This is a genomic window from Bacteriovorax sp. BAL6_X (genome assembly GCF_000443995.1).
In the GTDB taxonomy this organism is placed as follows: Bacteria; Bdellovibrionota; Bacteriovoracia; order Bacteriovoracales; family Bacteriovoracaceae; genus Halobacteriovorax_A.
Genome location: NZ_AUMC01000003.1, coordinates 1 through 230,686 on the forward strand (window position 1 = coordinate 1; position 230,686 = coordinate 230,686).

Annotated in this window: 235 protein-coding genes, 3 tRNA genes, 1 other RNA gene and 1 pseudogene (1 of these 240 cut by a window edge); 181 read left to right on the forward strand and 59 right to left on the reverse strand. The window is 36.2% G+C overall.

Annotated elements, in window-relative coordinates:
• The first annotated feature begins 172 nt into the window (after positions 1-172).
• From rpsJ to M902_RS00275, 37 genes are all read left to right on the forward strand, one after another.
• Positions 173-481 carry a 30S ribosomal protein S10 gene (gene rpsJ / locus M902_RS00100; protein ID WP_021265868.1) on the forward strand — a complete coding sequence of 103 codons (309 nt, stop codon included), beginning with the start codon at positions 173-175 and terminating at the stop codon, positions 479-481.
• Positions 482-553: 72 nt separating this feature from the next.
• Entirely contained in the window at positions 554-1,228 is a 675-nt protein-coding gene (rplC, locus tag M902_RS00105) for a 50S ribosomal protein L3 (RefSeq protein ID WP_021265983.1), read from the forward strand.
• Between the two features lie 21 nt (positions 1,229-1,249).
• Positions 1,250-1,867, forward strand: a complete 618-nt coding sequence (rplD, locus tag M902_RS00110) for a 50S ribosomal protein L4 (RefSeq protein ID WP_021266357.1) — start codon at positions 1,250-1,252, stop codon at positions 1,865-1,867.
• A 3-nt stretch (positions 1,868-1,870) separates the two neighbouring features.
• Positions 1,871-2,161, forward strand: a complete 291-nt coding sequence (rplW, locus tag M902_RS00115) for a 50S ribosomal protein L23 (RefSeq protein ID WP_021266483.1) — start codon at positions 1,871-1,873, stop codon at positions 2,159-2,161.
• Between the two features lie 19 nt (positions 2,162-2,180).
• A complete protein-coding gene (gene rplB / locus M902_RS00120) occupies positions 2,181-3,005 on the forward strand; it encodes a 50S ribosomal protein L2 (protein WP_021266159.1) in 825 nt (274 codons plus the stop codon).
• A gap of 12 nt (positions 3,006-3,017) precedes the next feature.
• Entirely contained in the window at positions 3,018-3,302 is a 285-nt protein-coding gene (gene rpsS / locus M902_RS00125) for a 30S ribosomal protein S19 (protein WP_021266332.1), read from the forward strand.
• 31 nt (positions 3,303-3,333) lie between these two features.
• Positions 3,334-3,669, forward strand: coding sequence for a 50S ribosomal protein L22 (gene rplV, locus M902_RS00130; RefSeq protein ID WP_021266204.1), 336 nt, complete (start codon positions 3,334-3,336; stop codon positions 3,667-3,669).
• A gap of 8 nt (positions 3,670-3,677) precedes the next feature.
• Positions 3,678-4,307 carry a 30S ribosomal protein S3 gene (gene rpsC / locus M902_RS00135; protein WP_021265986.1) on the forward strand — a complete coding sequence of 210 codons (630 nt, stop codon included), beginning with the start codon at positions 3,678-3,680 and terminating at the stop codon, positions 4,305-4,307.
• Between the two features lie 39 nt (positions 4,308-4,346).
• Positions 4,347-4,766, forward strand: coding sequence for a 50S ribosomal protein L16 (gene rplP, locus M902_RS00140; RefSeq protein ID WP_021266311.1), 420 nt, complete (start codon positions 4,347-4,349; stop codon positions 4,764-4,766).
• 17 nt (positions 4,767-4,783) lie between these two features.
• Positions 4,784-4,981: a 50S ribosomal protein L29 gene (gene rpmC / locus M902_RS00145; RefSeq protein WP_021266478.1), complete on the forward strand. Its 198-nt coding sequence runs from the start codon at positions 4,784-4,786 to the stop codon at positions 4,979-4,981.
• Positions 4,982-4,983: 2 nt separating this feature from the next.
• Positions 4,984-5,232 carry a 30S ribosomal protein S17 gene (rpsQ, locus tag M902_RS00150; RefSeq protein ID WP_021266428.1) on the forward strand — a complete coding sequence of 83 codons (249 nt, stop codon included), beginning with the start codon at positions 4,984-4,986 and terminating at the stop codon, positions 5,230-5,232.
• Between the two features lie 30 nt (positions 5,233-5,262).
• Entirely contained in the window at positions 5,263-5,631 is a 369-nt protein-coding gene (rplN, locus tag M902_RS00155) for a 50S ribosomal protein L14 (protein WP_021265914.1), read from the forward strand.
• Between the two features lie 22 nt (positions 5,632-5,653).
• Positions 5,654-5,965: a 50S ribosomal protein L24 gene (gene rplX / locus M902_RS00160; protein WP_021265798.1), complete on the forward strand. Its 312-nt coding sequence runs from the start codon at positions 5,654-5,656 to the stop codon at positions 5,963-5,965.
• Between the two features lie 14 nt (positions 5,966-5,979).
• A complete protein-coding gene (gene rplE / locus M902_RS00165; RefSeq protein ID WP_021266103.1) occupies positions 5,980-6,519 on the forward strand; it encodes a 50S ribosomal protein L5 in 540 nt (179 codons plus the stop codon).
• A gap of 14 nt (positions 6,520-6,533) precedes the next feature.
• Positions 6,534-6,839 (forward strand): 30S ribosomal protein S14, encoded by a 306-nt coding sequence (gene rpsN / locus M902_RS00170; protein WP_021266310.1) that lies wholly within the window; start codon positions 6,534-6,536, stop codon positions 6,837-6,839.
• Between the two features lie 22 nt (positions 6,840-6,861).
• Positions 6,862-7,242 (forward strand): 30S ribosomal protein S8, encoded by a 381-nt coding sequence (gene rpsH / locus M902_RS00175; protein WP_040313878.1) that lies wholly within the window; start codon positions 6,862-6,864, stop codon positions 7,240-7,242.
• 13 nt (positions 7,243-7,255) lie between these two features.
• The gene (gene rplF, locus M902_RS00180) at positions 7,256-7,792 is read left to right on the forward strand and encodes a 50S ribosomal protein L6 (RefSeq protein ID WP_021265706.1); all 537 of its coding nucleotides are present in this window, start codon (positions 7,256-7,258) and stop codon (positions 7,790-7,792) included.
• Between the two features lie 54 nt (positions 7,793-7,846).
• Complete coding sequence (gene rplR, locus M902_RS00185) at positions 7,847-8,224, forward strand: 50S ribosomal protein L18 (protein ID WP_021266175.1); 378 nt, start codon at positions 7,847-7,849, stop codon at positions 8,222-8,224.
• Between the two features lie 111 nt (positions 8,225-8,335).
• Complete coding sequence (gene rpsE / locus M902_RS00190) at positions 8,336-8,824, forward strand: 30S ribosomal protein S5 (protein WP_040313879.1); 489 nt, start codon at positions 8,336-8,338, stop codon at positions 8,822-8,824.
• Between the two features lie 11 nt (positions 8,825-8,835).
• Positions 8,836-9,018, forward strand: coding sequence for a 50S ribosomal protein L30 (gene rpmD / locus M902_RS00195; protein WP_021266070.1), 183 nt, complete (start codon positions 8,836-8,838; stop codon positions 9,016-9,018).
• 27 nt (positions 9,019-9,045) lie between these two features.
• Positions 9,046-9,501: a 50S ribosomal protein L15 gene (gene rplO, locus M902_RS00200; protein WP_021265817.1), complete on the forward strand. Its 456-nt coding sequence runs from the start codon at positions 9,046-9,048 to the stop codon at positions 9,499-9,501.
• 16 nt (positions 9,502-9,517) lie between these two features.
• Positions 9,518-10,831 (forward strand): preprotein translocase subunit SecY, encoded by a 1,314-nt coding sequence (secY, locus tag M902_RS00205; RefSeq protein ID WP_021265832.1) that lies wholly within the window; start codon positions 9,518-9,520, stop codon positions 10,829-10,831.
• 3 nt (positions 10,832-10,834) lie between these two features.
• Positions 10,835-11,470, forward strand: a complete 636-nt coding sequence (locus tag M902_RS00210; RefSeq protein WP_021266372.1) for an adenylate kinase — start codon at positions 10,835-10,837, stop codon at positions 11,468-11,470.
• A gap of 74 nt (positions 11,471-11,544) precedes the next feature.
• Positions 11,545-11,769 (forward strand): translation initiation factor IF-1, encoded by a 225-nt coding sequence (gene infA / locus M902_RS00215; RefSeq protein ID WP_021266177.1) that lies wholly within the window; start codon positions 11,545-11,547, stop codon positions 11,767-11,769.
• A gap of 21 nt (positions 11,770-11,790) precedes the next feature.
• The gene (gene rpmJ, locus M902_RS16265; RefSeq protein ID WP_021266475.1) at positions 11,791-11,904 is read left to right on the forward strand and encodes a 50S ribosomal protein L36; all 114 of its coding nucleotides are present in this window, start codon (positions 11,791-11,793) and stop codon (positions 11,902-11,904) included.
• A 21-nt stretch (positions 11,905-11,925) separates the two neighbouring features.
• The gene (rpsM, locus tag M902_RS00220; protein ID WP_021265934.1) at positions 11,926-12,309 is read left to right on the forward strand and encodes a 30S ribosomal protein S13; all 384 of its coding nucleotides are present in this window, start codon (positions 11,926-11,928) and stop codon (positions 12,307-12,309) included.
• A gap of 16 nt (positions 12,310-12,325) precedes the next feature.
• Positions 12,326-12,712 (forward strand): 30S ribosomal protein S11, encoded by a 387-nt coding sequence (rpsK, locus tag M902_RS00225; RefSeq protein ID WP_021266246.1) that lies wholly within the window; start codon positions 12,326-12,328, stop codon positions 12,710-12,712.
• A 29-nt stretch (positions 12,713-12,741) separates the two neighbouring features.
• Complete coding sequence (locus M902_RS00230; RefSeq protein WP_021266373.1) at positions 12,742-13,752, forward strand: DNA-directed RNA polymerase subunit alpha; 1,011 nt, start codon at positions 12,742-12,744, stop codon at positions 13,750-13,752.
• A 26-nt stretch (positions 13,753-13,778) separates the two neighbouring features.
• Complete coding sequence (gene rplQ, locus M902_RS00235) at positions 13,779-14,135, forward strand: 50S ribosomal protein L17 (RefSeq protein ID WP_021266273.1); 357 nt, start codon at positions 13,779-13,781, stop codon at positions 14,133-14,135.
• 81 nt (positions 14,136-14,216) lie between these two features.
• The gene (locus M902_RS00240; protein WP_040313634.1) at positions 14,217-14,774 is read left to right on the forward strand and encodes a redoxin family protein; all 558 of its coding nucleotides are present in this window, start codon (positions 14,217-14,219) and stop codon (positions 14,772-14,774) included.
• Positions 14,775-14,912: 138 nt separating this feature from the next.
• On the forward strand, positions 14,913-16,484 hold the full coding sequence (locus M902_RS00245) for a sigma-54-dependent Fis family transcriptional regulator (RefSeq protein ID WP_021266469.1): 1,572 nt from the start codon (positions 14,913-14,915) through the stop codon (positions 16,482-16,484).
• A 197-nt stretch (positions 16,485-16,681) separates the two neighbouring features.
• Positions 16,682-18,256 (forward strand): acyl-CoA carboxylase subunit beta, encoded by a 1,575-nt coding sequence (locus M902_RS00250; RefSeq protein ID WP_021266137.1) that lies wholly within the window; start codon positions 16,682-16,684, stop codon positions 18,254-18,256.
• The gene (locus M902_RS00255) at positions 18,253-19,704 is read left to right on the forward strand and encodes an acetyl/propionyl/methylcrotonyl-CoA carboxylase subunit alpha (protein ID WP_021266037.1); all 1,452 of its coding nucleotides are present in this window, start codon (positions 18,253-18,255) and stop codon (positions 19,702-19,704) included. The genes M902_RS00250 and M902_RS00255 overlap by 4 nt, the downstream gene beginning before the upstream one ends.
• Position 19,705: 1 nt before the next feature.
• Positions 19,706-20,212, forward strand: coding sequence for an acetyl-CoA carboxylase biotin carboxyl carrier protein subunit (locus M902_RS15570; RefSeq protein ID WP_021266312.1), 507 nt, complete (start codon positions 19,706-19,708; stop codon positions 20,210-20,212).
• Positions 20,213-20,233: 21 nt separating this feature from the next.
• Complete coding sequence (gene hflK / locus M902_RS00265; RefSeq protein ID WP_021266388.1) at positions 20,234-21,226, forward strand: FtsH protease activity modulator HflK; 993 nt, start codon at positions 20,234-20,236, stop codon at positions 21,224-21,226.
• Entirely contained in the window at positions 21,223-22,164 is a 942-nt protein-coding gene (gene hflC / locus M902_RS00270) for a protease modulator HflC (RefSeq protein WP_021266062.1), read from the forward strand. The genes hflK and hflC overlap by 4 nt, the downstream gene beginning before the upstream one ends.
• A gap of 3 nt (positions 22,165-22,167) precedes the next feature.
• Entirely contained in the window at positions 22,168-22,791 is a 624-nt protein-coding gene (locus M902_RS00275) for an L-threonylcarbamoyladenylate synthase (protein ID WP_021266170.1), read from the forward strand.
• Between the two features lie 49 nt (positions 22,792-22,840).
• On the opposite strand, the gene meaB is transcribed toward M902_RS00275, so the two are convergent.
• From meaB to M902_RS00290, 3 genes are read right to left on the reverse strand one after another with little or no spacing between them, the layout of a single operon-like run.
• Positions 22,841-23,800, reverse strand: a complete 960-nt coding sequence (meaB, locus tag M902_RS00280; protein ID WP_021265877.1) for a methylmalonyl Co-A mutase-associated GTPase MeaB — start codon at positions 23,798-23,800, stop codon at positions 22,841-22,843.
• The gene (gene scpA, locus M902_RS00285) at positions 23,800-25,923 is read right to left on the reverse strand and encodes a methylmalonyl-CoA mutase (protein WP_021266006.1); all 2,124 of its coding nucleotides are present in this window, start codon (positions 25,921-25,923) and stop codon (positions 23,800-23,802) included. Before scpA ends, meaB begins: the two co-directional genes overlap by 1 nt.
• Complete coding sequence (locus tag M902_RS00290) at positions 25,924-26,571, reverse strand: HAD family phosphatase (RefSeq protein ID WP_021265788.1); 648 nt, start codon at positions 26,569-26,571, stop codon at positions 25,924-25,926.
• A gap of 220 nt (positions 26,572-26,791) precedes the next feature.
• Here M902_RS00290 and M902_RS00295 point away from each other — a divergent pair, with 220 nt between their 5' ends.
• Entirely contained in the window at positions 26,792-27,193 is a 402-nt protein-coding gene (locus tag M902_RS00295; RefSeq protein WP_156979673.1) for a hypothetical protein, read from the forward strand.
• On the opposite strand, the gene M902_RS00300 is transcribed toward M902_RS00295, so the two are convergent.
• Positions 27,177-29,762, reverse strand: coding sequence for a pitrilysin family protein (locus M902_RS00300; protein WP_021265895.1), 2,586 nt, complete (start codon positions 29,760-29,762; stop codon positions 27,177-27,179). The two genes, M902_RS00295 and M902_RS00300, sit on opposite strands and share 17 nt — an antisense overlap.
• A 60-nt stretch (positions 29,763-29,822) precedes the next feature.
• On the opposite strand from M902_RS00300, the gene M902_RS00305 reads away from it, so the two are divergent.
• The 19 genes from M902_RS00305 to M902_RS00395 all read left to right on the forward strand — a co-directional run bounded on the left by M902_RS00305 (position 29,823) and on the right by M902_RS00395 (position 52,078).
• A complete protein-coding gene (locus tag M902_RS00305) occupies positions 29,823-30,923 on the forward strand; it encodes a coproporphyrinogen-III oxidase family protein (protein WP_021266302.1) in 1,101 nt (366 codons plus the stop codon).
• A 107-nt stretch (positions 30,924-31,030) separates the two neighbouring features.
• Positions 31,031-31,588 carry a nucleotide exchange factor GrpE gene (gene grpE, locus M902_RS00310; RefSeq protein ID WP_021266196.1) on the forward strand — a complete coding sequence of 186 codons (558 nt, stop codon included), beginning with the start codon at positions 31,031-31,033 and terminating at the stop codon, positions 31,586-31,588.
• Between the two features lie 19 nt (positions 31,589-31,607).
• Positions 31,608-33,524, forward strand: a complete 1,917-nt coding sequence (gene dnaK, locus M902_RS00315; RefSeq protein WP_021266108.1) for a molecular chaperone DnaK — start codon at positions 31,608-31,610, stop codon at positions 33,522-33,524.
• A gap of 63 nt (positions 33,525-33,587) precedes the next feature.
• Positions 33,588-34,730, forward strand: a complete 1,143-nt coding sequence (dnaJ, locus tag M902_RS00320; protein WP_021265959.1) for a molecular chaperone DnaJ — start codon at positions 33,588-33,590, stop codon at positions 34,728-34,730.
• Positions 34,731-34,856: 126 nt separating this feature from the next.
• Positions 34,857-36,860 (forward strand): penicillin-binding protein activator, encoded by a 2,004-nt coding sequence (locus M902_RS00325; protein ID WP_021265846.1) that lies wholly within the window; start codon positions 34,857-34,859, stop codon positions 36,858-36,860.
• Positions 36,861-37,178: 318 nt separating this feature from the next.
• On the forward strand, positions 37,179-38,237 hold the full coding sequence (locus M902_RS00330) for an AMP nucleosidase (protein WP_021265719.1): 1,059 nt from the start codon (positions 37,179-37,181) through the stop codon (positions 38,235-38,237).
• Between the two features lie 21 nt (positions 38,238-38,258).
• The gene (locus tag M902_RS00335) at positions 38,259-39,299 is read left to right on the forward strand and encodes a rod shape-determining protein (protein ID WP_021266421.1); all 1,041 of its coding nucleotides are present in this window, start codon (positions 38,259-38,261) and stop codon (positions 39,297-39,299) included.
• A gap of 19 nt (positions 39,300-39,318) precedes the next feature.
• Positions 39,319-40,110, forward strand: a complete 792-nt coding sequence (locus tag M902_RS00340) for a hypothetical protein (RefSeq protein ID WP_021265756.1) — start codon at positions 39,319-39,321, stop codon at positions 40,108-40,110.
• Between the two features lie 3 nt (positions 40,111-40,113).
• Positions 40,114-40,869 carry a hypothetical protein gene (locus tag M902_RS00345; RefSeq protein ID WP_021266117.1) on the forward strand — a complete coding sequence of 252 codons (756 nt, stop codon included), beginning with the start codon at positions 40,114-40,116 and terminating at the stop codon, positions 40,867-40,869.
• Positions 40,866-41,762, forward strand: coding sequence for an ABC transporter permease (locus tag M902_RS00350; protein ID WP_021266025.1), 897 nt, complete (start codon positions 40,866-40,868; stop codon positions 41,760-41,762). Before M902_RS00345 ends, M902_RS00350 begins: the two co-directional genes overlap by 4 nt.
• The gene (locus M902_RS00355; protein ID WP_021266282.1) at positions 41,762-42,589 is read left to right on the forward strand and encodes an ABC transporter permease; all 828 of its coding nucleotides are present in this window, start codon (positions 41,762-41,764) and stop codon (positions 42,587-42,589) included. The genes M902_RS00350 and M902_RS00355 overlap by 1 nt, the downstream gene beginning before the upstream one ends.
• Positions 42,590-43,651, forward strand: a complete 1,062-nt coding sequence (nagZ, locus tag M902_RS00360) for a beta-N-acetylhexosaminidase (protein WP_021266491.1) — start codon at positions 42,590-42,592, stop codon at positions 43,649-43,651.
• Positions 43,652-43,748: 97 nt separating this feature from the next.
• On the forward strand, positions 43,749-44,933 hold the full coding sequence (locus tag M902_RS15575) for a type II secretion system F family protein (protein ID WP_021266423.1): 1,185 nt from the start codon (positions 43,749-43,751) through the stop codon (positions 44,931-44,933).
• A complete protein-coding gene (locus tag M902_RS00370) occupies positions 44,933-45,271 on the forward strand; it encodes a DUF192 domain-containing protein (protein ID WP_021265829.1) in 339 nt (112 codons plus the stop codon). Before M902_RS15575 ends, M902_RS00370 begins: the two co-directional genes overlap by 1 nt.
• Positions 45,259-46,830, forward strand: coding sequence for an FHA domain-containing protein (locus M902_RS15580; protein WP_021265799.1), 1,572 nt, complete (start codon positions 45,259-45,261; stop codon positions 46,828-46,830). Before M902_RS00370 ends, M902_RS15580 begins: the two co-directional genes overlap by 13 nt.
• Before the next feature lie 6 nt (positions 46,831-46,836).
• Positions 46,837-47,835: an FHA domain-containing protein gene (locus M902_RS00380; protein WP_021265941.1), complete on the forward strand. Its 999-nt coding sequence runs from the start codon at positions 46,837-46,839 to the stop codon at positions 47,833-47,835.
• Positions 47,816-50,059 (forward strand): FHA domain-containing protein, encoded by a 2,244-nt coding sequence (locus M902_RS15585; RefSeq protein ID WP_021266084.1) that lies wholly within the window; start codon positions 47,816-47,818, stop codon positions 50,057-50,059. Before M902_RS00380 ends, M902_RS15585 begins: the two co-directional genes overlap by 20 nt.
• The gene (locus tag M902_RS00390; RefSeq protein ID WP_021265951.1) at positions 50,056-50,799 is read left to right on the forward strand and encodes a PP2C family serine/threonine-protein phosphatase; all 744 of its coding nucleotides are present in this window, start codon (positions 50,056-50,058) and stop codon (positions 50,797-50,799) included. Before M902_RS15585 ends, M902_RS00390 begins: the two co-directional genes overlap by 4 nt.
• A gap of 73 nt (positions 50,800-50,872) precedes the next feature.
• Positions 50,873-52,078: a response regulator gene (locus tag M902_RS00395; protein WP_021265933.1), complete on the forward strand. Its 1,206-nt coding sequence runs from the start codon at positions 50,873-50,875 to the stop codon at positions 52,076-52,078.
• On the opposite strand, the gene M902_RS00400 is transcribed toward M902_RS00395, so the two are convergent.
• Positions 52,079-52,747, reverse strand: a complete 669-nt coding sequence (locus M902_RS00400; protein WP_084710391.1) for a biotin--[acetyl-CoA-carboxylase] ligase — start codon at positions 52,745-52,747, stop codon at positions 52,079-52,081.
• Positions 52,748-52,791: 44 nt separating this feature from the next.
• Between M902_RS00400 and rph the strand changes: the two genes are divergently transcribed.
• From rph to M902_RS00415, 3 genes are all read left to right on the forward strand, one after another.
• Positions 52,792-53,499 carry a ribonuclease PH gene (gene rph / locus M902_RS00405; protein WP_021266529.1) on the forward strand — a complete coding sequence of 236 codons (708 nt, stop codon included), beginning with the start codon at positions 52,792-52,794 and terminating at the stop codon, positions 53,497-53,499.
• Positions 53,499-54,074: an RdgB/HAM1 family non-canonical purine NTP pyrophosphatase gene (rdgB, locus tag M902_RS00410; RefSeq protein ID WP_021265848.1), complete on the forward strand. Its 576-nt coding sequence runs from the start codon at positions 53,499-53,501 to the stop codon at positions 54,072-54,074. Before rph ends, rdgB begins: the two co-directional genes overlap by 1 nt.
• 70 nt (positions 54,075-54,144) lie before the next feature.
• Positions 54,145-54,221: transfer RNA gene (locus M902_RS00415), tRNA-Pro, on the forward strand.
• 16 nt (positions 54,222-54,237) lie between these two features.
• On the opposite strand, the gene M902_RS00420 is transcribed toward M902_RS00415, so the two are convergent.
• Positions 54,238-54,690, reverse strand: a complete 453-nt coding sequence (locus tag M902_RS00420) for an Lrp/AsnC family transcriptional regulator (protein WP_021266285.1) — start codon at positions 54,688-54,690, stop codon at positions 54,238-54,240.
• Between the two features lie 74 nt (positions 54,691-54,764).
• Between M902_RS00420 and M902_RS00425 the strand changes: the two genes are divergently transcribed.
• Positions 54,765-55,358 (forward strand): LysE family translocator, encoded by a 594-nt coding sequence (locus tag M902_RS00425; RefSeq protein WP_021266174.1) that lies wholly within the window; start codon positions 54,765-54,767, stop codon positions 55,356-55,358.
• 26 nt (positions 55,359-55,384) lie between these two features.
• Here M902_RS00425 and M902_RS15590 read toward each other — a convergent pair whose 3' ends face one another.
• On the reverse strand, positions 55,385-56,518 hold the full coding sequence (locus M902_RS15590) for an HD-GYP domain-containing protein (RefSeq protein ID WP_021266043.1): 1,134 nt from the start codon (positions 56,516-56,518) through the stop codon (positions 55,385-55,387).
• Positions 56,519-56,747: 229 nt separating this feature from the next.
• Between M902_RS15590 and smc the strand changes: the two genes are divergently transcribed.
• Together smc and M902_RS00440 are read left to right on the forward strand one after the other, a co-directional pair.
• Entirely contained in the window at positions 56,748-60,431 is a 3,684-nt protein-coding gene (smc, locus tag M902_RS00435; RefSeq protein WP_021266280.1) for a chromosome segregation protein SMC, read from the forward strand.
• Complete coding sequence (locus M902_RS00440; RefSeq protein WP_021265775.1) at positions 60,431-61,021, forward strand: outer membrane lipoprotein carrier protein LolA; 591 nt, start codon at positions 60,431-60,433, stop codon at positions 61,019-61,021. Before smc ends, M902_RS00440 begins: the two co-directional genes overlap by 1 nt.
• Here M902_RS00440 and M902_RS00445 read toward each other — a convergent pair.
• Positions 61,002-62,960, reverse strand: a complete 1,959-nt coding sequence (locus M902_RS00445; protein WP_021266161.1) for a transglycosylase SLT domain-containing protein — start codon at positions 62,958-62,960, stop codon at positions 61,002-61,004. The genes M902_RS00440 and M902_RS00445 overlap by 20 nt on opposite strands.
• A 143-nt stretch (positions 62,961-63,103) precedes the next feature.
• Here M902_RS00445 and rimO point away from each other — a divergent pair, with 143 nt between their 5' ends.
• The gene (rimO, locus tag M902_RS00450; RefSeq protein ID WP_021265971.1) at positions 63,104-64,489 is read left to right on the forward strand and encodes a 30S ribosomal protein S12 methylthiotransferase RimO; all 1,386 of its coding nucleotides are present in this window, start codon (positions 63,104-63,106) and stop codon (positions 64,487-64,489) included.
• A 6-nt stretch (positions 64,490-64,495) separates the two neighbouring features.
• On the opposite strand, the gene M902_RS00455 is transcribed toward rimO, so the two are convergent.
• The gene (locus tag M902_RS00455) at positions 64,496-68,287 is read right to left on the reverse strand and encodes a hypothetical protein (RefSeq protein ID WP_040313660.1); all 3,792 of its coding nucleotides are present in this window, start codon (positions 68,285-68,287) and stop codon (positions 64,496-64,498) included.
• A 206-nt stretch (positions 68,288-68,493) separates the two neighbouring features.
• Between M902_RS00455 and M902_RS00460 the strand changes: the two genes are divergently transcribed.
• On the forward strand, positions 68,494-69,270 hold the full coding sequence (locus M902_RS00460; RefSeq protein WP_021266508.1) for a hypothetical protein: 777 nt from the start codon (positions 68,494-68,496) through the stop codon (positions 69,268-69,270).
• Here the strand turns inward: M902_RS00460 and epmA are convergent, their stop codons facing one another.
• The gene (gene epmA / locus M902_RS00465) at positions 69,271-70,233 is read right to left on the reverse strand and encodes an EF-P lysine aminoacylase EpmA (protein ID WP_040313663.1); all 963 of its coding nucleotides are present in this window, start codon (positions 70,231-70,233) and stop codon (positions 69,271-69,273) included.
• Between the two features lie 82 nt (positions 70,234-70,315).
• On the opposite strand from epmA, the gene ftsY reads away from it, so the two are divergent.
• From ftsY to M902_RS00490, 5 genes are all read left to right on the forward strand, one after another.
• Positions 70,316-71,527, forward strand: a complete 1,212-nt coding sequence (gene ftsY / locus M902_RS00470) for a signal recognition particle-docking protein FtsY (RefSeq protein ID WP_021265920.1) — start codon at positions 70,316-70,318, stop codon at positions 71,525-71,527.
• Between the two features lie 42 nt (positions 71,528-71,569).
• Positions 71,570-71,875, forward strand: a complete 306-nt coding sequence (gene zapA / locus M902_RS00475; RefSeq protein WP_021266301.1) for a cell division protein ZapA — start codon at positions 71,570-71,572, stop codon at positions 71,873-71,875.
• Positions 71,847-72,449: a 5-formyltetrahydrofolate cyclo-ligase gene (locus M902_RS15595; RefSeq protein ID WP_156979674.1), complete on the forward strand. Its 603-nt coding sequence runs from the start codon at positions 71,847-71,849 to the stop codon at positions 72,447-72,449. The genes zapA and M902_RS15595 overlap by 29 nt, the downstream gene beginning before the upstream one ends.
• An 18-nt stretch (positions 72,450-72,467) precedes the next feature.
• On the forward strand, positions 72,468-74,021 hold the full coding sequence (gene rny / locus M902_RS00485) for a ribonuclease Y (protein WP_040313909.1): 1,554 nt from the start codon (positions 72,468-72,470) through the stop codon (positions 74,019-74,021).
• A 72-nt stretch (positions 74,022-74,093) separates the two neighbouring features.
• Positions 74,094-74,558 (forward strand): hypothetical protein, encoded by a 465-nt coding sequence (locus M902_RS00490; protein WP_156979675.1) that lies wholly within the window; start codon positions 74,094-74,096, stop codon positions 74,556-74,558.
• Here M902_RS00490 and M902_RS15600 read toward each other — a convergent pair.
• A complete protein-coding gene (locus M902_RS15600; RefSeq protein ID WP_021266327.1) occupies positions 74,476-75,477 on the reverse strand; it encodes a tRNA-dihydrouridine synthase in 1,002 nt (333 codons plus the stop codon). The two genes, M902_RS00490 and M902_RS15600, sit on opposite strands and share 83 nt — an antisense overlap.
• 81 nt (positions 75,478-75,558) lie before the next feature.
• Between M902_RS15600 and M902_RS15605 the strand changes: the two genes are divergently transcribed.
• The 6 genes from M902_RS15605 (at position 75,559) to M902_RS00525 (ending at position 80,797) form a co-directional block, all read left to right on the forward strand.
• On the forward strand, positions 75,559-75,972 hold the full coding sequence (locus tag M902_RS15605; protein ID WP_021266164.1) for an NUDIX domain-containing protein: 414 nt from the start codon (positions 75,559-75,561) through the stop codon (positions 75,970-75,972).
• Positions 75,965-76,741, forward strand: a complete 777-nt coding sequence (locus tag M902_RS00505; RefSeq protein WP_021266274.1) for a hypothetical protein — start codon at positions 75,965-75,967, stop codon at positions 76,739-76,741. Before M902_RS15605 ends, M902_RS00505 begins: the two co-directional genes overlap by 8 nt.
• The gene (locus M902_RS00510; RefSeq protein WP_040313669.1) at positions 76,738-77,217 is read left to right on the forward strand and encodes a hypothetical protein; all 480 of its coding nucleotides are present in this window, start codon (positions 76,738-76,740) and stop codon (positions 77,215-77,217) included. Before M902_RS00505 ends, M902_RS00510 begins: the two co-directional genes overlap by 4 nt.
• A gap of 207 nt (positions 77,218-77,424) precedes the next feature.
• Complete coding sequence (locus M902_RS00515; RefSeq protein WP_021266350.1) at positions 77,425-78,771, forward strand: hemolysin family protein; 1,347 nt, start codon at positions 77,425-77,427, stop codon at positions 78,769-78,771.
• Between the two features lie 101 nt (positions 78,772-78,872).
• A complete protein-coding gene (locus tag M902_RS00520) occupies positions 78,873-79,874 on the forward strand; it encodes an NAD(P)/FAD-dependent oxidoreductase (protein WP_021266487.1) in 1,002 nt (333 codons plus the stop codon).
• A gap of 224 nt (positions 79,875-80,098) precedes the next feature.
• A complete protein-coding gene (locus M902_RS00525; RefSeq protein ID WP_021266001.1) occupies positions 80,099-80,797 on the forward strand; it encodes a hypothetical protein in 699 nt (232 codons plus the stop codon).
• Here the strand turns inward: M902_RS00525 and M902_RS00530 are convergent.
• Positions 80,775-81,083 (reverse strand): 2Fe-2S iron-sulfur cluster-binding protein, encoded by a 309-nt coding sequence (locus tag M902_RS00530; protein WP_021265780.1) that lies wholly within the window; start codon positions 81,081-81,083, stop codon positions 80,775-80,777. The genes M902_RS00525 and M902_RS00530 overlap by 23 nt on opposite strands.
• Before the next feature lie 117 nt (positions 81,084-81,200).
• On the opposite strand from M902_RS00530, the gene M902_RS00535 reads away from it, so the two are divergent.
• The 5 genes from M902_RS00535 (at position 81,201) to ung (ending at position 87,811) form a co-directional block, all read left to right on the forward strand.
• Positions 81,201-82,307, forward strand: coding sequence for a Glu/Leu/Phe/Val dehydrogenase dimerization domain-containing protein (locus M902_RS00535; protein ID WP_021265862.1), 1,107 nt, complete (start codon positions 81,201-81,203; stop codon positions 82,305-82,307).
• A 105-nt stretch (positions 82,308-82,412) separates the two neighbouring features.
• On the forward strand, positions 82,413-83,669 hold the full coding sequence (locus M902_RS00540; RefSeq protein WP_040313917.1) for an alkaline phosphatase: 1,257 nt from the start codon (positions 82,413-82,415) through the stop codon (positions 83,667-83,669).
• Between the two features lie 64 nt (positions 83,670-83,733).
• Positions 83,734-84,825 carry a hypothetical protein gene (locus M902_RS00545; RefSeq protein ID WP_040313672.1) on the forward strand — a complete coding sequence of 364 codons (1,092 nt, stop codon included), beginning with the start codon at positions 83,734-83,736 and terminating at the stop codon, positions 84,823-84,825.
• A 116-nt stretch (positions 84,826-84,941) separates the two neighbouring features.
• Positions 84,942-87,122, forward strand: a complete 2,181-nt coding sequence (locus M902_RS00550; RefSeq protein WP_021266304.1) for a thiamine pyrophosphate-dependent enzyme — start codon at positions 84,942-84,944, stop codon at positions 87,120-87,122.
• A gap of 17 nt (positions 87,123-87,139) precedes the next feature.
• Complete coding sequence (gene ung, locus M902_RS00555; protein WP_021266010.1) at positions 87,140-87,811, forward strand: uracil-DNA glycosylase; 672 nt, start codon at positions 87,140-87,142, stop codon at positions 87,809-87,811.
• On the opposite strand, the gene M902_RS16270 is transcribed toward ung, so the two are convergent.
• Positions 87,746-88,723, reverse strand: coding sequence for a ComEC/Rec2 family competence protein (locus tag M902_RS16270; protein ID WP_084710395.1), 978 nt, complete (start codon positions 88,721-88,723; stop codon positions 87,746-87,748). The two genes, ung and M902_RS16270, sit on opposite strands and share 66 nt — an antisense overlap.
• 93 nt (positions 88,724-88,816) lie before the next feature.
• On the opposite strand from M902_RS16270, the gene nadC reads away from it, so the two are divergent.
• Positions 88,817-89,665 carry a carboxylating nicotinate-nucleotide diphosphorylase gene (gene nadC / locus M902_RS00560; RefSeq protein ID WP_021266014.1) on the forward strand — a complete coding sequence of 283 codons (849 nt, stop codon included), beginning with the start codon at positions 88,817-88,819 and terminating at the stop codon, positions 89,663-89,665.
• 4 nt (positions 89,666-89,669) lie between these two features.
• On the forward strand, positions 89,670-91,235 hold the full coding sequence (gene nadB, locus M902_RS00565) for an L-aspartate oxidase (protein WP_021266321.1): 1,566 nt from the start codon (positions 89,670-89,672) through the stop codon (positions 91,233-91,235).
• A gap of 183 nt (positions 91,236-91,418) precedes the next feature.
• Here nadB and M902_RS15610 read toward each other — a convergent pair whose 3' ends face one another.
• A complete protein-coding gene (locus tag M902_RS15610) occupies positions 91,419-91,946 on the reverse strand; it encodes a pentapeptide repeat-containing protein (protein WP_052607378.1) in 528 nt (175 codons plus the stop codon).
• Positions 91,947-92,167: 221 nt separating this feature from the next.
• Here M902_RS15610 and M902_RS00575 point away from each other — a divergent pair, with 221 nt between their 5' ends.
• From M902_RS00575 to M902_RS00590, 4 genes are read left to right on the forward strand one after another with little or no spacing between them, the layout of a single operon-like run.
• Positions 92,168-92,800: a helix-turn-helix transcriptional regulator gene (locus tag M902_RS00575; protein WP_021266473.1), complete on the forward strand. Its 633-nt coding sequence runs from the start codon at positions 92,168-92,170 to the stop codon at positions 92,798-92,800.
• Complete coding sequence (locus M902_RS00580; protein WP_021266448.1) at positions 92,800-93,570, forward strand: hypothetical protein; 771 nt, start codon at positions 92,800-92,802, stop codon at positions 93,568-93,570. Before M902_RS00575 ends, M902_RS00580 begins: the two co-directional genes overlap by 1 nt.
• 21 nt (positions 93,571-93,591) lie before the next feature.
• The gene (locus M902_RS00585; RefSeq protein WP_021266158.1) at positions 93,592-94,620 is read left to right on the forward strand and encodes an A/G-specific adenine glycosylase; all 1,029 of its coding nucleotides are present in this window, start codon (positions 93,592-93,594) and stop codon (positions 94,618-94,620) included.
• Positions 94,617-95,045 (forward strand): hypothetical protein, encoded by a 429-nt coding sequence (locus M902_RS00590; RefSeq protein WP_021266365.1) that lies wholly within the window; start codon positions 94,617-94,619, stop codon positions 95,043-95,045. The genes M902_RS00585 and M902_RS00590 overlap by 4 nt, the downstream gene beginning before the upstream one ends.
• 3 nt (positions 95,046-95,048) lie before the next feature.
• Here the strand turns inward: M902_RS00590 and M902_RS00595 are convergent, their stop codons facing one another.
• Both M902_RS00595 and rnpB read right to left on the reverse strand, forming a co-directional pair.
• A complete protein-coding gene (locus M902_RS00595) occupies positions 95,049-97,067 on the reverse strand; it encodes a S9 family peptidase (protein ID WP_021266522.1) in 2,019 nt (672 codons plus the stop codon).
• A 52-nt stretch (positions 97,068-97,119) separates the two neighbouring features.
• An RNA gene (rnpB, locus tag M902_RS15740) (RNase P RNA component class A) lies at positions 97,120-97,483 on the reverse strand.
• A gap of 134 nt (positions 97,484-97,617) precedes the next feature.
• Here rnpB and M902_RS00600 point away from each other — a divergent pair.
• Positions 97,618-99,006: a TolC family protein gene (locus M902_RS00600; protein ID WP_021266135.1), complete on the forward strand. Its 1,389-nt coding sequence runs from the start codon at positions 97,618-97,620 to the stop codon at positions 99,004-99,006.
• A gap of 4 nt (positions 99,007-99,010) precedes the next feature.
• On the opposite strand, the gene M902_RS00605 is transcribed toward M902_RS00600, so the two are convergent.
• Positions 99,011-99,724, reverse strand: coding sequence for a zinc ribbon domain-containing protein (locus tag M902_RS00605; protein ID WP_021265796.1), 714 nt, complete (start codon positions 99,722-99,724; stop codon positions 99,011-99,013).
• An 83-nt stretch (positions 99,725-99,807) separates the two neighbouring features.
• Between M902_RS00605 and aroC the strand changes: the two genes are divergently transcribed.
• Together aroC and M902_RS15615 are read left to right on the forward strand one after the other, a co-directional pair.
• Complete coding sequence (gene aroC, locus M902_RS00610) at positions 99,808-100,800, forward strand: chorismate synthase (RefSeq protein ID WP_021266143.1); 993 nt, start codon at positions 99,808-99,810, stop codon at positions 100,798-100,800.
• 1 nt (position 100,801) lies between these two features.
• Positions 100,802-102,988, forward strand: a complete 2,187-nt coding sequence (locus M902_RS15615) for a putative 3-phosphoshikimate 1-carboxyvinyltransferase (RefSeq protein WP_021266244.1) — start codon at positions 100,802-100,804, stop codon at positions 102,986-102,988.
• An 849-nt stretch (positions 102,989-103,837) separates the two neighbouring features.
• Here the strand turns inward: M902_RS15615 and M902_RS16400 are convergent.
• Entirely contained in the window at positions 103,838-104,212 is a 375-nt protein-coding gene (locus M902_RS16400; RefSeq protein ID WP_156979676.1) for a hypothetical protein, read from the reverse strand.
• Positions 104,213-104,272: 60 nt separating this feature from the next.
• On the opposite strand from M902_RS16400, the gene M902_RS00625 reads away from it, so the two are divergent.
• From M902_RS00625 to M902_RS00705, 17 genes are all read left to right on the forward strand, one after another.
• A complete protein-coding gene (locus M902_RS00625) occupies positions 104,273-104,932 on the forward strand; it encodes a hypothetical protein (RefSeq protein ID WP_021265731.1) in 660 nt (219 codons plus the stop codon).
• A 12-nt stretch (positions 104,933-104,944) separates the two neighbouring features.
• Complete coding sequence (locus tag M902_RS00630; protein ID WP_021265928.1) at positions 104,945-105,949, forward strand: radical SAM protein; 1,005 nt, start codon at positions 104,945-104,947, stop codon at positions 105,947-105,949.
• Positions 105,939-106,154 (forward strand): hypothetical protein, encoded by a 216-nt coding sequence (locus M902_RS00635; RefSeq protein ID WP_021266047.1) that lies wholly within the window; start codon positions 105,939-105,941, stop codon positions 106,152-106,154. The genes M902_RS00630 and M902_RS00635 overlap by 11 nt, the downstream gene beginning before the upstream one ends.
• Positions 106,154-107,374, forward strand: coding sequence for a radical SAM protein (locus M902_RS00640; protein WP_021266214.1), 1,221 nt, complete (start codon positions 106,154-106,156; stop codon positions 107,372-107,374). Before M902_RS00635 ends, M902_RS00640 begins: the two co-directional genes overlap by 1 nt.
• Positions 107,364-107,927, forward strand: a complete 564-nt coding sequence (locus tag M902_RS00645) for a hypothetical protein (protein WP_021266330.1) — start codon at positions 107,364-107,366, stop codon at positions 107,925-107,927. Before M902_RS00640 ends, M902_RS00645 begins: the two co-directional genes overlap by 11 nt.
• A 17-nt stretch (positions 107,928-107,944) precedes the next feature.
• Positions 107,945-108,553, forward strand: coding sequence for a hypothetical protein (locus tag M902_RS00650; protein WP_040313675.1), 609 nt, complete (start codon positions 107,945-107,947; stop codon positions 108,551-108,553).
• 97 nt (positions 108,554-108,650) lie between these two features.
• Positions 108,651-109,340 carry a hypothetical protein gene (locus tag M902_RS00655; protein ID WP_021266279.1) on the forward strand — a complete coding sequence of 230 codons (690 nt, stop codon included), beginning with the start codon at positions 108,651-108,653 and terminating at the stop codon, positions 109,338-109,340.
• Between the two features lies 1 nt (position 109,341).
• Positions 109,342-110,262, forward strand: coding sequence for a hypothetical protein (locus tag M902_RS00660; protein WP_021266378.1), 921 nt, complete (start codon positions 109,342-109,344; stop codon positions 110,260-110,262).
• The gene (locus M902_RS00665) at positions 110,252-111,283 is read left to right on the forward strand and encodes a radical SAM protein (protein WP_021266485.1); all 1,032 of its coding nucleotides are present in this window, start codon (positions 110,252-110,254) and stop codon (positions 111,281-111,283) included. The genes M902_RS00660 and M902_RS00665 overlap by 11 nt, the downstream gene beginning before the upstream one ends.
• A gap of 7 nt (positions 111,284-111,290) precedes the next feature.
• Positions 111,291-112,232: a radical SAM protein gene (locus M902_RS00670; RefSeq protein WP_021266038.1), complete on the forward strand. Its 942-nt coding sequence runs from the start codon at positions 111,291-111,293 to the stop codon at positions 112,230-112,232.
• A complete protein-coding gene (locus tag M902_RS00675; RefSeq protein WP_021266292.1) occupies positions 112,232-113,170 on the forward strand; it encodes a radical SAM protein in 939 nt (312 codons plus the stop codon). The genes M902_RS00670 and M902_RS00675 overlap by 1 nt, the downstream gene beginning before the upstream one ends.
• Complete coding sequence (locus tag M902_RS00680; RefSeq protein ID WP_021266090.1) at positions 113,160-114,089, forward strand: radical SAM protein; 930 nt, start codon at positions 113,160-113,162, stop codon at positions 114,087-114,089. Before M902_RS00675 ends, M902_RS00680 begins: the two co-directional genes overlap by 11 nt.
• The gene (locus tag M902_RS00685) at positions 114,089-114,994 is read left to right on the forward strand and encodes a radical SAM protein (protein ID WP_021265843.1); all 906 of its coding nucleotides are present in this window, start codon (positions 114,089-114,091) and stop codon (positions 114,992-114,994) included. The genes M902_RS00680 and M902_RS00685 overlap by 1 nt, the downstream gene beginning before the upstream one ends.
• The gene (locus M902_RS00690) at positions 114,991-116,085 is read left to right on the forward strand and encodes an amidinotransferase (protein WP_021265903.1); all 1,095 of its coding nucleotides are present in this window, start codon (positions 114,991-114,993) and stop codon (positions 116,083-116,085) included. Before M902_RS00685 ends, M902_RS00690 begins: the two co-directional genes overlap by 4 nt.
• A gap of 5 nt (positions 116,086-116,090) precedes the next feature.
• Positions 116,091-116,930 (forward strand): hypothetical protein, encoded by an 840-nt coding sequence (locus M902_RS00695; RefSeq protein ID WP_021265836.1) that lies wholly within the window; start codon positions 116,091-116,093, stop codon positions 116,928-116,930.
• Positions 116,930-117,607, forward strand: coding sequence for a hypothetical protein (locus M902_RS00700; RefSeq protein WP_021266525.1), 678 nt, complete (start codon positions 116,930-116,932; stop codon positions 117,605-117,607). Before M902_RS00695 ends, M902_RS00700 begins: the two co-directional genes overlap by 1 nt.
• Positions 117,607-118,680 carry a DegT/DnrJ/EryC1/StrS aminotransferase family protein gene (locus M902_RS00705; protein WP_084710401.1) on the forward strand — a complete coding sequence of 358 codons (1,074 nt, stop codon included), beginning with the start codon at positions 117,607-117,609 and terminating at the stop codon, positions 118,678-118,680. The genes M902_RS00700 and M902_RS00705 overlap by 1 nt, the downstream gene beginning before the upstream one ends.
• Here M902_RS00705 and M902_RS00710 read toward each other — a convergent pair.
• The 4 genes from M902_RS00710 to M902_RS00725 are packed head-to-tail and all read right to left on the reverse strand — an operon-like array spanning position 118,673 to position 121,751.
• Positions 118,673-119,335: a PIG-L deacetylase family protein gene (locus M902_RS00710; protein ID WP_021266207.1), complete on the reverse strand. Its 663-nt coding sequence runs from the start codon at positions 119,333-119,335 to the stop codon at positions 118,673-118,675. The two genes, M902_RS00705 and M902_RS00710, sit on opposite strands and share 8 nt — an antisense overlap.
• On the reverse strand, positions 119,332-120,243 hold the full coding sequence (locus tag M902_RS00715; protein ID WP_021266015.1) for a radical SAM protein: 912 nt from the start codon (positions 120,241-120,243) through the stop codon (positions 119,332-119,334). Before M902_RS00715 ends, M902_RS00710 begins: the two co-directional genes overlap by 4 nt.
• A complete protein-coding gene (locus M902_RS00720; protein WP_040313682.1) occupies positions 120,233-120,802 on the reverse strand; it encodes a polysaccharide deacetylase family protein in 570 nt (189 codons plus the stop codon). Before M902_RS00720 ends, M902_RS00715 begins: the two co-directional genes overlap by 11 nt.
• The gene (locus M902_RS00725; RefSeq protein WP_084710402.1) at positions 120,795-121,751 is read right to left on the reverse strand and encodes an NAD(P)-dependent oxidoreductase; all 957 of its coding nucleotides are present in this window, start codon (positions 121,749-121,751) and stop codon (positions 120,795-120,797) included. The genes M902_RS00720 and M902_RS00725 overlap by 8 nt, the downstream gene beginning before the upstream one ends.
• 117 nt (positions 121,752-121,868) lie before the next feature.
• On the opposite strand from M902_RS00725, the gene M902_RS15620 reads away from it, so the two are divergent.
• Positions 121,869-123,464 carry a tail fiber domain-containing protein gene (locus tag M902_RS15620; protein WP_021266224.1) on the forward strand — a complete coding sequence of 532 codons (1,596 nt, stop codon included), beginning with the start codon at positions 121,869-121,871 and terminating at the stop codon, positions 123,462-123,464.
• A 4-nt stretch (positions 123,465-123,468) separates the two neighbouring features.
• Positions 123,469-124,662: a nucleotide sugar dehydrogenase gene (locus M902_RS00735; protein ID WP_021266258.1), complete on the forward strand. Its 1,194-nt coding sequence runs from the start codon at positions 123,469-123,471 to the stop codon at positions 124,660-124,662.
• Here the strand turns inward: M902_RS00735 and M902_RS00740 are convergent.
• The gene (locus tag M902_RS00740; RefSeq protein WP_084710403.1) at positions 124,659-125,261 is read right to left on the reverse strand and encodes a radical SAM protein; all 603 of its coding nucleotides are present in this window, start codon (positions 125,259-125,261) and stop codon (positions 124,659-124,661) included. The two genes, M902_RS00735 and M902_RS00740, sit on opposite strands and share 4 nt — an antisense overlap.
• A gap of 124 nt (positions 125,262-125,385) precedes the next feature.
• Between M902_RS00740 and M902_RS00745 the strand changes: the two genes are divergently transcribed.
• On the forward strand, positions 125,386-126,930 hold the full coding sequence (locus M902_RS00745; RefSeq protein WP_021266495.1) for a carbon-nitrogen hydrolase family protein: 1,545 nt from the start codon (positions 125,386-125,388) through the stop codon (positions 126,928-126,930).
• Between the two features lie 10 nt (positions 126,931-126,940).
• Here M902_RS00745 and M902_RS00750 read toward each other — a convergent pair whose 3' ends face one another.
• Positions 126,941-128,518, reverse strand: coding sequence for a GMC oxidoreductase (locus M902_RS00750; protein WP_021266400.1), 1,578 nt, complete (start codon positions 128,516-128,518; stop codon positions 126,941-126,943).
• A 182-nt stretch (positions 128,519-128,700) separates the two neighbouring features.
• Between M902_RS00750 and M902_RS00755 the strand changes: the two genes are divergently transcribed.
• From M902_RS00755 to M902_RS00765, 3 genes are all read left to right on the forward strand, one after another.
• On the forward strand, positions 128,701-128,982 hold the full coding sequence (locus M902_RS00755; RefSeq protein ID WP_021266511.1) for a hypothetical protein: 282 nt from the start codon (positions 128,701-128,703) through the stop codon (positions 128,980-128,982).
• A gap of 62 nt (positions 128,983-129,044) precedes the next feature.
• Positions 129,045-130,115, forward strand: a complete 1,071-nt coding sequence (locus M902_RS00760) for a S41 family peptidase (protein WP_021265725.1) — start codon at positions 129,045-129,047, stop codon at positions 130,113-130,115.
• A gap of 466 nt (positions 130,116-130,581) precedes the next feature.
• Positions 130,582-131,157 carry a hypothetical protein gene (locus tag M902_RS00765; RefSeq protein WP_040313687.1) on the forward strand — a complete coding sequence of 192 codons (576 nt, stop codon included), beginning with the start codon at positions 130,582-130,584 and terminating at the stop codon, positions 131,155-131,157.
• 257 nt (positions 131,158-131,414) lie between these two features.
• Here M902_RS00765 and M902_RS00770 read toward each other — a convergent pair.
• Positions 131,415-131,491, reverse strand: a tRNA-Ile gene (locus M902_RS00770).
• 133 nt (positions 131,492-131,624) lie between these two features.
• On the opposite strand from M902_RS00770, the gene dapF reads away from it, so the two are divergent.
• The 4 genes from dapF to M902_RS00790 are packed head-to-tail and all read left to right on the forward strand — an operon-like array spanning position 131,625 to position 134,112.
• On the forward strand, positions 131,625-132,413 hold the full coding sequence (gene dapF, locus M902_RS00775; RefSeq protein WP_021266007.1) for a diaminopimelate epimerase: 789 nt from the start codon (positions 131,625-131,627) through the stop codon (positions 132,411-132,413).
• Entirely contained in the window at positions 132,406-132,795 is a 390-nt protein-coding gene (locus M902_RS00780) for a hypothetical protein (RefSeq protein ID WP_040313688.1), read from the forward strand. The genes dapF and M902_RS00780 overlap by 8 nt, the downstream gene beginning before the upstream one ends.
• Positions 132,795-133,580: a TlyA family RNA methyltransferase gene (locus M902_RS00785; RefSeq protein ID WP_021266002.1), complete on the forward strand. Its 786-nt coding sequence runs from the start codon at positions 132,795-132,797 to the stop codon at positions 133,578-133,580. The genes M902_RS00780 and M902_RS00785 overlap by 1 nt, the downstream gene beginning before the upstream one ends.
• A 1-nt stretch (position 133,581) precedes the next feature.
• Positions 133,582-134,112 (forward strand): TIGR00730 family Rossman fold protein, encoded by a 531-nt coding sequence (locus tag M902_RS00790; RefSeq protein WP_021265908.1) that lies wholly within the window; start codon positions 133,582-133,584, stop codon positions 134,110-134,112.
• 18 nt (positions 134,113-134,130) lie between these two features.
• Here M902_RS00790 and M902_RS00795 read toward each other — a convergent pair whose 3' ends face one another.
• Positions 134,131-134,973, reverse strand: a complete 843-nt coding sequence (locus M902_RS00795) for a hypothetical protein (protein ID WP_021265913.1) — start codon at positions 134,971-134,973, stop codon at positions 134,131-134,133.
• 205 nt (positions 134,974-135,178) lie between these two features.
• Here M902_RS00795 and M902_RS15625 point away from each other — a divergent pair, with 205 nt between their 5' ends.
• Both M902_RS15625 and M902_RS00805 read left to right on the forward strand, forming a co-directional pair.
• Positions 135,179-135,973, forward strand: a complete 795-nt coding sequence (locus M902_RS15625) for a biosynthetic peptidoglycan transglycosylase (protein WP_021266127.1) — start codon at positions 135,179-135,181, stop codon at positions 135,971-135,973.
• Complete coding sequence (locus tag M902_RS00805) at positions 135,963-136,553, forward strand: hypothetical protein (protein WP_021265886.1); 591 nt, start codon at positions 135,963-135,965, stop codon at positions 136,551-136,553. The genes M902_RS15625 and M902_RS00805 overlap by 11 nt, the downstream gene beginning before the upstream one ends.
• Here M902_RS00805 and M902_RS00810 read toward each other — a convergent pair.
• From M902_RS00810 to M902_RS00820, 3 genes are all read right to left on the reverse strand, one after another.
• Positions 136,550-137,119: a hypothetical protein gene (locus M902_RS00810; protein ID WP_021266504.1), complete on the reverse strand. Its 570-nt coding sequence runs from the start codon at positions 137,117-137,119 to the stop codon at positions 136,550-136,552. The genes M902_RS00805 and M902_RS00810 overlap by 4 nt on opposite strands.
• 73 nt (positions 137,120-137,192) lie before the next feature.
• Positions 137,193-137,504 (reverse strand): hypothetical protein, encoded by a 312-nt coding sequence (locus M902_RS00815; protein WP_156979677.1) that lies wholly within the window; start codon positions 137,502-137,504, stop codon positions 137,193-137,195.
• A 365-nt stretch (positions 137,505-137,869) separates the two neighbouring features.
• On the reverse strand, positions 137,870-139,459 hold the full coding sequence (locus M902_RS00820; protein WP_021266457.1) for a methyl-accepting chemotaxis protein: 1,590 nt from the start codon (positions 139,457-139,459) through the stop codon (positions 137,870-137,872).
• A gap of 176 nt (positions 139,460-139,635) precedes the next feature.
• Here M902_RS00820 and M902_RS00825 point away from each other — a divergent pair, with 176 nt between their 5' ends.
• The 7 genes from M902_RS00825 (at position 139,636) to M902_RS00850 (ending at position 145,677) form a co-directional block, all read left to right on the forward strand.
• Complete coding sequence (locus M902_RS00825; RefSeq protein WP_021266104.1) at positions 139,636-139,833, forward strand: DUF1232 domain-containing protein; 198 nt, start codon at positions 139,636-139,638, stop codon at positions 139,831-139,833.
• A gap of 240 nt (positions 139,834-140,073) precedes the next feature.
• Complete coding sequence (locus tag M902_RS00830; protein WP_021266020.1) at positions 140,074-140,544, forward strand: hypothetical protein; 471 nt, start codon at positions 140,074-140,076, stop codon at positions 140,542-140,544.
• Positions 140,545-140,679: 135 nt separating this feature from the next.
• Positions 140,680-140,820 carry a hypothetical protein gene (locus tag M902_RS16405; RefSeq protein WP_021265710.1) on the forward strand — a complete coding sequence of 47 codons (141 nt, stop codon included), beginning with the start codon at positions 140,680-140,682 and terminating at the stop codon, positions 140,818-140,820.
• Between the two features lie 57 nt (positions 140,821-140,877).
• Positions 140,878-141,567: a molecular chaperone gene (locus M902_RS00835; protein ID WP_021266408.1), complete on the forward strand. Its 690-nt coding sequence runs from the start codon at positions 140,878-140,880 to the stop codon at positions 141,565-141,567.
• Between the two features lie 28 nt (positions 141,568-141,595).
• On the forward strand, positions 141,596-143,971 hold the full coding sequence (locus tag M902_RS00840) for a fimbria/pilus outer membrane usher protein (protein WP_156979678.1): 2,376 nt from the start codon (positions 141,596-141,598) through the stop codon (positions 143,969-143,971).
• A gap of 1 nt (position 143,972) precedes the next feature.
• Positions 143,973-144,890: a spore coat protein U domain-containing protein gene (locus M902_RS00845; RefSeq protein ID WP_021265741.1), complete on the forward strand. Its 918-nt coding sequence runs from the start codon at positions 143,973-143,975 to the stop codon at positions 144,888-144,890.
• A gap of 43 nt (positions 144,891-144,933) precedes the next feature.
• Complete coding sequence (locus tag M902_RS00850; RefSeq protein ID WP_040313689.1) at positions 144,934-145,677, forward strand: hypothetical protein; 744 nt, start codon at positions 144,934-144,936, stop codon at positions 145,675-145,677.
• A gap of 43 nt (positions 145,678-145,720) precedes the next feature.
• On the opposite strand, the gene M902_RS00855 is transcribed toward M902_RS00850, so the two are convergent.
• Together M902_RS00855 and M902_RS00860 are read right to left on the reverse strand one after the other, a co-directional pair.
• Positions 145,721-146,473 (reverse strand): hypothetical protein, encoded by a 753-nt coding sequence (locus M902_RS00855; RefSeq protein WP_021265953.1) that lies wholly within the window; start codon positions 146,471-146,473, stop codon positions 145,721-145,723.
• A 242-nt stretch (positions 146,474-146,715) separates the two neighbouring features.
• Positions 146,716-147,090, reverse strand: coding sequence for a VOC family protein (locus M902_RS00860; RefSeq protein ID WP_021266048.1), 375 nt, complete (start codon positions 147,088-147,090; stop codon positions 146,716-146,718).
• A 131-nt stretch (positions 147,091-147,221) separates the two neighbouring features.
• Here M902_RS00860 and M902_RS00865 point away from each other — a divergent pair, with 131 nt between their 5' ends.
• Both M902_RS00865 and M902_RS00870 read left to right on the forward strand, forming a co-directional pair.
• Complete coding sequence (locus M902_RS00865) at positions 147,222-148,616, forward strand: hypothetical protein (RefSeq protein ID WP_021266156.1); 1,395 nt, start codon at positions 147,222-147,224, stop codon at positions 148,614-148,616.
• 57 nt (positions 148,617-148,673) lie between these two features.
• Positions 148,674-149,969 (forward strand): hypothetical protein, encoded by a 1,296-nt coding sequence (locus tag M902_RS00870; RefSeq protein ID WP_021266443.1) that lies wholly within the window; start codon positions 148,674-148,676, stop codon positions 149,967-149,969.
• 188 nt (positions 149,970-150,157) lie between these two features.
• On the opposite strand, the gene M902_RS00875 is transcribed toward M902_RS00870, so the two are convergent.
• The 3 genes from M902_RS00875 to M902_RS00885 form a co-directional block, all read right to left on the reverse strand.
• Complete coding sequence (locus M902_RS00875; RefSeq protein WP_021266417.1) at positions 150,158-151,729, reverse strand: flotillin family protein; 1,572 nt, start codon at positions 151,727-151,729, stop codon at positions 150,158-150,160.
• A gap of 19 nt (positions 151,730-151,748) precedes the next feature.
• Complete coding sequence (locus M902_RS00880; RefSeq protein WP_021265823.1) at positions 151,749-152,309, reverse strand: hypothetical protein; 561 nt, start codon at positions 152,307-152,309, stop codon at positions 151,749-151,751.
• Between the two features lie 234 nt (positions 152,310-152,543).
• A complete protein-coding gene (locus M902_RS00885; protein ID WP_040313690.1) occupies positions 152,544-152,960 on the reverse strand; it encodes a hypothetical protein in 417 nt (138 codons plus the stop codon).
• Between the two features lie 543 nt (positions 152,961-153,503).
• On the opposite strand from M902_RS00885, the gene M902_RS00890 reads away from it, so the two are divergent.
• The 3 genes from M902_RS00890 to M902_RS00905 all read left to right on the forward strand — a co-directional run bounded on the left by M902_RS00890 (position 153,504) and on the right by M902_RS00905 (position 156,574).
• Complete coding sequence (locus M902_RS00890; RefSeq protein WP_021266456.1) at positions 153,504-154,250, forward strand: TIGR02147 family protein; 747 nt, start codon at positions 153,504-153,506, stop codon at positions 154,248-154,250.
• Positions 154,243-155,823, forward strand: a complete 1,581-nt coding sequence (locus M902_RS00895) for a hypothetical protein (protein ID WP_021266445.1) — start codon at positions 154,243-154,245, stop codon at positions 155,821-155,823. Before M902_RS00890 ends, M902_RS00895 begins: the two co-directional genes overlap by 8 nt.
• 466 nt (positions 155,824-156,289) lie before the next feature.
• Positions 156,290-156,574 (forward strand): recombinase family protein, encoded by a 285-nt coding sequence (locus M902_RS00905; protein ID WP_084710406.1) that lies wholly within the window; start codon positions 156,290-156,292, stop codon positions 156,572-156,574.
• 158 nt (positions 156,575-156,732) lie between these two features.
• On the opposite strand, the gene M902_RS00910 is transcribed toward M902_RS00905, so the two are convergent.
• Entirely contained in the window at positions 156,733-157,266 is a 534-nt protein-coding gene (locus tag M902_RS00910; protein WP_021265859.1) for a hypothetical protein, read from the reverse strand.
• Between the two features lie 176 nt (positions 157,267-157,442).
• On the opposite strand from M902_RS00910, the gene M902_RS00915 reads away from it, so the two are divergent.
• The 5 genes from M902_RS00915 to M902_RS00935 all read left to right on the forward strand — a co-directional run bounded on the left by M902_RS00915 (position 157,443) and on the right by M902_RS00935 (position 161,994).
• Complete coding sequence (locus M902_RS00915) at positions 157,443-159,059, forward strand: hypothetical protein (RefSeq protein WP_021266122.1); 1,617 nt, start codon at positions 157,443-157,445, stop codon at positions 159,057-159,059.
• Between the two features lie 65 nt (positions 159,060-159,124).
• Entirely contained in the window at positions 159,125-160,195 is a 1,071-nt protein-coding gene (locus M902_RS00920) for a hypothetical protein (RefSeq protein ID WP_021266067.1), read from the forward strand.
• Positions 160,161-160,529, forward strand: a complete 369-nt coding sequence (locus tag M902_RS00925; protein ID WP_040313694.1) for a hypothetical protein — start codon at positions 160,161-160,163, stop codon at positions 160,527-160,529. Before M902_RS00920 ends, M902_RS00925 begins: the two co-directional genes overlap by 35 nt.
• Entirely contained in the window at positions 160,510-161,223 is a 714-nt protein-coding gene (locus M902_RS00930; RefSeq protein WP_040313696.1) for a hypothetical protein, read from the forward strand. The genes M902_RS00925 and M902_RS00930 overlap by 20 nt, the downstream gene beginning before the upstream one ends.
• A 267-nt stretch (positions 161,224-161,490) precedes the next feature.
• On the forward strand, positions 161,491-161,994 hold the full coding sequence (locus M902_RS00935; RefSeq protein ID WP_021266093.1) for a hypothetical protein: 504 nt from the start codon (positions 161,491-161,493) through the stop codon (positions 161,992-161,994).
• A 329-nt stretch (positions 161,995-162,323) separates the two neighbouring features.
• On the opposite strand, the gene M902_RS00940 is transcribed toward M902_RS00935, so the two are convergent.
• Positions 162,324-162,527: a CopG family transcriptional regulator gene (locus tag M902_RS00940; protein ID WP_021265847.1), complete on the reverse strand. Its 204-nt coding sequence runs from the start codon at positions 162,525-162,527 to the stop codon at positions 162,324-162,326.
• 101 nt (positions 162,528-162,628) lie between these two features.
• On the opposite strand from M902_RS00940, the gene M902_RS00945 reads away from it, so the two are divergent.
• The 10 genes and pseudogenes from M902_RS00945 to M902_RS16805 all read left to right on the forward strand — a co-directional run.
• Positions 162,629-163,249 (forward strand): recombinase family protein, encoded by a 621-nt coding sequence (locus M902_RS00945; RefSeq protein ID WP_021265976.1) that lies wholly within the window; start codon positions 162,629-162,631, stop codon positions 163,247-163,249.
• Between the two features lie 52 nt (positions 163,250-163,301).
• Complete coding sequence (locus M902_RS00950) at positions 163,302-163,592, forward strand: helix-turn-helix transcriptional regulator (RefSeq protein ID WP_021266331.1); 291 nt, start codon at positions 163,302-163,304, stop codon at positions 163,590-163,592.
• Between the two features lie 36 nt (positions 163,593-163,628).
• Positions 163,629-164,339 carry a hypothetical protein gene (locus M902_RS00955; protein ID WP_021266231.1) on the forward strand — a complete coding sequence of 237 codons (711 nt, stop codon included), beginning with the start codon at positions 163,629-163,631 and terminating at the stop codon, positions 164,337-164,339.
• Positions 164,340-164,376: 37 nt separating this feature from the next.
• Positions 164,377-164,979, forward strand: coding sequence for a hypothetical protein (locus M902_RS00960; RefSeq protein WP_156979679.1), 603 nt, complete (start codon positions 164,377-164,379; stop codon positions 164,977-164,979).
• 215 nt (positions 164,980-165,194) lie between these two features.
• On the forward strand, positions 165,195-166,385 hold the full coding sequence (locus M902_RS00965) for a hypothetical protein (RefSeq protein ID WP_021266256.1): 1,191 nt from the start codon (positions 165,195-165,197) through the stop codon (positions 166,383-166,385).
• A gap of 148 nt (positions 166,386-166,533) precedes the next feature.
• On the forward strand, positions 166,534-167,760 hold the full coding sequence (locus M902_RS00970) for a hypothetical protein (protein WP_021265915.1): 1,227 nt from the start codon (positions 166,534-166,536) through the stop codon (positions 167,758-167,760).
• A complete protein-coding gene (locus tag M902_RS00975) occupies positions 167,754-168,050 on the forward strand; it encodes a hypothetical protein (protein WP_021265772.1) in 297 nt (98 codons plus the stop codon). The genes M902_RS00970 and M902_RS00975 overlap by 7 nt, the downstream gene beginning before the upstream one ends.
• Before the next feature lie 23 nt (positions 168,051-168,073).
• A complete protein-coding gene (locus M902_RS00980) occupies positions 168,074-168,271 on the forward strand; it encodes a hypothetical protein (RefSeq protein WP_021266023.1) in 198 nt (65 codons plus the stop codon).
• Positions 168,272-168,338: 67 nt separating this feature from the next.
• Positions 168,339-168,593, forward strand: coding sequence for a hypothetical protein (locus M902_RS00985; RefSeq protein ID WP_021265964.1), 255 nt, complete (start codon positions 168,339-168,341; stop codon positions 168,591-168,593).
• Positions 168,574-169,416 (forward strand): annotated as a pseudogene (locus M902_RS16805) (recombinase family protein); the annotation flags it as partial. The gene M902_RS00985 and the pseudogene M902_RS16805, both read left to right, overlap by 20 nt.
• A 699-nt stretch (positions 169,417-170,115) precedes the next feature.
• On the opposite strand, the gene M902_RS00990 reads toward M902_RS16805, so the two are convergent.
• Positions 170,116-170,191: transfer RNA gene (locus M902_RS00990), tRNA-His, on the reverse strand.
• Positions 170,192-170,353: 162 nt separating this feature from the next.
• Between M902_RS00990 and M902_RS00995 the strand changes: the two genes are divergently transcribed.
• Both M902_RS00995 and M902_RS01000 read left to right on the forward strand, forming a co-directional pair.
• Positions 170,354-170,956, forward strand: a complete 603-nt coding sequence (locus M902_RS00995; RefSeq protein ID WP_021266294.1) for a hypothetical protein — start codon at positions 170,354-170,356, stop codon at positions 170,954-170,956.
• Between the two features lie 70 nt (positions 170,957-171,026).
• Positions 171,027-171,755 (forward strand): HAD family hydrolase, encoded by a 729-nt coding sequence (locus M902_RS01000; RefSeq protein WP_021266500.1) that lies wholly within the window; start codon positions 171,027-171,029, stop codon positions 171,753-171,755.
• On the opposite strand, the gene M902_RS01005 is transcribed toward M902_RS01000, so the two are convergent.
• Complete coding sequence (locus tag M902_RS01005) at positions 171,718-172,803, reverse strand: RluA family pseudouridine synthase (RefSeq protein ID WP_021266216.1); 1,086 nt, start codon at positions 172,801-172,803, stop codon at positions 171,718-171,720. The genes M902_RS01000 and M902_RS01005 overlap by 38 nt on opposite strands.
• 14 nt (positions 172,804-172,817) lie before the next feature.
• A complete protein-coding gene (locus M902_RS01010; protein WP_021266019.1) occupies positions 172,818-175,016 on the reverse strand; it encodes a PrkA serine protein kinase in 2,199 nt (732 codons plus the stop codon).
• Between the two features lie 81 nt (positions 175,017-175,097).
• On the opposite strand from M902_RS01010, the gene M902_RS01015 reads away from it, so the two are divergent.
• Both M902_RS01015 and M902_RS01020 read left to right on the forward strand, forming a co-directional pair.
• Positions 175,098-176,267: a hypothetical protein gene (locus M902_RS01015; RefSeq protein ID WP_021266459.1), complete on the forward strand. Its 1,170-nt coding sequence runs from the start codon at positions 175,098-175,100 to the stop codon at positions 176,265-176,267.
• Positions 176,267-177,058, forward strand: a complete 792-nt coding sequence (locus M902_RS01020; protein ID WP_021266095.1) for a hypothetical protein — start codon at positions 176,267-176,269, stop codon at positions 177,056-177,058. The genes M902_RS01015 and M902_RS01020 overlap by 1 nt, the downstream gene beginning before the upstream one ends.
• On the opposite strand, the gene M902_RS01025 is transcribed toward M902_RS01020, so the two are convergent.
• The 4 genes from M902_RS01025 to M902_RS01040 form a co-directional block, all read right to left on the reverse strand.
• Positions 177,053-178,024: a hypothetical protein gene (locus tag M902_RS01025; RefSeq protein ID WP_021265746.1), complete on the reverse strand. Its 972-nt coding sequence runs from the start codon at positions 178,022-178,024 to the stop codon at positions 177,053-177,055. The two genes, M902_RS01020 and M902_RS01025, sit on opposite strands and share 6 nt — an antisense overlap.
• Positions 178,025-178,114: 90 nt before the next feature.
• Complete coding sequence (locus M902_RS01030) at positions 178,115-179,263, reverse strand: cysteine desulfurase family protein (RefSeq protein ID WP_021266339.1); 1,149 nt, start codon at positions 179,261-179,263, stop codon at positions 178,115-178,117.
• A 34-nt stretch (positions 179,264-179,297) separates the two neighbouring features.
• Positions 179,298-180,404, reverse strand: coding sequence for a quinolinate synthase NadA (gene nadA, locus M902_RS01035; RefSeq protein ID WP_021265979.1), 1,107 nt, complete (start codon positions 180,402-180,404; stop codon positions 179,298-179,300).
• Positions 180,405-180,432: 28 nt separating this feature from the next.
• Entirely contained in the window at positions 180,433-180,750 is a 318-nt protein-coding gene (locus M902_RS01040; RefSeq protein ID WP_021265988.1) for a rhodanese-like domain-containing protein, read from the reverse strand.
• Between the two features lie 209 nt (positions 180,751-180,959).
• Here M902_RS01040 and M902_RS01045 point away from each other — a divergent pair, with 209 nt between their 5' ends.
• The 11 genes from M902_RS01045 to M902_RS01095 all read left to right on the forward strand — a co-directional run bounded on the left by M902_RS01045 (position 180,960) and on the right by M902_RS01095 (position 190,386).
• A complete protein-coding gene (locus M902_RS01045; protein ID WP_021265854.1) occupies positions 180,960-181,733 on the forward strand; it encodes a ParA family protein in 774 nt (257 codons plus the stop codon).
• A gap of 107 nt (positions 181,734-181,840) precedes the next feature.
• Complete coding sequence (locus M902_RS01050; RefSeq protein WP_021265717.1) at positions 181,841-182,722, forward strand: ParB/RepB/Spo0J family partition protein; 882 nt, start codon at positions 181,841-181,843, stop codon at positions 182,720-182,722.
• Between the two features lie 212 nt (positions 182,723-182,934).
• Positions 182,935-183,690 (forward strand): hypothetical protein, encoded by a 756-nt coding sequence (locus M902_RS01055; RefSeq protein WP_156979680.1) that lies wholly within the window; start codon positions 182,935-182,937, stop codon positions 183,688-183,690.
• 111 nt (positions 183,691-183,801) lie between these two features.
• Positions 183,802-185,064 (forward strand): Glu/Leu/Phe/Val dehydrogenase, encoded by a 1,263-nt coding sequence (locus M902_RS01060; protein WP_021266021.1) that lies wholly within the window; start codon positions 183,802-183,804, stop codon positions 185,062-185,064.
• 50 nt (positions 185,065-185,114) lie between these two features.
• Positions 185,115-185,600: a hypothetical protein gene (locus M902_RS01065; protein ID WP_021266096.1), complete on the forward strand. Its 486-nt coding sequence runs from the start codon at positions 185,115-185,117 to the stop codon at positions 185,598-185,600.
• Between the two features lie 47 nt (positions 185,601-185,647).
• A complete protein-coding gene (locus M902_RS01070; RefSeq protein ID WP_021266190.1) occupies positions 185,648-186,163 on the forward strand; it encodes a hypothetical protein in 516 nt (171 codons plus the stop codon).
• Positions 186,164-186,241: 78 nt separating this feature from the next.
• Entirely contained in the window at positions 186,242-186,637 is a 396-nt protein-coding gene (locus M902_RS01075; protein WP_021266335.1) for a LexA family transcriptional regulator, read from the forward strand.
• Positions 186,638-186,644: 7 nt separating this feature from the next.
• Complete coding sequence (locus tag M902_RS01080) at positions 186,645-187,916, forward strand: Y-family DNA polymerase (protein WP_021266412.1); 1,272 nt, start codon at positions 186,645-186,647, stop codon at positions 187,914-187,916.
• A gap of 75 nt (positions 187,917-187,991) precedes the next feature.
• Positions 187,992-188,672, forward strand: coding sequence for a hypothetical protein (locus M902_RS01085; protein ID WP_156979681.1), 681 nt, complete (start codon positions 187,992-187,994; stop codon positions 188,670-188,672).
• A gap of 1 nt (position 188,673) precedes the next feature.
• Positions 188,674-189,630 carry a DUF2817 domain-containing protein gene (locus tag M902_RS01090; protein WP_021266324.1) on the forward strand — a complete coding sequence of 319 codons (957 nt, stop codon included), beginning with the start codon at positions 188,674-188,676 and terminating at the stop codon, positions 189,628-189,630.
• A gap of 3 nt (positions 189,631-189,633) precedes the next feature.
• Positions 189,634-190,386, forward strand: coding sequence for an alpha/beta fold hydrolase (locus M902_RS01095; protein WP_021266106.1), 753 nt, complete (start codon positions 189,634-189,636; stop codon positions 190,384-190,386).
• Here the strand turns inward: M902_RS01095 and M902_RS01100 are convergent.
• From M902_RS01100 to gpmI, 3 genes are read right to left on the reverse strand one after another with little or no spacing between them, the layout of a single operon-like run.
• Positions 190,368-191,939 carry a glycosyltransferase family 39 protein gene (locus M902_RS01100; protein ID WP_021266201.1) on the reverse strand — a complete coding sequence of 524 codons (1,572 nt, stop codon included), beginning with the start codon at positions 191,937-191,939 and terminating at the stop codon, positions 190,368-190,370. The genes M902_RS01095 and M902_RS01100 overlap by 19 nt on opposite strands.
• A gap of 15 nt (positions 191,940-191,954) precedes the next feature.
• Positions 191,955-192,962: a 6-phosphofructokinase gene (pfkA, locus tag M902_RS01105; protein ID WP_021266026.1), complete on the reverse strand. Its 1,008-nt coding sequence runs from the start codon at positions 192,960-192,962 to the stop codon at positions 191,955-191,957.
• Positions 192,963-192,970: 8 nt separating this feature from the next.
• On the reverse strand, positions 192,971-194,494 hold the full coding sequence (gene gpmI / locus M902_RS01110) for a 2,3-bisphosphoglycerate-independent phosphoglycerate mutase (RefSeq protein WP_021265910.1): 1,524 nt from the start codon (positions 194,492-194,494) through the stop codon (positions 192,971-192,973).
• A 202-nt stretch (positions 194,495-194,696) separates the two neighbouring features.
• Here gpmI and M902_RS01115 point away from each other — a divergent pair, with 202 nt between their 5' ends.
• The 3 genes from M902_RS01115 (at position 194,697) to M902_RS01125 (ending at position 198,188) form a co-directional block, all read left to right on the forward strand.
• On the forward strand, positions 194,697-195,452 hold the full coding sequence (locus M902_RS01115; protein WP_021265814.1) for a hypothetical protein: 756 nt from the start codon (positions 194,697-194,699) through the stop codon (positions 195,450-195,452).
• 168 nt (positions 195,453-195,620) lie between these two features.
• Positions 195,621-197,345, forward strand: a complete 1,725-nt coding sequence (locus M902_RS01120; protein WP_021266442.1) for an acyl-CoA dehydrogenase — start codon at positions 195,621-195,623, stop codon at positions 197,343-197,345.
• 30 nt (positions 197,346-197,375) lie between these two features.
• Positions 197,376-198,188, forward strand: coding sequence for a hypothetical protein (locus tag M902_RS01125; RefSeq protein ID WP_021266450.1), 813 nt, complete (start codon positions 197,376-197,378; stop codon positions 198,186-198,188).
• A 2-nt stretch (positions 198,189-198,190) separates the two neighbouring features.
• Here M902_RS01125 and M902_RS01130 read toward each other — a convergent pair whose 3' ends face one another.
• The gene (locus tag M902_RS01130) at positions 198,191-199,426 is read right to left on the reverse strand and encodes a class I SAM-dependent RNA methyltransferase (protein ID WP_021266195.1); all 1,236 of its coding nucleotides are present in this window, start codon (positions 199,424-199,426) and stop codon (positions 198,191-198,193) included.
• A gap of 185 nt (positions 199,427-199,611) precedes the next feature.
• On the opposite strand from M902_RS01130, the gene ahcY reads away from it, so the two are divergent.
• The 3 genes from ahcY (at position 199,612) to M902_RS01145 (ending at position 202,212) form a co-directional block, all read left to right on the forward strand.
• Complete coding sequence (gene ahcY, locus M902_RS01135) at positions 199,612-200,907, forward strand: adenosylhomocysteinase (protein ID WP_021266239.1); 1,296 nt, start codon at positions 199,612-199,614, stop codon at positions 200,905-200,907.
• 179 nt (positions 200,908-201,086) lie between these two features.
• Complete coding sequence (rpiB, locus tag M902_RS01140) at positions 201,087-201,527, forward strand: ribose 5-phosphate isomerase B (RefSeq protein WP_021266303.1); 441 nt, start codon at positions 201,087-201,089, stop codon at positions 201,525-201,527.
• A gap of 4 nt (positions 201,528-201,531) precedes the next feature.
• The gene (locus M902_RS01145; RefSeq protein ID WP_021266168.1) at positions 201,532-202,212 is read left to right on the forward strand and encodes a hypothetical protein; all 681 of its coding nucleotides are present in this window, start codon (positions 201,532-201,534) and stop codon (positions 202,210-202,212) included.
• Here M902_RS01145 and M902_RS01150 read toward each other — a convergent pair whose 3' ends face one another.
• Both M902_RS01150 and M902_RS01155 read right to left on the reverse strand, forming a co-directional pair.
• Positions 202,213-202,599, reverse strand: a complete 387-nt coding sequence (locus tag M902_RS01150) for a thiol-disulfide oxidoreductase DCC family protein (protein ID WP_021266236.1) — start codon at positions 202,597-202,599, stop codon at positions 202,213-202,215.
• Between the two features lie 18 nt (positions 202,600-202,617).
• Complete coding sequence (locus M902_RS01155) at positions 202,618-204,327, reverse strand: hypothetical protein (RefSeq protein WP_156979682.1); 1,710 nt, start codon at positions 204,325-204,327, stop codon at positions 202,618-202,620.
• A 273-nt stretch (positions 204,328-204,600) separates the two neighbouring features.
• On the opposite strand from M902_RS01155, the gene M902_RS01160 reads away from it, so the two are divergent.
• From M902_RS01160 to M902_RS01180, 5 genes are all read left to right on the forward strand, one after another.
• The gene (locus tag M902_RS01160) at positions 204,601-205,173 is read left to right on the forward strand and encodes a metal-dependent transcriptional regulator (RefSeq protein ID WP_021266497.1); all 573 of its coding nucleotides are present in this window, start codon (positions 204,601-204,603) and stop codon (positions 205,171-205,173) included.
• A 94-nt stretch (positions 205,174-205,267) separates the two neighbouring features.
• Positions 205,268-205,723: a hypothetical protein gene (locus tag M902_RS01165; protein WP_156979683.1), complete on the forward strand. Its 456-nt coding sequence runs from the start codon at positions 205,268-205,270 to the stop codon at positions 205,721-205,723.
• Complete coding sequence (locus M902_RS01170) at positions 205,723-206,940, forward strand: Npt1/Npt2 family nucleotide transporter (protein ID WP_021265885.1); 1,218 nt, start codon at positions 205,723-205,725, stop codon at positions 206,938-206,940. Before M902_RS01165 ends, M902_RS01170 begins: the two co-directional genes overlap by 1 nt.
• A gap of 31 nt (positions 206,941-206,971) precedes the next feature.
• Positions 206,972-209,005 (forward strand): M3 family metallopeptidase, encoded by a 2,034-nt coding sequence (locus tag M902_RS01175; protein WP_021266229.1) that lies wholly within the window; start codon positions 206,972-206,974, stop codon positions 209,003-209,005.
• A gap of 35 nt (positions 209,006-209,040) precedes the next feature.
• On the forward strand, positions 209,041-209,253 hold the full coding sequence (locus M902_RS01180; protein WP_040313704.1) for a hypothetical protein: 213 nt from the start codon (positions 209,041-209,043) through the stop codon (positions 209,251-209,253).
• On the opposite strand, the gene M902_RS01185 is transcribed toward M902_RS01180, so the two are convergent.
• From M902_RS01185 to M902_RS01195, 3 genes are read right to left on the reverse strand one after another with little or no spacing between them, the layout of a single operon-like run.
• On the reverse strand, positions 209,243-210,304 hold the full coding sequence (locus tag M902_RS01185) for a saccharopine dehydrogenase (protein WP_021266131.1): 1,062 nt from the start codon (positions 210,302-210,304) through the stop codon (positions 209,243-209,245). The two genes, M902_RS01180 and M902_RS01185, sit on opposite strands and share 11 nt — an antisense overlap.
• 21 nt (positions 210,305-210,325) lie before the next feature.
• Entirely contained in the window at positions 210,326-211,573 is a 1,248-nt protein-coding gene (locus M902_RS01190) for an MFS transporter (protein WP_021266466.1), read from the reverse strand.
• A 2-nt stretch (positions 211,574-211,575) separates the two neighbouring features.
• Entirely contained in the window at positions 211,576-212,562 is a 987-nt protein-coding gene (locus tag M902_RS01195; protein ID WP_021266355.1) for a nitronate monooxygenase family protein, read from the reverse strand.
• Between the two features lie 106 nt (positions 212,563-212,668).
• On the opposite strand from M902_RS01195, the gene M902_RS01200 reads away from it, so the two are divergent.
• The 4 genes from M902_RS01200 to M902_RS15630 all read left to right on the forward strand — a co-directional run bounded on the left by M902_RS01200 (position 212,669) and on the right by M902_RS15630 (position 218,546).
• Positions 212,669-215,332 (forward strand): helicase-related protein, encoded by a 2,664-nt coding sequence (locus M902_RS01200; protein ID WP_021265855.1) that lies wholly within the window; start codon positions 212,669-212,671, stop codon positions 215,330-215,332.
• 5 nt (positions 215,333-215,337) lie between these two features.
• A complete protein-coding gene (locus tag M902_RS01205; protein ID WP_021265747.1) occupies positions 215,338-216,165 on the forward strand; it encodes a DUF455 family protein in 828 nt (275 codons plus the stop codon).
• Positions 216,162-217,052 carry a hypothetical protein gene (locus tag M902_RS01210; RefSeq protein WP_021266129.1) on the forward strand — a complete coding sequence of 297 codons (891 nt, stop codon included), beginning with the start codon at positions 216,162-216,164 and terminating at the stop codon, positions 217,050-217,052. Before M902_RS01205 ends, M902_RS01210 begins: the two co-directional genes overlap by 4 nt.
• Before the next feature lie 93 nt (positions 217,053-217,145).
• Positions 217,146-218,546, forward strand: a complete 1,401-nt coding sequence (locus tag M902_RS15630) for a hypothetical protein (protein ID WP_021266249.1) — start codon at positions 217,146-217,148, stop codon at positions 218,544-218,546.
• Here M902_RS15630 and M902_RS01220 read toward each other — a convergent pair.
• Positions 218,543-219,343, reverse strand: coding sequence for an HD-GYP domain-containing protein (locus M902_RS01220; protein ID WP_021266039.1), 801 nt, complete (start codon positions 219,341-219,343; stop codon positions 218,543-218,545). The two genes, M902_RS15630 and M902_RS01220, sit on opposite strands and share 4 nt — an antisense overlap.
• A 186-nt stretch (positions 219,344-219,529) precedes the next feature.
• Here M902_RS01220 and M902_RS01225 point away from each other — a divergent pair, with 186 nt between their 5' ends.
• Positions 219,530-220,600, forward strand: a complete 1,071-nt coding sequence (locus M902_RS01225) for a hypothetical protein (protein WP_021266147.1) — start codon at positions 219,530-219,532, stop codon at positions 220,598-220,600.
• Entirely contained in the window at positions 220,581-221,255 is a 675-nt protein-coding gene (locus tag M902_RS01230) for a hypothetical protein (RefSeq protein ID WP_021266121.1), read from the forward strand. The genes M902_RS01225 and M902_RS01230 overlap by 20 nt, the downstream gene beginning before the upstream one ends.
• On the opposite strand, the gene M902_RS01235 is transcribed toward M902_RS01230, so the two are convergent.
• The 6 genes from M902_RS01235 to M902_RS01260 are packed head-to-tail and all read right to left on the reverse strand — an operon-like array spanning position 221,252 to position 226,714.
• Positions 221,252-222,418 carry a PLP-dependent aspartate aminotransferase family protein gene (locus M902_RS01235; RefSeq protein ID WP_021265839.1) on the reverse strand — a complete coding sequence of 389 codons (1,167 nt, stop codon included), beginning with the start codon at positions 222,416-222,418 and terminating at the stop codon, positions 221,252-221,254. The genes M902_RS01230 and M902_RS01235 overlap by 4 nt on opposite strands.
• Complete coding sequence (locus M902_RS01240) at positions 222,418-223,800, reverse strand: pyridoxal-phosphate dependent enzyme (protein WP_021265745.1); 1,383 nt, start codon at positions 223,798-223,800, stop codon at positions 222,418-222,420. The genes M902_RS01235 and M902_RS01240 overlap by 1 nt, the downstream gene beginning before the upstream one ends.
• A complete protein-coding gene (locus M902_RS01245) occupies positions 223,797-224,798 on the reverse strand; it encodes an ArsA-related P-loop ATPase (protein ID WP_021266299.1) in 1,002 nt (333 codons plus the stop codon). Before M902_RS01245 ends, M902_RS01240 begins: the two co-directional genes overlap by 4 nt.
• A gap of 18 nt (positions 224,799-224,816) precedes the next feature.
• On the reverse strand, positions 224,817-225,629 hold the full coding sequence (locus tag M902_RS01250) for an ArsA-related P-loop ATPase (protein ID WP_021266028.1): 813 nt from the start codon (positions 225,627-225,629) through the stop codon (positions 224,817-224,819).
• Positions 225,629-226,279, reverse strand: a complete 651-nt coding sequence (locus M902_RS01255; RefSeq protein WP_021266155.1) for an outer membrane beta-barrel protein — start codon at positions 226,277-226,279, stop codon at positions 225,629-225,631. Before M902_RS01255 ends, M902_RS01250 begins: the two co-directional genes overlap by 1 nt.
• Before the next feature lie 45 nt (positions 226,280-226,324).
• Complete coding sequence (locus M902_RS01260; RefSeq protein WP_021265786.1) at positions 226,325-226,714, reverse strand: polyhydroxyalkanoate synthesis regulator DNA-binding domain-containing protein; 390 nt, start codon at positions 226,712-226,714, stop codon at positions 226,325-226,327.
• A gap of 491 nt (positions 226,715-227,205) precedes the next feature.
• On the opposite strand from M902_RS01260, the gene M902_RS01265 reads away from it, so the two are divergent.
• From M902_RS01265 to M902_RS01275, 3 genes are all read left to right on the forward strand, one after another.
• Positions 227,206-229,077, forward strand: a complete 1,872-nt coding sequence (locus M902_RS01265; RefSeq protein WP_021265897.1) for a tetratricopeptide repeat protein — start codon at positions 227,206-227,208, stop codon at positions 229,075-229,077.
• Positions 229,078-229,241: 164 nt separating this feature from the next.
• Entirely contained in the window at positions 229,242-229,694 is a 453-nt protein-coding gene (locus M902_RS01270; RefSeq protein ID WP_156979684.1) for a hypothetical protein, read from the forward strand.
• A gap of 106 nt (positions 229,695-229,800) precedes the next feature.
• Positions 229,801-230,686, forward strand: partial view of an ABC transporter substrate-binding protein gene (locus M902_RS01275; RefSeq protein WP_021266490.1) — the 5' portion only. The gene runs 878 nt beyond the window's last position; only the first 886 of its 1,764 coding nucleotides appear in the window; it begins with the start codon at positions 229,801-229,803; the stop codon falls past the right edge of the window.

The following is a 230,686-nucleotide window of genomic DNA, read 5'->3' on the forward strand; positions in this document are numbered from 1 at the left end:
ACTAAATTTTTGCTTAAATTTTGGGGGTGATTTATCAATCACCCCTTTTTGTGCTCAATACATTAAATTGACGCGTAAAAAATATATGGCCTAGCGTAAAAATAATTTGACAATAGGCCCAAAAAAACAGTAAAAGTCAGGTTCAACTTTTAAAATTGATAATAGGATGAGTATGAAAGCTTCTAAGTTAAGAATTAAATTACGCGCATATGATCACAAGCTTCTAGATAGCTCAGTTGATGAGATCGTACAAACAGCTAAAGAGACAGGCGCAAGAGTAGCGGGTCCAATCCCATTACCAACTGAAATTAACAAGTTTACAGTTCTTAGAGGGCCTCACAAAGATAAAAAATCTCGTGAGCAGTTCGAAATGAGAACACACAAAAGACTAATTGATATTGTAGATCCAACTCAGCAAACTGTTGATAGCCTAATGAAGTTAGATCTATCAGCTGGTGTTGACGTAGAGATCAAGTACTAGTATAAACGAAAAAAATTTTTATTATTAACCATGCATGCATCTCTTGGAGAAGAGTGATGCTGTGGAGGCAAAATGACAGAAGAAACTCAAGCAGTTGAGACTACTGCTACTGTATCGCTTAACACTATCTATGGTGTAAAAGCTGGTATGACAAGAATCTTTGATGAAGCTGGGAACCACGTTCCAGTAACAGTTATCAAACTAATCCCTAACAAAGTTACACAAGTTAAAACTTTAGACAAAGACGGTTACGAAGCTTACCAAGTAGGTTACTACGAAAAAAGAGAGAAGCTTGTTAATAAGCCAACTCAAGGTCACCTAAAAGCTGCTAACGTTGAAAATAACTTTGTAAAATTTGCAGAAGTTAGAACAGAAGGCGTTGATGCTGCTAACTTAGGTAAAGATCTATCTCTAGAGTCATTTGAAGCTTCTACATATGTTGATGTAACAGGAACATCTAAAGGTAAAGGTTTCCAAGGTCAGATGAAGCGTCACAACTTCAAAGGTGGACCTGCTACTCACGGTTCGAAATTCCACAGACGTGGTGGTTCGATCGGTAACAGAGCTACTCCTGGTAAAGTTTGGAAGAACAAAAGAATGCCTGGTCACATGGGTTGTGACACAAAAACAATCCAAAACATCAAGGTTGTTGAAGTTAATCAAGATAAAGGATACATGCTACTTAAGGGATCAGTTCCTGGTTCAAAAAATGGTTTTGTAAGAATCGCAAAAGCACTTAAGAAGTAATAGTAGACTGAGGTAATAGTTATGAGTGATGTAACAGTATTAAATGCAAAATTAGAAGAAGCAGGAAAGCTTACTACAAACGTAAGTCTTACTGCTGAAGATATTAACGTAGCGGCTGTACACCAAGTTGTTAAGGCTACTCTAGCGGGAAGAAGACAAGGTAATGCTTGTGTTAAAGGTCGTTCAGATGTTAGCGGTGGTGGAGCTAAGCCTTTTAAGCAAAAAGGTACAGGTAGAGCTAGACAAGGTTCAATTAGATCGTCTCTTATGGTAGGCGGGGGAACTGTTCACGGTCCAAGCCCTAGAAGCTATGTTCAAAAAGTTAACAAGAAAATGGCAAAGGTTGCAATTCAATCTGTACTTGCTGACAAACTCCAAGCTGGAAAGTTGACAGTAGTAGATACAATTGAATCAACTGGAAAAACTAAAGATATGTACGCTCTATTAAATGGTAAGGGTTTACTTCCTGCTTTAGTAGTAACTGCTGATAAAAACTCACCAGCTCTTAGAGCAGTGAAGAACTTACAGTGGGGTAAAGGGATGGCCGTAGAAGGTTTCTCTGTATACGAAGCAGTAAAATTTGAAAACCTAGTTATCGAAAAGAGTGCATTAGAAACCCTATTAAGTAAGTTGGTGTAGATTATGGCGACGTTAGAAAATGTATTAAAGAAACCACTTATCACTGAAAAGACTTCTGTTGCTACAGATAACGAAAACCGTTTTGGTTTCGTTGTAGATCTTAAGGCAAACAAGCATCAAATTAAGAATGCAGTTGAAGCTCTATATGATGTGAAAGTTTTAAATGTAAAGACAAACATTACTCCAGGTAAAGTTAAAAGAGCTGGTAAGGGTGTTAAAAAGACTAGTAAATTCAAGAAAGCTTTCGTTCAATTAGCGGAAGGTCAAAAGATTGAATTTTTTAAAGGTGTTTAACTAGTTAGCTGAGGAAATTATGGGTATTAAAAGATTTAAACCAACAACTCCTTCACTAAGAAAGATGCAAGTCGTAAATAGTGATGAGTTAACAAAAGGTGTAAAGCCAGTTAAAGGCCTTACAGCTGTTAAGAAAAATTTTGCAGGTAGAAATAACGCTGGTCGCATCACTGTTAGACACAGAGGTGGCGGTGTTAAGAGAAGATACAGAATTATCGATTTCAAAAGAAATAAAACAGATATCCCTGCAACTGTTCAAGCGATCTCTTATGATCCAAACAGAACTTGTAATATTGCACTTATCGCATACCTAGATGGTGAGAAAAGCTACATTTTAGCTCCTCTTGGTCTAAAGGTTGGAGATAAGGTAATCGCGTCTGCAGATGCAGATATTAAAGTAGGAAATGCTAAGAAGCTTAAGGACATTCCAGTAGGTACTCTTGTACACAATGTTGAAATGTATCCTGGAGCTGGTGGTCAGCTAGCACGTTCTGCAGGTTCTTACGTTCAAATTATGGCAAAAGAGGGTAAATTCGCACTTCTTAGAATGCCATCAGGTGAACTTAGAAAAGTTGAAGTTAGTTGTGTAGCTACAATTGGTCAGGTTGGTAATCTTGATCATGAGAAACGTAACATTGGTAAAGCTGGTCGTAAAAGAAAGCTTGGTTTTAGACCAACTGTTCGTGGTGTTGCTATGAACCCAGTTGATCACCCACACGGTGGTGGTGAAGGTAGAACTTCAGGTGGACGTCATCCAGTTTCACCATGGGGAACACCAGCTAAGGGTTACAAGACAAGAACTAATAAGAGAACTGATAAGTTCATCGTTAAGAGAAGAAAGTAGTAGGAGATTAATATGGCCCGTTCATTAAAAAAAGGTCCATTTGTTGATATTAGCTTAATGAAAAAAGCTCTACAAATGCAAGAAGAAGGTAACAAAGGTAACAAAGTGATCAAGACATGGTCTAGAAGATCGACAATTGTTCCTGAGTTCATCGGACTTACTTTTGCCGTTCACAACGGTAAGAAATTCATACCGGTTTATGTAACTGATAATATGATTGGACATAAATTAGGTGAATTTGCACTAACTAGAACATACTTTGGTCACGGTGCAGATAAAAAAGCTAAGAAAAGATAGTTAAGTTAGAGTTGAATAAGGAGAAGGTCAGATGGCCATTACAGTTAGAAACAGTAGAGTTGGTATCGCACCAAGAAAAGTAAGACAGGTTTGCGATCTAATCAGAAAGAAGAAAGCTTCTGAGGCGCTTAGAATCTTACGCTTCCAAGAGAAGAAAGAAATTGCACTTGTTTTAACAAAATTAATTAATAGTGGATTAGCTATCGCAGCTGATTCTGAAAAGTATGACTTAGATAACCTAGTTATCGGTACGATTAAAGCTGACGAAGGTCCAACTTTAAAACGTATTCAGCCAAGAGCTCAAGGTCGTGCGTTCAGAATTAGAAAAAGAACTAGTCACATAACAGTAGAACTAAAAGAAGCATAGGATAAATTATGGGACAAAAAGTACATCCATACGGTTTTAGATTAGGTTATATTAAGTCATGGCATTCAAACTGGTTTGCTAACGATAGAGAATACGGTGAGACTCTTCACGAAGATCTAGCGATTAGAAACTATATTGAAAAGAACATGAAAAATGCTTCTGTAGCTAATATCGAATTATCAAGAACTTCAAACCAGGTTAAGGTTACTGTTTATACAGCTAAGCCAGGTGTTGCTATTGGTAAAAAAGGTGCAGGAATTGAGAAAATTAGAAACGACCTTAAGAAACTAACTAAAGGTACACTAATCTTCAATATCGCAGAAGTTAAGAGACCAGATGCAGAAGCTAAGTTAATTGCGGAAAACATTGCAGGTCAGCTTGAAAAACGTGTAGCTTTCAGAAGAGCAATGAAGAAAGTTATGCAGTCAGCATTCAGAGCTGGTGTTAAAGGTATCCGTGTTAGAACAGCAGGACGTCTTGGCGGAGCTGAGATGGCAAGAGCTGAAGGTTATACAGAAAGAAAAGTTCCACTACATACTCTTAGAGCAGACATTGATTACAATACTGCTGAAGCTCACACTACATACGGTGTTATCGGTGTAAAAGTTTGGGTTTACAAAGGTGAGATCTATAAGTAGTCGGAAATTCATTAGTGAATTTATTTTATTGAGGTAAATATGTTAAGTCCAAAGAAAGTAAAGTGGCGTAAGCAGCAGAAAGGAAGAATGAAGGGTAAGGCGAACCGTGGAAATACTATCACGTTCGGTGAATTTGCTATACAAGCCCTATCATGTGGGTATATAACTAACCGTCAAATTGAAGCTGCCCGTATTGCAATGACAAGAAAGATCAAAAGAGGTGGTAATGTTTGGATCAAAATCTTCCCAGATAAGGTCCTTACTAAGAAGCCGGCTGAAGTTCGTATGGGGAAAGGTAAAGGTTCTCCAGATTCTTGGGTTGCAGTAGTAAAACCAGGAAGAGTAATGTTTGAAATCAAGCACATCGATCCTGAGCTAAGTAAACAAGCACTTAAGCTTGCAATGTATAAACTACCTGTAAAGACTAGAATTATTTCTAGAGAGCAGCAGGAACTTTAAATCGTTAAGAGGAAGTTATGCAAAAGTTAGAGTACAAAGATATAAGCGGTTTAAGCGGTAAAGAAATTGATGCAAAAGTAGTTGAAATGAGAAGAGCTATCTTTGATATCAACATGTCAAAAACGACAAGTGGAATCGAGAAGCCTCATGAGCTAAAACTTGCAAAAAAGAATATTGCTAAATTATTAACAGCAAAAAATGCTAAAGGTGAGTAACCATGAGTACAAATACGTTTAAGAGAAAGCTAGATGGTGTAGTTGTTTCTGTAAAGAATGAAAACACAGTTGTTGTGAATGTTGCTAGACGTTTCAAGCACCCTGTTTACAGCAAATTCGTTACAAAAACTAAAAAGTACCACGCTCATAACGTAAGTTTAGAAGCGAATCTAGGTGACAATGTAACAATTATTGAAAGTAAACCTTATTCAAAACTCAAAAAGTGGGAACTGTTAAAGGTAAATAAGTAGGGCTTGATAAGCCTATTTTAGGAGTTAGTAATGATCCAAATGCAAACTAAGTTAGAAGTTGCTGATAACTCTGGAGCTAAAGAAGTAAAGTGTATCAAGGTTCTTGGTGGTTCAAAAAGAATGAACGCGAATCTTGGTGACATTATTGTTGTAGCAGTTCAGCAAGCACTACCAGGTGGAAAAATTAAAAAGGGTGATGTTAAAAAAGCGGTTATCGTTAGAACAAAATACCCTATTAGAAGAGACGATGGTTCATACATCAGATTTGATAAGAACAGCGTTGTAATACTAAATAATAACAATGAACCAGTAGGGACACGTATTTTTGGTCCTGTTGCGAGAGAGTTAAGAAACAAGAGCTTTACGAAGATCTGTTCTTTAGCGCCAGAAGTTCTTTAATCAAAGGTTCAGTGAGGAAGTTATGCAAAAGCTAAAAGTTAATGATAATGTTGTAGTTTTAACAGGTAAAGACAGAGGCAAAACTGGTGAAGTTAAGAAAATTAACTTCAAGACCAAAGTTGTTTATGTTGGTGGTGTTAATCTAGTAAAAAAAGCAATTAAACCAACTCAAGAGAACCCAGCTGGTGGTATCGTAGACATCGAAGCACCTCTTAACATCTCAAATGTTGCTGTTGTTAGCCCAAAAACAAAAAAGGCTACAAGAGTAAGGATTGAAGAAAAAGATGGTAAGAAGGTTAGAGTCGCTGTGTCTTGTGGATCAGTACTGAGTTAAGGATAGAGGCAAAAATGAGCAGATTCAGAAAACTATATAATGACGAAATTAAAAATAAAATGACTGAGAAGTTTGGTTATAAGAATGTTAACCAAATTCCTAAGCTAGAAAAGATAGTAGTTAACTGTTGTACAAGAGACGCAGTAACTAACTCTAAAGTTGTTCAGTCGATTGTTAACGATCTTGGTACTATTACTGGTCAAAAGCCAGTTGTAGCTAAAGCTAGAAAATCTGTTGCTGGTTTCAAGGTAAGAGAAGGTATGGCCTTAGGTGCTAATGTTACTCTTCGTGGTGATAGAATGTACGAATTCCTTGATAGACTTGTTAACATCACTCTTCCAAGAGTTCGTGACTTTAGAGGTGTTTCTTCTAAAGGATTTGATGGAAAAGGTAACTATACTTTAGGTTTAAAAGAGCAGATTATTTTCCCTGAAATTTCTTACGATCAAATTGATAAAGTAAGAGGTCTAGGAATCTCAATCGTAACTACTGCTGGAAACAACGAAGAAGGTAGAGAACTACTAAACCTTTTTGGTATGCCTTTTAACAAGTAATTGAGGATAATGTAATGGCTAGAAAAGCGAAAATTGAAAGTAACAAGAAAAGAGCTAAGCTTGCTGAAAAATACGGTACTTTAAGAAAAGAACTTAAAGCTGCTATTATCAACGAGAATCTATCTGATGAAGAAAGATTTGAAGCGATGATTAAGCTACAGAAGCTACCAAGAAATTCAGCTGCAATTAGAGTTAGAAATAGATGTGAATTAACTGGGCGTCCACGTGCTTTCTACAGAAAGTTCAGACTATCAAGAATTCAATTTAGAGAGTTAGCACTTAGAGGAATGATCCCTGGTGTAACTAAGTCAAGCTGGTAATGGTTGAGGAGACGAAATTATGATGACTGATCCTATTGCAGATATGTTAACAAGAATTAGAAATGCAATTAATGCTGGACACGATAGAGTGGAATTTCCAGCTTCAAAAATGAAAGCAGGTGTTTGTAAAGTTATGAAAGACGAAGGTTATATTCGTTCATTCAAAATTATTGCAAAGAGCCAATCAGATATTAGAATCAAAGTATTACTTAAAGACGACGCTATCGTAGGTCTTGAGAGAGTATCTAAACCAGGTCTTAGACAGTACCGTGGTTATAAGGACATCTCTAGAGTTATTAGTGGTCTTGGTACTTCAATCCTATCAACTTCTAAAGGAATTATTTCTGATAGAGAAGCGAGAGCGACTAAAGTTGGTGGTGAAGTAATCTGTAATATTTGGTAGTAGGGAGCGAGTAATGTCACGTGTAGGAAAAAACCCGGTAGTAGTTCCTGAGAAAGTTCAGGTTACAATAAATGGTACAAATGTATCAGTTAAAGGACCTAAAGGTGAGCTAGAGTACACTTTCAATGATAGAGTGACTTTTGCACAAGAAGGTAATGAGATTAAAGTAAATCCAGTTGATGAGTCTAAAAAGTCTCGTGCAATGTGGGGAACAGCAAGACAAATCGTTTTCAATATGGTAACTGGTGTTACTGATGGATTTGTTAGAAAGCTAGAGTTCAACGGTGTTGGTTATAAGGCAGCTGTTAGTGGGAATACACTAACTCTTAACCTTGGTTATTCTCACCCGATTGACTATGTTCTTCCTGAAGGTGTAGCAGCTAAAGTTGCTGGTAAAGAAATCGAACTTACTGGTTCGAACAAAGAACTAGTTGGATTTGCTGCTGCAAAGATCCGTTCATTCAGACCACCTGAACCATACAAAGGTAAAGGTGTTAAATACGCTGAAGAGACAATCGTAAGAAAAGCTGGTAAATCTGGCGGTAAGTAATAAATAGTAGCCTGAGAATGGCCCGCAGTGAGGGCCTAGGGTGAGGAGTTAAAAATGATTAGAAAGCCTTATGGTAAAGCTGGTAAAGCAAGTACAGCTAGAAAAATTAGAAGAAAACTTGCTATCCGTAAGAAAGTTAACGGAACTGCTGAGAGACCTCGTCTATCAGTTAACCGCACAAACAAGCACATCACTGTTCAAGTAATTGACGATGTTGCTAATAAGACACTTTTTAGTGTTCAAACTTATGGTAAAAATGCTGTTGAAGGAAAAAGCAATGTTGCTGGTGCAACGCTAGTTGGGACAAAACTTGCTGAAAACCTAAAGTCTAACAATATTTCAACTGCTGTATTCGACAGAAACGGACTTAGATACCATGGTGTAATCAAGGCTGTTGTTGAAGCTGCTAGAGAAAATGGAATTCAAATTTAGGAGTAAGTGATGACTGAAGAAAATAAAAGCGTTGAAAAAACAGTAAAAGCAGAACCAAAGAAAAGACAAGCTTCTAAAAAAGCTCCAGCGAAAAAGCGTCAAGCAAACTCTATGGATGTTGAATTAGAAGAAAGAGTTGTTGCTGTAAATAGAGTTGCTAAGGTTATGAAGGGTGGTAGAAGATTTTCTTTTAGTGCACTAATGATCGTTGGTGATAAAAATGGTCGTGTAGGTTATGGACTTGGTAAAGCTAAAGAAGTACCTGAAGCAATCAGAAAAGCTACACAAGCTGCTCAAAAAAGCATGATCTCTGTACCAGTTGATGCAGGAACTATTCCTCACACAGTACTTGGTGAATTTGATGCTGGTAAGATTCTATTTAAGCCTGCTGCGGAAGGTACAGGGGTTAAGGCTGCTGGTGCATGTCGTTCAATCCTAGAACTTGCAGGTGTTAAAGACGTACTTACTAAGTCTCTTAGAGGTAACAACCCACATAACATCGTTAAAGCAACTTTTGACGCTCTTAAACAACTAAGATCAGTAGAAGAAGTAGCTAAAGTACGTGGAAAAGAAGCTAAAGGCTTAAGAATTAAAGGTTAATTGAGGTTGATATGACAGCGAAAACAATTACAGTAACATTAAAGAAAAGTACTATTAAATGTACTGAAAAGCAGAAAGCTACAGTAAGAGGACTTGGTCTAAGAAAAACTGGAACTTCAAAAACTTTAGAAAACACTTCTGCTGTTAGAGGAATGATCAAAAAGGTAATTCACCTTTTAGACATTCAAGAATAAGCAGAATTAGTTGATTAAGAGGTAAATATGTTAACTTTAAATAACTTAAAAAGTCCAAAAGGTGCACATAAGAATATTAAGAGAATTGGTCGTGGACAAGGTTCAGGTCAAGGTACTCAAGCTGGTAAAGGGCACAAGGGTCAAAAGGCTCGTGCTGGTGGCGGTGTAAGAACTGGTTTCGAAGGTGGAGCTATGCCACTTTACATGCGTCTTCCAAAAAGAGGTTTCTCTAACGCACCATTTAAAACTGTGTATGCTGAGGTTTCTCTATCTACACTTGAAGCTAAATTTGATAACGGAGACGTTACAAAAGAAGCTCTTATTGAGAAAGGTATCCTTAAGGGTGCAGACAAAAGACGTCCAGTGAAAATTCTTGCTAACGGAGAGCTTTCAAAATCGTTAAATTTTGTTAATATTGAAAAGTTTTCTAAGGGTGCTCAAGAGGCAATCGAGAAAGCTGGTGGAAAAATAGCAACAAAATAGATAAAAGGATCGTCTGATGTCAAACGCTCAAGGAAAACTTGAAGAGCTTAAGAAAAAAGTCTTTTTTACTTTTTTATTATTGGTAGTATATAGATTGGTTGCGCAAATTCCTGTTCCAGGAGTTGATGCGCAGGCAATCTCTTCTTATTTTGCGGAAGCCGGTGGAGGAAGTCTTTTTGACCTAATCAACACTTTCAGTGGTGGTGCCTTCAAACGTTTCTCGGTTTTAGCACTGGGGATTATGCCGTATATCACTACTTCAATTATCTTTTCTCTTTTGGGAGAGGTTATCCCTCAAATCCAAGAGCTACAAGAAGACTCAGAAGGTAGCAAAAAAATTCAAAAGTGGACTAGGTATGCAACAGTAATTCTCTGTTGCATACAAGGTTACTCGATGGCCGCTGTATTTGAAACATTTGTTTCACCAGGTGGAGCAAGAGTTATCCCTGAGCCAGGTATGCTTTTTAGAATTGTAACTATGATCACTCTAGCGGCAGGTACAATGTTCCTTCTTTGGCTTGGTGAGAGAATTACTGAATTTGGTTTAGAGAATGGTGTTTCTCTGATTATCTTTGCTGGTATTGCCGTAGAGCTGCCGTCAGAGGTTATTCAAAAAATTACACTATTTAGAAACGGTGAAATGGGAGGTTTAGAACTTCTTACTTTTGTGGCCGTTATTATTGTTGCATTTTTTGTTGTTGCATTTATTGAAAGAGCGTTTAGAGCTGTTCCGGTTCAATATGCAAAGCGTGTTGTTAATAATAGAGTTTATGGTGGTAATCAAACTCTTCCAATGAGAGTTGATACAGGTGGAGTTATGCCTCCAATCTTAGCATCTTCTTTATTAGCAGCTCCTGCAACTTTTGCTACATTTGTACCTGCAGATAGTGCTTTTAAGCCATACTTTGATACAATTCAACAAAGTTTAGCTCCAGGACAATTATTATTTAATATTCTATTTGCAACTCTTATTGTGTATATGACATATTTTTATGCACCGATCCAATTTAAAACAAAGAAGATCACAGAGATGTTACAGAAAAATAATGCTTTTATTCCAGGTATTAGACCGGGTGATAAAACTAAAGAGTATTTAGATACATTGTTGAATCGTTTATCATTCTTTGGTGCTCTATTCTTAATTGTAGTTTGTATTGTTCCTTCGTTAATTACAGGTGCTCAAACTAGATTTGGTGGTACATCGATGCTAATTTTAGTTTCTGTATCAGTTAGAGTTATGATGAATGTTCAATCGTTTATGTTTGCTGATAAGTATGAAATGTCGTACAAGTCTAAAGGCAAATATAACGGTAACAATAGAAGGTTCTAGTCCATGGCACCACAACTAATTTTAATTGGAGCTCCTGGATCGGGAAAAGGTACTCAAGCTAAGAATATCGTTTCTGAGCTTGGCTACAAACATGTTTCTACTGGTGACTTACTAAGAGCTGAAGTCGCAAAGGGTTCAGATCTTGGTCGTAAAATCAAGGCCGTTATGGATTCTGGTGAACTAGTAAGTGACGAGTTAGTACTAGATCTTCTCAAGGCAAACTGTGCAGTAGAGAAGTCGACATATATTTTTGATGGTTATCCAAGAAACTTAGTTCAAGCAAAGGATTTAGATAGTGCGCTACTTGGTGGTGTTAAATCTAAAGCGATTTACTTTGATATTGCGCTTGATACTTTAGTTGATAGAATTGTTAACAGACGTGTGGCTCCTGGAAGTGGAGAGATTTACAATCTGAAAACAAAGCCACCTAAGGTTGAAGGTAAATGTGATGTTTCAGGTGAAGACCTTGTGCATCGTAAGGATGACAATGAAGACACTGTAAGAACAAGAATGAAGGTCTTTACAGATAATATTGAGCCTGTTCTTGAGTACTATGAAGCTCAAGGACGACTTGTTAGAGTTGATGCAACTAACGGGCTTGATGAGATTTTTGAAGAAATAAAAAAAGTAGTTAAATAATTTAATATATAAGTAATTCGCCTTGCAATATGGCCCTGAGTCATATATAAGCAATTACTTTAGGTTTTTAATATATGAGTAATCAGGAAACGATTGAAGTTGAAGGTGAAGTTACTGAACTTTTACCAAACACAAAATTTAAGGTTAAATTACCGAATGGACATTCTGTTATTGCCCACATTAGTGGAAAAATGAGAATGCACTTTATTAAAATTTTACCTGGAGATAAAGTACTTGTTGAGATTAGCAAGTATGACTTAACGAAGGGCCGAATTACATATAGAAGTAAAAAACGCTAGTGTAGAATTTACGAGGTTGTTATGAAAGTTAGAGCATCTGTAAAGCCGATGTGCAAAGATTGTAAAGTTATTAAAAGAAGAGGCGTACTTAGAGTTGTATGTAAGCAACCTAAGCACAAGCAAAGACAAGGTTAATCATAGGAAAGGAGTGTAGCTATGGCGAGAATTCTTGGTGTTGATATTCCTAGAAATAAGGTAATGAAAATTGCCCTGCAATCAATTTACGGTGTAGGACCGAAGGTTGCTAAGGAAGTATTAGAAAAAACAAACATCGATTTAAACAAAAATTCAAACGAACTAACTGAAGAAGAAGCAAACGAAATCAGACTTCTTCTTGAAAGTGAGTACACTGTTGAAGGTGACTTACGTAGAGAAGTTGGTCTTAACATTAAACGACTAAAAGACTTAGGTTGTTACAGAGGGATCAGACATAGAAAAGGTCTTCCTGTAAGAGGTCAAAGAACTTCTACAAATGCTCGTACTCGTAAGGGACCAGCTGTTGCAATCGCAGGTAAGAAGTCTATTAAGTCAATGAAGTAATTGTTAGGAGTTAATGATGGTTAAGAAAACAGCTTCAAAGAAAAAAGTTAAAAAGAATATTTCGAGAGGTATTGCACATATTCAATGCTCTTTCAATAATACAATCGTTACGTTTACTGACATGAACGGTAACGCTATTTCATGGGCATCTGCTGGTCAATTAGGATTCAGAGGGTCTAAGAAATCGACTCCATTCGCGGCACAGATGGCTTCTATGGAAGCAGCTAAAAAGGCTATGGAGCACGGACTATCTACTGTTGAAGTTAGAGTTAAAGGTCCGGGTGCAGGTAGAGAAAATGCTGTTAGAGCATTCATCGCTGCAGGCCTTAAAATCACTTCTGTTGCTGATAGGTCACCAATTCCACATAATGGATGTCGTGCACCGAAAAGAAGAAGAGTATAATTTTATAGATTTATATTAAGGAGTTGTCTGTGGAAACATTTACAGCAAAAAATTGGACAGGAATGATAAGACCAGTAGCTTTGGAAATGGATAACGATAAGCTAACTAATACTTATGGTAAGTTCGTTGCTAAGCCACTAGAAAGAGGTTATGGACAAACTCTTGGAAACTCTTTACGTCGTGTACTTCTGTCTTCACTTCAGGGTGCAGCTATTGTTGCAATCAGAATTGATGGTGTTGAGCATGAGTTTGGTACAATCAACAACGTAAAAGAAGAAGTTTCTGAGATTATTCTTAACCTTAAAGAAGTTCACTTTAAGATTAAAGATAAAGAGCAAGTGACTCTTACTCTTGAGAAATCTGTAGAGGGTGTTGTTACTGCTGGTGACATTTCTGAGTCTGCAAATGTTGAAGTTTTAAATCCAGAGCACGCTATCTGTAACCTATCAACTGGTGGATCTATTAAAATGGAACTACTTGTTGCTAGAGGTAAAGGATACGTAACAGCTCTTGATAATAAAGAGTCTTTTGATCTTCCTATCGGTTGGATTTATCTTGATTCTCTCTTCTCACCTGTTGCACGTGTTAACTATACAGTTACAAATTCACGTGTTGGTAAGAGAACTGATTTTGATAAACTTACTCTTGAAGTTTGGACTAACGCAGGTGTTGAACCTTCGGATGCAGTAGCTTATTCTGCGAAGATCCTAAGAGACCAACTTGCTGTATTCCTTAGCTTCGAAGATGAAGAAGAAATCACAAGAATGGAAACTAAGCCTAAGAAACAACAAAATACTGCTAATGCAGCTCTTTTAAAGCCTGTTTCTGAGCTTGAGCTGTCTGTAAGATCTGCAAACTGCTTGCAGAACGCAGATATTAAGTATATCTATGAGCTAGTTTCTAAGACTGAAGGTGAGATGCTAAGAACTAAGAACTTTGGACGTAAGTCACTAAATGAGATTAAAGAAGTACTTTCTCAAATGGGACTAGGTCTAGGAATGAAAGTTGATAGCATCATGCAAGATCTAAAAGAAGAATAAAAGTTGTTATAAGTTGAGGTAGAGATATGAGACATCAAAAACATAAGTATAAACTAGGTGTAAGTCCTTCACATAGAGTTGCAATGGTTAAAAACCTTGCTTCTGAAGTTATCGATCATGGTATGATTAAAACTACTCTTACAAGAGCTAAAGCAATCAAGCCAGTTGTTGAAAAATTAGTAACTCTTTCAAAAAATGATACTGTTGCTAATAGAAGACTTGCATTCAAAAAACTTAATGATAAGAATGCTGTAAACAAGCTATTTACTGAGCTTGGGCCTAAATTCAAAGAAAGAAATGGTGGTTACACTAGAATCATGAGACTTTCTGAGAACAGAGTTGGTGACAATTCAAAAATGGCATACATTGCATTTGTTGATTAATTTTTAATTCGAATGAGATAGTATAAGCCCATCATATTAACGTATGATGGGTTTTTTTATTTAAACTTTTCCAATATATCTATGAGTACATCATCTAAAGTTTCTATTATTTTTATTATTGTTGCTATTACGCTGGGATATTCTATTTACCATAAGAGTAAAGTAGACTCTTATGTGGATGAAAGTCGTGATTATATTCTCAAATCACTACCTAGTGTTAAACTTGATAATTTTGCTGACAACTCCGAAGTTGAGCTTCAGGACTTAGCACGAAACTCTAATGGTTTAGTTGTTCATTTCTGGGGAACTTGGTGCGCTCCTTGTGAAGCCGAATTTCCAGAATTTGTTGAATTTGCGCGCAAGTTGGAAGAGAAAAACGTAAAAGTTGTTTTCATGGCCGTTAAAGATGATGACATGAAGATTAAAAAATTTCTAAAAAGATTCAATAACTTACCATCTAATTCACTTGTGATACATGATCAAGCAGGTATCTCTATGAGTAAGTTAGGTGTTGTAAAGGTTCCGGAGACTTTTGTCTTCAATTCTAAACTAGAGCATAGAATTATGTTTAAAGGTCCACAAGATTGGAAAATGGATTCATATTTCATACGTGTTCTTAGCTACTTAGGCGTAAAGTAAATTAATAATATTTCTTTGAATTCGTCTATTTTTTTATCATTCATAGTTAAGTTTTATTAAATTCTGCCGAAAAGTTTTACAGACTTTGCTTTGGCCTATCATTTTTTGTGCCAAAGAATTAAACATCGGAGAATAAAAATGATCAACTGGAATGAATTAAAAGGACTTCATGTTATTTCTAAGCTCGAAGAAGTAATTCATAAGTGGTTTGGTGTAGAAGTTTTCTATGCTGATAATCATTTTAAGATTAGAAGTTCACATACAGATAAGGATTATAATTTTAAAAACCTTTTCTTTGAGACTCAAATGTCACTTCCACACGGTTATGATTTTGTAACGGCCGATGTAGAACGATTTAGTGATGAACTAAGCCAATCAGGTGAAGTTGTGATGATCTTTGATTCATATTTCCCAGGTGTTAAAATGATGGGTACTAAGATTGAAATTGAAGGTGAGTACCACGGAACCGTATTTGCTTTTCCATTCTTAAAAAGTACATTTACAGAAGCTGAAGAAAAAGATCTTGTAACAGCACTAGTTGAGCATGGTGCTTCTCCAGAAGCAGCACAAGAATGTGTAAATGAGACAAGAAGATTATTCCCGAGAGAAATTGAATATTTAAAAGAATTAGTTGAACTAGTGGCCGGTGAAATTTCAACATTTCATCATGAAATATCTAAGCGTGAAGAAAGAATTCATATGCTTAATTCAGAGCTAGGTGAGAAATTTCGCTATCACAATATGATTGGTAAATCTAAGCAAATGCAAAGGATTTACTCGCTACTAGAACGTATTTCTACGAGTGAATCATCAGTTCTTATTCAAGGTGAAAACGGTACTGGTAAGGAACTTGTTGCTAAGGCAGTGCACTTTGCTTCTCCACGTAAAGACTCTCAGTTCTTGGCTGTGAACTGTTCTGCATTCAACGAAAACCTTCTTGATTCAGAATTATTTGGTCACGTTAAAGGATCATTTACAGGAGCACATAAAGAGAAATCTGGTTTATTTGAACTTGCAAATGGTGGAACACTATTTCTTGATGAAATTGGGGATACTTCACTTTCAATGCAGGTAAAACTTCTGCGTGTTCTTCAAGAAGGTACTTACCTTCCAGTAGGTGCAGATTCACCTAGAAGAACAGATGTTCGTATTATTGCGGCGACAAATAAAGACCTTAAAACAATGATGGCAAAAGGTGAGTTTAGAGAAGATCTTTACTATAGAATTAATGTTCTAAACGTAAACCTTCCACCTCTAAGAGATAGAAAAGAGGATATTCCTGTATTAATGGAGCACTTTCTTAAAAAGAAATGTGATGAGTCGGGTATGCCAATGAAATCATATTCTAAGAAGTGTATGGAGAAAATGCTAGACTATCCTTGGCCAGGTAACGTACGTCAACTTGAAAACGAAGTTGAGAGACTTGTAGTTCTTGCTGGTGATGATAAATCAATTACTCCAGATAACTTAAGCCCTCAAATCCTTGATCATGGTGCAGCTCCAGTTGAGTCAACTAGAGGTGTTAATACATCAGGAAAGCTTAAGGATGCACTAATGGAATTAGAGATTATTATGATTCGTGAAGGTCTTAAGAGATGTAACTTCAACAAGTCAAAACTTGCTAAAGAACTTGGGATGTCTAGGGCCAGCCTTATTATGAAAGTTGATAAGTATGGACTAGATAAGCGTGCGAAAGCAGGTAATGAATAGATAAATCACATCAAAATAAAAAGATAGACACTTTTAGGCCCTCTTCGAGGGCCTTTTTATTTATATTTCCATAATTTCAAATACTTAACCCCTCGAAAATAACGCAACGTGAATGGGCAAATTGTCTTTTAAGGGTGTAATATGCTCGGACAATTAATTACATAGAATCTCGAAAGAGAAATTGGTGGAGGGGATGTATGTCAACAACCAGTGAAAATATATTAGAGCAAAAAAGAGCTCTTTTAGTAGACAGAAGAATGCAGGCCGAGCTTGGTGGTGGTGAAGCGAGAATCGCTAAGCAACATGAGCAAGGTAAGTATACTGCAAGAGAAAGAATTGAAAGACTTGTTGATCCGGGTACTTTCATAGAGTTTGATAAGTTTGTTACACATCGTTGTGTGAACTTCGGAATGGAAAATAAGAAGTTTTACGGAGATGGTGTTGTTACAGGTATCGCAGAAATTAACGGACAGAAAATTGCGGTTTACTCTCAAGACTTTACTTGTTGGGGTGGAGCACTTGGTGAAGCTCATGCAAGAAAGATCTGTAAGATTATGGACTTCGCACTTGATAACAGAATTCCTGTAATTGGTATTCAAGATTCAGGTGGAGCTCGTATTCAAGAAGGTGTTGATGCACTTGGTGGATACGCTGAAATTTTCTACAGAAACGTAAAGGCTTCAGGTGTAATTCCTCAGATCTCATTAATCATGGGTCCTTCAGCAGGTGGAGCTGTTTATTCTCCAGCTGTAACTGACTTTATCTTCATGGTTGATAAGTCATCATACATGTTTGTTACGGGTCCAGATGTTATCAAGACTGTAACTCATGAAGAAGTAACAAAAGAAGACCTTGGTGGTGCAACAGCTCACTCAGAAAAGTCAGGTGTATGTCAGTTTAAGTGTAAAGACGAAGACGAAACATTTGAAAGAGTAAGAGAGTTAATGAGCTATATCCCGGCTTCTAACTTTAAAAAGCAAGCGCCTAAATATACTTCGGATCCAGTTTATAGAGATAACTCTAAACTAAAAGAAGTTGTACCAGGTAACCCTAAGAAGCCATACGATATGAAAGAAGTAATTCTTGATATCGTTGATGATGGGCACTTCTTAGAAGTACATAAAGATTATGCAAGAAATATCATCGTTGGTTTCGCATCAATTGGTGGAATTAAAATTGGTATCGTAGCAAATCAACCAGAAGTTCTAGCTGGTGTTCTTGATATCGATTCATCTTGTAAGGCTGCTCGTTTCATCAGATTCTGTGATGCTTTTGATATTCCTATTGTTTCACTTGTAGACGTTCCAGGTTTCTTACCAGGTACAGTTCAAGAGTACGGTGGGATCATTAAGCACGGATCTAAACTTCTATATGCATACGCAGAAGCGACAGTTCCTCTAATTACTTTAATTACAAGAAAGTCTTACGGTGGAGCTTATGACGTTATGGCATCTAAGCACATTCGTTCAGACGTAAACCTTGCTTATCCAACTGGTGAAATTGCAGTTATGGGAGCAGAAGGTGCAGTTAATATTGTATTTAGAAAAGAACTTCAAGGCCTTGAAGGTGAAGCTTATGATAAGAAGAAAGCTGAGCTAGTTGCAAATTATGAGAATAACTTTGCTAATCCATATGTTGCAGCTGAAAGAGGATATATTGATGCTGTTATTCTTCCTGAAGAAACAAGAAAGCGTCTATATGAATACCTAGTAGTTCTTAAAGATAAGAACGTTGACCGTCCAAAACGTAAACACGGGAATATTCAATTATGATGATCAGACAGCCAAAGAACATGGAAAGAAGAGTACTAATTGCTAACCGTGGAGAAATTGCTTCACGTGTTGCAAAAGCTTGTCGTGAGCTTGGGCATACTGCGATTGGTATTTACACAGATAATGAACCACAAGGGACTCACTTACAATTTTGTGATGAATGGGTATACCTTCCAGGAAATACAAACGCTGAGACATACCTTAATGTTGAAAAGCTTGTAGCTCTTGCAAAAGAAGTAAAAGCCGATGGTGTACACCCAGGTTACGGTTTTCTTTCTGAAAATAGAGATTTTGCAAATGCTCTATCTGATGCAGGTATTACTTTTATTGGTCCACACGTTGAGGCCATTAGAGTTATGGGTGATAAGGCAACATCTAAGAAGCTAGCAAATGATGCTGGTGTTCCTACTGTTCCAGGTACAGATCACGCTGTTCCAACTGTTGATGAAGCGGTTGAGATTGCAAGTAGAATTGGTTATCCAGTTCTACTAAAAGCTGTTGCCGGTGGTGGTGGACGTGGTATGCGTGCATGTAAAGATGAAGCTGAAGTACGTGCTCAGTTTGAAGCCGTAGGACGTGAGTCTATGGCAGCTTTCAATAACGGAGATCTTTTAGTTGAGAAACTAATTGTTAACCCTCGTCACATTGAAGTTCAGATTCTTGCAGATAAGAAAGGTAATACTTTCCACTTTTTTGAAAGAGAGTGTTCGGTACAAAGAAGACACCAGAAGATTATTGAAGAAGCACCATCTCCATTTATTGGAACTGATGAAGAACTTCGTCAAAGTGTTTGTGAAACGGCAGTTAAGCTTGCTAAGGCAGTAAACTATGACTCAGCAGGAACAGTTGAATTCATCATGGGTGAAGATAAGCAATTTTACTTCCTAGAAATGAATACACGTATTCAAGTTGAACACCCAATCACTGAAGAAATCACAGGAATGGATCTTATTGTTTGTATGATCCAAGCTGCTTTTGGTGATGAGTTAGGTATTCCTTCTCAAGAATTCATCAGAAGGTCAGGACATGCAATTGAGTGTCGTATTTGTGCCGAAGATCCAATTACAATGCTTCCAGCTCCAGGTCTTGTTACAGGTTTTGAAACAAACTTCCCACAAGGAACACGTTTTGATCACTGTCTATACAAAGGACTTGAGGTAACACCTGATTTCGACCCAATGGTTGGAAAGTTAGTTTGTAAGGGAATTGTTCGTGATGTTGCTGTTAGAAAAATGAATGCAGCTCTTGATGGATTATTCATTGAAGGACTTAAGACAAACCTTCCTCTGCTAAAAGAAATTATGACAGAGAAGAACTTTGTTGAAGGTCACTACTCAACAGCTTATATTGGTGAAATAGCACCTCAGAACAACGTGAAGACAGACCTAGATCATATTAAACTTTATACGATCATTGCTGGTTCTGAAGCACGTAGGATGGGTATCTAAGATGAGAACATATTTAATTAATGATAATGAAGAAGTAATCGTTGATTTAACAAGAACTAAAGTTCACGATCACAGCTTAGTTGAGTTTGATTTTTCTACATTAAAAGAAGGCGAAAGAAACCTTCATGAAACGATGTGGTTAAGAAAGCTCTGTGGCCAATACTTTATCTCTAAGGATAATAAAACTTGGAAAAAGATCCCAAGACAAGATCTTCCATCAAGAGTTGTGAATGTTGATAAGGTATACTCTTTATTTAGAGGATATAAGCCTTCTGGCTTAGGTGGAGCTGACGCTGGTGAGCTTCTTACTAAAATGCCAGGTAAAGTTGTTAAGATCAATGTTGAAGTTGGTCAACCTGTTAAGGCCGGTGAAACTCTAATTATTCTTGAGGCCATGAAAATGGAGAATGAGATTAAGAGTGGAATTGATGGTACAGTTAAAGCAATTCACGTTAAAGAAGGGGACGCATTAGAAGAAAACGTCCTCATGTTAGAAGTAGAAGCATAGGACGCAAGTCAAGGAGAGCAAATGTCTTTTAATAATGGACAAGCACCAAGGAATGACTTCGAAAAAATGAAACAAGATTTAGATAAGGGGCTCAAGTTACTTGGCCCCTTTTTTGTATTTATTGTTTTAGTAATTTTCGGATACACATCTTTTTATACTGTTGAGCCTGACGAAGAGGCCGTGGTAATTCGTCTGGGGAAGTATATTAATACTAATACTCCAGGTCTTCATTTTAAAATTCCATTTGGAATAGATGAAGTTATCAAGGTTAAGGTTAAAACAGTTCTTCAAGAAGAATTTGGATTTAGAACAAAGAGCACAAGATCTCGTCGTTCGTCTTACTCAGGTGACAATTTTGATAATGAATCTCTCATGTTAACGGGGGATTTAAATGTTGCCTCAGTTGAGTGGGCAGTACAATATCAAGTAAGAGATCCATTTAAGTTTATTTTTCAAACAAGTGAACCAGTTAGAAATATTCGTGACATTTCAGAATCAATTATGAGGAGAGTTGTCGGGGATAGATCTGTAACAGATGTATTAACTGTTGGAAAGGTTGAAATTGAAGCTGATGCAAAGGTTTTAATGCAAGAAGTGATTGATAAATATGATATGGGAGTTTCAATTATTTCGGTAAAACTTCAAGATGTTAATCCACCTCAAGTTGTTAAGGCTTCATTTAATGAAGTTAACGAAGCAAAACAAGAACAAGAAAAGGCCATTAACGAAGCAGAGGGTGCTTATAATAAGGTTATTCCTGAAGCACGTGGTAAGGCCGAGAAAATGGTTTCTGAAGCCGAAGGTTATGCTGCTGCACTTGTGAACCGTGCAGAAGGGGATGTTGCGAAATTTAAGGAAATTCTTAAAGAATATCGTCGCGCTCCAAAAATTACAAAGAAACGCCTTTATATTGAAGCAATGGAAGGGCTTTATAAGAAGTACGATAATCTTACGATTATTGATCCAAAGGTTAAGGGACTTCTGCCGATTTACAACCAAGGAGCTAAGAAATGAATAAAGTTGTAACTCTGATTGTTGTTGTTTTTATCGGTTTAATTTTAGGAAAGCAGTCACTTTTTATTGTTAGTGAAGGTCGACAAGCAATTATCACTGAATTTGGTAAACCCGTTGGTAAGCCGATAACAGATGCAGGTCTTCATTATAAGAAACCTTTTGTTCAAGATGTACGCTTTGTTGATAAGCGAATTCTTAGCTGGGATGGTTTTCCAAATCAGATACCTACAAAAGATAAGAAATTCATTAAAGTAGATACAACGGCAAGATTTAAAATTATCGATGCTCTTAAATTTATCCAAACTGTACGTAATACTGAAGGTGCAAAAAAGAGAATTGATACGATCTTAGACTCAGCAACAAGAAATGTAATTTCATCTCATGATCTTGTTGAGGCCGTACGTAATTCTAATGCAATTATTGAAAAGTTAAATACTACTAAAGTTGATGTTAACGAAATTGAAGAAGAAATAACTGGTGATATTGAAGATGTAAACGTTGGTAGAGAAAAATTATCTCAACTAATTGTAAGTAAAGCCGATGGAGAGTTAGAACAATTTGGTATTCAACTTATTGATGTACAATTAAGACGCATTTCTTATGAAAAGTCAGTAGAACGTAAAGTATACGAAAGAATGATTTCAGAACGTCAGAGAATTGCACAAAAGATTAGATCAATCGGAGAAGGTGAAAAGGCCAAGATTGAAGGACGTTTAGTAAAAGATTTACAAACAATTCAATCAGAAGGTTATAAGAAGTCACAATTGATTAAAGGTCGTGCGGAAGCAAAGGCTTCAGCAGTTTATGCGAAGGCTTTCTCTCAAGATCCTAGCTTTTTTGAGTTTGTAAGATCTCTTGAGGCATATAAGACTTCAATTAAAGGTAAGACTAAGTTTATAATTTCTAATGATAACGAATTTTTAAAATATTTGAGGTAAGCATTGATTGAATATGTAATTGCTGAAAATCCAGATGATCGCGTATTACAAAAAGTTTCACAGGCTCTTAATAATGGAGAGCTTGTGTGCTTACCAACTGATACGAGTTGGGTCGTTATCGCATCTCCTTTTAGTAAAAAAGGAATTGAAAGAATTTATAAATATAAGAATGCTCCAAAATTAAAAGCATTTTCACTCTTATGTGATTCTATATCGATGGCCTCTGATGTGGCCAATATTGATGATGGTGTTTTTCGCTATATTAAGCGAATTATTCCAGGTCACTATACGTTTATATTTAATGCCAATAAGAAAATTACTAAGGCCGTTGCTGCAAACAAAACTGATCACGAAGTAGGGATCCGCTTTGTTCCATCTACTCTTATTAGTCGACTACTTGATATACATGGAGAGCCAGTTTTATCGAGCAATATTGATTTAGATAAGTTTACGCCATCTCTCTCTTCTTATGATGATTTATACTCATATATGATTGAAGAATCATTGGCCGGAATTATTTCACTCATTGTTGACCCAGGAGAGCATGAGTTTGTAGGCTCATCAACAATTGTAGACTTCACTAATGGTGAAGCGGATGTCATTAGACAAGGCGCAGGCATCCTTTAAGTTACATAAATATTTATAGTTAAACTTTGGAAATCAAAAAGTTAGTTTATTATTTGCTAAATAAGATTTGAATTAATTTATTTGCAGCACTAAGAGGTGTTTCAACTTCATTTAAGATATTGTCATTTAGCTTTGTCCATTCTGACTGAAGAGATGGGTTGGCCCTAACCTTATTTTCAAGTAATTCATTAAATAGTTTCTTAAGCCAGTCTTGATTCTGTCTTTTACGTTTTAGCTGAATTTTTTCTTGGTTTTCTTGGTAGATTTTTTCAATTAATTCCCAATATTCTGTTACGCCTTTATTCTCTAAGGCGGAGGACATCATTACATTTGCGCCGATTTTTTGCTCTGTTTTAATCACGCCAAGAGCTGACTTATATTGAACCATTGTATCGTGTGCTTTTTGTTTATTATCACCATCTGCTTTATTGATAACGATATTGTCACAGAGTTCAATAATACCCTTTTTTATTCCTTGAAGTTCATCACCTCCACCTGGAAGTAGAAGTACTGTGAATAAGTCCACAATATTTGCAACATCATACTCGGACTGACCGACACCAACTGTCTCAATAAGTACAACATCATAGCCTGCAGCTTCACAGGCAAGCATGACTTCTCTCGTCTTTAGAGCTACTCCACCAAGGTTTCCAGATGAAGGAGTAGGGCGAATAAAAGCATTTTTTTCTTGGGCCAGCTTCTCCATTCGAGTTTTGTCACCTAGAAGGCTTCCTCCACTTAGGGGAGAGCTAGGGTCAATGGCCAGGACTGCAACCTTTAGCCCCTTGTCAATTAAATGAAGTCCCAGGGATTCGATAAATGTCGACTTACCAACCCCTGGTGTTCCAGAAATACCAATACGAATAGAATCTCCAGTTAATGGAAGAATCTCGTTTAATAATGATTGAGCTTCTTTTTGATGCTCGCTCTTCTTACTTTCGATTAGAGTGATGAATTTAGAAAGTGATCTAATATTTCCACTTTTTAATTTCTGGATATCTATTTGCATTACTTTTGGGCCTCTTTGATTTTAGTAATTACATCTTTTGCGGCTTCAGCAATCGTAGTTCCTGGCCCATAGATACCTTTAACACCAGCTTCATATAAGAAGTCGTAGTCTTTTCTAGGGATTACTCCTCCAGCAACAACGATGATATCTTCAGCATCAAGTTTTTTAAGCTCTGCAATTAGTTCTGGAATAAGAGTCTTATGTCCGGCCGCAAGTGAAGATGCTCCAACGACGTGTACATCATTTTCTACTGCTTGCTTTGCGACTTCTTCAGGAGTTGAGAAAAGTGGAGAAAGGTCAACATCAAAACCTACATCGGCATAAGCTGTTGCGACAACTTTTGCTCCTCGGTCATGTCCATCTTGTCCCATTTTTGCAACTAAGATTCTCGGACGACGTCCAAAATCTTTTTCGAATTGGTCAATATCATTCTTAATACTCATCCATTCCTCATCACTTTCAAATGATTTACCGTAAACACCTGAAACAGTTTTAGTATTTGCATTGTAGCGTCCCCACTCTTTCTCGAGAGCGTAAGTTATTTCCCCAACACTACAGCGGGCTTCCATTGCTTCAACCGCAAGCTCTAGGCCGTTTCCATTACCAGTTTTAGCATAGTACTCAAGCTTGGCCATGCATTCACTAACTTTTGCTTCATCTCGTGATTCACGAATTTCTTCAAGTCTCTTGATTTGCTCGTTAAGCACTTGAACATTATCGATTTCAAGAACTTCAACATGGTCTTCTTTTGTAGGTTTGTATTTATTAACCCCTACAATTACATCTTCGCCGCGATCAATACGTGCTTGCTTTAGTGCTGCAGATTCTTCAATCTTAAGTTTTGGAAGTCCCGTTTCGATTGCTTTGGCCATGCCACCAGCTTCTTGAATTTCCTTGATTAGGTCACGTGCTTTATCAGCAATCTCTTTTGTTAGAGTCTCCATCATATATGAACCACCCCAAGGATCAACTGTATTGGTAATACCAGTTTCTTCTTGGAGGATGATTTGAGTATTTCTTGCAATACGAGCTGAGAATTCTGTCGGAAGCGCTATTGCTTCATCAAAAGAGTTTGTGTGAAGAGATTGAGTTCCACCGAATACAGCGGCCATTGCTTCAATTGTTGTACGAATAATATTATTATATGGATCTTGTTCCGTTAGAGACCAACCAGAAGTCTGACAGTGAGTACGTAACATCTTAGATTTAATATTCTTTGGTTCATACTCTTCTACGATTTCTGACCATAGAAGTCTTGCGGCACGAAGCTTTGCAATTTCCATATAGAAGTTCATCCCAATACCAAAGAAGAATGAAAGTCTTGGAGCAAATTGATCAATCTGCATCCCTGCCTTAATTGCAGTATCAATATATTCTTTTCCATCTGCAAGTGTATAGGCAAGCTCTAGGGCGGCGTCAGCACCAGCTTCTTGAATGTGGTAACCAGAAATCGAGATTGAGTTAAACTTTGGCATATTATTCGAAGTATATTCAAAAATATCTGCGATAACTTTCATTGAAGGGGCCGGAGGGAAGATATAAGTATTTCTTACCATAAACTCTTTTAGAATATCGTTTTGAATAGTTCCTGAAAGTTGGTCAAGAGATACACCTTGTTCCTTTGCTGCAACGATATATCCTGCTAGTACTGGAAGAACGGCACCGTTCATTGTCATCGATACCGATACCTTATCTAGTGGAATGCCATCAAAGAGAACTTTCATATCTTCAACAGTATCAATGGCCACACCAGCTTTACCAACATCACCTTTTACTCGCGGGTGATCTGAGTCATAACCTCTGTGTGTTGCAAGATCGAAGGCAACTGAGACACCTTGTCCACCTGCGGCCAGTGCTTTCTTATAAAAATCATTCGATTCTTTAGCTGTTGAAAATCCAGCGTATTGACGAATCGTCCACGGACGACCTGTATACATCGTTGCTCTAGGCCCTCTGATAAATGGGTCCATTCCAGGCATCGTGTCTGTAAGGTTATTATTTTCAATATCTGCTTTCGTATAAAGGGCCTTCATCTCAATTCCTTCCGGAGTTTGAGTTACTTTAATCCCTTTTCCTCTTGATTCTTTTTCTGCTAGTTCTTTCCAAGTATCTAACTTACTCATTTATTCTCCTTCAAACCATTTTACTACAACGTGATCAATGCCTGCTCTTTGGGCAGCTTCGATTCCTGTAGGTGAGTCTTCAAAAATTAGACATTCATGTGTTTGAGCTTTAAAAAATTCCTGGGCCAATAAATATGGAGCAGGATTAGGCTTTGAATAATCTACTTCTCTATCTGTAATAATTTTTTCAAAGTAACTATCTAATTCACAATGTTTTAAGATTGGATGAGTCACTTCATATTGACTTGCTGTCACAAGTGCAAGTCGAGCACCACTATCTCTTAAGCGTTTTAGTAGCTCCTGAATATTTCTATGTCTTATATTACTTGCGTCGGACTGGCCAATGAGTTCAACCAATGCTTCATTTTTCCTTATGAGATATTCTTCTAGGCTATTAAGGGCCAGTGCTTCTTGAATCATTGGAAAAACCTCGCCATCAGACATGCCATAGGTTTCTTCCATTGTTGGTATTTTCTTTCCATTACACAGAGATTTAACAACTTCATAGTGAAGAGGCTCACTATTTAGGATTGTTCCATCCATATCAAAGAAGATATAAGGTCTTGTTTTTGCAATGGCCAAAATTTCATCAATAACAGTGCTATCTAAAACACTGAAATTACTAAGCTTATTTCCGATCGAATTCATTCCAACTTTATACCATAAAAACCTAGGAATTTGTTTCGTTGTTGTTTTGCGTCATGAGATTAAGTTATAATTTATAGATACGGAGGAGATTGTGAAGAAACATACGACCAACATTTCTCTTGAACCTTCACTGCAGGCTTATTTCTATGATGAACTGCATCGTATAAATCTTAAAAGGCAAAACCCTTTACCTCAGTTATCTATCTTTTATTCTTCCTTAGTGATGGATAAGTTTGGACTTTCTCAACACTATTTCGAAGAACAAAAAGATGGAAGATTAAAAGAGAAGACGCTTGGGCTAAAGCTCTTACAAACTGAGCACTTAAGTGAACGTGAAAAGAAAAGAGAATTACGCGATATTGCAGATACAGCATTATTTCTATGTGGATATTTTTCTAATTCAGTTAATGAGAAGATTATTGATTTAGGATACTACTGTGAAATTGGTAAAACTGCATATCAAAAACTCGACTGTTATCAACATACGTTTTACGACTTTGATGGTTTCTTCAAGGAGCTCGCTTCGCAGTTTTATGACATCACAAATTTGATGAGTTTACTGCAAAGCGATTGCTACTTAAATGAAGAACAATACTTGCTCTTTACTAAGGATGTATCGTAGTTGGGATACTATTATCGATAGTTTTTCCAACAGTAATTGTTATCCAATTTTGTTTTAAAACTTTCTTGATGATTTTTTGAAAGTCTTCATATTTAAAGTTTCTAATTTCTTCATTTGATTTATAGAAGTAATCAACGCCAAGGCCATGAAGAGCAGGAACAGAGTAGACATTTGCGTAGTCATCATTAACTTGTAGATTAAGTTGATTTTGTCCATCAATCATCATCTTGATGCGATCAAAGTCCGATTTAGAAAGACCTTCTTTTTGGAGTTTAGATAAGATGGAATTGATAGCAGTGATTGCTTCAACTGTTTTATCATGACCGCTGGCCATGTAAATTCCCCAGTATCCAGCTTCGAGGGCATTCATATGAATTGGCTGAGCAACATAACAAAGTCCTTTACGATCTCTAACATCCACAAAGAGTTCTGATGATTGGCCAGATAGGTGAGTTGTTAACATCTTGAAAACAACGTTTTCTTTGGCAGTAAGTTTTTTTGTTTGAGTCGCAATTAGAATTTGAGTTTGTTCACGATCAAAATCAATATGTTTTTCAACCGTCTTAATAGGAACAACTTTCTTCGCTTCCTTCTTCTTTCCTTTCCTTGGCCTTAGCCCTTCAAAGTAGAATTCTACTTTCTCTTTTACTTCATCTAGTGGAAGGTCTCCACAGAAAGTGACAAGCATCTCTTTCGTTTTTAAGTTCTTTTCATGAAGCTTTGCAAGGTCTTCTTTTTTTATTGATTTTACTGATTTTTCAGTACCGATAGTAGAAAAGGCATAAGGGTGACCTTTAAATAATAAATTTGTTGCCTCGTTAAAGCAGTGTCTTGTTGGATCTGACTTATTTGCCTCAATCGTTCTAAATATTAATTTCTTTTCATGAGCAAGGAATTTAGCTTGAAATGAAGGAGAAATTAGTGACTTGAAAAAGTGTTTTGAGAGGTCAGAAAAGTATTCACTTTGACCATGCATCGTCATTCCGTATGCGTTCTTTCCTGAAAAGTTATTGAACATTGTCGACTTATTGTCGAGATCTAGCTTTAGCTTCTCATAGCTAAGGCCTTTGTATCCCTTTGTCAGTTGAGAGCTCATTAGACTATAGATACCATTTGTTTTAGTGGATTCATCAGCAAGCCCACCTTTTAAGTAAGCGTGCATCACAAATGTAGGTGTAATAGCGTTATAGCGATAAAGTAGCTTGATTCCCGGTTTGATTTCAACAATTTGAGTAGCCGGGTCATACTTGGATTTTGTCGCTTTTATTGTTTGTTCTTTTTGGTTCTTCTTAAGCTTTGCAATTTTGTTCTTAAACTCCACTAGCTTTGGTTTAAAGTCTTGTGGCCTTAAGTCATTTGGAATTTGTAAACTTAAGTGAAGTGAGCGTCCAAAAATATCTGAGTACTTTTTATTAACCTCTTTAAGGCTAGTTTTTTTAATCTTGTTTATGAACTCTTGCTCTATTTCAAGGTCCTTAGCTCCTGCGTAGCTACTTCCTAGAGAGAAGGCATAGGACTCTAAAGATTCTTTCTCATAAATTTTAGCCGCCACATATTGGTTTTTAATTTTTTTAATATCATTTTCTTTTAGGCCAACAGTTGTAGCTTCTGAGATTGTCTTCTCTAGCTCATGCATAACTTTTTGGTAATTCTCTTTTGGGAAGTTGATTCTCAAGAAATGAATTCCTCCATCAGCAAAGAACATCGATGAAGAAGTACAGTTATTTGCAATTGTATTATTTAAAACAAGGTTCTTATATAGTGGAGATGTTTCACCATATCCAAGGGCATTGTATGCGAGATCTTCTCCTGCAGCACCTTCTGACTTCATTGGAGGACATTCAATGGCCATTGTTAGTTGGCACATACGAACGTCTTTTTTATGTATTTCAATTGTAGACTTCTTATGGAGTGAAAAAGATGGTCTCTCTGAAAGCTTACCTTTTGGAAGCTCGTAACTTTCGATTGTTTTAATATATTTCTTTTTGTTTTTTAAATCACCAGCGACTACTAAGAATGCATTCGCATTATTGTAGTGGTTATTTCTGAACTCAATTAACTGTTTTTGTGTGAAGTTCTTAATTGTTTGTTCATTTCCAAGAATAGGGTGTGCATAGCCACCATTAAAAGACATTTCTTGTATTCTTTGAAAAGAAAATTGACCAGGATTATCTTGGCTACGACGATACTCTTCAAAAACTACTTCTCTTTCAGGAATGAGATCTTCTTGATTGAACATAGGGTTAGAAACCATATCCATGATGATATCAATTGATGTATTAAAGTAAGCAATTGGCGAGTTTATATAGTAGCAAGTGTAGTCAAAAGAAGTGAAGGCATTGACTTCTCCACCAAATGACTCAACATCGTGAGCGATTTTAGCTCCAGGTCTTTTTTGTGTACCTTTAAAGAACATATGCTCTAAGAAGTGTGCGATACCAAAATTTGATTCATCTTCTAGGGTTGATCCTGCACGAAACCAAATTTGTACAGATGCACTTGTATTTCCCGGAACATCAACAAAAATGACTTCCAAACCATTATTTAACTTTTCTATTTCATATTTCATTTACATTGCCTTTTAATTTTAGGTATTTGTTAATTATAGTCTGGGTTACAAAAAAATAATATGGAAGAAATAAAGTCGTTATATATCCATTTCCCGTTCTGTCGTCACCTCTGTAATTATTGTGACTTTTTTAAGTCAATTAAAGAGAACGATGGGCAACTCGATGATTTCGAAAGACTCTTTGCAGATATGTCTACAAAGCATAAGTCGATTCTAACTAGTCATGGCGCTACTCTTAAGGAGTTAGAGTCTCTCTATATTGGTGGAGGAACACCTAGTTTATGGGGAAGTCGTGGAGCATATTTCTTAAGAGATTGGTTGTCTGACAATAAGATTTCTTTGAATGAAAAATGTGAATTTACTCTTGAGGTAAATCCTGGGGCATGGACGGAAGAAACTTTGAGTAGTTGGCGAAGTATCGGAGCGAATCGCTATTCTTTAGGTGTTCAATCTCTAAACCCGAATTTCTTAAAAATTATTGACCGCGTCCACAATATTGATGACGTCCACGAAACATTAAAATACTTTAATAAAGGAAATTATAATTTCTCTGTGGACTTTATGATTGGCCTTCCATTTTCTAAAAAATTCAATCGCGATATTATAGCTGAGCTAACTGAAATTCTTACGTATAACCCAAGTCATATAAGTCTTTATATACTGACTGTACCAAAGCATTATAAGCACTATGATGAATTACCAGATGAAGAGTGGATAAGTGATGAATATATTAAAGTCGCTAACTTCCTTGCTATCAATGGTTTTAAACACTACGAAGTATCAAATTTTGCTAAAGCAGATAAAGCATCTATTCATAATTTAAATTATTGGAAGATGGAATCTGTGGCAGCAATTGGTCCTTCTGCAACAGGTTATATCAAGAATAATCGATATCGCTATAAGTGGAAAACTAAAGGCGCCGAAGTTGTCGAAGAGAATCTTAGTGAAGACGAATTTCAAATAGAACGGCTTTATATGAATTTACGCTCTAGTGTTGGCTTCCCCGTTAGAGATTTTTATTGGGGTGATCTTGATGAGCTTGTTCAGTCACTAAAGTCGCGTGGATTGGTCATGGCCAGACGTGATTATTTCTATTTAACGTCACGCGGCTTTCTTGTTCTAGACTCAATTATCGATGAAATATTTAAAATAAATAAGTAATTTCGGGGATTTGTGAAGTAAATTGAAAAAAAGTCATTGTGCAACGTTGACACTGGGCCAAAGAATACCATCTTTAGGATAGAGATAAATTTAAAGAGGTAGTTGAAATGTCTGAAACTCACGTTAATGAAGAAAATGAAAAAGAACTAGGGCCTGAAACTAATGCAGAAACTCAGGAAACTTCTCAAGTAGAAGATACGGAAACTGAAAATGAAGTTTCAGAAGAAATGAAAGAGTTAATGGAATTTAAAGACAAATTCTATTATGTAGCAGCTGAGATGGAAAATCTTAAAAGACGTCATGAAAAACAGCTTCAAGATCAAATTAAATTTGGGACTGAAAAAGTAATGATGGGCCTTTTAGATGTTGTTGATAACTTAGAAAGAACTCTTCAGGCGATTGAAAGTGATGAAGATGATAAGGTTAAAAATATTTACACTGGTGTAGATATGGTTAAAAACCAGTTTCTTGAAACACTTAAGTCAAATGGTTTAGAAAAAATTGAAACAGAAGGTAAGGTTTTTGATCCACACTTTCATGAAGCAATGGCCCAGATGCCAGCAGAAGGAAAAGAAGATCAAGAGATCGTGCAAACATATCAAAACGGTTACTCACTAAACGGTAGAGTGATTAGAGCAGCAAAAGTAGTAGTAGCAAAAAACTAATTATATAAAGGAGATTATAATGGGAAAAATTATTGGAATCGACTTAGGTACAACTAATTCATGTGTTGCCGTTCTTGAAAACGGTAAGTACAAAATCGTAGCAAACGCAGAAGGGCACAATACAACTCCATCTGTTATTGGTTTCGCCAACAACGGTGAAACTCTTGTAGGTCAAGTTGCAAAAAGACAAGCTGTAACAAATCCTTCAAAAACACTTTATGGTATTAAGAGACTTATTGGTCGTAAATTTAATACACCAGAAGCAAAGTCATTTGCTGACGTTGCTCCATTTGAAATTTTTGCAAATGACAATGGTGATGCATGGGTAAAGGTTGATGGGAAGGCAATGTCTCCTCAAGAGATCTCTGCAAAAGTTCTTCAAAAGCTTAAGAAAGCTGCAGAAGATTACTTAGGTGAAACAGTTACTGAAGCTGTAATTACAGTTCCAGCATATTTTAATGACTCTCAAAGACAAGCAACTAAAGATGCAGGTAAGATTGCAGGTCTTGAAGTAAAAAGAATTATCAACGAACCAACTGCTGCGGCACTTGCTTACGGACTAGAGTCTAAGCAAGATAAAAACATTGCAGTATTTGACCTTGGTGGTGGTACTTTTGATATCTCAATTCTTGAGATCACTTCAGATGGTGTATTCGAAGTAAAAGCAACTAACGGTGATACATTCCTTGGTGGTGAGAACTTTGATGAAAAAATCATTAACTTCCTTGCTGAAGAGTTCCTAAAATCAGACGGAATCGATTTAAGAAAAGACCAAATGGCACTTCAACGACTTAAAGAAGCTGCTGAAAAAGCTAAGCATGAGCTATCGAATGTTAACTCAACAGATGTTAACCTTCCATTCATCACTGCAGATGCTTCAGGTCCAAAACACTTAAACGTAAACCTTTCAAGAGCTAAGTTTGAATCTCTAATCGGTGATCACTTAACTGCACTTGCTAAGCCATGTCTAACTTGTCTTGAAGACTCTGGCCTTGAGAAGAGCGAAATCGATGAGGTAATTCTTGTTGGTGGTTCAACTCGTATTCCAGCTGTTCAAGAAAGAGTAAAAGAAATCTTTGGTAAAGAAGCTTCTAAAGGTGTTAACCCTGACGAAGTTGTAGCTGCAGGTGCTGCAATTCAAGGTGGTGTTTTAGCTGGTGACGTTAAAGACGTTCTACTACTAGACGTAACTCCACTAACTCTAGGGATCGAAACTCTAGGTGGTGTTATGACTCCACTAATTGAGAAAAACACAACTATTCCATCGAAGAAGTCACAAACTTTCTCAACTGCTGTTGATAACCAACCAGCTGTTACAATTCACGTATGCCAAGGTGAGCGTGAATTTGCTAAAGATAATAAGTCACTAGGACGTTTTGATCTAAGTGGTATTGCACCAGCTCCAAGAGGAGTGCCACAAATCGAAGTTACTTTTGATATTGATGCTAACGGTATCGTACATGTTTCGGCTGTAGACAAAGCAACTGGTAAATCTCAAGAGATTAAGATTACTGCTGGTTCAGGTCTTTCAGATGAAGAAATCGAAAGAATGGTACAAGAAGCAGAAGCTAACAAAGAAGCAGATAAGAAAGCACGTGAGATCGTTGATACTAGAAACAATCTAGATGCACTTATCCTAAGCTGTGAAAAAATGATCAAAGACAGTGCTGATAAAATCTCTGAAGACGATAAGTCTAAGTTAGAAGCAGCAATCAATGAAGCTAAAGGTAAGCTTCAGTCTGAGAACCTTGATGAATTAAAAGCAGCTCAAGAAGCTCTAACGAACGCTTCTCATGCAATCGCTCAGCAAATGTACCAACAGCCAGGTGCTGAAGCTGGTGCTCAGCAAGCTGGTCCAGAAGCAGATGCAGGTGCAAATGCGGGATCAAATAAGCAAGACGACGATGTTGTTGATGCTGACTTTAAAGAAGTTTAATTAAAAATATAGAATTGAAGGGAGCCCTGTGCTCCCTTTGTTCGTTAATAGAGAATTAAAAATATGAGTGATAAAAGAGATTATTACGATATTCTAGGTGTCGCAAAAGGTGCTGATAAAGCTGAAATTAAGAAGGCTTATCGCAAGATGGCCATGAAGTATCACCCTGACCGTAACCCTGATAACAAAGAAGCTGAGGCAAAGTTTAAAGAGGCTTCTGAAGCAGCAGAGATTTTACTAGATGATGGAAAACGTCAGCGCTATGACCAATTTGGACACGCTGGTGTAAATGGTCAAGCTGGTGGCTTTGGTGGCGGTGGCTTCCAAGGTGGATTTGGTGACTTCGGTGATTTAGGTGATATTTTTGGAGATATCTTTGGTGACATGATGGGCGGTGGTGGCCGTGGCCGTCGTGGAAGACGTCGCACAGGTGTTCCTGGTAATGACCTACAAATGACTGTTAGTGTTTCATTTGAAGAAGCAGCATTTGGTGCTAAAAAGAAAGTTTCAATTAACAAAGAAACAACTTGTGAACCATGCTCGGGCTCAGGTGCGAAGGCAGGGTCTGAACCAACGACATGTGATATGTGTCACGGAGCTGGTGAAGTTCGTCGCCAACAAGGTTTCTTCACTGTTGCTTCAACTTGTCCAAAATGTCAGGGTTCAGGAACAATGATCAAGGATCCATGTGGAACTTGTCATGGCCAAGGACGTAAGAAGAAAAAAGTTGAATTAGAGGTAACGATTCCTGCTGGAATTGACCATGGACAGCGTTTAAAACTTACTGGTGAAGGTGATGCTGGAGCACAAGGTGGACCTAATGGAGACCTTTATATTGTTGTGGATGTTAAGGAGCACGAAATCTTTAAGCGTGAAGGTTTCAATGTTCTCTATACTGTACCAATTAGCTTTTCACAAGCTGCCCTAGGTGCTGAGGTAGAAGTCCCAACTCTTGATGGTAAGGTTGTTGTAGATCTTCCTCCTGGTACTCAGTCTGGAAAGAAAATGAGACTTAAGGGGAAAGGGATTCAAAAGCTTGGTGGTTATGGAACAGGTGATGCAATTCTAACTGTTCATGTTGAGACACCGACTAAACTGTCTAAGGAGCACAAGGAATTACTTGAGCAACTTGCTAAGCTAGAAGGAAAGCAGTGTCATCCAATGAGTACTGGTTTTATCGATAAAGTTAAAGAATTATTTAGTTAATTCAATATATACGCGGGAGACTGAGTGAATCAGTCTCCTATGTTTATAAAATCCTAATATTTCTCCTATTTTCATCTATCTATATTTCAAATAAAATAGACCATACAAAACTAAAAAAGGTCGACTATGTTTAAGTATATTTCTCTAATTTTAATCACACTTCTTGTGAGTTGCGGTGGTATTCAAATGATCAACCGAGATACTTCACATCTTTATACTGAAAAGTTTTTAAAAGACTTTGATGTCGCTAAAAAGAGCTTTGTTGATGGAAATAAGGAATTGGCACTTGGTCAACTAAATGCAATTCAAGATGCTAAGTTAAGGCCAGCTGAGCTTGCCACTAAGACAAATTTAATTGGTGTTATAAATTATTCAAACCAAAACTATGAACAAGCAATTTTTCAATTTAATCTAGCTTTAAATAGCTCAGGTGAAGATGGCCAACTAAATGCTCAGATTAAACTTAATCTTGCGAGCAGTTATTATAAACTTGGTGATTTAGAAAATACTTTTAAAATTCTTGATGGAACTGACTCTAGATGGCTTTTGAATCGTGACTTAGAGAATTTCCATAAATTACGCTACCGCGTTTCAAAAGAACTGGACTTCCAATCAGTGGCACTTGATTCATTGCTTTGGTTAAACTCTGGTGCCAATACTGTTGAAGAATTAAAAGTGAAGAAATTTTACGGTCAACTTGTTACTCAGTACTTCATTGTTGATCAAGCGGAACGTGTACGTTTAGTGCAAGATTTTAAAGAAGGAAAAGATTTTGCTTGTGCCTATCTTTCATACTTAGAAATAGAACAATTAATTAATCAGGGAAATAAAGGAAAGGCCCAAGAGGTTGGGGACTGGGTTAAGTCTCAGTATAGTATGTACCCTGAGGTTGTTGGCCTAGTTACAGCACGTTTTGAAAATTTAAAGAAATATAGCAAAATTAATCTACGATCAATCGGAGTAGTTCTTCCACTAACTGGTGATAAAAGCAAGTTTGGAAAGAGAGCTCTTGCTGGTATTGATCACGCTGTTCGTAAGTATAATGAACAGAATTCAACGAAGCCAAATTTTCAACCAATTCAAATTAAGATATTTGATAGTATGGGAAGTGCAATTGTTGGAAAAGAAAAAGTTCGTGAAATGATTGAAAGAGAGAACTCTTCAATTATTATAGGTGGACTCTTAAAAGATGAAGCAAAGGCACAATATGAGGCAGCAAGAAAATACGGTGCATTCTTTATTTCTCTATCACAAATTTATACAAGCAAGGATGATAAAGGACACTTACTAATTGAGGTACCTGGTTCAGTTGAGTCTCAAGTGTCATTATTATTTTCTGAGAAATATCTTTCAAAATTTGGAAATAAAGTATCAATTATCTATCCAAATACAGATACTGGTTATTCATATGTTGACTCTGCATGGAAGATGGCCGAGAAGGCCGGTGCGGAAATTGTTAGTATTCAATCATTTGATACTAATCAGACAGACCACAGATCAACTGTTGCTAAGATCTTAGGCCTATACTTTACCCGCGAAAGACAAGAAGAATTTGAACTTCTAAAATCAGTTCATAAATTAGAAGGTAACACTTCAATTAGACGTGTACAGACTTTAGGGCCAATTGTGGACTTTGATTGGGTTCTGTTACCAGCAGCTCCTAATGATGCCCTACAATTGATTCCATCTTTTAACTATTACGATGCATTTAATGTAAATTTAGTAGGTGGCCCAAACTGGAGATCAAGAAGAATTTCAAGAGAGACTTCTAAACTAGGCAAGCTGTTCTTTGTGGATTCTGAGGTACCTCAGGGGGATTCAGGATTCGTTTCTAGTTATCAGTCTCGCTATGGACAACGTCCTGGTGTCGTCGAAATTCTAGGCTTTGAGGGGATGGCCCTGGCAGCTAATGTATTATCGTTAGGAGATTTTACAAGTCGCGATGAACTTGAAAGAACGCTGGTCAATGCGAAGAAAGTTGCAGGAATTACAGGATCTTGGAGACTGGAAGATGACGTGTGGATGAAGGACATGAATCTCATGAGCTTATATCGCGGTCGTTTGAATAAAGTAAATTTGACTATTGAAAAATCTGTTGAAAAACCAATTGAAGAGGAAGTAAGTAACTGACGCTAATGCGCCAGTTATATTACTTCTTAGCAGCGTTGATTCTGCGTAAAATTCTTGCTTTTTTCTTAAGTTGAGCTTTTTTCTTGCTCATTTTAGCAATAGTTTTCTTTCTACCTGCACCCATAATCTTTCCTTTTGCGTAGTGTTAGAAAATAGTCTGGTTATACTAAAAAAAAATATCGATTTTGACAAGGGCCAAGTCATTTTTATAGGTATGCGCGGTGCTAAATTTATTATTAATGGTTGTCAATAAAATGACCTAAATGGTACATTTTACATATATAAGCAAACGGATTGCTAATCAAAAGGTATAACGGAATGTGCGCTGCAAAGAAAAAAGTGGCAGCTAAGAAAAAAGCTGCGAGCAAAACGACTAAAAAATCATCAAAAAAAGTTGCTAAAAAGAAAGTAACTAAGAAAGCTACAAAGAAAAAATCTGTAAAGAAAACTTCTTCACGTAAAGCAAGTTCTCCTACACAAGCTAGTTTATCAACTGCATTTGTTGATGAACTTTCTCTTAATACAAAATCAAAGTCTCCAGAATTAGGTGCTAACCTAGAAATGAAAAAAGCTGCTCTTAGAGCACGTCGTATTCACTGGAATGAAGATAAGCGTAAGATCGCAATTGATATGCTTGAGCGCTACACAGGTCACGACTTTAGAGACTTTCAACAACAAATTATTTTAACTAACTTTCACTACTACGTAGAAAGATTTAATGCCCTTCTAGATGACCATGTTTATACACAAGGATCGGCTTTTAAAGCTTCAAGTTCTAAGAAGGCTAAAGTAACAATTATTGAATTTGGTGTTGGTGCTGCAATGGCCGCTCTTATTGGTGAGCTTATTTCAGTTATCCATCCAAAGGCCGTTCTATTCTTAGGTCTTGCAGGTGCTGTTCACCCTTCTCTTAAAGTTGGTGATTTCGTACTGCCTATTGCTTCAATTAGAGCTGAAGGTGTTACTGAGCACTTTCTTCCTAGGGAAGTTCCTGCCCTTCCAACATTTAAAGTACAAAAATTCGTTTCTCAAATATTATTAGAACATGGGCATGATTACCGTACTGGAACGATCCACTCTACAGATTATCGATTCTGGGAGTTTGATGATCGCTTTAAGGAACGCTTAATTGAGCAAAGAGTTTTAGCTGTGGAAATGGAAACAGCCGCTCTTTTTGTATCGTGTTTTGTAAGTAAGGTTAATATCGGAGCATTACTTTTAATCTCTGATTGTCCAATGACTAAGGATGGTATTAAAACGAAGAAGTCTGCTAAGTCGGTCTTCAAGAAATATACAGATATTCACATCGAGCTAGGTATTGAAGCAATGGCAGACATTGCTGACCGCGGTGAGAATATCAGACACTATCATTGGTAAAATTTTATAAAGGAATATGAAATGTTAAAGCAATTTTTTAATTTCTTCTCAAATGATCTAGCGATCGATTTAGGTACAGCAAATATTCTTGTTTACGCTAAAGATAGAGGAATCATTGTAAATGAGCCTTCTGTTGTAGCTGTACACCAAGGTTATAAAGGTACTGGTTCAAAGGTACTTGCTGTAGGTGCTGAAGCAAAACAAATGCTTGGTCGTACACCTGGGTCAATTCAAGCTATTCGTCCTATGAGAGATGGTGTAATCGCTGACTTTGAAGTAACAGGTGCGATGCTTAAGTACTTCATTCAAAAATCACTATCAGGTTCAAAGCTAGTAAAGCCAAGAATTATTATCTGTATTCCATTTGGTATTACTCAAGTTGAAAAACGTGCAGTTAAAGAATCTGCTGAGCAAGCAGGGGCACGTGAAGTATATTTAATTGAAGAACCAATGGCAGCGGCAATCGGTGCAGGACTTCCTATTACTGAGCCATCTGGAAATATGATCGTTGATATTGGTGGTGGGACGACTGAAGTTGCAGTCATTTCACTTGGTGGTATCGTTTACTCTCAATCTGAAAGAGTGGCCGGTGATAAATTTGATGAAGCAATTGCTTCATACATTAAGAAAAAATACTCATTATTAATTGGTGAAAGAACAGCTGAACAAATCAAAATGTCGATTGGTAATGCTTATCCATTTGATGATGAAGTAAGAACATATGAAGTTAAGGGACGTGACCTTGTAGCAGGTGCACCTAAGATTATTGAAGTTACTTCTGATGAAATTAGAGATGCTCTTTCTGATCCAATCGCAGAAGTTGTTGAAGCAATTAAAACTTCATTAGAAAAAACACCTCCTGAGCTAGCGGCCGATATCGTTGATAACGGAATTATTCTAGCTGGTGGTGGTTCACTTCTAGCAAACCTAGATGTTTTAATTAAAGAAAGAACTGGGCTTCCTGTAGCTCTTGCAGAAGATCCACTTACTTGTGTTGTTCGTGGGTGTGGTAAGGCACTAGAGTCAATTGATCTTTTAAAACAAGTAGCGACTCTATCATAAGTCGAAGACAGGTTTACAATTGAATTCTAAAAATCTTTTTATCGAATTAGAGCTCTCTGATATAAAACTAAAAATCAGGGAGCTCATTGCCACTAAGAGTAAATTAAAAATTTGGACGAACTCACAGCAAGTTGCTTCTGTTGAGATTTTTGCCATTGAAGAAGATACTCTAATTATTGATGATAATCATTCTCTTGATGGTGTTGTGATGGCGAACTTTAGTCTTCGCTATATGAGCTATTTTTTTAAGGGTATTATTAATAGAGGTAAATTAAAAATTGATGGTAAGGTATATCGAAGTGAAAGAAGAGCAGATATGAGATTTAATGTTTCATATATGACGTCTTCATACCTCTACTTTGATGCAATTGAAGAAGATCTGCCATCAGCACAAAACGTTCTTCACTTTAATAAATCGAAAAATAAAGAAGACTCATTCATTAAAGATTTCACTACATCAATGAGTGACTTTCCTGAATTAAGAGGTGCTAAGTTAATTGATATCTCTACAAATGGTGCTTCATTTGTTATGTCTCTTCAGGACTTCAAAAACTTTTCAAATAAGAAGTTCTCAATGGGGACTTTAGTTTTAGAAAAGAACTCGTATGATGTCTCAAATATCCAAAAAGTTTACGATATCGATTATGTGAACTTTAGACTTGATAATATTCCAATGAAAAAAATTGGTATTAAGTTTGAGAGTAATAGTGAACTAGAATCGTACCTACAAGAGCTTGATGACAAATCAATAATTTTAACTTCACTTGATGAGGAATTTAATAAGTATATTAATCAAAAAATAGAGGAGTAGTTTATGTTGCGACCTCTTGGTGTGCTTTTTCTATTCTTAGTTGTTTCATGTAGTGTTCTAGACGAGGATCTGAACGATCATCTAACGGCATCTACTAACCAATATAAGCAATTAGAAGTAAGTGGCGAATACCTTGTTGATACGATGTCTGGTTTTAATAAGGATCGCGAATACGTACGTAAAACACAGATTATTTCTCCTGTTAATAAGTCTCAAATCTATGAAAAGACAATCGTCATTTCGAAGCGAAAGAAAATTGCTAAAAAATTATTCTTCTTAGTACCAATAAAGTATGAATCAACATTTTATTTGAATAACGATATCTACACCGTAAGTGGAGAGATTGACTTAAAAAGAAGAAAGATTCTCTATAATTTAAACTCACCCGAATATAAATGGCTGGGACAACGTGAATACGACGTCCCTCAGGAAGTAAAAGCAATTTGTTTTTACTCATCGATCATTGAATGTGCAAAAGTATCAGGGTTTATTAAGAAGGCCATAGAGAAAAAAAATGGTGATATGAATTTTCATATTCTTTGGGAGAGTTTTCCTTATTTTCAAGAACAATACTTAAATATTCCTAAAGAAATCCTTTCAGAAGCAAGATTGAGTTTTGATGATTTTGATAAAAAAGGAAATTATCGCTTTCTTTTAGCCGCTGGCGGCCAGGAACAAGTGTATATATTAAATAAAAACTTAGATGTTGTGGGACACTACTGGGCATCCCAGGGCCTATCAAAAGAGTTGGTTAAATGAAGTTATTCTTAAAATCATTTTTTACATTATTTTTTGCAATCACAACGATATTTTTTGCCTTGAGACTTACTCCTGGTGATCCAGTGGAAAGATTACTTGGGCCTGAGGCCAAGGTCGAAGAGATTCAAAAGTATCGTGCTGAGCTTGGACTTGATAAGGGACTGGTTGAGCAGTACTTTGATTTTGCAAAAGGAATTATCACTCTTGACCTTGGAATGTCTTTTTTTAAAAAAGAGTCAGTAGTTACTCTAATAAAACAAAATTTGCCACCAACACTTGTATTGGCCTTAATTTCAATTTTAATATCGACTCCAATTGGAATTGGAATCGGTGTTGTTTCTGCTATCAAGAAGTCGCAATTACCAGACACTACCATACGTGTGATTACATTGACCTTGTTGTCATTTCCAATTTTCTCATTGGCGCCGCTGCTTGTTTTAGTTTTCTCAATTAAACTTGGGATTTTTCCAGTTTCTCAGTGGGAATCTGTCATGCACATGGTGATCCCTGTGACGACATTAGTTCTTCCTCTATCATCTGTTATCGTAAGAGTAATGAGGAATAAGTATCTTGAAGAAGAATCCCAATTATGGGTTTTGGTTTTAAATGCAAAAGGACTTACGAATTCGGCCATTATTTATCGTCTTGTTAAAATTTGTATGCCAACTATTTTAAATGTTGTTGCTATTCAACTTTCTGTAGTTCTGGCCGGTACTGTTATTACTGAAACTATTTTTGATATTCCGGGACTTGGCTCTCTTTTATTTGAGGCGATTAATAATCGTGACTACCCACTCGTTCAAGGAATTATCGCTTACTCAACAGTTATATATATGCTTGTTTATGTATTAGTTGATTACTTAAATGAAAAAATTGATCCAAGGATAGGTTAGTGAGAAAGAAGAAAATAAATAATGAAATGATCTTCGGTGGCGTTATCCTTTCAATTTATATTGTATGGGCCTTGCTTTGGTTGTTTGCGAATGGTTTCAACTATACACCTTCAAGTATTATCTCTCATGAATTGTTTGCTCCTTTTTCGCAGAACTATTTTTTAGGTACGGACATCAATGGAAGGAGTCTATTTAAAGTTCTAAGCGTTGGTCTTATTTATACAGTTGGAATTTCACTCTTAATTAGTTGTAGTGCGTGTGTAATTGGTATTGTAATAGGTTACTTATCTGCAATCAAAATTAAATTTGTTTCTGAAATAATGGATATGTTTACTAACTTAATCTTTATTTTCCCTAGTATTTTACTAGCAATTTTAGTCATGTCATTTTCGGGACAATCTTTTACTGGATTAGTACTGTGTCTAATTTTTACATCTTGGCCTGGCTACGCTCGTATTGCTCGGGGAGAGACAATGCGAGTCCTAAACTTAGGCTACGTTGAAAGTGCTAGAGCAATTGGTGTAAGTGAATTTCGTTTATTTTATAAGTCAATTTTACCAAGTATTGTGCCAGTTATTTCCATTCACTTTGTTCTTGGAATAAGTGGAGTTATAATTAGTGAGGCTAGTTTAGGATTCCTTGGATTGGGGGCGAGTGAATACTCATGGGGAGCAATCCTTGCAATGGCAAAACTAGTTCTTTTAGAAGCACCACATGTTGTTATTGTGACTAGCTTACTAATGACTGGTTTGATTATTTCACTAAATCTCTTCGGTGATGGCCTAAGAGATTATTTAGATCCAAAACTCAAAGGTAAAGGCAAATAGATGAATAATATATTGGGGCAATTGTTTATTACAGGTATTAGTGGTACGCAATTAACAGCAGAAGAAGAAAACTTTATTCAAAAAGAAAATATTGGTGGAGTTATTCTGTTCAAACAAAACTATGAGTCACCTGCCCAACTAGCAGAGTTAATTAATAATATTCAATCTTTAAGAGATAATTACCCGCTTTTTATTGCTACTGACCATGAGGGTGGAAGAGTACAAAGATTTCGTGAAGGCTTTACAATTATTCCTCCGATGTTAGATGTTGCAAAGACTGATTCTCCAAAGCTATGCTTTGAAATATCGCAATTGATGTCTAATGAGCTTTTAAGTTGTGGTGTAAATATAAATCTTGGCCCAGTTTGTGATATTTTTACAAATCCGAAAAATACAGTAATTGGAGATCGTGCTTTTGGTGATAATGCGGATGATGTAACGAAATTTGTTTCAGCTATAATTCGAGGCCAACAAACTAGTGGGATTATGTCATGTGCGAAGCACTTTCCTGGACATGGGGATACATTAGAAGATTCTCACTTTAAGCTTCCAGTCGTAAATAAGTCTCTTGAAGAGCTCAGAGCAAATGAATTTATACCATTTGTAAAAGCGGTTAAAGCTAGAGTCGACTTTGTTATGATGGCCCATTTAAAAGTGGATGCGATTGATCCAGATAATATTTGTACATTTTCAAAAAAAGCTTATGAAATAATTCGTGAGGAACTGCGCTTTAAGAAAGTAATTATATCTGATGATATGGAAATGAAGGCCATCTCTGATGAAATTTCAATTGGTGAAGCAGCTACTAAAGCTCTTAGTGCCGGTGCAGATATTATCGAATACCGTTCATTTGCTGCATGTCGAGAAGCATATAATTATGTGAAACAGGCCCTTGAGGCCGGTGATATTGATAAAGTGGATATCTCACAAAAATACGAACGTGTTCTAGAGCTTAAGAAAAAATACCTTTCAAATTACTCACCTACTTATATTCCAGACGTCGCTGGTAAGGTGGGAACCAAAGAGAACTTATCTATTGTTGAGCAGGTTAATCAAGGTTAGCACATAGGGCCAATATTGCCTCTAACTGCTTGAAATCAATTATTTTTGATATTCTTATGTTATGACTAAAGGTCTCATAACTTCTTTATTGTTTTACATGTTTACGTTGCTCGTTGCATTCGATGCAAATGCGCAGAGCTATGCAAATTATTCAAAGCGTGACCATGCAAACTTACTTGATGAATCTTGTAAAAAAGGAAATCAATCAAGCTGTTTTGAGCAAGGACTTCTTTATCAAACGTTTACTGATAAGAGCTTTAAACAGGATGGTATAAACTACGCCTCAGAAGGAAAGAAATTAATTATTAGTGCCTGTGATAATGGTGAGCAAAATGCTTGTGACTATAGAAAAGGTGCTGAGTTATTTGAAAGTTCGCAACTTCTCATGTGGGCCGGAATTATCCTTATTGGAATTGCCGTCTACATTGTGACGCAAATGATGTTTCAAGATAACGAATCATTTCAAGCGGCACAAAAACTAGAGGAAGGCGGCTCTAAAAAAACTGATAACGTTAAGAAACACGGTTTTGTTCTCCAATACTCAAGGCCTTTCTTTAAACGCTATATTTCTCCAATTGTTTCCTCGATGAAGAGTAAGAAGAAAATTAAAGAGAAGTATAAAAGAAAGTTAGCAAGTGCTGGGTTAACAGAGGACATGTCACCTGAAGATTTCTTTGCCTTTAAGTTATTTCTTATCATTGGTTTCCCAATAATGTTTTTAGCAGTAAGAGAATTTACTGAAGCAGATTGGAAGCTATCATTAATACCAGTCATGGCACTTGTGGGATTCTTATATCCTGATATTTGGATTAAAGGAAAGATTGAACAACGCCAAAAAGATATTATTAATGGTATGCCATTTTCTGTTGATATGTTGGCCCTTTCTGTAGAAGCAGGATTAGATTTTATTGCTGCTATGACAAAAGTTGTGGATAAGGCGAAACCAGGTCCACTAACTCAAGAATTTGAAATTCTTCTTAAGGAAATTAAAATTGGTGCAAGTCGTGCTGAGGCTTTAAGAAATATGGCCTGGCGTGTGGATTTAATTCAAATATCTTCATTTTGTGCAACTCTAATTGCTGCTGATTCAGTTGGTGCTTCAATTGGACCAATTCTAAAAGCGTTATCAATTGAAATCAGACAAAAGAAGTCAGCACAGATTGAAAAAGAAGGTGCGACTGCTGCTACTAAAATTTTATTTCCGATGATGGCCTTTATTGTTCCTTCTGTCTTACTAATGATTTTTGCTCCTCTAGTTGTTGAGCTTGTGGGTGGGAAATAATGAAAATAACTTGTAATGGAATTGATATCTGTAAACAAGCTATTGTTGCAGACTCTTTTTACAAGAAGTTAAAAGGTTTAATGTTTTCGAAAGGCATGGATGGATTTGATGGAATGATTTTTTATGGAACTAATGCGATTCACACTTGCTTTATGAATTATAAAATCGACGTTGTGTTCTTTAACAGTAAGAACCAAATAAAGAAAATATACCGTGGATTAAAACCGTGGAGACATACGCAAATTGTTTTTAGTGCCAGTCGTGTACTAGAGTTAGCAGAGGGACAGTTGCCTCAAGAGATTAAGGAAGGGGATACTCTAGAGTTATGTATAAATTAGTTGTTGTAGCTGGTAAGCTACGTGGACAAGAATATATTTTAGAGGAAGGGGAAAACACCCTAGGACGCTCAGAAGAATGTAGTGTTCACTTTCCTGTAAATGGTGTTTCAAAAAAACACTTATCAGTAACCGTCACGCAAGATGTTGCTTTTGTTAAAGACCTTGGTAGTTCAAATGGTACTTTTGTTAATGGTAAAGCTGTAAAGAGGGCCACTGTTAAAAATGGTGATAAAATTGCGCTTCCGGACTCTATTCTTCAAGTTGTCTTTGTTAAAGAGAAAAAGAAAATCATTAAGAAAAGAATTGAGGCCGTAGAGGAAGATGATGAGCCAACATATATCACTGGTGGTGAAATGCCAGAGAATATTTTTGGAAAAATTATCTGGCTTTTTAAATATCGTTTAATGCCACTTGTTCATGGTATCAATGAAGAGTATGAGTGGCGTGTTCTAACTGGTATTTTACTGGCAATCTTTGTAGTTGTTACGGTAACACTTACTATTTTTCCCGTTATGAAGACTTCACAAAGTTTACTTCTTTTAGAAGTTGCTAAGCGTGGAGCTCATTATGCTGATGAAATTAAGAGACAAAATAGAGGCGCTCTTGCCAGAAAAGATCTAGATCGAGTTGATACGAAGTTTATGGAACAAGGAAATAACGGCGTTGTTTCTTATGATCTATTTGACATTGATGGACGAATTGTAAGACCTCTTACAAAACTTAATATGTATATTGATGATCCCTTTTCTGTTCAAGTTAGAGAGTGGGCCGAAAGGACTATGAAAAGTGCTGATGATCTCCCAATGGTAAGTCGTTTATCAAATGGTGAAATTGGAATTGGTCAAAAGATTAAGGCAACTAATGTTAAAACAGGACAGCTCGATGTTGTAGGTGTAATTGCGATTAGATTTAAGCCTTCGTCAATTGCTGATGAAGCGTCGAAGAGTCGTGTTGCTTATCTAGAGGCACTTATTACTTCCTTTATTGCTTCCATAGTCTTCTTTGCAATTGTCTACTATATGACAATTAGGCACTTAGATGAAATGAAGTTTCAGATTGAAGAAGCTTTGAGAGGGAATCGTAAGAGTGTTGATAGTGAATATCTTTGGTCTGAGATAGATCCTTTAAGGTCGTCGATTAACTCAATGATTCAACGAATTAGAGAACTACAAAAAACTGATGATGAAATGAGCTTTGATGAAATGGAAAGTGATGAATCCTATGTTTCGAGCTTATATGAGTTCATGCAGGGAGCGCAGGGGGCAGTGCTTGTTCTAGATTCTCAAAAGAATCTGTCTCATATTAATACACTCGCAGAGGATATAACGGCGATACGAGGGAGTTCTTCTGAAGGAATGAGCCTCCTAGATGTGGCACGTGAAAAAGGATTTGCGGCAACTATTATTGAATTATGTGATGCCTCTGCTGACAATGGAGGAACGTCTCAGAAGGGTGAATATGAACTTTCTGGGCACTTTTATAATATTTTTGTTACGAGTTTAATAGGGCGAGATAATTTTGCTAAAGCGTTCTATGTTACACTAATTAAAGAGGACTAAATATAAATGGTTGCCGCAATTAGAATGACAAAGAATTTATCTTCCCCAGAGTCTTCTGGGCAATACCACCGTATTATTTGTATGACTGGTAAGAATAAAGGTATTTGTTATTACCTAAATGGTAACCGAGTAGTTCTTGGTCGTTTAAGCTCAAATGACATTCAAATTCTTGATACTCAAGCTTCACGTGAACATATTGAATTAACACGTGTAAATAATGAATACACATTAACAGATCTTAAATCTCAAAATGGTGTGATGGTAAATGACCTTAAGGTTACTCAACACAAGCTAAAGTCTGGTGATAAAATTATAGTTGGCTCGACTGTTTTCAAATATTCTTTTATTGAAGTGAAAGAAGAGAAGGCCCTCGTTGAATATGAAGATCCAGAAGAGGATGAAGAGGACGAGGAAGAAGAGGAAGAAGTAAAAAAGAAGGCCAAACCTAAGAAAAAGAAAGGCCCTGCTACTCCAGAAGAGAAACGAAAAAAAATGATCTATATAGCAGTTGCTGTCATGGGTTTATTCTTTTTTATGGATGGAGACGAGACTAAGACAAAGAAGGCCAGTGTAAAAAAAGAAGGTAGTACGATTATTGACTCTTCTAATAGTAATACTGGTCGTAAGTATGTAGAGGACTTTGAAACACAAGAGAAAGTTGAAGCCTATGTTCATCGTGGTAGACGTGAGGCACGAGAAGGTAACTATTTTAGAGCTATGCAAGAGTTTAACTTGGCTTTAACTCTCGATCCAAATGATGGTAATGCTGCTTATCACTTAAATATTGCAAAGCAAAGGCTTGATGAAAAAATCAAAGATATGTTTGATCAAGCAACTAAGAATAAAGATTCGTTGAAGTACAATAGAGCATTGGGAACGTATTGTGCAATCTATAAGCTTTTAATTGAATATAAGACAGATGAACGCTTTATCGAAGCTAAGAAAAACGTTGAAGATATGGCCGAAAAATTAGGGATGAAAAAGAGTGATAATTACTGTTTCTAAACATGGAACGATTCTTAATCGTATTGAGATTAATGATCAAGTGATCATGGGGCAGAGCTCTAGTTTCCTAATTGGTCGATCTGATGAGGCCCATGTTCATTTGGATGATCCTCAAATTTCACGAAGACTCGCTAGCTTAAATTTTAACGGTGTAAGTTGGACACTTAATAAATTATCAACTTATGATACTGTCTTAGTTAATAATGCTCCTATGTTTCTTGAAGAGATTTCTGTCTCAAGTGGCCACTATCTTGTTTGTAATGACTATAAGGTTTTATTTGAAAGCCTTGAAGTCGAAGAGCAGGATGCTCAAGAAAGTATTGAACCAGAATTGCCGGAAGATGTTTTTGAAGATGTGGAACCAGAAGATTCACTAGAAGAGGAAGAGACGGCCATTATTGATGGCCCGGTCGAGAACTCATCTGATTTTGAAGAAGAGACTCAGGCTTTTGATGATCCTACACAAGACTCTACTCATGAAGAAGAAGGTGAATTCGGAGCTTCTGAAAATATAGAAGCTCAAGAAGGCGACTTTGATGAATTCGGTCAGCAAGAAGATGGTTTTTCTGATGGGTTCGATGAAAACTATGATGAGAATTACGATGGTGACTATGACGACAACTATGGTGATGAATCATACGATATTGATACATTAGACGATGATGTAGGCGATAAAACTCAAGTTTTCTCAGGCTTTGCTAATTTTGTTCTTGAGCTTTTTGGTGAAGATGTTCCTTATGACCATTTTAACCTTGATTTACCAGAGACTTATATAGGGCGTGATCCAAGTAAGTGTCAGATTGTTTTAACGGACCCTGAAGTATCTTCTGTTCATGCTGTCATTAGAAAAAATAAAATTACGTGTATTTTAGAAGATTTACAATCTGCTAATGGGACGATTTTAAACGGTAAGAGGATTAATCAGAAAGAAATCACAAATGGTGATGAGTTCATTATAGGTTCAACGACATTTACAGTTAAAATTGCAAGTGACTTTATCAAGAGTCAGCAAGATATGCTGATGCCTGTAGAAGATAACCAGGTTATTGAAGTAGAAGAAGTAGTCGAAGTATCGGATGATGATGAAGATTTTGATGATCTTGAACTATCTGGTATTCCTACGGCAAGTGAAGAAAAATCTATCATTAAGAGAATTCTTAATGACCCAGAAAAACGTAAGAAAGTTTTAATTTATACTGTCGTACTTCTTGGTGTCTATATGTTCCTATTTCCAGATAGTGGAGAGAAACCAAAAGCAACAGCTAAAGATAAACAAGCAAAGGAACAAAAGAAGAAACAGGTTGTCACCTCTGTCGATAAGAAGCTTACAAAAGAACAACAGGAGAAAGCTGAGGCCCTCTATCAGTTAGCAACTCGTTATGCTAATGAAGGAAATGTAGCAGAGGCAATCACTGAATTTGAAAGATTATTCCTAATTACTAAAGATTATAAACAGGCCCAGACTTTTTATCAGTTGGCCAAAGATAAGTATGCAGAGCTTGAAAAGGCAGAGCTTGAAAGACGTGCAGAAGAAAAGCGAAAGCTCATTCAAGCTAAAGTTAAGGATCTACTTGATAAAGCAACAGAAGCTGTAAAAGAGCGTAATGTCACTTTATCACGTGGTTTATTTCAACAAATAAAAGAACTTGATCCAAATAACTATGACGTTGCTAATCTTGAATTAGAATTAGACTCTTATATTAAAGAAAAGAATAGAAAAGAGCTCGAAGAAGCTCAGAAGAAAGCGGAAAGACAGCGTATGGTTGATGCACTAAAGCCTGGAGAAACGCTGTTTCTTCAAGAGGAGTGGTTTAAGGCCATTGGTGCTTTGGAGTTATTCATAAGTGAAAAGTCGATGGATGAAGATCTTATGAAGAAAGCAATCGATATGTTGAAGAAGTCTCGGCAGAATCTAAAAAATATTACTGGGCCATTACTTGGTAAGGCCCGTTCTTTAAAAGAGGCGGAAGATCTTAAGGCTTCTTATGAAGTTTTTAAAGAGGTTTTGCGCTATAATCCTAATGAACTGGATGCCCAAAGTGAACTAGATGATATTAATGATATATTAACGAGAAGGGCAAGAAAGGTATATCGGCAGGGCCTAATCTCTGAGTCGCTTGGCTCTTTTGAAGATGCTCGAGAGAAGTTTCAAGAGGTACAACAAATTTCACCAATTGATAACGAATACTACCTAAAGGCCAGTGAAAGGCTGAAAAACTTATGAGAGAAATTCAAAGTTTCTTTGCAAGAACACATCAGGGTCCTTATTTAAATCTAAATGAGGACAATACTTTCATTAATCTTAAACAAAAAATTTTTGGTATTTTCGATGGCTTTGGTGGGTCTGGTATTTCTGATCGAAACTTAGAAAGTGCTAAGAAATCAATTGATACATATTTCTCAAAATTATCTGGTGATCCAAATGCGACAATGCCGTATTTCTATTCACCGCAATATGTGTTAGAGACTAATGCCTTAGTGAACGCAATTTTTATTGCACATAAGAACCTTCTCGATATCAATAAGACTAAACCTCTCAAGGATAAGGGAGGCGTTTCGGCTGCATTAACTATGTTGTCTGAAAATATTCTATCAATCGTTTCATGTGGCAACTGCCTCGTTCTCATGTACCGTGATGGGGATCTGTCACTAGTTAATACTCCTGATTGTGTTACGCAAATTTCGATTTCAGATAATTCACATCAAAAAAGTACCTTCCCTTTAGTGGCTTTGGGTTTATATGATGATATTGCTCCTAAGATTTGGGAATTAAATGTTGAACCAAATGACCGCATTATTGTTTTGAGTGATGGTGTATACGGGAGCCTGAGCCTTCATGATATTAAGAGAATCATTCAAGAGTCATCTCAAGATGAAGTTATTCAGATCGATAATCTATTTGATGGGGCCAATCGTCGAGGTAATCTAGATAATCAGTCAGCTATTATCTATTCAATCATCTAGAAACATACCGTAATCATTAAAACTGTCTCTTGCTTAGCTGGATTTTTTGCGTAACAATATATTGAGGTTTTATATGAGTAAAAAGGTATTAGTTGCTGACGATAGTCAGACAATCCAAAAAGTAATAAATATTACATTCGCAAATCAAGATTTTGAAATTGTTTCAGCTCTTGATGAGTCAGAATTATTTTCTAAAAGTGATGACTTCGATCTTATTCTTCTTGATTTTGGCCTATCTGATGATGGCTATAAATTAGGAGAAGAGACTCGTAAGAAATTTCCTACAACACCTGTGTTAGCGATGCTTGGTACATTTGATATCGTAGATGAGAATAAGTTACGCGCTAGTGGATATTCAGATAAGGTTGTTAAGCCATTTGAAACGGAGAAATTTATTTCTCTATGTAATGAGCTAATCGAAAGTGGTGTGCCAGATATGGATACATCAAACGAATCTTTTGAAGATGGTCAAGAAGACTTTGAGAGTAATGATCAAGAAACAGAAGATAACTTTTCTGGCTGGGATGTTGATAGCTCAATTGCCCAATCTGAAGAAGATAAAACACAAGAGTTTGATCTTTCAGCAAATAATACATTCGATGGTGACTCTGAGGATTTAGATAATAATTTACAGTCTGAATTAGATGGTTGGGGCTTTGATCCTACAAATCTTAAAGGAAGTGATGTAACGAAAGAATTTGATTCATTTCCACCTGTTATTGATGGTCTTCCTGAGGATAAACAAGATGATGTTTCTTCTGTGTTGGATGTAAGCAATTACTTTGGAAACTTGGATGATGATTTAGGGGATGACTTTGACCTTACAGAACCTGAGCAAGAGGAATCTGAAGAAATAACTTTTGAAGCTTCGGCCGAAGATGATCAAGACTTTGAAGAAATTTCTGATGAAAACCTATGGGATGCAGATGAAGAGTCTACAGAGATGTTTTCATCTCCTGAAGAAGATGAGCACGAAATCAATCTTTCGTCAGTTACACAAATGAATGATGATTTTTCATTTGGTTCGTCGGCGACTGCATCAATCAATACTTCAGCTTCAGCAGCTCCTGCTACTTCGGCACCACCCGTAGACGTTGAAGAGCTTAAAGCTGAGCTAAGAAACGAAGTTGCACCAATTATTGAAAAATATGCTCGTGAATATTGTGAGCAAAATATTGAAAAAATTATTTGGGAAATCGTTCCTGATCTTGCGGAAAATCTTATTAAGAAAGAACTTAAAAATATTAGTAAGCAAGTCTTAACTTCAATTTCAGAATAGTTATTTAATAATGAGAGAGCCTGTATAGGCTTTCTCTATTTGTTCTCGCACTTCGATAAGTGCTTCTCCAAAGCTGCCTATACCTTTGAAAGTACCTTCTATTACTGAGTCTTCGTCAATAATTTTCACTTCTTTGTTTAGATGGTAACATCTTTTATTCCATTGATTGATAATCTCTTCTTCTGTAAGCCTATTGTTTAAAATGTAACTATAGATTTCAAGTGGTATCTCTTTAAAATCGATATCCTTTAGCTCTTTCCCAGGTTTTAATACCCCATACTTTTCATGAGGTAGTCCTCCATAGTTAATTCCTATACCAACGATATAGTTATCATCATCTTTATTAACTAAGATCCCCATAATTTTTTGACTATCTTCATTGAAGATATCATTTGGCCATTTAAGAAGTAGCTTGTGATCATTAAAATAATTACTAAGTATTACAGCAACTTCTAGTGCTAATAAAGTAGGTTTTCCCTGTGGCTTTAATTTACAAGAGAAGCAAAGGCTATGTTGAAGATCTTCCCATTTATTGTGCCGACGACCTCTTGCTGAAGTTTGGGATTTCGCGCTGACAAGTAGTTGGTCATAATTGTGCGCTTCTTCAATGGCAATTGATTGAGTCGATGGAATTTCTTCAAAATGTAGGTGTTTCATAGATTTTCTCATTATGTTATTATCGAACAATACTAATAAATTCAGAGGTATTCAATATGTCACTTATCGAACGTTCTACTCCAAGAGAAGTTAAATTTTCTATTAATATTAATCCTTATGCAGCAGGTTCTGTTCTAGCTGAGTTTGGTAATACTAAGGTTCATATTACTGCATCAATTGAAGAAAGTGTTCCTAGATGGATGAAAGGAAGTGGAAAAGGATGGGTAACGGCCGAATATTCAATGTTACCAAGTTCAACTCATACAAGATCAAGAAGAGAACGTTCTAAAATTGGTGGCCGTACGCAAGAAATTCAACGCCTGATTGGAAGAAGCTTAAGAGCAGTTGTTGATCTTGAAAAATTAGGTGAGCGCATGATCACTCTTGACTGTGATGTTATGGTTGCAGACGGTGGAACGAGAACAACTTCGATCTCTGGAAGTTTTATTGCACTAGAACTTGCTATTCAAAGTTTAATCGCAAATGGTGAGCTTTCAGAGAGCCCTATTATAGAGCCTCTAGCGGCTATCAGCTGTGGTATCAATGATGAAGGTAAAATTATTGCCGATTTAAATTACGAAGAAGATTCAAGCTGCCACACAGATATGAATATTGTCATGACTGAATCTGGAAAATTCATTGAAGTACAAGGAACAGCTGAAGGGCAGGCTTTTTCAAGAGAGCAAATGGATGCGCTAATGGATTGTGCGGCGGAGTCTTTAAAGGTTGTTTTTGAAAAACAAAAAGAAGCATTAGGCCAATAATGAAAGAATTTATCTTAGCTACTGGAAACGCCCATAAGGCAGACGAGTTTGCTGTTTTATTTAAAGAAACTAATATTACAATTAAGGCAGCAGCTGCAAAATTAGATGTTGTTGAAGATGGAAATACTTTTCAAGAGAATGCTCTCAAGAAAGCACAAGCTTACTATGATGAGTTTAAAATTCCTGTCGTTGCCGATGATTCAGGGATAACAGTAGAAGCTCTTCCTCAAGAGTTGGGAATCTATTCTGCACGTTTTGGTGGAGAAGACCTGACCGATCGACAAAGGGCCGAGTTATTGCTTGAGAAATTAAAAGATGAACAAAACCGTAATGCTTACTTTACTTGTGTCTTATGTTTTTATTTATCTCCTGAGGAAATATATTTTTTTGAGGGGCGAATGGAAGGTGAGATTTCAAATAGTTACATTGGTGAAGGTGGCTTCGGTTATGACCCTGTATTTTGCCCAAAAGCCTTTCCTGATCAAACTGTAGCGCAATTAGAAAAGTGGAAGAATGAAAACTCTCACAGGGCCAAGGCCGTATCAGCTGCTATAAAGTTTTTTCAAGAACTTTAAAAAGGTTTAATTTCTGGGTTGCCAAAAAGGTTAAGATCACTTATAAATAGCCTACCCAAAATTTCAATGTCGGAGTATAGCGCAGTTTGGTAGCGCACTTGCTTTGGGAGCAAGGGGTCGCAGGTTCAAATCCTGCTACTCCGACCATTTTAAAAATCCCTTTCTATTTTCTTAAATCTTTCGGTGACTCAAGTACAACGTATGTAGATATTGAATTTACTTGTGGTAGTGTTCCTAGAACTTCTGTGTGAAAGGTCTTATAAGAAACAAGGTCAGTTGTCTCAATTCTTAAAATATATTCAAAGCTTCCTGTTACGTTGTGGCATTCGATGACTTCTGGTGATTCAGCAATGGCCATTTCAAAATCTTTTTGTGATTTCTTTGTGTGAACCGAGAGACCAACAGTTATATAGGCAGTAAAGCTTGTTCCAAGTTTGGCACGGTTAATTCTTGCGCGATAACCCGTGATGATCTTTGACTTCTCAAGCTCTTGCACTCGCCTAAGGCATGCCGAAGGTGAAAGACCAACAATCTCAGCTAAATCTGAATTACTGATTCTTCCTTCATTTTCTAATACTTGCAATATTCTTTCGTCAATAGTGTCTAGTTTCTTCATATGTTGCAAATTATGTCTTAAATGTATGGTTTTTTGCAATAAATTTATTCTCAAAATAGAGTAAACTGTGCTCCATGAGCACGACAAATCTTTATCCACTTTTAGCATTTGCCTTTGTTTCCGCTATTACGCCGGGGCCAAATAATATTCTCTTGATGTCTTCTGGGGCCAATCACGGTTTTAGAAAAACCATCCCTCATATGCTTGGGGTTTATTTTGGTTTTATCTTTATGATCGCGGTCATTGGTTTTGGAGTTGCTGATATTTTTGAAACTTACCCAGGAATTCAAAAAATTATGCAAATGGCATGTGGGACCTACTTAGCATTATTAGCTTTTAAAATTGCATTTAGTTCTTTTGCTAAAGATGAAGCACAAATAAAAAAACCTATGTCGTTCATTGAAGCGGCAATGTTTCAATGGATTAATCCAAAGGCTTGGACGATGGCCCTTTCAGCAGTGGCCATTTATACAAATGGAAATACATTAGGAGTTGTTGCAGTCATTCTTGCCTATAGCTTTGTTGATATTCCTGCGATCTTTGTTTGGGTATTTGCTGGATTGAGGCTTAAGTCTTTTCTTGAAAAAGGATATCGTTTGGCCATTTTTAATATTGTTTTGGCCGTACTTTTACTTGGTTCTCTTTTTCCAGTCTTAGTTTTGAAATAAGGTAGAGGAAAGAGCTCCTCTACTTCTTATTTTGTTATTTTATTTGGATTATCTGAAGCTTTGGTAAAGTTTTCACCAAGCTTTTTAGGTTGGACTTTTTGAACAGGTAGCTTAGCATGAGCAACTTCTGTGTTGAAGTCTACAGGAAGTTCAATCATTGTTTTACCTGTAAGGAGAACCTTTGAAACTTTCTTTACAAAGAAATCAAAAATATCTGAATCTATCTTTTTTCCAACGGTTCTTTTCATTATCTCTAGAGCATCTTCAATAGGAAGCGCTTGAGAGTAAGATCGTTTTGTTGTAATTGCATCAAAAAAATCTGCAATAGAAACAACTTTTGAAAATATATGATGATCTTCTCCCTTGATTCCTTTTGGATATCCTGACCCATCAATATTCTCATGATGTTCGACTATTACTTTTTCAATAGTTTCTTTCTTTAGGCCTGGAAACTCAGGATTTGCCTCTCTGAATAATTCAACACCAATTTCTGGGTGTTTTTTTATTTCTGCAAATTCTTCATCTGTAAGATTACCTGTCTTGTTTAAAATTTCTGTGGAAATTTTTGTCTTACCAAGGTCATGCAGAAGTCCACCAAGTCCAATTGCAACAAGGTCTGCTTCGCTGGCATTAGGCTTTAGTTGTTTGTAAATAAGAACACTGTACATACTGACATTAATTGAGTGGTCGTAAGTGTAGAAGTCGTGAAAAGATAAATCTCCAATAAGTTTTTTTAGACTATTGATATCGTAATCTTTAATTACATCGACCATGGCCTTCATTGAGTCATGGCAACCATCTAGTGCTTCTCCAAGAATCTCCGTGTTGAATTCTTTCCCCGGATTAAAAATATCGTCTAGGTGTTTGACTGCTGAGTCTTTAATAACAGAAACCTTATCAATAGATTCTATGTTATCATCTTCGGCCAGGGATTTTAGATAGAGCCCACGCTCTGATTCAAGAACATGGATCCTCTGATATTTTTTAAATCCCTCAATATCTCCATCATTAAGTATTTCTCCGGGGCGCACTATTTTTACGTAGTGATCCTTTCCTTTGACGGTGGAGGAGTTGATATAGATGTTGTATAGAAGCGGCTTTTCACGTGCTACGAGATGAAAGTCGATCGTAAAATAAACTGTTTTTGAGTTGGTATCCATTGCATTTTTATCGGCAAGATTGGTGTTTAGATAAAGCACTAGTATTAAATACGTACAATTAAATATATTGTGTCAGTTCTTGTTAGAATTTTGCTTTTCTAAGTGGTTGAAAATACATGTCGTATTTAGCTTAACTGAAATTTTAAAAGTGTACGTATAGGTGCTTAAAATGGTACATTAAGGCCTACACAACACACATTATAGAGATAAATTGACGGAGTGAATCACAGTGCAACTGAAAAGACTAATTATCCAGGGCTTTAAATCCTTTAAAGATCGTACAATTATTAACTTTGACGATGGTATTACGGGGATTGTTGGGCCAAACGGATGCGGTAAATCGAATATTGTTGATGCCTTATTTTGGATTATGGGTGAGCAGTCAGCTAAACACCTAAGAGGTAACTCGATGAAGGACCTTATCTTTGCAGGTTCTTCTAAATACAATCCTGCTGCATGGGCCGAAGCAACACTCGTTCTTGAAAATACAAATGGAAAGCATATTCATATAGGTGGAAAAGTTGCTAACCCTTCTGAGATTCAATTAACAAGAAAATTATATAGAAATGGTGATACAGAATATCGTATCAATGGTGAGCCAGCTCGTCTGAAAGATATCCAAGAAGTATTTATGGATACGGGAGCTGGTGCAAAATCATATTCAATTATCGCACAAGGTGAGATCAACAGACTTGTTCAAGCGAAGCCAGTTGAGCGTCGTACAATGATTGAAGAGGTTGCAGGTATTACGAAATTTAAAGTTCGTAAGAAAGAATCGATGAGAAAGATTGAGGCCACAGAACAAAACCTTAATCGTCTAAACGATCTGACAATTGAAATTGAAAAGAATTTAAAGTCTTTACAAAAACAAGCAGAGAAAGCTGAGAGAGCTCGAACGCTTAAAGATAGAATTAAGCGCACCGAAATCTCTGTTGTTGCACATAAAGTATTTGAAGATCTTCGTGAACTTCGCGATGGAAGTACAGAGCTACTTGAAAAGAAATCTAATCTTGAAGAGTGGAGCATGAAGAAAGACTCTCTCGAAATCTCTCTTGAAGAAGAGCGCTTTGAAAGAGAAGAGAAAACTGCAAGAATCGATGAGTCTCAAAAAGAAAGAAATGAAGTATCAAATAAGTTAGCTGCTGCTGAAGAAAGACTAAATGCACTTTGTAAGTCTTTAACTGATAAAGAAGAGCAACTAGAGCAAAGACAGAAAGAAATTGATGAGCTTGCTCAAGAGATCGAAGAGAGACTTCTTAAAAAAGAAGAAATTGAAACTGAGATCAACGATGTAATCACTTCTTCAAAAGAAGATTATGACTATGAAGAGGCAAGTGAGAGACTAGAGACGCTTAAGTCTGAGTTAGAAGATAGACAGGCCCAAATTAGTGAGCTTGAAGAAGAATTATCAATTAAGAAAGAAGAGCTTGTAAAAATGGATCAACAAGCTTTTCAAAATAACTCTAAACTTGAAGAATATGCTGCAACTCTTCAAGACCTTGCAACGGAAATTGAAGCAATTGAGAAACAATACTCAGGTGTTTCAAGTGAACTTGCAAAGGAAAGAGATGATGTTATGGCCGCTAAGAATTTAGTGGAAGAATTATCAGAATCTGAATTAACTCTTAAGGAGACTGTAAGCGAGCTCACACAAAAAGATCGTGATCTTGAATCTGAACTTAAGAACCTAACAAAAGAACAAATCACTAAGCAATCAAGACTTTCTTCTCTAAAAGAAATACGCTCATCTCTTGAAGGTGCTAAAGAAGGTGTTTCTAAATTTCTAAGTGAAGTAGACTCTGATAAGTACACAGTTCTAGGTAATATTATCAAGTGTGATGACAAGTATACTAAAGCTGTAACAGCTCTTTTAGGAGAGTTTCTAGAATCTCTTGTTACTTCAGAAAGTGATTTATCACTTCTTAAAAATTGGGTAACTGAAAATGATGAAAATGCTCTTGAAATCTTACTAGCTGATAAGTCTGCAGATATTATCTCTGCTGAAGCTCGTGAGAGAATTCAAGTTAAGCTTGGTTCAGAGCTAATTACTCTAAGTGATATCATTGAGCTTCCAGAAGAATATAAAGCTAAGCTTACTCCATACTTATCGAGTCTATTTATTGTTGAGACTCTTGATGTTGATAAGGTTGTTTCACTAGAGAGCTCAATCTCATTTGGTGGAATTTCAGATATTAGTGGAAATATTCAAGTGCGCAATCGTCAAAATGCAACAGTCCTTCATGTAAAAGGATCTGGCGAGCAGGGGCAGAGTGCAATTGAGAGAAATAATACAATTGAGACACTTGAAAATGAATTAGTAAGCATTAATGAAAAAGTCACAAATCTTGAAGAAGAGGTTGCTGCTTCAAATGAATTACTAAGAAATAAAATTTCTGAACTTGAAGATTCTCGTCTTTCTCTAAGCGAATCTCGTGCTGATTATGCAGCTAAGAACTCTGCTCTTGAGTCAAAGCTTGCTTCAATGGAGTCGGGGAATACGAGACTTGAGATTTTAAAGAATCGTAAAGATGAAACTTCAAAGTTAAGATTGGCCATTTTAGAGAAAGAGGAGTCTTTCAATAAAGATAAGTCTGAAGTTGAAGAGTTTATTGCTGATATTAGTGAAAGAGTTCAAGACCTACGCGATAGCTATAATGAAATGAATGAAGTTTATGAAGCTGATCGTGAAGTATATGTATCAAAACAAGTTGAAGCAAAAACTTTTGAACAACGAGTGACTTCGCTGCGCTCTCAATCTGAAGATATTGAAAAGCAAATTGAAAAGCAAAACCTTCGTAAAGAATCAAACACTGAGCTTATCACAAAGTTAGAAGGTGAGCTTGAGAATATGCAAGTTGAAATCGAAGAGCTTGAAATTTCAAATAATGAAAAAGCTGATATCCTAGCAAGTAAAGATGAAGTTCTAAGTATTATGAAGGATGAGTTCTCTGAGCTTCTACTTGCGATGCAAGAAAGAGAAGATCAGGTTAAGGAGCTATCTAAGAATATTAATAAGGCAGATAAAGAAATTGCTGAAAAAGAAGTGCGTCTTGAAAGATGCCTAAACGAAGAAGAAGAAAACGTTCGTAATATCTTTGAGAAGTATCGTGTTGATCTTCGAGAATCAATTGGACGCTACCTTGAATACACTGAAGTAGACTTTGAAAAGCTTAATGATGTTTCAACAATGTACTTTATGGAAACTGAAAGTGGTCCAAAAGAAGTTGAAAAAGAATCATATGAATTTGTTCGTAAGTATGGGCAAGACCTTAAGGATCAAGGCTTTAAACTTAAGAATTATAAATCTGAATTCGGCCGTCTCGGTGAAATTAACTGGCAAGCGATTGAAGACTACGATAGACAAAAACTTCGTTATGATTTCTTAAAGGTTCAAGAAGTAGAACTGAGAAAGTCTTTAGAAGATCTTCAAAATGCAATCAATCACATCGATGAAAAATCTAAAGAAAGATTTAAAGTTGCTTTTGAAGAAGTTGATACGAGATTTAGAAAAGTTTTTCCAATTATTTTTGGTGGAGGGGAAGCTCGTCTTGAAATCGTTGGTGATATTGATGATGCTGAATGTGGTGTTGATATTATCGCTAAGCCGCCAGGGAAGAAAATGCAGAATATTAATCTAATGTCTGGTGGTGAAAAGGCCATGACTGCGGTTTCTCTAATCTTCTCGATTTTCCTCGTTAAACCATCACCATTCTGTTTACTAGATGAGGTTGATGCTCCTCTTGATGATGCCAATGTTGGACGTTTTAATGAACTACTTCGTGAAATGAGTGCTGAATCACAATTCATTCTTATTACTCACAATAAGAAAACAATGGAGCTAAATGATACACTTTATGGTGTAACAATGCAGGAGCCTGGTGTTTCGAAGGCAGTTTCGGTACAATTACAGTAATGAAAAAACTAATACCACTTTTAATTATTTCTAATATGGCCTTGGGATTTGTCCCAAGGTCTTTTTCGACTCAATATAAGCAAATTGTAAAAAACCAGCTGACAGGAACTCCAAAAGAGTCGACAGGGAAGTTTGATTACGAGTATCCTGGTAAGCTTAGGCTTGAACAAAAAGGATCAGACGCACTTGTTTATGTGACAAATGAGAAAACAACTTGGATCAAAAGAGATGGGTTTATGCCAGGAGATCCAGCAGAAGTAATTATTCATAAGGGTAGTGATAAAGGGCTTTCTAACTTCTTTGATCTTTTAAAGAGTGGACTTAAGTCAAATAAGAATTATAAAGTTAAAGATGGTGCAAACTATAGTGTTCTTATCTTTACGGAGTCTTCAGTAAAGTCGACTGGAGTTGTTGAAACAAAATTAACTTTTAAGGGAAAGAAAGAGTTCTCTAATATAACTTCAATTGATATTAATTACGCTGATGGAAAAGTTGTTAAGCTTGTACTTAGCAACGTTAAAAACGAAAGCTTTAAGGCAAAGCACTTCATCCTTAACGTTCCTAAGAATGCTAATGTGTCATATCAATAAAACCGCCACGGAAGAAATTTTCTTTCAACGTTAATGGCCCATTACTTAGAAGGCGAGAGTAAATGAGGTAGTTTCTAGCGACTAACTTTACATATTTTCTCGTTTCTTTATATGGAATCTCTTCGATAAACTCTAAGTCTGGAAGGATTATACGACTTCGCCAACGACGTATTGGCGTTCCCCCTGCATTATAGCTTGCGACAAAATCAATGAAATTATTATCTCTTCTTTTCATTAATTCATTTAATAGAAGACTTGAGAATGTAATGTTGATATTTGGATTATATAAGTCCTCATATCCTTCATATGGAATTTTGTAGCGACGAGAGAGTCTTTTTCCCTGTTCTGGAATTAATTGAAGAAGCCCAAATGCATCAGCAGGGGAGCGTGCATATTGGTTAAATGCTGACTCTTGGCGTGCAATACTCATTAATAGTGGAGTGGTTACAGTTTTAGAGCGATTATTTTCTAAGAATTCTTTTTTAAACGCCAAAGGAAAGGCAAATTGTGGATCTTCATTTAAGATCCTCTCTTGTGTCTTTGAGTCTTCTCTAAAGAATTTAAAAATCATAATATTATAGTATTTTGCAGCATAAAGATCACTAAAGCTTACTTTGTCATTACTATCAATAATTTTTTTCGCTAGATCAGTATTTCCAAGGTATACGGCCCAAGCTAGTTCATCAATTGAGATATCAAATTTCTCACGATAATCGATATGCTTGAGTTTTGTATGATTCATATGAGCAATTTGTCCATAGTATCCAAATTGATCTTCTTTTTGAATTCTCAGAAGTAGCTTTTGTGCTTCATCAAAGCGATTCAGTTTTTTAAGACCAACAAATTTCCAATAGAGAAAACGGTAATTCGGTTCATCTCTATTCTTTTCTTCAAAGCGATCAAACCACTGAATCATTTCTTCGTAATTGCCGGCCTTATAATTTGTCCAAGCAAGATTCCATATAATACTTTCTAGATGTTCATGCTTATCTTCAACTGCTGCATAGGCCTTTTTATAAAACTTAATAGAACGATCATATTTTCTTAGATCTTCAAAAATTCCACCTATCGTATAGTAAGTTGTGACCACATACTCTGTAGGAACTTCTTTAAATAGTAGAAGATTTCTTAAAACACGTACTGCTCTTTGGAGGTTGTCCTCCGTCCAGTAAATACGAGCAAGGCGAATTGTGTACTCGGCGTGCTTTTCTTTAAGCTCTTGACTTTCACGATTCTTTTGTAAGTAGAGTACAAGGCTTCTGATATTATCTCTAAAGCTATCGTTCTTTCTTTCTCTCTTATATGAGTGAGCAAGTCTAAACCATGCCTCAACCCTATCTTCTTTAAGAGTGTCTTTATCTTGAATAATTTTTTTGTAAAAGGAACGGGCCTTAACAAATTGACGATCTCGCTCAAAACTTTTTGCAACATCTAAATAGTTCTCACGTTGTGGCTCTTTCATATAACGAGGCGAAATATCAATAAGCTTTTCATAGATGCGCTCTTGTAAAGGACTACCATTTTCAAACTTTTTCATGGCATCAAGTAAAAGCCTTTCAACTTCACCTTTTGTGTTAAGGTAGTCGACCTTATTTAAAACTGCACTGGCATAAACATCAGTGTAATAAGTTTTAGAAATGATCGCATCAATTAGCTCTTCTCTGGCCCAGTAGGGATAGGCATCAGTATTTTTATACTCTTGGCTTAACTCCTGAATGCTCTTAGTACAATTTTTATGATAATTGGCGTGGAGCCAAGGGCGCAACGGAAATTCTGTATTCAAGAACTTTCGATATTCATCACAACTGACAGAGTTATTTTTACTAATTTTAGAAAGTAAGTTAGTTAAAGCACCATCTTGTGGCTTGGTTTTAGGAGGTCTTGATAAGTTTGTACAAGACAGGGCCAAAATAAATGTAGTTAGTAAGGTAAATCTCATTAATTACTAGGATAGGCCTTTAAGTAACTTCCTTCAAGTGTCTGAAAATAGGAATTTCTGTTCCTAAAAAAATTACATAAGGCATTGAAAAAACGTCGGTTTAACACTATAAGTACCTACTTTAGCTATACATGGAGAATTATATGTCTGAGATTTCATCTCAAGTTAACCAAAAATTTAATGACCGTACGGTTTATTTTACTTCACTAGGATGTTCAAAGAACCTCGTAGATGCACAGGTTATGCTCGGGCATATGGGACTTAATGGTTTTAATGTTGTGACTGAGCCTCAAGATTCTGAGGTTATAGTTGTTAATACTTGCTCATTTATTGAAGCTGCTAAGCAAGAATCTATTGAGATGATTCTTGATCTTGCAGACTATAAAGACGAAGAAGTAGGTAATTGTAAGGCCCTTGTTGTTTCTGGATGTATGGCCCAGAGATATTCTGATGAGCTAGAAAAAAGTTTACCTGAAGTTGATATGTTTATCGGAACAGGTGAGTACAATAAAATCGTTCCTCTATTAACTGCACTTGAAAATAATAAGCTAGAGAAGAAATCATTTGTTGAAGTTCCAAGATTTATTCACACGGAATTTGATCCAAGACTTAACACTTCTCCATTCTATACAGCATGGTTAAAGATCTCTGAGGGTTGTAATAGAAATTGTACTTTTTGTATTATTCCAACTCTTCGTGGACGCCTTAGATCACGTACTGTTGAATCTCTTGTTGAGGAAGCGAAGAAGCTTTCAGAAACGGGTGTTAGAGAGCTAAACCTTATTTCACAGGATCTATCTGATTATGGAGTAGACCTGAGTGATGAAAATAACTTATTTGAACTCCTGTCTGGTCTTGAGACTGTTGATGGGGTTGATTGGGTACGTCTGTTTTACTTCTACCCAGATGAACTTACTGATGAAGTTATTGAAAAAATGGCGACTTCTTCAAAAGTTTGTAAGTATCTTGATATGCCTGTTCAGCACTTTTCTGACTACGTTCTAAAGCGTATGAATAGAAAGATTACTGGTGAAAAAATTATGGAGCGTATTACTAAGCTTCGCGAAAGAATCCCTGGTATTGTTCTTAGAACTTCAATTATCGTTGGATTCCCTGGTGAGTCTGAAGAGGATTTTGAAAAGCTTCTTGAAGGTATCAAACAAGCTCGCTTCAACCATCTCGGTATCTTTAGATACTCAGATGAAGAGGGAACACCTGCTTACCGTCTAAAAGATAAAAACTCACAAGAAGTTATCGACGAGCGCTTTGATCGTCTTTATGAAGTTCAAAAAGAAATTGCTAGAGAGCTTAATCAAGAGTTCTTGGGGCAGACTGTGGAAGTTCTCGTTGAGGGAACACACGAAGATACTGACCTTCTAATCGTTGGTCGCCACTTTGGCCAAGCTCCTGATATCGACGGTAAGGTAATTATCAATGACTTAAATGAGAGAGATTTAAAAATCGGTGATCTCGTTAAAATTGAGATCACCGACGTATTAGACTTTGATTTAGTTGGTCGTGTTATCTAGAGCTTCTTAAGGCTCTTCTTCCCAATCATTGTATGGGAAAGGTATAAGCTGGCGTCCAGTAATCGCCGTTCCCGCTGCAAAAGTAGCATGAAGCGGACGTGTTAGCTGGATTGCATTTGAATATACTCTTTTTACAATATAAGTCTGGCCACCAATGATAACATTCAGGCCAGAATAGAAGCCACTAGAAGATACAGTGTAGAAGTATAACGACCCTACTGATCCATTTCCTGTCGTAATGGCCGTATATGAGTTTCCTAAAGTCGGTGCAGCACTATCAGTACAAGCTGAGTAGTTTGTAGAGTTAGTGTAGTCGTCCCAGTCGTTAAATTCGTTTAGAGGTTCGTCAAATACATCAGTATTTGTTCCTTCATCCATACTTGCTATAGTAACCTTATCAAGGTTATTCATCTCATAATTATTATCCCAGTCTCTAATGTGTAAGTTAATTCTTGCTTGTGTTACAGAGAATTCATCTAGACAAGAGAATGTATAGTATGGCTGTGCCCCCATAAATGGATCGATGATTTGGTTAGGGTCGTTTGAAAGACTTGCACTATCTGCATGTAGCTTTAGTCCTTCCGAATAGTATTCAGTATTGTTTACTGAGTTATAACATGAGTTTTCATATGCGAAAGATGCGATTGAGCGATTTGAGTGAGCGCCTCTTTGCTGAGGAGTTTTTAAAACACTTTCATAATTTAGACCACTGAATGCTTCTATAACCATGGTACTGAAACCATTAGAAAGCTCTTCCGTACTAAATACATCTTCAATAGCACCTTTTCTACAAAGGTAAGGGTTTCCATCACATGTGTGATCTAGAACCTCGACTGTATTTCTATAGTATGCAGGATCTCCTGTGTCTGTATTTTCTTCAGTGTAAGTGTAAACTAGTTCAGCATATTCGAAAGATCCATTATCGCAATTTATATCATGGTATTTACCAGAGCATAGATCATCAAGTTCTCCGCTAAAAAGTACACCATTAATATAAATTCCATCATTATAGTAAGTGCTTGCAGGAGTTACATCTCCAAGTCCATCTGTTGCAGTGTTATTCGCTGGAGCAACAATAGACGCATCAGTTGTGGCACCTTTTACAACTTGTACGATATAGCGAGCTGCTGCAGAATATGCAATATCAGAAGTGGAGCTGCGAGTCATCATCGGTCTTTTCTTATAAAAGAAGAATGGCTTATAGCGAACACTATGGCAGATACCTGGACCTACATTTGCTTGTATTTTAAGTTCTCTAAAGTAAAGGTTGTTTTCACCAATGTCTGCATAACAATCAATATCAATAATATCTTCAATATCAGAAGAAGCACTTCTTGGGTTACTGACGATATCTCTTTTCTTAACTCTACACTTGTTAAAGAAATTGTCTTCGCCATCTTTATGTGTAAAAAACTTAGGCGTGTTTTCTACTTCTATATTTACTTCAAAATAATCTTCAATTAATAAATCAAATGAAGCAGAGAAGCTTCCTAAAATATTTTGTGCTGTAACAGTGTAAGTCTTTGAAGATGCAGCAACTTCTGGTGAACCAACAATGTCTCCTGTCTCTTCATCTAAGCTTAATCCTGGAGGGAGGTCTGGAGTTACACTATAAACGATATCCTCTCCCTTAGGTAGAGTTGACTTAATTACTGAGTCGACTCCTCTATGTAGTTCAAACGTTGTGAGAGTTTGAAAGTCACTTATTGTTGCACCATTTGCGCTATATGGTCTAACCGACGAAAAGGCTTCACCAGGAAGGCTCATTGTTATAGGCTTACCATTTGTACTCTGTAGTAAGGCAGTATTATCACTGCTATTAATTTGTGAAGCAATGAGGTTTGCTCTTCCTGTACTTGTTAGGATATCCATACCACTAACAAGCGAAGAAACATCAGTAAATGTTGCTCGCATGACCGGAGTCCAGATTTCATTTAAGACATATGCTGTTGCATTCCCACAGTCTTCTAGAGCATTGTTTGATGCTAGAAAATCTTCACTTGAATTTATATCATTGATATTCTTTGTTTGGTTAACAAATATGACATTTGAGAGTCCTGCATCTGTAGGGTTTCCTGTCACTACGGCACGTGCAAACTTGTCAGATGGTGCGGCAGGAAATCTCATACAAAGAGCAGGTCTCGTTTCTAAGTAAGTCGGAGTAAATGCTGCTGTTGAGTTTAAGCTCATTATATGTGTAAGCGATACTGGTGTCGTTTGAATTACAGCTTCTTCATCTAAAAAATCTTTATAATTATCAACAGAAATATCCTTTACGAATTCACCACTTATTACTTGAACAATTAGATATTTTTCATTCCCATCAATATCTAAAATTCTTTTAATAATACCTTTTGCTCCGTCACTCAGTGGAGGAAGAGTTGCTGATGAAATTTCTTGTCCTTCGGTAAAGTTCGAAGTCGATTGAACTAGGTTCTTAACTTTGAAAGCAACAAGTTGAGAATATGATAAGTCTTCTGGCGGATTAATAATACCAATGTCAATTTTAAATGTTCTAGTTGAGATATCATTATTTACTGTAACAGTGTACTCAACAGGTGATTGGTAGCTATGATCAGTAGCTCCAGAGGTATCTATAATGTAGCCAAATAATGGACTATCAACATCTTTTACAAGTCTTAAAGTTGAAGGTAGGTCCGGAGTGATCGAAATATTTGTACTATTTTCATATCCAATGTGGCTAGATAAGGCCTCAGAAGTATCATTAATTAACTTTAAATTAATATTTGAATCAGGTTGGAAGAAGTATTTTACTTTTTCAATTGTACCTTCTCTATTTGAAAATGGAAAAGCATTATCAATTTGATCACCTGGATACAGTGAACCCGAAGTAAGAGTACCGTAGATATTATTGTCTGAATCTTTGTAAGTGATTGTTCCTGTTGCACCGTTTTCAGTTGTAAAGGTTTCGCTAGTTAAATCATTTGTTAAGAATCCACTATTGTCGTCGACCTCAAATCCTACGAATACAGGACCAGTAAAAGGGAAGGCTACTGTATTAGTATTGGTGCCGTCATAATTGTAGTAACAAGTTCCTGCACTTAGGTATACATCTCCAATTGCTGGAGAAGCTGGAGGAGTCGTTCCAATACCTGTTCCTGTACAATTAAAAGATTGTTGTGTTTCAAAAGTCAGTCTTTCTGGAATTGGAGCTTGAATTGTAACTCTAGGTTGTGATGTTGTTGTTATGGTCTGGGCCGTTTCCGCAGAAGGGCTATAGAAATTAAAATTAATTGGCGCAAGGGTAAAGCTTCTAACAGGAGTAACTGAACTACTTGCAATTTCAATTAAACCAGTTTGGTTATTTGTTGAAAAATTGGCCGCATACGTCGTAGTAATATCTGAACCGAAGTTAAAGCCTGGGTTTGTAATTGGATCTAAAAAATTATTTTTTGATGCACTAGTAAGAAAGAAGAAACCTAGTTCTTCTTCTACTATATTGTAATCTCCAAACTGACCATCTGGAGTAATATATGTAATAATATTTTTACCATCAGTTGCGTTAGCTAAGCTAGAGTCACCAGTGATAAAAATATGTGTACTGTTACTATAAGAAACAGACGTTGGGTCGGTAATTTTATCACCATCGATTTCATTTCCATTTTCATCGATAAAACCACTCGGTGGATCGACAACTTCTCCAACTGAGCTTGATGCATCATCACTGCTTGCGCCATCTTCTTTAAATTTTGTTAAGCTATCTGGCACACAAGAAGTTGCGATGAGCAGAAGAATTAATATTAAATGTAGAGACGGTTTACCTTTTAACGTTTTCATAACTTCATTATCGAATGATTCTTAAACAATCTTTACCTAAATTCATTGGGCCAGTGTTTATAGGCTGTTAGAGGTATTAATTGCCTATAAGCTAGACACATAATTGACAGTTTTTGTTGGCTAAAAATTGCTAACTTCCTAAAATTTCAAGACCCCATTATAATAGTGTTCATATTGATAAATATTTGATTATTCGGGAGAGAGTTGTGAAGAGATTCGTCTTAATTTGTTTGGTTTCAACTTCTGCATTTGCACAAATATCATTTTTACAAGAGCTAAGACCATTTGTTGAAAAAAATATTTCGACATCGTTGGCCGATAAGATTTGGGGAGAAAAAGATGAAGTGGAGCTTCCTGAAATTCCTATCGTTAAGAAAGATGCAAAAGACTTAAGTGTTTATTCAAAGAAAGAATATAAGTCACCCTTTACTAAAGAGCAGATGTCTCAGTACAATCTATCATTCATCAATGAGCTAATTAAGGCCACTCGTGAACTCGATGCCAATCGTGATGAGTTATCAAAATGGTATGCAACTCTTGAGCAGGGAGGGACACGTGAAGGTGTTTATCGTTCGTTAGTTCTTTCTCAATACTACCAGCGCTTGGAAAATTATAATCAACAAACTTCGATGAGCGCTAAAAAAGTTACGGTAACAATTTTTAAAAAGTACCTTAATAAAGATCTGGATATAAAGAAACTTGATGCTTTAAATATCTATTCTGTGAAAAGAATATTAGTGGAGAATGCAGTCGACGTTCAAGATGCTCTTTTGGCAAGATCTCAAGATGAGTTTGCTCGTTGGTATGCAGTTTATTCAGCTGAGTTAGCGAATACATATCCAATTTGGAATAGTAAATTACGTTCTTCAAAAGAGAGTGGGGTACACTATCGTTGGGCCATGAAGATGACACCTGATATTGTAAAATCAGAATTTATTTTGAAGACTCACTTATTATTTAATCGACTTCAAAAGAAACAGTAATTAATCATAGAAAGCGTCTTCTTCCATACCCGTTAAGGACATAAGAAGGCGCTCGACTCCTAGTGCGATTCCCGCACTCTTTGGCAATCCTATTTCCAACTTACTTAGGAATCGATTAGGCCAAGGAAGACTGTACCCATAAAGCTCACCTTTTAGTTTTGCATCTTTTTTAAAACGAAAACTTTGTTCGCTTGAGTCTGTAAGCTCATTGAAGCAATTACAAATTTCAATTCCACGGCAATAGACTTCAAACCGTTCACAAACTCTTGGATCATTTTCTTTAATTGTTGAAAGCGCACGTAGAGGTGAAGGAAATTCGTAGAGAAGAAGAAAGGAGTACTTCTCCATTTCTGGTTCAATATAATTATACATCAAAAGAAAGAAGAGGTCGTCCCATGCATAATCATCTCTATTTCCAGAAAGAGTGATTCTTGAAAATTTTTGATCAATTAAACTGTAGAGATTATCACGATCTATGAGTTCAAGAATATCGATGTTGAGAACTTCTAAAAAAATCTCCTGAACTGTTACTTTCTTTATCTTATCATCAAGATCAATAACTCTAACTCCTTTTGATTTTAAGTGGGCATGACAGAATTGATAGAGGTTTATTGTGTCTTCCATGATTTTTTTATAATTTTCATTAGCGCGGTACCACTCAAGCATGACGAATTGCTTCCTGTGAGTTGAGCTGTTTGGCTCATCGCGAAAACAATAACTCATGGTAAATACCTTTTCGAGACCTTCTTGAAGTAATTCCTTCATGTGAAATTCAGGGGATGTATGAAGGTAGAGCTCGTGGGTCTTATTTTGATGCACAGAGTGAATCGCAAAAGGGTGGATGTGTACTTCCATTCCTGGGTTTTCCACAATTGGCGGTGTCAGCACATCCATGAAGCCATCTTTATTGAAAAAATTTCGAATTGCTTGTTGTAGATGAAATAGTTCGATCTTATTTGTCATTTTCACGCCAATTTTCGCCTTAAATATTGATTTTTATGCCTACATATCATATCTCTTAAACACACAAAATGGAGAATATATTATGTTGCAACTCGTTGCTCTTTTACAGTCTTGGGCGGATCAGGCCCAGCTAAATATGACAATCACAGTCGAAATGGCATATGCATTTATCGCACTATGCTCAGCACTTGGAATTAGTGGATTTTCAGGTGTTTTCTTTCTTTTAAAACCTAAGGCCCGGCCCCAACTTCCTGAAGTCACTGAAGTTAAGGAAGAGGTGACTACTGAAGCTGTTGAGGCGCCTGAGGGTGAAGCCAAGGAAGCACCAAAAGATGAGCCTAAACCGGCTCCAGTTCCTGAAAAATCTTGGAAAGATCGTCTTACAAAAGGTTTAAGCCATTCTCGTGATGGTGTTTGGGGGAAGATTGGTAGCCTATTTTCTGGCGGTGGACTTGATGAAGATGCACTTGAGGAAGTAGAGGAACTTCTTTACGGAGCAGACCTAGGACCTAAGGCAACAGGTGAATTAATTGAGTCACTTGAGGAGAAGGCCAAGAGTTCTGACTTTGATGAGGCACAATTTAAAGCGTATATTAAAGAGTTCTTAAAAAATAAAATGGCCGAAGTTCAATCAAGAAACGAAGGTGACTTATTTGAATTTTCTGGCAATAGCACTGGCATGCCAAAAGTCATAATGGTTGTTGGTGTTAATGGTGCAGGTAAAACGACAACAATTGGAAAACTTGCAACGAAGCTTACACAACAAGGTGCGAAAGTAGTTGTTGGGGCCTGTGATACGTTTAGGGCCGCGGCCGTTGATCAACTTCAGGTATGGTGTGAGAGGGCAGGCGCAACAATGATTCGTGCAAAAGAAGGGGCCAATCCAAGTGGTGTAGGCTACGATGCCCTGCAAACTGCGATTAATGAAAAAGCCGATTACTGCATTCTTGATACAGCTGGCCGCCTACATACTGCAGGTAATTTGATGGAAGAGTTATCAAAGAGTAAGGCAGTATTAAAAAAATTGATGGAGGATGCGCCTCATCATACATTACTGGTAATTGATGCAATTACTGGTCAAAACGCAATCCGCCAAGCTGAGGAGTTTCACAAGGCACTTGACCTAACAGGTCTTGTATTTACAAAATGCGATGGTTCTTCAAAAGCGGGAAGTGCAATTTCCATTGTTGATAGTCTACAAATTCCAATTACCTATATTGGTGTTGGAGAGAATGTCGAAGACTTGAGTGTGTTTAACTTAGATGAATATCTTGACGCACTGGTAGGTAATTGATTGATTGACTGAAATCCTTTGTAGGACTACAATTAAATAACTATGGATATAAGTACGGAAGTAAAAGAATATCAAATTTTAGGTCATAACTTTAGACTCAAAGAGTCTAATGAAGATGAGATTGTTTCAGCAACTGAAATTGTTGAGTATGTTGAATCAATCGCAAGTAATATTCGCCAAAAGGCACCTTCAATTTCTGACTCACAATTAGCAGCTTTAGTTGCACTTGAGTTAGCAAAAGAAAAGCTATCTTTAGAAAGGGAATACAGAAGTGAGATTAGCGAAGTTAAGTCTCTCTCTGATAATGCACTAAAATTGATTGAAGAAGCACTTCCAAAAACTCACTAAGATGAGTCTTGAAAAGAAAGAGCTTCGAAAAAAGATATTAGAAGGACTAGCTAATTTAAGCTTAGATGATCAAAGACAACTGTCCGAGAAAATCTGTTCAAATATCGACTCTCTTTTAAAATCCGAAAACTTAAATCCTAAACACCTAGGGGTTTTCTTTCCAATTCCAGGTGAAGTTAATTGTTTAAATTTGAAGATGAAAACTAGTTTTGGTTTTCCTTCGTTTGGCGAAGACTCGATGAAGATGTGCTTTCGAAGTACGCCGATAAATGAACTTGAAATAGTTCAAGCTTTTGGAAAAGAGTTCAGGGTTCCTAAATTAAGTGACCCAGTAATTTTTCCTGAAGTTATTTTAGTCCCAGGAGTTGCTTTTGATAAGAATGGGCATCGCTTGGGACGAGGTAAAGGTTATTACGACATTTACCTCGATAAATTGATTAATATTGATAAGAAGAAAGTTATAAAAATTGGAATTTGCTTTAATCAACAGTTGGTTAGTGAAGTTGTCTTTGAGGATCATGATCAAGCAATGGATTATATCGTAACTGATAGGGAAGTGATTAAAGTTAATTAATAGGAGAGAGAAATGAGTATGGATTTAATCTTAGCTTCACTTCTTTTCCTTGTTGTTGGACTAGCAGTAGGTTTTGTTATCCGCAATCTTCAAGCAAAGAAAGAAGTGCTTGAAAGAGAAGCTAAGGGTGACGAAATTATTGAAAAGGCCAAGGCACAGGCAAAAGACATTAGCTATAAAGCGAGAAAAGAGGCGAAAGAGGCAGCTCAAGAAGAAAAGAAGGAAGCTGACAAGTATGCCGAACGTGTAAAACGCGAACTAAACGATCAGGAAAAAGATCTTAATAAGAGACAAGCAAAGCTTGAATCGAAAATGGATGAACTTGATGACAAGACTAAAAAAGTCGAAAAACGCGAAGAAGACGTAAAAGAAAAAGAGTTAGACGCTCTAAAAGAAAAAGAAAAATTTGTTGTTCGCCAAGAAGAGTATGCATCTAAGTTATCTGAAGTTGCTGCTATGACTAAAGAACAAGCAAAAGACGAGCTACTTGATACAATGAAAGAAGAAGCTCAAGTAGACTTTTCTAAGATGATTACTCGTATGGAAGAAGAAGCTAAAGAAGAAGCTGAAAACCGTGCGAAAAGAATTGTTGGAATTGCAATTCAAAGATACGCAGGAGAGCACGTTGGTGAAAAGACGATTTCAACTGTAGATCTTCCATCTGATGATGTTAAGGGGCGTCTAATTGGACGTGAAGGTCGTAACATTCGTGCTTTCGAGCAGATTTGTGGTGTTGACTTAATTATTGATGATACTCCTGAAATTGTTGTTATTTCTTCATTCAACGTTGTAAGACGTGAAATTGCTAAAGATACTATTGAAAAGCTAATTGCTGACGGTCGTATTCATCCAGCGAAAATTGAAGAATTCCACGATAAATCAAAAGCTGAATTTGAGAAGAAGCTTCTATCTCTAGGTGAAAAAGCGCAAATGGAAATTGGTGTTCACGGTATTCACCCTGAAATCCTAAAACTAGTTGGTGCCCTAAACTTTAGAACTTCGTACACTCAGAACCAATATCAGCACGCAATTGAAGCAGCATTTATTTGTGGTTCAATGGCCGCTGAGATGGGACTGAATATTAAGCAAGCTCGTCGTGCAGGTCTATTGCATGATATTGGTAAAGTACTTGATGCATCTGCTGAGGGTTCTCACGCTGTTATTGGTGCTGACTTTGCTAGAAAGTATGGAGAGTCTGCGGACGTTGTTCATGCAATCCGTGCTCACCACGATGATGAAAAACCAGAGTCAATCCTTGCTCACATTGTTGCTGCAGCGGATGCGATCTCAGGTGCAAGACCAGGTGCTCGTAAGGCACTTACTGAATCTTATGTTTCACGACTTACTGATATCGAAGAAATTGTTAACTCATTTGAAGGTGTTAGCAAGTCTTATGCTATCTCTGGTGGACGTGAAGTTCGTGTCTTTGTTGAAAACGACAAGGTAACGGATGAAGAAACTGTTATGCTATCTCGTAGTATTGCTAAGCAAATCGAGGAGCAAATGTCATATCCTGGAACAATTAAAATTACAGTTGTTCGTGAGACAAAAGCAGTTGGAGTTGCTAAGTAAAATAACTTCCATTTATAATATGAGAAAGGCACCTTTTAGGTGCCTTTCTTTTTTGGGCTTACTGGAGGCTACATGAAAATCGGAATTCGCTACTACTTATATTTTCTACCATCGTTAGTGATCTTTTTCATTGCTTCTGCACTTCTTAACTTTACTACTGAAGAATATATATGTTTCTTTACGGCAATTTCATTTGCTGGACTCTATTGTCACCCGAATCGTGATGAGTACTTTGAAGGACGCACAAGCCGTTTAAATTTTGCTAACGCGGTAATGAATTTCTATACAATTTTAGAGGATCGTATACCTGATAATACTTGGGGGAATGTGGTTTTAAGACACCTTCCAGGCTTTCTGTTTTTCTTATTAGTAGGATTGGTTGGAATTTCAGCTCAGGCGCGTATCGTCTATATTGTTGGTGTACTTCTATTTGAAGTTACTTTCTTTTTCTTTATTAAGAATAATTCTCCACAAATTGATCTAAATGAGCACGAAACTCATGAATGTTCTGAGCACGAAGAAAGCGGCCACGAATAGCTTCATGGTTTTCATAATCATCAAATAGATAACGGCAAAATGCTTTAAATCTTTTAAGTATAGTTGAGTCAACAAGACCATTCTTTCTATACTCTTTATCAAGCTCATAGAAATAGAGGTCTAAGTTTTGAGCACGTACTTTCAGAAGAAATTCATCACTGATAAAGTCCAAGTTTCCTTGGTGTTCTTTATAGATTGAGGCCAGCCAAGGAGTCTTCAGGGCACTGCGACCACACATCACGGCATATGGATTACACTGATCAAAGATTTTATCGATATCTTCTATGGTCCAGATATCTCCATTTGCAATGATTGGTAGGTTTGAAACTTTGACGGCCTTTTCAATATAACTCCAATCTGCGACGCCTTTATAAAGTTGGTCTCGTGTTCGAGCATGAATTGTAATTCCATCGACACCGCAATCTTCAAAGAGTTTTAAGAGATCAAGATATAGAGAGTCATCGTGATAACCAATTCTAATTTTTACAGTAAAAGTATTTTTAAAACCTTCTCGAATTTGTTTAATAATTTTTTCGAGTGCTTTTAGGTCAGACAAAAGGTACGCGCCACCTTTATTGGAGTTAACCTTCTTTGAAGGACAACCAAGGTTTAGGTCAATATGATGATAATCGAGTTCGCTAATTAGGGAGATTGCCTGATCGGTTTGGGCGATTTCCGAAGTAAGAAATTGATAGGCCGTCTGTTTTGTATGGGCACTTTTTTGTATGTATGCTTCACCAAAATGTTTGATTAATGTCTTCACATTAACATTACCAACTGACGGGATACGGTAAAAGTCTGTGTAGTAATAATCCCAGTCTCCAAAAAACCTTTGGATGACCTCGCGGTACGGGCCTTCCGTAACACCTTCCATCGGCGCAAATATGATTGAATTTTGTTTAAAAGGTAATGTACTCACAATTGGTTTATAAACAATAAAGGTGCAAAAAGCTACGCTGCTTTTTTAACATTTCAAATTTTTTAGGGTAAAAGTTTATTTATGGAAATCGCAATCGTAATCCCATATTCACTTGAAAGTGATGGACTTGTTCTGTGGGGACAAGAAAGAAGAGAAGATGGCCCTCTCGATGGTATGATCGAGTTCCCTGGTGGGAAGATCGAACAGGATGAAGGCATTGAACAGGCTGCACGCCGTGAGTTCAAAGAAGAAGTTGGTTTTGAATTAAATAAAATTAGTCTCTTTACCCAACTTAAGTATGATTATTCTGATCGAAGTGTCTTCTTATATGTCTATGTTACTGAATATACAAAAGAAATGAGCCTTGTCAGTCAAAAGATATCTTTTGAAAACGCCCAAAATGATGTAGAAAACTTTAATATCCCAGCAGCAAATAAAATCATCATCATGCGCTTAGTTGAGCATTTTTTACGAGAGAGTAATTTGAATGAGTAATACGTTTGAAATGGCAAAGTACTTCTTCCTGGCCCTTGGCTTTGGAGTTTTTACTTTCGCACCAGTGGCAAATTCTAAAATGACAGGTGGGGGCTTTCAAAAGCTTCTGTCGACAACTTGTCTTGTGAGTTTATTTATGGCCGCTATCGCTCATATTGTAACTGGAAATAGTGCAACTGATCTTGAAGCGATCCTTCTTTATATCAGTACAATTTGTATCCTTTTCCATCATCAGTTACACAATCACTACGATGAAAAAAATACTGCTCTTTGGGTTCTTTATGCGATTCCAACTCTTATTGGCCTTTATGCTCTCTATCTTTTCCAAGATAAGAACTTAATGAATTACTTATATATTGGCTCTTCTGTTTACTACCTTGGTGCTATAACTTATGCCATGATCTTAGGTCACTGGTATCTTGTCACACCAAAACTTTCGGAAGTTCCCCTTAAAAAGGCAATACTTGTTACGTGGGGACTACTTGCAGTTAAGCTTATTTGGTCTGGATTTGAACACACAAAACTAGGGCCTTACCTAGCAGCTGGAACAGAACTTGGTGGTGGCTATGCTTTTAATTGGCTAATGGTTATCATGCGAGACATTTGGGGATACTTAGTTATTTTTGGAATGAGTGTCTTTGGATGGAAGCTAGTTAGTATGAGAAGTATTCAGAGTGCGACAGGAATCTTTTATGCCATGACAATCTTTGTCTTTATTGGTGAAATGATTGCGATTTATTTATTTTATACGTATGGGTTACTACTATGATGGAAATTACTTTAACTTGTGAAGAATGTGGTTCGGCTGTTTCTTTTCATCCTAATAAAGAGGTGAGTGAAGTTGAGTGTCAAATTTGTCATACAAAAGCTCCTGTGAAAATGAATGAAGAACACGAGCAGGCAATCCTTCGCGATTGTCCATGTTGTGAAAGAAAAGACTTTTATAAGCAAAAGGATTTTAATCGAAAAATCGGTGTTATGCTTTTTGTTGTTGCTGCCTTGGCCACACTTTATATGGCAACAACTCAATATGCTCCATATTCTGTCGCTCCTTTTATTATTTTGTATGTATTTGATTTTGCGTTATTTAAAAGGCTTCCACCTGTTGTTATTTGCTACAAGTGTCATACAATCTTCAGAAAGGTTAGTAATATCAATGAGATATATGACTTTAACCATGAAATGAATGATCGTATTGTTTATTCTGATCATGACTTCAAAGGCGAACAACTCGATCACCACTAGGGTTTATGCTTCAAATCCTTGAAATTTGTTGGTTTATGATGTATTGAATCATATCAGAATTACTGATAAAATATTTATATCTAAACGAAGGGGTAGCTCAATAGAGAGTCTTACCCGTAACAAGGAAACTCCTTATAGAACCTCCGCTTTATTGTTGTTACTTCTTAAAAAATCTCTCAACAAAATTTAGTAAACAAGGACAGGGCAATGACTGATGTAAGCAGCCTTGAGATTGTCCTATTGTTAATCTGCTTTATCGGCTCGGGATTTTTCTCTGGTTCAGAAGCTGTCTTACTTTCGATTCCTCACGATCGTGCTAGCCAACTAATTCAAGAAGGTGGTGCAAAGGGAAGAGCAATTGCTTTCATGATTGATCGCCCAAGTGAGATTCTAACAACTATTCTCGTTGGAAATAACGTCGTCAATATTTTCGCCTCATCTTTAACGACAGTTCTTGCAACCCGTTTGTTTGCGGATGATGCAATTGGAATTGCTGTTGGTGCGACAACGTTTGTTATTCTAATTTTTGGTGAGATTATTCCTAAGACATTTGCAAGAACGCACGCAGAAAGTTTATCCCTTTTTGTTATTCGTGTTCTCCAAATCTTCTACTATTTACTTTACCCTGTTATTAAAATTATGGTTTGGCTTATCCACACAGTTCTTGGTGAGAATGCACAACTGACGGGAAGAATTGTAACGAAGGATGACCTTGAGTTTATGATTCAAAAAGCAGAGAAAGAAAATACAATTGATCACAAGCAAATCGATCTCTTTAACTCGATTCTAGAATTTCCTAAGATTAAAGTTAAAGATATTATGATCCCACGTAAAGAGATCAAGTCTATTCAAGTTAGTAGTACATATAAAGAAGTTATCAGTGAGATTGAAGAGTCAATTCACTCTCGTTACCCAGTTGTTGATGGTGAAATTGATAATATCGAGGGCTTTCTTCACGTTAAGGAACTTGCATTCTTAAAAAGGGCCGAACGCGATAATTTCACGATGGTAAATCACTTAAGAGATCCATTCTTTGTTTATGAACATATGAAGATTCAAGCAGTTTTCGATCATATGAATCGTAAGAAAGTTCACATGGCCCTTGTAAAAGATGAGAATGGTTTAATCGTTGGTATTATAACTCTTGAAGATATTATCGAAGAAATTCTTGGAGAGATTCAAGATGAGCACGATGATGATATTGATGAGATTACTAAGGACTATCAGGAAAGTGACCTAATTGAAGGTGCGGATATTGATGGTGCGACGAATTTAAGAGACCTTGATCACGACTATGATATTAAGATTCCTCTTAACGATAATTACTCAACTCTTGCAGGTTTCTTACTTGATATGCTTGGAAATAACTTTCCTGAAGCAGGTCAGATTATTATTTGGGAAGGTTATAGCTTTGAGCTTACAGAGGTCTTTGACTACGAGATTAAGCAAGTTAAGATTAAAGATGTTGATGGGGAAAAGCACTTTTTCTCAAAGAAAGAGGCCAAAGAGGCCACTGAAACTTCTGATGACCTATTAGAAGTTCCTGTTAAATAATCAAATTTAAATAAATTTTGCTAAAGCTTACATAGAGGGAATCTATTAGATTCCCTTTTTCTGATAGACTATACTAAATATGAACTAGTCATGGAGTAGTAATGTCTAACAAATTTCAAATTGCAGTAATCGGTGGTGGCGCGGCCGGAATGATGGCCACACTACGTGGTGTTTTAAATAATGATACAGTTGTTCTTTTTCCTGGTACGCCTAGGGACAAGAAGCGCTCTCGTGAAAAATGGGTTTATAAAGTTGAAAATATGCCTGGGACTCATAAGTACAAAAAAGGAATAGAAGAACCAAATAAGGAAACTCTCGAATGGATTCAAGATTCGGAATTCAAGGATAACCTAACTTTCGTTAAGGGCAAAGGTGTTGCTGAGGTAACGAAGCTAAGTGATGGAAGCTTTGAATTAATTGATAGTGATGGTGTAAAGTACCAAGCAGAATTCGTCGTTCTCTGTACAGGTATTATGGATGTTCAGCCACACTTTAATGATAGCATTAAACCAATTCTTCCTTTTGCTAATGCTCAAACAGTTGACTACTGTTTAAGATGTGATGGCCACCATGTTTATGACAAGCACACTTCAATTCTTGGCCATACATCTGGTGCCGTTTGGGTGGCCGTTATGCTTAAGGAACGATACAACACGCCTTCGATGTCAATCCTCACTAATGGTGAAACTCCACAATTTGATGAAGAGACTCAAAAATTAATTAAAGCCTATAAGATCGAAGTGTTCACTGAGGCCATTGTAGACGTTCTTGGAGAGCGTAAGGATGGGATTATCAAGGGTTACAAGTTTGCTAGTGGCAGAACGCTAGAATCAGCATTTTCTTTTGTTTCGCTTGGAACTATCGTTTATAATGAACTTGCCAAGGCCATTGGAGCAGAGATCGATGGTAGAGGCTATGTTCTTGCTAACGAAAAGGGTGAAACGAATATTGAAAACTTTTATGTAGCAGGTGATTTAAGGGCCAATAAGAAGAAGCAGATTTATACGGCCTGGGATATGGCAGTTGATTCACTTGATGATATCAATGCCAAAATTAGAAGAAAGAAAAGGGCGGCATTATTAACTTCACTAGGTTTAGCTTAATATTAATATTTGCCCTGACTACGAGTGTAGTCTGGGCACAAAATAAGACCACTCAATATCGTAGTCTTTATCAATCAAAACAGGGCTTAACTCTAACAGAGGTAAGGAACCTTTCTAATTTAACAGTTGTTTTTCTACCTGGAATTTTATCTCAATCAGCAATTGAAGGCTCTGGCCAGATTGTTAATCTTTCATATTTTACAGGGGATTATTTTCGCGATTATATGGAGCTTCTCGAAGACCATAATATAAAATTTGAAAGAATCATCGTTGAATCAGAAGATCCAGTTAGTAAGAATTCTAAGTTTATTAAAAGTGAACTTGATAAAATCAAGGGGCCACTACTAATTATTAGTCACTCAAAAGGTGGACTCGAATTCTTAGATGTTCTGATTAATAACCCGCAGATATCTAAAAGAGTTGTGGGGTGGGTTTCAATGCAGTCTCCTTATTATGGCTCTGTTTTGGCCGATTACTTTGTTCAAGGATCAATAAAGAAAACTTTGATGGGATGGCTCTTTAGCGTGCTTGGTGGCGATGTAACTGGCATGGAATCAGTTGGAACAAAAATGCGCTTAGACTATATGCAGGCCAATGCTGCTAAGATTGAAGCTGCACTTCAAAATATTAATCTTCTTCAGTTTATTACATTCATTAATGAACAACAGGGCCGAGAAACATCTCTGGAGATTAGTCGAAACTATATTTACAAGAGAGTAGGAAGAAATGATGGAATGGTTGATCTTCAGTCTTCTCTACTAAAACCATATCGTCATGTGGTTATCAACGATGTGGATCACCTCACAACTGTTCTTGATCAGAAGAATATGGATTTTCTAAAAGGTGAAAATGAGTCTTGGAATTTTGACCGCAAGCAACACTTTCGCGCAATTATTCAACTTATTTTAGAATCGAAAATTTAATATCACCTGTGACTTTTGCACGGCATGCAAGACGGATATGCCCTTGCGCGACCTCTGTATGCTCTGGCGCAATGGCCTCTATCGTATTTTCTTCGATAATTCCGGGCCTTTGCAAGTTATCGCTACCTTCAATTATTTGTATACGACACGAACCACATGACCCACTTAGGCATCCGTGGGGTAAAGTTAGGCCCTGATCTTGGATTGCGTCAAAAATAGTCTGTCCTTCTTCAATCCTAAATTCAGTTACTTGCTCTTCATTTTCAATTAGTGACACTCTGTGCATACAGTTTTCATCCTTGAAAGTTTATTGTTCTTTTCAGCTCTAATAGCACTATTTTAGCATCTTTAATTCCTGCGTAAATTCAGGTAATTATTGCAAACTTTCTAAGGAGAAAAAACAATGCCTAGTTTTGAGAGATTATACAAAGACGGACACGAAGAAGTTATCTTTTTTAGTGATCCAAGTTGTAACCTTAAGGCAATCGTAGCGATTCACAACACGGTACTTGGTCCAGCTTTAGGTGGAACAAGAATGTGGCCATATGAATCAGAAGAAGAAGCACTTAACGATGTACTTAGACTTTCGAGAGGTATGACATATAAAAATGCTGTTGCTGGACTTAACCTTGGTGGTGGTAAAGCGGTTATCATTGGTGATCCAGAAAAAGATAAGTCAGAAGCTTTATTCCGTTCATATGGACGTTTTATGGAGTCTCTAAATGGTCGTTACATTACTGCAGAAGATGTAAATATCAGTGTTGATGATATTGAACACGTATTTACTGAAACTAATAACGTAGCTGGTGTTGCTGAGATCCACGGTGGTTCAGGTAACCCATCTCCATGGACAGCGCGTGGTGTTTTCAGAGGTATCGAAGCAGCATGTATGAAAGTTTACGGAAACCGTTCACCAAAAGGTAAAGTCGTTGCACTTCAGGGTGCTGGTTCAGTTGGACGCTACCTAGGTGAGTACCTATACAATGAAGGTGCAGAAGTTTACGTATGTGACATCAACGAAAAGAACCTTGAGCTATTCAAGGAAAAAGTACCAAATGCAAAAGTTGTTGGAATTGATGAAATCTATGACGTTAAAATGGATATCTATGCTCCATGTGCACTTGGTGCAACAATCAATGACGACACAATCGATCGTCTACAGTGTAAAATCGTAGCTGGTGCTGCAAATAACCAACTTGCAGAAAACCGTCACGGAAAAATTCTTAAGGAAAGAGGTGTTCTATACGCTCCAGATTACCTAATTAATGCTGGTGGTGTTATGAACGTTTCAATTGAATTTGAAGGTTGGTCAGAAGATAAGGCAATCAGAATGGTTGACTCAATCTATGATACAACTCTTGAAGTTTTCAATATTTCTGAAGAACAAGATATTCCAGTTTATCAAGCGACAGATATTCTTGCAGAATCAAGAATTGAATCAATCAAGAATATCCAAGGGAAATTCCTAGGTCACGTAGGTCACCGTTTTCCTGGTAGAAAAAAGCGCTAAGCAATTTTAAAAATATAAGGCCTCTCTTTGAGAGGCTTTTTTTTGGTTTTTATTAAGATTTCCTCTTTCTATTTTCAAAGCTTAAATAAGTGCTATTCTTTTGGCATGAAAAAACTATTTAAGAAATTCTCACTTGTATCATTAGTTATCTTTTCTTCTTTTGCACAAACGCCGAAGAATATCATAATCATGATTGGAGATGGTATGGGGCCAGCTTATACAACGGCCTACCGTAACTATGTTGATCGAGAAACTCTCTTTGATAAGTTAATTGTGGGCTCATCTATTACAAAGGCCAGTGATAGCTTTATCACTGATAGCGCTGCAGGTGCCACCGCATATTCAACTGGTGAAAAATCTTATAATGGTGCAATTTCAGTCGATACAAATAAAAAGAATCTCAAGGTCCTCTTTGAGTATGCTAAAGACAAGGGCATGCAGACTGGTGTTGTGGTGACCTCTGAAGTTTATCACGCAACTCCTGCATGCTTTTATGCAACAGCTTTAAGTCGCAACGATCACGAAGATATCGTTAAAGATCTCGTTTTCAATCAAAGCTTTAAGCGTCCAATTGTTGACCTTATCGCAGGTGGGGGACGAGAGGTTATTACTAAGAAGTATGTAAATAAGCTAAAAGGTTATCACTATCTTGAAACATTAGCGGATTTTGAGAAAAATAATAAGTTACCAGTTATTGCTCTTTTTGATGAAGGGCAAATGGACTTTGAAATTAATACTGATGATAAAAGACTAACAAAAATGACAGGGAAGTCTCTGCAGCTGATGAATCAGAATGCCAAGGATGGCTTTATTCTAATGATTGAAGCAAGTCATATTGATAAGTGCGGGCACTTAAATGATATTGCATGTGCGATGAGAGAGATGGCAGATTTTGAAGGGTCTCTAAAACTTGTTCATGAATTTGTAAAAAAATCAAAGAACACGTTAATGGTAGTAACGGCAGATCACTCAACAGGTGGGCTTTCAATTGGACATGGTAAGTCTAAGAAGTGGTTACCTGAAAACTTCAGAAAAATTGATACTCTTTTAAAAGATATCGCTGAGGATGTTTTTAAGAAGAAGCTAACGCGAAAGTTATTCAAGTCTTATTCAATAGACTTTGACAGTGATGATATTAAGTATTTAGAAAAGGCCCAAGTAGAAGGTGAGAAAGAATTTTACAAGTCTTTCGCGAGAAGAGTGTCTGCCAAAAGTTACACGGGTTGGACAACTTGGAGTCATAACGGCGTTGATGTCGAAGTTTTTGCTGATGGGCCGGCCAAAGAGCTGTTTATTGGTAAGAAACAGAATAATGAAATTGGCCGTATTCTTATTGATCTTCTAAAGAAACCACTAAAATGATGTCGTTGACGGGCACATAGTGCCACGTGTTAAAAAGGCAACCTAAGTATTGTAAAATTAGTTTGTGAAGAAGTTGATTTTATTTTGCCTATTAATTCACTCAAGTATTTTTGCAATACAATTTGAGGATGCAGTTTTTCCGGAACTCATCACGTCTTCACGTGCCTTGGCCATGGGAAATGCCTTTATTGGTAAAGTTGATGACGCCTCGGCAGCTTTCTATAATCCAGCTGGGCTTGGAACTTATCGCGGTAGTCACTTTCATCTTTCAAATTTTCACTTTGAAACTAATAAAGGTTGGATGGAGACTCTCTTTGGCGGTGACGTCACGGGGAATGCAGGTGACTTATTTGATGCGCTCTCTCTTGAAGGGGCCAGAAAGTTATTAAATCAAAACAAGGGAACAGTAGCTCATAGTCGCTTTCAAATGATGCCCAATTTTTCGACTCGATACTTTTCGATGGGTTATCTATTTTCTGTTCAACAAAGAGCATTCATTGGTGATCAAGCAGGTGATCAGTTTGAATACGCACAAAGAACAGACCATGGGCCATATATGGCCTTTAACTTTTCTTTATTTGGTGGAATTGTTAAATTTGGTTCAACTATTAGTTTTTTATTTCGTAAGGAAGTTGTGGGAACAGCTGATCCAAGTGTACCTCTTGACCTTCCTGATTCTAGCTATAATCAAGGAAAGATGCTTTTTGTTACCACTGGTTTTAGGTTTACATTGCCATATAAGTTTATTCCAACACTGGCCATTGTTAGCCGAAATACTGCAGGCGCTAAATTTGATAAAACAGGTGGTCCAGCAGCACCTGATCAGATTAAACAAACTTATGATGTTGGCCTATCGATTACACCACAGCTAGGTCGTACTGTTCGAGTTCATTTAGAGCTAGATTATAAGGATGCTCTAGGAGAATATGCCAATGTTGATTTTAAGAGAAAGCTTGGGCTAGGGCTTGAGTTTGATTTACGTCGTAGATTCTTCTTTAGAGTAGGTTATGGTGATGGCTTTGGTTCTGGCGGAATTGGTATTCGTACTAGAAAAATGGAATTTGACCTCTCAACTTATGCTGTTGATACAACAGATTCTGACTTCAGAGGTGAAGAAGATCGTCGCTATGTTCTAGGAATTTCGAGTGGCTTCTAGCCAAACCCTTCTAAATACCTGAAATCCGTCAAATATTATTTTAAAATTTAATGCACAGCATGTGCACCTTTTGCACTAAAATTGGTAAGCTAGCTCCACTTTCAAAGGGGCGTTAAATGCTTGATAAAACAGCAAAAGGATCAACTGTGGGTTCTGAAAAATCACTAGAGAAGAAAAAAGAAATTATTAAGAAATACAATCTTTCAAAAGAAGATCTTGTTGGTATGCTTCGCAATGTTTTCGTTTCAAGAAAACTTGATGATGCTGAGATCACGATGAAGAAGCAATCAACTGCATTCTTCCAAATTTCTGGTGCAGGTCACGAAGGTATTCTAACTGCTCTGGCAAAAGTTCTTAAGCCAGCACACGATTGGTTTATTCCATACTATCGTGATAGAGCACTATGTACTGGTCTTGGTGTAACTCCATATGAAATGCTTTGCCAAGCAAATGGTAATATCGGAGACACTGCAACTCACGGCCGCCAGATGCCAGCTCACTGGGGTAACGTAAAACTTAATATCGTTCAAAAGTCTTCATGTACTGGAACTCAGTTCCTACAAGCATGTGGTGTAGCTGAAGCAGGGCTTGCTCTTAAAGAGCTAAAAGAAAAACACAAATTTGATACTTCTAAATTCTTAGTTGAAGATGCAGAAGTTGTTTATACTTCATGTGGTGATGGAACAATCGCTCAAGGTGAATTCTGGGAAGGTTTAACAACTGCTTGTGCAAATAAACTTCCTGTACTTTTCCATGTTGAAGATAATGGTTATGCCATTTCAACAATCACTTCACTTCAAACACCAGGTGGGTCAATCTCAAAAGCTCTAGATGAATTTCCTGGTCTAAAGATTATTGAATGTGATGGTAATTGCCCAATTGAATCTTATAAAGCTGCTGAAAAAGCTGCTAAGCATATTAGAGAAGGGAAGGGACCAGTTCTTCTTCACTCTCATGTAACTCGTCCTTATTCACACTCTCTTTCTGATGATCAATCAATGTATCGTACGAAGGATGAGTTAGAGCAAGAGAAACAAATTGATGTTTTCAACTCTTACCCAAAGACACTTGTTGAGCTTGGTGTAATGAGCGAGAAGGAAGTTAACGATCTTCTTGAAGAAGTAACGATTGAAGTAAGACGTGCAATGAAGGAAGCGGTTGATACAGAATGGCCAGCTCCTGAAACAGCACTTGATCACTTATACTCACATGATATTGATCCAACTTCATCAGACTTTGAAACACAAGGGACTTTCGAAGGGAAAGACGATGTACCAATGGCCTCAGCTATCAACGCTGTTCTTCGTAATGAGTTTGCAAAGAATCCACTACTAAGAATGTTTGGTGAAGACGTTGCAGACTTCTCTGATCTTGAAAGACTTAATAACCCTGACCTAAAAGGTAAGGGTGGTGTATTCAAGGTTTCTTCAGGAGTTCAAAGAGCTGCTCTTGAAGGACAAGTTTTTAACTCACCACTAGCAGAAGCAAATATCATTGGCCGTGCAATTGGTATGGCAATGAGAGGGCTTAAGCCAGTTGTTGAAATTCAATTCTTTGATTATATCTGGACTGCCTATATGCAACTTAAGAATGAGATGGCGACGACTCGCTACCGTTCAGGTGGAGACTTTAAGTGTCCAATGGTTGTTCGTGTTCCAATCGGTGGTTACTTAAGAGGTGGATCGATTTATCACTCTCAATGTGGAGAGTCACTATTTACTCATGTTCCTGGGATTAGAGTTGTCTTCCCATCAAATGCGGCAGACGCTGCAGGTCTTCTAAGAACTGCAATTAGATCAGATGATCCAGTTATGTTCCTAGAGCACAAGCACCTTTACTACCAAGGTTATAACCGTACAGCAGATCCAGGTGAAGAGTATATGATCCCATTTGGTAAAGCTCGTATTGCAAAACAAGGTGCCGATGCAACTGTTGTTGCTTGGGGAGCTCTTGTTCAAAAATCAATTGATGCTGCTAAGAAAATCGAAGCAGAAACAGGTAAGACTGTTGAAGTTATCGACCTTAGAACTCTTGCTCCATTTGATATGGATGCAATTAAGAAGTCACTTGAAAAAACAAATCGTCTTCTTATTTGTCATGAAGAAACTAAGACTTCAGGTTTTGCTGGTGAGATCGCTGCATGTGTTAACGAAGAATGTTTTGAGGCCCTTGATGCTCCAATCCTTCGTGTTGCTGCAAAAGACTCACACGTTGCATATTGCCCAACTTCAGAAGATTATATTCTTCCACAAGTTGCAGATGTATACGAACAACTTAACAAACTTCTAAATTACTAATACCAAGGCCAACTCTTATGATTAATTACTTAAATGATAAGAGTTGGCTTTCTCACTTAGAAAACGAATTCCAAAAAGATTATATGGTAGCGCTTGCTGAGTTTTTAGATTCAGAAGAGGGAGAGGTTTATCCGTCAAAAGATAAATTCTTTCAAGCCTTAAACCTTACTCCACTTGATAAGGTGAAAGTTGTGATCCTCGGGCAAGACCCATATCACGGCGAAGGACAGGCCCACGGACTAAGTTTCTCTGTAAAGAAGGGAGTTAAGATCCCTCCTTCTCTTAGAAATATCTATAAAGAATTAAATGAAGATCTCGGAATTGAAATTCCAGAGCATGGTTTCTTAGAAGATTGGGCAAAGGAAGGAGTTCTTCTTTTAAATAATTGTCTAAGTGTTAGAAAGGCCCAAGCTGGCTCTCATCAGAAGAAAGGATGGGAGAAATTTACGGCCAAGATTATTGATATCGTAAATGAACATTGTGAAAATGTTGTTTTTATTCTTTGGGGCTCACCTGCTCAAAAAAAGGGAAAGAATATTGATGAATCAAAGCATTTAGTGATTAAGTCTGTTCACCCATCACCGCTATCAAGTTATCGCGGCTTCTTTGGTTCAAAACCTTTCTCACAGGCCAACGCCTATCTCGCTCAAAAGAATCGCCAGACTATCTCTTGGGAAATTACTCACTAGACCTATTGTTATTAGTGCTAAAGCATGCTTTCTGGTTTTTTGTGAATAAATAATCACACCAATCAATATAAGAAAGTTTATATGAATAAAACCCAGTGCTTGTGCTAAATCGTAACTAAGTTTTATAAGTTCCGTATAAGCTGAGATAAACCATTGAGCGTAATTAAAATATTCAATAAAGAAGAGATTAAAGAATAGTATGGGATAGATGAGGGTGAAGATACTCGTCAACAGTGGAGAAAGAATGATTGTTGCTGGATATATAACCCCCGTAAACTTATGTGCAATAAAAAGTTGAGCAACAAAGAAGAGAAGGTACATCTTGTAGATTCGATATTCTTTTATTGAAAAAATTAAACCAAGAAATAAAGTACTCAAATAAAATGATAGGGGTGAGTAGCGATAGGTTCCAAAGAAGAAGTCTGTTACTAGAAAAAAGATAAAAATTTGCATTTTAGAGTAATTAGTCTCTCTTGTTTTGTTTAAAATAAAAAAACTTCGAATGAGGGCCACTCGCCTAAATGAATAATAACCTGGGAGAAAGAAGTAAAACCCTAAGCATAGAGTGAGCTCAACTAGGTTTGAAAGTCTTGGATATCTTCTTCTTAAGAAATAGAAGATAAGAAAGAGTGAGCTTAAGTGTAGTCCTGATGGAGTCATTAGGTGAAGAAGGTTTAAGTGAGTAAGTTTTCTTTTAAGCTCCTTATCAAGCCCCCATTTTTGACCAGTTAAAACTGAACGATAAAAGTAGAAATCATGTTTTTTATTAAAGCTTGTCTTGGTCTTTATAGGTAGCTTTAGCTTTGGTGGAGGTGAATACTGCTTATTGTCATTCCTTTGAATAAAGGGATTAATGAGTAAAAAAGCTAGAAGAAAGATAATATTGAAGCGCATTGCGGCTTTATAAGTCATATTTGAGTAATTAACAGGGTTTTTGAAGGTTTCGGGAGTTTTTTTTCTTATTTGAAAATGGTAGAAAAAACATCTAAACGGAGTAATAACAAAATGAATTTATTGGTAAATAAAGCACTACAGGATTCGATTGAAATTTATTTTAAAGAAGATGATCTAAGTCGTAACTTGAACTATATTCAGTCTCTTCCAAATGATGAAGTACATTGTAAGTTAAAGATTAAAGATGACATGATTCTTTGTGGCCTGCCATACTTTATTGAATCTTTTAATTACCTCGGTGCTAACTTAAAATACGAAGATTTTAAAAGATATGAAGGTCAAAAATTCACTAAAGATGAAATGGCCGAAATTGAGTTTAAGCTTCCTTTTTCAATTGCCCTAACTGGTGAGCGTATTGCTCTTAACTTAATTCAAAGAGCATCATCAATTGCAACATATACAAATAAATTTGCAACACTTGCTCTGGATAGTGGAGTCAAGATTCTTGATACAAGAAAGACTCTTCCTGGCTATCGTGCACTTGAAAAATATGCTGTTGTCACAGGTGGAGGAAATAACCACCGCTTCGGCCAAAGTGATATGTGGATGGTTAAAGATAACCACAAGTCATTTTTTGGTGGTGTAAAAGAAGCAATTGACTTCTTTAAGTCAAAGAATTCTTTTTACACGCCAATTGAAGTTGAGATTCATGACCTTAATGAGTTGCAAATTGCACTTGGTGAAGGTGTAAGGCATATCATGCTCGATAACTTCTCTCCTGAGGAAATTAAAGAAGCAGTAAAAAAGAAACCAGAAGGTGTTACTTTTGAAGTTTCTGGTGGTGTCCGTTTAAACACATTAGAGAGCTACTTAATAGAAGGTGTTGATGCCATTAGTATTGGTGCACTTACTTATGATGCTCCAGCAGTGGACTTATCACTAAAGTACGCAAGAGGGTAGAGAGTTGAATAGTTACGACTTTGATGTTCTGATTTTAGGTTGCGGGATTGCAGGCCTTGCTACTGCAGCAAAGCTTGCTGAAAGTAATTTAAAAGTTGGAATCGTTACGCGTGCAAAAGATCCACAAGTTTCAAATACATTTTGGGCCCAGGGTGGGATTATCTATCCGAATGCAAGCGATGATGCCTTAGGGAAGGATATACAAGTTGCCTCTTCAAATACTTCCAATCCGCAAGCGATTGAAACACTAAAGAATTTTGGAAAGTTGGCCATCGATGAACTCTTATTAGAGAAAGCGAATGCGAATTTTGAAAAAGATGAGAATAATTCATTAAAATATACTAAGGAAGCGGCTCATTCAATTGAGCGAATTCTCTACCGTGGTGATTACACAGGTAAGGAAATTCAGATTAGTCTTTTAAATTTACTTAAAGATCAAAAGCGATATCCAACGATTCACTTCCTTGAAGCACATACGGCCATTGATTTAATTACGGCCTCTCACCATGGGATTTCGATTTCTCAGCGTTATGAAGAAAGAAAGATTCTCGGTGCCTATCTTTTAAATCAAGAAAAGGGCAATGTTGTAAAGGCCATGGCAAAGAAGACTGTTCTTGCCACTGGTGGTGTCGGAGCGCTTTATCTTCACCACTCAAACTCTGGCGCAAGTCGTGGCGATGGTATTGCCATGGCAAAGAGAGCAGGCGCAGATATTATTGATATGGAGTTCATTCAATTCCACCCAACTACATTTTATGATTCATCTTCACATGGACGCTTCTTAGTATCTGAAGCGGTACGTGGAGAAGGCGGAGTTCTCGTTAATTGTAATGGTGAGAGATTTATGGGCAAATACCATCCAGAAATGGAGCTTGCTCCTCGTGATGTTGTGGCCCGTTCAATAATGGAAGAAACTATTGAGACTAGACATGAGTGTGTCTATCTTGATATTTCACATAAAGATGGAGAGTGGATTAAAGAGCGCTTTCCAACTATCTATAAGCACTGCCTAGGCCATGGTATTGATATGACTAAGGAGCCAATTCCTGTTGTTCCTGCCGCTCATTATACTTGTGGTGGAGTTAAGATTGATATGAAAGGACAAACTTCAATTAAAAATCTCTACGCTGTAGGTGAAGTTTCTTGTTCTGGACTTCATGGAGCAAACCGACTTGCTTCAACTTCGCTGCTTGAAGGCTTAACTTGGGGCTACCTTGCCGCAATGGATATTGCAGAGAATGTAGAAGAGGAAACTCTTTACTCTCATCTGCAAATTAAGAATTGGCAAGAAGAGTACGCTTCTATTGATAAGGCACTTGTTCAACAAGACTGGATGACTCTAAAGCTTACGATGTGGAATTATGTTGGTCTTTCAAGAACAACAAATCGACTTAAGAGAGCACTTGCAATGTTTAATGAGATTAACGACGAAGTTTCTCGCTTCTATCGCAGCTGTAAGCTTGATGACAGTTTAATTGGTTTGAGAAATGCGATTGAAGTTTCTACGATGATTGTAAAATCTTCGATGCGAAATAAAGAGTCCATTGGTTGTTTTTATCGCAAGCTGTAAAAAAGAAGGCCAACACCCTTGAGAGAGTTGGCCCGAGAGCAAGTATGAGTTGCGAGATTTCCTGCTTATCTACATCCAGTAGAAGAAGACTAGGTATGATATATCGTCTCTAAAAAAGATTTGTATCTGGCCGTATTATCCTTGAGACTAGTGACGTAAACACGATTGCCAGGCGTTTCAAATTTAAGCTGCAGATTTAATGAAGTTAAGTAAGCTGGTTCCCCATTGGTTGGGTGAAGCAATAAGAGCGGCTTCAAAACTTAGAACTTCCTCAACTTCTTCCTTAATCTCTTCGATATCCTGAGTTTCCTCATAAAGATCGAATTTATTCAGGTCACCATCTTTGATAACCTTATAAACTTCAAGATCTAGTTCACAATCTTCAATGATCGAATTTTTTAAAGTGGAATACTTCCATGTATTCCCTATGATCTTGCATCCATCAAAATTGCAGGCTTCAATATGTGAAAATTCGAAGCTGCAATTTTCAAACGTACAGTTGATAAATTTACACTCTCTCATTTTTGAGCCAAAAAAAATGCAAGACTTGAAGTTAACAGCGATAAAAGTGGTTTGAGAGAAGAGAGAACCAGATATGGTTAAGTTACTTAAATCACTTGATCTTACTAGCTCTTTTTCAATTACTTCATACTGTCCATTTGTGAAGTCAGATAATGTCTTAGTCATAATGAAGTTTGTTAAAGTGGCCATGTGATCCCCCCAAGCCTTGCTTAATTTGTGGATTAGTTCATCCACAATGCAATAATAACCATTCTTGACAAGTTGCGTCAAGCAATAAAATTGCATCAAGAAATAAAAATTAAAACCGATAATGATATTAGGGACTTTTGAGGCATAAAATTTCAGGCCGCAATTGCACCTATACGAAATATCAGGTGGTTACAGGTATTTCATTTTGCAAGGAGAAGAATATGTCTGAATTTAACAAAGAGAAATTAGACGATTATTTAGGAATTATTAGAAAGTACATGCAGGTGAGAGGGCCAATGACGCAAAAAGAGCTAGCAGAATCGACAGGCCTAGGTGTTTCTACAGTTTCTCGTTTCCTCTCAATGAAGACAACTGAAATCAATCCTCAGGTAGTTGCTAAAATTACAGCAGAATTGGATATTCCACTTCATGAAATGATTGATTTTGTCGAAGAGCACTTTAGCGATCACTTTATAAGACTAGTTAAATTCTATAAAGGTGATGAAAAGAAAGAGCAGTCAGCGCAAAATGCAAAAGCGCCACAACAGCAAGTTAATAATACTAGTGGTGGATTTGAGGATGCTCTCGTTGACACGATTAAAAGTGGAACAACAGGCAATGCTCAGGTTAACTCTAATCCAACGATGAAAATTGGCGGAAAAACGAGAACAATGCCATTTGTTACTGATACGAGTAACGAAGATGTTTTAAAAGAACGTATGGCCCAACTAACACCAAGGCAAAAGGCATACGTTGCTGATTTTTTAAGTCTTGATATCGACGCTAGAGATTTAATTGTCGATCTTGGAAATGATTTATTTAGATACTTTAGACAAAGGGGAATGATTGCTTAATGCACTTTAAAAAGGCACTCCTTATATTTTTAATTTCGACTGCGGCCATTGCACTTCCGCAAACGGTGGAATTTGTCTTTTTATCTGCAGCACCTAAGCAAACTTTTTTAGAAGAAATCCTTTATAAGAATATCTCTCGTAAAATTGCACAAAATGACGATCATTGTGTTGAGATGGGGGATGGGTGTTTTGATCCACAAACAGGTTATATGGTCGGGAAGTCTGGAAAGGACTATGTCGATCAAGAATATGGAACTCCTGATAAGGAAGTTGCCGTCGAGAATACGATTGATTCAGATATGATTCGTTGTACTGGTGCATACTTTGATATTTTTTGTGGCAAGGCCAAGAAGGTTGAAAAGAAAAAAGCACCTAAGTATGAAATCTGGATTGATACAAGCGCATCGCTAAGGAATTCAGACTGGTCTAAGAGTGGTGACACTTGTTATCGACGAAGCTTTGTGAGTCGACTGACTTACGGTTGTCCTGTGAGAATCAAAGCTTTTGACTCTTTTATAAGAGAGATAAAAAATGACCTCTACCTCTGCCAAACAAAAGGTGGAAATAATACGCAAAAGATAATTCGCTGGGTGAAAAACTCAGATGCAAAGCATCTATTTGTCCTCACTGACATTGATGAAGCAAAGGGGGAGCTTATGGACTTCCTAAGTAATATTGGTGCAACGATTCATGGTGTCGGAAGCAAGGGCTTTTATCCAGAAGATCTATTGAAATTAGCAGATACTCTAAAAGCATCTTGTCAAAAATAGTAGAAATCGCTACAAATAATCATGTTTAAAAAACTTCTTAAATGGTCGAAAGACACTTATACAGAGCTTCCTTGGCGAAGAAATAGAACTGTCTATAAAACACTTGTTTCAGAAATTATGTTGCAACAAACAACGGTCGGTACAGTTCAAAACCACTTTGAAAGATTTCTTTTAATCTATCCTGATATTGAAACTTTGGCCTCTTCAACTGAAGAAGAAATTTGTGTTGCCTGGAAGGGTCTTGGTTACTATCGACGTGCACGAAACCTTAGAAAGGCCGCAATTGATATCGTTGAAAACTTCAATGGTAAAATTCCAACAAAGTATGAAGACTTGATCTCTATTACGGGAATTGGAGAGTACACGGCCAATGCTATTTTAAGTATTGGACAAAATAAGAGCGCGCTTTCAATCGATGCCAATATTGAAAGAGTTGTCAGTCGTATTTATGGTATTCAAGGGGCCAAAGGGCCAAAGCTTCAAAAGTTAATTAAGAAAAAATTTGAAGATGGAGAGTTTCCTGAAATTGCAAAGTGCAAGGGACGTGATATTAACGAGGCCTTAATGGATCTTGGGCGTATCTATTGTCAGGCCCGAAGTGCAAATTGTGTGGGTTGTCCTGTTTATAAAGACTGTGTTGCAGGAAATTCAAAAGATGCCCTTGAGTACCCAGAAATTCCTGTAAAGAAGATTGCTAAAACGTATGAACTTGATCTTCTTAGAGTTATTGTGAAAGAAAAAGATTCAATTCTAGGATATCGTAAGGCCGATGATGAGTGGCTATCTGGTCAAATTGAATGCCCAACATTTATTTTAAAGAGTGAAGACAAGAAGCTTAAACAATACCCTGAGCTAGACTCAAAGCTTTCTTATAAGAAGTTAAAGAAATATAAGACAGCTATCACAAAGTATAAAATCACAAATTATATTCTTGAAATTTCACATGCTGAATTTAAAAAGAGTTACACTGGTGCTTTTAGAAAGTATAAACTCAATGAAAAATTGAATATATCAACGGCAACAACTAAGGCCCTTGATAAAATCTTATGAAAGTAAATTGTTTCACGGCCATTAAAGATTTACTCAATAAAGAAGGCATTAATATTCCCCATGGGCGTGTTTATGAATTCTTCGACTCTATTGAAAATGAGGCCTTTATTAAGCATCGTCTAAGTGAGTTGTCCGTTGGGGATCTTATTCTTTGGCGTAAAAAGATCATTCCTAGTAGTGGTGATACTGGTCATATCGCTATTATTCGTGAAATTCTAACTGATGGTTGGATCAAGGTTTACGATTACTCAAAGCAACCCCATTCAAATGAAAAATGTTCTCGACCTGGACTTGGTGAAGGGGAGATGAAGTTAATTTTAGATGGTGACGAAATTTTAGGTTTTATTTGGTCTAAGGAGATTAAGAAAACCAAGATGACAAAAATCCTGGGGATTTCTCCCCAAGACTTATCTAAAATACTTTAAGTTTTATTCTAATTCTTTAATAAAGAAAGTGTAGATATCGGCAAACTCTTTGAATGTTTCAAAGCGTCCTGAAGCACCAGCGTGTCCCGCATCCATATTTGTCCAAAGAAGTTTTACTCTTGAGTCTGAAGCAAAATCGCGAAGTTTATAAGTCCACTTCATTGGTTCCCAGTAGGTAACACGAGGATCGTTTAAACCTGCGATCGCTAGAACTGCTGGATAATCTCTTTTTTGAATATTTGAGTATGGGCAATATGATTTAATGTAGTCAAAATATTCCTTATCATTAGGATTTCCCCATTCTTCATACTCTAGCTGAGTTAGGGGAAGACTATCATCAAGCATTGTGTTTAGAACATCAACGAATGGAACGTCTGCGCAAGCGGCACCAATCAGATTTTCAGTGTCTAGATTGATTGTTGCTCCAACAAGCATACCACCAGCACTTCCGCCCATAATCCCGATTCTACCTTTGGCCGTATAGCCTTCATTGATTAGGTACTTGGCACAGGCGTAGAAATCTTTGAAAGTATTTTGCTTCTTTAAAAACTTTCCATTTTCATACCATGAACGTCCCATTGTCGAACTTCCACGAATATGTCCGATAGCATAAACAAAGCCACGATCAAGAAGTGAGATATTATTTCGATTAAACCATGGATGAATTGAAATGGAGTAAGAACCATAACCATAAAGAAGACACTTGTTAGGATCTCCGATCTTTGTTGTCTTTGCTCTAATGATTGTCATAGGAACCATTACTCCATCATGAGATGGAATAAATTTTCTCTCAACGACATATTTATGTTGATCAAAGCCTGGAACTTCAATTTGATGGATACGTGTTGATTCTCCTGTTTCTACATTGTAGTCATATGTTGTGCTAGGAGTTGTCGGGGAGCTATAGTTATAGCGATAAACTTTAGTATCAAAGTTTGCATTATTACCTCCACCTACATGATAAGCATCTTCTGGAAAAGATATTTCTTTTCTTTCATCACCTTTGATTACGAGAAAATGATTAAGTCCTTTTTCGCGGAAACTAATAACTTTAAAATCTTTAAATACATTTAAGTTTGTAAGGTATCTTTCACTGCTACCTTCTACCTCAACCGTTGCAGAAGCATAATCTGGTCTTGCAATCGGTGTTCTTAAGATAGAGAAGTTCTCGCTAAACTTATTTGTTAGAACTAAGAAGTCGTTACCATCTGTTTCTACCGTGTACTCAATTTTGTCTTCTTTAGGGAAGATTTCAATTGGATTTAAATCGCTAGCATCAGCTTTAATATATGAAATTGAATTATTTGCAGAACCACCAGCATTGATAAGCAAGTACCTGTGATCCATTGTTTCTTCGATTGTTAGAAAATACTCACCAGACTCTTCAGTATAAATAACTTTATCAAAAGAATTTACCATATCAGTGACGTGAACTTTGAAAGGACGCATATTCTCATCCATTTCAATATAAGCATAGTGTTTTGAATCATTAAACCAAACAGGACCGCCGTTGATTTTCTTAGGGCCTTCAAGAATTATCTCATTTGTTGATAAGTCCTTAATATATAGATCGTAAAGCTCATCACCATTGTCATCAATAGTATAGATGAGGTAACGATGACATGGAGATATTTCAAATGTTCCTACATCAAGGAAGTCTCTTCCTTGTGCTAATTCATTTTCATCCAAGCAAACTTGTTTTTCATTAGTTCCTATATGGCGACGAAAGTGAATTGGATAATCTTTTCCCTCTTCATACCTTTCAAAGTATTCATATTCATCATGTGGGTATGGACAGGTTTCATATGTTTGAAGTTCTCGAGACTTTAATTCTTCAAAAATTGTATTCTTAAGTTCTTCAGAGTCATTTAGGTAATTCTTAAAAAGCTCATTTTCTTCGTTTAGAAATTTTATGACATCACTATCTTCTTCGCGATTTCTCATCCAGAAGTAGTCATCAGTTAAAACTTGGTCATGAATTTTTGTCTCGTGTGGGATTTTCTTTGGCTGAGGGTATTTCATTTTGTCCTCCTGAATTGAATGAATAATGTGCCGCGAGAGCGGCACATATAAAAAGAAGAGTTAAGGTATAAGCCGGGTCCTGTATTGGACTATCATTCGTCTAGGCCAGTAGTTACCCACTGGCTCGAGCGCTTAACCCGTCAACAAGGGCCGGCTACCCCATGAGTTGACCTATTCAAGCTTGCACCGCCTAGAGTTTACCTATTTTCACTACAGCAGGTGAGATAAATCTCGTCACTGATTGGCCGGCCGAAGCTACCCCAATCGAGTTCAAACCCCTGTACTTCTTCTCTGTTGCACTTGTCCTAGTCTCGCGACCGACGGGCGTTACCCGCTAAGCTGCCGTATGGTGCCCGGACTTTCCTCCCGTTCACTATACCGAAGTATAATAAACCAGCGATAGTCTCCTTAACTCTTTGCAGATTTATGCCCTATGTCACATCGATTGTCAAAGGTTTACACACTAACTAGTCATGCTTTGAATGACTATGGTAAAACTTTTTTAAATTGTATTCGTAAAAGTTACATAGCCAGTCGCCATGGAGAATTGATGAAATATATTTTATTGGCTCTTGTGTCATTTTCAGCAAGTGCAAATCTAAAGAATTATGTTCGTGAATATTTAAAAAATTCAACAGAAGTTAAAGAAGCGAGTTACAATTTTGAGCTTTCTAAACTTACTCTTGAACTTGAGTCTGGTGAGAAAAGGCCTTGGACTTTAGGTGTTTTAGCTCAACATGATGATGTTGGCCTTATTTCGAATCCAAATAATCCAAACCTGATTAATACATATAAGGCATTCAATTCAGGTGTCGAATTATCTAAAGAAAATGTTTGGGGTGGAAAATTTTCGATCACTGGCTCTTATATTGATTTTAGTGGTGGAACCGAATACGAAGGGTATAACCAAGAAGTTTCATACACTCAGGATCTAGGAAAGAACTTCTTAGGCCGTAATGACGATGCTGACATCAAAATTGCTGAAAAGAATGTCTATTCATCTAAGTATGCTTTCGACGCTGAAGTTTCTCAAAATGTTCTCGAGTTTATCGAAACTTATTATAATTACAAAAAAACAAAGACACTTATTCAGCTTAAAGATGAAGCGATGAAGCGTGCTCAAAAAAGACTTAAGTTCGTTCAAAAGCAAGTTAGAGATGGCCTAAAGGAAAGAGTTGATCTCTATTCAGCTCAAGCGTCTGTTAATTCTGTAGGTGAGGAGCATGCAGAACTTGAGTCTCAACTTGAAACTTATAAGAAGTCTTTAGAGAGTAAGCTAGAAAGGCCTCACTCATTTAATGATATCGATTTATATAAAATTGAAAAAAATAAAATGGAAACAATCACAGATGGTGAAATCGACTCCAATCTTACTATTCAGGCTTTAAATAAAAAGCTTGAATCATTAAATACAGCTATCGAAAAGTATGACAACTCTGTATTTCCAACGATTGAATTAAGTGGTGCATACAAGACTAATAGTTATACAGTTGCAGGAAGCGGGAACGTTTTCAGTGATGGTACATTTGGTTCTGATAATGATGCGACAGAAGTAGGTCTACAAATTGTAATCCCTCTTGGTATGACAGTTGAAAAAAATAACTTAAAAGAAGCAAGAATTAATAAGCTTAATACTGAGTATCAGCATCGCCTGGCAAAGATAAGAACTAAGAATCAATTAGATGCGCTTAAGAATACAATTCGTCTAATTGATAAGACGATTGATCTTGTTCTTAAAAGACACAAGTTAGCGACTCTTTCAGTTGCGGAATATAACAAGCTATACTCTCGTGGCCGTGCTGACTTTGATAATGTGATTTCAGCAGAAGAAAGGCTTATTAGTACTGAAAATAAATTCGTAGAATATATAAGTCGTCGTCAAAAACTGTACTTCAGTTTACTTGATATCTACGGAAAGCTTGGTAACCACTTTCAATAAGAGTTTAGAGTGTACGTAGGGTGCTTGGGAGAATTAGTCTTCCACACCCACGGCATAGAATTAAATCATTGCCTTTGTTAAATTCATTACATTCACCAATTGAATATGTTAGGCGACAACTACCGCAGCTATTGCCTTGAAGAAATGTAGCTGCAGTATGGTGGTGTTTTTTCTTTGCCCTTAGATAAAGTTCCTTGGCCTGAACACCTACTTCATCTAGAAGGCCCATAATTTGATTTTCGACTTCATTTATTTTTGAATCATTAGATGATTTAATTTGTGCAACTTCTACTTTTATTTCAGAGATTGTCTCATTGATACCCTTAATGAATTCATGTGCTTCAGAGATCGTTGCTTCGAGCTGCTCTACTTCTTCAAGTAGTTCTAATATCGTATCCTGTTTTAGGTTTGATTCTTTTTCTAATAAATTGATCGTTTTTTGAAGGGCCTCTTCCTGTTGACTACTTGTTACAGAATTTAAGTTATGCTTAGCTTGTTCAAGCTTTTTATCTGAATCAAATAGTTCTTTCTCAAGAGAATTTAAACACTCTTTAGTTTCAGTTAGCTGTAAATTAAGTTGATCTATTGACTCAGACTTATTGCTTAGTTGTTTCTTTAAAAAATCGATTCGCTTCAATTCTTCGTCTGTTGCGCTCTCTAGGCCCTCAATGACCTTTTCTAAATCCATGACATCTTTTAGATATTTTAAGTTTTCCATTTGTAATTAATAACATATTTACCTAGCAGTCGCGATTGGAATATTTGTTTATTTAAGGTGATAATAGGTAGATAGGAGTTATAATGCGCGGAAGTATATTCGGAAAAATGTTTTCAATGACTACCTTTGGTGAGTCACATGGCCCTGCCTTGGGTGTTGTTTTAGATGGTGTCCCTAGTGGACTTGATTTTAATTTAGATGATCTACAGGCAATGCTAGATAAGAGGGCCCCTGGGCGCTCAAAAGGTGTAACAGCAAGAAAAGAGCCTGATCAAGCCGAAGTTCTTTCTGGAGTTTTTGAAGGGAAGACATTGGGAACGCCAATTGCAGTTATTATTCGCAATACTAATCAAAGAAGTAAAGATTACGATAAGTTAAAGAATAATTATCGCCCTGGACATGCTGATCGAACTTATGATTTAAAGTACGGAATTCGTGATCATCGTGGTGGAGGCCGCAGTAGTGGACGTGAAACAGTTTCTCGTGTCGTGGCAGGTTACTTCGCGAGTTTGGTTCTTCCTAAAGTAAAAGTTAATACTTTTATTTCTAAGCTTGGGCCGTTTGAATGTGAAAATATAATTAAGAGTTTTCCACAAAATCTTGGTACATATAATTTTGGTGATCCATCAAAAGATAGTGAAATCGAAAAATATCTAATTGATCTTAAGGCCAAGGGTGATTCGATTGGTGGACGTATTTCTGTCAATATTCAAAATTGTCCAGTGGGCCTAGGGGAGCCGGCCTTTGATAAATTAAAAGCGGATCTTGCAAAGGCCGTTTTATCAATTGGAGCATGTGTTGCTTTTTCTTTTGGTGCAGGTGTAAAGATGGCCGATATGAGTGGACAAGAAGTTAGTACCGATAGCGCTAATTTTGGTGGAATTGAAGGTGGAATTAGTAATGGTGAGATGATTAATCTTGATCTAACTTTCAAACCAACTTCTACAGTTGGAGCAAATGCGAAAGAAGGCCGTCATGATCCATGTATTCTTCCTAGGGCAGTTGTTGTCGTAGAGTCAATGGTTAGGGTAGTATTGGCGGATCACTTTCTAAGACAGAAAGCATACGAGGTATAATTTGTCTGAAATTAAGCTATTTGAAGAAATTAATGACGTAAACAAAATATTAAATGAGATTGATTCAGATCGAATCCTCGTTATTTTAGACTCTAATATCAATAGTCTCTATCTCGATCTTATTGATGCAAGGGAAGGTATTGAGATTTATATCGCCCCTGCTGGTGAAGATTGTAAAAATATCTCGGAAGTTGAAAGAGCATGTGAATTCTTTATAGAAAAAGGAATTCATCGTGGTGCACACCTTGTTGCTATTGGTGGAGGTGCATGTTCGGACTTTGCGGGACTTGTGGCCACGCTACTATTAAGAGGAATTAAGTGGAGTGTTATTCCAACAACTCTACTTTCGATGATAGATGCAAGCATTGGTGGCAAGGTTGCAGTTAACTCAAAGTTTGGGAAGAACTTAATTGGAGCTTTCCATCTTCCTGAAAAAATCTATATTTGTGCAAAGTTTTTAGAAACTCTAGCAGAGGAAGATTTTATTTCTGGTCTAGGTGAATTAGCGAAATACTACTTCCTTGATGAACAAGTATTTAACCTAATTAATAACGAAGCTAGTTTTGAAGAGATTACTCTTCGTTGTGCTAAGTATAAGCAAGAGATTGTAGAGCAAGACTTCAAAGAGGGTGGGATAAGAAAAGTTCTTAATCTTGGCCATACTTTAGGTCATGCAATTGAAAAAGTATATGAGCTTCCACATGGTGTTGCAGTCTACTGGGGATTGAAGCTAATCTTTAATATTTTTCATCGTGATGAAGAAAGTGAATTCTTAAACCAATTCTCCGGAATTTTTGGTTTAGACGCTTTAATGTGTCCTTGGGAAGATTCTCTACCTGTTGAAGAGATGATGAGTTATATTGCAAAAGATAAGAAAGTTGTAAGTCGTAATGCAATCGAAGTGATTCTACCAAACGGAATTGGAGCGCCTTCGATTCAGACAATTTCTCTTGATGATCTTAGACAGCACTTACTTGATTATGCTAATGGTAAGGGAACAACAAAAGACTTTATTAAAAAAATAAAAGTTCCTTCATCTAAGTCATTTGCTAATCGCGCACTTATCTTGGCCGCTACTTATCCACAAGATGTGCAGCTTATAAATATGCCAGAGTCAACAGATGTTGTTAATATGCTCAGTTGCTTAGAGAGTATTGGTTTAACAATTGAGAAGGCCGATGATGGAATTATTATTCGTGGCTCTTTTCCTGAATGCGAGATTGAAACAGATGATGTAATCGAGCTTTATTCTGGAGATGGAGGAACGACAAATCGATTTATCATTCCACTACTTGCCTTGGGAAAAAATAAATATAGCTTAATTCCAAGTGAAAAAATGTTTGAAAGGCCAATGGATGAGCTGGCAAATGTACTAAATGATCTCGATGCGATTGTGACTAGAGATGAAAATACATGGTTTCAAGTTCAAGGGCCTGTGAGTATCTCTAGAGGGGTATATGAAGTAGATTGTAGTCGTTCGACACAATTTGCAACTGGTCTTGCAATGGCCCTGTCTCCACGTGATATTGATGTCGAGCCTGTTAATTTAACTACGAGTCGTCCATATTGGGACATGACATTGAACTTAATTGAGCGTTTTAAAAATGGAGAACAAGTTTTTGAAGTTCCTGTAGACTTTAGTTCTCTAGGATATCCGCTGGCCTATGCTTGTTTAACTGGTCCAGTCTTAGTTGAGAATTGTAAAGGAATCGATCGCTTTCAAGCAGATAGTAAGTTTATAGGACTTCTTGAAGAATTAGGTGGGCAATTTGACTTTACCGCCAATGGCTTCTTATTTAACGGTATGGACAATTTAAACGGATTTGAAATGGATTGTCGCGATTGTCCAGATCTCATACCAACACTATGCTTTCTGGCTTCGTACGCAGATGGAGCAACAATAATTAGAAGTGTTGAAGTTCTTATTCATAAAGAGTCTGATCGCTTAAATGCAGTAATGGACTTAATGAAGCTCTATGATATTGAACATCACTATCACGAGGAAGAAGACTATCTTGAAGTTATTGGAACAAAGCCTGATGGAAGGTCTGTCGATATCGTTCCGCCTCGAGATCACCGTATGGTAATGGTTTCTTACCTTTATCAATTAGTAAATGGTGGTGGAAATTTAGAAAATAAGGACTGTGTCGAAAAGTCATTTCCTAACTTCTTTGAGGTTATTGCTTAGTGAAGAAGATTGAAGTCATAATAGTTTCTTTATTTATTACGATTTCAATCTTCTGCGAGATCTTTGGTTATCGTGGAAATATTTATCCATTCTTTAGTTGGAATTTATTCAGTGTTTCGAGGGATAAATAGTTGATAAGTAATCTATCTCAAATATTCTATTTAATGACTTTTCCTATTATAAGTATGTTTCTTTATGAAAGTTTTTCAACTCCGAAAGAAACAAACTGGATATCTTCAATTGTACCTTTAGAGTTTCTTCTACCTGCATTATGCTTATGGACGATTACTACCTTTGGTGCGTTAAAATATGCGTTTTGTAAGTACTATCGAATTATTTATTCTATAGTACTATTTTTTATAATAGGGATGTCTAATGGTGCTGATATAGACCACGACTTATTTCTTTGGCTATACATTTCTATAATACTGATTTTTGAAAAAGATAATGACTCTTCAAGGGATAGTATTTTAAATCTATCTAAACTACTCACTGTTCTAATATATTTTATGTCTGGTTTCTGGAAGGTTTATTATTCTATTACTAGTTTTTTCTTCGAAGGTCAGGGCTACTTTCATTTAAATGGATTACGTCATATAATTGAAGATTATAATTCTAGTTCAGGATATAGTTGGTTATTATTAAATCAAGTGCCATCTATTGTATTTTTTAGCTCGGGGCTATTTGTTGTCTTATTAGAGCTTAGTGGTTTAATTTTATATTTTAAGAAGAGATCGTCTTTGTATAATTGGGCATTGTTAATAATTGGATTTCATTTACTAACTGTCGTAGTCATGAAGATTGAGTTTGTCTCAAATATAATTCTTTTAGGTGTCATTTTTTGCTTACCTACGAGAAAGCAATCCAACCAATCTTGTCATTAATATATTGTAGAGTAAAAAAACGAGATTTATCTAAGTCTATGTTTTTATCAATTATAAATTGACCTGAATTATTGGCAATCATATGCTTATCACTACTTACTGTAGGTGTTCGAGACAACTTACTCTTCACAACTTTAAAATGAATACAAGACTTAATACTTGTTGGATTATCTGGAAGTTTATAATTCATCCCTGATTTTAGCGTTACACAAGTGCCAAAATCGTTTGAAATCAGTATATTACCTGGGTCAATTACCTTAGAACGCGAGATAGCGTGCACAATTGATTTGTAGGTAAATAGCGAGAAGATTGTAGATAAAATAAAATTTCTTCGTTTCATGATACTATTATATAATAGATTTATAAAAATATAGAAAATTATTTATTAGAGGATATGGTTATGACTTTAAAAAATGGTACGTTAACAGACTTTAATAATGCAACTTTTTCGTATGCAAATTTATCTGGACCAGATCTCTACTATACTGGTGGTAGTTTCGTTGCATATAATCACTTAGTTGCAAGACGGGATATACGTGCTGTTCGAAATCTTAGTGTCGGTAATAATATAGATGCTGGAGGCAATATTACTAACGGTGGTGCCATCACTGCTACTGGTGATATAAGAGGTGCTAGGGTTTGGAATGCCGTTTGGAATGATGTTGCTGATTATCAACTACTAAATGATGAGTTAATACCTGGAAAGTGCTATTACGATACAGTTGAAGGCGCTCGTATCTGTTCACAAAGATGTCAGTTAAGCGTTATTGGAATTGCCTCTGATACATTTGGATTTGGTGTTGGTAAAGGCAACGCTGGTCTCGAGGTACCAATTGCTATTGGTGGTTGGGTCCTTGCATATGTTGACGATGAGTATCCATGTGGGACACCATTAACTAACGATGATCATGGCAATTTGACGGAAATGACACTGGAAGAAAAACGTAATTATCCAGAAAGATTAGTTGCTATATATAAAAAGAAAGAACTTAAAGATACTTTCGGTGATGGAAATGTTGAAATCCAGGTTGATGGCCGTCACTGGGTAAAGGTAAAGTAATAAAGGTCTATTATGATAGTCTTATCAATTGCTTTTTCGGAAGCTTGTAACTTAAGTTGTAGTTACTGCAATGTTGATAAGCTTTCCAAGAAGTCAATCAATACTGATATTTTTTTTGAATCATATAAAAAGGTACGCGCAGAAAACCCTGATGAATTAATACAGATTGATTTCTATGGTGGTGAACCTCTTCTTCACTGGGATAAAATTGTTGAAGTGACTGATGAGTTAAAGAGGGAAAAGAATATTCAATTCTATATGCCGACAAATGGTTTACTGCTTGATCAGGATAAGGTTAATTTTCTAAACGAGAATAATATTCGAGTCTCTTTGTCCTATGATGGCCTTTGGCAAGATATTAATCGCAAGCAACACGATAGTCGTGGAACAAATTACTTATACGAAAAGAAACTTCCAATTATAAAACAACTTAATGACCTTACTTGCCACTCGATGATTTACGCAGGCAATAGCAATCTTCTTGAAAATCACCTTTATATCAAAAAAGTTCTTAACCTAAATCCTGACCTTACTCTTATCAGAGATGTCGATGTCTGGAGTGAGGAAAGTGCAAATGCCATTAACGATGGCTTTAGTGAGTTAGTCGACTGGTATATTGAAAATGTCGATAAAGTAGAGATGCCACAAATAATTCTCACTTATCTAAGACATATTTTACGCTACACTGCAAAAGATATAACAACTGATTATTGCGGAGCAGGAGAGACGCATTTATCTTTTTCAGAAGATAAGCTAATTGCCTGTAATCGCTTCAAAGATGATGACCTTTATCTACAAATTCCAGAATATAAGAATATGGCCGCATGTGAGAGCTGCAGTGTAAAAAAATTCTGTAGAAAAGGCTGTTTATATGAGAACATTAAGAACGAAGGACCTATTGAGAATATTTGTATAATGTATCGCCATTTTTATAAGGAAGTACAACGTATGATTTCTGAAATAAGGTCAAATAAATATTTTACTAGAATCTTGAAAAGAGAAATTTATGAATCTTAAAGCACTAAATCGCAGTATGTTTTTAGCGGCGGAACATTTATTTGAAGCGGGTAAACATTTAATGCCGATCTCACCAGAGTATGGTGAAAGACTAATGCTTGAAGCAGATGAAATATTATCAATGATCAAGCCTGAAGCTGAAAAGGTTTCAGAGGAGAAATTAGATGATATTTTAGATGAGATTCTCAACGTGGAGATAGAATAATGGTCGCCTACAATTTTGAAAATCCAGCGAAGGCTTCTAAGCGTGTCGCAAAGAAATACTTTACTCTTGAAATCACAACCTCTGCGTTATGTGATTTAAATTGTACTTACTGCTTTGAAGGAGAAAAGGTTGATAAGGCCCGTCTCGATAATGAGCTACCAGTTATCTTTAAAAGAATCGATAGTATTCTTGCAGATAAGAACTGGTTTCAAAGTAAGTATGATGGTTTGAATATTTCACTTTGGGGAGGAGAGCCTACTCTCAATCCAAACTTTATTATCGAGTTAATGAATAAGTATCGTGATCACGAAAATGTTGATTTCCACTTATACACTAACGCTTTCAATATTCACAATATGAGAAAGATTATTGAGAATGTTGATACAAGTAAGCTGCATGTTCAAGTGTCATATGATGGCCGTGCTGTTAACGACAGTTACCGATTAATGAAGAATAAAAAACCTTCAAGTAATCATGTTATTAACAACCTTTATGAACTTGCTGGTCTTGGTATCAATGTAAGTATGAAGGCTACACTTCCTATTGATAGTATGGAAAGTCTCTATTCTTGTTGGGAAGATTATTACGATATTCAAAAACTTCTTTGGAAAGTTTCCAAAGATATTAATATTAGTTACTCACCAACGATTGATTATATTACAAAGTTTTCTCTTGATGAGAAAAAGGATGCGATAAAGATCTTTAGAGCAGAGTTTTTGAAAATCGCAAAGAGAGAAATTGAATTCTATAATGAAAATGGTCGTTATCTTTGTTCATGGTTTGGTGGAGAAGATAATCGTAAACACTGTTCTGCTGGATATAATATGGCGGCAATTGATCAGCGTGGAAATCTCTACGCTTGTCACGGGGCCATTTATTCGAAACATAAGGAAGAGTTGGCCTATAGTGATATCAATGATGATGCATTCGTTGAGAAAATTAGTGCTTATACTAAAAAATTTGAAGAACCACTTAAGAAAATTCATAAAGACTGTCAGGACTGTGTCGCTACAACTTGTATGATTTGTCCTGTAGCAAGTCATGAGAAAAGTGAAAAGACAGACTTTTTTGAAAAGTGGACAGATAATTGGGTAAACGAGCTTTGTGGTTTCTTTAAAACATTTGGGGAGATCGATAGGGCAGTTCAAAAACATATATTCTCTGAAAATGTAATGACGAGAGAAGAGTATATGGATAAGGAGGCGACAAATGGCATGTAGTGGTGGACACTGTTCTTATCACAATACAGGAACTAGTACTTGTTCAGGGCACCGTGGGGTTTGTACTTCTAATAGAGGTGTCACTTTAAGTTCTGGGGTTACTTCAGGTGGAAAGGTGTTAAGCACGCATATTTCTAACTTGAGGAATAATATCGCTGCAGAGTTAGCGCGATATCGCTCGCATCCTTATTATAATCCGGGGACACCTTCTTCATCTTTTGGTGTTGGGGCAAGAATTACAAATGCTGCATCGGCATCTATAAATAATGAGATTAATGATCTGTCTCCTAAAAATGATACTCCAGTAATTTATACACCGGCACCTTCCGGAGTTTCTCCTTGGGATAATAGACCTCGTACTGCAGATGACCCATCAGCAGGTGGTACTTCTGGAGCGAGGACATGGAATAAATATGGGCAAAAGCTTGTTAGATCACATGTGCAAGAATTATTAACATATTATAATACTATTAGAGCAGATTGTATTTGTAATTCAGATTGTAACTGTAATGCTGTTTGTAATTGTCATAACAATTGTGGATGTCACTACTAGATTAAAAGGAATTAATTATGATGTTATATGATGTTGCTTCAGTTGAGGATCGTGGGTCACACTGGTACGTGACAAATGTTTTTCCTCATACACTAGATCCAATTGAACGACAGGAAAAGCTTTTAAACCTTTCCGCTGTGTCTGCGTCAATTATTAAGCATGCCTTAACTGAAGGTATCGAAGTTAGAATTGTTAAACCAATTGAATATAACGAAGTCATGCCACACGAGATAAAGCTTATTAGTGGTGACTCAAGTGATTATAATTTTGCGAGAGAGTCTGCCATTAAAAAGGCCCGCATGGTAGTTACGCAAGACCTCGCTTCTGTAAGTGGTTATACGTTTTATAGCTATATGTGTTTAAATAATGAACTTTGTGATAAGGGGTACTTTATTACGGCCGAAAATCGTGAGTCAAAGTACCTAGAAATTTTGGAAACAGGTAATGAGGATCTTATCCAAAAACTAGAAGACTATCTGAATATGCGCGATCAAATCGAAAGAGTTAGTGCATTGAATAAGAAGTTTGATCACTTTAGAAAGATGATTAATGAAGAAGAATGTACAGATAAAATCGACGAGCTTACTAATAAGTTCTTAGAGGACTACTATTCAACATTCTTCTAAAATTATTCTCTATTTACAAAAAGATCATCGAAAAATAAACGGAACATTGTTTTACTGCTTCGAGTATTTTCTCTTTACAAGAGCTCGAAGCAGCGATGTGAAATTTATCCTACATAACTGTTCTGAACAAGAACGACTCAAGTATTTACAAATCTTCAATGAAAAATATGATTATCCGCAAGAGTATAATAAATCCTTTATAGTTACCCAAAAAGTTTATGATATTTATAAACTTAAGCCTTCTCGATGTTTAATTTTAGATATTCATACTTTAGAGAGTCTTGGAGAAGTGATTCCATGTGATTTGCTTGTGTATTCTAATGTGGCCAATCCTCTTAAGAGGTTTCAAAAAAAATCATGCCGATATTTTGGTTATTATGATTATCAGAATTATGATGAAAAAGAACTTTTAAAATTTTCATTTGAGCACTATAAAAAACTAGATGTGATTGATAATAATATCTTTATTGTTTCACCTTTTTTTGATTACAAGAATATTGAAATACCTAAGAAGTATGATGGCCGAAAAAAGTTTTATAAAGAGGCTAATAGACACTTTGATCGATTACACGAGCACTTTGATACATTATTGTACTTTCAGGGTAATCGTCCTGATACTAATAATCGTTTAATACCAGAGTCCTTTTACTACAAGAAAGAAATTGAGATAATCCCTAATGGGATTCAAGACTCCGTAATTCTAAGGTATACTGATATTCTAGAAAATGGATTGAAAAAATATCAATTAACGGATGTCGATAGAATAATCTCAGCTTTCTTGGAATAGTATGATTTTACGTTTAGATAAAGAAAATTATGATCTCTGGCTAACTTATAGTTGGAGCGCAAATAATCATGGCCTATGTGGACATACATATGAAGTTATTGATTATTATCTTTTTTTAAAAGAGCATATGCGTGTTGGAATACTACTTTGTGAAGATATTGATTGGCCAACATTTCGTAATTCTGTTGTTGGAAAATATATAATCTCTGATGATGAATTGTTGCAGCTTGAAAAAGATACCCTCTTTGTAAATCGTCCTAATCTAGTACATGTAAATAATATTCTTTTTACTGATGGTGGTGCCAAATCACTTATGGGTAAACATATCTTGGCACAGAAGATCTTTCACTTTGCCTGTGGTGATAAGGAACTACAGGATAATGATAAAGACAATGTAATTATTCTCCAGGATGCTCGTATATATAATGATTGTAAAAACGCAATTGACTATAAGAAACGAATTAACTTTGATCGTTTGAAAAAGCCGACAAAGTCAACTCGTTGTAATCTGCTCTATGGCACAAAAAATTGTCGAAATATCCCTGACCAAATGTACCTAGACCTCCTAGACAAGTATGATGGGAGGTTTATGTGCCTGACTAATAAAGAAAATAGACCAGCAGGACGCTTAGAAGGCCTCTCTGATCGCTTTGATTTCCCAGAGATGCCTATTGCAGACCTTTTTGAAAAATTTGATAGATATATCTATACGCCGGTTCCACGTAAATTTGACTGTAGTCCCCGTATGATCGCTGAATGCAAGTTTTTTGAAAAAGAGGTTGTGTATTATAATATAGACTACTGGGATGAAGATAAAGGCCTCTATTGGAGAAAGTGGGATATTGATAATGACTTTGAATCAATATTCTTAAAAGAGGGAGATCCCATACTAGAGATCTTGGGAGAGCATATTGGATTATAATATTTTTAGCCACTCTGGTTTGAGGCTATTAAATGACAAATTCAATAAGAGAGCAAAGCTGGATACGGGAACATTTTGTAATTATGAATGTTTCTTCTGCTATTATCTTGAAGATCTCGATAAGATTACTCCTCTAGACATAATAAAGAAAAGAGCGAAGAAAATCTATAATTGCGGAATGCGTGAGATTGATCTAAGCGGTGGAGAGAGTTCTGTTCATCGTGATTGGTTTGCAATTCTCGACTATTGCCATGAAATTGGTTTTACAAATATTTCGGCCCTTACAAATGGTGCTAAATTTGCAAATTTAGAATTTTGTAAGAAATCTAAAGAACATGGATTAACTGAATTACTCTTTAGCCTTCATGGAGTTAATGAAGATAATCATGATTCAATTGTTGGTAGAAAAGGTGCTTTTCGTAAAATGTTAAAGGCCATATCTAATTGCCAACAAATTGGAATTAAGGTTCGTATTAATTGTACTGTGACAGATAAGAATGCTGAACTACTTGCTGAGTATGTTGAGCTGATTAATAAGATAAAACCATATCAAATTAATTTCCTTCCACTAAACTATTGGGAAGATGCTGATCGACTTGAATCACAAAGCTACGAGCATTTGAGTAAGTATATTAAGCTTGCCATTGATTATTTGAATCATGAAATTCAAATTAATGTTCGTTATATCCCATTTTGTTTTATGCAAGGATATGAGAAATATGTAGTAGGTGTTTATCAACATATTTACGATCGAAATGATTGGAATATCTATACTTATGATGTCGATAAAATTGAAGAAAAAATTCTTAATACAAAAGAGTATTTTGAAGTTGCTGCAGAGAAAAGAAAGCATACCTACACCAAAGGTAAGAAGTGTTTTAACTGTAAATACTTCTTCGTCTGTGATGGTGTAGAAAAGAAAATATCAAATGTTCAGGATGTATACCCAGTTGAAGGGGATAAAATTGATGATGTTCTCCATTATCGTCGAGGTCATTATCCTGAATGTGATTATAAGTAGGTAAGTTATGGAAAAATTACCAAATTCATTAGCGAAAGAAGATATTCTCGAAATTGAACTCGAGTTAACAGGAACGTGTAACCTCGATTGTCCACTATGCTCACGTAGTTATTCTAATGCCAAACACTTGGTAAAGTATAACGAAAGACCTGCAAGTGAGATTATTGCTCAACTCGACGAGTATCCTAATATCAAAATGTGTTGCATGGCCGGAATGATTTCTGAGCCAACACTTCATAAAGAGTTTTTCACTATTATGGAGTACTTGATTGGCCGTGAAATCGAAGTCGAACTTTACTCAAATGCTTCTCTCCATTCGACTGACTGGTGGCGAAAACTCGGCTCTATGATGAGTCCTCGAGATCATGTCTTCTTTACGATCTGTGGATCAACACAAGAGTTACATGAAAAGTATCGTGTACGTTCTAATTTACAACAAGTCTTAGATAATCATGCAGCATTCAAAGAAGGGTGTAAGTACGATATCGATTATCTTCAACATATTAAATTCGAATATAATGCTAAAGACTTTGACAGTGAAGCAATGAGTGAAATTCGTTCTCGTTTCAGTCGGGAATACAATATTAATACTCTTCCTTATAATGAAAGATTTGGATTCATTAAAGATGAGGAAAACGATATCGCTTTAACAGCTGATTTAGCTAAAAGTTATAACCTGATTTCTCGACATGCCAAGAGGCGCTATGAACGAAATAAATCTGGTGAGATTAAATGCCAGATGCGTTGTAAAAGTCTTGAAGAAAAATTTGTGGCGATTGATCAGTGGGGAGAAATCTTTCCATGCTTCCTTTATCGAATTTATAATGTTGGAGAAAAATTTAATCTTGATTATACAAAGATAAATCAATTTAAGTATGATTTTTGTTATGAGTGTGAAGCAATGACGACAAAGATGCTTGACGATATTGGCCTTGAGAGGATGGGATAATGAGCTGTAAGCAAACGACCCTCCATCGAAGTGAAATCTTAGAGTTAGAGATGGACCTCACTGGTACATGTAACCTACGTTGCCCTCTGTGTACAAGAAATTATGCTCACGCTGGACATCTATTAAAACGCAACGTTCGAAGTTTTACGCAAATAAAAGAACAGTTAGATACTTTCACAAATCTTGAAGTTTTTTATATGGCAGGAAATATTTCTGAGCCTACACTTCATCCAGAAGTTAAAGAACTTTGTCGCTACCTAGTTGAGCGTGGAGTTGCTATTGAGCTATTTACAAATGGGAGTACTCATAATCCTAAGTGGTGGGCCGAATTAGGGGAAATATTATCTTCTAATGACCGTATCTATTTTACGATCTGTGGATCAACTCAGGAACTCCACGAGAAATATCGTGTTGGAAGTAAACTTCAAGATATCTTAGATAATCATCAAGGTTTTATTTCGACTAATAAAGAAGGAATCGATCATATTCAACATATAATGTTCAAATATAATCGTGAGGACTATGAAAGTGAGGCCATGCAAAATATCATTGCACGCTTTAGTAAAACATTTAATGTAGATACAGAAGGCCAAAGAACTTTTAACGAATATGTAAAGTCATTTGACAAGGACCTAATTCGTCCAGAAGACGAAAGAAAGAGAGCTATTGATGCTCTATTTAATATTAAACCAACACCAGGTGAGACTGCGGATATAGAAATTAAATGTATGAGTCTAAGAGATCGGAAAATTTATATCGATCAGTTCGGACAAATATCACCGTGCTACGGTCATGCAGAGTATGAAGGTCCTGGACATTTCTCTGGTGAAGTATTTGATTACGGAGAAGTGCTCAGCTTTAAGTTTAAAGATTGTTTTAAGTGTGAAAGACGTATTCAGAAACTAATTGATGTAATGGAGTTAGATTTTGTCTGCTAGCAAAGATGCCCTTATTCGAAGTGAGAGAATTGAATTAGACCTCACTGGCACATGTAATGCAAAATGTCCTTTGTGTGCGAGAAATTATAAGCATATTGAAGTTAAATATAATGAACGACACTTGAATGAAATTACAGGTCAATTAGATCAATTTCCTAATGCTAAATATGTTCACTTAGTTGGAGCTTTCTCTGAACCAACTCTCTATCGCTCAATTTTCGATCTTTGCCGTTATCTTCGCAAAAGAGATATTGCAATAGAAATTTGTACTAATGGTGACACACATAACCCTGACTGGTGGGCCGAGTTAGGTACTATTCTAGGTCCAGATGATAGTGTTTACTTTACTGTATGTGGATCTACTCAAGAACTTCATGAAATTTATCGTGTTAACACAAGCCTTGCTAATATTAGGGCCAATGCAAAAGCATTTCGCGAAGCAAATCCTTATGGCATTGATTATATCCAGCATATCCTCTTTGATTATAATGCCGAGGATTTAGAGGATGGTAGTATGGATGAACTTCTAGAAGAGTTTAGTAATATTAATCTAACACAAACTCTTTATCGTCGTGATACTGAAGTTTATAAGAATCCTTTTAATTTGGATAAGATGCTTGTAACTCCTGAACTTAAGCGAAAGTATGATGTGATTATCAGCTCTGCAAAAAAGAAATGGGGTGAGAAAGTTAATGGAAGCAAGGATTATGATATTGATTGCCGTTCTTACCATAATAAGAGTATTCACATTGATCAACATGGAACTGTTTTTCCTTGCTATGTGTGGCTTGAAGAAAGTCGATTAGAAAAATGGGATCTCGATTATAAGAAAATTCAAAATTTTGAATATGAATGCTGCCAAATTTGTGAAAAGAACTGTAAGCGTTTAATGGATATGTGGGAGCTTGAGATTCTATAATGCAATATAATAAATTTGTTGAATTTATAGAACTGAGTTTAAATAATAGCTGTCAATTACAGTGTCAGGGCTGTCCAAGCTTAAATCCCAATCATAAGAACTCAAGAGAGTTAGATTTCTCAAGGGTTCTCCCAATTATCAAAGATTTCAATCCAAAAGAAATATTTATCTGCGGTAATGATGGTGAGCCGCTAGAACACAGTGATATTAATAATATCCTAGTCGCTTTAGGTGATAATTTTTCTCATGATATTCTCATTGCAACGAATGGGGAAAATCTGATGAACCTCGATGTGCAAAAAATAGAAAAATATAAGAACATGGTCTTTCAGGTGGCCATCGATGGACCAAATCAAGAAATTCATGAGTTAACTCGTGGTGGCAGTAGTCTGGATACGGTCTTTTCCAATATAGAAAAAGTTAGAGGAATTCTAAATATAGAACCTATCTTTTCTCGTCATGAATTGAATGAGAAGTATGCGGTTGAGACAGCAGAACTAATCAAAAAGAGGTTTGATCTAGACTTATTATTTCGCGATACAACTCTTATCACAAATAGAATAAGACCTCCTAAGAATAGAAGTAATAGGGGGAATATGGATTTCTTATACAAGAAAGAACATTCTTTACCTGTAACACCATGGTTTAAAAGAATATATATAAATTCTGATGGGAATTGCTATCCTTGTGTTTCTTTTATTTATGCAAGGATCGATAATAGGCCAGTTAATATTTATTCATTTGAAAGTACTTTTGAGTTTTTTACTAGCTTTATAAAGTTTTCTCGTGAGTTTTGTAGCTGTTATCAAGCCCTTGGAAACACAACTCAGTGTAAGTTAAATTGTGATTTCTATATGAATGATTTTGAATATGATGATTTGGAAAGTATTAAGGATATATCGTGATTAAAAGTAATACATCATTTGGAAAACTCAATTCTATTATCGTTGGACGTGAGTTAGAGATTAGCAAAAGAATTGCCGATTTCACTTTTCAGCACTTTTACGGTGAGAATTTAACTCATGCTGTATATGATCGACTGGAGCATGGTGGACATGAGTACTATGTAAATCATGAATTACTACTAAAGAGAAATGATCAACTGGACAATTTGGCTGCTACTTTTGAAAAACTGGGTGTTGAAGTTTTTCGCCCAGATCGACTTGGGCAAGTGGTCACTATCAAGACTCCTGATTATAAGACTGAGCTTTCTAGTGCAAGTAATGTTCGAGATGTCTCTCTGGTTTATCAAAATTATATAATTGAGACTCCTACTTACGTTCGAAATCGCTTCTTCGAAAACACTCTTCTTTATAATGTATATAATCATCTATTTGATGGTGGTAGAGGTGGTAAGTGGATTAGATCTCCACACAATAAACTAGTAGAAGAAGCAATGGATTTAAGTCCATGGAATTCACAGCGTGATTATAAGAATTTTGATCGCACAAAGTATACGATGGCAATTGATGGGGCCCAGTTTTTAAGAATCGGTAAAGATGTAATCGTTAATGTGAATTCTTATAACCATTACCTTGGTTTAGAGTGGGTTAAGTCATTCTTTCCCGAGAGTAATTTTCACATTGTAAATGTAGCTGATAATCATATTGATGGTGTTCTAGTATGTCTTAAGCCTGGGACATTTCTTGTGAATCCTAAATATCGTAATATAAAGGATTTTTTGCCCGAAAAATTTAAAAACTGGGATTGTTTATTTCCTGACGATTATGAAGCTGAACCTGTGATTGAGTCCGGGAAAACTGATATTGATATCCAACTTGCAAGTACAAGAGGAATGGATATTAATGTTGTAAGTGTTGATGAAAAGAATGTGCTTGTTAGTGAGAGTGCGGCAAATGTTATTGAGTTACTTGATAAGCATGGCTTTAACCCTCACCCTGTGCGATTAGAGAATTGTGAAATTTTTGGTGGAGGCATACATTGCTCAACACTAGATATAAATAGAGAAGATGAATATATCGATTATACAAAGTAGTACGTATGAAAGTTGCACTTATAACAATGATTGAAAGTAATGGCCGAAGTACTAATGATGACAATGGTATTACATTTGAAAATCAAAGACATTATGAAGATGAAGCAATTCTCTGTTTTGAGAATTGGCGTAAGAATGCAGGTGATTTAAAAGATATTTCAATTTATACCTATTGTCCTTCAAAGCATATAGTGAGTGAGAAGACGAAAGAAAAGTTTAAAGAACTTGGTGTAACATATATTGAAAGATATCACGTTGAAACAGAGGGATTTGAATCTGGTTTCGTAAATGTACCTTTTTGTGGGATGCTTCTTGAAGAAGAGTTATCTGAAGATATCTTTATTCATATTGACCTTGATATGAATCTTATAAAACCTTTAGATCCTAAGCTGTTAGAAATAGTTTATGATAATGGTAAGGTTGTCGTCGGCCAATATGATGATATTTCAAAGAAAGATCAACGATTTATTGGAGAAGACTGGGGCAATCCACTCGATACGGGCTTTATTATCTCCCGCCGTGATAGTGGTTTTTATAAATTCTTTTTTGAAGAACTTATGGCCTTATATAACACAAATGGTGATGAGAGATGGAAGAAGTATTGTCAAAATGTAGAGAAGTACTTTCTTGAGGAATATGTCATTGAGAAAGCTTTTAATGAGGGGCGCCTAAATGTTCACCCTATACAGTATTATCAAGTAGGGGAGGGCTATGCATCCGTCTCTACTTTTCCAAAGGATAAGTTAGGTGGTATTTATTTTTGGCACGAACACCTCTATCCAAACTCTAAATATGATAAAGTAAGAGAGAGAATCGCATACTTTAAGAGAATGAAGGAGTTGTGATGGATATTGAACATATATTTAGAGAAAAGAAGATTGAGTTTCTCTACGCTGCTCAAAAAAAACTTAAGGAAGAGTTTGATATTGAGGTCCCTGTGGGAACAGGCTTTGGGAAAAGTAAAAGTTTTTACTTTATTTCTGTCGGCAAGCGTAAATATGTATTTAAACCAGCTTTAAAATTCCTTGTTACCGATGCTCCTGATATCGATCGAAAACTTAATTTTACTTTTGAAGACTTGTTAAATAAATACCGTAAGGTTATGAATAAAAAAACAATTCTCCCGACACTATTTGAAGAGTCTGAAAGCTTCTTAGTTTTTGAATACTATAATGAAGAAGATGGTTGGTTTAAAATGGATGATCTTAAGATAGGGGATTGTGAAACAGTGATTACATTAACCAAGAGTCTTTGGGGCAATGATAAGAACGTATTATTTCCCTTTTATAATCAACTCTATTCTAAGGTTTATAAAAACATTAATACTAGTGAAATAAAGATTGTCGATATAAAGTACGTCGAGATTCAAAAACGTAGACCAATTTTTATGTATATTTGTGACTATAATATTAATACTATTTTTTATTTTGAAAAAAATTATAATCCATTCTTTAAGGTGAAAGATATCTTGTCTCGTGAATATCCTGTTTTTGAGGCCCAAGAGAAATTCTTATATAAATAATGAAGATACCCTTGTTTCGTCCATATTCAAGTCTTGATTTAGAAGCACTGCTTAAGCGTGTTATAGATAGTGGTGAGTGGACAGGTGGTGTAGAGGTTGAAGAAGTTGAAAATCTATTAATTTCTACGTTCAATTTTCCAAATTTTATTTGCACTAGTAGTGCCACGTCGGCTTTTGAAATCATATTGGATATGTATTTCTCTGATGTGCAGGCAACAATTGTAGTACCTACAAATACTTTTGCAACAACAGCAGAAGTTCCAAGGAGACTAGGTCATAATATTATTTTTTGTGATGTTGATTCGTTCACTGGAATGATTGACGTAACATCTTTCAAAAAGATTTTAGAAAATCACAACGTGGATTGTGTAGTGCCGGTCTCTATTGGAGGACATCTTTACGATAGAGATGCACTAAAAAAATTAAAAACTGAGTATGGTTTCAGAATTGTTGAAGACTTTGCTCAGCTCGTTTATCTGGGATGCTATGATTTAGAGATAGATGCTGCATTTTTCAGTTTTTATCCAAACAAGATTCTTTCCTCTCCTGATGGCGGTGGACTAGTTGTAACTGAAACTTCTTTAGTGAATCAGGCAAGAAAGCGTCGTTTACATGGTATTTGTCGTAAATCTAGAGGGGAGTACGATATTGAGTTTCTCGGACGTAAAGCGAATATGACAAATATTGATGCTGTCTTTTTAAAGGATCAATTATCATCGTTATCAGAAAAAATTAGTAATCGTTTGGCCATTTACCAATCATATACTCAATTGCTTGAAGAAATACCTGAAGTTGATTTTTTAGCACTTGATAATAATATAATTCCTTCACTTTTTATAATTCATGCTAAGAATCGTAATGAATTGAAGTATTTTTTAGAAGAGAATAATGTTCAAACATCGATTCACTTCAAACCACTTCACTTACATTCGTATTGGAATCATGAAAAGTCAGTGTTTTCAGGTGCTGAGAAATATTACTCATCTACACTTTCTCTTCCTTTTTTCGAAGCACTTACTAAAGATGAGTTAAATTATATTATATCTGTTATAAAAAAGTTCTACTCTATCTAATGATTTTTTCAATATAAAATGATTCTGCTAATTCTTTACCACATTTTGTCCCTTCAGACTTTGCAATGATCTCTAAATTTTCGATTGAACGAGGATGAGGAAAAGGATGTAGTTCACTCTCATAAGCACACATTGCTTGAACCTTTGCCTTTAAGTCTTCCTTAGTAATCGAATTAAAATAATTTTTTCTTGCTTGCATAAGTTGTGAAGACTGATATTCAATACTTGAAGGTATATCAAAAGTGTAGACTTCTGTTGTTGTATTACTCGGAGTTGATCTGAAGGCCGTGAGGACAGCTTTATTTGTGATTTGATGGTCAATATTTAAATCATTGTATGAATGAGTGTATACTATATTGGGATTATAATCTTTTTTTACTTTTTCAATTTCTTGGATGATTTCGATAAGTGGGTAGCTATCGAGTCTATTATCTTTTAACGATAGTTTTTTGTGATTTTGTACCCCAAGTATATTGAGAGCTTTTAGGTATTCTTGATGACGGTTTTGAATATCTTTACCTTGGGCCGAAGTACTATCAGTGAGGACTAGTACATATACATCATCATTGTTTCTAATATGTTTATGTATCGTTGCACCACAACCCAATACTTCATCGTCAGCATGAGCAACAATTACTAAGATTTTTTCATTCATGGTGCCACCTTTTCAAAACTCCAATAGTCATCACACTCACATAGCTTAAATGGGCAGACTATTGAACTTGTTTTGAAGTCACAAGTTAGTATATGTTTCTTCGTACTCTTACAAGCGTATGAAACTTGTGCGTCATAGTGAATAATAAAGGCCCTAATATCACACTTCCAACCTTCTAGTTGATTGTAGCCATTATTTAAAAATTCAGATTTTGAAATATGCTTTTGTGTCTTGGCCGTTTTAATCAAAGTCGTTTCTTTATTTTCTAATTTAGCTACTTTCTCTTCGCAGATCTTGATAAAAGCTTCAATCTCTTCTTGATAGCTTTCATATGAAACAGAATGACTCGTTTCTTTATGTAGTCTTATACAATTTAAGGTATGTTTATTTTCTTGAGCAAGTTTATATAGATTTTCGAATGTATGTTTATATTTTTCAAACTCTTCTAATTTATTAGTGAAAAGAAATGCCGTATCCATCTGATATTTATTGGATAGGAGATCAATTTTTTCGATAAAACCTTTGTTTGGGTATTCTGGATGAAAACTTGCTGTGATCTTTATTTTTTCACTCACTGGAAGTTTAAGCCAAAAGCTCTCTGGTTTAACAAAGTTTGTGACAATTCTTATTTCTTTCAAGTTTTGAATTGTTTCTAACTCTTCAATTATACTAATAAAATTTGGATGGAGACTTGGTTCTCCACCGATTAGATTAATGATGAAGTCTTCTTCAATGGCCTTAAGCTTCTTTAAAACAATCTTACTTAAGGTTGTGTACTCGGTGTTACTGTTAAATGGTCTATAGTAACAGTAGCTGCAGTCAAATTGACAATGAGATACCATTTCCCAATTTATATTGAGCGGGGAGCCTTCTCCAATTGCAATAATCTCTTCATTTTCATATTGCATTACTAAGGTCCTCTATTGCGATACGTTCTTGGCCAAAGAAGTTCTCAATCCCTCGTTGCTTTAATATCTCTTTATATAATGGTGCTTCGTAATTATAGGGGAAACAAAAGTCTTTAATTTCTATGCCTTGAGTGTTGAATTCATTTAGCATTTTATCTGTATCTTCTTTAAGATGATTATGAAGTTTTTTTAAAGCTAGGGTACCTCTTAAATCTTTATGTTGATGTGAATGTCCACCAATATAACAATTCTTAGTTGATGCTATTTCTTTGATTTGACTCCATTTCATATAATTAGCTGTATTGCCCGTCTTAAAGAAGCTCTCGTGAGCTTTAGAACATGAGGTTGTAATCTCGTTTTGCTCTTCTTGCTCTGGAGAAACTATATTAGTGGAAATAAAAAAGATCTTTGGTGTATCAAATTTTAAAAAATGATTTAAGTACTTATATTGTGAATACAGTCCGTCATCAAAGGTGATGATATAATTTGATAAGTCTAGCTCTAGCATCCATTCGTATACTTCATGAATCATCAATATAGGCTTGTTATTCTTATTCATAACTCTTTGCGATATCCTCAATAATTGCTTTAAGTTTAACTTGTGGACGATAGAATTGTTTTAATTTTTCGATACTTGGTGATCTCTTTAAAATATCTTTTGAATTAGCACTATATTCGTCATTAAAAGCAATTTTTTCAATTTCTACATCTAGCTTCAATGTATCTTTAATAAGATGAGCAAGCTCTTCTATCGTGACTCGGTTTTGATCATTTCCGATATTAATTGTTTGATTAGTGAACTTATCTTGCTCTATCAAATATTTTAATGATCCGATTAAATCACTGATATGGCAAAACGATCTAGTTTGAGTGCCATCTCCGTAAATTGTTATTTTACCTGTCTTTATCGCATCACGAATCATTTTTGGTATAACCATGCCATATTTAGAAGACTGCCTTGGCCCTGTTACATTAAATAACCTAAGAGTAATATGTGGAATTTCGTAACTCTTAAGTAGAAACTCTGTCATTAGCTTATTGCAGGCATAACCCCATCTCAAGATATCAGGAGGACCAATTTGAAGACTTTGATCTTCGACGCAATTTTCCTGATTACCATAGACTTCAGAACTTGAAGCGAATATTGTTTTTGTTTTATATTTAGCGAGAAGGGGTAGGAGATCATGATTGATCTTGTTTTCATTAATAATAGCTTCTCTAGGAGATTGATCGATTTTTTTTACGCCAACTGCTGCAGCAAAGTGGCAAAAAATTGTGGTGTCATTTAGTTCGGTATTAAGCCAATCCAAATCTACTTTACTTAACTTGGCCAAGTCCATATTTCTGTATGTTATTTCACCACAAATATCTTTCAAATCGTCTATTGAGACGACATTTGTTGATAGATTGTCGATAATAGTGATGGCGTATTCTTGAAAGAAATTCTTGGCGATTTCGCTTCCAAGGAAGCCAAGTCCGCCGCTCACTAACATTTTAGGTCTGGTCATAAATTCAGCCACTTGCAGTAATTTTATCTATTGGTAAAATTATTTAGTTAATAATAATGCATCAAATTTTAATTACACTTATAATTATAACATATTGCATGTTAATGAGGTGTCTCAATGAAGAAGAAAAATAACACAAATCAATTTGGTTTCACTCTTGCCGAGGTAATGGTTGCGGCCGGTCTAATTGGAGTACTATCTATGGCGGTTGTGAATATGATTGGTAATATCAATCGTACTTCTAAAAGGGCATCACAAGTTTTCAATATCCAACAAGAGATTCAAAGAATCTCAGGTATTTTGGCAGATGAGGATTCTTGTTTTAAAACTTTCAATGGGCGATCTTTTGGCTCTACTGCAAATGGTTCCTCTTTAACCTTTAATGAAATTCGTCGCTCAACTGGGCCAAACCCAGGAGATTTCGATACCATTTACACTCTTGATCAAGAGCTTGGTGGTACAGATGGAATTGTTCATATCGAAGCGATGTCTGCAACAACAACTTCAAACCCTGGACCTGTTTATTTAGAGAACGGTGTTAATGCAACAAAAGTAGATGCTAGTGTTAGAGTTACGTTCCAAAAGGGTCGAGCAGGCGCTGATATTGATATTGTAAAGAAAAGTTCTGTTGGTATGACAGATGTATCAAGAGATTTTCCACTAAGCTTTGTAATTAACGCAGCAACAGGTGCGGTACTTTCTTGTTATGGAAGTGCAAGTCAATACACAGATGCTGTTTGTGATGCACTTGGTGGTGAAATTGACTCAAACGGAGAATGTGTCCAAGTTACATTAAAGTCTCGTTCCGCAGGAACTCCTGAAGCGCAAGTACCATTAGACTACTCAGCACAAGTAGGGAGTGCTACCGCAGCTCAAATCAGTCCTAATAATATCGCAAATGCTCCATTGAAAATTCATAATGGCGGTGCTAGTTCAATATTAATAGATGATGATACTATACAAGCAGCTAATAGTGTATCAACTGACCCTAGTACAATGACATTTCCTACCTTAAATATTAACCCTTATGGAACTACTACTATAGGTGGTCCAGATGGGTCTGGCGATGTCCACAGTTCCCTCACAGAATATCCGCCGTTAAAGATAAAAAGAGAATCAAGAGCATTCTTATCGCTTGATGATAATTCTCTTCAAGCAGCTTATAAAAATGCTGCTCCTTCAAATGCTGTAGTATCGAGAGATTTAAACCTAAATCCTAGGGGTTCAAATGTCTTAGTTGGACGTACTGGTGGTACAACGAATCTTAAAATCTATGGTAACGTTATAATGGGAGACGATTCAGGTGCTACTGCAACTCGTGTTCTTGAAATGTATGATGGCTCTTACATTAACTTTCGATCGGATGAAAATCTAAAACATAATATTCATGAACTTGAAAAAGTACTTGAGAAATTTAGCGAAATTAGAGGTGTAGAATTCGTTTGGAATTCGAATAATCGACGCGATATAGGTTATATTGCTCAAGAAATTGAAAAGGTTTTCCCTGAGATTGTTTCAACAGACGCGAAAGGATTAAAAAGTGTTCAATATACTAAAATGCCTGCAGTAAATACAGCAGCTATTAAGGAACTTAAGCGTGAGAATGACGAGCTGAAGTTTAGAGTTAATCTTCTTATGAAGGCCCTTTGTAATGGAGAGGATGCTTATAAGTATGAAGAGGTTTGCTCAATTCCTGTTGCACCTTTAGAATAGTGAAATGAAAGATACAACTCTTGCCATTATTGGCGTCGGATATGTGGGAATCAACTTAGCAGTTAGATTCCCACAATTTTTTAAAACATTTGCCTTTGACATTGATAAAGAGAAGATCAACGCCTTAAATAGAGGTGTTGATATATCTAATCAGTTTCCTGCTGATGTATTATCAAGTTCTGGATGTATATTCACATCAAATGTAGATGCTCTTCAAGAAGCAAATTACTACTTAATTACTGTTCCTACGCCCCTTGATAGTAATAATGCCCCAGATCAAAGCCTTGTTGATCAAGCTGTAATTGGCCTTAAGGACTACCTTTGTTCTGGCGATACTGTTGTTATAGAGTCTACAGTCATGCCTGGAACAACAAATTACTTTAAAAACATATTAGGTAGAGATGATATATTTTTCGCATTCTCCCCAGAGCGTATCAGTCCAAACGATGGATATATTCAATTTGAAGATATTGTGAAAGTTGTCTCTTGTGAATCACAAGAAAAGTTAAATGACTTAGTATTAATCTATAGCAAAATATTTAGGCTAGTTGAGTCGAGTCAAGATCTAGAGGCCTGTGAGTTTGCTAAGCTTTTAGAAAATACTTCTAGAGATATTAATATTGCTATGATGAATGAGTTTTATCAAGGAGCTTTAGAAAAAGGTATTAATTTTCAAGAATCCCTTAGACTTGCCAGGAGTAAGTGGAATTTTCCAGAAGTTGATAAGGGCCTTGTGGGCGGTCATTGTATTAGTGTTGATCCGTACTATTTATCAGCTTATTTAGGTCTCTCGGAAGATTCAATTATCTTAAAATCTCGAAAAGTTAACGACTCAATGGTTATCTCTTTAGAGGAGAGGATACTAGCTATGAGTAAAATTGGTGATAGAGTTTTATTACTTGGGAAAACGTATAAAAAAAACTGTAATGATACCCGAGATTCAAGAGCACTTGAGCTATATGAAAAGCTAAAGCTTCGTATTGATCGAGTTATCGATTCTTTTGATCCATATATCGATAAATCAATTCAAATACTAGATTACAAAAATTTTGATTTGATTGTTACTCTCGTTGCTCATGATGAATTTATGCTAGAAAAAGGAATGTGGAGTAAGCTTCTTAATCCAAATGGAGCAATCTTTGACTTCGCTCAAGTCATACCGAAAGAGCTAGAGGGGCAATTTAAAATATATTACTAAATTAAGTTACAATCACAGTGATAACGGAAAAGCGTTTCAAAGCTATCTTCACTAATTCTGTGTTTATTTCTCATAAAGAGTTTAAAGGCGTCACCGCGGTTCAGGGTTTGACCGTGTTTTGAATTACATGAGAGCTTAAATGAAAGGTGAGAATATTTATCTAAGAAATCGTCTACTAGGTGATGATTATCGTTTGTTACAATAATTACATAAGTAAATTGTTCTTCATCCATATTTGGATACTCGATTTCTTGATCAAGATTCTCAACACAGTGATACAAAACCTCATCAACATATTTAAGATACTTTTCTCCATATCTTTTGATGAAGAGACCGTTTGTGAAAACATCAATTGTGCAATTTAGTTTAACAAGATGTTGAAAAACTTTTTCCATCGTTACGGGATCTATTAGGCCTGGCTCACCACCACTTAGGCTAACTTGTGCTCCTTCTGTGACAGAATAGACTTTTCCCAAAAGCATTTCTTTGCTGATAGGAGAAGTTTTGTTTCGTGTATGAGTATCAATAATACAATACGAACAATCCCAATTGCAGTTATATGTAGTTATTATGGTGAACTCATCACGTTTTGCCGTCATTTGTTAATTGTAACACGGTACAAAATTGTAAAAAAGCATTATTTTCTCTAAAGATTTTAGCTACTTAATAGAGTCTTGTAAGCGGTAATATTACTGCTAAAATAGATATATCAAGGATGATTAAATGACGAAAAAAGCAAAAGAAGTGAAGCTTGAAGTAAGGCTTTCAAACCTAAAAGATATTGATGGAATCCATGAGTTAGTTGCTCGATCTTATACTGGCTTTCCTGATGATTACACTAAGGGAATGATTCGTGGGCAGATTACAAATTATCCAGATGGAAATTTTGTTGCAACTTTAAACGGAAAAATTGTTGGATACTCTGCAAGTATACTTTTGTCAGAAAAGAAAGTTTTTAAAAAGCATACATGGGCAAGTATCACAGGACGAGGTTATGGTTCCACTCATGACGAGGATGGTGACTACCTCTATGGATATGAGACTTGTGTTGATCCATCTATTCGTGGTCATCGTATTGGCCAGCGCTTATATAATGCTAGGAAAAGGCTTGTAAAATATGAGCGCTTGAAAGGAATTGTCTTTGTTGGTCGTATTCCAAGTTTACACCGCCGTATCAAACAAGTTGAAAGTGTTGAAGATTATATTGAAAAAGTAAAAGAGAAGAAGATAAGAGATACGACTCTTGGTTTTCAATTAAGAAACGGTTTTGAAGTTTTAGGTGTTCTTGAAAAATATCTTCCTACTGATAAGGAATCGATGGGCTATGGTGTCCATTTGATATGGAAAAATACAGAATACCAAGCACAAGAGAGCAAGAAGGATCGCCCTGTTCAACAAAACTCAGTCCGTGTTGTAAGTGTCCAATATCAACAACGAGGTATTTCTAGCTTTAAAGAGTTTGAAGACTTAGTTGAATATTATGTCGACGTTACTGCTGACTATCGTGCTGACTTCGTTCTATTTCCAGAGCTGTTTACGATGCAGCTTCTTTCAATAAAGAATGAAGAAGTCGAGGCCAATGTTGCAATTGAGCATATGACAGCTTATACCGAAGATGTGAAGGCCCTTTTTCAACGATTAGCTGTAAAGTATAATGTAAACATTATTGCTGGATCACATCCAACGAAAGTAGGGGATCGCGTCCATAATATTAGCTATATTTGTCTACGTGATGGACAAATTCACGAACAAGCAAAAATTCATCCTACTCCTGATGAGCAATATTGGTGGAATATTGAAGGAGGAGATGAGGTTAAAGTTATTGATACTGACTGTGGCCCAATTGGTGTCTTGATCTGTTACGATAGTGAGTTTCCTGAACTTACAAGACACCTTGCAAATCAAGGGATCAATATTCTCTTTGTTCCATTCTTAACCGATAACCGACAGGCATATTGTCGCGTGAAATATTGTTGCCAGGCCCGTGCCATTGAAAATCAAATCTATGTTGCTATGGCCGGAAATGTTGGTAACTTACCAAGAGTAAATAATGTCGATATTCAATATGCTCAGAGTTGTATTTTAACTCCGTGTGATTTTCCATTTGCTAAAGATGGGATTGCTGCTGATACAACACCAAATGTAGAAATGGTTGCAATTGCTGATTTAAGAATTGATACTCTTTTAGAAGCTAGACAAAATGGTGCTGTAAAGAACTTAAAAGATCGTAGGCATGATCTTTACTCTGTCGTTTGGCATGGGAAATAGGTGGCCTAAATTATTTTTTATCTGGGATTTTACTCATCCCATATTCGGTAATGGCCGTTATCGAAAGTGATGGGTTTACTCCTGGGTTAGCAGAAATCATTGAACCATCAAAGACATACATATTTTCATAATTAAAGATTTTATTGTCTTTATCGATGACACCCTCTTTTTCACTTTCTCCCATACAGGCACCACCTAGAATATGTGCAGTGGAAGGAATTCCTGTTAGAGTTTCTGTAAACATAACCATTGGTTTCCCATCAATGATCTTACAATACTCTTTCGCCATTTGATGGGCCGTCTTTATAAAGGCCGTCGGTGCAGCACCTTTTGAAAGAACGGACTTCATTCCAAAAATTCCCTTCTTAAACTTTAGAGTACTATCAAGATGTTGCATAAAGAGATGAATATTTGTTTGTTTTGCAAAGTCATTTACAGTTAAAACTTTAAACCATTTAATTGGATCTCTTAGTGGCTCTATCGCCAGTTTAAACATTCTAAAAAAGAAATTAGGTTCAGAGATCATTGGCACCATAAGCACACGCCAAAATCCCGATCCATTGCCGTAACGAGTAGGCTCAAGATGTGAATGTTCATCAATGTCGATAATTGAACCAATGGCCACACCTTTGGTCATATCAATATCTTTCTTATAAGTTGTATTTAAGATAAGTGCTTCATTATTAGTTCTGATGGTATCACCAAGAGCTGGTGATAACTTAGGAAGTGTTGTTTTCTTTAAATCAAGTAGTAAGTTAATCGTTCCTAGAACACCGGCACTAAAGATAATACCATTGGCCTTTAGCGTTCTTGTCTTTCCAAAGTACTTTGTCGATTCTTTTAAAGTTACTTCGTAACTAGTTTTTCCGTTAGCTCCATCTATTGGGGAAACATGTGTTACTTTATTTTCAGCAAGTATATCAACACCAAGTTGTCTAGCGAGGTAGAGATAATTCTTGTCGAGTGTATTCTTGGCATTATGGCGACAACCCGTCATACAGGCGCCACATGAAATGCAACCTGAGCGAGTAGGTCCTTTTCCATCAAAGTATGGGTCCGCAACTTCAATGCCTTCTTTACCTTCTTCCCCAAAGTAAACAGAAACTTTCGTTGAGTCGAAATATTTTTCACGGCCAATATTTTTCGCAAGTTCAAGCATTGTGTGATCTGCATCGCCATGGTGTCTTGTTTTCTCAGCACCAAGCATCTTCCACGCAAGATCGTAATAAGGGGATAACTCTTCTTCCCAGTTATTTAAATCTTTCCAGGGACCGTGATTAAAGAATTGTGACTTAGGCTTTGGAAGAGTATTAGCGTAGACAAGTGATCCTCCGCCGACACCAACTCCACTTAAAACAGAGATATGCTTAAAGAAAGTAAGTTGTTGGATACCGAAGAACTTCAACTGGGGAAGCCACATCCACCTTGGAAGATTCCAATTAGTTTTTGGAAACTTCGTTGTATCAGAAAAGTCTTTCCCTTTTTCAACTACTAGGACGCTGTAGCCTTTTTCTGCAAGTCTTAGTGCTGAAACTGAACCACCGAAACCTGATCCAATATTAATATAGTCGTAACTTTCCTTAAGCATTGAGTTCGAGTTCCTTTCTGATTATATAATGACGTAATTATACATAAGGATTTCAATATGTTGAGTAGTTGAATATTAATTATTGATTAGAGTTATCTTGAAATTTCTTGTTTTATTAATAGTTTAGTAAATGTCGTGAGGGCCTTGTAAGGTGGTATAATAGAGAAGATTTTGGAGGATTTATGAAAGCAACAATCACAATCTTAGTACTGGCCATGACGACGTCTTCTGTCTTTGCCAAGGGAAGGCCACTTCTTAGATGCCCTAAGCAGGGGAACAAGGTTATTATTTGTCACGTGCCTCCAGGAAACCCAGATAAGGCCAAGGAAATTACAATCAATAAGAACTCTGTCCAAGATCACTTAGATCACGGAGACTATGCTGGCTACTGTGAAAACACACAGTATGCTGATAAGAAAGAGATGTGTGGAATTTGTGACGTGGATATCGATCCAACTTGTTAGTTATGGGGTACGCGCCACCTTTTCGTGAATTAAATAAGTTAGAGAAATAATTTTTTTAAGGTTTGAAAATAATAGATTCCGTATTAGCTGGTCCTAATAAAGTATGTCTTAATTTCAATGGTGGTAGTATTGGTGAAGATGTAGAGCTTCTTCTTTATGCTTTAAAAGAATCTTATGCAGGGTCTATCGGACTTGATACTTCTGACTTTGAAGAGTTACTTAATCAAGTTAGTTTGTTACGAGAAGAAAAAGATAAAGAGACACTATACGTTTTGTTGAAAGAAGTATTTTCTAAAGTTAAAGATAACCATTTAAAAATATGGAGAACTCATGCCGAAAGATCAATTGGATCTGTTTCTCAAAAGTCATATGAAGTTGGTCGAAACGTTGCCGATGAAGAAGAAGTCGTTGTAAGAACAATTGAGGAAGAGAGTTACACATTAATTGGGCTATCTCACTTTCCCATGCCCAATTCTAATTTATGGAAAACATTTTTAAAAGATATTGAACTTAGTTTAGAGAACAGTAATTTTGCTATTATTGATTTTAGAGGAAATGGTGGTGGAAATGACTATTTTGGTTATAAGATGGCTGAATTATTTTATGACCAAAAATTCTTTCATCCGATTAACTCTCAACTAGTTTTAAATACTGCTTTAGTAAAATTAATACAATCAAATACATTTTACAAAAGAAATGAAGAGTACTTTGATAAGTTCCGTACTGATTTTTATGGCTTTAAGGCAGAATCAGATAGGGTGTTGAAGCATAATGATGGAGCCGGTGTAACCCAGTTAGATGGCAAAAGTTACAACAAACCAATTTATGTTTTAATAGATCGAGATTGTAAATCTAGTGGAGAAAGTACAGCTCTATGTTTTGAAGATCATCCTCAAGTTCAATATGTAGGACAAGCAAGTAATGGGTGTATTGAATTTGGTAATGTTGGGATTATTGTACTTCCATATTCAAAACTATGTATTCAGCTTTCTACCCATAAGAATATCTTTAGAGATAATCGTAACTTTGAAAAAATTGGTATTCGGCCTCATATAAAATGTGAATCAGGTCAAGATGCTTTGGATGTAGCAGTTCAAGATTATAGAAATAAAAAAGCCCCAGCAAAAAACTGAGGCTTTTTTCATGGTGGGACATTGATGTTTCTTTATGAACTTAGTGTCCTTAAATCATAATTTATTAAATATATTAAAATTTCAAATAAATTCGAAGATAGATTTATAGCGTCCATAAAAAAGAAGGGCGATCTCTCGCCCTTCCCGAACTAGAACTTGCTCAATATAATCAATAGATTAAGTAAGCAGATTACTAGTTCTACTAGCAATAAAAAATCCTCCATGGTTTCTCCCTATGGATGCTCATCATTGAGCAGGAGAAAGGACTTTTTATTGATTCTCTTTTCATGTTATAGTTTCTATACCCTTTCCGAATTAGGGTTCTATTAGCAATAGAAATTAGCCTCTGTTAGTCAGGGGCTTTTTTTATGCAAAGAAATAATCTCTTTAGAGTTTTCTAAGTTATTGAGTTTATTTTGAAATTTGAAAAAAGAGTCTAACTTTTGAAGTTTTTTAAGGAAAAATTATGAGAACCTTATTCTGTAAATCGCTTCTTTTTCTTTCGACTTTGTGTTCTCCTGTGAAGGGTGAATCTGTGGCCTATACTCCAACAAAAAGTGAAGTCGATAAGGCAAAAGAAATTGCTGTTGCCAGTGCTGAGTGGTTCGAATATACAACTGGAAAAATGAACACAAGTAAAATAGGTCAATGTGGAGATTATGCTCTTCGATTTGTTTTAGAATTTAATAGGTTTGTCGGAAAGAATGTTGCCCGTCTTGTTGTCGCAAACAATCCAATTGAAAGCGGTACCTATCGTGTAGGTGAGAAAGTAAATGTTAAAAAACTTGGTTTTAATGGTTTCGCTTCAGGTGCAAGTGGTTTCTTAATTTGGGATAATCAACTTTATCTATATCACCCTATAATTGGTGCATATCAAATATTTCTTGTAAAAGCTTGGACACCTAAAAAGCATTTTGGAGTAGACATGCTAGATAAGAGGCAAGTTCATGTTTGGGCATCTGTAGGAAAGATAAGTGTTGATCCAACTTACTATGACTTATGGCCAGATAGGTTTTCTACACCTCTAGGTAAAGATGAATAGCTATAAATTGAAGATGTGTGACTTGTTCTTCGCGGTCTCCTGCCCGCTCGAATTTGTTCGGCATCATTCTTAGAAATGGTTTCGTGGTGTGAGAGGGACGCTCTCTCGCTCACTTCGTGTTCGCTCGTCAGCGATGCTCGGCTTCAAATGCCATCGTGGCATTTGCCGCCTCAACAACTTGCTCCATGATCAAAACTTGAAAATCTTGAATATCACACGAATAAAAAAAGCCCCGGCAGATGCCGAGGCTTTTTTCATGGTGGGACATACAAGACTTGAACTTGTGACCACCCGGTTATGAGCCGGGGGCTCTAACCAACTGAGCTAATGTCCCATAAGTTGGTAATTTGAAATATAAATTTAACTAAGATTTAGTAATCTGGCTACAAAATTTTGCTATGTGGCAGTGGTGCGATGTGTAATTGGCGACAGTAGTCAAATACGCAAAACAATGAAATGATATTCTCATGACAAAATTTAGCAAGTATAGCTCAAATGGAAATGACTTCATTCTTATCGATAACCGCGATGGGAAGCAGGAAATTGGCAATACTCAAAAATGGCAGGACTTGTGTCAGCGCTGTTTTGGTATCGGTGCCGATGGAGTGGTCTTTCTTGAAAGTAGTGACAAATATGACTTTCATATGCGCTACCTCAATGCCGATGGCAATGAAGAGAGTATGTGTGGAAACGCAACTCGTGCTATCACTGATTTCTATCGCCGTACGACGCAAACAAAGAATACTGAGTTTAAATTTACCACGGGAAGTGGGCTCTACTCTTCGGGAATCGAAGGGGATATTATCTGGGTTCACATGGCCGTGATTAAAGATGCTGACCTCTATGACCTCTCTAGTAAATATGAAGACGCTCAGGATTCGTACTATATTAATACTGGTGTTGAACACAGTGTATTTATGGTCTATGACGCTCAAGAAGTTGATGTCGATACAGTGGGAAGACGTGTTCGCTTTGACGAAGATTTTCCTCGTGGCTCAAATGCTAACTTTATCAATCAAATTGATGAAGGAGAGTGGCGTATTCGAACATATGAACGTGGAGTTGAGGCCGAGACCTTTGCTTGCGGAACGGGAAATGTCGCCGCGGCCTGCATGCTCTGGGATAAAGAATACGAACATAGAGACGAAATAGAATTTCTAACAAATGGTGGTATACTATTTGTCAAAAGAGTCGATGGCTTCATCTATCTTGGTGGCCAGACAAAACTTGTCTATACTGGTGAATTTAATGATTAAAAAGTTTTTATTACTTCTCCTTTTATGTCTAAACACATATGCCACGATTTTTGTGGAAGTTGTGATGACTCATGAAAAGGACTTCGAGGGCCAAACAATTCTAATGAGTGAACTCCACTTTATTGAAAATATTCAACCAGAGAAGATGAGTCGATTTGTTATGAAGAGTAAAATTGATCTTCTTTTAAGTGGTCAATTTGTTGATAGTGAAGAGATCTATGGCCCAGGTGCGATGGTGAAAATTGAGGGGAGAGTCCTTTCAAAAACTCTTTCTAAAAGCTTTCAGCTAAACCTTAAGTTGGGGACTGAAGGAGATATTGTCTTTAGTGAGCCTGAACTTGGACAGAAAACAAAAATTAAAATCAAACCAGTAGTTCATTAATGTCAGAAGAAAATTTTGAAAGACTAGATAAGAAACTCGTCGAGCTTGGCCTCGTTGCGACTCGCAGTCGTGCTCAACAGCTAATAGGTGACGGCAAAGTAACTATTGCAGGTAAAGTAATCACAAAAACCTCATATAAAGTTTCAAGTAGTGATGACATTCAACTAAATGAGAGTAGTGAAGAAGTAGGCCGTGGCTTTCATAAAATTGCCGGCGCACTCGAGGCTTTTGATGTTGTCATCGAAAGTAAACTTGTTGCAGATGTAGGCGCCAGTACAGGTGGCTTTACGCAATTTTGCCTAAATCATGGAGCTATTAAAGTCTTTGCCATTGATGTTGGCCATGGGCAATTAGCACCAACTCTAGTTAGTGATACAAGAGTGGTAAATCTTGAAGGTACAAATGTAAGAGAGCTTCAACAACTAGAGGAAGCAGTTGATCTATGTGTTGTTGACCTTTCATTTATTTCCCTGAACTTAATTTGGAAGAACTTAGTCGATATTAGTAAAGATGATGCTGAAATGATCGTTCTTTTTAAGCCTCAGTTTGAGGTTGGAAGAGATGGTATTGGTAAGAAGGGAATTGTAAAAGATAGAAGTTATGTTCTTAGGGCCATTGAAGAAATGAAGATTCAATGTGAGGCCATGGAACTTGGGATTCTTGGCTTTAAGCCTTGTGTAATAAAAGGACGCAAGAGTGGAAATCAAGAATACTTTTTATATTTGAAAAAGAACACTAAATCTCTTCTTTCACTAGAAGAATTAAATAAAGAAGTTGGAGAATAAAATGAGAGTATGTGTATTTTGTGGATCATCAAGTGGTAAAAGCGAAACATATTTAAACTACGCAAAAGATTTAGGTGAGAAGCTTGTGGGGAATGGCCACTACCTTGTCTATGGTGGGGCCTCAATTGGTGTGATGGGGAAGATTGCTGATACGATGCTTGCTAAAGACGGCCATGTTATTGGTGTCATGCCAAAATCACTAATTGACTGGGAAGTAGGGCATCAAGGTCTGACTGAGTTCATTGAAGTCGATACAATGCATACTCGCAAAGAAAGAATGTATGAGCTTTCAGATGTCTTTGTTACTTATCCAGGTGGATTTGGTACTCTTGATGAATTATTTGAAATTACAACTTGGGCCCAGCTTCAATACCATAAGAAGCCAATTTACTTAGTGAATGTAAATGGTTATTTTGATCACTTAATTAAGCATATTGAAAATTCAGTTGCTGAGGGATTTATCTCGAAAGAACACTTTGAATTAATTACGATCTTAAATTCAAATGAAGAGTTAATGGAGAGGATCAATTAAGATCCTCCCCAAAATTTATTAATCTTGTAGAATAATATAAATATTTGGTTCGTCGATTTCAATTTTGTCATTTTCAAATCTTTCAAGCTCTTTGAAAATGGTACGACGAACATTAAACAGTCCGGCCTTTGCCTTATCAATTCTTATATTGACAATCTTGTTAGCGAGATCATAAGAAGAGCGTCCTTCAAACTTAACCTTAATTCCCTTTGAAACATTTCCTTTAAGGTGTCCTTTAAATTTACCACCACGGATATCAAGATTAAGATCATCAATCTCAACTGCACTACCAAGTGCTTCATATTCATTTGTTAAGTTATAAAAGCTTCTCTCATTACTTTGAAAAAAAGCATTTCCAATATTTAGGCTAAGAAAATTAAAACAATTTTGAATTAGCTGTTCATATTCATTTCCCTCTTTGCTTTGCTTTTGACATTCAAGACGAGTTCCCGTTAGACGAGTAGAGAAGCCTTCGCCATTTGCTTGAACTTGATTAAGATTTAGCCCAATATTAGTATCGCTATTATTGTAGTTGAGACTTGAGATTCCAATCTTTTCTGCATCATTGATTTGGAGTGACGAAAGGTCGAGTTCAAATGATTCATTATCTACTGAAAAGATAAGTGTTCCACCGTAGTTTTCTACTTCAAGACTTGGGTTGATAAAATCCCCAAAACCTTGGATTGATATTTCTTTACTCGCTCCTGTTCCTTTGGGACTAGTATAATTCGCATTTAACTGGCCGATCCTTCCTATTGGAAATGCTGGCTTTTCGTTAAGCTCATTGGCGTGGGCCGTGGAAATATTGGCGAAAATTAGGCAATAGGATGCCGCTATCATTTGACATGACTTCTTCAACATAAACAACTCCGTTTGATTGTGTGTGGTTATAGATAAAATCGGGTTAACCACAAGCATTACGTAGGTTTTGTCTTAATCTGATTTAAAAGGGTAAATAATGCCCCTTTAGTAACATGTAAGTATTTAAATTTATGTAATTGAACGTAATACCTGTTTAGTTAGGTGGACTATTCAATAGTCGGTTTTTTGTGCTAAAGTTCGCTAAATGTTCAAGAAAATTGCGCTACTATTTATTATTTCTCTCTTTGTCATAGCAGGTTATGTGCTAGCTCGTGTGCCTGTTCTTAATATTAATAAATTGGCCCAAGGCTATGTAAAGACTTCTGTAAAAGATGAAAGTGTTTCATATTTGGTAACAACTAAGAGGCCACGTAATTGGGCCTATCTAAGTGCAATGCCTAAGCATGTTTACTACGCCTTTATCGTTAGCGAAGATTGGTCTTTCTACGATCATCAAGGTGTGGACTTTAGACAAATTTATCACGCAGTTAAAGATCACTTAAATGGAGAGAAATTAAGAGGCGCAAGCACGATCTCACAACAATTAGCTAAGAATCTCTATACAAAAAGTGAAAGAAGTCTGGAGCGTAAAGTTTTTGAGCTCTTTACAACAATGTACTTAGAGGAAAAGTTAACAAAAGATCGCATCCTTGAAACTTACTTAAATGTCATTGAATTTGGAAAGGGGCTATATGGTATTAAGAATGCAAGTTGGTTCTACTTTAAGAAGCGTCCTGCTGATTTAAACCCAAAGGAATCTGCTTTCTTAGCAATGTTACTTCCCAACCCAAAGGTTTATTCTCAATCATTTCGTGATAAGAAGTTAACAGAGTATGCGTCAGCTACGGTGAACTCCATATTAAGAAAAATGAAAGTAACCAAGGCCATAAGTGAAGAAGAATTGTTGGCCTTTCAAAAAGAACACCTCTCTTTCGAAAATATAAAAGGTAGTGAAGGTGGTAGTAAGCTATTACTAGAAGAGGAATTCTTTGAGTTATAAAGACACCTTAGAGCAAGTTTATTCAAATACAGGTTTAGCACCTGCAAAGAAGCGAAGAGAGCTTCTTGTCGATCAAATGTTTGCCAATGAAGCATCAGGGCTTGATTGCTTAAATTGCACTGGTCGCTGCTGTACATTTGAAGCAAACTCAATGCAAATGACATCAGTTGAAGCCTTAGAGGCAATGGCCGTTCTGGAAGAAAAGAACCTTTTAAATGATGAAACAAAGAAAAGGTTAGAAGATTGTATTTCTGAATTTCGCCTTGATAAGTATATTCAAATTGGTCCTGGTGAGTATTTTAGAAAGTCCTATACGTGTCCATTTTATTTCTATCCAAGTTTTGGTTGTGGCCTTGGTGTCGATCATAAACCATATGGCTGTATTGCATTTAATCCATGTGAGGCAAGTCAAGAAGATGGTGGTAATTGTCAAAGTGATTTAGATATTCAAGAAAAACGAAATCTTCAATTTGAAAAAACAGAAGATCTCGCAGATAAATATTTGTTTGAACAATATAAAATTTCTCAATTAAAAGAGCCAATCCCAATTAAACTACTCGAAGTTTGGAAAAAAATTTAATCAGAAAAATTATAACGTAGTCCCATTACCATTGTTGTTACTTTAAAGTCAGTATCGTAGAGGAAATTTACATTAGAGCCTGAGCTATAGTGATAACCACCATAAATATAAAATCGTTTACTCACTGGGGCCTCAATATCCATTCCTAAAGTCCAAAGTAAGTAAGAGTCATCTTCTAAAACTTCACTATTACTATATTCACGATTAACATACTTGAATCCAAATAGAGGTTGAAACCACCAGAGCTTAATGGCCGTAGTTGCCATAATACCACTTTCTTTCAAATCTGTTTTGATCGTGCTTGATTCTAACTCATATGACGCTTCATCATATGTATTATGATAAAAAGACAATTTTGTTAACAGCCAATTCGTTTCTTCTGAAATTCCAATATGAAATCCTGTACCATCTGTTTTATATGGTCGAAGACTGACATCAGGAGAAAATAGGTTATCGATAGTTGTCTTTTCTTCATAAGTCGGCATTTGCGCACCAGCAACAATTCCATACTTTGCTGCACATGAAGTTAGAAAAATTAAAACTAAAATCGGAAATAAAACCTTCATACCTCTCCCTTAAATAAATAATAAATTCATTGTTAAGTATTATTAAATTTTATTTAAGAGAGAAAAAAATTCATTATATGTTGTTTAAAATAAGTTCTGATAGCGGTTTTGGAAGAATATTATTAGGAACTTTCATGATGATATGGCCGCCTTCTTTGTTTTGAAATTTACCAAAGCTGTCATCAAAACGAAACTCTGCATTCTCAAATGTACGCACATTGATATCATTTCCATTGACGTGATCTACGAAGGAAGATTCAAACTTAAGTTTCTCTAAAGACAACTCTTCATTCAAGATAAAGAACCAGTGATAAATATCTGCCTTTGGTGCATCATCTGCTAAACCCAACTTTTTTACTTCAATAACAGATACATTTTCATTCATAAAATAAAATAATGTTTCAAATTTTTTTTCCATAAAAATATTTTACTTTGCTAAAAGACGAAGAGTAAAGAAATTGGCAGGGATATTTGGTTAAGAATCAGATTAGGGAATTTATACGGTTAGACGTGTATTTGGGAATGTTCAAAAGATATATAAGAATGAATTGCTATAAAAAAGAAAGAAGAAGTGATTAAAGTATACTGAAACACATCATCTAACCGATATAAATCCTAAATCTGTTATGATAATAGCACTTATGTATACATTGTCAAATAAAAGTTTGAGTGATCGAACTGTTTTGTGAGTTATTTAAGTGATTGAAATTAAAAGTGAGTAGGACAACGCCTACTCACTCGTTTATTTTTCTAAGCTGCCTTATTGCCACCAACGAGGTCGATAACTAGCTTTACAATATCGTCTAGATTATCGGCTTGACCTTTAAGGTTTGCGGCCGATCGAGATGCTTCTTGTGCTGAATTGTTATTTTGTATAGTTGTTTCATCAATGAGTCTAATCGCATTTGTGATTTCATTCACACCTTGTGTCTGTTCGTTACACGCGCTTGCAATTTCTGTAATTTTTCCATTTACATTTTGTACGTTAAATACAATTTTATCGAGAACTTCTTTACACTGTCCGGCTTTTTGTCTACCAGCTTCTACAGTTTTAGAACTGCTATGTATAACTTCATTAACCATTGCTGTTGTGCCCGATACTATTGCTTCTACATTCTTAATTGATTCATCAATAAGTACTTTAATTTCATCTGATGCTGCTCCAGACATTGATGCTAGGGAACCAATCTCCTCTGCAACGACAGCAAAACCTTTTCCACTCTCTCCTGATCTTGCTGCCTCTACTGATGCATTGAAAGAGAGAAGTTTTGTTTGAAAAACAATATCGTTTATAACTTTTGTCTTATCTTCGATTTCTTTAATAATGTTTAAAATTTCTTGAATTTGAGCATTACTACTTTCCATCTTCTTCATTGCATCCGTATTACTATTAGATATATTTTCAATAGCATAAAGCATTTCATCTATAGTACGTTTTCCATTTTGAACTTCTAGTTCAGATTGTTCACCTGATTTTTTCGAGTCCTCTGCAAACTCAGTATTTCTTCGAATCATTGATGAAATTTCATCAACAGAAGCAACTGTTTCTTGAAGAGATGCCGCTTGTTCATTGGTTGCAGCTGATAATTGAGTTGATGTGCTATATGTAACTTTAGAACCATTCGCAACTTGTAGAGAAGTTTCTTTCAGCTGATTTGCCATAATTAGCAGAGGGTTTGAGACACTTGTTTTCAATACAAATGTAAATAGAGCACCGATAATAAGAAGGCCTATAAAACCAAACATAGCTTGATTTAAGAATACACTAAAAATATAATCATTTACATCATCTACATAGATTCCTGTACCTAGTACCCATCCCCACGGCCTGTATAGTTCAACGTAAGAGTATTTTTCAACAAATTTATTACTATCAGTCTTACTATTCCAGATGTAGTTTACAAAACCTCTGTCTTGTTTTTTTACGAGTGCGACAACATCGTTAAAGAGTGGCTTCCCCGCTTTATCGACAAATGTCTTAACACTTTTTCCTCTTAAGCTATTACTTGGGTGAACAATCATCCTTGGTTCAAGGTCATTGATCCATACGTAATCATCCATGTCACGGCCATAGCGTATATTTGAAATATAGTACTTTGATATTTCCTTCGCTTCTTTTAAAGAGTACTCACCAGCTTCTACCTTTTTATTCATAGACTCTAAGAAGTGATATGCGGTCTTTGTGACATCCTCAATTTGGTTTTTCTTCTCTTGTAGTAGAGCAGACTTTGTTGAGTTATATGAGTAAGTAATAAAGATTGAAGTAAAGATAACAAATGGTATCAATGCCATTAGAATTATCTTTGTGTTTAAACTAAGACTTTTCACTAATGCTTTCATAATTCTCCTGATTTTCTATACAATTTCTAAAGATTCTTTGTATAACTTCGGTAAAAGAAATATATTTGTTAGTGATGTTAATCAGTTTTTAAGTTGAATGAGCTAACAATTTTGTAAGTTTGAAATAGAAATTATTATATTTTATCTAAGCAAAACTAAAAAAGGTGATTTTCTAAATGAAAAATATTGTCAGGAAAGTACTCGCGGCCCTAGGCCTAGTTATCTCTGTAGTTTACCTACTAAATCCAACTGCTGGAGTAATTGAATTAATTCCAGATAACATTCCTTATATTGGAAACCTTGATGAGGCCGGTGCAGTTATGCTTTTTCTTTCTTGCTTAAAAATTCTTCGCCAAAGCTATCTTAGAGACTAATTTTCTCTGTTCCTTAATGTACTTAATTAAATGTAAAATTATAATGTGAACTACTTATTTAAGTAGTCTAAGTAATTTGCACTTTTGCGCCAAAAATCGACTAATTATTGTCCACTGTCTAATTACTAGACAGGTATTCATTTTTATCTAGCTGAAAGAGTGTTAAGTAGTTTGGCACCAGTATTGCTGTTATTTCAGTATGTTTACAATATAACCTTGAGTTAATCTATAGGAGAAATTATGAAATCACTTAAAAGTTTACTTATCGCAATGCTTGTCATGGGAGCAAATACTTATGCTGCTACATCTGGAACTCTTGTTTTAAAAGGGCAAGTTCCGGCCCAGTTGTCAATTAGCGTGACTGCTGAAGCAATGGCATCGGCGCTACCTCTAGATATTACTCAAGTCGATTCAAAAGTAGCTACTGTTAATGAGGTGTCGAATTCAAATAGTGGTTATACGGTTTCGTTTAGTTCTGCAAACCTAGGGAAATTAGTTCATAACTCTGTTTCTTCATCATCTATTAACTATGCTCTTAGCTACGATGGTAATGCCGTTGATTTGACAACGACAGATGTATTCACGTTTCCAACTGCTGCTAGTGTAAATGTTGATAAAGATTTGGCTATTTCTTATACAGGAGTGGATCACCAGAACCTTATTCAGGGTGAATATGCTGATACTGTGACTTTAACAATTGCGGCGAATTAATACTAAAGTTTTTTAGTCAGATATCCGAAAGGTAGGGTGATGAAGTGTATCACTCTGCCTTTTTTATTTTTTATTTCCCTTTTTTCACTTAGTTGTTATGCGAGTGAAGCGAAGGAGTTGCATTTAAGGGGAAGAGTGCCGGCATCGATAGTTATAGATGAAACAAAGTCAAACTCTCAACATGATGTTATTAGAGCAAATCTTGATAAAAACTCCTACGCTGTAAAAAAATCAGAAAAGAATGGTCATTCAATTATTGAAATTTCTTTTCATTAATACATCTTGAATAAAATTTGTGTATAATATATAAAACTAAGCTATCACGGAGGAAGCTTGAGGATACTTGTTCTATTAACAATTGCTCCACTTTTACTGTCATTTACCTTTAGACCGACGAGTCAAACAATAGATATAAGTAGTGGCCAAAAGTCCACTCAATTCCAAATTGAAAATACTTCATCAGAAATGATACCTGTTACTATAAATGTTCTTGAAAGAATCCAGAAGGAAGATGGTAGCGAGTCTTTGCCTAAGACAAGTGACGTGAGCGTTTTTCCTCCACAGCTAATTGTCTCGCCTGGGGATCGCAAAACTATACGTGTAGATTGGAAAGGTGGAAGTAATATTACTACCGAGAAAGTATTTCGAATAGTTGCTGAGCAAGTTCCGTTAAAACGTGGAAGTACAAATAGTAAAAATCGTGGCGGTATTAAGATGCTACTTAAGTATATGAATGTTCTTTATGTAACAAAGAAGGAGTTTCAGTCTAAGCTTGTAGCGAGTCATTATGAAGTTGGGAAAAAAATACGAGTTTATATCACCAATAAGGGGAAATCCCATCAATACTTAAAGAACGTAAGATTTGAATTTATAAAAGGTGATAAGAAATTATCAATCCCTGCTAAAGATATGATTAAACTAGATGGTCAAAATATTTTGGCCAATACTACAAGATTTTTTATTTTTGAAAATACGATAAATTTAAAAAATGGATATGAGTTAAGAGCATCTTTTGGTAAGTGATTATAAGTCAATTTTTCTTGTTATATTTTTGAGCCAGATTAGTCTGGTTTCGGTTTATGCTCAGTCTGAAACAGAGCTGTTTCGAAGTGTTTTTGGTGAAGTTAATTACGAAGCCCAGCTAGAGCTAATCCTTCACGGAAAATCTCTTGGAGATATTTCTGTAAAGCTTCAGGGTAGTAAATTAAAATATATTAATAGTACTGTGCTCAATGAAAAGATAAAAAGTATCGTTAAAGATAAAAATTACAAGCTAATTGATACTTCAAAAAAGTGGGCCTCTATTTCAACAATTCCTTATCAATTAAAATATGATGAGAAGGCACTACAAGTCGTTTTAGATATACCTGTTGAAAACTTAAAGTCAGTTTTCTATTCGTTAGAAGAAAATCCAAAAATTAAATACGCAGGCCAAACAATTGAGGCCGCACCATTTGCTGGTTCGATTAATTACCTTCTAGATAAACAAATAGGAGATTCTTATCTTGGCGGTGATTCTCTAACATTGAACATAAACTCTTTTTTAAATATTAAAAGCTACGTTGTGCAGATGAATGGTTTTTATGTTGATGATGAAGATAGTGATAAGGCCTATTGGACACGAAGGGATTTGAGTTTAACAAAGGACTTTGAATCGTTACGACTTCGAACAAGGTTAGGTGATACTACAACTGGTCGCTTAGGTTTTATGCAGTCAAAAGCAATTGGTGGTCTTAATTTAAGGAAACAATTCTTAATAAATCCTTATGATACTCCCTATACACAAGGTGAAAAAGAGTTTCAAATTGTTAGACGATCAAATGTTAGTACCTACGTAAATGGTACACTAGTGAAAAAAGCGATTTTGCCGGCTGGGAATTATCGGTTATCAAACCTACCACTTGTAAATGGAATCAATAATGTACGATTGGAGATTGATGACGGAAGTGGAGTGAAGCAATTATTAGAATTCAATATACCAACTTCATTATCTATTTTAAAAAGAGGTGAGTTTGATTATTCTTTAAGTGCTGGTAGAAAATCTGATGACTCTGGAAGAACTCGTCGTTATATCGATAATAACGATTTTTTTAGTGGCCTCATTCAATACGGTTTTACAGATCAGTTTTCAGCAGGTGCTTATTATCAAAAAGATGACCAATTTCAACTCAGTGGTCTCTATAATGGTGTAGCAACAGAGTATGGAAACTTCTTTCTTGGTAATGCCTATTCAGATTATAGGAATTTAAACGTAAGTGGTTTTGCAAACTCTTTGACTTGGCAGTTTCAGGATATTGGTGGTTACTTACTTGAGAATTTATCGTTAACGGCACGTTATGAACTTTTTGATGGCGATTTTAGAGCAACTGCTGACTATAGTAGTTTTTCACTTAAAAATAATTATCAAATAAACTTATCTTTTCCTTTTCTTAGTCGTAGCTCTATCAATCTCGGGGCGGGACATGGAGAGTATCAAGATTCTAAAAATGGCCATCGTAACTTTTTACGTGCTTCGGTGAATATTAACCCAATGAATAATCTTAATATAAACCTTTACGCAGCTAGAACAAAGGATTTAAATAATCCAACAAATCATTCTGTTTCAGCATTTGTAACTTGGTCTTTCCCTAACCATAATAGTTATATTTCAATGTTTAGAGACTTTGAAAATAAATCTAATAGAATTTCTTACACAAAAGATAATAGTAATGAGCTATATAAGCCTAGATATACAGTTTCTGTAGATGAGGATAAAATAAATAGCCGTTTAAACTTTAATGCTAGCATGCCAACACCAATGGCCGATTACTTTTTCAAGGCAGCCTATGCTCATGAAAAAGGTGGTGATGATTATAATCAAGTAGGTTTTGGAATTTCTACAACATCATTATTCGCATACGACGATGGTTTTGCTTATGCACAATCACGATCAAATACTAATAGCTTTGCTCTGTTTAAAACGACAGATTCTTTGAAAAATCAAAAACTCATTATCAAGTCAACTTCGGTCCATGCAGATACTCAAACTCCTCTCTTTGGTGAGCTTGCAATTACTGATATGGTTCCATATCAATACCGTGAAGTACAACTAGATCCAACAGCACTAAATTACGGAACAACGCTAGAGAAAGAGAAGTTTGTTCTCTACCCAACTTATCAATCAGGTCACCTCATTAATATTAGTGATAATGGTTTATTTAGTCTAAAGGGAAGATTAGTTCGTAATGGAAAACCTGTAGCTTTAGAAATTTGTCAATTAGGTGATAAGGTCTTCTTTACAGATAGAGAAGGTAGTTTCTTTGTCGATGGTATCGATTACAATGCGAGTTTGTTAAAAGTGAGTGGTAAGGAAGTAAAGTATATTTCAATTGCTAAAGACTCGCTTGGGATTATTGATATAGGCCTTATTGAGATAGAGGGAAAATAATATGACATTATTGAAAGTAATATTAATTATGTTTTTTGTCTCATCGGTTTTAGCGGCAAAATGTAATTTAAACGTCAGTGTTAATAACTTTGTTGGAACAATTTCCTCAACTGTCCAAGCTGTTTCTCATCCTATAACTATATCTCGCTCTAAAAACCCTAATCAATGTAAAACCATAAGAGCATTTTTTAGTACTGGGCAAGCTGGAAACTATAATCGCAAAGCTTCAACATCGAATAACTGGATTCCTTATAATCTGTATAGTGATAGTAATATGGTTACAGTTCTTAAGGATATAGGAGATGCAACTCAAGCAGGCGAGTTTAGTACAATAAACTTACCATCATCAAATTATTCATATCAATCAAATTTCTATATAAAGCAGGTCGATCTCGATACTGTATTCTCTAGTGGTTCTGGTTATTTTGGTGATAATCTTCAGATTAGCTTCTATAGTGTAAAGAACAACGGCCAGCTCGATTATGAGACAACTGCATATTTTTATCTACAATTAGTAGTGCCAAGATATGCTGAGCTAAGTTTAGTTCCTTTAGGTTCTCCTCATGATCCAAACTCAACTCAGTATGTAATGAATTTTGGTAATTTAACAAGTCAAGATGTTAAGAGTGCATCTTTAAATGTAAAAGGTAATGTTGGCTTTGGCGTTTATATGACTTCGCAAAATGGGTCTAAGTTGAAGAACTCAAGTAGTAGTGTGCCTTATCAAATTAAAGTAGGTCCAAATAATTATAGATCTCTTTCAAATGCTGGCCAAGAAACATATATATTTCAACGTAATAATGGGACTTCCATCAATGCTGAGAGCTATCCTATCTATGTGAAATTGGGAAATGTCCCTGCAAATGCACCGACTGGTGATTATGAAGACGTGATTACAGTAACAGTTAAAGCCTGGTGAAATATAACTTAAGTAAATTACTCAAGTTGTCGATAAGAAACTCATGAATATAAAAGACCTAAAGTACGGAATTGCCGTACTCGCAATTGGTGCGACAACTTTTTACTTTACTGAAAACTATTTTGCAGACTCAGGGCCTACCCAGCGAACTATTGCTAGTGAAGGTGTTATTAGCAACTGTCTTGAAGCAGTGAAGTCATTCTTAGGACCTAAGAAAATCGAACCATTTGCTAAAGTAAATCTCGTCCTAAAAGAGAATGAACGTAAAGTTAATGGGAAGATAGTTGCTTACGCTCGAGGAGGCTTTGAGATTAGAGGCTATGGTAGTCATCAGTTAATATCTTATAATGAAATTGCAACTATTAACGGTAAAGAATTGAATGAAGTTGAGATTTATCGTTTACTCTTAGCATCTGAAATTAATAAAACTAAGTCTGAGCAAATTCAAGTCAGGTTATTAAATAACTTAGAGTTTGAAGATATTAAAGGACAGAACTTTACGACAGATGGTCAGTCAATAAGCTTTCAAGACTTACAGGGGGTAAAATATAATATTCCTCTTGAAGAGATCTATCATTTTTCTTCTTTTGACCCAAATACTGCGGCCCGAAAGGAAGTAGAAACGTTCGCTGGAGAATTTGTTTCTGTACGCCTGACAAATGGCGAGATCGAAGATGGTGTTATCGAACTTTCGATGGATAGGAATTTTGCTGAATTAACAAGTGTACATGATAGAAATGAAATCGTGCAAATACCACTAAGTGAAATTGAATTAGTTTTCCAATAGTCGTACTAGAGAATATACATAAGAACTAGGTATTTAAATTCCTTTAGTCCTTACTTGGTAAGTTTTCAGCAAAGCCTCTAAATGCATAGGCCAAAATATCACGATCACCCGGTGTTTTAGGGAATGGGTACTTCTTATTCATGCTTTCAGTATTCTTTTTGGATGAAAAAGCCGAGACTAGATCAATGATCTTATCAACACCGTCTCTTTTTCTAATTGTGTATTCTAGGTCATTACGATCTGATTTCTTTATTATACCATTCCAAGCAAGGTATTTATTTCTAATGTCATAGACAGAGAAGTTAATATCCATACTCCTCGTTGTTGTCGTTGTTAAACTTCGATCACCTGTCTCATTACCTTCTGCATTTGTGACAGCTGATTCAGATCTATCATTTTCAATAATGTCACTTTCAATTCTTGCAAAGACAAGATAGCGACGTTTCGTTATATTTTGCCCTAGTATCGTTAGGGATTTCTCACTGAGAATTCCATCTTCTTCAATTTCACGTAGCAACTCACGATAGAGTCCTCGACCAATTCTTTTTATCAGTGGTGATGCATTATCAACGAGTAAGTCTCTTCTTTTTTCTTGTAATTCGACACGAAATTGATTTGCTGTACTTATTTGCTTCTTATAATCCCAATTTTCTCCAGTGTGGACTATCCCTGCAATTGTTAAACGTTCAGCTTGAACATTTGTATATGTGAAATCGGCCGTCTTCCTTAGGCCATGTACTTTAGTTGCACATGAAGTAATTAGTAGAGTACTTAGTAGTACGATAAACTTTAGCATCTATTTCTCCAAACTCTAGTTATGTAAAACCATTTTATTAGAGTAATACCGACTTAACAATAGGTTAGATTTTACGTAGTTATAAATATAAAAAATTAAGATGAAATTAAATGTATGAACTTGTTTTGATGCTATTATGAAGATGGTAGGAATCCTTCGGGAGGACTGCTCAGCTCGCAGCTTCTGTCTGTGGGCAAGAAAAGAGGTCCTCGCATTTGGCGAGGGCCTTTTTTTATAAGGTATTAAGTCTGAGCAAATAGATCAACTTGATTACCATTTGGATCTCTAACTGAAGCGTACCTTTGTCCCCAGAAAGCATCCCATGGTGATTTTTCGATTTCAAAACCAGCGTCGACGATACGTTGAAATAACTTATCCACTTCACTAGGCGTTGTTTGTTGAAAACATAGAGTAATTCCAGAGTTTACAGGCTCTTTCCAGTCGTTATTAATCTCTTTAAGCAAATCAAATGAATCTAACATTATTCTTAGTCCATTTTCTTGTGTCGCCTCATAGTGGCCTTTTCCATACTCTATAAAATCAAAGTTTAATAAGTTGTAAAATTGAATAGTCTTTTCAATATTCTTACAAGCTATTCCAATAGCACTTACACTCACAATGACTCCTTGTCTTAGATTTAGTTTTTGTTGTCTTGTTTTAACCACAGCTTAAATTGACATGATTTGTCCTGTGGCTTTTATTAAAGATACATTTTTTATCGGTTCTGAACAATATCATAGGAGGATATGTGAAAAAGTTAATAAAAACGACAGTTGCCTTGGCCGTAATTTCTACGGTTGCAACGTCTATTTCTGCTTCATCGAGAGTAATTCGTGACAACCGTTTAAAAGATCTAGGCATCTCACCTGTCTTAGGGCGTGGATATTCGATAGCGACTAATACTTATCAAAGTACATGTTTGGGTAAAATTGAAACGACTCAGCCATCATATGATTTAAAATATCGATATGTTGAAATAGAACAAGATTGGGAGACTCAGTATAGGCGCTCTTTTGAAACAAAGAATACATTTAAATTTCTATTCTTAAAAAATAATGTAAATGTTTTTTCAGAAGTAGAGGGTAATACAACATATCATTATCACTATATCTTTGCCGATATTGATGTTGATAGCTACTATCATTCACTTTCAGAAGGAAATAGTGATTTAAGTGAGAGTGCGGCAAGTCTCTTAACTAAAGGGGATGTTGTTGGTTTCTTTGATTCTTGTGGTCCCTATTATGTACGTTCAATTGGTCGTCACTCAAGCTTTCTAGGTTTACTACGTTATCGAACAACATCAGTTGAAAGAGATGTAAATTTCGAACTCGAACTTAAATCGAAGATGCGTGGTTTCTTCTCAGGTGGTTCAACTGATACAACAATTTCAACAGAATTTAGAACGGAAACACAGACCAAGAGATTAGAGATCAATATTTGGGCCTACGGACTTGGTAAAGGTGAGCTTGCAGATATTATTCCAACAGATATTGATAGCTTTAAAGACTCTGTACGTGATGTCGTAAAAACAATGCAAGATCCTAATGCTGGCCGTATTACTACTATGGAAGTTGCTCCATGGATTGAAAACACTCAGTTTCAAGATCTTTTAGAGTTAGAAGATGAAGAAGAAAAGCTACTGTTTGAAAAGAAAAAGAATCTCGAGGCCAATGCGGAGATTATAAGTGAGCTTGACCGTATTGATAGAGCACAGGTTGATCAATATTTTAAAGCAAGTAATTGTCGCCGAATTCTTGAAGATGAATATCTAAATATTGATGATGATTTTGGTGATGGGTATGAACCAGAAAATACATTCTTTTCTAATTTATCTCAACCAAATAGTCAGAGTTCTGAAATTTCACTTGAGGCATTTGATGCTGTTCTTTCGACAGATAAGGTTGAAGAATACTTGATTGCAAATTATATATTTAATTACGGACAACCTGAGCCAACTCCAGAACCTGAAACAGGGGCTCTAGCTTGTATTAAATCAATTCATGAACAAGGTATCGATCAAGTACACTTTAGAAATATCCCTGCGTGTGTTGATGCTAGATTAACGGGGGTACCTGTGTCTCCTCTTTTAGATAACTATTGTATGCCAGAGTTGGCAAGAATCATTATTCCTGATGATGCATAATTTATGAAAAATATTTTATATATACTTTTAATAATTTTTCTGGGTGGGGTCAAAGTAATGGCCCTGCCTCTACAAAATACAATAAATGAAGAGAATTTTCATTCCTCATTGTATATTGATGACCCACGCGTTACCCAGCTAAATGGACATCTTAAATTACTAGATGGTTTCTCAAGGAAACTATTTAAGCAATCAAATACATGTTTTGATCTACAGGACTTCAAAGGGACACAGCAGTCTAATATTCAGTTAGATTTTCACCAAAAGGTTATTGGTACGAATCTCTATAACCCTTTCTTTAGTAAGTACTATAATAATGTCTACAATAGTCATGTTGATAAAATCCTCAAGGTACAAGATCAAAAAATCACAAATACGATTCAAATTGCAATACATAAAACGACCTATGCACGAGAACGTGATACTGAGTATGTTGATATTAATTCACGTTATAATCAACTGATAAGAATTGGTGATTTTTTTAAATTTAGCGAACTATGTGGTAGTGGTTATGTAAACTCTTTTAGTAATTACGCTGGAGTATGGTTTACTATTGTTTTTAATCGAAGTGCAGATAGCGATGATACTGTTTTCATAAATCTCCTAGAATCTTATCTTCGTCTATTTGATTCAACGGCAGAACCAAAATTAAGAGCACAATTAAACAGAGAACTTGCTAATCGTTCTGCCACTCTTTACGCCGAGTTTAGAGGATTGAAGCCATTAACGGTACCTATCCAAAATCTTAGAGATATAGCGGAATTTAGATCTTTAATTACAAGAGTTAAATCTTCCATGCTTGTATCAGATGCTGGCCTATATATGGCGCTAGAATATACGCCTTGGGGTTATAATGATGAATTTCAAAAAATATTTTATAACTTTCTAGTGCGAAATAGCACACAACCTATTCCTTCTGAGCCAAGTAGAGCTCAATGGTTTAATTTTTATCAGAATATGGAATTAGCAAGATTAATGAGTGATGCTATCGCTTATGAGTCAGATATTGTTGAACGATTTGAAGTTTGTCGTAATCAGATGCTAAGGGATTGGCCACTACGAGGTAACGAAAAGAAGTTATTCGTTAATCACCTCGATACCGAAGGAGCAGGAGTCGCTCTCGCTACGATCTATCAAATCTTATCCGAAGAAAGATTAAAGAGTTTACAAGATAAGTTAGAGAAATTGCAGAGTGGAGAAGAGAACTCTGTTCTACTTTGTAGCAAACGATTGAATGGACAAGCTTTTCTTTTTAATCATTATCGAGATTTAGTTGAATGTAAGTGGTTTGATGACTTTACTAAATCACCATCTTTAATCTTAGATGCTCTTTGTCCACTGACTCCAAAGTAAATCGATATTAAAAATCAGAAGAATTATTGAACCTAATTTTACTGTTCAGATATTAAAATATTTCTAATTCAGTCTTGTAATGATTTAATCTTGGAAAGGGTGAAATAATGATCTTTTTGAAAAAAGTGATAAGTATTTATTAGGTTTATAATAAGGCCTTCTTGGTTGTAACCAAGAAGACCATTATTTTATTGATTGTGACTAGTCGGAGGGGCACTATCAATGGCATTATTTTCTGATGGTGTTAATTGTCCAAGAAATTCAGGAAGTTCAACACCGGCCTGTTTTGCAAGGTCGTGTACCGCAGGTAGAGAATTGATTAGGCCACTAAGAAAGTTTGACGTTGCACTCTTTCCATTGTGACCATTTCCGCCACCGTCCCATACAGTAACCTTATCAATTTTAAGATCTTGGACGGCCTTAACTTGTTGAGCAATGATTTCTGGAAGTTGTTCTACCATAAGTAGAGTAGGAACAAGTCTTTTGTCATCCCCAACTATTTCTACAAGTTTATGATAACCTTGCGCTTTCGCTTCAAGTACTTTTTGAATACCTTGTGCTTCAGCTTCATATTTCGCTAGGATCGCATCTGCTTCACCTTTTGCAATTCTTCTTTGTCTTTCCGCTTCAGCCTCTGCTGTTATTTCAACTTTTCTCTTGTTAATCTCTTCTTGTGCTAGTTCTGTTTTCTCAAGCCTTGCAATCTCTTCTAGCTTCTGAGCTTCGAGCACAGCTTTTTGTGCTTGTGCTAGGGCGACCTCTCCTCGCTTGGCCGCATCGGCTTGCTTCTCTTTTAAAGTAGCATCATATTCAGCAATACTTGCCTTAGATTCATTTTCACCTTTTACAGACTCCGCTTCTTGAATGGCAACGAAGACTCTCTGCTCTTTTAAGGCCTCTTTCTTACCTTGCTCAGTAATTGCTCTCTGCTTTGCTTGGGCAACTTCCTGCTCTCTTAAAGCAGCGGCCTCTCCAGTAATCCCTTCTGCTTCATATTTGGCAATACGGATTCTTTTATTTCTCTCGGCCTCTTTTTGACCAGCTTCTGACTCGGCAACTTGATTAGCAACCTGGACTTCTTTTTCCTTGTTTGCATTTGCTTCACCAATGGCACCATCTTTATCTTGTTCAGCAACTTCTACTTTCGCTTTGTTAATCGCTTCTGCTGCAGCTTTCTTTCCAATAGCTTCAATATATCCTGATTCATCCGTGATATCTCGAATGTTAACGTTAATAACATCAAGACCAATTTTGTTAAGTTCAAGATTTACGTTCTTATTAACTAAATCTAGGAATTTCTCTCTATCCTGATTAATCTCTTCAATTGCTAGAGTTGCAATGACAAGACGCATTTGCCCTAGAATAATATCTTGGGCCTGATTTGATACTTCCGCTGTCGATAGGCCAAGAAGACGCTCAGCTGCGTTTGTCATAATATTAGCTGTAGTCGAAATACCTACTGTAAATGTTGAAGGAACATTCACACGAATATTCTTTTTAGAAAGTGCACTTCTCAAATCAATTTCAATTGTTAATGGCTCTAGCGAAAGATATGTGTAATCTTGAAGTAGGGGTATAACAAATGAACCACCACCGTGTATACATTTTGCAGATTGCCCTGAGCCAACACTACCATAGATAACTAAAATTTGATTTGAAGGACATCTCTTATATTGTTTTGATAAAAAGATGGCCGCAAAAAGTAGAATTAATACAGGAACTACAATAATCCCCATAATTCCAAAAGTACTAAATAGCATGAGTAATCTCCCTTAAGTATTATGCTTTCTTAACGATTAAGTTTCCTGAGTCATCAACATAGTGAACTTTGATGCTCTCAAATGCATTAATCGCTTCACCCTTGCTACTTGCTTGTAGAATCTGTTGCTTATTTCCAATTGTTATTTCAACTTGGCCAATACCTTCACCCTTAGCAGGAATATTTGTGTATGCACGGCCTGTTCTTCCAATTGCTTCTTTGATATTTACTTTTGGTATATTGTTAAATTTCTTAATTTGAAAAGTAATGAATGAACTAAATAGCATCATGACAAAACCAAAGACACCGGCCGCAATAACACCATTAACATCAGATAATTCCCACTCTTGTTTTGCTGCAAGTCCTATCCAGCCAGCGCCCATAAAGAAAGCTAGTATTGACTGTATCGAGACAAGGGTAAAAGCATCACCACCGTCAGTATGTTCGATATCCATATCGCCATCGAAGTCTGTGTCTCCATCACCCGTTACAAATAGAAGAAGCATCTTTAATACAAATAAAAGTGTTCCTACAAAGGCCATTACCGCGTAAATAGGATTTTGAGAAAATATCTCTTTCATCTAATCTCCGAGAATATATAGTGTTCAGTTTTTAGTATATGGATAAAAACTCAAGTGTTTAGGGGGTAAAAATGTCTAGCGAGGCTCTGGTAGGGCTTTTTGAGTGTTTTAGTTCTTTATTTTAAATATAGGTTAGGAATATAAACCTCTGAAATCACTTTGGAGATAGAAGTGTTAAATTTATATAATTGCTTATAAGAAGGGTTGGTACATAAAAAGAAAATTTTTATAGAATCATAAGAATAGATCAGTCCTAACTTTTCCTCTCTGATTTTCGTAGTTCCAAGTAAGAACTTTATTACTTAAATGGTGTCGATCATTTATCGATTTCTTATTAATGCAAATAATTTGATATCTTAATCGTATTTTTTCAATTTCTTTAGTACATGCTTTAAGTTTATTAATTGAATATGAAGCATTACATTTGTCTGTTTCAATTATTCCCAAGCTTCTTGATTTGTCTTCCTTGTTTGATTCCCACCATTGTTGATATGAATCAGTTGAAGCAAATATCTTAAACTTCAAAAAAACAATAATTATGATTAATAAAATCGGTGCCCATATAAAGAATGTCTGCATGATTAAGTCATTCATGTCCTTTTTTAATTCTTCTTTTGAATTAGGACCAATTTTAAATTCTCCGTCTTTCATTTGTTTATTTTAACATAGCTCTATAGAGGAAATTTGGGATATGTTGTTTGGGAAAAAATTTAAGTTGTTAATATTATTTTAGTTGAACTGAGTAGCTTATTTTACAGAGTTGGTGACCTCGCTTTGCGGCCACCGTGGCCTCGCGGGGGACCCTCATCGTGAGGGCCACCCACGACTTTGCCGTAGCTAAAAAAACCAATCATTTTTCACATATAAAAAAAACCTCTTTAGACAAACATACTCCAAACACTAGGTGTACCACAAAATTTTCAGACCTAACTTGCTGTTTTCCAAGCCCATTTTTGCCTTTATTCTCGCCTTGGAACAGTGTGGCTGCACGACCATCTGGAAAAGAGGGCGTCAAAAAAAGGGAGAGTACTGTACGGTCAAAGCTTTCCCGAGCGTAGCGTCACATCCGGCTGTGGCAAGGAATAATGTGCAATGGAAAATGATTGAACAATATTTCTGTGTTCTAAAAGTTAAACAGAACACTTTGTTCTAAAATCTGTTGTTGTTCTATTTTTTATCTGCAAAAATCTTCTTATGCAAAACGAGATAATAGAAAAACTTTCAAATGAATTTGCAAATGCAAAGGCAAAAAATCCATCTTATTCGCTGAGGGCTTATTCAAGTAGGTTAGGCATTCAAGTTTCAGCCTTATCTGAGATATTAAATGGAAAAAGAGCTATTACAAAGAATATGGGACAAAGAATTCTGTCAGGGCTTGGAGTGAGTCCTATCGAGTCGGAGAAAATATTGTCAGGTTCGAAAGCTAAAGAAGAATTTAATTTGTCATTGGATTATTTTAAGGTCATCTCAGATTGGTACTACTTTGCGATTCTATCTTTGGCCGAAATTCCAAATTTTAAAGCACAGCCTGAATGGATATCAGAGAGATTGAATATTTCACGAAGAGAAGCAAAGCTCGCTCTAGATAGGCTTATAAAACTTGAGATGTTAGTGAAAAACAAAGATGGAAGCTATGAAGCATCAGGCATCCAATATAAAACACCTACAGATATCTTAAATGTTTCATTAAAGAATCATACAGTTCAAACTCTAGAACTCGCTATGAATTCTGTTATTAATGATCCAATTGAAGAGAGGGATTTTTCAACCGTTACAATGGCCATCGATCCCTCCAATATCGAAGAGGCAAAAAAGATGATTAAGTCTTTTCGAAAACGATTGTCTAAGAAACTCGAAACAGGAAGTAAAAAAGAAGTTTATAAATTGTCAGTTCAATTATTCCCTTTAAGTAGGAAGCGTAAGGAGATCGAAAATGAATAAAAAGATTTTATTATTATTTTTTTCTATTATCACATCAAGTGCGGCGTATGCAGGGCATGAGACAGGAAATGGTGGAGATGGTGTACTGTGCACTAAGACAGATGGAAAGACCTTTGTGCAATTTTATGACCTATATGAGGCTAAAGCTGTTTATGGATTAAATATTGATCTTGGAGCTGATACATTAAGTGTTGAAAAAAAGATTGATCTAGCATTAAATCGACTTGAAGATATAAACCCGAGCCGAAAAAAAATGTACCGAAATTGGTTCAACTCATTTTACTCTGAAACCGAATTCACTTTAGATAATTTAATTGATGTTCCTGACACTATTGATGGTCGAATACCTGCCTCATGTTCTTTGGAGCAAGTTATTGTTCAAAGGACTCCAAGGTTTCCAGGTCAAAAAAGATATACCATAGATAAAAAATTATGGGACTTGATGGATAATACTTCTAAGGCTTCAGCTATTTTGCATGAATTAATTCTTCGAGAAGCTGTAAACATTTCTGGCCACACGAATTCTATTTCTGCAAGGTATTTTAACGCTCGTTTGAGTACGAATAGTTTCTCATCCCAATCGCTGAGAGATTATGTTGAACTAATTAAGTCAATTGACTTTCGTCATTTCGATGCGCATGGAGTAACTTTCTCGCTCTTTTCTTGGAAGAACGGTACTAGAAGAGAAAATAGTTTAACATTTTATAATGATTTAAAGTTGAAAAGTGGATATGCAGAATCTTACAAAGAGAATCAAAAAATAAAGATAGGGAGTAATGAGATAAACTTTCCTGCTCAGACGATCTCATTCTATAAGAATTCGCAGGTAAAGGAAGTGGGATACTTTTCTGTAAATAACCCATTGAAGTTTAAAATAAATGATCTTGATTTGGTAATACTGAATGGAGACATTTGGAGAATAGTATTTAATAAAAATGGTAACTTAAAAAATATTAATACAGATGGTGAAGTAAATTTAAATTTATCGTCAACGAATCTAATATGTTCTGGAAAAAGAGAAATAAAGCTAGAAATCTTAATGGGCAAGGTCGTTGATTTTTCTTGCTCATCTTCTTCTGATGGAGCCGGTGGGCTCTTGTTTTTTCAAAACAAGTGGAACCCCGTTAACTCATTTAGCTCAGAGACAAACCTTAGTTATAAAAAAATAGATTTTGGAGAAGCTAGGGATCTTGAGTTTAATGGCGTTTCATTTGAAACCTTAAGCGAAGTTATTTTTCACGAGGATAAGATTGCAAAGTTAGTGATAACTGAGTCTGCTGTAAATGTAGGCTTAGCAGACAGATCGTTTGAATTTACTGGGCAAATAGAGTTCAACGATCTAGGTAATTTAATAAGTGGACGCATTGATAGCATGGAAACTGTTCTACAAGGGAAGGAAATTGTTTTGGATGGTGAAATTAAGTTTCATGATAACGGTAAAATAGCGTCAGCTATCCATGAAAACTTTGGTTCATTTAACTTCAAGATGGTGGATGGCCGAACAATCAATTGGAAACCATATTATAGATTTTGTCTTAATGAGAATGAGAGTTTTATTGAAGGTTGTTACTAGGTATGCAGAGTTGGTGACCCCGCTTTGCGGCCATCGTGGCCTCGCGGGGGACCCTCGTCGTGAGGGCCACCCACGACTTTGCTTAAGATGAGATCGATGAAAGTGCGAGGGGCTCCTCCTCATGCTTTCGCATCACGCTCAAGCAATCGTCGCCGACTCACTCGCTTCCGCTGGCCGTCCGGGCCAGCTCTTCGCTATCGCGCGCTCGTTCGCTTCTCGCCCCATCGTTTTCATAGTTTTGTATTTCAGGAATAAAAAAAGCCTTCGCAAAGGAAGGCTTTTTTAATGGGGTCATCAACATCCCGTTAATCAAGAATATCGTCCACCTTCTGAAATATCTAATATCATTGACTTTTTTCATGAACCTGAAGTCTTATCTAGGGATTTCCTCTACCAAAAATATGTCGTAGAAGGCCTTAGTTGTGCCGAAATTTCGAGGTCTGTGGCGTCCTCTCGAACCACCATTATGAAGCGTCTAAAGGAATGTGACATAGAGTTACGACCAGTGGGGTCAAATCAAAAAAGAAAAAGAGGTCTTGGATATGGTGAAAAGGTTGAGAAGCGAAATGTCATTGAACATAAGAGAGAATCAGAGGCCATAAGGAAAATGATTGAGCTAAGAGATAAGGGATATAGCTACCGAAAAATTGCTGAGATTCTGAATACGATGAAGGTTCCTACGAAGACAGGTAAAGGTGGATGGCATGGGAAGACCATTCATCAAATCTTGACGAGGTTAAAGGTTGGCTAATCCGTAGAGTGCCCATGTTTGCTTTTAATGTATTTGATAATACGATAGGAGTTACCTGTAAGGCTTAAAAGTGAGGACATCAAAAACGCGTTGTTTAGCTTGTGCAAGCGATTGCATAAACGTAAATTTAAAGTACAGTACACTTCTAAATTATATTATCATTTCAAGCTATTATAGATAATTGATAATCCAAATATTAGCCAAAAGGTAGAAAATAAATTGTATCTAAACCTAGATAGATACATAAATGAATCTTCATTAATAAGCCTTTCGTCAATTTCTATTTGTCCTTGAGTTACTTGATTTACCCAGCGAGGTACTTCAAAAAATAGTTCCTCGAGAGCATTTACTTTAAATATAAAGGGAGTCTCTCTATGATTAAGATATATTTCGAGGACTCGAAACCTTTCTTGCTCAGCTACGATTTTGGTAATATCACTTATTTTAATCTCTTGTATATTTTGGCCAACGGTATAAATAATTTTCTCGTTAGTCATAATTAGTTTTTCTCTTAATGCCCGCTTAACAATAAATATAAAAATGAAAAACGAGATGAAAAGAATACCTACTTCAAAATATTGGAACCCATTGTCCTCTATAAACACTATGCCAATTGCAATAAGATTTAAAATGAATACGAAAGTTCCAAAATAAATAGTGTTTCTATTAAATGTGATGACCTTCTTATCCATGTATGGACATATCCATGAATTTTTTAAATATACAGAGTAATGAGAGTCTCCTCAATCTCCATGCCAAGGCGAGGAAAAGTGGAATTTGTTTCATCGATTTCTCCAAATAAATTTTGTGTTAACATTTAACCATCTTAATAAAAAATTTAAAAGGTCGGTAATTTAGGTATGCAAGAATGACTTACTCAGAAGATAAAACGATAGTAAAGGAATATGAGTTTGGTTTAACAACTGGAAATCTCATAATTGCACTAGTTATATTTGGAGGAGCAACGCTACTGCTTGGCTATATTACGATTACTCAGCCTGATTGGATAAAGGGATTATTGACTCTTTTATCCTTTGGTTTTTGTATAGTTCTCTATTTAAATAATAGATTTAAAAGAAAGATTATTGTCTATGATGATTCAATTTTATTACCCATAGGCTTATGGAGTCATAAAAGTAAATTGATTAAATTAGAAGACCTTGAGGATGATGTAGAGTCGAATATAAATGGTATCCCTCTTATACATTTCAAAACTAGAGGTGAGAAAAAAGTTGTCACTATTCAACAAACTCACATGGATGAAGTCGAATTTTTTGAGCTTCAAGAGTGGCTTTTAAGTACATTAAAATCACGGACCTATGTCGATGATAAATTGACTAACGATAAGCCCAAAATAATGGCGAAAGTGTGGACCGGTGTGGCTATCTTATTTATGCCACTAATGATTTTCATAAGTCAGTATATTTCTGGAAACCTTGAAGAAGCAGGAGACTACTTAAGGTTTTGCGGTTTAATAATTGTACTATTCTTGATTATTTATTTAGGTAGTAAAGTTCAGCAAAAGCATCTTGAAGAACAGAAACAGGTCGTGAAAAAATTAGCTGACCCTGAGAATAGAAAGAAAAGAAATATCTGGGCATCTGTTATATATGGCTTAGGTGGTATTTCATTTGTTGGTGCTATGTTTGTCTTGAGGACTACATCTACAGATGGAATCATGACTCTTTTACCTTTTGTATATTACTCATTACTACTAACTATTTGCTGTGTTTACACTCTTCATTTGTGTCTTCCTAAAGTACAAGAGATTATTGGAAAAACTGGAATGTATGTTGGATATACATTTACAGGAATGTTTATGTTCATGACACTGGTATTTGTTTTAGGAAATCTAAATATTAAGCTAGATTCTTCTACTGGAGTTGAACGAATATCTACACTCACAGGCGAATTTACAAATCGAAAAGGAAGAGCAAAGACTTGCTTTCGTTTGTCCCATTGGGAAACTGGTGAGGAGTTTAAAGAGGGGTCTTTCTGTAACGATAAGTATCCACGTTTAAAAGAAGATGATGAAGTGAGCTATATTTCATACAAGGGCTATTTTGATATTCCATGGGTAAGTGATGTTAAGTTCCTTAGGTATGAGACTCCTATTAATTATCTTAGGTCTTTAGGGGATTTATCAAGACTAAGATATTTCGATGTGAAAATGTTAATTAACTTAAAAGGAAACGACTTCTGGAAGTCCCAAAGCCTAGTTTGGGATTCAGAGTGTCGTTCCAATAATTGGGATAGCTGTAGATTTATGGGCTATCTTTCTAGTAGTAAAGAAAATAAACAAAGTGCAATGGGATACTTTAGAAGAGGCTGTGATAATCAAGACTTTTATAATTGTTATAATGCTTTTCTAATGGATAGAGGAAACCCTGATACTAAAGAGTATGCTTTGAGGAATACAAAGAAGCTTTGCAGTAACACAGAGTCTAAAGAACTCAAAACGCTCTGTGAGTATATGGCCAAGTGAAGCCTAGACTCTTGGCGCAATAAATGATATTTAAACTGGGCACACAGCCAGAAATAGGAATGCTTATGATTACTGAAGTACCAACGTTTAAAAATGAAGTAGCTCAAATCTTTAACCCAAGGCATAAAGCTGAAATTTTAGAAAAAGAAATTACAAGTGAGAATATAAAATCAGAGCAAGTTGCAATTATACAGACTTATTTGCAAGAGCAGAAACTGGATGCAATTAAAGTATTTCAAATTATAGATGAAGAAAGTAGAGACCTTACGACGTTAATAAATACCATAAAAGAATTGGAGCTTAAGCAGGATTTTCTATCGAATAATGAGATTGATTCTTACTCTTATTTTTTAGATACAGCCGATTTATCTGGTTCTACATTTTCAATAAATTTTGCTGGCTTTTCTTTGTATGAGAGAAGAGGGGTTGGTGAAGAAAATGAAACAGTGTGGATTCCAAGTAAAGAATTTTCAATTTTTAGATTAAAGTTTTACATTAACCCTGTTGGTGGAAAGCTATGTGCAAGACTTGAGTTAAAAAATCGCAGAAGAGTAAGAAATCAGATTAATTACTTCAGAGAAGAGGTGGAGTTCGTAAAAAATTGGATTAGGTCTAATTTAGCAGGAATGAGGTTAAAGTTAATTGATGTAAGGGATTTTTATTATAAGCATAAGTTTGATTCGAGAGAGTTTGAACAGCTGGGGTATTATGTTAGTGATATTCTTGATGACTTTGACGAAAATCTACCCGTAGAGTTAAAATTTAAGCCAACAAAAAACCATCTTAAGCCATCAGATATTTACTTTGAAATTGATAAGCATGTAAGAAACTCTCTCAACCAAATGATTTTATCATCGATAGGGGACTTAATTGGTCCAGATTCTAGAGGCGAAATTGAAGAAAAGTTAAAAACACTGAAATATTCAAAGTATTTTTTTGAATCTGCTTACAAAGCCTTTGAAAAAGGTGTAGGACACCTAAGGAAAATTGAAAAAGTTGACGATAAAGATATTGCATTTAGATTCGACTTTCCGCAAAATGAAAGTGGGGTTATAAAAGTAGATAATCAAAATGGTGGTAAATACTTAGAACATATAAATAATGAACTTAATAAATACTTATCTACATTACAATGATTCATCTCTTAAGGAGAGCGAACTTATAGAGCTTTTAGAGCTAATATCTAAAAGTAGGGGATTTATATATCCTGAAAAGCTTTCAGATGATTTAGGTTTTGAACTAAAGGAAGTTAGTAAGTTTCTATTATATTTATACAATCAAAACTACCTTAGCCATTGGATTGTTCCAAAGGATGAGGAAAGAACTATGCCTGAAAATGCTGTTATCGGTTTTGATTTTGATAAATTCCCAACAATCTTCAACGAGTCAGATGGTTATTATGATGAGTCAATTAATGATAAATTAATACTACTATCTGCATATAAGCATCATGTCGAAAAGAGGCCTTAATCTAACTATTGAAAATGCAAAAGAGCTTTTTGCTCAAGACCCTGACCTCTTTCTATTCAGGGCTTCAAAATTTGATATTGAAGATGAACTAAAAGAAAGGTGTGTAGAAGCAAAGCACTTATTGTTTGAAGGGCGTACAGAAACGAAAAAAGCCCAAGGTGACTTGCTAGAGTCTTTTGCACAAATTTTAATAGAGGGTTCTGGTTTCTTTATAAATCCAACTCATAATGAAAAGGGAAAGACTCATGAAATAGACCATGAGTGTGAGGTGAACCCGATTTTTTATGAAATCCTTCCAAAAGATAAAGTTAAAAACCGAAGAGTTCTTGGAGAATCTAAGAATTATAAAACGAATAAGATAGATGTAAATATTATATACAAAGTCGGTTCTATTGCTAGGTTTCAGGATTTCTCGATAGCTCTACTTTTTTCAAGAGTTGGCATTACGGGAGACTCTTCTACATTCGCGTGTAAGATTACAGGAAAATTTAAAGATAATGATGATACTTGCTTTATTCTTTTTAAAAATGAAGATTATGATTTACTAGAGCAAGACCCTCGAATGTTCAATGTAATCCTTTATAAAAAGCTTCGGCGTTGGTTGTCGCATGAAGATTTTGATGTTGATTATGGAGAACTTCAAAACCTTTTAAAGAGATTACAAGAAAAATCAGAACCTAAGTCACTTAAGTAAAAAAGCTTCCGAAGGTAACCAAAATACTCCTCTTGGTATTAGTATGAATATCGGTGATACTAACTTCTTGAGGTGGGTAGAACTTTATATGAATCATAATATTGAGATTTAATTCATTTTATTTTTACTCTTAATGCAAACGCTTGCACAAATGCACTCATTTAAAGAAGCTAAGTTGTTAGTTTTATTGTTGAAAGAAATTCTTTGAATAAAGTTTTTTGTTCTTTTGTAAAATATGCTCGTATTAACTTTTAATGGAGCTGAGATATGAGTATTGATTACAATGGTATTTTAAATGAGAAGAAGACTTATAAAATATTTCAAGAATGGTTAGTTTTTTGGGATATTGGCAAAGAGGATTCGTATTTAGACAATGAGATTGAGGAAGTTATTACTCAGATATATGCTGAACTTTTTGATAAGCAAGTCCTCCGAAATCTACTATATAAATCTAAAGATGAAATTGAAGATATTGTTGCGTTTATCGCCACTAGTGAAAAAACAGTATCTGAAGATATGTTGAAGGATTATATATTAAAGTTTGAAAGAGCTTGGTCTCGTTTTAAATCAAGAGTAATTCTTGAAGAGGACGCTCTTTTCGGTACGATACTTAAGAGGCTTAATTCTAAAGATGATGAAGCCGTTAAAATTGAGAATTTGAATATTGGTGAAGTTCTTTATGATAAAGAGGGCCAATTTAAATTTTGGTTAGTAAATGGTGTCGTATTTGATAAGGACATGAAGCCTATTATTACAAACTCAGCCAGTTAAGCATCTGATATATCCGTTAAGGCAGAAACTAATTAAATGAGAATTACTGTGTACTTATTATCTTTTGGATAACTAAAATCTTTGGGATGCTGATTATCACTGAGGCTTGATAGCCAATCCTCATTTTTTAGACTTTGCCTTAACGGTACTAGTTTATATAGAAAGAACAATGTTCAAGCTAGAAATGACACCTGAAAATTAGCAGAATGAACGGAATAGTTTGGATATTGCCACCTTTTGAATGATATATTAACTGTTTACACATTTTTTGAAATCGCATTGCCACAGTTTTGAAGCTTATAACAAGACGGTAGTGAACCTTAATTCTGTTATTGGCCGTCGAGAAACTCTTCAATAATATGATTTATTAGCGTGTTAACTTTCAGTTTCTTCTTTTTACAAAACTTTTGTAGTTCAGCTTTAAGCTCTTCTGGAAGCCTTATACTCAGGGTAGCGTCTAACTTTTCTCCTTTCGTTGGGAGAGTATATTCAACTGCTTTCAAATTAGCTTCACTGCCTTTCTTTTTTGCCATTTTAAATCCTACTTTATGCGAGTTTCACTAAATTCTAGTAGAAATTTCATTGTGTTGCAATTGTGATACGTTTGTATTGCACGTGGTGTTAAAATAGAAGAATGAAAGAAAGTAAATATTTGGCACTTTATGTAAGAACTAGCACTGCTCATCAAAAGAAAGGGAGTATCTCCCAACAAATGTACCTTGAGAGGTATTGCAAACAAAACAATATCGAGAACTACAAGGTCTATATTGATGAGAACTTTTCTGGTCGACTGGGTGTTAACCGTAGGCCATCTCTTGAAAAGCTAATTACGGATGTAGAAGAAGAGAAAGTGTATAAGGTAATAACTGTATCTTTATCCAGAGTTAGTCGTTCTCTTAAGGACTTGTTAAATATTGTAGAGAAGTTTCAGCAATGTGGATGTGAGTTTGAGAGTCTTACAGAGTCTTTTAATATTAACAATATGCACGGAAGGCTTGTCATGTCGATTTTAGGTGCAGTGGCAACACTTGAGTCTGAAATCGCAGGAGAGAGGACCAGAATAGGTTTACAGGCCTGTAAAGAGAAAGGCATTAAGTTAGGTCGTAAAAAGCTTATATCGGATGAGAAGATAATAGAGACAGCTAAAATGACCGATTTATCTGTACGCTCAATAGCTAAGCTACACGGCTGTAGTCCGAGCAGTGTTTCTCGAATATTGAAAAAACATAGAACTCAGAAACCCTGTGAGGTTTAAAACAAACCTTATGGCCCGTTATTAAATAAATTTTAGGACCGATTAATCAATCATGGACTTACAATTAAAAGATAATTTAAGACGGATTCTCTCAGAGAAGGATTGGAGTATACCTACTCTATCTAAACGTTGTGGGGTTGCTTCTACAACTATTCAGAACTGGGCCGAAGGAAAGCCTCCCCGTGATATGAGACAAGTTAAACAAGTTGCAAATACCTTAGGACTAACATTAGATGCTTTGTGCTTCGATGATTTAGGTAGTCCAACGGAGAATCTCATTGAGCAATATAGGGAAGAAATAAACGTTGGTATCTTTGAAGTAATACTCCGCAAAAAACAATAGTGCAGTCGCTTGCATAAAAATTGATAAGGGGGACTAATGAGTTTAGCTAAGACTAAGATTGGTGAAATAGAGAGAAGAGACAAGAATATTTTTATAAAGGAATGTCTTACTAAAAGTCATAAAAAGACTATCTATATAGAAAATCACTTCAGCTTATCAGGGAAAGAGAAGGTTTTACTCTTTTTTGACCAAACAATATTCGGCAATGGGAAAGTGGGAGTCTTATTTACCTCTGAGAAGTTGCACTTCAATAATGACATCGAGAACTTTTCATTAAGATATGATGAAATTGAGAGAATAGATATAGAGAAAGGAATGTTGGGGTACTTCATATTGGTTAACAGCAAGAAGATGCCAAGCAACTGCTTCACAAGTGAAGAGGTTGCTATCATTCAAGACGCTATAACTGTATTTAGGGAGTTTAATGATAATGACATTGTTGAACTCGGAGGTAAGACATTCGCTGAGAAGTCTAAGAACGTAAAATATAATGATACAGAGGGAAAGCATCATTGTACAAACTGTAATGCAGAAGGTGAAATTGAGAAAAATTACAGTAGAGGCTCATTTCTCATTGCATTCGCTCTCATCTTTGCAGGGGGAATTCCTGCGTTCTTCTATGTATTTTTCTATATGAAAAGTTGGAAAGCTTGTTCTGAATGTGAAGCGACCAACTTAGTCGCATTAGATAAGTGGCGTAAGAATAATCCAAGTCAAATAGAGAAGGAGATTGAAAGTGTTGCGTAATAAATTGGAGGTAATTAATTTAGCTATAGTAATGTCAATGATGTTTTGTATAAGCACAAATACTCATGCGAATGATACTTCTTGTTATGATATGCTTGATATTCTTAAGACTAAAGATTTTGACAAAATTAAGAAAAGGTTTAAAGCAATATCTGAAAAGTCGTGTGTTGTTCCCGCTAAAATCTGGAATGGGGGAGAAAAACTAGAGGATTACAAAGAAGATATATACTATGAAACAAACAGGATTGTAGACTGCTATGATAGCTATAGAGCTAAAAAATATGACGAGCTAAAAGAGTGTCGAAACTTTTTTCGTTTAGGGAATATTGAAGTTGATGTTGATTTCAAAGAAGAAGAAAGAGAATGGCAAATGACTTCTGAAATCGAAACCAAATCTAAAAAACAATTTATCAAGGATTCATGCTTTATATTAGCATCATCAATTTCTACGCAGAAGTCTCTCTCTAAGGAGAAAGACCCATATAGAATTAAAATGAAGAAAAAGTTAATTGAGAATGATTCTAATAATTTTAGATTTAGAGTGAAGAAATATAAAGAGAAGTATAAAAGCAAATTACCTGAGTCTGAATGCACAAAGTTACCATTCTGGTATAATCTTGTAAGTAAGCCACAAAAGTAAAGCTTACCACTAATTCTATACCTAGCTCTCAATCATGTTTGGAGAGTTAGGTTCTAACTTTCTTTAAAATATAGACCCACTACTGTTATAACCTTGTTTCGAAATTTAAGGTATTTAGAGAGCTTCCGATAAGGTGAATAATGGGCCATATATTCAACACTAGGCCTTGTTTTATATACGAAGGTATATGGTACACATAATTCGTCGGAGATTTGATGATTAAAATACTCAATTGGAATCAAAATGACTTTGAAGATGGTTGGATTTTAAATTGCGATTGGTCTCAGCTAAAACATGAACTATCAGAAATAAAAGGTAACTTTAAGGATAAAGTTTCGATTAGCTTATTTTTACTTAATAAAGATTTCAATAATAATTGGAAGGAAAAAGTTGAAGTAATTTTAAGTGAAGATATTTTTGAGGAATCGCTAAATAGATATGATAGCAGTATAGATGTCAATTTGTTTAATGAAGAGTGTATCAATTTGGCTTCTATTGAAAAGGCTTTAAAAAAACGAGAAAGAAACATTGTTATTATTGATAATGGAATGAACTGGAATTCAATAAGAGAATCTAATAGAACTGCTAATGATGATATGGTCATATCTGATTCAGCATTTTTTCTTCGTATGAAGTATCTAATTGAAAAAAAACAATCAACCCAATCAACTCATGTATTTTGGATTAGAAGAGATTGGAACCGAGAATATCGTTGGAAGTTTTTAAGGCTTAATGAAAAATATCGAGATGATGTCGAAAAAATCGCTCATTCTCGTTACTTAGATAAAGAGGATATGTCCTTCAACCCTTTAAGTACAGAGCCAGAAGAACTTGCCATAAAATGGGGAGTTACACACTTATTAAATCCTAATGAAAAAAATCTTCCTAGTGATTTCCAATTTAAAGGAGATTTAATAGGTTTGCAGTTATTCTCTGCTTTGGCTGTACATAAGAAAAGTAAAAATGAGGGAGTATTTCATAATGGAACTTTTAACTCGTTATTAGAACCTCATTTTACTGTGGGTAGCCTAAGTGAGGTTGAAATAAGGAAAATGACTTCAGAAAGCTATGATGAAAATATTCCACAATTCTTGAATGTAACAGTTAACTTGTATCAAAGTGATGAAGCAATATTTAATCTTATTAATAAGCTTGAACAGATACGTACATTGATATATGACAAGCATAATAAAGAAAGCTTAGTAGTAAGAACGCCAAGACATTACGATGAGATATTGTCTTTGTGCGAAGGCTTCTTGAAAAAACAAACTGAAATAGGTAAGTTAACAGCAGATTCCTATATGTCGAATTATGCAGGTGATTCTAATATAGAAGCTAATAAGAAGAAGTTAAGTGCTGGCCTCTATATAATTAAAAATATTCATTTATTTGATTTCAAATTGTAAATCTCCTAATTCATAAGCCTCATTCATAATAAGAGATTTTCCCTTAAGCATAATCGATTATCTTACGTCGATATAATGGACTATATTCACAATCATCAAATGAACATAAGCGTATCTCAAATTTAGTTGCGTTAGTGGGAGAAGGTTAGTGAAGAGTGAAAGTATATCAATTCAGAAAAAATACTTAGGGTGCAAAAAATCTACAACTTGGGTGAAAGGTTCCTTTAATATCAAGAAGAAGATGCACAGTGCAAAGTATCCAGTAGGTTTGTTAGAGATGCAATCGCTTGCACAAGAGAAAAGTCTACCAAGGCCAGTTTCTGATAAAATAGAGTTCTATTCAGGTTTCGGTTCAAGGAATAAAAAGCTAGTTGGGCTTTATGATTCTCCTTATATGGTGAGTGTCGCAGAGAGTTTCGGTTATCCAATAAGACGCAAACTACCTAAGAGAATAATTAGTAAATCAAAAACGGGCTTTGCTACTTTATTATTAGCATCTACGCTTGGTGATTATGCAAGAGTGCAGAGTGTTGCTAATGGTGTTGAGTTTAGTAAGTATCTTTTTAACGATACTGGTAAATCTACTCTTTATGGGACTAGAAATGCCTTCAATGATGAAAGACTATATTCTTTACAGCATCATGTCTTGAAAGAGATTAAGAAAAAGATATATCACGAAGTACGAATGGCAGAGTTCTTTTACAAGAAAGGGTTCGAGAGATTTTTACACCGTCTTAAGAGAAGTTATCGATATATACATCGTTGGACACATTTAGAGTATTTTTGGGTCTTCAGGACAGAGGATTATATAAGGGACTATAGGCTACTAGGAGAGACAATATACGACCTATTTGGTGAGTTTATAGCAAAAATTGATAATGAAGGTGAAATTCAAGATGCTATTAAGTATGAGTTCCTTGATGAAGACAGAAGAGGAATGTTCTTAAAGGCGTATCGTCTAACGCAAGATTTAATAAAGATTGAAGTTCAGTTTACCAGAGATTTTTTTGGAACAAACTCTCGTGATTATCGATATGATGACGAATTGTTATCCGATGTATTTTCCAAATTAGAAAGAGTCGCTACAGATATAGTTTCCAAAGTGTTATCTCAGCTTGGTAATGAGTGCGTTTCACATCTCTGTTACGAGAAGGCACTCGAAAAATTCATTTCTATATCACCTAAATACTCAAAGATGATTCTATCAATGTTTAAAGTTGGTAATGGCTATTTAAGAGTAACGTCAACTGAAAATAAAAATTTATATAATGCACTTAGAAAGCTCGTAAGAGCAAATATAGTATTTAAGTTGAAGAAAAGTAGATACAGAATTTCAAATGATTATGAAATCTTACTAAAGGAGGGAAGATGGTAAGTGATGATGATTTTTTTATAGATAGTTTATTAGATTGTATTGATGAAAATATTAATGAAAGTATTGTCTGCTTAGATGGTGAGGGTTTTTTTAGTGTTGCTTCGTTAATCAATAAGGAGCTGAATAGTGGTGGTTTAGATTGGGATGAGGTACCAAAGAGATTTCTCGATTTATATTATAGCTATGTTATGGATAGAGACCCTGCTTATTGGGAGCATTGTCATCTGATTGTGGGCGAAGGCCTTAATTATGCGTTTAATTATATGCAAGATATTTATTTTAATCCCTGAAAAGTCTAAAGAAAGGAGGAACTATGAATAATTCAAAGGGAGCTACAGCTAAGAAGAATGAAAGTATCTATGGAGATGAAAAAAGAAACGATGAGGCCCTGAAGGAGCTTGCAAGTTTAGTGCAAGAGTATTTTGAAACTGAGTCTTGGGGGGAGATTAATATTAATCTTCGGGAAGGAGTTGTTCATTCAATTATCAAAAGTGTAAGGACAAAAATTTAATCTATAAATGTGTTAAAGCGTTGAGTAGGAAGAACCACCTTCGCTTTCTTTTTAGGAGAAAGAAAGTATGCAGACAAAGGTGTGTAGTAATAAAGAGTGTAAGTCAAAGGGACAACCCCTTGAACTATCAAATTTTCATAAAAAAGGTGCTCACGGATTAAGTTCAAGATGTAAAAATTGTGAGAACGAAAAGAAACGTCAAAAGAGAATTAAGGATAAGAGAAAGATTAGAGTCGATTTCCAAGTTCAATCAGGGAATGTGGACTCTATTTCTTTTGTTAGTGGATTAAGGGGAGTCATTGATGAATGTAACGAAGGATAAGAAGTTTTTAAGGTGTGTCATTTATTGTCGTACTTCAGATGTAGAGACAATGAGTAAGGACCATAATTCAACCGAGCAACAAAGAAATATTTGTTTGAGTTTAGCTAAGGGAAAAAGTCTCTCTACAGGTATAGAGCATAGAGTAGTTTATGACCTAACAGAAGTAAAGGCTGTAAGTGGAGCATCAAGTGAAAGGGCGAACTACAAGAAACTAATTAAGTTAATTAAGAGAGGGAAGGTTGATGTTGTATTTGCAAAGGAACTTTCTAGGTTAACTCGAAATATCTCAGATTTTTTAGAGCTACTCAAATTATGTAAGAAGCATAATGTTTGTATCTATATGAATGGGTTATATTTTGAACCGGGCGACATCTTCTCTGAAATGATTGTTCAAATCATGGCAGTCGTTGCTCAATTTGAAAGAAGTCTCATTATCGAAAGGACAAGGTCCTCTATTCGTTCGAGAGTTTTGAATAATGCAATTATACATGGTGGTAATGTAATTCTTGGGTTCGATAAAGTGGAAGGTAAAACAGGTGTTTGGAAGATAAATAAAAGAGAACAAAAAATTATTCTTCACGTCATGGAGATATTCTTAAACAGTTCTACTTATGCACAGGCCGTTAGAGAGATAAGGACATTTGGATACAAATCTAAAACAAATAGAGATTTTGATAGAGAGTACCTAACTAGGCTTCTTAAGAATAAGAAATATATTGGTAAGCTTAAGGTTCCTCAAGACAAAAATGACGATAGTCCATCTGAATATGTGGACCTTCCTACTGGTCCAGTTGTTCCAGTTGAATTGTTCGAGCAGGTACAAAAAAAGATAAAGAGCATTGAGGAGTCTGGTAATTCAAATCGCAGAGGAAAGAATCGGGTTTATCCTTTGTCGGGCTTAGTTAAGTCAGAGTCTGGAAATGTATATACGGGAGCAATGGGAGGAAAGAAAGTCTATTACCAAGCAACTAAAGATGATGCACGTTTAGATGCAGAAGCTTTGGAAAATGCTGTAATCAATTCTTTTAGAAAATTTGAAGATGATAAAGAGATGGCCTCTCTAATGAGAGAAGCTGTTAATAAGAAAAGCGAAAAGCTTGAGTTAGTTGATTCTAGTATTGTTGATATTCAAACTGAGATTGATGAATTAGAAGGTGAGCTAAAAGGGCTTATAACAAGTCTTGCTCATATTGGTGATTCAGGTGAAGTTAAGGAAGTTGTTAAAACTTTATCAGAAGAAATGAAAAAGGTGACAGCAAGGAAGAATGAGCTAGAAAGTCGATTAGAAGGACTACAGGCCAAGAGAGATGATATTCGTTCTGAGTCGTTAGCTTGTAAGCCACTTAAGGAGATTATGAAATATGTGTTCAACAAGCTTCAGAGGGCCAGTAATGAAGTTAAAAAAGCTGTTTTTAATAATCTTATTGAGGAGATTAGAGTTTTAAAGGGAAATAAGGTTGAAATTGTATGGAAACCAGAGGTTTGTGGTAGAGGAGGACCATTTTTCGATTTAAGGGAAAAATGGGGTGACCGATGGGGCTCGAACCCACGACAACCAGAATCACAATCTGGCGCTCTACCAACTGAACTACGGTCACCATAAGAATGTGGAATTATTTATAAATGCTTGGGCCTTATGAGTCAACACTTAATTGCATAATGTGTAAGGTTTGTGCGAAGCGTCCTAGGAATATCTTGCATATAAATGCCCCAAGGCATTAAAATGATTAGTGAAGTTACCAAAAAACTAGGAAGGATATATGAAAAAGGTATTTCTATCACTAATGATGCTTTCACAAGCTTCAATTTTTGCTTACGGGATTGGTCAATCAACGATGCCAATGCTTAGTGGAAGCAAGCAAATTGCAACAGAACTTACTGGAATTACGTCTGATAAAGGCGGAATGGGTATGCAAGTTCGTTACACTCAAAAACTAGATGAAAAATTAATCGTAGACGGTGGGATTGGTATCTCAGGTGGTGAGCGTTCACAAAGACTATTTGTTGGTGCTGACTATGAAATCTATCCAGATTATATGCAACAACCAAGAGTTTCTGTGAAAGGGATTCTTGAGCGTTCAACTGAGTTTGACCAAGGGATCACAAAAATCTCAATGGCACCAACTGTTACTAAGGGATTCTCTTTCTGGGGTAAAGAAGCTTATCCATATGCTTCACTACCAGTTGGACTTTCACTAAATGGTGACACTAAAACTTATGATACAACGATCAGTCTTAACACTGGTATCAACGGTCAACTTCCAATCGAAGGTTTTAAGCACCTAAACGGAACAATGGAAGTTCAAGTTGGACTTAAGGATTCATTCACAGCATTCCTTGCTGGTGTATCGTTTCCACTATAATATCTTTCAGAAATTATATATAACTAAGAAGGCGGCCTAGAGTCGCCTTTTTAATTAACAGGGCAATTCAATGACAAAAATTATTCTCTCAGACTTCGATGGTACACTTACTCACCACACAGAAATGAGTAGTGAGCTTTTCGAGATTTTAAAAATAGCTGACGAGAAGAAAATCCCTTTTGTCATTGTCACTGGCCGCTCAATTTCTTGGGCTCACTTTCTTATCACTCACTTTACTGCACTACCTATTGTTATCTCAGAAGGTGGGGGAGCAATTAGCTGGCGTGATAAAGCAGGGCTTATTCAAAATGAATTTCTTGTTCCAGAAAGTGAGTTAGCAAAGCTTGAAGCCTTTTGTATAAAGCTTAAAGAAAAATATCCTAACCTTTATCTAACTAGTGATTCACTTGGAAGAGTTGCTGATCGTGCTATCGAGTTATGTGATCTTGAAGATGAAAATTTTAAAAATGAAATTTGCCATCTTATGGATGAAGAGGGCATTAACTACTCAACATCAAATGTGCACTTAAACTTCTGGTGCGGGAATCTTTCAAAAGCAAATGCGACAAAAGTTCTCTTTAACAAATTCTATCCAAATTTAAATATGGCCGAAGATGCAATTTACTTTGGTGATAGTCTTAATGATCAATCAATGTTTGATAAAGTGAAGACATCAATCGGTGTTTCAAATATTAAATCAGTACTCGATAAGCTTACTGTTAAGCCTCATGTAATTCTTACTGGAGAGGAGAATGCAGGGCCTAGCGGGGTTTTAAGCTACCTGAAAAATAATCTTTAGCAGCGTCTTTTATTGTTTGTTCAATCTCTTGAACTGGAGTTGTAAATCGCTCACTGATAAGTGGGATGAAGTCTTTAGGAAGAGATGAAATATACATGCGATCTTCACCCTTGTAGTGAAGCTTTAGGCCAATAGCGTGAAGGCAGTGGCGGTTATGCTCCATTTGGTCATACTCTTCAGGACTCGCTAGATTGTCTTTAAAGCGTTGGAACATTTCAAATGAACCAAGATAAAGTTTATCACCTACAAGTGGTAGCCCTCTAAGCATTGCGTGTACTCTAATTTGGTGCTGGCGTCCCGTTTGAGGAAAGGCCAAGCCTATGACATAGTCGCCTTCTTTATAAAGAATCTTAAAGTCTGTGTAGGCGTGTTTACCTTCATGAGAATCTTCAGGGTAAGAGTCGATATAAACTCTCTTAAGCCCTTCCTCTGAAGCTCCAAGGCGTTCGTCTGAGTAGAACTCGATTTCACCACTGTATTCCTCATTGGCCTTGGCAATAAAGAAATAGCATTTCTTAACTCGGTCGTGGATGAATTCTTCACCCATGAGGTTTGCAATCTGAGGCTCTTTTCCAAGCATCATGACACCTGAGGTTTCGCGATCTAGTCTGTGAATAGAGTGAATGGTTTTTTCATACTTTTCTTCAAACATAACTGTTGCACAGTAGAAAAGGTGGCGCCCTGTAGGGTGGCATGCCATATAAGGAGGCTTATTCATAACAATAAGCTCTTGGTCTTCAAAGATAATCTCAGGTTTCTCGTCTAGCTCTATGAGTTCACCTCGCCAGTATTCATCCTCTTGAGTGGTTCTTTCAATCTTAAAGAAGATTCTTTCTTTGTAGTGAAGAGTCGTTGAAGGACGATGCTTTCCTGGACGGCCAATAATTTGTACATCACCGGCCTTGATACGTTTTTTTACTTCTTGGCGTGACCATGTCTCAAGATAGATTTGCAAATATTGATCCAGCCTCATACCATGCTGAGTTTCCTCAACATAGTATGTGACTTCATATACTTGTGTTGTAAATTTCTTATTGAGAATGGCCATAAACTAATAAAGTACTAATATCTTTCTTTAATTAGATACTTTATTAGCGCAAATGAACCGTTCTGTGAATAACCATAAGTTGTATTAAGGTTATCAATAATATGCTGAATCTCTTTCTTAATATCTTCTTTTAATGGGATGTGTCCTTGAACATCTTTCCCACTTTTTTCTGCTTCAAAGTAGACTAAGTTCTTAGAAATATTCTTAATAACCTTCTCTTGTTCTTGTCTAAATGATTCTTTTAGACGATCCACGACGTCAGGGAAGATTTTTAGATAATCAACTTGCTGTCCAGGGTTATCTAAGTACCAAGCACCAAGTTTAGAGATCAGATGTGAACGGAATGTTGTTGGGTCTTCTTTTAAAGAAATATTGTTTTCAAACTCTTTAATAAAATATGTGTCACCTTCTTCATATTTTCCAGTGACTTCATTTTTAATTTTTTCATTCTTAATTTGTGCGTTGATATTTTGTATATACTTTTTGAGGTAGTCTTCATAGGAACGATCATCGACTAATCCAAGACATCCTCTTAATTGACGGTCGAATTGGTCAAGACAGTCCTCATTAATTAATTCAATAAATTTTTGAGGATTATGATAGTCGCCATGAGCAGACATATTTAAGAAATCATATTCAGACTTCTTGTTGATAATTCTTTTGAAGTATTCAAGCACTTCAATAAATGTAATATCTTTATTTAAATCTGCCAGGCGATAAATCATATTTTTAATATCACGTGGTGAAATACCAAATTTTCCTTCGTAAAGATTATCGAATTCAAACTCTGATTCTACTTTAGAGATATTGTGCTTTAGAAGTTGAGCATCTTCAACGTTAAGATGGGCCGGAAGCTGGCGATCACTTGAATAAAGGGCACACTTCTCAAGAGGATTTAGGGCCGTCACAATCGCAGATAATTTCTTGTTGTCTTCGTAGTGCTTACTCATACATGAGCGAATTCTTGTCATTACAGAAAATTTAGCAATGGCGGAAAGAGATCCTGGTTCAAAGCGTGTTCGATCCTTAATACTATCAATTTGCTTCTTATAGATATCCATCTCACAATTATAATCGAGTAGGTATGGCACACGAATAAATGTGAAACGTCCTTTAAATGAGTTAAAGTCTGGGTGTTGTTTAAAGGCAGTTAAGTGAACTTCATTGGATGTTCCGATAAAAAAGATATCCAACTCAGTTAGAATTCCTCCGAGATTGATCGAACCAGATTCCATCGTCATAAGAAGATACTTGAAAGTATCAAGCGGTCTTTTTAATAGGTCAGAGTATTCTAGGATTCCTCGGTTTGCATGAATTGTTTCACCTGACATTTGGAAGAGATTAAGCGATTGAAGTGATGGAGGTAAAGAGGCCAGCCTTTGATCCATTGTAATCTGTTGCATCTTTGCATCAACATGTAATTGAGGCTCAATCGTCACGGCACTGCGAGAATAACGACGTGAAACTGTATAGCGCTCAACGCGAATATGCTTTAGAACTTCTTCGTGCTTTCCTTTATAATTTTTTAAAAGAGCATCGTAGATCATACGATTTCTTTTTGAGAGATCGCCACGTACTAGATACGACTTTTCAATCTCTTCTAACTTTTCTGGCCGATCATTAAATGCAGAGTGAATAAGATCCTTTCTTACTTCTTTTGGTATTAGAAGTAATGGGTGATCCTTAAGCTCCGATGCTAAAATGGCCGAAATATCTTTATCTTCTAATAATGCATATGAGTTTAAATTTACTGAAGAGTGAGTTTGATTAAGCCCAAGATTACCTTTAACGACAGTATTAATAGGGAAAATCCAGCTAAATGTATAAAGTGCACCCTCATCCGTTTTAGAATAATCTTCAGCTCCTTTCATCAGCCGCTTAACAAGTGAGCTCTTTGAAGAACCATTTGGGCCTACGAGTAAAAGAAATTTATTATTGAAACCTTCTTCCGCGAAGTTTCTTAATTGTTCAATAATTTTCTCTTCGATTTTATATTGTCCAAAAACAGCTGGGGCATCTTGGTCATCATTCTGAAAAACATTAAGATGTCCTTGGTCGTCACGTCCAAAGTAATCCACCATGTCTTGAAGATAGGCCGAAGTTGGTCTTAGTTCTCTGTCGGGAAATTTATTAAAGAGTTCGTAGTAGTCAAAAAATGACATTGTTTCATTTCCGTTAACTTCTAAATCATTTAAACTATCTAACCAATCCATAATCTTCCTTTGAATCCTTTTAACATAAGGGATTTCTAGTTATAATTTTACCATTGATTGGGTGTTACATATAAGTGAGAAATGTTTAAAAAAATAATCTTTACTTCCATTTTTATTCTGAGTGTTGGACTCGGGTACTGGTTTTTAACGAAGAAAAACTTAGGACCTAAGCTTTCAAACGAAGAAATCATAGAAATCTCTAAAACATTGAAGTTTGAATGGGAGAATGCACACCTTGATAAAGAGGGGATGTGCAAGAAGCTCAGCTATGTCGATGACCAGTATTATCAGTGCTTTCCTGAATATATGGCCTGCTTACTTCAAAAAAAGCTGGTCAATGTCCACATTAATAAGAAATTAGTACCAATTACGATGAAGGGAAGCTATCGCTACCATCAGATGCCTAGCTATCGTTACTATGATTATACAGTAAATGTCGAAGGCTATAATGAAGACCTAAAGCTTAGCTTTGTGGATAGTTGCCAAGAAGTTTATGTACCACAAAGGTACTATCCATTTTTAGTGAATAAGAGGGATGTGACAATTTCTTGGGATAACTTCAATCGTAATATCTTTGTTGATAAATACCATGTTCAAAATTGGGAAGTTCTGAATTGGACGAAAGCCTCTAAGCATTATTTGGCCCAAGAAGCGGCCAAGAAAATAAAGGAGAGAAATAAGTACTCTTATGCCTACGGACTATCAATTGACGAGATGGAAGCTTATTGTTCATTTCAAGGTAAATCAATTTTAAGTGCCCGTGTCTTTGATGCTGTTACTATTCATCCTGAGGATCTTAATGATACGACAACAAAATACTTAAGAGCACCTTTTTATCCATGGGAGAGAAAGAATACAAAAACTCTCTTAAATGAAATTCAACGCATGAATGAGTTTCATATCGATGAGATTACAAAAGAAGAAAGACTTAAACTTTGTGAAAAGGATTATTCAAGTGAATGCCTTGATCAAAATTATATTCAAAAAGATAGTAGAAATGTTTCTTGGGCCGGTGTTTATGAAGTATTTGGTGGCCCTCTTGAGTACTTGCGAAATATCATTCATCCAAGTGAGAATATCAAATTGGCTTCTTTCTATTTCAGCTGGCATCAAAAAGCTCATCAAACGGGGATGCGAGGATATTGGGATGGAGAAGGTTTTGGCCTTAACAATATTGCATTTGACCCTTTTATCTCTAAAGAGATAGGCCCCGAGTATAAGATTGCTTTCCGTTGCATGAGGACATTGTAATGAAGATTATTCTAAGTGTATTTCTTCTTTTTGGCCTTTTGTCGTGTCAGCAAGAGAAGTTTGACTTTGCAAATGAGTTGGCCTTTACAACAAATTTTGAAATGAATGAACTCTATCAAGGCAGTAAGGGAGTTTATGGGCCCAAGAATACGTGGCTTCTTCTTTTTACGTTTAATAAATATTGCTACTTTTACAAAACCCCATTCAACAAATCTCTCGGAGAGTCTCGAGTTACAAAAAGAGTGGCAGGGAAGTGTAGCTTTAATGATGATGCCATTATTTCTCAAACAGGAATTAAAGATTTTAAAATGAATCTTCATGTCCAAGAAAAGATAAAGCTTAGTCTTATTATTGACGGAAAAAGTTTTAATTACCCTCTATTTAATCATTCTATCACAAGAAAATTTACACCATTTAATAATCAGCTAAAGAAGTCATTCTTTGATAATGTCTACGTTAATGGTGGCCTAGAGTATTTAAAAGCTAAAACAATAAAAAGTGGAACACTTTGCCATGGAGTAAATACTGAATGTAAGGATGTGGTGAAGTACAAGTGTGATCTTTGTGAGGAAGGCAGTTACGAAGTTGTCGACTTCAATTGCGCGCAAGGTGGAAGTAAGTATTGTGGAAAAGATAAGTGTGGAACTAAAAATCAACCTGCCTGTCCACGTGGCTATAAGGTTCTTGATACAAAGCTGCCGTCTTTATGCTTCAATGGCTCTCCAGCGGGCTTTTGCTCACCAGGTCTTAGTACATTCTGTAGTGACGAGGGAATTCTAATTTGCTTATAAGATTTCTTTGCCAAAGACTGTGGCAGGTTTAAGTTTCAGACGCGACTTTCTTACTTTCTTAATTGTATCAATATCTTCGGGATCGATATAGCAGCTATCAATTACTTGATAGAAGTGAGAACAAACTCTAATTTGCTCTGCTTTTACTTTCTTCGTCTTCTTATTAAAACCAACAAGTGTGATAAATTCTCCGTGCCCAAGGTTTGAGATGATTGGGTAGCCCGACACCTGTGTATGGGGTTCAAAACTATTTCCTGTGAAAATTAAATCAAAAGTATCTGGTGGAAGACGTTTAAGTATCGTTTCAGTTGCTTCTTTATCAAGAGAGCAATTCTTAAACCTGTAGTCAATAGTATCGCTACATTCTGTGTGAGAGTGTAAGAGAGCAATATTAAGATCGGTTTTTCCTCGAAGCTGTTTCTTGATTTCAATAACTCTAGCGACAATATCATCAAATAGTATCCCTTCTAGGCCGTCTTCTTTTTTAAGTTTCGGCTTATAAGGTGTTAGTCCAATAATCCCAACTTTAATACCACCAACTTCCTTAATGATATATTCTTGATTTCCATATTGAGTAAATGCTGAATTAGTATCGAGTGAGATTAAATTAGAATTTACAAATGGAAGTTCATGAGGAATTAATTTGTTTTTTAAGTTAGTTAACTCATGATCTGTGAGTAATATTGCATCGTAATTAAAGTTGACCAACTGGCCAAGGATTAACTCACCGGCCAAATCATATTTATCTTCTAATATCTGGCCACCATCAATTACAATAAGATTGCTCAGTTTTTCTCTAATTGCCGAAAAAAACTTATAAAGAAGTGCATCTCCACCGAATTGAATTTTTGAAGAAACAATAAGCTCATCATTATGAGACTCTACTTTTGAATTTAAATTAGAAGTATAAGCAAAGTAAATTGTGTCTGAGTTTGTACTAGATAGAAAACTTTCTTTAGCTTTCATATCGCTATATTTACGAGAGTTATCACTACAAGAAGTAATAACTCCGATAAATATTAATATTGTTATTAGTAGATTATTTTTTTTCAAGTGTTAGTAGCTTTTAATTTTTGATAGTTTTTCATATGCAATTGTAAGTGCATTTTCAATTCTATCATAGAGGGCCGGATCGTTACATAGCCCTAAAGAAATTCTCACTACGCCACGACCAATATCGTCAGCTACTCCCATGGCCTTAAGAACTTTAGATGTCTGAGGATTATTGTCAGAACATGCTGATGAAGTTGTTACATAGATTCCTTCTGACTCAAGTTCCATCTGAACAGCTTGTCCGTGGATTCCTGGGTATGAAAGATATGTTGTTGAAGAAAGTCTTGGAGCTTCTTCCCCAATGATAACAACTTGTGGAAACTTCGCTTTTATATTTTTTTCAAACTCTTCACGTTTACTATTAATAGCATCGTGCTTTTGTAGGTTATTCATTGAATAAGTAAGTGCTACTGCAAGAGTCTCGTTCCCTAGGTAGTTTTGCGTTCCACCACGTAGACCTTTCTCTTGACCGCCACCAATGATAAGTGGCTTTAGAGTAGTTGGGTCTTTAGCAATTAGGATACCTGAGCCAGTCATACCACCAATTTTGTGACCAGCTACGACTGCATAATCAATACCTGACTCTTCAAAGTTAAAGCAAGTCTTTCCAACAAACTGAGTCGTGTCACAAAGATAAGCTACACCTTGTTCTTGGCAGATTTTTGCAATGTCATTATATGGCTGGATAACACCTGTTTCATTATTTGCTGCCATAACAGCTACCAGGGCAGTGTTATCGTCAATATGATTGATAAGATCTTCAATATCGACCATGCCATTTGGCTTTGTTTGAAGTGTATAAACTTCACAACCAAAGTTTTCGGCATAGAATTGAGCATTATTGCTTACCGCTGAATGCTCAATTCCCGAGATGATAATTTTCTTTTTTGTATTATTTAAAAGAACAGATTGAAAAACAGTAGAGATCCCTTCAGTTGAGCCTGAATTGAAAACTAATTGACTCATATGTGCACCTAAAAGCTTGGCACAAACTGAGCGAGCATTCTCCATTGCAACTTTTACGCGAGTTCCGACGTGGTGAGTGGCATTTGGATTAGCAAATGGCCCCTTATTAAGTCGGTTGATAATATACTCTTTAACTTCATTACAAATTGGAGCACTTCCATTGTAATCAGCGTAAATCTCTTGCATGTTGTCCCTCTTCTTTTCTTGTGTATTAAACCTATTACTTACTCAGTTCAAGCATCTTATTAAGTGCTTTAAGTGAGTACTCTTTTGTTTTTTCGTCCACTTTAATTATGTTTATAGGTTTATTTTCCTTAATTGCTCTAAAGCTGGCAAGTAGCCAACGAGGTCTAACTCGATACATTGTTGTACACAAACACTGGTAAGGTGACAGTGAAGTAATTTCTTTATCCGGGAAATCGTTCGCTAATCTGTTTACAAGGTTTATTTCAGTACCAACTGCAAATTTAGAACCGGCCGGCGCATCTTTAATCTTATTAATGATATACGCTGTCGATCCATTATCGTGAGCCGCTTGAACAACGTCAAAGTTACATTCAGGGTGAACGATAACAGTTGTATCAGGCTTATCTTTTTTAATTTGTTCAACTTGAGTTGCTGTAAAGCCTTGGTGTACAGAACAGAATCCGTACCAAAGGATAACTTTTGCATTATCGATTTGCTCAGCAGTTAGTCCACCATTAAGCATATTAGGGTTGTAAACAACCATATCTTCCAATGGGATACCAAGATCAAAACAAGTGTTGCGACCTAGATGCTGATCCGGAAAGAAAAGAAGTTTTTGTCCTTGATCAAATGACCACTTAATAATGTTATGTGCATTTGATGAAGTACAAATTGTTCCATCATTTTCACCAACAAATGACTTTAAAGTTGCGGCGCAGTTGATATAAGTGATTGGGATGATCTTATCGTTAGTTGATCGTTGCATGAAGGCCCAGGCCTTATCGATCTCTTCACGATTTGCCATGTCGGCCATTGAACATCCCGCTTGCATATCAGGAAGGATTACATGTTGATCTTCAGAAGTAAGCATATCAGCAGTTTCGGCCATAAAGTGGACGCCACAAAAAATGATATAGTCTTTATCAAGTTTGGCAGCATCTTGGGCAAGCTTAAGCGAGTCACCTTTATAGTCTGCAAATTCAATTACATCATCTTGCTGATAGTGGTGACCAAGAACCACTACTTGATCTTTAAGTTCTTCTTTGATCTTTCTTAACTCAACTAGTACTTCTTCATCTGATAACTCCTCTTGAGAAATTATCGGACGGTGAACTTCTTCTTTTCCGAATAGATCTAGCATTTTTCTTCCTTCTCGATTTTTAAATAAGTTATTTGATTGGGTAAGCGCTTTCGCCCCAAGCAAGGATTCCACCTTCAAGGTTGTATAGGTCTTCAAAACCTTCCTCTAGTAGAAATTGACATGCTGTTAAGCTTCTCTTTCCACTACGGCACTGAACAACGATCTTTTTTGACTTATCAGATAGGTGACTTCCAAATTGATTTGCGAAATCAGATAGAGGAATAAAGATTGCACCATCAATATGGCCAGCATCCCACTCATCTTGTTCGCGACAATCTACTAAGATTAGGTCCGTATTCTTGTCCATTAAATCTTTTAATTCACCAACTTCCATAAAGTTAATCATCGTGTCATCTCCTTATATAATTGACGTTTTGGAATTTAAAACATTCTAGCCGACCTGTCACCTGAACATCCTTAAAATTGATTCCAGTTCGTGTTGCGCTAAGTTAAAAAAAATGTTTTATCAGGTATTTGACGTTGCGTGATAGTTTTCTTAACATTTTATATAGATAGTCTTTTATTACGGTCAAAGGGATGACCGAGGGAGCTTACATGGAAGTTATTACGGTTGCAAATAACAAGGGTGGTGTTGGGAAAACAATGCAGTGCTACCAATTAGCGACACACTTAGCTAATAAAGGGAACAAAGTACTTGTTATTGACCTAGATTCACAGGCCAATCTAAGTTCAACTTTTAATCTACAAATTCACAGAACTCTTATTCCTGAGTGGTTAATCGGTGACGTTACAATTGAAGACGTTATGGTTCCGTCAGAAGGTAAGGGAAAATTACATAAGAATATCACTGTAATTCCATCAAGCCGTCATATGGCCAATCTTTCTAAACTGCTAATCCTTTCAGAGGGTGAGATTAGAAAAGAAGCTGGTCGCAAGGAAAGACTGATGAGGCTTAGACTTGAGCAAGCACAAGGAATGTTTGATTACGTTGTAATTGATACTCCTCCAATGCTTGGTGATGAACTTATTATGGCACTAGTTGCTTCTAATAAGATTCTTATTCCAACTCAGGCTCAAGATTACTCAATTGATGGCCTAGAAGAGTTAATGGATACTTTTGAAATTATCAAAGAAACAGAAAATCCAGCTCTTGAATTCTCAATTATTCCATCAATGGTAAATACAAGAAGAAAAATTGAAAGACAAAGGCTTGAAGAGCTTGCTCAGTCATTCAATATTACGCCACCAATTAGAAATCTTGTTCAAATGCAAGAATCAATTTCATTAAGAAGGCCTATCTGTAAGATGGGGAAGAAATCTCGTGGTCGCGGTGATTACACGGCACTTTGGGAATCATTAAATCTATAATCTATAATTTTTGAGACACACGGATGTGTTTCGCTTTTAAAGGGGCCATGTGTGTGTGACTGGCCCTCTTTAAAAGAAAACAGTCTCAACATAGGGAAGAGGAATTTATGGCAAAAGACTTTGCTCCAAGAGTTTCTAAAAGAAAAAGAAAGACAATCGATCTAACTGAAGGTCTCGATAGTAAAGTAGTTGAAAGACTATCTGGTGATCGCCTTTTACAAGGGGCGAAGCTTGATGAGGTTTTTCTAAAAGAAATCGTTGTTAAGGAACAGGTAAGAACTAAGTTTAATGATGGTTCTTTAAAAGAGCTTTCAGAAAATATTAAGCAAAACGGTCTGATTCAACCGCTTGTTCTTCATAAAGATAAGCTTGGTAGACTTGTTCTTATTTGTGGTGAGAGACGCTATCGTGCCATGACACTTATTAATAAAGAGAAGTGTCCTTGTTTCATTCTTGATAAGAAGTCTGAGCAAGAATTAATGGCAATTCAATTCTCTGAAAACTCTTCAAGGGAAGCACTTCACTACATTGATAAAGCTGATGGTATTCTTAATTACCAAAAAGCGACAAAAGCTAGTGAAAGAAAAATCCAAGCTGCTCTCGGTATTTCAAAATCGGAAGTACACCGTTCTCTCATGATTGCTAAAATGGGCAAGAAGATTAAGGAAGCGGCTAAAGCATTTAACATTGAAAAATACGTTCTTCTTGAGCTTGATGCTCTTGAGAAAGGTGCTCTTAAAACTAAGCTGACTAAGATGCTTTATAAAGGTGAACTTACTAAGAGAGCTGAACTTAAGAAGGCCATTAAAGACGGTGGTGTTCTAAAAGCTGGTAAAGTTAAAAAGGCACCTAAAGTTCCTAAGGGACTAACAGCAAATGCTTTTATTAAAACACTTAAGTCACAGGCAAAGACGAAAAAACTTGATAAAGAGACACAGGCCCTTCTTAATCAACTTCTAAAAGAAACTCAAAATATCGTCGATATGTAATAAGTAGATTTAAAATTAAATAATAGTAAGAGAGCGAAGCCTAGTCTTCGCTCTTTTTTTATATTTTCTTAGCCTAAGTTTGACTCTTGGCATCACCATTGCAAGTTATAATACAGAAGAGACATTACGCAACGTAATTTAAGGGACTTATGATGGTAAACAAGGTTAAAATCTACACACACTGTTCAAAATTTATCCAATGTGGCTTGTTAGTGTTCACAATTCAGGCATCAGCAAGTGATATTTCACTTTTTAAGTCATTCAATCCAAGAGTTAAGGTCGCCCAGGCCAAGGCCCGTACACCGCAGAGTTTTTATGCAGATGTGGACTATACGCCAAAGCCGGAAGAGTATAAGACCTTTCTTGATTACGTTTTTGTCTACGATAGGGCGGGTGTTCTTCAGCGTATGTCTAATCATTACCAACAGCTTCAAGAGCGCGATGAATATGTAAAGAATTGGGATCTCTCAACGACAACAATGTATCGCCTTTCAACTATGAATGAGAGAAAGCGTTACTTTAATAAGCAGTTTTTAAAGTATATCGACAAACGAATTTCAGGTTCGATTAAGGCCGCTAAAAAAGGCTCAACAATGGCCGCAGTTGGAAATATGAAAGATACTCTCTCTCCAAGTTCAGAAGCTGAGCTACTTCCAAATTTTAAAGTTAAGTTTAGAGCTAAGGTTTTAAAGGGCCTTGCAACGATTAAATTTGTAAATCCATACCTAGATGCAAACACACACCTTTCTTTATCTGATGGCGTGACAATGCAATTACAGAAAAAGTTCAATGAGAATCGCACCATTGCTTCGGTTGATTATAACCCTGCAGGTACAACAGTAGAATTATATGTTGAACAGGCCATTACAAATAACTTAAGGGCCAGAGCGTCTTCAATCGATATGGTTGGTGGTAGTAGCGCAGATCATGTGTTTCGCGTCAATTATCATGCACCATTCAATTTCTAATTAACCGAATTCGTCAAAAAAGTCAGCTTTTGCTTCAACCAAAAGCTGGCTCATCCGTTATATTTGAAGTAAATTAGTCATTATTTTACACGCTTAACGGAGTTATGAAAAATGAGCAATCTTCTAGATAATCCACTATACCAGGATGCCATTGCGCAATTAGAAGAATCTTCAGCGATTATGGGACTAGACCCAAACGTTGCTGACAGACTTAAACACCCAAAAAGAGCACTTCAAGTTGCAGTTCCTATTCGTCTAGACGACGGTACTGTTAAGACTTTTCAAGGATTCAGAGTTCAGCACAATATGACTCTTGGGCCTGGGAAAGGTGGGGTACGTTTTCACCCAGGTGTAGACCTAGCTGAAACAGCAGCTCTTGCGATGCTTATGACTTTTAAATGTGCCCTTGTTGGTCTACCTCTTGGTGGAGCAAAAGGTGGGATCTGTGTTGATCCAACAAAACTTTCTCGCCAAGAACTTCAGGGCTTAACGAGAAGATACACAACTGAAATCAATATGATTATCGGTCCAACGATTGATATCCCTGCTCCAGATATTGGAACTGACGGACAAACAATGGCCTGGATGCTTGATACATACTCACAGTTAAAAGGTTATACTGTTCCAGGTGTTGTTACAGGTAAGCCAATTACTGTTGGTGGTTCTCTTGGACGTAGTGAAGCTACAGGTAAAGGTGTTGCATTCTGTGTAAACTTTGCTGCAAAGAAACTTGGAATGAATATCGATACAAATACAACTGTTGCAATTCACGGTTGGGGTAAAGTTGCTGTTCCTGCTGCTCAGGACCTTAGCGCTCAAGGTGCGAAGATCGTTTCTGTATCTGACGTTTCAGGTGCAATCTATGATCCAAATGGTTTAGATATTGAAAAAGCAGTTAATTGGGCCAAAAATGGTGGACTCCTTGCTGACATGGAAGGTGTAGAAAAGATTTCTAACGAAGAACTTTTTGCTCTTGACGTTGATATCCTAATCCCAGCTGCAATTGATGGTGTAATTACAGAAAAGAACGCTAACAATGTAAAAGCTAAGATCATTGCAGAAGGTGCAAACGGTCCACTTAATAAAGCAGCAATTGATATTGTTACTAAGAATGGTTCATTCCTAGTTCCAGATATTCTTTGTAACGCTGGTGGTGTTATCGTTTCTTACTTTGAGTGGGTACAAGGTCTACAGAATTTCTTCTGGGATCTTTCTGAGATCAACAAGAAACTTCACGACATCCTGAAAGATGCTTTCGAGAATGTTTACGAAGCTCACCAGAAATATGAAATCGATATGAAGAAGGCCGCTTTCGTTGCAGCTCTAAGAAGACTAGAAAGAGCAATGAGACTTAGAGGTCTATTCCCAGGTTAATATTTATATGACAATTATAGGCGCGTCCTTTTAGGGCGCGCTTTTTTATTATGAAATATATTGCAACACTTCTTTTTACATTCTGTTGTCTTGCTAGTGTCACTAGTGAGCTTGTTACCGGCGCTGATCGTAAAATCTTTAGCTACGCAAAGGTGTGTGAATTCTTCGGTGTAAAAGATGCAATGTTAATGAGTAAATCTTCTTCAACTAAGATTGATTGCATGGGGAAGGAATTTGATATTTCAAAATTCTGCGAGTCCCAGTTTTCAAAAAAACTAAATTATACAAAAGCTCGCTTTGATCTTGTTGATGGAAAAGTATCTTGTCATTTTTCTGATACTGTTATCCTTGAATTAGTTTGCAAGGACAAGTATGAGAAATTTTGTAAGGATGCTAAAGGCTCTTGTGAGAACTTAAAGAAAGACTTTGCTCACTCTCTAGAAGTTTCTTCAGCGATGATTCTAGAAATTTATCCTCCTCATTTAAAATGTTTTTATCAGTCAAAAGCAAAGATCCCTAATTCTAGTAATTTATAATTTCTGATTCTTTCACACCTCTTGCACTCCTAGTGATAGGAGGGATTATGCACAAGCAAATGCTAGGTCTTCTACCTCTTGGAGGTAAGGGACACTTAACAGAACTTTATGGTTATGCTTCAAAGGGAGTACCTGGTCTTGAAATTGTAGGTCTTGGTCCAAAGGGAAAATCTATTAAAGAAAAATTTATTTTTCTCTCGAAGAAGTACAACTTAAAGATCTCACCAAAGCGCTATGTTCTTTGCATCGATGATAATATGGTTTTAGGCTCTTTAAGTTCCAAAGAAGAACTCTATCGCTGGCTTGAGTTGCCACTTTTAATTCTTTATTGGTCGATGGCAGGGGTCCTTCCTATACAAAATTTAAATGACTGTCTTTGTGCAGGAAGAATCTCGACCCGAGGAAAAATCGAGCCATTTCGATTTGATGAAACTTCACAGGCCTTCTTAGAAAGATTAGATGCCATGAGTTTAAAAGTAATTGCAAGCTACACTCAGGATCTTCGAGGACTTACGTACTTTATTCCTCTTGATGAGATCATAAAGTTTCCAGATGCTTCATAAGTATCTGTAATTATTTGTTATGTAGGAAAGTAATTCTTTTCCTTGTGCGTAAGTTATGCGTAAGTTATACTAACTTTCATGGAAAAGAAAATTAGAGCAAAACTACCGATTGCAAATTGTGGACTCTTTGGAATCAGTGAGGATCACATACAAAATTATCAATCTTTAGATGATCGTTTTGTACAGAATCGTTCTGCGACATTTTTCTTTGAAGCACAAGGTGACTCGATGGAGCCATTGATTATGCCCGGTGACGTCCTGGTTATCGATCGATCTTTAGAAGTAAGGAGTGGTCGAGTTGCCGTGGTTTATCTGGACGGAGAGTTCTTGTGCAAGAGATTCATTAGACAAAATGGAGAAGTCATTTTGCGCTCACACAATCCTCTGCACCGAGACATTACCATCTCTGAGGAGATGGACTTCTTGGTGTGGGGGCCAATTGTGGCCGTGGCCCGTGACATGAAAGAACTATGAGGGCCTTATGGAAAAAGTGTATGCACTGGTGGATTGTAATTCCTTCTTTTGTTCATGTGAAAGATTATTTCGACCTGGATTAAGAAATAAACCTGTTGGTGTCTTATCAAATAATGATGGGTGCTTCGTTTCTCGTACTCCTGAACTTAAGGCGTTGGGAGTAAAAATGGGGGACCCGTACTTTAAAGTAAGGAGGCTTTGTGAGTCACACAATGTTCATGTTTTTTCTTCTAATTTTTCTCTGTATACAAATATCAGTGATCGGGTAATGCACGTTCTTGCAACCTTTGCTCCATCAATTGAAATTTACTCTGTTGATGAAGCCTTTATTGATTTAACTGGAGTAAGCGGAGACTTAAACGAATACTGTCAGCGTATTCGCCGAACTGTCTTTCAGTGGACAGGCATTCCCGTTAGTATTGGTGTTGCACCAACCAAGACTCTTGCGAAGGTGGCCAATCATATTGGGAAGAAGTCACAGAAGGCCCAAGGTGTTGTTTGTATTTTAAATGAGAAATTGCAGGATGTTGCTCTTGAGCGCACACCAATTGAAGACGTTTGGGGAGTTGGAAGAAAGAATAGTATTAAGCTTAAAAGTATTGGCGTGAAAACAGCATACGACTTTAAGAAGTTTAAAAATACTCATGTCATTCAAAAGCTTCTAACAAAGTTAGGGCGCATGACACAAGATGAATTACGAGGAATAGCTTGCTTTGAGTTAGAAGAGGCACAGCCTAAGAAGAAGGAAATTCTTTGTTCTCGAAGTTTTAGCTCAGGTGTTGTGGACTTAAAAAGTTTAAGAGAGTCAGTGGCCAATTATGTCACAAATGCTAGTGAGAAGATGCGTAACCAGCAAAGCCTATGCTCAACAATTGAAGTGTTTTGCCTAAGTGATCCGCATAAAGTTGACCAAACTCCATACTACGCAAGAGATAAGGTGAAACTCCTTGGCCCAACAAGTGATACAAGAAAAATTATTAAATACGCATGGGCGGCGCTTGATGATCTCTTTCGTATGGGAGTCTGTTTTAAAAAGGCCGGGGTTAAGTTGGGAGAGTTCTCTGACTCTGAAATTGTGCAACAAAGCCTTTTTGAGGAGTTGGATGACCCTCGAAGTGTGAGGCTTATGGAAGTTATTGATAGGATTAACAAACGTGAGGGAAGTGGCATGGTTAGATCCATGGCCTGTGGAGTCGATAATCAAGCTTGGAAAATGAGGCGAGAGATGGTCTCGCAAAGATTTGTGACAGGCTGGGGCCAGTTACCAAAATGTTCATAAGGATTCCAATAAAGGTGCGTAGCGTTAAGTATGACTATTATTGCCTTTGGTCGAAGAGGTGACTATAATGGCCAAATGAGCATATTTAAAGACAAGATTAATATATTTGAAGTAGTAGTATTAACATCAATCGCCCATATGGTAATTTTTGGGATGTATTTTGCAAGTGCAAACCCTGAATGGTTTTCGGGCGTCTATACAGTTGAAGATGGTTTCTTAGAAGTACAGCAGGCCATCTACTTATTACTAGTTTCATTTGTTTGTCTCTGGCGCTACTTTAAGTTAAAAGGTACGAAGCCAAAATTATTCTCTTTTGCACTTCTTGGATTTGCTGCACTTTTCTTCTTTGGTTTTGGAGAAGAAATTGCTTGGGGACAGAGGATTTTTAATGTCGCGGCCCCTGAGTTTTTTCAGCAATACAATACTCAAAATGATATCACACTTCATAATTTAAAATTTGGTGACTTTAAAGTTAATAAAATTATTTTTGGTCTTATCATTGGAATTATTGTTGGTGTTTACGTTTTATTTCTTCCGTTCCTATATAGAGCAATAGGATTCATTCAGTATCTTGTCGATGACTTTGCTATTCCCGTTCCTAAGTTAATGCACTCTCTCTTTTATCTGCTAATGTTTATCTTAGTAAGTCTAATCGACCATGGTAAAAAAGGGGAAGTTGGAGAGCTCGTAGGATGTGCAATGTTCTTTGTTATTTTCTTATTTCCATATAACGACAAGGCTTTCCAGAGGTCATAGGATGAAGGGCTTCGATGAGTTAAATGCCATATGCGAATTAACTAATATCGAAGACCCTTTAATTAGTTGTCGAGAAATTACCCGAATTAATCACAATGGTGAAAGCTATCCAATTCACAGTTTTGAAATTGGAAGTAATGATCCTGCCGCTCCTGTGTTGGGGCTATTTGGTGGTATTCACGGACTTGAAAAAGTCGGTACTCAAGTTGTGGTGACGTATCTTTCATCACTATTTAAACAGCTCTCTTGGGATGAAGAGTTAAGAAGAAGTCTTGAGAAGTTTAGAATTGTTTCAATTCCTCTTATTAATCCATGGGGGATGTATCATCATCGTCGTTCAAACCCTAATAATGTGGACCTTATGAGAAACTCACCATCAAAAACCCAAGAAAAAACAAAATTTCTTCTCTCTGGTCATAAACTTTCAGATAAGCTTCCTTGGTATCAGGGGAATAGCGATGAGATGGAGCATGAGCTTCAGACCCTTGTGGACTATGTAAAAGAACATATTTTTGCTTCTAAACGTGCTATCTCTGTGGACTTTCACTCTGGCTTTGGACTAAGAGATCGTCTTTGGTATCCCTATGCTAGAACACTTACGCCATTTAAGCATATAACAGAAATGGAGAACCTTGAGCACTTATTAAATGAGACTCATCCTCACCATATTTATCGAATTGAACCAACTTCGCAAAGCTATACAATTCAAGGGGATGCCTGGGATTACTTATACGATGAGTACGTCACTAAAAATCCTGATGGAGTTTATCTTCCATTGACTCTTGAGATGGGAAGTTGGATTTGGGTGAAAAAAAACCCATTACAGATTTTTAGAAGGGGAGGCTTATTTAACCCTCTTAAGTCTCACCGTTATGATCGAACGATGAGAAGACATATTATGTTAATCAAATTTCTCTTTCGAGCTGTTGGGAGTTCAAAAGCATGGGTGAAAAGGTAAGTTATGAACTGGTTACTTCTTAGAGGTTTAGCAAGAGATAGTCGTCATTGGTATGAATTTCCAGAATACGTGGAAAAAATGAAGAGTACACAAAAGGTCTTTGCCATTGATTACTTAGGAGTTGGTAGCAAGAACGACGAAAAGTCGCCTCTTAAGATTTCAGATTATGTCGAAGATATGAGAGATGAGTGGCTAAAACTTAAAGAAGAAAACGAGGGCCCATGGAGTGTCATAGGTATTTCAATGGGTGGAATGATGGCCCTTGATTGGTGTGAACGCCACGCCGATGACTTTGAGCATGCTGTTCTTCTTAACACTTCAACAAGTGATTCAGGTAAGATTTATCATCGAATGTCTCTTGAGGCGATGAGAACCTTTTCAAAACTTATTTTTAATAAAAATCACCGCGAACGTGAAAGAAAAGCACTTTCACTTACTGTTAAGATGAAAGATTTATCAGATGACCTTCTTGACGCTTATGCTACGTACTTTGAAGAAAGACCTCTTAATCGAGTTAACTTTGTTAGACAATTGATTGCAGCTTCACACTATCGTTTACCGAAGAAAGTAAAGGCCGATGTCTTATTACTTGCAGGAAAGCAAGATAAGCTGGCCCATTATAAATGTAGTGTCGAAATTTCTAAAAGGCTTGGTGCCACGCTTGAGCTTCACGAACAAGCGGGACACGATTTACCTATAGATGACCCAGAATGGATTATAAAAAAGATTGAAGAACATTACTTTGATAGTAAGTAAACTTCCTCTTTTAATGGTTCATAAGAGCGTGCTTTTAGGGCCGCCTTAATATGAGGCCACTTTACTCTTCTTTTCCACTTTTGCCACTTGGCAACAACTCTATAGTCCTTGCGGTATTCAAGTGGGGTCTTTGATTCCGCAGTTATCACAACGGCATCATTTTTTTCTAAAAAAGCAGTGATTTGACTATATTTAATCGGCTCAACATTCATTTCTAATGTTTGCTCATAAAAGTAAGAACGACGATCAACTAGAGCGACTGTCTTATCTTTGAAAAGGCCATGAGCTGCTTGTGGAACTGGTAAGATATAAAATTGAGAAGCAACAACTGACCAAAGAAAAATTAAATAAAGTCCCATGGTATTGAAAGCAACAAGTATTTTCTTTTTGAAAATAAAAATATTGGTCACAATAATAAGAGAAACAAATAGCAAGTTACCAACGATTGTAGCTCCATCTGAAAAGTAGAGAAGTAGAAAACCAACGGCCAAGAAAAGTAGGTTTATTGGTAAGAAGATTAAAAGTATTCCTTTTGCCTTTTCTCTAAGTGTTACTAGATTAATTTGTAATAGCATAAATGCCATAAGAAATGGAATCGATGGGATTGCATAGTGATGCGATCTCTGTGACGGAATTAACCAAGTGATAAAGAAACATAGAAAATGGACAAAGAAAAAATAGGTTTCATTATTAAGGCCTTTAAAATTCTCTCTGACTTTCTTCCAAACAAATGGAAGAACAAGTAACCATGGTAGTGCATAGAGGATTAGACCTTGGAATACCTTAATCATTGGCATTGGCTTTTGATCAAATTTTCCAACATTCTCTCTAACAAAAAAGTAATTAAAGAACTCCTCACCATAGTTGATATAGCTGATGAAGTACCAAAGACAGCTTAGAACTGTAATTGAAAGAAAGTAGAAAAAGCATTCTTTAATAATAAAACGCTTCTCTTTCTTGAATAAGAAGACTTGATAAAGTGACATGGCAAGAAAGCTCATTACAATTGTAACAGGCCCTTTTATAAGTGCACCAGCAGCTCCAAAGAGAACTGCCCATATAAAGTACTTCTTTGATTTTGTTTTTAAGTAATCAAAGAGAAAGAGGGAACTAACAAATGGAAGAAGTGATAATGATGTTTCCATCATAAATGTTCGGCCAAACTTAATTGCGCCATAGCTTCCTAAAAAGAAAGCAAGTGACAAAAGAGGTTCAATACTAAATCTTCTCTTTAACCAAACTGCCGCTAAAACACCTAGGGCAATTGTCAAAAATGCCATGGAAGCACGAGCTCCAGTCAGAGAAGATTCTCCCATTAGTACATAGATAGGAAATGGAAGCCAAAAATGAACTGGTGGTTTAGACCAATGTCTATCTCCGCGGTAGTGTGGAGTCATTATATTATTTGTGTCATACATCTCTTGTGAGATTTGCACATATAATGATTCTGTTCCTTGTCTTGGAGCACTGATATTTCCAATGTCCCAAAAATAAAGAATTGAAAATAGGAATGTAAAAATAATAAATAACTTTTTATTTGAAATATTTGTCATACTTTTAAACTTTGTTTATTTTGATAGAGTTTTTACCATATCGACGTATTTATCTTCCACTTCAAATTTTTTACCAAGGCATTTTTCCAAGTCCTCGATAACAACTTGACCATTTTGTTCGGCCGTCACAATGGCGGTTTTTCCTTCAAGAAGTGATTTAACTGCAAGGTGTCCCATCTGAGTAGCGATAAAGCGGTCTCGCCCTGTTGGGTTACCTCCACGTTGGATGTGACCAAGGATACAAACTCGTGAGTCTATTTTATGATCTTGAAGTAGCTTGTTGTGAACATAGCGTGAGAGACCTTCTGTTTCACCTTCGGCAGCTATTATAATTGAAGAGCCTTTCCCGCGCTTTATTCCACGCTTAATGTCAGCAGCAATTGTATCGACGTCAACATTGCTTTCGTCTTGAACAGGAAAGATTATATTTTCAGCGCCTGTGCATAGACCTACATGAAGTGCAATGGCCGGTGATTTTCGCCCCATGACTTCAACGATGAATGTGCGATCGTGAGAGTGGGCCGTATCTCGAATTTTATCGACGGCTTCGATTGCAGTTTGTACTGCTGTATCAAAACCGATTGAATAATCTGTTCCTTCGATATCATTATCAATTGTTCCTGGGATTCCAACAACCGGAACACCATGTTCCTTGTGAAGCTCCCAAGCTCCATTAAAAGATCCATTTCCACCGATAACAATTAGTGCATCAATATTCTTTCTTTTAAGAATGTGGGCCGCCTCTTTTCTAATCTCTGGTTGCATAAATTCAGGACAACGTGAAGTTTGCAGAATAGTTCCACCTTTTTGAAGAATATTCCCTACACTAGCTGCATCCATTTTATGTTGTGAACCTTCAAGTAGGCCTGCGTATCCACGTCGAATTCCATAAATTTCAATATCGTTTGCAATACAAGTACGAACTACTGCTCTAATAGCACAGTTCATCCCCGGGCTATCGCCTCCACTACAAAGGACTGCAATTGTTTTAATCGACTTTACATCTTTTTCAGCTTCGCTCATAAATATTCCTATTCAAAAATATGATGGCCAGTAAAACTCGCTGGACGATCAATCCCCATAATATAAAGACACGTTGGAGAAACATCCATTAGTGAATGATCTCCTGGTGCAATAGTAAAAGCTTTGTCTTTCAATGCTCTATTAACAACACAAAATGGAACAGGTGCACCTGTATGCGCAGTATGTGGCGTTCCATCTTTGTGTGTCATTTCATCACTATTTCCATGATCAGCAGTTATAACTACTGTTATATTTTCATCTAGACATTTTTTTACAATTTTTCCGACACATTCATCAAGTGCTTCAATGGCCTTAACGGCAGCTTCGTATTTTCCTGTGTGACCAACCATATCTGAGTTCGCAAAGTTTACAACACTAAAGTCAAAGTCACTTAACTTTTCCATTAATTGTTCTGTCACTTCTGGTGCACTCATTTGTGGCTTTTGATCATAAGTTGAAACTTCCTTAGGTGAAGGAATTAGAAAGTGCTCTTCATTTGGAAACGGCTTCTTTTCTCCACCATTAAAAAAGAAAGTGACGTGTGCATACTTCTCTGTTTCAGCAATCTTTAATTGCTTTTTACCAATACTACTTAAGTACTCAGTCATCGTTCCTTTCAGTTTTTCTTTATCAAATAAAATTGGAAGGTCCATTTCATCTGGAATGTATGGTGTCATACATAAGAACATGGCCGGAAAGAATGGTCTTTTAAACTCAGTAAACTCTGGGTAGTTAAATGCCATTGTTAACTGAATAGCACGATCTGGTCTAAAGTTTGTAAAGAAGACGCAGTCTCCTTCTTTAATAGCATAGTCTTTATTAAAAAGTGCCGGTGCTATAAATTCATCTGTTCTGCCTGCTTCATATTCACTATTTAAATAGTCAATAGGTGATAAGTCTGTGACATCACCATGGCCTAGGAACATATCATATGCTTTTTTGATTTTTTCCCAACGACGATCGCGGTCCATACCGATTGAACGACCTTGCATAGAAGCAAAGTTCGAGTCTTCAAATCCTACGATTTCTTTAAGGTAGATCTCTCCACATGACGGTGGTGTATCTCGACCATCCATAAAAGCATGTAAGAAAACTTCAACGCCCTCTTTCTTAAGGCATTTAATTATCTCTTTAGTATGTTCAATATGTGAGTGAATTCCACCGTCAGATAAAAGTCCCATTAAGTGGATGCGATTGTTGTTCTTCTTTGCAACTTCGACTAGCTCCCTTAGTTTAGGTAGTTCACCAAAAGTATGATTATTAATTGATTCATTTATACGGACAAGGTCCTGACGAATAGCGCGTCCGGCACCTAGATTCATGTGGCCAACTTCAGAGTTTCCAACAACTCCTTTAGGAAGACCAACTAAAACACCTCCCGCCTGAATCGTCGTAGCTGGATAATCTTTAAACAGTCCATCTAAAACAGGAGTTTTCGCATCTCGAATCGCATTCTTTTCTGTATTTTTGCTTATTCCAAAGCCATCTAAGATAATTAGAAGTGCTTTTTCACTAATGTTTTTAATCGACATAAATATATTCCCGTTAAAAGCTTGTTCAATCCTTATTCTAATACTACCCAAAAATTAGACAAAATACTCTATCGTGTTCACTTTTTAAACACCACGACTTTCTAAAGGACTGTAATCTCATCTTAAAACTTGGCACACAACTTGTATATATATAGGCAAATAGTTTAAACACGCACTAACACAGAAGATATTGGAGAATACTATGAAATTTAACTTTAAGAACAGTCTGTTATCAGCATTTGTTTTGTCCCTACTTGTTGGCTGTGGATCTGACGGTGGAACTGGCAGTGCCGGTAAGTATGGTGATTATGCCGTTGGAGCTGCTAGTGAATATGTTGACTCTGCTAGAGGACTACCAAATAACTTAAGTACTGCTGATGATTTATCACAAGCAATTGTGAATAATAATTTTGCAAATAGAAGTACTGGTGATACTGAGTACCCAATTTATACAATCTCTAGCTTTGATAACTTATCAGGATCAAGCAATTCTGGCGATTGCGACGACTTTGAAATATTCGGAATGAGTTTAGGTACTATCTGTACTTCATCATCATCTTCTTCTTCGTTGAATTATGCTGTTGGTGGGTATCGCGGATTATATAGAGATGGAAGACTTGCACGTAGTAATGAATCTTTAGATGGAGCATTTGGATCATCTATTTCTGAATTAGCAAGTTTCTTGGCCAATAAGGTTCAAGAATCGGATGCAAATGGTACGCTTTTCAAGCGCTATGGAAATGGATATGCGCCATATAAAGATGGAATGTGCAACGACTATAATTGGGTTAGAAACTACTATAGTGGATATATTCAATTTTGTCAGCAGGTTGCACAATCTTATGCAGTAGAGTGGATTGTGACAATAAATGGTAAAAGAATGTTAATCAATATGAATGCACCACTTGCCTTGCAGCCTGTCTTAAGAGCAACAGGTGTAGGGGTTTCTGCTTACTAATCGATAACAAACGACTTTAAATTTATACCTGACAAAAAAGCGCGGCAATGTCTGCGCTTTTTTATTAAATTTAACCTAATTTACTCCGGCTATTTTGTGTCTACACGTGCATGAAATCTGAACATCCATTATAATAGAACTGTTTTAGTATTAAAAAAGGACTATTATATGGCAAAGTATCGTACAGATTTAATGGATGTGAATTTCAATCTATTTAAAGCGTGCAAAATTCAAGACGAAGCAAGCGAGCTTGGGTATGGTGAAGCTGATTTAAAAGATATCCTAACTCAATTTGATAAATTCGTTGAAAATGAAATTTATCCAACTCGACAAATTAGTGATGAAATTGGCGTAAAGCACGTTGATGGAAAAGTTATTGTTCCAGAAGTTTTTCACCAAGCAAATAAGGCCTTCTATGAGAATGGTTGGTATGCACTTGGTTATCCTGAAGAGGTTGGTGGAATGCCAGCTCCTCACGCAATGAAAGTTGCATGTACTTCAATGGCAATTGGTTCAAATGTTGCGTGGTCGATGTACTACGGACTGTCTCAAGGTGCTATGAATGTAATTCTAAAGGTTGGCTCTCAAGAGCAAAAAGATCTTTTCGTTACCAAAATGATGACAGGTGAATGGGGAGGCACAATGTGTCTTACTGAGCCTGGTGCGGGGTCTGATGTTGGGAATGCAAATACAACCGCGAAGCCACTTGAAAACGGAAAATATGCAATTAATGGTGTGAAGATCTTTATCTCTTCTGGAGAAAGTGATCTATATGAAAATAATATTCACCTCGTTCTTGCAAGAACTCCTGGGGCACCAGAAGGAACGAAAGGACTTTCTCTATTTATCGTTCCACGCTTTAACGTCGAAACTGGTGAATCAAATAATGTTAAGTGTACGAAGCTTGAGCACAAAATGGGAATCCATGCACAAGCGACATGTGAGTTAACATTTGGGCAAGACGGTGAGTGTATTGGTGAGCTGATTGGTAAAGAATTTGATGGAATGAAGAATATGTTTATCATGATGAATGAAGCAAGGCTTCTTTGCGGACTTCAGGGGGAAGCACAGTCAAATCTTTGCTTTGAATTAACTGAGCAATATGCAAAAGAGCGCTCACAATTTGGTACTGAAATTATCAATATGCCAGATGTTAAGAGAATGCTTCTTAAAATGAGATCAACTGGACGAGGTCTTAGGGCCCTATCTCTTTATACGGCAAACCTATTTGATAAGGCCGAAAAGGGTGATGAAGAAGCGGATAAGGAAATCGCTCTTTTTACACCAATATGTAAGGGATTCTGTACAGATGAAGGTGTGAATATCGCCAGTGATGGTGTTCAAGTTCATGGTGGTTATGGATATTGTACTGAATATGGAATTGAGCAGTTTATGCGCGATACAAAAATTGCGACAATCTATGAAGGAACAAACGGGATTCAGGCCATCGACTTTGTTATGAGAAAAATTCTTATGGATAAGGGGGAAACATTCTTCAATGTCGGAAAGAAGATTCACGCAACTATGAATAGAGAAGAAGCAAAAGCTTATCCACACGAAGTTTCAATGATTGGGAAATCAATGGAAATGAGTGAAGAAGTTGTAAAGAAATTTGGTTCTTTTATGGCTGCAAAAAATCAGAGTGCGGTACTTGCACATGCAACTGATTTCTTAAGCTATTGTGGAAACCTCGTTGTTTCATGGTTACTTCTTGAACATGCTTGTATTGCTCAAAATGAATTGAAGACAGCAACAAGTGAAGAAGAGAAGAAATATTATCAGTCTAAAATCGATGATTTTAAAGTTTTCTGTCAGTACCAATTAACTAGAAATATTGGGCTCGCACATAGTGTTTTAAACTTCGAGGAAGATTTAACTTCGATTAATGTTTAATTAAAGATTAAGCACAAGGGTATGTGAGAGATGGAAGTAATGGAAAAAGGTGTTGACCTATTTAATGAGGCGACTCGTGGTAGTACCGACTACTACAAAGACAATGTTTATATTATGAAGAAAAAAGGAGAGTATGCTCCTTTAAGCTTCATGAAGAAGAAAGTTGAAGGCTTTGATGAGGAAAGCTTACTAAGCCGTGGTTTTATCTATGACTCTTTAGAGCTCGTAGGTGATAAAGAATTTTTAGAATGGTATGAAAAGCAATTTTCTCGCAAGATGAAGAGAACGCATGCTAAGCAAGTTCTAATTATTCACTTACCAGATAATAAAAGAATCTTTGATGCCATTGAAACAGTTAATAAGGTTTATGACATCCTTCGTGATGAACGTATTATCTTCAATGGTAAGAAACTTCCTGTACAGCTAGGAGAATGGTACGCAAAATGTATCTTCGGACTAATGCAGAAGAAGTCGACTTCCCAGCGTGGGTTTGATTTCTACGTTGGTGAAAAAAGAATTGAAGTTGTCGTTCACTGGGGAGATCAAACTTCACCAAAGGGTGTGAAGGTTAGAAAGTCTCTTTGTGATCTTTCGGCAAGTGTTATCATCATTTATCTTGCACGTAATTTTATGATTAGAGATATTTGTCTCTTGGACTCTGATTATGTTCTTAGAAAATTTGCAGGAAAAGGACATACACTATTCTTAAAAGATTCCGATATTGGAACTTATTTCTTTTCAAAGTCGACAAAGCATAAGGATAAAGTTGTAAATAAGAATGCACTTCTTAAATACGCACTACCTAAGCTTGCGATGAATTTAACTGAATTCTTAGAAGGTTAAAATTAAAGTAATTCATATTTTAAAAGGCGGCATTCAATGTCGCCATTTAAAAACTCAGTTTTCTTACTTGTTTTCAAACGAATATTCTTTCTAAGTGGCCCATGAGCTGTAAGAATGAATGCAGTTGAACCTTTGAAGTTATTCTTAAGAGTTTCACCCATTTCAAAATAGAAGTCGTTTATCTCTAGTCCACCAATGGCCTGAATACGCTCTCCGTAAGGTGGGTTAAATAGCATCATACCTCTTTCAAAGCCTGCTGGAGCCTGAGAGTTAATGAAGTTTTCACAACCAAAGTTTACGAAGTCAACACGGCCAAAGCAGTTGAGAAGGTGAGTTCTCATTAACTTGAAGTTTTCAACATCGGCGTCATTGCAATAGAACTTATCACTTGGAATTGAATCAATTCTTTCCTGAGAGTCCTTCATGATTTCGTGGACCTTATCAAAGTACCAGTCAACTAGGTTCGAATCATGAAACCATGGTTGTCCTGTAAATGAATACGGAGTTGTATTTTGCTTAAGCCTTAGGAAGGCCGGCGATAATTTTAAGTAATAGAAAATTGCTTCAATGAGAATTGTTCCAGAACCTGCCATTGGATCGTAGAATGGCCCTTGGCAATCCCATTTTGTTTCAGCGACAAGAGAAGCTGCTAAGTTTTCTCTTAGAGGAGCGCGGTGACCTGATTCACGGTAGCCACGTTTATCAAGAGAAGTTCCAACCATGTCAGCATAGATGATAACCTTGCAACCTTCTTTAACTTTTTCAACACGTTGAAGAAAGCTCACATTTGGTTCGTTAGTCTCAACATTTGGACGCTTATTAAATTTCTCTCTCATATAATCAACAAGAGAGTCTTTTAGAGTTTGAGATAAGAAAATTGAACTTCTAAAAAGCTCTTTACTTTCTCCATCTAGAAGAGTGTTGATTTTGAAAGTTTGCTCTGGAGTAATGTAATCTTCCCATGGAAGCTCACTTGCTCTCTTATAGATTTGTTTTTCATCGCGAATATAGAAGAAGCCAACCTCCTTAAAAACACGAGAAGCAATTCTAGCATTAAAAATATATTCAATCGTTGCCTTGTTGCGGGCCTTGAATGAAGCTCCACCACGTCCAGCCTTGGCCTCTATTCCGTTGGCACGTAGCTCATTTACTAGGTATTGCTCACATCCTCTTGGGCATGAGGCAAAATAAAAACTTTTGTCATTAATGACTTTGTTCGACTTCTTATAATTTTCCATAGGCGAGATTTATGCTTTATTTAGGTATGTGTCAAAGAAAAAGCCTTAAGTTGGTAAAAATTCGTTCATTTTCCTCAATAAAATAGGCTAAATTCCTTCGTATAGGCTTCAAACTTGACGGATATACTGTTATAGTTTCGGACATAAAATATATTAGAATTTATTCATACATAAAGTGAGGAAACATGAGTTTTACAGATTACAAAGTAGCAGACATCTCTCTAGCTGACTGGGGAAGAAAAGAAATTAAAATCGCTGAAACTGAAATGCCGGGACTAATGTCTCTAAGAAAAGAGTTTGGAGCGTCAAAGCCACTTAAAGGTGCAAAGATTGCAGGTTGTCTTCACATGACTATTCAAACAGCTGTGCTTATCGAAACTCTAGTTGAGCTAGGTGCTGAAGTAAGATGGTCTTCATGTAATATTTATTCAACTCAAGATCAAGCTGCTGCGGCAATCGCTGCTGCTGGAATTCCTGTTTTTGCTTGGAAAGGTATGAACGAAGAGGAATTTGACTGGTGTATCGAGCAAACTCTTAAATGGGCAGATGGATCAGCACTTAATATGATCCTTGATGATGGTGGTGACCTTACAAATATGGTTCACGACAAATATCCTGAGCTAATCGAAGGAATCAAAGGTCTTTCTGAAGAAACAACTACTGGTGTTCACAGACTATATGAAAGAGTTAAAGCAGGAACACTTAAAATGCCAGCAATCAATATCAATGACTCTGTTACAAAGTCTAAGTTTGATAACCTTTATGGATGTAGAGAATCTTTAGTAGATGGTATTAAGCGTGCAACTGACGTAATGATCGCAGGTAAGACTTGTGTTGTTGTTGGTTACGGTGATGTTGGTAAAGGTTCAGCTCAGTCTTTCAAAGGTCTTGGAGCTAGAGTAATCGTTACTGAAATCGATCCAATCTGTGCTCTTCAAGCAGCTATGGAAGGTTTCGAAGTAATGAAAATGGATAAAGCAGCTGCTGAAGGTGATATTTTCGTTACAACGACTGGTAACTACCACGTAATCAATGCATCTCACCTTGATAAGATGAGAGATGGTGCAATTGTTTGTAACATTGGTCACTTTGATAATGAAATCGACATCAAGCACCTACATAACAACTACGAAGAAGATAATATCAAGCCACAAGTTGATCTTTATACAGGAAAAGATGGTAAGAGAATCATTCTTCTTGCTCAAGGTCGTCTAGTTAACCTTGGTTGTGCAACTGGGCACCCTTCATTTGTTATGTCGAACTCATTTTGTAACCAAGTTATTGCTCAAATGGAACTTTGGGACAATGCTGGAAAATATGAGAACAATGTTTATATGCTACCTAAGCACCTAGATGAAAAAGTTGCTCGTCTTCACCTTAAGAGAATTAATGTTGAAATCGATGAACTTTCTCCTCAGCAAGCTGAATACATCAGTGTACCTGTTGAAGGTCCATATAAGCCAGAACACTACCGTTACTAAGCAGCTGCGAAATTGACTGGCTACGGCCAGTCTATTGTTCGCGGTGCTAGCTCCCCATGAAAGGAGTAGGCTCCAATCGAGAGCGAGGGTTCAAGCCCGAGCGGTTCGCTTAAGGAGCAAAAAGAATGTATAATATGAAAAGAGCCTCGTTTATGAGGCTCTTTTTTTTGAGGTAAATCATGAGTAAGAAAATTTTCCTAGCAACAGATCACGGTGCATTTGAACAAAAAGAAGCGGTAAAGAAATTCTTAATTGAAGAAGGTTATGAAGTAGTGGATCTTGGAACGCATTCAATAGATTCATGCCACTATCCTGAGTATGCAGTTTCTTTAGCAAAGGCCGTGCAAAAAGAGGGTAAAGGTATTCTTCTTTGTGGGTCGGGAATTGGAGTATGTATGGTTGCCAATAAGTTTAAGGGAATCAGGGCAGCTCTTTGTCATAACGTCGATCTTGCAAGGCTTTCTCGTGAGCACAACAACGCAAATGTAATTTGCTTTGGTGGCCGTATTTCAACTAGTGAAGAAGTTTTGGCCATGACTAAGGTATGGCTTGCGACTGAGTTTGAAGGTGGCAGACATCAGACGCGCATTGACATGTTCACTGACCTCGGTGAAAATTAATCTTATGTTTAAAGTTAAATGGACTGAATATATCTCATTCTTTGTTATCTTAGTTATTGGTATCTATAGCCTATATATATCAAGAACTGATTTAGCTTATTTTGATAACGTACTTAGCGTACAAAATGGACTACTTGAATGGTTTACTTTTGTTGGCCTATGTCTCATTTCATTTGGTTACTTTTACAGACGTAGAGTTCTCGCAAAATTTAGAGACTCAAAGTTTCTACTTATGCTTGTCGCTCAAGGTGTTTTTTATGTTATTTGTGCCTTGGAAGAGGTGAGCTGGGGACAACGTATTTTTGATTGGAATTCTCCTGAAATGTTTAGGGATATTAATAGTGTCCTTCTAGAAACCAATTTTCAAAATTGGTTAATTGCTCGTGGAGTTTCTCATGAGTCTTGGAACCTCTTTCTAAGAGTCATCTTATTTATTTACCTTTTCGCTATTCCTATTTCATATTTAAAAGTTGAAAAGGCTAAGCAATTCATTGATAAATTTGCACTTCCTGTACCAAAGGCAACTCATATTATAAGTTTCATGATTCTTCTTGTGATCACACTTTTTATTCCAAGTGATAATAAAGTGCAATTTGCAGAGTTCTGTTTGACTTGGGTTTTAACGGCCCTAACATTAGAGCCATTTAACCGCGGTATGTTTTCTCGTCGTAGTTTAGTTCGCTAGTTAGGCGTGCTTTACACAGCTTGTACATTTTCTTTTTAGCATTCTTCTGTAAGCACTCGTTGTCTTATGAAAGTAACTTGTAGCCTTTTGACCCATATCGCTTTCAATTAGCCAGCTAAACTTATTTACAAGAGGGTAGAGTTTTGCAAGGTGAGTAATCACTTCGTCACCCTTTAAAATTTTCTTATCACTTGTGATGTAGTGAACAATTTCTTGGCACTCTTTTTTATTAAGTTCTGGATACACTTGATAGAGCTTCTCATCGTTAACACTGACAAAATTAACGGACTTTGCCTCTTCTAGACGAGCTAGAGAATCCTTGAACCTTACACATAGTGGACATTCATCATCGAAAATGAGAATTGGTAATTTATAATTTTCTTCCATGAAACAACCTTTTAATACTTATTGTGCTCCTAATTTCTTAGACGCTGAGTAACGATATCTTCTTGATATGATCTCAAAAATATTACTTGATTTATCTTTTGTAATTCCTGCATTTCTTTGTGCTCTTTTTGAGAAGTCTAAAATTTCTGCACTAGCATTTGCATTATCTTTCTTTTTCTTCTTTAGTAGGTGAGCGTACGGATTTACGGCCTTTTTCTTATTCTTCTTTTTATTATCTAAACCGCTACCACCTCTAAAGTAGAGTCCATTATTTTTCGGCTTATATGATGCTGTATACTTTCCAACTTTTCCTCTTAGTCCTGAAGCGCGAGATTTTAATTTTGCTTCTGCGGATTTACTTTCACTAGTTTCTGGTGTGGCCGAAATTGCATTCGCTACGGCACCGTCAAATCCAAGTTTTCTCAGTCCCTCAGCTATTTTTGCATCTTTCTTCTTATAATTAGCAGGCAGATTGATCTTGTTTAAGCCTTCTTTTAGTTTATCGTTTGCCATGGCAAAGATCTTTCCTGATGTTGACTTGAAGCTATTTGAGCTATCACCAGGAGTAGAGATACCATTTGTCATTTTATAGAAGTCATCAAGACTTGTTCCAAGTCCACCAGGAATGTACATTCCTCCGATCTTTGATGAAATTCTTGAATCGAGACATGAGTTCGTTTGACGACAAGTACAGTTAAGGTCTTCTTTTACATTATTATCGACACAGGTAACTTGCCAGTTATTATTCTGAGCAGTTCTCTGTCTAATTTGCGGATAACAATATTTAACATCATTCATTGTTTCAGGCTGACTACAGTAGCAATCACGATCTGAAACAGGGTTACACTTACCTTTACCACTTAATTTATTTGCTACATTGTTTAATTTATCAGCAGCATCACCGTGCATTTTATGTTCCCACATATAGTAACTTGTCATAAGAGTTGAAGCACCTAGCTTTACCCAGTTACTCCAGCCGCTTGTGAATCCACCTTGTGTTGCCATCGAGGCAATATAACAAACAGTCGTTGCTCCCCAGCCTTTTCTTTGGATATCTACCGACTTCTGGCGGTCGCGATGAGAACGTGCCTGCTTATAAAGTGCCTGGCTTTGAGCATTTTCAACATCTGGCTCTGTTGCAAGGGCAAACTCATCACTTTTTTGTTGTGTTACACGTGCGATAACTTCTGCACCCATTGGAATATATTGGCAGTAATCAGTACCTTCTTTCTCGCTTGCCTTGTCATGTTCTTCTTGAGCAGCATCAAGGTCTTTTTGTTCGACTTGAGTGTCGGCCATTGGTTCTGCCTTACCTTCTTGATCGAAACTAATACCTTTTTCACTGTATTTGGCCGCAACGTCTTTCTTAGTCACAACATCAATCTGATTGAATTTTCCACCGCCTCCAGCTTGAGACATGGCCGGCATAATAATAGAGTAGGCTTGTCCTACGGCCTTAAACATTGAAGGCGACATTCCCATGAATTTCTCACCGTCAGTTGCATCGCCACCATTTCTGATACTCTCACACTCTTGAGAAGTTCCACATTCCTCAGCCCACTTTTCATCAGCTTCTCTTTGCTGATAGCCGGCGTGTGTATAATTCTCCATTGTATGTTTATCCTTGTCCGTAATATTTCCAGACTCAACATCGGCTTCGGAAGGAGCCTCATAGTTACTATTTTGTCCATAAGACAATAATGAACTCGTTACTAATAGAAACGACACGAGAGTGGTAAATATTTTTGATTTTGGCCTCAACATTAGCTAACCCCAATTATTTAGATTCCCTTTGATTTTAACACGCTGTGGTGTCGCTCGGGAGGTCTGTAATATATGCCTCGTTAAAATATACGTGAATTCAGTAGGTTATGTGATTAATTACTTTAGAAATCTTAAAAAACGATGCACATTATTTGGGGCATCTTCTAGGGGCCATTAGTTGCCAAAAATACCTGAAATTGCTAGATTAAAGGCATAACCTAATTTGTGAGAAATATCATGGTAAATACATCAACAAAAGCTAATACTAATGACAAAAAACCTCGTGAAGCTGAGCTATCTCACTCTATGGTTCACTATCTTTTAGCTATACATAAGCTAAAAGAAGAAAAGGGTTATGCTAGAGTTACAGATATTGCCAAAGATTTAGGTTTAACTAAGGGATCAGTTTCAACGGCCCTTAATAATCTGAAAAAACGTAATCTAGTTAAAGAGGAAGATGATACGAAATTTCTTCTTTTAACTGATGACGGTCATGATGAAGTTCACAAGACTTTAACTTCTCGTACTCTTCTTTATTATTTTCTGAAGGACTTTGTTGGAGTTTCAGAAGCAATTGCTGAAAAAGACTCTTGTATGATCGAGCACCTTTTAAGTGAGGAAACTAGTACAAAGTTCTTTGAGTTTATGAAGACACTTTCTTGCTCATGTGACGATCTTGCAAAAAGTGGTAAACTTCCTAAAGGTTTTAATTTTCAGACAACTTTAAGTCTTTGTGATTACAAGACTGCTGAAGAATTCATGGAAGGTCAAAAGGGTGATACGTACTTACAGGAAGAAAAAGACGCTTAAATTCTTATTTCTTTTAACACTGGTCATATCACTAACTACTGCATCGGCAACAGAGTATTGCTTTAATCGAAAACGACCTATTCATACTATTCGTATGGATTTGTTGAAGTACGTTATCGAGGGTGAGAAAATTAGAATTAACTCCCATAAGAACTGCTTAAATGTTGAAGTTAAGTCATACCGCCAAGAATTATTTCGAAAATTAGTAAACAAATACTTTCCAAATGAATTAGAGAAAAGCTCACTATCTCATTACACTCAAGAAATGTGTAAATTCAAAATGAAAGAAGTCACAAAGCTTAATGATAAGGTCAATGAGCAGCTCTCGGACATCATTAGCTCGCAAGGCAATGATTTTGAAATGGATTTCGGTGGTGAAGTCTATCACGTAATATGTAAGAAAAAGGGGAGTGTGTACCTTCTTGATTTTAGAAATAAGAAGAATAAGGACCAATTAACGACCTTAACTTTTAGTCTGGGAAAATGGGTCGACTTAACTTCACTGACTAAGCTTGAAAATAAAGAATACTCTCTTATGGTGATTGAATAATGAAAAATATTATTACGGCCGTTAAGGAGATCAATGCTGGTCTTTTTGGGTTATCTCAAGACGAGAGAAGAAATATTCTCTTAGTTACATTTACACTTTTTTTAGCTTTCTTTTCATACCCAATGATTCGCTCTAGCTCAACTGCTCTCTTTATTCAAAGCTATGGAGCAAAGAGTACACCGTGGATTTGGTTATCTTCGGTAATATTTCTTGGTCTCAGTGTTAGTATTATTAATGAACTACAAAAGTACTTTTCTATTACGATAATTTTTAACGGTATTGTGGCAATTTCATTGGCCCTTATGGGTGGCTCTCTAATAGTACTTGGAAATGGCTTTGCTTACGGAAGTGGTGTTTTTGCAGTATGGAAAGAAGTTTATATTATTTTAGTTGTTCATTTATCATTGGGGTATCTGAATTCTGTTATTGATTTCAGAGTTGCAAAGCTCGTCTATGGCCCACTAGGGGCCTTGGGCTCACTTGGAGGAATCTTTGGAGGACTTCTTACAACAAAGCTGATGAAGGGGATGGGGGTTTTCTATGCTGCTTCTTGTGGACTACTCATTCTTGCTCTGGTCATTGTTATTTTTAGTTTTACCCAAAAGCAATTTTTAGCACTTAAAGAAAAGTCTCCAATCTCTTCACTTGCAGATAAGAAGCTTTATGTCTTTTTTATTTGTGGCCTAATTATTCTTTCCCAAGTGGTAATTAACCTGGCAAATTATAAATTTAATCTAGGACTTGAAATATTTAAGGATGCTAATGAAAAGGGTGCCTATCTTGGTAATATTTATTCATCGATTAATGCCATTTCATTAGTTGTTCAAATTGTTATTATTCCAATTGCATTTAAATATTTTAAAGTTTCTTCAGTTCATATCTTTATTCCATTTGTTTTCTTTGTCTTAATATTATTGGATCGACTGGAATACTTAGGTTTACTTGGAACAGCAATTTTATTTGTCGGTTTTAAAGGTTTAGATTATTCGATCTTTTCGGCGGCCAAAGAGATGCTATATTTTCCTTTGAGTAAAGAACAAAAGTACGGGGCAAAGTATGTTGTGGATATGGTTATTTACCGTTCGTCAAAAATGGGAATTTCAGCTCTACTATTAGTGTTTACAAGTTTGGCTTTTACTCAAAATATGCTAATAATATCAGTGTTACTCTGGCTAGTTCTAGCGGCCTTTATGGCCATTAAATTTCGCACAGAGTAATGCCTTTAATAAAATTCGTTTAGGAGTTTATATGTCTAATCCATTATTAGAAAAATTTACAAATCCACATGGTGCAAGGCCATTTGATACAATCAAAAATGAGCACTATATGCCGGCCATTAAAGAGGCCATCAAAATGCACAAAGAAGAAATCGAAGCGATTAAAAACTTTGATGGTGAACTTACATTTGCAAATATCATTGAGCCATATGCAAATTCAGGAAGTGCAATTGAAGATATTTCAATGATCTTTTTTAACCTAAAGTCAGCAAACACAAATGATGAGATGAATGAAATCGCAAAAGAATTCTCACCATTATTAACTGCTCATGGTAACGACGTTAACCTTGATGCTGATCTTTTTGCTAAGGTTAAAGTTGTTTTTGATAACAAAGAAAATGAAGACTTAAACGCTGAGCAGATGACTCTTCTTACAAAGATCTATAAAGGATTCGTAAGAAATGGTGCTCTTTTAAGTGAAGAAGATAAGAATAAAGTAAGAAAGATTGATGAAGAGCTTTCTAAGCTAGGTCTAGAGTTTTCGGATAATCTTTTAAAAGAAACGAATAAATTCGAAATGATTTTAGATAATAAAGAAGATTTAGCAGGTCTTCCTGAAGGACTTATTGAAGCTGCTGCAATGACAGCAACTGAAAAGGGTCATGAAGGTAAGTGGGTATTTACTCTTGATTACCCAAGCTTTGGTCCATTTATTACATACGCGCAAAATCGTGAATTACGTAAGAAGATGACAATCGCTTCTGGGACTAAGTGTGCTAAAGGAGATGAACTTGATAATCAAGAAAACGTAAAAAGAATTGCTCAGCTTCGTTTTGAAAGAGCTGGAATTCTTGGATACAAGAGTCACGCTGATTATATCTTAGAAGAACGTATGGCCATGAGTGCTCAAAACGTTTTTGATCTTTTAAATAACTTAAAAGAAAAAGCAATGCCGGCAGCTGTTGAGCATATGGATGAAGTTAAAGCCTATGCAAAAGAACAAGATGGTGTGGAAGACTTCTCTTCATGGGACTATATGTACTACTATGAGAAGTTAAAGAAAGAAAGATATAGCATTGATGATGAAATGCTAAAGCCATACTTCAAGTTAGAGAATGTTCTTAATGGTGTTTTTGAAGTTGCAACTAAGCTTTATGGACTAAACTTTAAAGAAGTATCTAATATTCCAAAGTATCACCAAGATGTTATGACTTATGAAATTACTGATCGTGATGGAAATTTCATTTCATTATTCTACGGAGATTACTTCCCACGTTCGTCTAAGCGTGGTGGAGCATGGATGACTGCATTTAGAGAACAATATGTACTTAATGGTGAAGATGTTCGTCCACATATTGCAAACGTTTGTAACTTTACAAAGCCAACAACGACGAAACCATCACTTCTAACTTTCAATGAAGTAACAACTCTATTCCATGAGTTTGGTCACGCTCTTCACGGTATTCTAACTAAGTGTCAGTACCGTATGCTTTCAGGTCCAAATGTATACTGGGATTTCGTTGAGCTACCTTCACAAATTTTAGAAAACTGGTGTTTTGAAAAAGAATGTTTAGACCTATTTGCTAAGCACTATGAAACTGGAGAGTTAATTCCTGCTGAATTAGTACAAAAATTAAAAGACAGTTCTAACTTTGGAGAAGGTCGTCACACGATTCGCCAATTAAGCCTTGGCCTACTTGATATGGCATGGCACTCAGGTGATCCATCAAATATTACAAATGTTGAAGAATTTGAAAATCTTGCAACTCAAGATGTTCAACTTCTTCCAAAAGTTCCAGGAACAATGGTTTCTACTTCATTTGGTCACATCTTTGCGGGTGGATACTCAGCTGGTTACTATTCGTACAAGTGGGCCGAAGTTCTAGATGCAGATGCATTTGAATTATTCTTAGAAGAGGGGATCTTCAATACAACAATTGCAGATCGCTTTAGAGAGAATATCCTTGAAAAAGGTGGTTCAGAGCACCCAATGGATCTTTATAAGAGATTCCGTGGCCGAGAGCCAGAGGTTGATGCTCTACTTAGACGTGGTGGTCTTATTTAAGCGTTCCGCAAAATTGGCCGCCCAAAGGCGGGCTATTGTTTGCGGCGCTAGCTCCCCAGTCTTTAGCTAATAAATTATTTCAACAAGCCGGGTTCAAGCCCGGCTTTTATATTCAGGATGAATGGTATGTCCACGAAGGCAGGATCCGAGAGTGGACTGTTGTTTCTGGAGCCAAGGATGGGAAAGTTATCGCAAAAGAAAAGCGACACTTTAGCTTTGCTAAAGTTAGCAAAGGAACTACTTATTAGCAGACTTTTTCGCCTCAAAAATCTCTTTAGCATGTGCCCAAGTAAAATACTCCTTCGCATTCTTAAGCTCAAGTAGATGAGGAATCAACTGATTCGAATAGTCAATCGAACTCTCTTTTGGAAGCGCGGAAGGAAGATTATCAATGGCAATAATATTACACTCATGATCAATCGAACTTTCAATTTTATGAAGCGGATTATCCCAAGTTGTATGAACATCGTAAACAGGTATCGGGTTTAGCTCACTATTTGGATCACAGCTAACATCACAAATATAAGATAGTTTTTTATTTTTCTCCATAAGAGACTTGTCTAGAAATGGAGGTATTTTTGATGTCATGAGAACTGTATTAATAAAAATATCAGCATTAAGAATTTCAGCAAATGGGCCACCTACTTTCGTTTCTTGAATATCCCAATTAATTGATTCAAGACCTAAGTCAGTAAGAAGTTCTCTTGCTCCACTTCCACAACGTCCTAGAGCACCAATGATAAAAGTTGAAGGGTTTTGTTTGCCAGTTCTTTTCTCATTGATAATTTTAAGCCATTCATCTTTAGAAGAGTAGTGCCTAAGAGTGGCAGGGCCATTCGAAAAAAAGTTCTCAATACTTAGTGCTGCACCAACATAGCCGGCCCAATAACCAAAAGCAGCAACACGTCTTCTGTCTTCGTTGAGTAGGAATTCGAGATCGAATAGAGTTCCTGTACCATTTCGATAGCGATCAAAGACCTTCTGTGAACCATTTTGACCTTTGTAAATATGGGCAAAGTAAATGTGATTATGTTTTAGTGGAAAATCGTCAGTTTCTTTTAGTTCTTTTAAACCTAAAATAAAAACATCATCACCAACTGGAGCTTCAGTAATCCAAGCATGGCTTTCCTTTATTTCACAGCCTATCTTCTTGTATTCTTCGATTGGAAAAATTCGATCTTTTGATTTTTCTACAATTACTTTATAACCGGCATCGATTAATTTTTTTGCATTTTCTGGCGTTAGAGGAGTTCTTTTTTCAAATGCCTTATCTTCGTCTCTTAACCATACTGTTGTCATATTTAATAACCTTGTCTTTAATTAGATTTTATCTTGTATTGATGTATCCCTATCGACGGTTTCGTTGTTTAAGTTAAATAATGCTTTCATGTCTGAAAATAACATTCTCGGGAAAATTAGTGCACAGAATGCAATGCAGACGACGATAAGGATCTCTTCAGTAGCAAATTGATTTCCTACAAATGTTAGGATAATTCCGCCTAATATATTTGGGACAACAAAGCCAAGGTCTAGTAAGGCAAATATCCTCGCTAAGTACTTCGTTTCTACTTTAAGGGAAACATAATTTAGTTGATTTGTAATACGAACGAATACAACAAATCCCCAAATCGCGAAAATCATTAACGTTGCAGTGTAAGAAGCTGTGTAGAGCCAAATGCCCATTAGAATAGGTTCTAAATAGAGAGTTGTAATAATTAATCTGCCAACAGGCTTGTCTTTTAAAATTGTAGAACTCGCCCAACCACCAAATAGGCCTCCAAGACCAAAGAGTGCAAGAGCTATTCCGTAGTCTTGCTTCGAGGCACCAAGTGTTTCGGTAAGATATGGTAGAATAAGGGGAAACATAAACCCAAGAACTAAGCCTTCAATGATGACATTAGAAATGACCGCAAAGAGTTCTTTTTGTGTTCGAGCGTATTTAATACCGTTCTTAATTTCAGAAAAGAAACTCTCACTATCAACCTCTTGTTTAGGAGGGTTATAAGTTAAGTTCATAATAAAGTAGATTCCAACAATATAGGTTAGAAAATCGAGAGCGATAACTTCCTTTATTCCACCAAATGCTGTGAACATTGTTGCACCAAGAAATGGCCCAATCATGTGTAGAACAGCGAAAGCGGAACCAAATAGTGCATTGGCCCGATTCATGTCTTTTTGGGGTACAATATCATTTACCATTGCTTGTCTTGTAGGATTGTACATCCCTGTGAAAAGGGCGATTAGTCCATCACAAAGAATGACTACTTCTGGAGTCTTGGCAAAGATAATTGTGAAAATAATTGGAATACGAATATAGTTAGTAAATAGAAGAACGCTCTTGCGATTATATTTTTCGCCAATGACCCCACCGATCAAGTTTCCGATTGTTAGAAAGAAGAGGAATACTGCACGTGCGGCACCTAGATAGCTCTTGTTATGATTTGATAATTCAAATACTAAGAGCATTAGCGCTGTTTCTGAAACAAATGAGCCAAGCTCTGATGTGAGGCCTGCTATATAGAGCCTTCTAAAATTTTGATAACGTAAAACCTTAGGAAGCTTGAACATAATTAGGATCTTTTAGCTAAGAATTCATCAACGGAAGTATCAAATTCTGCAACAATTCTATCGACAATTTCTTTTACTGTTTCAATCTTTTCAATGAACTCAATTGATGGACCGGCAACCCATACAGTTTTATAAGTAGCACCAAAAGCTGCATTCTCAACGGCTTTCATTCCTTTGTAACCAGTAAGCATCTTTGCATATTTTTTTAGCTTCTTATTCTTGCTCATGGCCTTTTCAATAATATTTTGTTCAGTTCCGATCTTTTGAACATATGGAGTATTGATAACTGTACAAGGAGTACCTGAAATTTTATTCGACATCACAATATCTTTAGCACCGTATTGAACAACGGCTTCTTTGTATGCATCGGAAACAATTGATTCTTTAGTGGCTATAAAAGGGGAACCAATTGAAACGCCTTCACATCCTAGGGCCATGATACTGAATAGGCCCGAACCTGTTGCAATTCCACCAGCTGAGATAACAGGGATATCTAAACTCTTCTTAAGTAGAGGAACGAGGATACTTGCTGGTGTTGGTCCTGCGTGGCCTCCTGCTCCCGAATTTACAGCAATAACTGCATCGGCACCTTGCTCTTGCACTTTTTGAGCATACTTTAAATCGACAACATCACAGATGATTTTAGTTCCTTGTGGACGACACTTTTCGATAACTTCCTTCGGGTTTCCAAGTGAAGTGATAATGAAGTCTGGCGCGTATTTAGCACATAGATCAATCTGTTTGTGCATGTGAATGTTTGACTGGTTTACAATGATATTGATCCCAAATGGACCTTCACACCTTTGCTTTAATTCCTTTAGTCCGGCTTCAAACTCTTCTGGTGTTCGCCAGTTAAGTGCCGGAATACAACCCATAATACCAGCTTTAGAAGCTTCTACTAGCATATCAATACTAGTCACTAGAAACATCGGTGCCATAATAATAGGGTACTTAATATTAAAAGTTTCAGTTAGCCATGTTTTCATCATATGCAATCCATTCTCTATATGTTTATTGCTTAATTATAATGTATTTTTTTGTATTTAACACCTAAGATTACTTGCACAATTTCTTCCCTCAACGTACTCTTAAAGAATGAGCTCACAAGAAATAAATAAGCTACCTGACTTCTCTGCAATTCGAGAAAATATAGAAACAGAACGTAAAACGATTATTAAGGTCAATAATTTTTCCGATGATGATAGTTATGTTAGAGCAAGTGATGATGCTCTTGTTGTTCTTGGCTTTCTTGAATCAACACTAACTAAGTTATGGACAGTTTTTGATGAGAATCCATCTTTAGTTTATTTCTTTAACAAAGACTTCACTAATTTTAATTTATTAATTAAACAAGATAATATCCTTGATTTGATTTTTATTGACGATTGTATGATTCCAGAAAAGGAAGCAATCTTCTTTGGTCAAGATGGTGGCTTATCTCAAAATATCCTCTCTCTTCATGAGAAAACATTCTATGAATGGGGACAAAAGGTTTTAAATCAACATAATGAGACTCAAACTTTTATTCGTTCAGATATTGATTTAACAAAACATAAAATCAGTGAGCTCAAGTGTCAGTGTATTAAGTGTGTGAATGACTTTAGGGCACTCCTAAGAGACTCTGTTTATGAAAATTGTGTTGAAATCATCGAAACGACAAAGGAACAAATAAAAGAAGAAATTGATAGTGGAATTCATGTTGTTTCAGATATTGTATTTAAACTTCAAAAAACTCTCGATAAGAATTTCTACAAATTAAGAAATACAATTAAAAGATCTTCTTTAAATAGATTAGAGAATCAGGTTAAGCAATATTTTAAATCAGAATTTGCTTATCCATCAGAGCTTGCTTCTCTTCACCGAAGAAATGTAAGTATGTTATTTGATCAATACTTAGAAGCAAATGAGCTTAGTACTGATCTAATTACGGATGCTGAATATGACAAATTCTATCGTTCTCTTTCAACTCATTACTGGAGAAATGAAAGATATCTTGAGCGTGAATTTAAGAAATTTGTAAAATCAATTATCATTCTTAAAAAGAAAGACGTTTCTTCAACAATTCTACAAGAGTACCTTGGAGAGTTCTGGACACACTCATCTGCAAGACAAATGAAGAGAAAGATCGTCTACCATATGGGGCCTACGAACTCAGGTAAAACTTATCATGCAATTGAAAAGTTATCGACTGTCCCTAAAGGTTGCTACCTTGCTCCTCTAAGACTTCTGGCCGCAGAGCTTTACGATACACTAAATTCAAAAGGTGCTGTCACAACTCTACTTACTGGTGAAGAAGTAATCGAAAGAGAAGGTGCAACACACTACTCGTCGACTATTGAAATGGCGCGATTACAAGAAGTTTTTGATTGTTGTGTAATTGATGAAATTCAAATGATTACTGACCCTTCACGCGGGTGGGCGTGGACGAGAGCACTTGTTAATATTATGGCCGATGAGGTTCATCTTTGTGGTGATGCTTCTGCTCTTGATCTCGTAAAAGTTATCGTTGAGCTTTGTGGCGATGAACTAATTATTAATGAATATACACGTATGACAGAGCTTTCAGTTGAGAGGCATCCTATTGTTCTAGCTGATATGCAAAAGAATGACGCCCTTATTGTGTTTTCAAGAAAAAATGCCCTCAGACATAAAAGAGATTTAGAACGATTGGGTTATAAAGTTTCGATTGTTTATGGAAGACTTTCTCCTGAAGTTCGTCGAGAACAGGCACGTAAATTTGATCAAGGGGAAACAGATGTAATTGTTTCAACTGATGCTATTGCAATGGGAATGAACCTTCCTATTAAGAGAGTTGTTTTCTCAACTCTTTCTAAATTCTATGATGGTCATCAACATGATATCTCAGTAAGTGAGATAAAGCAGATCGGTGGACGTGCAGGACGTTTCCAAAGATTTCCTCGCGGAACGGTAACATGTCTAAGAAAGGTCGAAGATGGAATTGAATCAATTAATGAAGCATTAAGTGCAACCCTTGATCAAAGTGATCAGTGTATGGTTGGGCCAGACCTCGATATTTTCAATCAAGTTAATAAAGCACTAATTGATAATAATCTTCCAAAACTTAAGCTGTCAGAATTTCTACGTTTATTTAATACGATGACATTCCAAGCTCCTTTTTATTGTGTTGATATGAAGGAAATGATTGAGTTAGCTGAGATGGTTGAGGATGCTGACGCAAATGGTATTCTAACTGATGCTGAAATATTTGGATTTGCCTGTGCTCCAGTAAACCTAGGGCTAATGGATCACGTTCAATTCTATAATTGGATCCTACATAAATACGTTAATATGGAGGGGATTCCTTGTGAGCCGATTGAACATGGCTCAAATGATATTGACTATCTTGAAACTTCGATTAAATGTGTTGAGCTTTATCAATGGCTCTCTAGGCACTTTAATAATAAGAATTTTGTGTACTCTGAAGTTGAACTCCTGAATAATAAGCAACTTGCTATTGATCAACTTAATGAACTTCTTTCACAAAAAATTATTGCTAGATGCTCTTCATGTAGTGTTAAGTTACCTGAAGATTCTCGTTTTCCTATCTGTGAAGAGTGCTTTGAGAAGCGTAAGGCCAATCGTCGTAAACCTGGCGGTGGACGTTTTAAAGGCAAACCTGGGAGGGGTGGTGCCTCTAAGGGATCGACAGGAAGAAACTTCAAGGGGAAAGGTCGTCCTGGACAGAGTCGAAAAAGAAATGTAAGTCGTAAGAGAAAAAATACTACTTCTAAACCTTAGAGATTATGAATACTTTCGAGTACGCAAGGCTACTGCTAGAGTCTCCATTTCTTGAAGACAAACTAACGACATCTGCTGTTGTTACGGATCTAAATTATCATAAAACAAAAGATGGAATAAAGGATCTTCGTCCCGCTAGAGAGGGAAAGATCATTTTCTCTTGTGAACAACTGAAATTTCCAAAAAGAGGTAGTTTTCACTTAGATGAAAAGAAGGCGACGGCCTTACACTTCTTCGCAAATCATGAACTTTTAGCTATTGAAATGATGGCCACTGCCTTGATGTATATCCCAATAGAAGATAAGTCTCAATACAAGAGGATTGCCTCTGGTCTGTTACAAACTATTGATGATGAAATCAAACATTTTAATCTTTACCGAAAAAGAATGAATGACTTTGGGATTGATTTTGGAGATCTTCCTGTTAATGACTTTTTTTGGCGACAGATGCAAAAAATCACAAGTTTTGAAGAGTACTTTGCTGTGATGGCCTTAACTTTTGAAGCGGCAAACTTAGATTTTGCAAAATTTTATCGTGATATCTTTCAAGGTGTTGACGATAAAAAGTCAGCAGCAATTTTAAATGTTGTTTACGAAGATGAGATTTCTCACGTTGGCTTTGGCGTTCACTGGCTAAATAAGTGGCGTAATCAAAGTGATCTATGGGAATTCTATGTACAGTCGCTACCAGATCTTCTTTCACCTGCTCGTGCAAAGGGAATGATATTTGATCGTGAAGGACGAGTAAGAACTGGGATGGATGACGACTTTATTTCTCGTATTGAGAATTTTAAAGATGAATTTATCGTCACGAATCGCAAGGAGTGGAAGTGAAGTATCGTGTTAATCTCGACTTTGATGCTGCTCTTGCTGCTAATAATCCAAAAATTAAAATTGATAAGTACTTAACAGAGTTAGAGTATATATTCTTCCTAGTTAATGACTCTAGTGAAAATACTCTGTGTTCAAAATTAACTTATACACAAGAGTACTTAGATCACTTGTCTCACTTTGGTTTTATAACAGGGACTGTAACAAGGGATTTTAGTCATTATATAAATTGGTGGGGGGATCTTAGAGATTTCAAAAATACCCAGCTTTTAAATTCGAAATGTTGGTTGGCCAGTTGGCATAGGCCCTTAGCTGATCTAATTATAAATAAGAATGATAATGTTGAAATTCATGGTATACATTTCTATCGTCCTGATCAAACCTTTTCCGGTATTGGTAATAAGATAATTAACAACCATGCGGATTTAGAACGTGTGAACTTACCAGGTGTTCTTTCTAAATATGTTAAGGTTATTAAAACCTTTGGTATTACATACGATTTTAAAAAACAAGACTTCTTTGTTGTTGAAAACTTAACGGGTCCAAATGGCCAGTTTAAGGGTGGTCGTCTTATTGATTTAGTTGAAATTGGATTGGAATTCAACCTCAACTCTATTATCAATCTAATCAAAGAGAACTTACCGAGTAATTCGGTACAAAAAATTCAATTCGATAATATGATCTATGAAGATGAGAGTGGAGAGCTAAAACTTTGCCCACTTGTTGAGTTAAATTACCGTCGGACTATGGGAGAAGTTATTTTTAATGTGACGAAAACTCTGGGAAAAGGAACACTCCACTTTGGCGATAAACAGTATCTTAATAAAGATTCTGTCATTCTATCACCTCCATTCGTTAAAAATATTTGCTACTATAACCGAGCTGTGTAGTTGGTTAAGATTGCTAAATAGATAATATTCCTTCGAGGATTCTCAATTATAAAGTAAAATGGAAGAGTTCTTTGGTTTAGATTAGGAGTATTTGTGGCCAAGAAAGGTTTTTTTGACAAGATGAAAGGGAAGCTAAAGAAGTCTGAAGAAGACGAAGAGCTACTCGAAGAATTTGAAGAAGATGAATTTGAATCTGATGAGGATGATTCTGACTTTGATGATGCAACATCAACAGATGTAAAAATACCTAGTGCCCAAGAATTGGAAGATACTGAACTTGAAGACGAATCTGATACAGCTGATGTTACTCCTCCACAATCTCACGAGGAAATCTTAGATGAAGATGATGAAGAGTATGACGAAGAAGACGAAGATGACGAAGATGACGAAGACGACGAAGATGATGAAGATGAGTCCTTTGTTGAAAAATATTTTCCATCTGTAGCAAAGCTTTTTAACAAAAAATCATCTGAAGAAGATGATCTAGATGAGGATGATGATCTAGAGTCTGAAAACGACGATGAAGAAGATAAGTCATTTCTTGAAAAGCAACTTCCATTCTTAGCTAAGATATTGAAGAAGAAATCGTCTAAAGATAGTAACGATGAAGACGAAGACGAAGACGAAGACGATGAAGATAGCGATGAATATGACGATGACGAAGATGATAAAAAGGCCAACGATAAAAGTAAGCTAATTAAAATTGTTCTTATTGTTGCAGTTGTTCTTTTAGCGATCGATCAATTTGTGTTAAATGACAGTAGCGATAATGAGGTCCCAGAAGTTCCTCCTGTCAAAAGGCAGAAGAAGCCACGTAAGAAAAAGCCAAAAAAGGTAACAGAAACAAAGGAATTACCGAAGGCCGTTGGACAAGCTGAACCACGAGTTGAAAAACCGGTACAACAACAAGACGAAGTTAAGATAGAAGAGACTAAGGAAGTTCAACAAGATCCTACTCCTGACGTACAACCGGAACAAAAAACTGAAGAGCTAGTCCAAGAACCTGTTGTTGTGCCTAGTGAGCCTCAAGTTGAAGAAACAGACCCTGAGCCAAGTTTAGAACTTGGAGAAAAGAATACTGAGTCTATTCCAGAAGAAGTCATTACTCCAACAACTCCTGTCGATTCTAGTATCAACTTTGGAGAGAAAGACGATGAAGTTGAAGAGAAGGCCGACTCTCTTGATAATCAATTAGATAAAATTGTTGATAAATTAGAAGAAGAGAAGAAAGAGGTCGTTGAAAAATTAGATTATGTTGCCCCTCCGAAATACACGGAGTTTGGACGTGGTCTAGTTTATAACTGTAAAGGAAAACATTGGGCCTGTATTGATCGCGATGCCTATATTAAATGTGAAGATAATATGAAGTGGGCACAACAAGAAGGTAAAGCTAATGAATGTGCAACTTCTAAGATTTTAGCATCAGAATATGACTGTAGAACTTTACAGGAGTACTATATTAATACTGTTGCTGAAACACCAAATTGTAATTAAGCGGCGTCTTTCTTAAAGAGGCCATCGATGATTGTAAGCGTGAAAGTCTTTTCTTGTTTCACTTCTTCTTTTTTCATCGCTCTGATAAATGCTTTTGCTAACTCTGGGTCAAATTGTGATCCAGAGAACTCTTCTAGCTCAGCATAGGCAACTTCATAATCAAGTCCTTTACGATAAACTCGAGTTGATGTCATAGCGTCGAAAGTATCGGCAATTAGAATGATACGAGAAAATAATGGAATATCTTCACCCTTAAGTCCGTCTGGGTATCCTCGTCCATCCCATCTTTCGTGGTGATATTTTGCAAATGTTGCGACTTTTTCAAAGTGGGTAAAACCTTGTAAAATTTCAAATGATTTTTCAGGGTGACTTTTCATTTGAAGAAACTCATCTTCTGTAAGTCGTGAGGGCTTATTTAGTACCTCATCAGGCACACCTATTTTACCAATATCATGAAATAAAGCAGAAAGTTCTAGGTCATATAATTCGTCTTCGTTTAGTCCTATTTCTTTTCCAAGAGTTAGACTAAAGTAGGCAACACGCGTACTGTGTCCGTAAGTGTAGTGGTCTTTACAATCTAGTGCATGAAGAATCGTTCTTGCGGCCATTTCGCAAATCTTTTTCTGCTCAAGCTTTAGTGCTTTATTCTCAGCTTCTAATCTCTGTGTTGGATCATCAGTTACACCCTTAGCATTAACGATGGTTTTTTTGGAGTGACTCTTCTTTGCTGTCGTGCTTTTGCGCGTACTAGCTTTCTTACGCCTCTCTCCTAAATTTACGATTTTACTCTTCTTCATTTATAAGACCTAGTGTTACAGTCGGGTTATACCCATATTCTAATAATTCTTCGGGTCATTCTTAAGGAATCTTTAATTTAATCGGCTCATTTATATGATATTGGTTGCTTAATATGCTAAAATGAATTTTCAAGATGCCAAAAATTCGTGTCATCGCTATTTAATTTTAAATACTTAGGAAGAGTTATGCGTATTAGAATCATCGAGACAAATCTCGATAAAATTGCCGTAGATAAGCTCAATAATCTACTAGAATTGTTAGAGCTTTCAGATCTTAATAAAGAAACTTCAGAAGAAAATAACGAGTCGGCCGCGAGTCAAGTTGCCTTTACCAAGTCACATCTCGATGTATCAAATGATGAGTACTTCATTGTTGTATTTAATGACGGGGATCAGATAGACAAATCAATTCTAGAAAATGAAATGTGCTTAGGTGTATTCTTTGCTGAGAAAACAGTAGATGAAAACCTTCTCAATATGAAAAATGCAATTGAGGGCCTAAAGGCCATGGAGCTACAAAAAAAGCTTCTTTATAAGATGAACAGTGTTATGGAAGGACTTGTTGGACAAGTTGAAAGCATCAAGGAGATGCATAAGAATATGGCACCGTTTAGAAGTGAAAAGATTCGTGGTGTTGGAATCACATCTCGTTTTTGTGCGGGAACATCTAACGGCGGAGAGTTCTTTGACTTCTTTAAAGTTGGTGGAGATGTTTGGATTATCTCTCTTCATGCTTCTTCTTATATGTTAATTGGAAATTTCTTAACAATGATTGAAGGATGGAAGGCCGAGGGCACTCTCTCTATGGATAAGATACTTAATCACTTAGAAAGTCGCCAAGAAGATTTTTCTGAATTTGGAGAGGCTTCAATTCTTGTTTCTAAATTAACTCTCGCCGATCTAACTCTTGAGAGTGTTAATATAGGTGGCCATGAAATTCTCTCTCATAAAGATATTCTTGTTAATTCTAATGAATATAGTTTTCCTAAATCATATGAAATTAAGAAAGAAAGTACACAGTTAGAAAAAGGAAAGGGAGTTCTTTTACTGTCTCCTGGATACTTCAAAAATAATGACCACATCGTAAATGGTGAAGAATATATCTCTTTTATTAAGAAAAATTGGTCTTCCCCAGTCGAGTTAATTAGTGAATTAACATTTCAGAGTAAAAAGGGATATAATGAAGATGAGTTTTTACCAAACGATCAAACCATCTTAATGGTAGAGGTAGATAAAAATGCAATTTCTAAAATCTAGTATAATTACCTTAGTTGCTACAGGCTCGATGGCCTTTACTGGAACAGAGTGTTTTCAATCTTCATTCGATGTAACTGTAAAACATAAATCTGCGCCATTTGGACTTTTGAACAAGACAATTACTATTAGCAAGAAAGAATGTGAAATAGAAATAGCCCATAATCAGTACAAGTACATGAATCGTAATTGGCTTATCGATATTTGTCGTGATCCAATCCACGTAAAATCGACTTCTAACTCTGTTGATGTATATCGCAAACAAGGTGAGTGTCATGCGACTTCAAATGAGTTTTGTGATGAGTATAAAACAATCAAGAAAATTATTGAGGATGACGGTTTAATCTTTGCCTCAGGTGCAAAGAATAGTCTCAATGATGATCATGGCCGTGTGTTTTGTGCAAAACTTTTAGTTGAAGAGTATTTAAATACTAATACAGTCTTTGGCCGTAACGGTAATTATGATTACTTAATGATTAAAAAGCCAATAGCAAGAATTCCGGAAGACCTTAAAAGAAAGAGAGCTGAATTTAAAGCGGCTCAAGAAAATGTTGAAATAAAAGAAGATGATGGCCAAGATAAGTCGAATACAGAATCGACAATTGAGTCTTCTAGTGATTTTCAAATTGATGAAAACGCTGGTCCTGGCAGTTTCTAGATTGATTTAAAGGCGGACTCTAGATCGTCAATCAAATCATCGACATCTTCAATACCGACAGATAATCGAATAAGGTTATCTGTCAGTCCAATACTTTCACGAACACTTTTTGGAACTGAAGCATGAGTCATAATGGCCGGATGTTCGATTAAGCTTTCAACTCCGCCAAGACTTTCAGCAAGTGAGAAAATTTCTACTTTTTGTAAAAACTTTTTTGATTTTTTTATATCACCTTTCAAAAAGAAGGTAATCATCCCACCAAAGCCTGACATTTGCTTCTTAGCAAGTTTGTGCTGTGGATGTGACTTAAGCCCTGGATATGAAACTTTTTCTACTTTTGGATGGGATTCTAGGTACTTTGCCACCTTCATAGCATTCTTAGCATGAGCTTCCATTCGTATCGCAAGAGTTTTAATACCCCTTAGTACGAGCCAAGAGTCAAAAGGTGATTGAGTCGGCCCTAAGGATTTTTGCAATGTCCACAACTTCTCATAGAGTTTCTTATTATTTAACATACATGCACCGCCTACAACATCAGAATGGCCATTGATATATTTTGTCATTGAGTGCATGACAATATCGGCACCTAGATTAAGTGGGTTTTGGAAGTAGGGGCTCATAAATGTATTATCAACAACAGTAATGGCCTTGTGTGTTTTAGCTAGCTTAGAAATCTTTTCAATATCAGATATTTTTAAAAGTGGATTTGTTGGTGTCTCAACCCATACGAGTTTAGGCTTATGCTCTTTTAAAGCTGCTTCAACTTTCTTAACATCAGTAGTATCCACAAAAATATAATTATGAATTTTATTAAAGACAGTCGTAAAGAGTCGGTATGTACCACCATAGACATCATCACCACATAGGATTGTTGAACCTACAGGGAGTGCGTGCATAATAAGCATTTCAATTGAGACACCACTTGAAGTTGCTAGTGCGTACTTTGCATTTTCAAGAGCAGCAAGTGATTCCTCTAGTCTTGTACGAGTAGGGTTGTGGCAACGAGAGTATTCATATCCTTGATGTACTCCCGGACTTGTTTGAGCATAGGTGGTTGTCTGATAAATTGGAGGCATTACTGCGCCTGTCTCTTTATCTGGATAACCACCAGCGTGTACGCACACTGATGACTTACCTGCCGATTTCAGTGTGCGCTTCTTCATTAGTTTGAGCCTTTTTCAGACATGTATTGAAGAACATCAATTTCAGAAAGTAAGTCTGAAACTTTTCCACCTTTTGTGATCACTGCAACTTCCTTCTTTAGAAGAGCATCAGCAACAGTCTCAAGTAGTTCATTGCAATCAACAACACGGTATTTGTTTGTGATCGCTAGTGAAATATTATCATCTTTTTGGAATTCACCCATAATAACAGGCTTAATAAGACTTCTTTCAGTACATAGACCAAGTACATCACCGTCCTTGTTTAGAACAGGAACTTGAGAGATGTTTTTTTCTTCCATTAGTGTAATGGCCTCTCCGATAGTTGTCGTGTCTTGTACCGTAATAATATTTCCGTCCTTACCTAGAGTATTTAATACTTCTGAGATTTGAACATTAAATGATGAATCAAGGTAGCCACCATCACTCATCCAATCATCATTATAGATTTTTGAAGCGTAACGGTTTCCTGAATCGTGAAGAAGAATTAGGATCTTCTTTGGTTCAGTTTGCTTAGCTGCGTACTTTAGAGCACCTTCAATTACGGCCCCAGCAGAACCACCAGCATAAATACCTTCTTCTTTAAGAAGCTTTCTTGTCATTAAAAATGATTCTTTGTCATTAACAACTTCAAAGTCGTCAATTAGATCAAAGTCGTAGTTTTCAGGAATAAAGTCTTCACCAACACCCTCTAGAACATATGAGTGAGCTTGACCCATCTCTCCTGTTTTGTGGTAACCAGCGATGATTGAACCAACACAGTCAACACCAACGACTTCTACCTTATCCATTTTTTCTTTGAAGTAACGGCCACATCCACTGATTGTTCCACCAGTTCCAACTGCTGCCATGAAAACATCAAAATCACCTTGAGTTTGCTCATACATTTCTGGAGCAGTCCAAGTATAGTGAGTATTTCTGTTATGTAGATTATCGTATTGATTTACGTAAAATGAATTTGGAATAGTTTCTGAAAGTTTTTTAGAAACAGAGTAGTAAGAGCGTGGATCTTCCGGCTCAACATTTGTTGGACATACAACAACTTTTGCACCGAATGCTCTAAGGTTATCTATTTTTTCTTTTGACTGCTTGTCTGCTAGTACGAAAATACACTTGTAACCGTGAACAGCTGCCCACATTGCAAGACCAACACCTGTGTTTCCAGAAGTACCTTCAATAATTGTACCACCTGGTTTTAGAACGCCTTCTTCAACGGCACGATCTAGCATATAAGCACCGATGCGATCTTTTGTTGATCCACCAGGGTTCATATACTCTAATTTTACATAGAACTCGCAATTTGTATCTTTACCAATACTATTTAATTTTACGATTGGCGTATTACCAATTGCTTCAACAACGTTTGCCTTAGCACCTTTCATCATAATTCTTTCTCCGTTTGCTTCCAATATTCCTGTAGCGCCCTTAGTTGCTCTATAGGATCAAAAGTCACAAGATCTGGAAACGTTAGAGTTTCGATATTAGACTTTTTTGAAATGGAAGTTTTTATTTCTTCTTGTTTAATTATTGTTTTTTTAAACTCTTTCATTCTTGCAGTTTTTGGCTGCCAAGATGTGAGGTTGTTATACCATGATTTATTGATAATAAGGTAACGTTCGGTGTCCATTTGGGCCTGAATTGAGTCAAAGATTTGCTTTGTCTCAACTTCTTTCATATGTTCGGCCGATGTTACTAAGTACCACCTTGAGTGAGCAGGATCATTTAAAGTCTTTTCTACACTTAGTCCATCGATAAATTTCTCACGATTTCCGTAGAGGATTGAAATAGCCTCAAGGAAGTCGTTGATAAAGCCCTGGCCAGTGACACTTTCTAAGTAACTTAGAAATTTCTCAATTCCTGTTGAAATAATGCGATTGAAAAAACGCCCTGGTTTATTCTGATTAGTTATATAGTTAAAAGCTTCTGCAAAAGTTTTATTAAAAAAGCGATTGATTTTCTTTGATGAGTTTAGGAAATCTAGAAAGTTTTTTCCTGGTGCCGTGTCTACAACAATTGCATCATAGATATTGCGATTTATTTGCGTTTGTATTTCAAGAACGGCAAGAATCTCGTTGAGGCCACCTCTTGAACTTGTTAGATTTTCTAAAATTTTATTATCAACTTTAGAACCAAGAATTTTTTCAAAAGATGACTTACAATCTAATAGGAGAACATCAAAAGAAATCTTTTCATTCTTAAATTCAACTATTTCTGATTGGTCTTTTAAGTTCAATAATTGTCTTAGGCGCTTGGCCGGATCAATAGTGATTAAAAGAACTTTCTTATTATCAGCTGCTAATGAAAAGGCACGGGATGCAGAGATTGTTGTTTTTCCAACACCTCCTGTTCCACAAAAAATTTCAATTTTTTTAAAGTCCTTCACTAGTAAGCCTATTTTAAATTATTTTGTTTTAAAGATATCCATTTTTTCAATTAGCAGGTCACTTAATGCTTTTACTTGTTGCTCTTGGTTCTGAGCAATAATTAGCGGGAAGTGTAGATCATATTTTACCTGAAACTTCATCTGCAATTGCTTTTGATTCTCAATCTTTACTTTAATAAAGTCGGGAGTATCATCTTCAGGGAACTTATTCAAAGTTAAGTCACAATTGAGTATTTCAATTGTTGAAATACTGTATTCATCAGCGAGTTCAGTTCTTAATTCAACACCTTCTTCAACTGCAAGCTCTGTTGGAATACTAACCACTACACATTGAGTGTGTTCTTTATTCGTTAAGAAGTTATGCATCTTATCGATATCGTTTGCAATTGGCCCAATTTTAAAAATATCTTTAAAGACCTTAGGTGAGTGGATTGTAGAAAGTAGATGTCCAGATGCTGGTGCATCTACTATCACAATATTCTCTTCATCTTTTGCAAGGTCAATAATGTGCCCAAGAAAAATGAGTTGACCAAAGCTTGGCACCATATCAAAGAGGGCCTTAAAGAAAGAAGTTGAAACAATCCACTTTGCAATTGTCTTAGAGTTGAGTTTTCGAGCAATATACTCTTGTACAGAGCTTAGATGAGTTAGTTCAACTGTATTGATATCGAGAGACTTGATTAGTTCTTTATCTTCATTTTGTTCAAACGAGAAATAATAAACATTCTTATTATGATTGAGGTCTGAAATCGACTTAGTAAGCGCCAGGGAAGTGAGGCTTTTTCCAACGCCTCCTTTTCCCGTGACGATATATAAGTCTTTAAACTTCATTAGAATTTGTAGAAGACCGTAAGTAGAACTTTAAAGTAGTATCCCTCAACATCAGAGCGATTCTCTTGATCTACATCAAACGGATCGTTGAATGTGGCCATAGCACCAACAGAGATTTTTCTATTTAAATCAAAGTCTGCACCTGCGCCAAGTTGATAACCAAACACCGTCTTTGCATCTGACTTATAAGATTCAGTCTTAATTTGTGGTCTAAAAAAACCAAGACCTGCTGCAAGGAATGGTTGGAAAGCATCGTAATGAAATAGTTTTCCTTTCGCTCCAAAAATAAGCCCTGCTGTTTTTGAATATGTGTCTTCAAATTCATGCTTTGAATAATGTAGGTTGGCGTAAAAATCAAATGAGTAAGACGCTTTATAGTTATAGAATAATTCGGCCGTAATTTTATCTTCACCGTTATCTTTTAGATCACTCATTAGAAGTGTTTGTCCAATTCCGATCCCAACTGAATGAATGTGAAGCTCTTGACCACTAAGTAGGGCCGCTGCCGCTGCAGCACCAGAATTTTTCTTCGCTGATTTTGAAGAAGTGAGCTGTTTAACTGTTTGTGCTTGTGTTTGAACACCAAAAATAAAAAGGCCTGCTAAAATAACTGCAGGCCTTAATATAGATTTTGAAATTTTAGAAATCATTTCACCCTCTAAACTAAATATATATGCAGTAATAACTGCCTTATATTAGTTTAAAGTAGTCGTTGTTTCAACAGAAGAGTTTAGGTTTGCTGCACTGTTGAAAGCGTTGAAAGTTTGAGCTGGAGCTTCTTCAACAACTGGAGCTTCAATACCTTCTAGACCTCTAATATATCCAGTGAATGTACCTTCTTCACCACGGATAACTCTTTTAAGAAGTTCTACGTCACCTGGCTTAGTTGACTTTTTCTCTTGATCAAAAAGAAGTTGAATTTGAGTCATGTAAGTGATGTCGTTTTTAGTCTTGTTATCGATAACTTGAATCTCGTGACCTTCTCTGATGATTTGAGCGATCTCTTCAAGTGTTACATAGCAACTTTGGTGTGTGTCATAAAGTTTTCTGTTTTGGTACCTTTTAATAATTCTTACATCATTCATTCTACTACCCCTATTGGTTTACGAATATATCTCAAGTTTAATTTTAGAATTCTCTTGAGCTAAAACGAGTTAATAATTAACACGACGCTTTCTAATAGTTAAGCTTTTTGTATAAATTTCACCGTTAATATATATCAAGTAAAATTAAATACTTACTAGTTCAACTTATTACAAAAGACAGGTTGGTGTTCATATATTTTATTGATTCCCGCTGTGTCTATTGCTGAGCGTTTTGAAATTTGCATCAGAGAAGTAACAGTCTATGACAGTAACTGTCAAGGGATAGGCTTCTTAATTTTATCTAAATTCAAAGAGAATCCATTTATTTGCCATGATTTCAACTATTTATCATGCATTAGGTCGAGCTAATGCAAGTTGTTGATTCTTGAGTACTTACTTATGTTGCCCCTACGAAATTAAGGATTAATTTTCTTTAAGAAATATCTATTTAGGACGATGAGTGAATGAGGCAGTAAGGCCAAGGATATTAAATGTTTAAAATTTTCATTAAAAATTCACTCTGCACCGTAGCTTTAGTAACACTTGTTGGTTGTGCGACGACTAGCAGTGTTAAAGATGATTCTGACTCTAAGACTAATGTAGAATCTCAGCTTTCAAATACGATTACTGATATTGAAAAGGCAAGGCGTGCCCAGGAGTTTGTTGATCAATCTCTTTCAGAAATTGTAGAAGAGGCAAAGACAAAGGGTGAGGTGACAGTTAACTTTATTGCTAGTGATCTATTCCTAAAAGCCGCGGATGCCTCGTTAAGTGGTGACTCTGTTTCGGCTTCGCTAATTTTAAAACACGTTGTTGAGCTAAAGCCTAAAGATATTTACCTTAGAAAAAAGTATGCAGTAGAGTTAATCAAATCGAGCCAACTAGAAGATGGAAAAAAAGAACTAGAGTACCTTATAAAGCACGCAGATAAAGAGATTAAGGTGAAGGCCAAGTTGTTACTTGCTGGTGTATATGGTGCCCTTGGTAGCTCAAAGAAATCAATTCAGTTATATCGTCAACTAGTCTATAAAACGAAACCAATTTTAAGTGAAGCTTGTATTTACTTATCGAAGGCGTATGTTGATGCAAAAAAATTCAAGAAAGCTGTTGGTACATTAAGTTATTGCTCTAAAAAAGACCGTGAAAATCGCAGTGAGTATGCTTTCCATAAAGGTAAGATTTATTTTGAAAAATCTGATTACAAGAATGCGAAGAAGTACTTTAATAACTCACTAAAGCTAGATCCAACAAATCAGCAGAGCACTATTCTTCTTGGTATGATTTACGAGCAAGAAGGAAACTTTGAATCTGCAAAAATCCTTTATCATAAATTTTTAAAGTATGACTCAAATAATTATACAGCTCTTGGGAAGTACGTTAATTTATTATTCTCAGATGGAGAGTATAAAAAAGTTGTTCCATATTTAGAGAAATTACTAGCACTTGATCCTGAAAATCTAAATTTAAAAGTTAGGTTAGGGGTTATTTACACAGAGACTGATAGAATTGAAGATGCAAAGGGTATCTTTAAAGAGATCCTTTCTGTTATACCAGATTCTGATAAGGTTCTGTACTATCTAGCAAGTCTATATCAGAAGTCTAACGAGGGTGACTTAGCTGTAACATATTTTTCACGTATTAAAGAAGACAGTTCACTCTTTCATGAGTCTAATATTCAAATTGCTAATATCTTAAATACCTATGCACAAAAAGACCGATCTCAAGAAAAGCGTTTTGTTGAATTCGTTAAAGAACGCTCGCTAACATCGAAAGAGTTACGCTTTGAGCTAGAGGTGATTCTTGCGGGCTACTACGAAAATAGAAAAGACCTTGGAAGAGCGATAGCTCTAATGGAGTCTCAAGTTGAGCACGATAGCTATACTGATGGACATGCATACTACCTAGCTTCATTATATGAAAAAGATAAAGCCTTCACAAAAGCAGAGAAAATCATGCTTGATATCTTAAAGCGTGATCCTAATAATTCTCATGCACTAAATTTTCTAGGATACACATATTTAGAGCAAGGTGTTCATATGGATAAGGCCTATGCTTATATTAAAAGAGCTGTTCAGCTTAATCCACAAGATGGTTATATCCGAGACTCTTTAGGTTGGTATTATTATAAAACTGGTGAGTATCAAAAAGCATACCGCGAAATTAAGAAGGCCTTTGCCCTTGTTAGTGATGATGTGGTCATTGCAAAGCACCTAGGGCTCATATATACTTCTCTAAAGAAGCCAGAAAAGGCTCGTCAATATTATGTCGAGGCACTTAAAAATTGTACGAAAGTAAACGAACGCGAAGAAATTCTAAATTATATCGAAAAGCTGGATTCTGTGCGCTTGCCGGCATCTCGTTAATATCCTGTACAACAAATCCAATCAAAGATGATATAGATGCTAAGGGCTCAACTGATAAAGTTGTGGCCCATAAGCTTCTTAGCAGTGGATTATGCAATGAGTTTAAAGGTCGAGGCCGCTTAAAATTTGGTAAAAATCAGGATCGATTTACTTATAATGCTATTTTGAATAAAAAATCTTTTAGTTTGGCCATTGATGTTCCTTTTAAAGGTCAAGAAACTCTTATTCTTCCACTCGACGCCTCTAGGCCAATTCAAGGAACTCTTTATAAGAAAATTTCAACCGAGTTAGTGAAGGCGGGGCGTTATTCCTCTTTAAAAATTTTAGATGACTTTTTATTAAAAAATCGACTCTTCTTCAGTGACTTGAAAAATATCGATAGCAATTATTGTGACAGTGGGTGTCTTGAAGGGAAACTTACACATTACAGCAATGGCAATGTAGACTTCGAAAGAAAGATGCTTGGAAAGTATGAGTATCATGCAAGCTTCGGCCAACTCGAGGCCAACGAATATAGATTCATAAGGCTGGAAGGTGTTAGACAAACGAAAAATTCACAAAAAGAGCAGAGAGTTTTGGCCTTAGATCTAATCGTAGATAGCTGCGGTTCTATCTAGCAGCGCAACACCATCTCCTAATAAATTCTAGTAAATTTATCTTATCTCTTGTATAAATTACTCTAGTATTATTCTATGCAATAATTTTTTGAACAAAGGATGGTTTATGAAATCAAGGAATCTTGTTTCATTTTTAATCATGGGACTATTAACTTTAACAGTTTCATGTACAAAAAAAGTAGATCTTAGTGAAAAAGTTCTACACCTGGCCGTTACTTCAGAAGTGAAGGGAATGGATCCAATTTACTCAAACGACAAGTACTCTTCAAATGAAGTTGGTCGTGTTTACGAAGGTCTACTAGAGTATCATTACTTAAAAAGACCATACACGCTTGTGCCAAATCTTGCAGAATCTCTTCCAGAAGTTTCTGAAGATGGACTAACTTATACTTTCAAAATTAAACAAGGTGTTCTATTTCACGATGATGCTGCTTTTAAAGACGGTAAAGGTCGTGAGTTAGTTGCAGAAGATTTCGTATACTCAATTAAAAGACTTGCTGATCCAAAGCTTCAGGGACTTGGTTGGTGGTTACTTCAAGACAAGGTAGTTGGTCTTGATGAGTGGCGTGAGAAAAATTCTAAAAAAGATACTGTTGATTATACGGAAGTTATTGAAGGTCTAAAGACTCTTGATAAGTATACTCTTCAGTTTAAATTAAAAAAGCAGTTCCCACAATTCCTATACTCTCTTGCTATGCCATTCACATTTGTTGTCGCTAAAGAGGTAGTTGATCACTACGGGAAAGAATTCCTTAATCACCCTGTTGGTACAGGACCGTTTATGCTTAAGGAGTTCCGTCAGTCTGCAAAGAAATTTACTTACGAGAGAAATCCTAACTTTAGAAAGAAACTTTTCCCAACTGAAGCAAGTGATGAATTCAAGCACATGCTTAAGTATGCTGGTAAGCCAGTTCCTTTTGTAAATAAAATCGAAGTTAATATTATTAAAGAAGATCAACCAAGATGGCTAAACTTCCTAAAGGGTAGAGTAG

Bases quoted from the DNA above. Each gene is read 5' to 3' on its own strand.
- M902_RS01185 (WP_021266131.1), bottom strand. From the start codon at position 210,304: ATGACAACAGTATGGTTAAGAGACGAAGATAAGGCATTTGAAAAAAGA.
- M902_RS00785 (WP_021266002.1), top strand. From the start codon at position 132,795: ATGTCAGAAGAAAATTTTGAAAGACTAGATAAGAAACTCGTCGAGCTT.
- M902_RS00595 (WP_021266522.1), bottom strand. From the start codon at position 97,067: ATGAAATACCCTCAGCCAAAGAAAATCCCACACGAGACAAAAATTCAT.
- M902_RS00600 (WP_021266135.1), top strand. From the start codon at position 97,618: ATGAAATATATTTTATTGGCTCTTGTGTCATTTTCAGCAAGTGCAAAT.
- ung (WP_021266010.1), top strand. From the start codon at position 87,140: ATGATTAATTACTTAAATGATAAGAGTTGGCTTTCTCACTTAGAAAAC.
- M902_RS01010 (WP_021266019.1), bottom strand. From the start codon at position 175,016: ATGGATTGGTTAGATAGTTTAAATGATTTAGAAGTTAACGGAAATGAA.
- M902_RS00625 (WP_021265731.1), top strand. From the start codon at position 104,273: ATGACTTTAAAAAATGGTACGTTAACAGACTTTAATAATGCAACTTTT.
- M902_RS01080 (WP_021266412.1), top strand. From the start codon at position 186,645: ATGGAAAAAGTGTATGCACTGGTGGATTGTAATTCCTTCTTTTGTTCA.
- M902_RS00905 (WP_084710406.1), top strand. From the start codon at position 156,290: ATGAAGCGTCTAAAGGAATGTGACATAGAGTTACGACCAGTGGGGTCA.
- rplV (WP_021266204.1), top strand. From the start codon at position 3,334: ATGGCCATTACAGTTAGAAACAGTAGAGTTGGTATCGCACCAAGAAAA.
- M902_RS00505 (WP_021266274.1), top strand. From the start codon at position 75,965: ATGAGTAATACGTTTGAAATGGCAAAGTACTTCTTCCTGGCCCTTGGC.
- M902_RS00580 (WP_021266448.1), top strand. From the start codon at position 92,800: ATGCACTTTAAAAAGGCACTCCTTATATTTTTAATTTCGACTGCGGCC.
- M902_RS00755 (WP_021266511.1), top strand. From the start codon at position 128,701: ATGAAAGCAACAATCACAATCTTAGTACTGGCCATGACGACGTCTTCT.
- M902_RS01150 (WP_021266236.1), bottom strand. From the start codon at position 202,599: ATGGAAGAAAATTATAAATTACCAATTCTCATTTTCGATGATGAATGT.
- M902_RS00985 (WP_021265964.1), top strand. From the start codon at position 168,339: ATGCAGACAAAGGTGTGTAGTAATAAAGAGTGTAAGTCAAAGGGACAA.
- M902_RS00995 (WP_021266294.1), top strand. From the start codon at position 170,354: ATGAAAAAGGTATTTCTATCACTAATGATGCTTTCACAAGCTTCAATT.
- M902_RS00605 (WP_021265796.1), bottom strand. From the start codon at position 99,724: ATGGAAAACTTAAAATATCTAAAAGATGTCATGGATTTAGAAAAGGTC.
- zapA (WP_021266301.1), top strand. From the start codon at position 71,570: ATGGATATAAGTACGGAAGTAAAAGAATATCAAATTTTAGGTCATAAC.
- grpE (WP_021266196.1), top strand. From the start codon at position 31,031: ATGTCTGAAACTCACGTTAATGAAGAAAATGAAAAAGAACTAGGGCCT.
- M902_RS01265 (WP_021265897.1), top strand. From the start codon at position 227,206: ATGTTTAAAATTTTCATTAAAAATTCACTCTGCACCGTAGCTTTAGTA.
- M902_RS00885 (WP_040313690.1), bottom strand. From the start codon at position 152,960: ATGAAAGACGGAGAATTTAAAATTGGTCCTAATTCAAAAGAAGAATTA.
- dnaJ (WP_021265959.1), top strand. From the start codon at position 33,588: ATGAGTGATAAAAGAGATTATTACGATATTCTAGGTGTCGCAAAAGGT.
- M902_RS00670 (WP_021266038.1), top strand. From the start codon at position 111,291: ATGGAAAAATTACCAAATTCATTAGCGAAAGAAGATATTCTCGAAATT.
- M902_RS00715 (WP_021266015.1), bottom strand. From the start codon at position 120,243: ATGCAATATGAAAATGAAGAGATTATTGCAATTGGAGAAGGCTCCCCG.
- M902_RS00950 (WP_021266331.1), top strand. From the start codon at position 163,302: ATGGACTTACAATTAAAAGATAATTTAAGACGGATTCTCTCAGAGAAG.
- M902_RS00895 (WP_021266445.1), top strand. From the start codon at position 154,243: ATGAATAAAAAGATTTTATTATTATTTTTTTCTATTATCACATCAAGT.
- M902_RS00855 (WP_021265953.1), bottom strand. From the start codon at position 146,473: ATGCTAAAGTTTATCGTACTACTAAGTACTCTACTAATTACTTCATGT.
- M902_RS00305 (WP_021266302.1), top strand. From the start codon at position 29,823: ATGGAAGAAATAAAGTCGTTATATATCCATTTCCCGTTCTGTCGTCAC.
- M902_RS00530 (WP_021265780.1), bottom strand. From the start codon at position 81,083: ATGCACAGAGTGTCACTAATTGAAAATGAAGAGCAAGTAACTGAATTT.
- nadA (WP_021265979.1), bottom strand. From the start codon at position 180,404: ATGCTAGATCTATTCGGAAAAGAAGAAGTTCACCGTCCGATAATTTCT.
- M902_RS00350 (WP_021266025.1), top strand. From the start codon at position 40,866: ATGAAGTTATTCTTAAAATCATTTTTTACATTATTTTTTGCAATCACA.
- M902_RS00790 (WP_021265908.1), top strand. From the start codon at position 133,582: ATGAGAGTATGTGTATTTTGTGGATCATCAAGTGGTAAAAGCGAAACA.
- M902_RS00975 (WP_021265772.1), top strand. From the start codon at position 167,754: ATGGTAAGTGATGATGATTTTTTTATAGATAGTTTATTAGATTGTATT.
- M902_RS16270 (WP_084710395.1), bottom strand. From the start codon at position 88,723: ATGACTTATAAAGCCGCAATGCGCTTCAATATTATCTTTCTTCTAGCT.
- M902_RS00725 (WP_084710402.1), bottom strand. From the start codon at position 121,751: ATGACCAGACCTAAAATGTTAGTGAGCGGCGGACTTGGCTTCCTTGGA.
- hflC (WP_021266062.1), top strand. From the start codon at position 21,223: ATGAATAAAGTTGTAACTCTGATTGTTGTTGTTTTTATCGGTTTAATT.
- M902_RS01160 (WP_021266497.1), top strand. From the start codon at position 204,601: ATGGTAAATACATCAACAAAAGCTAATACTAATGACAAAAAACCTCGT.
- rny (WP_040313909.1), top strand. From the start codon at position 72,468: ATGGATTTAATCTTAGCTTCACTTCTTTTCCTTGTTGTTGGACTAGCA.
- rpsM (WP_021265934.1), top strand. From the start codon at position 11,926: ATGGCGAGAATTCTTGGTGTTGATATTCCTAGAAATAAGGTAATGAAA.
- dapF (WP_021266007.1), top strand. From the start codon at position 131,625: ATGACAAAATTTAGCAAGTATAGCTCAAATGGAAATGACTTCATTCTT.
- M902_RS00490 (WP_156979675.1), top strand. From the start codon at position 74,094: ATGAAAATCGGAATTCGCTACTACTTATATTTTCTACCATCGTTAGTG.
- M902_RS00535 (WP_021265862.1), top strand. From the start codon at position 81,201: ATGCCTAGTTTTGAGAGATTATACAAAGACGGACACGAAGAAGTTATC.
- M902_RS01200 (WP_021265855.1), top strand. From the start codon at position 212,669: ATGAGCTCACAAGAAATAAATAAGCTACCTGACTTCTCTGCAATTCGA.
- M902_RS01095 (WP_021266106.1), top strand. From the start codon at position 189,634: ATGAACTGGTTACTTCTTAGAGGTTTAGCAAGAGATAGTCGTCATTGG.
- M902_RS00955 (WP_021266231.1), top strand. From the start codon at position 163,629: ATGAGTTTAGCTAAGACTAAGATTGGTGAAATAGAGAGAAGAGACAAG.
- M902_RS01225 (WP_021266147.1), top strand. From the start codon at position 219,530: ATGCGTATTAGAATCATCGAGACAAATCTCGATAAAATTGCCGTAGAT.
- M902_RS00845 (WP_021265741.1), top strand. From the start codon at position 143,973: ATGACATTATTGAAAGTAATATTAATTATGTTTTTTGTCTCATCGGTT.
- M902_RS00870 (WP_021266443.1), top strand. From the start codon at position 148,674: ATGGCCCTGCCTCTACAAAATACAATAAATGAAGAGAATTTTCATTCC.
- M902_RS00890 (WP_021266456.1), top strand. From the start codon at position 153,504: ATGCAAAACGAGATAATAGAAAAACTTTCAAATGAATTTGCAAATGCA.
- M902_RS01165 (WP_156979683.1), top strand. From the start codon at position 205,268: ATGGATTTGTTGAAGTACGTTATCGAGGGTGAGAAAATTAGAATTAAC.
- epmA (WP_040313663.1), bottom strand. From the start codon at position 70,233: ATGACAAATAAGATCGAACTATTTCATCTACAACAAGCAATTCGAAAT.
- infA (WP_021266177.1), top strand. From the start codon at position 11,545: ATGAGTAATCAGGAAACGATTGAAGTTGAAGGTGAAGTTACTGAACTT.
- M902_RS00290 (WP_021265788.1), bottom strand. From the start codon at position 26,571: ATGAATTCGATCGGAAATAAGCTTAGTAATTTCAGTGTTTTAGATAGC.
- rpsH (WP_040313878.1), top strand. From the start codon at position 6,862: ATGACTGATCCTATTGCAGATATGTTAACAAGAATTAGAAATGCAATT.
- M902_RS00980 (WP_021266023.1), top strand. From the start codon at position 168,074: ATGAATAATTCAAAGGGAGCTACAGCTAAGAAGAATGAAAGTATCTAT.
- M902_RS00910 (WP_021265859.1), bottom strand. From the start codon at position 157,266: ATGGATAAGAAGGTCATCACATTTAATAGAAACACTATTTATTTTGGA.
- rplD (WP_021266357.1), top strand. From the start codon at position 1,250: ATGAGTGATGTAACAGTATTAAATGCAAAATTAGAAGAAGCAGGAAAG.
- M902_RS01030 (WP_021266339.1), bottom strand. From the start codon at position 179,263: ATGCAAGAGATTTACGCTGATTACAATGGAAGTGCTCCAATTTGTAAT.
- rpmD (WP_021266070.1), top strand. From the start codon at position 8,836: ATGACAGCGAAAACAATTACAGTAACATTAAAGAAAAGTACTATTAAA.
- M902_RS15575 (WP_021266423.1), top strand. From the start codon at position 43,749: ATGTTTACGTTGCTCGTTGCATTCGATGCAAATGCGCAGAGCTATGCA.
- M902_RS01040 (WP_021265988.1), bottom strand. From the start codon at position 180,750: ATGATTAACTTTATGGAAGTTGGTGAATTAAAAGATTTAATGGACAAG.
- M902_RS00660 (WP_021266378.1), top strand. From the start codon at position 109,342: ATGATTTTACGTTTAGATAAAGAAAATTATGATCTCTGGCTAACTTAT.
- M902_RS00750 (WP_021266400.1), bottom strand. From the start codon at position 128,518: ATGCTTAAGGAAAGTTACGACTATATTAATATTGGATCAGGTTTCGGT.
- M902_RS00825 (WP_021266104.1), top strand. From the start codon at position 139,636: ATGAAAAATATTGTCAGGAAAGTACTCGCGGCCCTAGGCCTAGTTATC.
- scpA (WP_021266006.1), bottom strand. From the start codon at position 25,923: ATGAGTAAGTTAGATACTTGGAAAGAACTAGCAGAAAAAGAATCAAGA.
- ftsY (WP_021265920.1), top strand. From the start codon at position 70,316: ATGTTGCAACTCGTTGCTCTTTTACAGTCTTGGGCGGATCAGGCCCAG.
- M902_RS00700 (WP_021266525.1), top strand. From the start codon at position 116,930: ATGGATATTGAACATATATTTAGAGAAAAGAAGATTGAGTTTCTCTAC.
- nadC (WP_021266014.1), top strand. From the start codon at position 88,817: ATGAATTTATTGGTAAATAAAGCACTACAGGATTCGATTGAAATTTAT.
- M902_RS00915 (WP_021266122.1), top strand. From the start codon at position 157,443: ATGACTTACTCAGAAGATAAAACGATAGTAAAGGAATATGAGTTTGGT.
- M902_RS00645 (WP_021266330.1), top strand. From the start codon at position 107,364: ATGGCATGTAGTGGTGGACACTGTTCTTATCACAATACAGGAACTAGT.
- M902_RS00740 (WP_084710403.1), bottom strand. From the start codon at position 125,261: ATGACGGCAAAACGTGATGAGTTCACCATAATAACTACATATAACTGC.
- M902_RS00720 (WP_040313682.1), bottom strand. From the start codon at position 120,802: ATGAATAAGAATAACAAGCCTATATTGATGATTCATGAAGTATACGAA.
- M902_RS01000 (WP_021266500.1), top strand. From the start codon at position 171,027: ATGACAAAAATTATTCTCTCAGACTTCGATGGTACACTTACTCACCAC.
- M902_RS00370 (WP_021265829.1), top strand. From the start codon at position 44,933: ATGAAAATAACTTGTAATGGAATTGATATCTGTAAACAAGCTATTGTT.
- rpiB (WP_021266303.1), top strand. From the start codon at position 201,087: ATGAGTAAGAAAATTTTCCTAGCAACAGATCACGGTGCATTTGAACAA.
- M902_RS00830 (WP_021266020.1), top strand. From the start codon at position 140,074: ATGAAATCACTTAAAAGTTTACTTATCGCAATGCTTGTCATGGGAGCA.
- pfkA (WP_021266026.1), bottom strand. From the start codon at position 192,962: ATGAGCGAAGCTGAAAAAGATGTAAAGTCGATTAAAACAATTGCAGTC.
- M902_RS00440 (WP_021265775.1), top strand. From the start codon at position 60,431: ATGAAAAAACTAATACCACTTTTAATTATTTCTAATATGGCCTTGGGA.
- rpsK (WP_021266246.1), top strand. From the start codon at position 12,326: ATGGTTAAGAAAACAGCTTCAAAGAAAAAAGTTAAAAAGAATATTTCG.
- M902_RS00300 (WP_021265895.1), bottom strand. From the start codon at position 29,762: ATGAAATATGAAATAGAAAAGTTAAATAATGGTTTGGAAGTCATTTTT.
- M902_RS01220 (WP_021266039.1), bottom strand. From the start codon at position 219,343: ATGAAGAAGAGTAAAATCGTAAATTTAGGAGAGAGGCGTAAGAAAGCT.
- M902_RS00455 (WP_040313660.1), bottom strand. From the start codon at position 68,287: ATGAAAACGTTAAAAGGTAAACCGTCTCTACATTTAATATTAATTCTT.
- M902_RS00255 (WP_021266037.1), top strand. From the start codon at position 18,253: ATGATGATCAGACAGCCAAAGAACATGGAAAGAAGAGTACTAATTGCT.
- M902_RS00250 (WP_021266137.1), top strand. From the start codon at position 16,682: ATGTCAACAACCAGTGAAAATATATTAGAGCAAAAAAGAGCTCTTTTA.
- M902_RS01170 (WP_021265885.1), top strand. From the start codon at position 205,723: ATGAAAAATATTATTACGGCCGTTAAGGAGATCAATGCTGGTCTTTTT.
- M902_RS00940 (WP_021265847.1), bottom strand. From the start codon at position 162,527: ATGGCAAAAAAGAAAGGCAGTGAAGCTAATTTGAAAGCAGTTGAATAT.
- M902_RS01205 (WP_021265747.1), top strand. From the start codon at position 215,338: ATGAATACTTTCGAGTACGCAAGGCTACTGCTAGAGTCTCCATTTCTT.
- M902_RS15590 (WP_021266043.1), bottom strand. From the start codon at position 56,518: ATGGATACCAACTCAAAAACAGTTTATTTTACGATCGACTTTCATCTC.
- hflK (WP_021266388.1), top strand. From the start codon at position 20,234: ATGTCTTTTAATAATGGACAAGCACCAAGGAATGACTTCGAAAAAATG.
- M902_RS15570 (WP_021266312.1), top strand. From the start codon at position 19,706: ATGAGAACATATTTAATTAATGATAATGAAGAAGTAATCGTTGATTTA.
- M902_RS00345 (WP_021266117.1), top strand. From the start codon at position 40,114: ATGTTGCGACCTCTTGGTGTGCTTTTTCTATTCTTAGTTGTTTCATGT.
- M902_RS01145 (WP_021266168.1), top strand. From the start codon at position 201,532: ATGTTTAAAGTTAAATGGACTGAATATATCTCATTCTTTGTTATCTTA.
- M902_RS00920 (WP_021266067.1), top strand. From the start codon at position 159,125: ATGATTACTGAAGTACCAACGTTTAAAAATGAAGTAGCTCAAATCTTT.
- rpsN (WP_021266310.1), top strand. From the start codon at position 6,534: ATGGCTAGAAAAGCGAAAATTGAAAGTAACAAGAAAAGAGCTAAGCTT.
- M902_RS01195 (WP_021266355.1), bottom strand. From the start codon at position 212,562: ATGATGAAAACATGGCTAACTGAAACTTTTAATATTAAGTACCCTATT.
- M902_RS01020 (WP_021266095.1), top strand. From the start codon at position 176,267: ATGAAGATTATTCTAAGTGTATTTCTTCTTTTTGGCCTTTTGTCGTGT.
- rdgB (WP_021265848.1), top strand. From the start codon at position 53,499: ATGAAAGAATTTATCTTAGCTACTGGAAACGCCCATAAGGCAGACGAG.
- M902_RS00525 (WP_021266001.1), top strand. From the start codon at position 80,099: ATGGAGCTTCTCGAAGACCATAATATAAAATTTGAAAGAATCATCGTT.
- rpsC (WP_021265986.1), top strand. From the start codon at position 3,678: ATGGGACAAAAAGTACATCCATACGGTTTTAGATTAGGTTATATTAAG.
- rplN (WP_021265914.1), top strand. From the start codon at position 5,263: ATGATCCAAATGCAAACTAAGTTAGAAGTTGCTGATAACTCTGGAGCT.
- M902_RS01050 (WP_021265717.1), top strand. From the start codon at position 181,841: ATGGCAAAAGACTTTGCTCCAAGAGTTTCTAAAAGAAAAAGAAAGACA.
- M902_RS00880 (WP_021265823.1), bottom strand. From the start codon at position 152,309: ATGAAAGAGATATTTTCTCAAAATCCTATTTACGCGGTAATGGCCTTT.
- M902_RS00765 (WP_040313687.1), top strand. From the start codon at position 130,582: ATGAGAACCTTATTCTGTAAATCGCTTCTTTTTCTTTCGACTTTGTGT.
- M902_RS00945 (WP_021265976.1), top strand. From the start codon at position 162,629: ATGAAAGAAAGTAAATATTTGGCACTTTATGTAAGAACTAGCACTGCT.
- M902_RS00520 (WP_021266487.1), top strand. From the start codon at position 78,873: ATGTCTAACAAATTTCAAATTGCAGTAATCGGTGGTGGCGCGGCCGGA.
- M902_RS00630 (WP_021265928.1), top strand. From the start codon at position 104,945: ATGATAGTCTTATCAATTGCTTTTTCGGAAGCTTGTAACTTAAGTTGT.
- M902_RS00710 (WP_021266207.1), bottom strand. From the start codon at position 119,335: ATGAATGAAAAAATCTTAGTAATTGTTGCTCATGCTGACGATGAAGTA.
- M902_RS01190 (WP_021266466.1), bottom strand. From the start codon at position 211,573: ATGTTCAAGCTTCCTAAGGTTTTACGTTATCAAAATTTTAGAAGGCTC.
- M902_RS00575 (WP_021266473.1), top strand. From the start codon at position 92,168: ATGTCTGAATTTAACAAAGAGAAATTAGACGATTATTTAGGAATTATT.
- M902_RS00875 (WP_021266417.1), bottom strand. From the start codon at position 151,729: ATGCTATTTAGTACTTTTGGAATTATGGGGATTATTGTAGTTCCTGTA.
- M902_RS00935 (WP_021266093.1), top strand. From the start codon at position 161,491: ATGAGTATTGATTACAATGGTATTTTAAATGAGAAGAAGACTTATAAA.
- rimO (WP_021265971.1), top strand. From the start codon at position 63,104: ATGTCTGAGATTTCATCTCAAGTTAACCAAAAATTTAATGACCGTACG.
- rplB (WP_021266159.1), top strand. From the start codon at position 2,181: ATGGGTATTAAAAGATTTAAACCAACAACTCCTTCACTAAGAAAGATG.
- M902_RS00635 (WP_021266047.1), top strand. From the start codon at position 105,939: ATGAATCTTAAAGCACTAAATCGCAGTATGTTTTTAGCGGCGGAACAT.
- rpsE (WP_040313879.1), top strand. From the start codon at position 8,336: ATGGATGTTGAATTAGAAGAAAGAGTTGTTGCTGTAAATAGAGTTGCT.
- M902_RS01255 (WP_021266155.1), bottom strand. From the start codon at position 226,279: ATGATTTCTAAAATTTCAAAATCTATATTAAGGCCTGCAGTTATTTTA.
- M902_RS00925 (WP_040313694.1), top strand. From the start codon at position 160,161: ATGAACTTAATAAATACTTATCTACATTACAATGATTCATCTCTTAAG.
- rpsQ (WP_021266428.1), top strand. From the start codon at position 4,984: ATGAGTACAAATACGTTTAAGAGAAAGCTAGATGGTGTAGTTGTTTCT.
- meaB (WP_021265877.1), bottom strand. From the start codon at position 23,800: ATGCAAATAGATATCCAGAAATTAAAAAGTGGAAATATTAGATCACTT.
- M902_RS01250 (WP_021266028.1), bottom strand. From the start codon at position 225,629: ATGAAGTTTAAAGACTTATATATCGTCACGGGAAAAGGAGGCGTTGGA.
- M902_RS01240 (WP_021265745.1), bottom strand. From the start codon at position 223,800: ATGATGAAAGGTGCTAAGGCAAACGTTGTTGAAGCAATTGGTAATACG.
- dnaK (WP_021266108.1), top strand. From the start codon at position 31,608: ATGGGAAAAATTATTGGAATCGACTTAGGTACAACTAATTCATGTGTT.
- rplX (WP_021265798.1), top strand. From the start codon at position 5,654: ATGCAAAAGCTAAAAGTTAATGATAATGTTGTAGTTTTAACAGGTAAA.
- aroC (WP_021266143.1), top strand. From the start codon at position 99,808: ATGCGCGGAAGTATATTCGGAAAAATGTTTTCAATGACTACCTTTGGT.
- M902_RS16400 (WP_156979676.1), bottom strand. From the start codon at position 104,212: ATGAAACGAAGAAATTTTATTTTATCTACAATCTTCTCGCTATTTACC.
- M902_RS00590 (WP_021266365.1), top strand. From the start codon at position 94,617: ATGAAAGTAAATTGTTTCACGGCCATTAAAGATTTACTCAATAAAGAA.
- M902_RS00795 (WP_021265913.1), bottom strand. From the start codon at position 134,973: ATGTTGAAGAAGTCATGTCAAATGATAGCGGCATCCTATTGCCTAATT.
- rplQ (WP_021266273.1), top strand. From the start codon at position 13,779: ATGAGACATCAAAAACATAAGTATAAACTAGGTGTAAGTCCTTCACAT.
- M902_RS00210 (WP_021266372.1), top strand. From the start codon at position 10,835: ATGGCACCACAACTAATTTTAATTGGAGCTCCTGGATCGGGAAAAGGT.
- rplP (WP_021266311.1), top strand. From the start codon at position 4,347: ATGTTAAGTCCAAAGAAAGTAAAGTGGCGTAAGCAGCAGAAAGGAAGA.
- M902_RS00650 (WP_040313675.1), top strand. From the start codon at position 107,945: ATGATGTTATATGATGTTGCTTCAGTTGAGGATCGTGGGTCACACTGG.
- M902_RS00550 (WP_021266304.1), top strand. From the start codon at position 84,942: ATGCTTGATAAAACAGCAAAAGGATCAACTGTGGGTTCTGAAAAATCA.
- M902_RS00540 (WP_040313917.1), top strand. From the start codon at position 82,413: ATGAAAAAACTATTTAAGAAATTCTCACTTGTATCATTAGTTATCTTT.
- rplC (WP_021265983.1), top strand. From the start codon at position 554: ATGACAGAAGAAACTCAAGCAGTTGAGACTACTGCTACTGTATCGCTT.
- M902_RS00325 (WP_021265846.1), top strand. From the start codon at position 34,857: ATGTTTAAGTATATTTCTCTAATTTTAATCACACTTCTTGTGAGTTGC.
- M902_RS00930 (WP_040313696.1), top strand. From the start codon at position 160,510: ATGTCGAAAAGAGGCCTTAATCTAACTATTGAAAATGCAAAAGAGCTT.
- M902_RS00390 (WP_021265951.1), top strand. From the start codon at position 50,056: ATGAGAGAAATTCAAAGTTTCTTTGCAAGAACACATCAGGGTCCTTAT.
- M902_RS01060 (WP_021266021.1), top strand. From the start codon at position 183,802: ATGAGCAATCTTCTAGATAATCCACTATACCAGGATGCCATTGCGCAA.
- M902_RS00705 (WP_084710401.1), top strand. From the start codon at position 117,607: ATGAAGATACCCTTGTTTCGTCCATATTCAAGTCTTGATTTAGAAGCA.
- M902_RS01015 (WP_021266459.1), top strand. From the start codon at position 175,098: ATGTTTAAAAAAATAATCTTTACTTCCATTTTTATTCTGAGTGTTGGA.
- M902_RS00810 (WP_021266504.1), bottom strand. From the start codon at position 137,119: ATGAAGGTTTTATTTCCGATTTTAGTTTTAATTTTTCTAACTTCATGT.
- rph (WP_021266529.1), top strand. From the start codon at position 52,792: ATGTCACTTATCGAACGTTCTACTCCAAGAGAAGTTAAATTTTCTATT.
- M902_RS01070 (WP_021266190.1), top strand. From the start codon at position 185,648: ATGCACAAGCAAATGCTAGGTCTTCTACCTCTTGGAGGTAAGGGACAC.
- rplO (WP_021265817.1), top strand. From the start codon at position 9,046: ATGTTAACTTTAAATAACTTAAAAAGTCCAAAAGGTGCACATAAGAAT.
- M902_RS00685 (WP_021265843.1), top strand. From the start codon at position 114,089: ATGCAATATAATAAATTTGTTGAATTTATAGAACTGAGTTTAAATAAT.
- M902_RS00675 (WP_021266292.1), top strand. From the start codon at position 112,232: ATGAGCTGTAAGCAAACGACCCTCCATCGAAGTGAAATCTTAGAGTTA.
- rplR (WP_021266175.1), top strand. From the start codon at position 7,847: ATGATTAGAAAGCCTTATGGTAAAGCTGGTAAAGCAAGTACAGCTAGA.
- M902_RS00965 (WP_021266256.1), top strand. From the start codon at position 165,195: ATGATTAAAATACTCAATTGGAATCAAAATGACTTTGAAGATGGTTGG.
- gpmI (WP_021265910.1), bottom strand. From the start codon at position 194,494: ATGTCGATTAAAAACATTAGTGAAAAAGCACTTCTAATTATCTTAGAT.
- M902_RS00240 (WP_040313634.1), top strand. From the start codon at position 14,217: ATGAGTACATCATCTAAAGTTTCTATTATTTTTATTATTGTTGCTATT.
- M902_RS15620 (WP_021266224.1), top strand. From the start codon at position 121,869: ATGAAGAAGAAAAATAACACAAATCAATTTGGTTTCACTCTTGCCGAG.
- M902_RS00780 (WP_040313688.1), top strand. From the start codon at position 132,406: ATGATTAAAAAGTTTTTATTACTTCTCCTTTTATGTCTAAACACATAT.
- M902_RS00585 (WP_021266158.1), top strand. From the start codon at position 93,592: ATGTTTAAAAAACTTCTTAAATGGTCGAAAGACACTTATACAGAGCTT.
- M902_RS01085 (WP_156979681.1), top strand. From the start codon at position 187,992: ATGAGCATATTTAAAGACAAGATTAATATATTTGAAGTAGTAGTATTA.
- M902_RS00245 (WP_021266469.1), top strand. From the start codon at position 14,913: ATGATCAACTGGAATGAATTAAAAGGACTTCATGTTATTTCTAAGCTC.
- M902_RS15625 (WP_021266127.1), top strand. From the start codon at position 135,179: ATGTTCAAGAAAATTGCGCTACTATTTATTATTTCTCTCTTTGTCATA.
- M902_RS01065 (WP_021266096.1), top strand. From the start codon at position 185,115: ATGAAATATATTGCAACACTTCTTTTTACATTCTGTTGTCTTGCTAGT.
- M902_RS01025 (WP_021265746.1), bottom strand. From the start codon at position 178,024: ATGAAAGCTAAAGAAAGTTTTCTATCTAGTACAAACTCAGACACAATT.
- M902_RS01090 (WP_021266324.1), top strand. From the start codon at position 188,674: ATGAAGGGCTTCGATGAGTTAAATGCCATATGCGAATTAACTAATATC.
- M902_RS00735 (WP_021266258.1), top strand. From the start codon at position 123,469: ATGAAAGATACAACTCTTGCCATTATTGGCGTCGGATATGTGGGAATC.
- rpsJ (WP_021265868.1), top strand. From the start codon at position 173: ATGAAAGCTTCTAAGTTAAGAATTAAATTACGCGCATATGATCACAAG.
- M902_RS00445 (WP_021266161.1), bottom strand. From the start codon at position 62,960: ATGAGATTTACCTTACTAACTACATTTATTTTGGCCCTGTCTTGTACA.
- M902_RS00820 (WP_021266457.1), bottom strand. From the start codon at position 139,459: ATGAAAGCATTAGTGAAAAGTCTTAGTTTAAACACAAAGATAATTCTA.
- M902_RS00400 (WP_084710391.1), bottom strand. From the start codon at position 52,747: ATGAGAAAATCTATGAAACACCTACATTTTGAAGAAATTCCATCGACT.
- nagZ (WP_021266491.1), top strand. From the start codon at position 42,590: ATGAATAATATATTGGGGCAATTGTTTATTACAGGTATTAGTGGTACG.
- M902_RS00850 (WP_040313689.1), top strand. From the start codon at position 144,934: ATGAATATAAAAGACCTAAAGTACGGAATTGCCGTACTCGCAATTGGT.
- rpmC (WP_021266478.1), top strand. From the start codon at position 4,784: ATGCAAAAGTTAGAGTACAAAGATATAAGCGGTTTAAGCGGTAAAGAA.
- M902_RS01075 (WP_021266335.1), top strand. From the start codon at position 186,242: ATGGAAAAGAAAATTAGAGCAAAACTACCGATTGCAAATTGTGGACTC.
- rpmJ (WP_021266475.1), top strand. From the start codon at position 11,791: ATGAAAGTTAGAGCATCTGTAAAGCCGATGTGCAAAGATTGTAAAGTT.
- M902_RS00640 (WP_021266214.1), top strand. From the start codon at position 106,154: ATGGTCGCCTACAATTTTGAAAATCCAGCGAAGGCTTCTAAGCGTGTC.
- M902_RS00745 (WP_021266495.1), top strand. From the start codon at position 125,386: ATGACGAAAAAAGCAAAAGAAGTGAAGCTTGAAGTAAGGCTTTCAAAC.
- M902_RS00695 (WP_021265836.1), top strand. From the start codon at position 116,091: ATGAAAGTTGCACTTATAACAATGATTGAAAGTAATGGCCGAAGTACT.
- ahcY (WP_021266239.1), top strand. From the start codon at position 199,612: ATGAGTTTTACAGATTACAAAGTAGCAGACATCTCTCTAGCTGACTGG.
- M902_RS15580 (WP_021265799.1), top strand. From the start codon at position 45,259: ATGTATAAATTAGTTGTTGTAGCTGGTAAGCTACGTGGACAAGAATAT.
- M902_RS01115 (WP_021265814.1), top strand. From the start codon at position 194,697: ATGAAATTTAACTTTAAGAACAGTCTGTTATCAGCATTTGTTTTGTCC.
- M902_RS01235 (WP_021265839.1), bottom strand. From the start codon at position 222,418: ATGAAGAAGCGCACACTGAAATCGGCAGGTAAGTCATCAGTGTGCGTA.
- M902_RS01260 (WP_021265786.1), bottom strand. From the start codon at position 226,714: ATGAATGATGTAAGAATTATTAAAAGGTACCAAAACAGAAAACTTTAT.
- M902_RS15605 (WP_021266164.1), top strand. From the start codon at position 75,559: ATGGAAATCGCAATCGTAATCCCATATTCACTTGAAAGTGATGGACTT.
- M902_RS00815 (WP_156979677.1), bottom strand. From the start codon at position 137,504: ATGAATGAAAATGTATCTGTTATTGAAGTAAAAAAGTTGGGTTTAGCA.
- rplE (WP_021266103.1), top strand. From the start codon at position 5,980: ATGAGCAGATTCAGAAAACTATATAATGACGAAATTAAAAATAAAATG.
- rpsS (WP_021266332.1), top strand. From the start codon at position 3,018: ATGGCCCGTTCATTAAAAAAAGGTCCATTTGTTGATATTAGCTTAATG.
- M902_RS00510 (WP_040313669.1), top strand. From the start codon at position 76,738: ATGATGGAAATTACTTTAACTTGTGAAGAATGTGGTTCGGCTGTTTCT.
- M902_RS01005 (WP_021266216.1), bottom strand. From the start codon at position 172,803: ATGGCCATTCTCAATAAGAAATTTACAACACAAGTATATGAAGTCACA.
- M902_RS01125 (WP_021266450.1), top strand. From the start codon at position 197,376: ATGGAAGTAATGGAAAAAGGTGTTGACCTATTTAATGAGGCGACTCGT.
- secY (WP_021265832.1), top strand. From the start codon at position 9,518: ATGTCAAACGCTCAAGGAAAACTTGAAGAGCTTAAGAAAAAAGTCTTT.
- M902_RS01120 (WP_021266442.1), top strand. From the start codon at position 195,621: ATGGCAAAGTATCGTACAGATTTAATGGATGTGAATTTCAATCTATTT.
- M902_RS00395 (WP_021265933.1), top strand. From the start codon at position 50,873: ATGAGTAAAAAGGTATTAGTTGCTGACGATAGTCAGACAATCCAAAAA.
- M902_RS01100 (WP_021266201.1), bottom strand. From the start codon at position 191,939: ATGACAAATATTTCAAATAAAAAGTTATTTATTATTTTTACATTCCTA.
- M902_RS15610 (WP_052607378.1), bottom strand. From the start codon at position 91,946: ATGGCCACTTTAACAAACTTCATTATGACTAAGACATTATCTGACTTC.
- M902_RS01130 (WP_021266195.1), bottom strand. From the start codon at position 199,426: ATGGAAAATTATAAGAAGTCGAACAAAGTCATTAATGACAAAAGTTTT.
- M902_RS01175 (WP_021266229.1), top strand. From the start codon at position 206,972: ATGTCTAATCCATTATTAGAAAAATTTACAAATCCACATGGTGCAAGG.
- rplW (WP_021266483.1), top strand. From the start codon at position 1,871: ATGGCGACGTTAGAAAATGTATTAAAGAAACCACTTATCACTGAAAAG.
- M902_RS01230 (WP_021266121.1), top strand. From the start codon at position 220,581: ATGCAATTTCTAAAATCTAGTATAATTACCTTAGTTGCTACAGGCTCG.
- rplF (WP_021265706.1), top strand. From the start codon at position 7,256: ATGTCACGTGTAGGAAAAAACCCGGTAGTAGTTCCTGAGAAAGTTCAG.
- M902_RS00960 (WP_156979679.1), top strand. From the start codon at position 164,377: ATGATGTTTTGTATAAGCACAAATACTCATGCGAATGATACTTCTTGT.
- M902_RS00335 (WP_021266421.1), top strand. From the start codon at position 38,259: ATGTTAAAGCAATTTTTTAATTTCTTCTCAAATGATCTAGCGATCGAT.
- M902_RS00515 (WP_021266350.1), top strand. From the start codon at position 77,425: ATGACTGATGTAAGCAGCCTTGAGATTGTCCTATTGTTAATCTGCTTT.
- M902_RS00380 (WP_021265941.1), top strand. From the start codon at position 46,837: ATGGTTGCCGCAATTAGAATGACAAAGAATTTATCTTCCCCAGAGTCT.
- M902_RS01045 (WP_021265854.1), top strand. From the start codon at position 180,960: ATGGAAGTTATTACGGTTGCAAATAACAAGGGTGGTGTTGGGAAAACA.
- M902_RS00330 (WP_021265719.1), top strand. From the start codon at position 37,179: ATGTGCGCTGCAAAGAAAAAAGTGGCAGCTAAGAAAAAAGCTGCGAGC.
- M902_RS00425 (WP_021266174.1), top strand. From the start codon at position 54,765: ATGAGCACGACAAATCTTTATCCACTTTTAGCATTTGCCTTTGTTTCC.
- M902_RS00420 (WP_021266285.1), bottom strand. From the start codon at position 54,690: ATGAAGAAACTAGACACTATTGACGAAAGAATATTGCAAGTATTAGAA.